This window comes from Ectopseudomonas chengduensis (assembly GCF_900102635.1).
In the GTDB taxonomy this organism is placed as follows: Bacteria; Pseudomonadota; Gammaproteobacteria; order Pseudomonadales; family Pseudomonadaceae; genus Aquipseudomonas; species Aquipseudomonas chengduensis.
Window position 1 is genome coordinate 55,319 of the sequence record NZ_FMZQ01000009.1, and the last position, 164,339, is coordinate 219,657.

General features: G+C 62.2%; 163 protein-coding genes and 3 pseudogenes (1 of these 166 cut by a window edge). 90 read left to right on the forward strand and 76 right to left on the reverse strand.

Going from position 1 to position 164,339, the window contains the following annotated elements; genetic code table 11:
- Positions 1-646, reverse strand: the 5' end (the start) of a protein-coding gene (gene metG / locus BLS08_RS15085; RefSeq protein ID WP_055987474.1) for a methionine--tRNA ligase. The gene continues 1,391 nt to the left of window position 1, outside the view; 646 of the gene's 2,037 nt are visible here — the first part of the coding sequence; the start codon lies at positions 644-646; the stop codon falls past the left edge of the window.
- Between the two features lie 162 nt (positions 647-808).
- Between metG and apbC the strand changes: the two genes are divergently transcribed.
- Positions 809-1,897, forward strand: coding sequence for an iron-sulfur cluster carrier protein ApbC (gene apbC / locus BLS08_RS15090; protein WP_045734447.1), 1,089 nt, complete (start codon positions 809-811; stop codon positions 1,895-1,897).
- A 413-nt stretch (positions 1,898-2,310) separates the two neighbouring features.
- Here apbC and BLS08_RS15095 read toward each other — a convergent pair whose 3' ends face one another.
- Complete coding sequence (locus BLS08_RS15095) at positions 2,311-2,520, reverse strand: cold-shock protein (RefSeq protein WP_004423761.1); 210 nt, start codon at positions 2,518-2,520, stop codon at positions 2,311-2,313.
- 300 nt (positions 2,521-2,820) lie between these two features.
- On the opposite strand from BLS08_RS15095, the gene dcd reads away from it, so the two are divergent.
- A complete protein-coding gene (gene dcd, locus BLS08_RS15100; protein ID WP_004423764.1) occupies positions 2,821-3,387 on the forward strand; it encodes a dCTP deaminase in 567 nt (188 codons plus the stop codon).
- Between the two features lie 86 nt (positions 3,388-3,473).
- A pseudogene (locus BLS08_RS15105) lies at positions 3,474-3,659 on the forward strand (hypothetical protein); the annotation flags it as partial.
- A 132-nt stretch (positions 3,660-3,791) separates the two neighbouring features.
- Here the strand turns inward: BLS08_RS15105 and nadE are convergent.
- From nadE to BLS08_RS15120, 3 genes are read right to left on the reverse strand one after another with little or no spacing between them, the layout of a single operon-like run.
- Positions 3,792-4,619 carry an ammonia-dependent NAD(+) synthetase gene (gene nadE, locus BLS08_RS15110; RefSeq protein WP_017677828.1) on the reverse strand — a complete coding sequence of 276 codons (828 nt, stop codon included), beginning with the start codon at positions 4,617-4,619 and terminating at the stop codon, positions 3,792-3,794.
- Positions 4,620-4,629: 10 nt separating this feature from the next.
- Entirely contained in the window at positions 4,630-5,829 is a 1,200-nt protein-coding gene (pncB, locus tag BLS08_RS15115; RefSeq protein WP_017677827.1) for a nicotinate phosphoribosyltransferase, read from the reverse strand.
- A complete protein-coding gene (locus BLS08_RS15120; RefSeq protein WP_017677826.1) occupies positions 5,826-6,470 on the reverse strand; it encodes a nicotinamidase in 645 nt (214 codons plus the stop codon). Before BLS08_RS15120 ends, pncB begins: the two co-directional genes overlap by 4 nt.
- Before the next feature lie 141 nt (positions 6,471-6,611).
- Between BLS08_RS15120 and BLS08_RS15125 the strand changes: the two genes are divergently transcribed.
- Positions 6,612-7,304, forward strand: coding sequence for an NUDIX domain-containing protein (locus BLS08_RS15125; protein ID WP_090336887.1), 693 nt, complete (start codon positions 6,612-6,614; stop codon positions 7,302-7,304).
- Between the two features lie 435 nt (positions 7,305-7,739).
- Here BLS08_RS15125 and BLS08_RS15130 read toward each other — a convergent pair whose 3' ends face one another.
- The 4 genes from BLS08_RS15130 to BLS08_RS15145 form a co-directional block, all read right to left on the reverse strand.
- Positions 7,740-10,253, reverse strand: a complete 2,514-nt coding sequence (locus tag BLS08_RS15130; protein WP_017677824.1) for a penicillin acylase family protein — start codon at positions 10,251-10,253, stop codon at positions 7,740-7,742.
- A 100-nt stretch (positions 10,254-10,353) separates the two neighbouring features.
- Positions 10,354-10,818 (reverse strand): DUF2489 domain-containing protein, encoded by a 465-nt coding sequence (locus BLS08_RS15135; RefSeq protein ID WP_017677823.1) that lies wholly within the window; start codon positions 10,816-10,818, stop codon positions 10,354-10,356.
- 7 nt (positions 10,819-10,825) lie between these two features.
- On the reverse strand, positions 10,826-11,020 hold the full coding sequence (locus BLS08_RS15140; protein ID WP_017677822.1) for an SEC-C metal-binding domain-containing protein: 195 nt from the start codon (positions 11,018-11,020) through the stop codon (positions 10,826-10,828).
- Positions 11,021-11,037: 17 nt separating this feature from the next.
- On the reverse strand, positions 11,038-11,535 hold the full coding sequence (locus BLS08_RS15145) for an LEA/WHy family protein (protein ID WP_026088655.1): 498 nt from the start codon (positions 11,533-11,535) through the stop codon (positions 11,038-11,040).
- 192 nt (positions 11,536-11,727) lie between these two features.
- Here BLS08_RS15145 and BLS08_RS15150 point away from each other — a divergent pair, with 192 nt between their 5' ends.
- A complete protein-coding gene (locus tag BLS08_RS15150; protein WP_017677820.1) occupies positions 11,728-12,282 on the forward strand; it encodes a hypothetical protein in 555 nt (184 codons plus the stop codon).
- A 68-nt stretch (positions 12,283-12,350) separates the two neighbouring features.
- On the opposite strand, the gene BLS08_RS15155 is transcribed toward BLS08_RS15150, so the two are convergent.
- From BLS08_RS15155 to BLS08_RS15165, 3 genes are all read right to left on the reverse strand, one after another.
- Positions 12,351-13,466, reverse strand: a complete 1,116-nt coding sequence (locus tag BLS08_RS15155; protein ID WP_017677819.1) for a hypothetical protein — start codon at positions 13,464-13,466, stop codon at positions 12,351-12,353.
- A 67-nt stretch (positions 13,467-13,533) separates the two neighbouring features.
- Complete coding sequence (locus BLS08_RS15160) at positions 13,534-14,016, reverse strand: YchJ family protein (RefSeq protein ID WP_026088654.1); 483 nt, start codon at positions 14,014-14,016, stop codon at positions 13,534-13,536.
- Between the two features lie 4 nt (positions 14,017-14,020).
- Positions 14,021-14,518 carry a DUF6231 family protein gene (locus BLS08_RS15165; protein ID WP_004423805.1) on the reverse strand — a complete coding sequence of 166 codons (498 nt, stop codon included), beginning with the start codon at positions 14,516-14,518 and terminating at the stop codon, positions 14,021-14,023.
- 163 nt (positions 14,519-14,681) lie between these two features.
- Here BLS08_RS15165 and BLS08_RS26820 point away from each other — a divergent pair, with 163 nt between their 5' ends.
- From BLS08_RS26820 to BLS08_RS15185, 4 genes are all read left to right on the forward strand, one after another.
- Complete coding sequence (locus BLS08_RS26820) at positions 14,682-15,311, forward strand: OmpA family protein (protein WP_004423806.1); 630 nt, start codon at positions 14,682-14,684, stop codon at positions 15,309-15,311.
- 143 nt (positions 15,312-15,454) lie between these two features.
- On the forward strand, positions 15,455-16,189 hold the full coding sequence (locus tag BLS08_RS15175) for a PA1041 family peptidoglycan-binding anchor lipoprotein (RefSeq protein WP_026088653.1): 735 nt from the start codon (positions 15,455-15,457) through the stop codon (positions 16,187-16,189).
- A gap of 174 nt (positions 16,190-16,363) precedes the next feature.
- On the forward strand, positions 16,364-16,654 hold the full coding sequence (locus BLS08_RS15180) for a DUF1145 domain-containing protein (RefSeq protein ID WP_231976632.1): 291 nt from the start codon (positions 16,364-16,366) through the stop codon (positions 16,652-16,654).
- Positions 16,647-17,408, forward strand: a complete 762-nt coding sequence (locus tag BLS08_RS15185; RefSeq protein WP_017677814.1) for a hypothetical protein — start codon at positions 16,647-16,649, stop codon at positions 17,406-17,408. Before BLS08_RS15180 ends, BLS08_RS15185 begins: the two co-directional genes overlap by 8 nt.
- Before the next feature lie 40 nt (positions 17,409-17,448).
- On the opposite strand, the gene BLS08_RS15190 is transcribed toward BLS08_RS15185, so the two are convergent.
- Entirely contained in the window at positions 17,449-17,913 is a 465-nt protein-coding gene (locus tag BLS08_RS15190; protein ID WP_017677813.1) for a CopD family protein, read from the reverse strand.
- A 140-nt stretch (positions 17,914-18,053) separates the two neighbouring features.
- Here BLS08_RS15190 and dinG point away from each other — a divergent pair, with 140 nt between their 5' ends.
- Positions 18,054-20,198, forward strand: coding sequence for an ATP-dependent DNA helicase DinG (gene dinG / locus BLS08_RS15195; RefSeq protein ID WP_017677812.1), 2,145 nt, complete (start codon positions 18,054-18,056; stop codon positions 20,196-20,198).
- Positions 20,199-20,417: 219 nt separating this feature from the next.
- On the opposite strand, the gene mnhG is transcribed toward dinG, so the two are convergent.
- From mnhG to mbhE, 6 genes are read right to left on the reverse strand one after another with little or no spacing between them, the layout of a single operon-like run.
- The gene (gene mnhG / locus BLS08_RS15200) at positions 20,418-20,756 is read right to left on the reverse strand and encodes a monovalent cation/H(+) antiporter subunit G (RefSeq protein ID WP_017677811.1); all 339 of its coding nucleotides are present in this window, start codon (positions 20,754-20,756) and stop codon (positions 20,418-20,420) included.
- Positions 20,753-21,064: an MrpF/PhaF family protein gene (locus tag BLS08_RS15205; protein ID WP_017677810.1), complete on the reverse strand. Its 312-nt coding sequence runs from the start codon at positions 21,062-21,064 to the stop codon at positions 20,753-20,755. Before BLS08_RS15205 ends, mnhG begins: the two co-directional genes overlap by 4 nt.
- Positions 21,061-21,558, reverse strand: coding sequence for a Na+/H+ antiporter subunit E (locus BLS08_RS15210; RefSeq protein ID WP_017677809.1), 498 nt, complete (start codon positions 21,556-21,558; stop codon positions 21,061-21,063). Before BLS08_RS15210 ends, BLS08_RS15205 begins: the two co-directional genes overlap by 4 nt.
- Entirely contained in the window at positions 21,558-23,054 is a 1,497-nt protein-coding gene (locus BLS08_RS15215; protein WP_017677808.1) for a proton-conducting transporter transmembrane domain-containing protein, read from the reverse strand. Before BLS08_RS15215 ends, BLS08_RS15210 begins: the two co-directional genes overlap by 1 nt.
- Complete coding sequence (locus tag BLS08_RS15220) at positions 23,051-23,455, reverse strand: Na+/H+ antiporter subunit C (RefSeq protein ID WP_017677807.1); 405 nt, start codon at positions 23,453-23,455, stop codon at positions 23,051-23,053. The genes BLS08_RS15215 and BLS08_RS15220 overlap by 4 nt, the downstream gene beginning before the upstream one ends.
- The gene (mbhE, locus tag BLS08_RS15225; protein ID WP_017677806.1) at positions 23,455-26,175 is read right to left on the reverse strand and encodes a hydrogen gas-evolving membrane-bound hydrogenase subunit E; all 2,721 of its coding nucleotides are present in this window, start codon (positions 26,173-26,175) and stop codon (positions 23,455-23,457) included. Before mbhE ends, BLS08_RS15220 begins: the two co-directional genes overlap by 1 nt.
- A 220-nt stretch (positions 26,176-26,395) precedes the next feature.
- Here mbhE and BLS08_RS15230 point away from each other — a divergent pair, with 220 nt between their 5' ends.
- The 3 genes from BLS08_RS15230 to pdxH all read left to right on the forward strand — a co-directional run bounded on the left by BLS08_RS15230 (position 26,396) and on the right by pdxH (position 29,006).
- Positions 26,396-27,541, forward strand: coding sequence for an EstA family serine hydrolase (locus BLS08_RS15230; RefSeq protein ID WP_026088652.1), 1,146 nt, complete (start codon positions 26,396-26,398; stop codon positions 27,539-27,541).
- Between the two features lie 82 nt (positions 27,542-27,623).
- Complete coding sequence (locus BLS08_RS15235; RefSeq protein WP_004423819.1) at positions 27,624-28,277, forward strand: OmpA family protein; 654 nt, start codon at positions 27,624-27,626, stop codon at positions 28,275-28,277.
- An 81-nt stretch (positions 28,278-28,358) separates the two neighbouring features.
- A complete protein-coding gene (gene pdxH, locus BLS08_RS15240; RefSeq protein WP_017677804.1) occupies positions 28,359-29,006 on the forward strand; it encodes a pyridoxamine 5'-phosphate oxidase in 648 nt (215 codons plus the stop codon).
- An 85-nt stretch (positions 29,007-29,091) separates the two neighbouring features.
- Here pdxH and BLS08_RS15245 read toward each other — a convergent pair whose 3' ends face one another.
- Together BLS08_RS15245 and BLS08_RS15250 are read right to left on the reverse strand one after the other, a co-directional pair.
- Positions 29,092-29,874 carry an SDR family oxidoreductase gene (locus tag BLS08_RS15245; RefSeq protein WP_017677803.1) on the reverse strand — a complete coding sequence of 261 codons (783 nt, stop codon included), beginning with the start codon at positions 29,872-29,874 and terminating at the stop codon, positions 29,092-29,094.
- Positions 29,871-30,197 (reverse strand): nuclear transport factor 2 family protein, encoded by a 327-nt coding sequence (locus BLS08_RS15250; protein WP_017677802.1) that lies wholly within the window; start codon positions 30,195-30,197, stop codon positions 29,871-29,873. The genes BLS08_RS15245 and BLS08_RS15250 overlap by 4 nt, the downstream gene beginning before the upstream one ends.
- Positions 30,198-30,299: 102 nt before the next feature.
- Between BLS08_RS15250 and BLS08_RS15255 the strand changes: the two genes are divergently transcribed.
- The 13 genes from BLS08_RS15255 (at position 30,300) to BLS08_RS15315 (ending at position 43,301) form a co-directional block, all read left to right on the forward strand.
- Complete coding sequence (locus tag BLS08_RS15255) at positions 30,300-31,232, forward strand: LysR family transcriptional regulator (RefSeq protein ID WP_017677801.1); 933 nt, start codon at positions 30,300-30,302, stop codon at positions 31,230-31,232.
- 287 nt (positions 31,233-31,519) lie between these two features.
- Complete coding sequence (locus BLS08_RS15260) at positions 31,520-32,038, forward strand: ProQ/FinO family protein (RefSeq protein WP_017677800.1); 519 nt, start codon at positions 31,520-31,522, stop codon at positions 32,036-32,038.
- A 100-nt stretch (positions 32,039-32,138) separates the two neighbouring features.
- Positions 32,139-33,257: a sugar diacid recognition domain-containing protein gene (locus tag BLS08_RS15265; RefSeq protein ID WP_017677799.1), complete on the forward strand. Its 1,119-nt coding sequence runs from the start codon at positions 32,139-32,141 to the stop codon at positions 33,255-33,257.
- Between the two features lie 196 nt (positions 33,258-33,453).
- Positions 33,454-34,821: a GntP family permease gene (locus BLS08_RS15270; RefSeq protein WP_017677798.1), complete on the forward strand. Its 1,368-nt coding sequence runs from the start codon at positions 33,454-33,456 to the stop codon at positions 34,819-34,821.
- 55 nt (positions 34,822-34,876) lie between these two features.
- On the forward strand, positions 34,877-36,010 hold the full coding sequence (locus tag BLS08_RS15275; protein ID WP_017677797.1) for a glycerate kinase: 1,134 nt from the start codon (positions 34,877-34,879) through the stop codon (positions 36,008-36,010).
- A gap of 114 nt (positions 36,011-36,124) precedes the next feature.
- Positions 36,125-36,586: an outer membrane lipoprotein gene (locus BLS08_RS15280; RefSeq protein ID WP_017677796.1), complete on the forward strand. Its 462-nt coding sequence runs from the start codon at positions 36,125-36,127 to the stop codon at positions 36,584-36,586.
- Between the two features lie 360 nt (positions 36,587-36,946).
- Positions 36,947-39,739, forward strand: coding sequence for a monovalent cation/H+ antiporter subunit A (locus BLS08_RS15285; RefSeq protein ID WP_017677795.1), 2,793 nt, complete (start codon positions 36,947-36,949; stop codon positions 39,737-39,739).
- Position 39,740: 1 nt separating this feature from the next.
- Entirely contained in the window at positions 39,741-40,070 is a 330-nt protein-coding gene (locus tag BLS08_RS15290; RefSeq protein ID WP_017677794.1) for a Na+/H+ antiporter subunit C, read from the forward strand.
- Positions 40,067-41,578, forward strand: a complete 1,512-nt coding sequence (locus tag BLS08_RS15295; RefSeq protein ID WP_017677793.1) for a monovalent cation/H+ antiporter subunit D — start codon at positions 40,067-40,069, stop codon at positions 41,576-41,578. Before BLS08_RS15290 ends, BLS08_RS15295 begins: the two co-directional genes overlap by 4 nt.
- Positions 41,575-42,072 (forward strand): Na+/H+ antiporter subunit E, encoded by a 498-nt coding sequence (locus BLS08_RS15300; RefSeq protein ID WP_021488452.1) that lies wholly within the window; start codon positions 41,575-41,577, stop codon positions 42,070-42,072. The genes BLS08_RS15295 and BLS08_RS15300 overlap by 4 nt, the downstream gene beginning before the upstream one ends.
- Positions 42,057-42,326: a K+/H+ antiporter subunit F gene (locus tag BLS08_RS15305; protein ID WP_017677791.1), complete on the forward strand. Its 270-nt coding sequence runs from the start codon at positions 42,057-42,059 to the stop codon at positions 42,324-42,326. The genes BLS08_RS15300 and BLS08_RS15305 overlap by 16 nt, the downstream gene beginning before the upstream one ends.
- Before the next feature lie 12 nt (positions 42,327-42,338).
- Positions 42,339-42,677, forward strand: coding sequence for a Na+/H+ antiporter subunit G (locus BLS08_RS15310; RefSeq protein WP_026088651.1), 339 nt, complete (start codon positions 42,339-42,341; stop codon positions 42,675-42,677).
- A 108-nt stretch (positions 42,678-42,785) separates the two neighbouring features.
- Positions 42,786-43,301, forward strand: coding sequence for a GNAT family N-acetyltransferase (locus BLS08_RS15315; RefSeq protein WP_017677789.1), 516 nt, complete (start codon positions 42,786-42,788; stop codon positions 43,299-43,301).
- A 411-nt stretch (positions 43,302-43,712) separates the two neighbouring features.
- Here the strand turns inward: BLS08_RS15315 and BLS08_RS15320 are convergent, their stop codons facing one another.
- From BLS08_RS15320 to BLS08_RS15335, 4 genes are all read right to left on the reverse strand, one after another.
- Positions 43,713-45,326: an NAD(P)/FAD-dependent oxidoreductase gene (locus tag BLS08_RS15320; protein ID WP_017677788.1), complete on the reverse strand. Its 1,614-nt coding sequence runs from the start codon at positions 45,324-45,326 to the stop codon at positions 43,713-43,715.
- A gap of 175 nt (positions 45,327-45,501) precedes the next feature.
- Positions 45,502-46,659 (reverse strand): MFS transporter, encoded by a 1,158-nt coding sequence (locus BLS08_RS15325; RefSeq protein ID WP_186351467.1) that lies wholly within the window; start codon positions 46,657-46,659, stop codon positions 45,502-45,504.
- A gap of 71 nt (positions 46,660-46,730) precedes the next feature.
- Positions 46,731-47,333: an NADPH-dependent F420 reductase gene (locus tag BLS08_RS15330; protein WP_026088650.1), complete on the reverse strand. Its 603-nt coding sequence runs from the start codon at positions 47,331-47,333 to the stop codon at positions 46,731-46,733.
- A gap of 78 nt (positions 47,334-47,411) precedes the next feature.
- Positions 47,412-48,176, reverse strand: a complete 765-nt coding sequence (locus BLS08_RS15335; RefSeq protein ID WP_017677785.1) for a 3-oxoacyl-ACP reductase family protein — start codon at positions 48,174-48,176, stop codon at positions 47,412-47,414.
- A 116-nt stretch (positions 48,177-48,292) separates the two neighbouring features.
- On the opposite strand from BLS08_RS15335, the gene BLS08_RS15340 reads away from it, so the two are divergent.
- The gene (locus BLS08_RS15340; protein WP_017677784.1) at positions 48,293-49,222 is read left to right on the forward strand and encodes a LysR family transcriptional regulator; all 930 of its coding nucleotides are present in this window, start codon (positions 48,293-48,295) and stop codon (positions 49,220-49,222) included.
- Between the two features lie 52 nt (positions 49,223-49,274).
- Here the strand turns inward: BLS08_RS15340 and BLS08_RS15345 are convergent, their stop codons facing one another.
- A complete protein-coding gene (locus BLS08_RS15345) occupies positions 49,275-49,946 on the reverse strand; it encodes a COG3650 family protein (RefSeq protein WP_017677783.1) in 672 nt (223 codons plus the stop codon).
- Between the two features lie 255 nt (positions 49,947-50,201).
- On the opposite strand from BLS08_RS15345, the gene BLS08_RS15350 reads away from it, so the two are divergent.
- Entirely contained in the window at positions 50,202-51,083 is an 882-nt protein-coding gene (locus tag BLS08_RS15350; protein ID WP_017677782.1) for a pseudouridine synthase, read from the forward strand.
- A gap of 155 nt (positions 51,084-51,238) precedes the next feature.
- On the opposite strand, the gene BLS08_RS15355 is transcribed toward BLS08_RS15350, so the two are convergent.
- From BLS08_RS15355 to BLS08_RS15375, 5 genes are all read right to left on the reverse strand, one after another.
- Positions 51,239-52,261: an AbrB family transcriptional regulator gene (locus BLS08_RS15355; RefSeq protein WP_017677781.1), complete on the reverse strand. Its 1,023-nt coding sequence runs from the start codon at positions 52,259-52,261 to the stop codon at positions 51,239-51,241.
- Complete coding sequence (locus BLS08_RS15360) at positions 52,245-53,765, reverse strand: tripartite tricarboxylate transporter permease (RefSeq protein ID WP_026088649.1); 1,521 nt, start codon at positions 53,763-53,765, stop codon at positions 52,245-52,247. Before BLS08_RS15360 ends, BLS08_RS15355 begins: the two co-directional genes overlap by 17 nt.
- 1 nt (position 53,766) lies before the next feature.
- Entirely contained in the window at positions 53,767-54,210 is a 444-nt protein-coding gene (locus tag BLS08_RS15365) for a tripartite tricarboxylate transporter TctB family protein (RefSeq protein WP_017677779.1), read from the reverse strand.
- Positions 54,211-54,301: 91 nt separating this feature from the next.
- Entirely contained in the window at positions 54,302-55,282 is a 981-nt protein-coding gene (locus BLS08_RS15370) for a Bug family tripartite tricarboxylate transporter substrate binding protein (protein WP_017677778.1), read from the reverse strand.
- A gap of 29 nt (positions 55,283-55,311) precedes the next feature.
- Complete coding sequence (locus BLS08_RS15375) at positions 55,312-56,577, reverse strand: OprD family porin (protein ID WP_055987538.1); 1,266 nt, start codon at positions 56,575-56,577, stop codon at positions 55,312-55,314.
- Positions 56,578-56,846: 269 nt separating this feature from the next.
- Here BLS08_RS15375 and BLS08_RS15380 point away from each other — a divergent pair, with 269 nt between their 5' ends.
- Positions 56,847-57,518 (forward strand): response regulator, encoded by a 672-nt coding sequence (locus BLS08_RS15380; RefSeq protein WP_026088647.1) that lies wholly within the window; start codon positions 56,847-56,849, stop codon positions 57,516-57,518.
- Positions 57,515-58,912, forward strand: coding sequence for a sensor histidine kinase (locus tag BLS08_RS15385; protein WP_021488459.1), 1,398 nt, complete (start codon positions 57,515-57,517; stop codon positions 58,910-58,912). Before BLS08_RS15380 ends, BLS08_RS15385 begins: the two co-directional genes overlap by 4 nt.
- On the opposite strand, the gene BLS08_RS15390 is transcribed toward BLS08_RS15385, so the two are convergent.
- The 3 genes from BLS08_RS15390 to ygfZ form a co-directional block, all read right to left on the reverse strand.
- Entirely contained in the window at positions 58,895-59,650 is a 756-nt protein-coding gene (locus tag BLS08_RS15390) for a substrate-binding periplasmic protein (RefSeq protein WP_055987478.1), read from the reverse strand. The two genes, BLS08_RS15385 and BLS08_RS15390, sit on opposite strands and share 18 nt — an antisense overlap.
- Positions 59,651-59,715: 65 nt before the next feature.
- A complete protein-coding gene (locus BLS08_RS15395; protein ID WP_017677773.1) occupies positions 59,716-60,552 on the reverse strand; it encodes an HDOD domain-containing protein in 837 nt (278 codons plus the stop codon).
- Positions 60,553-60,598: 46 nt separating this feature from the next.
- Positions 60,599-61,540, reverse strand: coding sequence for a CAF17-like 4Fe-4S cluster assembly/insertion protein YgfZ (gene ygfZ, locus BLS08_RS15400; protein ID WP_017677772.1), 942 nt, complete (start codon positions 61,538-61,540; stop codon positions 60,599-60,601).
- 145 nt (positions 61,541-61,685) lie between these two features.
- On the opposite strand from ygfZ, the gene BLS08_RS15405 reads away from it, so the two are divergent.
- Both BLS08_RS15405 and BLS08_RS15410 read left to right on the forward strand, forming a co-directional pair.
- Complete coding sequence (locus tag BLS08_RS15405) at positions 61,686-61,940, forward strand: FAD assembly factor SdhE (RefSeq protein ID WP_017677771.1); 255 nt, start codon at positions 61,686-61,688, stop codon at positions 61,938-61,940.
- The gene (locus BLS08_RS15410) at positions 61,924-62,391 is read left to right on the forward strand and encodes a protein YgfX (protein WP_017677770.1); all 468 of its coding nucleotides are present in this window, start codon (positions 61,924-61,926) and stop codon (positions 62,389-62,391) included. The genes BLS08_RS15405 and BLS08_RS15410 overlap by 17 nt, the downstream gene beginning before the upstream one ends.
- Here BLS08_RS15410 and nadB read toward each other — a convergent pair.
- On the reverse strand, positions 62,345-63,976 hold the full coding sequence (gene nadB / locus BLS08_RS15415) for an L-aspartate oxidase (RefSeq protein WP_017677769.1): 1,632 nt from the start codon (positions 63,974-63,976) through the stop codon (positions 62,345-62,347). The genes BLS08_RS15410 and nadB overlap by 47 nt on opposite strands.
- Before the next feature lie 366 nt (positions 63,977-64,342).
- Here nadB and rpoE point away from each other — a divergent pair, with 366 nt between their 5' ends.
- From rpoE to pdxJ, 12 genes are all read left to right on the forward strand, one after another.
- Complete coding sequence (rpoE, locus tag BLS08_RS15420) at positions 64,343-64,924, forward strand: RNA polymerase sigma factor RpoE/AlgU (RefSeq protein ID WP_017677768.1); 582 nt, start codon at positions 64,343-64,345, stop codon at positions 64,922-64,924.
- A 30-nt stretch (positions 64,925-64,954) separates the two neighbouring features.
- Positions 64,955-65,527: a sigma-E factor negative regulatory protein gene (locus tag BLS08_RS15425; protein ID WP_055987480.1), complete on the forward strand. Its 573-nt coding sequence runs from the start codon at positions 64,955-64,957 to the stop codon at positions 65,525-65,527.
- A 15-nt stretch (positions 65,528-65,542) separates the two neighbouring features.
- Positions 65,543-66,490 (forward strand): MucB/RseB C-terminal domain-containing protein, encoded by a 948-nt coding sequence (locus BLS08_RS15430; protein WP_055987482.1) that lies wholly within the window; start codon positions 65,543-65,545, stop codon positions 66,488-66,490.
- Positions 66,487-66,942, forward strand: a complete 456-nt coding sequence (locus BLS08_RS15435; protein ID WP_055987484.1) for a SoxR reducing system RseC family protein — start codon at positions 66,487-66,489, stop codon at positions 66,940-66,942. Before BLS08_RS15430 ends, BLS08_RS15435 begins: the two co-directional genes overlap by 4 nt.
- Before the next feature lie 35 nt (positions 66,943-66,977).
- Positions 66,978-68,402 carry a DegQ family serine endoprotease gene (locus BLS08_RS15440; protein ID WP_055987486.1) on the forward strand — a complete coding sequence of 475 codons (1,425 nt, stop codon included), beginning with the start codon at positions 66,978-66,980 and terminating at the stop codon, positions 68,400-68,402.
- A 149-nt stretch (positions 68,403-68,551) separates the two neighbouring features.
- On the forward strand, positions 68,552-70,351 hold the full coding sequence (lepA, locus tag BLS08_RS15445) for a translation elongation factor 4 (protein WP_055987488.1): 1,800 nt from the start codon (positions 68,552-68,554) through the stop codon (positions 70,349-70,351).
- Between the two features lie 6 nt (positions 70,352-70,357).
- On the forward strand, positions 70,358-71,212 hold the full coding sequence (gene lepB, locus BLS08_RS15450) for a signal peptidase I (RefSeq protein ID WP_055987491.1): 855 nt from the start codon (positions 70,358-70,360) through the stop codon (positions 71,210-71,212).
- Between the two features lie 88 nt (positions 71,213-71,300).
- On the forward strand, positions 71,301-71,678 hold the full coding sequence (locus BLS08_RS15455) for a DUF4845 domain-containing protein (RefSeq protein ID WP_017677761.1): 378 nt from the start codon (positions 71,301-71,303) through the stop codon (positions 71,676-71,678).
- Positions 71,675-72,364, forward strand: coding sequence for a ribonuclease III (gene rnc / locus BLS08_RS15460; RefSeq protein ID WP_055987493.1), 690 nt, complete (start codon positions 71,675-71,677; stop codon positions 72,362-72,364). Before BLS08_RS15455 ends, rnc begins: the two co-directional genes overlap by 4 nt.
- The gene (gene era / locus BLS08_RS15465; protein WP_055987496.1) at positions 72,357-73,256 is read left to right on the forward strand and encodes a GTPase Era; all 900 of its coding nucleotides are present in this window, start codon (positions 72,357-72,359) and stop codon (positions 73,254-73,256) included. The genes rnc and era overlap by 8 nt, the downstream gene beginning before the upstream one ends.
- Before the next feature lie 57 nt (positions 73,257-73,313).
- The gene (recO, locus tag BLS08_RS15470) at positions 73,314-74,003 is read left to right on the forward strand and encodes a DNA repair protein RecO (protein WP_055987498.1); all 690 of its coding nucleotides are present in this window, start codon (positions 73,314-73,316) and stop codon (positions 74,001-74,003) included.
- Positions 73,996-74,742, forward strand: a complete 747-nt coding sequence (pdxJ, locus tag BLS08_RS15475) for a pyridoxine 5'-phosphate synthase (protein WP_021488466.1) — start codon at positions 73,996-73,998, stop codon at positions 74,740-74,742. The genes recO and pdxJ overlap by 8 nt, the downstream gene beginning before the upstream one ends.
- A gap of 75 nt (positions 74,743-74,817) precedes the next feature.
- Here the strand turns inward: pdxJ and BLS08_RS15480 are convergent, their stop codons facing one another.
- Positions 74,818-75,702, reverse strand: a complete 885-nt coding sequence (locus tag BLS08_RS15480; RefSeq protein ID WP_055987501.1) for a LysR substrate-binding domain-containing protein — start codon at positions 75,700-75,702, stop codon at positions 74,818-74,820.
- A 117-nt stretch (positions 75,703-75,819) separates the two neighbouring features.
- Here BLS08_RS15480 and BLS08_RS15485 point away from each other — a divergent pair, with 117 nt between their 5' ends.
- Positions 75,820-76,080: a hypothetical protein gene (locus BLS08_RS15485; protein WP_017677755.1), complete on the forward strand. Its 261-nt coding sequence runs from the start codon at positions 75,820-75,822 to the stop codon at positions 76,078-76,080.
- A gap of 63 nt (positions 76,081-76,143) precedes the next feature.
- On the opposite strand, the gene cmoB is transcribed toward BLS08_RS15485, so the two are convergent.
- Genes cmoB through BLS08_RS15500 form a run of 3 tightly spaced genes read right to left on the reverse strand, consistent with a single transcriptional unit; the run spans position 76,144 to position 78,551 of the window.
- A complete protein-coding gene (cmoB, locus tag BLS08_RS15490) occupies positions 76,144-77,112 on the reverse strand; it encodes a tRNA 5-methoxyuridine(34)/uridine 5-oxyacetic acid(34) synthase CmoB (protein WP_017677754.1) in 969 nt (322 codons plus the stop codon).
- A complete protein-coding gene (gene cmoA, locus BLS08_RS15495; RefSeq protein ID WP_026088646.1) occupies positions 77,109-77,852 on the reverse strand; it encodes a carboxy-S-adenosyl-L-methionine synthase CmoA in 744 nt (247 codons plus the stop codon). Before cmoA ends, cmoB begins: the two co-directional genes overlap by 4 nt.
- Positions 77,853-77,909: 57 nt before the next feature.
- The gene (locus BLS08_RS15500) at positions 77,910-78,551 is read right to left on the reverse strand and encodes a lysoplasmalogenase (RefSeq protein WP_017677752.1); all 642 of its coding nucleotides are present in this window, start codon (positions 78,549-78,551) and stop codon (positions 77,910-77,912) included.
- A 153-nt stretch (positions 78,552-78,704) separates the two neighbouring features.
- On the opposite strand from BLS08_RS15500, the gene BLS08_RS15505 reads away from it, so the two are divergent.
- Positions 78,705-79,937: an RNA polymerase sigma factor gene (locus tag BLS08_RS15505; protein WP_017677751.1), complete on the forward strand. Its 1,233-nt coding sequence runs from the start codon at positions 78,705-78,707 to the stop codon at positions 79,935-79,937.
- A gap of 110 nt (positions 79,938-80,047) precedes the next feature.
- On the opposite strand, the gene rapA is transcribed toward BLS08_RS15505, so the two are convergent.
- Complete coding sequence (rapA, locus tag BLS08_RS15510) at positions 80,048-82,891, reverse strand: RNA polymerase-associated protein RapA (protein ID WP_017677750.1); 2,844 nt, start codon at positions 82,889-82,891, stop codon at positions 80,048-80,050.
- Between the two features lie 166 nt (positions 82,892-83,057).
- Here rapA and BLS08_RS15515 point away from each other — a divergent pair, with 166 nt between their 5' ends.
- The 7 genes from BLS08_RS15515 (at position 83,058) to BLS08_RS15540 (ending at position 87,697) form a co-directional block, all read left to right on the forward strand.
- Positions 83,058-83,351 (forward strand): hypothetical protein, encoded by a 294-nt coding sequence (locus tag BLS08_RS15515; protein ID WP_017677749.1) that lies wholly within the window; start codon positions 83,058-83,060, stop codon positions 83,349-83,351.
- A gap of 34 nt (positions 83,352-83,385) precedes the next feature.
- Complete coding sequence (locus BLS08_RS15520; RefSeq protein WP_017677748.1) at positions 83,386-83,985, forward strand: alpha-ketoglutarate-dependent dioxygenase AlkB family protein; 600 nt, start codon at positions 83,386-83,388, stop codon at positions 83,983-83,985.
- Positions 83,982-84,143, forward strand: coding sequence for a hypothetical protein (locus tag BLS08_RS26370; protein WP_017361613.1), 162 nt, complete (start codon positions 83,982-83,984; stop codon positions 84,141-84,143). Before BLS08_RS15520 ends, BLS08_RS26370 begins: the two co-directional genes overlap by 4 nt.
- Before the next feature lie 200 nt (positions 84,144-84,343).
- Positions 84,344-84,460, forward strand: coding sequence for a cytochrome c oxidase subunit CcoM (ccoM, locus tag BLS08_RS26730; protein ID WP_017361612.1), 117 nt, complete (start codon positions 84,344-84,346; stop codon positions 84,458-84,460).
- Positions 84,461-84,655: 195 nt separating this feature from the next.
- Positions 84,656-86,644, forward strand: a complete 1,989-nt coding sequence (locus BLS08_RS15530; protein WP_017677747.1) for an FUSC family protein — start codon at positions 84,656-84,658, stop codon at positions 86,642-86,644.
- Positions 86,631-86,834, forward strand: a complete 204-nt coding sequence (locus tag BLS08_RS15535) for a DUF1656 domain-containing protein (protein ID WP_017361610.1) — start codon at positions 86,631-86,633, stop codon at positions 86,832-86,834. Before BLS08_RS15530 ends, BLS08_RS15535 begins: the two co-directional genes overlap by 14 nt.
- Before the next feature lie 11 nt (positions 86,835-86,845).
- Positions 86,846-87,697, forward strand: coding sequence for an efflux RND transporter periplasmic adaptor subunit (locus BLS08_RS15540; RefSeq protein WP_017677746.1), 852 nt, complete (start codon positions 86,846-86,848; stop codon positions 87,695-87,697).
- Positions 87,698-87,804: 107 nt separating this feature from the next.
- Here BLS08_RS15540 and codA read toward each other — a convergent pair whose 3' ends face one another.
- The 5 genes from codA to BLS08_RS15565 form a co-directional block, all read right to left on the reverse strand.
- Complete coding sequence (gene codA, locus BLS08_RS15545; RefSeq protein ID WP_017677745.1) at positions 87,805-89,040, reverse strand: cytosine deaminase; 1,236 nt, start codon at positions 89,038-89,040, stop codon at positions 87,805-87,807.
- 11 nt (positions 89,041-89,051) lie between these two features.
- Positions 89,052-90,275 carry a PucR family transcriptional regulator gene (locus tag BLS08_RS15550; protein ID WP_017677744.1) on the reverse strand — a complete coding sequence of 408 codons (1,224 nt, stop codon included), beginning with the start codon at positions 90,273-90,275 and terminating at the stop codon, positions 89,052-89,054.
- Positions 90,272-91,543, reverse strand: coding sequence for a cytosine permease (gene codB, locus BLS08_RS15555; protein ID WP_017677743.1), 1,272 nt, complete (start codon positions 91,541-91,543; stop codon positions 90,272-90,274). Before codB ends, BLS08_RS15550 begins: the two co-directional genes overlap by 4 nt.
- Before the next feature lie 209 nt (positions 91,544-91,752).
- Complete coding sequence (locus BLS08_RS15560) at positions 91,753-92,223, reverse strand: MaoC family dehydratase (RefSeq protein ID WP_017677742.1); 471 nt, start codon at positions 92,221-92,223, stop codon at positions 91,753-91,755.
- Positions 92,220-93,170 carry an alpha/beta hydrolase gene (locus BLS08_RS15565; protein WP_017677741.1) on the reverse strand — a complete coding sequence of 317 codons (951 nt, stop codon included), beginning with the start codon at positions 93,168-93,170 and terminating at the stop codon, positions 92,220-92,222. The genes BLS08_RS15560 and BLS08_RS15565 overlap by 4 nt, the downstream gene beginning before the upstream one ends.
- Before the next feature lie 232 nt (positions 93,171-93,402).
- On the opposite strand from BLS08_RS15565, the gene fadD2 reads away from it, so the two are divergent.
- Together fadD2 and fadD1 are read left to right on the forward strand one after the other, a co-directional pair.
- The gene (gene fadD2, locus BLS08_RS15570) at positions 93,403-95,091 is read left to right on the forward strand and encodes a long-chain-fatty-acid--CoA ligase FadD2 (protein ID WP_017677740.1); all 1,689 of its coding nucleotides are present in this window, start codon (positions 93,403-93,405) and stop codon (positions 95,089-95,091) included.
- A 391-nt stretch (positions 95,092-95,482) separates the two neighbouring features.
- Positions 95,483-97,171, forward strand: coding sequence for a long-chain-fatty-acid--CoA ligase FadD1 (gene fadD1, locus BLS08_RS15575; RefSeq protein WP_017677739.1), 1,689 nt, complete (start codon positions 95,483-95,485; stop codon positions 97,169-97,171).
- 225 nt (positions 97,172-97,396) lie between these two features.
- On the opposite strand, the gene BLS08_RS15580 is transcribed toward fadD1, so the two are convergent.
- Positions 97,397-98,572, reverse strand: coding sequence for a cyanate transporter (locus tag BLS08_RS15580; RefSeq protein WP_017677738.1), 1,176 nt, complete (start codon positions 98,570-98,572; stop codon positions 97,397-97,399).
- Complete coding sequence (locus tag BLS08_RS15585; RefSeq protein WP_017677737.1) at positions 98,569-99,471, reverse strand: DMT family transporter; 903 nt, start codon at positions 99,469-99,471, stop codon at positions 98,569-98,571. Before BLS08_RS15585 ends, BLS08_RS15580 begins: the two co-directional genes overlap by 4 nt.
- A gap of 85 nt (positions 99,472-99,556) precedes the next feature.
- On the opposite strand from BLS08_RS15585, the gene BLS08_RS15590 reads away from it, so the two are divergent.
- Both BLS08_RS15590 and BLS08_RS15600 read left to right on the forward strand, forming a co-directional pair.
- A complete protein-coding gene (locus BLS08_RS15590; RefSeq protein ID WP_017677736.1) occupies positions 99,557-100,060 on the forward strand; it encodes a MarR family winged helix-turn-helix transcriptional regulator in 504 nt (167 codons plus the stop codon).
- A 513-nt stretch (positions 100,061-100,573) separates the two neighbouring features.
- Positions 100,574-101,878 (forward strand): CitMHS family transporter, encoded by a 1,305-nt coding sequence (locus BLS08_RS15600; RefSeq protein ID WP_017677734.1) that lies wholly within the window; start codon positions 100,574-100,576, stop codon positions 101,876-101,878.
- Between the two features lie 138 nt (positions 101,879-102,016).
- Here the strand turns inward: BLS08_RS15600 and BLS08_RS15605 are convergent, their stop codons facing one another.
- The gene (locus BLS08_RS15605) at positions 102,017-102,910 is read right to left on the reverse strand and encodes a LysR family transcriptional regulator (protein ID WP_021488488.1); all 894 of its coding nucleotides are present in this window, start codon (positions 102,908-102,910) and stop codon (positions 102,017-102,019) included.
- Between the two features lie 95 nt (positions 102,911-103,005).
- Between BLS08_RS15605 and BLS08_RS15610 the strand changes: the two genes are divergently transcribed.
- A complete protein-coding gene (locus tag BLS08_RS15610) occupies positions 103,006-104,172 on the forward strand; it encodes an MFS transporter (RefSeq protein WP_017677732.1) in 1,167 nt (388 codons plus the stop codon).
- A 41-nt stretch (positions 104,173-104,213) separates the two neighbouring features.
- On the opposite strand, the gene BLS08_RS15615 is transcribed toward BLS08_RS15610, so the two are convergent.
- From BLS08_RS15615 to BLS08_RS15630, 5 genes are all read right to left on the reverse strand, one after another.
- Positions 104,214-104,663, reverse strand: coding sequence for a carboxymuconolactone decarboxylase family protein (locus BLS08_RS15615; protein ID WP_026088645.1), 450 nt, complete (start codon positions 104,661-104,663; stop codon positions 104,214-104,216).
- 395 nt (positions 104,664-105,058) lie between these two features.
- Positions 105,059-105,748 carry a PDDEXK family nuclease gene (locus BLS08_RS26110; RefSeq protein WP_139204245.1) on the reverse strand — a complete coding sequence of 230 codons (690 nt, stop codon included), beginning with the start codon at positions 105,746-105,748 and terminating at the stop codon, positions 105,059-105,061.
- Between the two features lie 27 nt (positions 105,749-105,775).
- Positions 105,776-107,749 carry a hypothetical protein gene (locus tag BLS08_RS15620; RefSeq protein WP_139204247.1) on the reverse strand — a complete coding sequence of 658 codons (1,974 nt, stop codon included), beginning with the start codon at positions 107,747-107,749 and terminating at the stop codon, positions 105,776-105,778.
- 202 nt (positions 107,750-107,951) lie between these two features.
- Positions 107,952-109,130, reverse strand: coding sequence for a hypothetical protein (locus BLS08_RS15625; RefSeq protein ID WP_139204249.1), 1,179 nt, complete (start codon positions 109,128-109,130; stop codon positions 107,952-107,954).
- A gap of 318 nt (positions 109,131-109,448) precedes the next feature.
- On the reverse strand, positions 109,449-110,492 hold the full coding sequence (locus BLS08_RS15630; protein WP_139204251.1) for a hypothetical protein: 1,044 nt from the start codon (positions 110,490-110,492) through the stop codon (positions 109,449-109,451).
- Between the two features lie 176 nt (positions 110,493-110,668).
- Here BLS08_RS15630 and hrpA point away from each other — a divergent pair, with 176 nt between their 5' ends.
- From hrpA to cyoE, 8 genes are all read left to right on the forward strand, one after another.
- Positions 110,669-114,685: an ATP-dependent RNA helicase HrpA gene (gene hrpA / locus BLS08_RS15635; RefSeq protein WP_017677726.1), complete on the forward strand. Its 4,017-nt coding sequence runs from the start codon at positions 110,669-110,671 to the stop codon at positions 114,683-114,685.
- A gap of 64 nt (positions 114,686-114,749) precedes the next feature.
- A complete protein-coding gene (locus tag BLS08_RS15640; RefSeq protein ID WP_017677725.1) occupies positions 114,750-115,013 on the forward strand; it encodes a hypothetical protein in 264 nt (87 codons plus the stop codon).
- Positions 115,010-115,585, forward strand: coding sequence for a DUF6436 domain-containing protein (locus tag BLS08_RS15645; RefSeq protein ID WP_017677724.1), 576 nt, complete (start codon positions 115,010-115,012; stop codon positions 115,583-115,585). The genes BLS08_RS15640 and BLS08_RS15645 overlap by 4 nt, the downstream gene beginning before the upstream one ends.
- 836 nt (positions 115,586-116,421) lie before the next feature.
- Positions 116,422-117,339 (forward strand): ubiquinol oxidase subunit II, encoded by a 918-nt coding sequence (cyoA, locus tag BLS08_RS15650; protein WP_017677723.1) that lies wholly within the window; start codon positions 116,422-116,424, stop codon positions 117,337-117,339.
- A gap of 2 nt (positions 117,340-117,341) precedes the next feature.
- Positions 117,342-119,330 carry a cytochrome o ubiquinol oxidase subunit I gene (gene cyoB, locus BLS08_RS15655; protein ID WP_017677722.1) on the forward strand — a complete coding sequence of 663 codons (1,989 nt, stop codon included), beginning with the start codon at positions 117,342-117,344 and terminating at the stop codon, positions 119,328-119,330.
- 2 nt (positions 119,331-119,332) lie between these two features.
- Positions 119,333-119,959 carry a cytochrome o ubiquinol oxidase subunit III gene (gene cyoC / locus BLS08_RS15660; RefSeq protein WP_017677721.1) on the forward strand — a complete coding sequence of 209 codons (627 nt, stop codon included), beginning with the start codon at positions 119,333-119,335 and terminating at the stop codon, positions 119,957-119,959.
- The gene (cyoD, locus tag BLS08_RS15665; protein WP_017677720.1) at positions 119,960-120,295 is read left to right on the forward strand and encodes a cytochrome o ubiquinol oxidase subunit IV; all 336 of its coding nucleotides are present in this window, start codon (positions 119,960-119,962) and stop codon (positions 120,293-120,295) included. It abuts the gene before it with no gap.
- Entirely contained in the window at positions 120,295-121,251 is a 957-nt protein-coding gene (gene cyoE / locus BLS08_RS15670; protein ID WP_017677719.1) for a heme o synthase, read from the forward strand. Before cyoD ends, cyoE begins: the two co-directional genes overlap by 1 nt.
- Before the next feature lie 141 nt (positions 121,252-121,392).
- Here the strand turns inward: cyoE and BLS08_RS15675 are convergent, their stop codons facing one another.
- Positions 121,393-121,947, reverse strand: coding sequence for a nucleotidyltransferase family protein (locus BLS08_RS15675; RefSeq protein WP_017677718.1), 555 nt, complete (start codon positions 121,945-121,947; stop codon positions 121,393-121,395).
- Between the two features lie 215 nt (positions 121,948-122,162).
- Between BLS08_RS15675 and BLS08_RS15680 the strand changes: the two are divergent.
- Positions 122,163-123,608, forward strand: a pseudogene (locus tag BLS08_RS15680) (alpha/beta hydrolase).
- Between the two features lie 63 nt (positions 123,609-123,671).
- On the opposite strand, the gene BLS08_RS15685 reads toward BLS08_RS15680, so the two are convergent.
- The 3 genes from BLS08_RS15685 to BLS08_RS15695 form a co-directional block, all read right to left on the reverse strand.
- Positions 123,672-125,318 (reverse strand): methyl-accepting chemotaxis protein, encoded by a 1,647-nt coding sequence (locus BLS08_RS15685; RefSeq protein ID WP_017677715.1) that lies wholly within the window; start codon positions 125,316-125,318, stop codon positions 123,672-123,674.
- Between the two features lie 190 nt (positions 125,319-125,508).
- The gene (gene grxC / locus BLS08_RS15690; protein WP_017677713.1) at positions 125,509-125,763 is read right to left on the reverse strand and encodes a glutaredoxin 3; all 255 of its coding nucleotides are present in this window, start codon (positions 125,761-125,763) and stop codon (positions 125,509-125,511) included.
- A gap of 18 nt (positions 125,764-125,781) precedes the next feature.
- On the reverse strand, positions 125,782-126,300 hold the full coding sequence (locus BLS08_RS15695; protein ID WP_017677712.1) for a carboxymuconolactone decarboxylase family protein: 519 nt from the start codon (positions 126,298-126,300) through the stop codon (positions 125,782-125,784).
- Between the two features lie 122 nt (positions 126,301-126,422).
- Here BLS08_RS15695 and BLS08_RS15700 point away from each other — a divergent pair, with 122 nt between their 5' ends.
- On the forward strand, positions 126,423-127,253 hold the full coding sequence (locus BLS08_RS15700) for an AraC family transcriptional regulator (protein ID WP_017677711.1): 831 nt from the start codon (positions 126,423-126,425) through the stop codon (positions 127,251-127,253).
- Here BLS08_RS15700 and BLS08_RS15705 read toward each other — a convergent pair.
- Complete coding sequence (locus BLS08_RS15705; RefSeq protein ID WP_017677710.1) at positions 127,247-128,581, reverse strand: aminotransferase-like domain-containing protein; 1,335 nt, start codon at positions 128,579-128,581, stop codon at positions 127,247-127,249. The two genes, BLS08_RS15700 and BLS08_RS15705, sit on opposite strands and share 7 nt — an antisense overlap.
- Positions 128,582-128,664: 83 nt before the next feature.
- Here BLS08_RS15705 and BLS08_RS15710 point away from each other — a divergent pair, with 83 nt between their 5' ends.
- The 5 genes from BLS08_RS15710 (at position 128,665) to BLS08_RS15730 (ending at position 132,670) form a co-directional block, all read left to right on the forward strand.
- Positions 128,665-129,279 (forward strand): DJ-1/PfpI family protein, encoded by a 615-nt coding sequence (locus tag BLS08_RS15710; RefSeq protein ID WP_017677709.1) that lies wholly within the window; start codon positions 128,665-128,667, stop codon positions 129,277-129,279.
- Between the two features lie 65 nt (positions 129,280-129,344).
- The gene (locus BLS08_RS15715; protein ID WP_017677708.1) at positions 129,345-129,869 is read left to right on the forward strand and encodes a DUF3087 domain-containing protein; all 525 of its coding nucleotides are present in this window, start codon (positions 129,345-129,347) and stop codon (positions 129,867-129,869) included.
- Between the two features lie 176 nt (positions 129,870-130,045).
- The gene (locus BLS08_RS15720) at positions 130,046-130,393 is read left to right on the forward strand and encodes a hypothetical protein (RefSeq protein ID WP_017677707.1); all 348 of its coding nucleotides are present in this window, start codon (positions 130,046-130,048) and stop codon (positions 130,391-130,393) included.
- A gap of 63 nt (positions 130,394-130,456) precedes the next feature.
- Entirely contained in the window at positions 130,457-131,200 is a 744-nt protein-coding gene (locus tag BLS08_RS15725; protein ID WP_017677706.1) for an SDR family NAD(P)-dependent oxidoreductase, read from the forward strand.
- Between the two features lie 159 nt (positions 131,201-131,359).
- Positions 131,360-132,670, forward strand: coding sequence for a CitMHS family transporter (locus BLS08_RS15730; protein ID WP_017677705.1), 1,311 nt, complete (start codon positions 131,360-131,362; stop codon positions 132,668-132,670).
- A 71-nt stretch (positions 132,671-132,741) separates the two neighbouring features.
- Here BLS08_RS15730 and BLS08_RS15735 read toward each other — a convergent pair whose 3' ends face one another.
- The gene (locus BLS08_RS15735; RefSeq protein WP_090336892.1) at positions 132,742-133,479 is read right to left on the reverse strand and encodes a GntR family transcriptional regulator; all 738 of its coding nucleotides are present in this window, start codon (positions 133,477-133,479) and stop codon (positions 132,742-132,744) included.
- A gap of 179 nt (positions 133,480-133,658) precedes the next feature.
- Here BLS08_RS15735 and BLS08_RS15740 point away from each other — a divergent pair, with 179 nt between their 5' ends.
- Both BLS08_RS15740 and BLS08_RS15745 read left to right on the forward strand, forming a co-directional pair.
- Complete coding sequence (locus tag BLS08_RS15740) at positions 133,659-134,480, forward strand: amidohydrolase family protein (RefSeq protein ID WP_017677703.1); 822 nt, start codon at positions 133,659-133,661, stop codon at positions 134,478-134,480.
- A 37-nt stretch (positions 134,481-134,517) separates the two neighbouring features.
- Positions 134,518-135,819: an SLC13 family permease gene (locus tag BLS08_RS15745; protein ID WP_017677702.1), complete on the forward strand. Its 1,302-nt coding sequence runs from the start codon at positions 134,518-134,520 to the stop codon at positions 135,817-135,819.
- Positions 135,820-136,757: 938 nt separating this feature from the next.
- Here the strand turns inward: BLS08_RS15745 and BLS08_RS15755 are convergent.
- The 3 genes from BLS08_RS15755 to BLS08_RS15765 form a co-directional block, all read right to left on the reverse strand.
- Complete coding sequence (locus BLS08_RS15755; protein ID WP_026088642.1) at positions 136,758-137,315, reverse strand: COG3904 family protein; 558 nt, start codon at positions 137,313-137,315, stop codon at positions 136,758-136,760.
- A 66-nt stretch (positions 137,316-137,381) separates the two neighbouring features.
- Positions 137,382-138,581: an MFS transporter gene (locus BLS08_RS15760; protein ID WP_017677700.1), complete on the reverse strand. Its 1,200-nt coding sequence runs from the start codon at positions 138,579-138,581 to the stop codon at positions 137,382-137,384.
- A 75-nt stretch (positions 138,582-138,656) separates the two neighbouring features.
- The gene (locus BLS08_RS15765; protein ID WP_026088641.1) at positions 138,657-139,580 is read right to left on the reverse strand and encodes a LysR family transcriptional regulator; all 924 of its coding nucleotides are present in this window, start codon (positions 139,578-139,580) and stop codon (positions 138,657-138,659) included.
- A gap of 289 nt (positions 139,581-139,869) precedes the next feature.
- Between BLS08_RS15765 and BLS08_RS15770 the strand changes: the two genes are divergently transcribed.
- A complete protein-coding gene (locus tag BLS08_RS15770; RefSeq protein WP_017677698.1) occupies positions 139,870-140,919 on the forward strand; it encodes an SDR family oxidoreductase in 1,050 nt (349 codons plus the stop codon).
- Positions 140,920-140,965: 46 nt separating this feature from the next.
- Positions 140,966-142,276, forward strand: coding sequence for an NTP/NDP exchange transporter (locus BLS08_RS15775; protein ID WP_026088640.1), 1,311 nt, complete (start codon positions 140,966-140,968; stop codon positions 142,274-142,276).
- Between the two features lie 60 nt (positions 142,277-142,336).
- Here the strand turns inward: BLS08_RS15775 and BLS08_RS15780 are convergent, their stop codons facing one another.
- A complete protein-coding gene (locus BLS08_RS15780; RefSeq protein WP_017677696.1) occupies positions 142,337-143,038 on the reverse strand; it encodes a glutathione S-transferase N-terminal domain-containing protein in 702 nt (233 codons plus the stop codon).
- 175 nt (positions 143,039-143,213) lie between these two features.
- Here BLS08_RS15780 and BLS08_RS15785 point away from each other — a divergent pair, with 175 nt between their 5' ends.
- Positions 143,214-143,651: an HIT family protein gene (locus BLS08_RS15785; RefSeq protein WP_017677695.1), complete on the forward strand. Its 438-nt coding sequence runs from the start codon at positions 143,214-143,216 to the stop codon at positions 143,649-143,651.
- Between the two features lie 53 nt (positions 143,652-143,704).
- Here BLS08_RS15785 and BLS08_RS15790 read toward each other — a convergent pair whose 3' ends face one another.
- Positions 143,705-143,971, reverse strand: a complete 267-nt coding sequence (locus BLS08_RS15790; RefSeq protein WP_017677694.1) for a DUF2790 domain-containing protein — start codon at positions 143,969-143,971, stop codon at positions 143,705-143,707.
- Between the two features lie 184 nt (positions 143,972-144,155).
- Here BLS08_RS15790 and BLS08_RS15795 point away from each other — a divergent pair, with 184 nt between their 5' ends.
- On the forward strand, positions 144,156-144,581 hold the full coding sequence (locus BLS08_RS15795; RefSeq protein ID WP_017677693.1) for a 3-isopropylmalate dehydratase large subunit: 426 nt from the start codon (positions 144,156-144,158) through the stop codon (positions 144,579-144,581).
- Positions 144,582-144,624: 43 nt separating this feature from the next.
- On the opposite strand, the gene BLS08_RS15800 is transcribed toward BLS08_RS15795, so the two are convergent.
- Complete coding sequence (locus BLS08_RS15800) at positions 144,625-145,530, reverse strand: LysR family transcriptional regulator (protein WP_017677692.1); 906 nt, start codon at positions 145,528-145,530, stop codon at positions 144,625-144,627.
- Between the two features lie 120 nt (positions 145,531-145,650).
- Between BLS08_RS15800 and BLS08_RS15805 the strand changes: the two genes are divergently transcribed.
- Both BLS08_RS15805 and BLS08_RS15810 read left to right on the forward strand, forming a co-directional pair.
- The gene (locus tag BLS08_RS15805; RefSeq protein WP_017677691.1) at positions 145,651-146,409 is read left to right on the forward strand and encodes an SDR family NAD(P)-dependent oxidoreductase; all 759 of its coding nucleotides are present in this window, start codon (positions 145,651-145,653) and stop codon (positions 146,407-146,409) included.
- 77 nt (positions 146,410-146,486) lie between these two features.
- Positions 146,487-147,767, forward strand: coding sequence for an FAD-dependent oxidoreductase (locus BLS08_RS15810; RefSeq protein WP_033377550.1), 1,281 nt, complete (start codon positions 146,487-146,489; stop codon positions 147,765-147,767).
- A 1-nt stretch (position 147,768) separates the two neighbouring features.
- On the opposite strand, the gene BLS08_RS15815 is transcribed toward BLS08_RS15810, so the two are convergent.
- The 7 genes from BLS08_RS15815 to BLS08_RS15845 form a co-directional block, all read right to left on the reverse strand.
- Positions 147,769-148,248, reverse strand: coding sequence for a DUF2247 family protein (locus BLS08_RS15815; protein ID WP_017677689.1), 480 nt, complete (start codon positions 148,246-148,248; stop codon positions 147,769-147,771).
- A gap of 97 nt (positions 148,249-148,345) precedes the next feature.
- Positions 148,346-148,816 carry a hypothetical protein gene (locus BLS08_RS15820; protein WP_017677688.1) on the reverse strand — a complete coding sequence of 157 codons (471 nt, stop codon included), beginning with the start codon at positions 148,814-148,816 and terminating at the stop codon, positions 148,346-148,348.
- 81 nt (positions 148,817-148,897) lie between these two features.
- On the reverse strand, positions 148,898-149,371 hold the full coding sequence (locus BLS08_RS15825) for a hypothetical protein (protein ID WP_017677687.1): 474 nt from the start codon (positions 149,369-149,371) through the stop codon (positions 148,898-148,900).
- A gap of 73 nt (positions 149,372-149,444) precedes the next feature.
- Positions 149,445-149,870: a hypothetical protein gene (locus BLS08_RS15830; protein WP_017677686.1), complete on the reverse strand. Its 426-nt coding sequence runs from the start codon at positions 149,868-149,870 to the stop codon at positions 149,445-149,447.
- A 65-nt stretch (positions 149,871-149,935) separates the two neighbouring features.
- On the reverse strand, positions 149,936-150,304 hold the full coding sequence (locus BLS08_RS15835; protein WP_017677685.1) for a hypothetical protein: 369 nt from the start codon (positions 150,302-150,304) through the stop codon (positions 149,936-149,938).
- A gap of 2 nt (positions 150,305-150,306) precedes the next feature.
- Positions 150,307-151,782 carry a hypothetical protein gene (locus BLS08_RS15840; protein WP_017677684.1) on the reverse strand — a complete coding sequence of 492 codons (1,476 nt, stop codon included), beginning with the start codon at positions 151,780-151,782 and terminating at the stop codon, positions 150,307-150,309.
- A 149-nt stretch (positions 151,783-151,931) separates the two neighbouring features.
- Positions 151,932-152,684 (reverse strand): tetratricopeptide repeat protein, encoded by a 753-nt coding sequence (locus BLS08_RS15845; protein WP_017677683.1) that lies wholly within the window; start codon positions 152,682-152,684, stop codon positions 151,932-151,934.
- A 141-nt stretch (positions 152,685-152,825) separates the two neighbouring features.
- Between BLS08_RS15845 and pnuC the strand changes: the two genes are divergently transcribed.
- The 5 genes from pnuC (at position 152,826) to BLS08_RS15870 (ending at position 157,871) form a co-directional block, all read left to right on the forward strand.
- The gene (gene pnuC, locus BLS08_RS15850; RefSeq protein ID WP_017677682.1) at positions 152,826-153,392 is read left to right on the forward strand and encodes a nicotinamide riboside transporter PnuC; all 567 of its coding nucleotides are present in this window, start codon (positions 152,826-152,828) and stop codon (positions 153,390-153,392) included.
- 1 nt (position 153,393) lies between these two features.
- Entirely contained in the window at positions 153,394-154,425 is a 1,032-nt protein-coding gene (locus tag BLS08_RS15855; RefSeq protein WP_017677681.1) for an AAA family ATPase, read from the forward strand.
- Positions 154,426-154,672: 247 nt separating this feature from the next.
- Complete coding sequence (locus BLS08_RS15860) at positions 154,673-155,560, forward strand: LysR substrate-binding domain-containing protein (RefSeq protein ID WP_017677680.1); 888 nt, start codon at positions 154,673-154,675, stop codon at positions 155,558-155,560.
- A gap of 97 nt (positions 155,561-155,657) precedes the next feature.
- The gene (gene aguA, locus BLS08_RS15865; RefSeq protein WP_017677679.1) at positions 155,658-156,770 is read left to right on the forward strand and encodes an agmatine deiminase; all 1,113 of its coding nucleotides are present in this window, start codon (positions 155,658-155,660) and stop codon (positions 156,768-156,770) included.
- A gap of 9 nt (positions 156,771-156,779) precedes the next feature.
- The gene (locus BLS08_RS15870) at positions 156,780-157,871 is read left to right on the forward strand and encodes an extracellular solute-binding protein (protein WP_017677678.1); all 1,092 of its coding nucleotides are present in this window, start codon (positions 156,780-156,782) and stop codon (positions 157,869-157,871) included.
- A 3-nt stretch (positions 157,872-157,874) separates the two neighbouring features.
- On the opposite strand, the gene BLS08_RS15875 is transcribed toward BLS08_RS15870, so the two are convergent.
- The gene (locus BLS08_RS15875) at positions 157,875-158,606 is read right to left on the reverse strand and encodes a substrate-binding periplasmic protein (protein ID WP_026088639.1); all 732 of its coding nucleotides are present in this window, start codon (positions 158,604-158,606) and stop codon (positions 157,875-157,877) included.
- Between the two features lie 71 nt (positions 158,607-158,677).
- Positions 158,678-160,288, reverse strand: a complete 1,611-nt coding sequence (locus BLS08_RS15880; RefSeq protein ID WP_017677676.1) for an FMN-binding glutamate synthase family protein — start codon at positions 160,286-160,288, stop codon at positions 158,678-158,680.
- A 237-nt stretch (positions 160,289-160,525) separates the two neighbouring features.
- On the opposite strand from BLS08_RS15880, the gene BLS08_RS15885 reads away from it, so the two are divergent.
- The 3 genes from BLS08_RS15885 to BLS08_RS15895 all read left to right on the forward strand — a co-directional run bounded on the left by BLS08_RS15885 (position 160,526) and on the right by BLS08_RS15895 (position 162,549).
- Entirely contained in the window at positions 160,526-161,647 is a 1,122-nt protein-coding gene (locus BLS08_RS15885) for a beta-ketoacyl-ACP synthase III (protein WP_026088638.1), read from the forward strand.
- Positions 161,648-161,719: 72 nt separating this feature from the next.
- Positions 161,720-162,322, forward strand: coding sequence for an RNA polymerase sigma factor (locus tag BLS08_RS15890; protein ID WP_017677674.1), 603 nt, complete (start codon positions 161,720-161,722; stop codon positions 162,320-162,322).
- Complete coding sequence (locus BLS08_RS15895; protein ID WP_017677673.1) at positions 162,316-162,549, forward strand: anti-sigma factor family protein; 234 nt, start codon at positions 162,316-162,318, stop codon at positions 162,547-162,549. The genes BLS08_RS15890 and BLS08_RS15895 overlap by 7 nt, the downstream gene beginning before the upstream one ends.
- 279 nt (positions 162,550-162,828) lie before the next feature.
- On the opposite strand, the gene BLS08_RS26120 is transcribed toward BLS08_RS15895, so the two are convergent.
- Positions 162,829-163,335 (reverse strand): hypothetical protein, encoded by a 507-nt coding sequence (locus BLS08_RS26120; protein ID WP_139204253.1) that lies wholly within the window; start codon positions 163,333-163,335, stop codon positions 162,829-162,831.
- Positions 163,336-163,481: 146 nt separating this feature from the next.
- On the reverse strand, positions 163,482-163,958 hold the full coding sequence (locus tag BLS08_RS15900) for a GNAT family N-acetyltransferase (RefSeq protein WP_081593840.1): 477 nt from the start codon (positions 163,956-163,958) through the stop codon (positions 163,482-163,484).
- A gap of 164 nt (positions 163,959-164,122) precedes the next feature.
- Here BLS08_RS15900 and BLS08_RS15905 point away from each other — a divergent pair.
- Positions 164,123-164,339 (forward strand): annotated as a pseudogene (locus tag BLS08_RS15905) (IS4 family transposase); the annotation flags it as partial.

Consider the following 164,339-nt stretch of genomic DNA (forward strand, 5'->3'; position numbering starts at 1 on the left):
TGGCCACCGCCTCCTGCAGCGCGCCGGAGCGCGTCCACTGCTTGAGCATGGCCTCGAAGTCCGGCAGCTTGAAGAAGAAGTGCTGCGACTCCTTGAGCACCGGCACCGCACCGGAAATGGCGGAGCGCGGGTTTTTCAGTTCGGTCGGCGAGTAGGTCGCGCCGCATTTCTCGCAGTTGTCGCCGTACTGATCCTCGGTGCCACATTTCGGGCAGGTGCCCTTGATGAAGCGGTCGGCGAGGAACATGCCTTTCTCGGGGTCGAAGTACTGGGTCACGGCGCGGGTGGCGATATGCCCCTTGTCGCGCAGCGCCAGGTAGATGGCCGCCGACAGCTCGCGGTTTTCCTGCGAGTGGGTGGAGTGGTAGTTGTCGAAGTCCACCAGGAAGTCGGCGAAGTCGGCGGTGTGCTCGGCCTGTACGTTAGCAATGAGCTGCTCGGGGGTGATGCCTTCTTTCTCGGCGCGCAGCATGATGGCCGAGCCGTGCGCATCGTCGGCGCAGACGTAGATCGCCTGATTGCCGCGCAGCTTCTGGTAGCGCACCCACATGTCGGTCTGCACGTACTCGAGCATATGGCCGAGGTGGATGGAGCCGTTGGCGTAGGGGAGGGCGCTGGTAACGAGAATCTTGCGGGCTTCGGTCATGGTGATCGGCTGCACTGGTAAAACGAGGGAAGTCGGCAACTATAAAGCAGCGGCAGGCTGCAAGCCACCTGCACCGGGTAAGCGTGGTCGATGTACCGCGCATGGCTCGGTGCTGCTGCTATTATGCCGGCCTGTTTTTCTGCTGCCTTCTGGAGTCCATGCATGAGTGCCGTCACCCGCGAAGCGGTCGAAGCCTGTCTGCGTCAGTTCACCGACCCACATCTCGATCAGGACCCGGTCAGCGCCGGTTGTCTGCGTGAAGTCGATATTCAGGGCGCACGCGTATCCGTGCGCCTGGAGCTGGGCTACGCCGCCGGTTTGTTCAAGAACGGTTGGGCGCAGATGCTGCAGATGGCGCTGGAGAACCTCGATGGTGTCGACGGTGCGCGGGTGCAGGTCGATTGCGTGATCGACTCGCACCAGGGGCAGGCGCAGGTGCCGGCCCTGGCTGGGGTGAAAAACGTTATCGCCGTGGCCTCGGGCAAGGGCGGGGTGGGTAAGTCCACCACCGCAGCCAACCTGGCACTGGCGCTGGCGCGTGAAGGCGCGCGCGTTGGTATTCTTGATGCCGATATCTATGGCCCCAGCCAGGGCATCATGTTCGGCATCGCCGAGGGCACGCGGCCGCAGGTGAAGGATCAGAAATGGTTCGTGCCGCTCGAAGCCCATGGCGTGCAGGTGATGTCCATGGCCTTTCTCACCGACGACAATACGCCGATGGTCTGGCGTGGGCCGATGGTCAGCGGCGCCTTGCTGCAATTGATCACCCAGACCGCCTGGAACGATCTCGATTACCTGGTGGTGGACATGCCGCCGGGTACCGGCGACATCCAGCTGACCCTGGCGCAGAAGGTGCCGGTGGCAGGCAGCGTGATCGTCACCACCCCGCAGGACCTTGCCTTGCTCGATGCCAAGAAGGGCGTGGAGATGTTCCGCAAGGTGCACATTCCGGTGCTGGGTGTGGTGGAGAACATGGCCGTGCACATCTGCTCCAACTGCGGCCATGCCGAGCACCTGTTCGGTGAGGGCGGTGGCGAGAAGCTGGCCGCACAGTATGGTGTCGAGTTGCTGGCCTCGTTGCCGCTGTCGATGGCCATTCGCATGCAGGCCGATGATGGCAAGCCAACCACCATTGCCGATCCGGAAAGCCAGATCGCCATGATCTACCAGGACCTGGCGCGCAAGGTCGGTGCGCGTATCGCCCTGGCTGGCAAGCCGGCCATGCCCAGCATCGAGATCAGTGAGGACTAACAGCAGCCGCTTAGCGGCATCTGATGACCCTCTTCCGCTTGCGGGAGAGGGTGCCCGAAGTGCGGGAGAGGGCCATGCAGGCGACTCGGTTCTGGCTTGGCTTTCCAATTGCCCTGCGACGTGGGCATCCTGCGCAGCTCTACCACCCGACTTAGTTCAAGCGTCGGAGTATCGAATTTGTAGGAGCGGCGCCCTGTCGCGAATCAGAGCGGCGCACATTTGAAAAGCTTCGCCCCGGGGCGGGGCTCCTACGAAAAGCTGCTTTGGCAGCCTTTCCTGCTTTTGTAGGAGCGGCTGGGCGGCATTCCGCTTCAGCCGCGAATTTCGCGGATAAATCCGCTCCTGCGGGCATATAAACGCCCACAAAAAAGCCCCGCACTAGGCGGGGCTCTTTTCAAGCAGGTCAGCTCAGGTTAGACAACCTGAACTTCCTCAGCCTGCATGCCTTTCTGACCACGGGTGGCCACGAAAGTCACTTGCTGGCCTTCTTTCAGGCTCTTGAAGCCATCGCTCTGAATGGCTTTGAAGTGTACGAAGAGGTCGTCACCGGATTGCGGGGTGATGAAGCCGTAGCCTTTCTCATCGTTGAACCACTTAACGGTGCCAGTCTGACGATTGGACATGTGATGTCTCCTAACAAAAGTAATAACAGCCCTGGAAAAGCCCAGGCCGGGACTGAGTGCAACGAGTACTAGGAGTCGGACGATGTTTGGATCGAGATCTAGGCATCAAGTAGCGATTCGCGGTGACACATGCAGCACAGTGGGGACACCATACGTGGTTTTATCGCCAAGTGCGAATGCTCGATGCAGCTTTTTTGCAAATAATGACTGATGGGCGCGCCGGCACTCTTTGAAGCGTGGCGCCTGCCTCGGTAAGATGCGCTCACTTTTTTCGTAACCGCCCACTCAGGACACCTCGCCATGAGCATCAAATCGGACAAGTGGATTCGCCGCATGGCCCAGGAACACGGCATGATCGAGCCTTACGTCGAGCGCCAGGTGCGCGGTGCCGACGACAGTCGCGTCATCTCCTACGGTGTTTCCAGCTACGGCTACGACGTACGTTGCGCCGATGAATTCAAGGTGTTCACCAATATCCACTCGGCCATCGTCGACCCGAAGAATTTCGATGAAAAGAGCTTCGTCGACATCAAGAGTGACGTTTGCATCATTCCGCCTAACTCCTTCGCCCTGGCCCGCACGGTCGAATACTTCCGCATTCCGCGTGATGTGCTGACCATCTGCCTGGGCAAGAGCACCTATGCGCGTTGTGGCATCATCGTCAACGTCACGCCGCTGGAGCCGGAGTGGGAAGGTCACGTGACCCTGGAATTCTCCAACACCACCAACCTGCCGGCGAAGATCTACGCCAACGAAGGTGTGGCGCAGATGCTGTTCCTGCAGTCCGATGAGGCCTGTGAGGTTTCCTACCGTGATCGTGGTGGCAAGTACCAGGGTCAGACCGGGGTAACCCTGCCCAAGGCCTGATCGCAGAAGCGTTGCCAGAAAGCCGGGCTTAGCCCGGCTTTTTTGTGCGCGCTAGCGTTTGGTCGGATAGCCTGAATTTACTGCTCATGTGGGGCTCCACCTGTAACAGTCCACGTTCAGGAGAACGACTCATGTCTTTGCTCGATCTCAATGCGGGAGGCATTCCCGGCCAGCCCGAGCCCGATATCCCTGATCAGCCAGGAAGACCCGTGCCGCCGCAGGAGCCGGGTGAGCCGACATTGCCCGATCAACCGCCGCCGGCGCCGGTGGCGCAGTGTCGGCCACGTGAGGTTTTCGAGCGCCTCGCCGCGCCAGCAGAGCGCATTGCCGGGGAGTGGCATTGATTTGCAGTGCAGACGAAAAAGCCGGGCGATGCCCGGCTTTTTCTTTCCGCCCTGCGGCGCTCAGGGCACCAGTGGCAGTTCGCGTTTGTGGCGTGTGTTGTCGTAGGTGCGAACGATGGTGGCATAGGCCTCGTCACTGACTTTCTCGCCATGCAGGAAGGCGTCGATTTCGGCGTAGGTGACGCCATGCGCCTCCTCGTCTGGTTTGCCTGGGCGCAGCTCTTCCAGGTCAGCGGTCGGCGTTTTCATCACCAGGTGCTGCGGAGCACCCAGGTGCTTGGCAATGGCACGTACCTGATTCTTCACCAGGCCGGACAGCGGGGCGAGGTCGCAGGCGCCGTCACCGAACTTTGTGAAAAAACCCATCACCGCCTCGGCGGCGTGATCGGTGCCGATCACCAGGCCATTGTTGGCGTTGGCGATGGCGAACTGGGCAACCATGCGGATGCGTGCCTTGATGTTGCCGACGACGAAATCGCGGCGGGCGTCGCTGAGTTTCTGTAAATGGGTGACCTGCTCGCCGAGGCCGGAGACGCTGTCGGCGATGTTTACTGTGTCTTGTTCATCGGCGCAGATGAATTTCAGCGAATCCTGGGCGTCATGCTCGTCGTGCTGAGCGTTGTGCGGCAGGCGCACGGCGATGAAGCGGTACGCAGTATCGCCTGTTTCGGCACGCAGCTCCTCGACCGAAATTTGGGCCAGGCGCCCGGCGGTCAGCGAGTCGACGCCGCCGCTGATGCCCAGGACCAGCACCTTGAGGCCGGAATTCTTCAGGGTGTTCTTGATGAAGGTCTTGCGCCGCTCGATTTCTGCACTCAGCGCAGCGTCGTCGGCGAACGGCGGCACCACGTCGAGGGCGGCGGCGATTTCGGCTTGGCGGTTGCTCATGTCTGGCTCCTCAGTGGGTCACGCGAAAGACGTGTTTCAGGTAATGGACGAAGTTCTCGTCGCGGCATTGGGTCTTGCCGGGCGTATCGGAAATCTTCGCTACCGGTTGACCGTTGCAGGCGATCATCTTGATCACGATGTTCATCGGCTCGACGCCGGGGATGTCGCAGGTCAGGTTGGTTCCGACCCCGAAGCTTACGTGGATTCGCCCGGAAAGTGCACGGTAGAGCCGCAGCGACTTGGGCAGGTCGAGCCCGTCGGAGAACACCAGGGTCTTGCTCATCGGATCGATGCCGAGTTTCTCGTAGTGGGCGATGGCTTTTTCCGCCCACACCAGTGGGTCGCCGGAGTCATGGCGCAGGCCGTCGAAGAGCTTGGCGAAGTACAGGTCGAAATCGGCGAGGAAGGCATCCATGGTGATGCAGTCGGTCAGGGCGATGCCTAGCAAACCGCGGTATTCGCGCACCCAGCAGTCGAGCGCGGCAATCTGGCTGTCGATCAGGCGTGGGCCGAGCTGCTGGTGCGCCATCAGCCATTCGTGGGCCATGGTGCCAATGGGCTTGAGGTCGAACTCGCGGGCCAGGTGCACATTGCTGGTGCCGACGAAGCGACCGGGGAAATCGCGCTTGAGGATGTGTACCGCCTGCTCCTGCACGCGGTAGGAGAAGCGCCTGCGGGTGCCGAAATCAGCCAGCTGGAAGCCGGCCAGTTCGCTCGGCGAGGCTTCGGCCTTGAGCCAATCGAGCTTCTCGTACAGGCGCTCGGCAGCCTGCTCCAGCAGCACTTCACGGTAGCGATAGCGGTTGCGTACCTCGCTGACGATGGCCAGCAGCGGCACCTCGAAGAGGATCACGTGCAACCAGGGGCCGCGCAGACGGATGCTCAACTGGCCGTCTTCGATGCTGGTGTGCACGTAGCGCAGGTTGAAGCGGAACAGGCTTAGAAAGCGAATGAAGTCCGGTTTGATGAACGGGATGCGTTCGAGGAAGGCCAACTGGTCGACGCTCAGGCTCAGCTCACTGAGGCGTTCGATCTGATAGCGGATCTCGGCCAGGTAGGGCGTCAGGTCCTCGCTGCTGCGGCAGCGGAATTCCCATTCCACCTCGGCATTGGGGTAGTTGTGCAGCACCGCTTGCATCATGGTCAGCTTGTAGAAATCGGTGTCCAGCAGGTTCTGCACGGTACGGTCGGCGAAAATGCTCTCGCTCATCGCAGGTTCTCCTTGGCGAGGGTGCCATCCAGCTGTTCCAGGCTGGCAGCCAGTGTAATGCCCTGTTCGCGCATGGCGATGCAGGCGCTTTCGGCCGTTTCGCTGGCGATGGCGCGGCAGGCCGGTAGGAAGACGATCACCTCGAAGCCGGCACTGCGCAGCTGCAGGGCGGTGGTCTTGACGCAGTAGTCCAGGGCCAGGCCGCCCACCAGTACAAGGTCGACGCCATTTTGCCGAAGAAATTCGATCACGCCCGTGCTGCGCTTCTCGGCCAGGTCGTGATAGCAGGCGCCGTAAGGGTGCAGGTCCGGCTCAACGCCTTTCCACACGAAATAGTCGTAATCCAGCGGCGCTGGCAGGCCATCGAGCAGTTCGAAGCCGGGCGTACCGGGCACGCAGTGGCTGACCCAGGTCAGGTCGGCATTGGCCAGCGGCAGGGGGCGCAGCATCTCATCGTGTTTGTCGACGACCCAGGCCGCCTGCGGGCTATGGGCATCCTTGCTGCCGATGCGCAGTTGGGCGCGTGCGGCCAGTTGGTTCAGCGCCGGGACGATGGCATCGCCCTCGGGTACGGGGAGCTCGTTGGGGCACAGCGGGGTGAAGCCTTTCTGGGCGTCGACGTCGAAGCTGGCGATCTTCATGGTGCGCCTCCTTACTGCGCTTGGGTGACTACATATTTCATCTGATGAAATATGTAGTCAAGCGTTTTCACCAAATCCTGCGTGAAAAAATATGAGTTATTGGTCAAGATGAAATAAGTACATGAGGGAGCAAGCAACAGGATGAGTGCAGTTGAGGTGCTGGCCGGGGTAGATATCGTCGCTCTGCGTCTGAGCGAGGAGGGGACGCTACAGGTGCTTCTGTTGCGTCGCCAGCGTGAACCTTACGCTGGGCAATGGGCGCTACCGGGCGTGCTGGTCAACGGTCGTTGCGCCGATGCCAGCCTGGATGCCGCCGCTGCTCGCGCGCTGGCGGACAAGGCACGCCTGCAGCCGCAGTATTTGGAGCAGGTGGCGACGGTGGGTAATGGTCTGCGAGATCCACGTGGCTGGTCGCTGAGCACCTGCTATCTGGCGCTGCTGGCACCCGACGCCGAGCCGCAGGATGAAAGTTTGCGCTTCGTCGATCTGTCGCGCGTCACCGCCGGGCAGCAGGCGTTGCCATTCGACCATACGCAACTGGTGCGCCTGGCAGCCGAGCGGCTGCGCGGCAAGTCGGTGTACAGCTCGCTGCCGCTGTACCTGCTGGCGCCGCGATTTACCGTGACCGAAGCGCTGACGGCGTTCCAGGCTTGTCTGGGCGAGCCGGTGCAGCACACCACCTTGCGCGGGAGGCTGGAACGGATGAAGGCGCAGGGTTGGATCAGTGATACCGGCGAGAAGAATTATCCGAAGATGGGGCGGCCACAGAACCTGCTGGAGCATCGTCCGCAAGAGTCTGAGGCCTTTATCTTCGACCGCAGCCTGCTGGCTTAGCAGGCCGTTGAAGAACTACCTACGTTGCCTTGCTGCGTTAAAAACAGGCTCGCGTGCGAGCCCAGTCAAAATGCTCATTTACAGCTCGTAAAGTCGACCGCGACTCCGATCGTTTTTCGCCTGTTTTTGCGGGGCCGCCACAGGTATTGCTCTGGCTGCCTCGCCTAGGTTTTTCAACGGCCTGTTCGCAGGCGCTCCCTGAATCGCAGGCAAAAAAATAGGCGCCAGAGGCGCCAGGGGAGCATTTCAATCGATGCATGTCTCTGAGCCTGCTTCGTCCGGGAAGTTCCATTCGGTGATGGAAAAAAGCCATCTTTTTTCTTCAGGCAAAAGAAAAGGCGCCAGGGGCGCCTTAAAACGATGATCTATGGAGTAAGTCGATTATTCAGAGTGGGGCGCTGAGGGAAAGGTTCAGCGTCGCCCGACGAACGGTCATTACTTGGCCGGCATCAGCAACAGGCGTTGGTTGCCGTAGACCTTGTCCAGGTTCTGTGCCTTGAACGGGAAGCTCATGTAGCCGCCCTTGAGCCATGACTCGATGCCGTCGGCATAGTGTGGGCTGGCCGGGTTGCCGGACTGGCCCGAGCTGTTGACGCCGACCAAGGGTTCGTCCGCGGCGAAATCCACCACGATGCGCATGGCCGGGATCAAGAAGGTGTTGAAATCCTGGCCCCAGGCGTAGGCGGAGACGTTCAGCGTGCTGTGGTCGCCTCCGGCCGGATAGGGGCCGCGATCCAGGTAACCTTTCAGGGCGTTGATGCTGGTGCGCTGGCTGGCGCTCATGTAAGGCGCCATGCGCGTGGTGTCCGTTACCCACTCATAGGTGTGCAGCTTGCCCCATTGCCAGTTGCGACGCTCGGCGCCCAATCGATTTTCCAACAGCTCGATGCTGGCGGCCAGGCTGCGCGCGAGGATGGTCGGCTTGTCTTCCTGCTCTGGCGTGCGGATGTCGTTCCAGAACGGGCTGTCGGCACGCCCAAGCAGATGATCGGCCTGCGCCGAATAGGAGGTGTTGGCGGTTTGCACCAGTGCCTTCCAGGCTGGACTGTTGTCCGGGCCCAGCTCGTCGAGGAAGATCTGCCGTGCGCTTTCATGCAGGAAGGCGCCGTAGATGGCGGCATCGGCCGAACTGGCGGCAAGCTTGCCGTCGAACGCCAGCAGGCGCTTCAGCGCTTCATCGGCACGTGCGCGCTGGCCAGCCGGCAGGGCAGCGATGGCCTGGCGCAGCGAGTCGTGCATGGCAGGGTCATTGAACATGGCCTGCAGTTTGGCGACGAAGGGCGAGGTCTGGTCGTACTGCATGGCGATCATGCTGCGGCCATCGTGACGGCCATTGCCGGCCAGCTCGGCGATGCGTTCGGCGCGTTCCGGGTAGTACCAGGAGCTGGACAGCTGCATGCCGTAACCGGGCGGCACGCTGCGTTCGTTGGCGGTGCCCAGCCAGCCTTGCGGCGGGTCCTGATCGTAAGGGTGCAGCATCGGGTCGGCGAAGCCGTCCCAGGCGTAGCGCTCGTCCCAGCCAGGGGAGGGCAGCAGGCCACGACCTTCGCGGCGATTCGGATAGCGCCCGGTGACCTGCCAGCCGATGTGCTGGGCGTCGGCGAAGACGATGTTCAGCGGCATGGCGCGGATCTCCCGCGTCGCCTCGAAAGCCTGGTCCACCGATTGTGCTCGCGACAGGTCGAAGAAGGCGTCGAGGCTCTGGTCACGCTCGAACTGGGTGGTTTTCAGCGCCAGGCCGTAACCGCTCTGCAGCGCCAGGGGCTGCAGCATATGTTTGCGTTCGCCCAGTACCGAGTTGAGCAGCGGGCCGTTGCGGGTTTCATAGAGGGTTTCGCGAATCGGGCGCTGGCCCTTGATGAAGAAGGTTTCCTGGCGCTCCATCACCGGTAGCCACTTGCCGTCGGCCTGGTACATCAGGCGGCTGCCTTCGCGTTTTATGCGCTCCAGGTAGATGTCCTGATTGTCGCCCATGACCATGGTCATGCCCCAGGCCAGCTTGCCGTTGTAGCCGGCCACCACCGCCGGTACGCCGGCCAGGGAGACGCCAGCGGCCTGATACTTGGGCGAGCGGATCTGCACGAAGCTCCACAGCGAGGGCATGCTCAGTGGCAGGTGCGTGTCATTGGCCAGCAGGCTCTTGCCGCCACGGCTGCGTTGCGGGGCGATGGCCCAGTTGTTCGAGGCGGCGACGCCGAGCATGTGTTGTTCGGCGATTTGCGCGGTTGTGCGGGAAATCGCCTGCAGGCCCGGCAACTGCCCCTTGAGGTCGAGGCCGGCGAGTTTTTCCGCCTCGGCGAAGGGCAGCGGTTCGTCCGGGTAGATCGGCAGCAGCCAGGGCAGCTTGTCGGCACCCACCTGCTGGGCCATGGTCAGCGCGGCGATCTCCTCCTGCAGGTTCACCGCCAGGCCGAAGTTGAGCAGACAGAACAACAGCACCGAGTCCTCGGGCTTCCAGTACTCGGGACGGTAGCCGGACTCGGCCAGATCCATCGGCATACGATCGCGGTAGCGGAACATATAGGCGTTGACGCCACGCGAATAGACCTCGAAGAAGCGCTTCAGGCGTGGCGAGGCGTCGGCGTAGAGAATTTCTGCATTCTTTTTCAGGTTGACCGCGCGCATGAAGCGGTCCATTTCCAGCACGCCGGGCCCCGCCATCTCGGCCAGGCGGCCTTGAGCCAGCAGGCGCATGCCGACCATCTGGCTGAGACGGTCACCGGCATGCACGTAGCCCAGGGTAAACAGCGCGTCGTGAAAATTGCTCGATTCGATCAGCGGCATGCCGAGTGCGTTACGCCGCACCGACGCACTCTCGGCCACGCCCTGGATGCGCTCAACGCCACGGGTAGGCGGCACGCTGTCGGCATAACGGCTGTTGAGCAGGGACTGGCAGCCGGCGAGGCTAATCAGTGAGGCGGCAAGAGTCAGGCGGGCCAGCGCGCGCATGGCGAAGTTCCTTGGTGTGCGGACGGTCGAGGCCGGTCGCGCAATGACCGGCCACAAAGGCGCCAAGGTAATAAGGCTGTCGCAGCCTGGCAAGAGGGGCTCAGGCGTTTGCTCGAGACCCTTTCAGTCCTTCGTCCAGTAACCAGCGTGCAGCGATGCGGGCAGCGGCCTTGTGCTGCAGTTCCAGCTCGTTGAAGCGTTTTTCGAAGCGCCGCCGTTCAGCCTTGTCCAGCGCTTTCCAGCCCGCATGCGTGGGCACCTCGGCGGTGGCTTCGAAGAGCAGATGGAACACCTGGCAGCGGCTGTCATTGCTCAGGGCGCTGTCATAGTTGTCAAGCAGCACCTTGATGCGGATGGCGCCTTCGATCAGTGGCAACTGCTCGTCGAGAAGACTGCTGGCGAGGATGTTCAGATCACCGCCGATGCGTTGCTGGCGTTCTTGCTGCGCTTCGTCACGGGCGCGCTGGTTCGCCCAGACGCGGAGCCACAGATGCCAGGCATAAGCGGCCAGCGCTGCGATCAGCAGCAGGCCGCTCAGCAGCAGGGTGAGGTTCAAGGCACTCATGCGCGGTTCAGGCGCCGTGGCACTTCTTGTACTTCTTCTCGCTGCCGCATGGGCAAGGATCGTTACGGCCGACATCCTTCAGCGCGTTGCGCACCGGCTCCTGATGGCCATGGTTGCAGTGCGGGCCGTGCACATGGCCGTGATCGTGATGATCGTGGTCATGGTTGCAGTCAGGGCCGTGGACGTGGGGTTGGTTGCTCATGGTGTTACTCGTGCAGGTTATTCGGGGATGAAATCGCCGGGAATTATCTCGCCATTACGCGACATGTGCACGCTTCGGCCGAACAACATGCCGGTTTTTACCTCACCCTTGAGGCTATAGCGAATCGGTACGTCCGGTTTTTCCAGTGCCTTGACGATCTGCCGCACATGGCGCCAGAGGTTGGTGCGCACCGGTACTTCGAAGGTGTGGTGGCCGTGGGCGGGCACGGTGAACCACTCGTTGGAGTAGCCCTCGGCCAACTGGATACCATTGAGATGGACGTTGTAGTCCAGCCCGCGCACCGGCAGGCTGACGCCGTTGGGATTGTCGATTCGAAAACGCAGGCGGAACTCCTGTTCGAGCAGCCTGGCCTTGACCACATCAACTTTGATGAGTTGGACGTCCGGGTCCTTGAAACCACCTGTCATCCAGGTGGAGCATCCTGGCAGGCCTGAAAGCAGGCCAAAAAACATCAATAGGCTGATAATTCTTATCATTTGCGCCTGAGAAAACATTTCATACCCCCATTGCGTCCCAGTGTAACAAGCAAGCGCTTGGCTGCAACGGGGAAGCACTCATTATTTTCAACGAGATATTGTGGAGGTTTCGGGTTGTTGGTAATCGGGAGAGCATGAATGAGACGCCTGAAGTGTCAGGGCAAAGGAACCTGCGCCATACTGAGCGGCGAATAGGACAGGAGTGTGACCATGAGTCGCTACGAGATCGCCTTCTCCGGGCAACTGGTGCCGGGCGCCCAGCCGGAGTTGGTCAAGGCCAACATGGCCAAGCTGTTCCAGGCCGATGCTCAGCGCATCGCTCAGTTGTTCTCCGGGCGCCGCATCGTGATCAAGAACAATCTCGACGCCGCCGGGGCGGAGAAGTACCGCGTGACTCTGGAACGTGCCGGTGCGCGGGTCGAGGTCGTCGACATGGATGCGTTGATCGAGGAAGTCGAGCTGGCCCCGCCACCGCCCGTAGAGCCGGCAACTTCTCCGGCAGCCGCACTGCCCGCGGCCAGGCCGGGGCGCCTGCAGGTCGCACCACGAGATGAGTACATGGCCGCGTTCAGTGATGTGGATGCTCCGGATTTCGATATCGCACCGGTAGGCAGCGATCTGCAGGACGCCAGGCCCGACGCCGCCGCGCCACAGGTCGACCTGTCGCAGTTCAGTCTGGCGCCCGTTGGTAGCGATATGGGGCAAGCCAAACCTGCGACTCCAGCGGCTGCACCGGACACCTCGCATCTGAAGCTGCAGGATTGAGAATTCACTAGCCTGACTGAAACGCCGTGAGCTGCACACGCAGCCACGGCGTTTTTGCGTTCAGGCCACTAACCCGCCTTGCATTTGGCAGCGGCCTCCTCGGGTTTGAGGTTGCGCACGCTGGTGAAGAACAGTTCGCAGGTTTGCAGTTTCTCCGTCACCTGCCATTTCTCGGTGCAGGTGTTCAGCGTCTGCTGCGGATCAGCTGTCGGTTGCTGGCCCATACCGGCTTGCCAGCAGGCGGCGCTCAGGTCCTGCCCCATGACCTTGATCCCTGCTGCGTTGGCGGCGGCCTCGCTGCCCTTGTTGTTGGCCGGGTCGGCCGCATACCAGATGTAGCTGGGATGGTTGGCGCCGAGCACTGAGACCTGCTGCCCAGGTGCTGCATCGATCTGGCCGAGGCCCAGCACCGGCAGATTCACCCCGTATTGCTGCGTGATCCAACTGCGCACCGGCGCACCAAAGGCGACCATCGGCAGGCTGGTATCGCCAGAGCCGACGCTGAGCTCGCTGACCATGCGCCGCTGATAGCTGGTGAAATAGCCATAAACGCCTTCCAGGGCACTGCCGGCACTGGCTGGGGCGGCGATGGGAGCGATGTCGATGATGGTCTGGTAAGCGGGGGTGTGTTCCGGCTGTACGCCATTGAAACTGAGCAGCGAGGCCCAGCGATCCGTGGTGCTCGAACGCAGATAATCCTGAGCCTGAGTCAGTGAGTAGTCCGGTGGGAAGTGCAGCAGCTCGACGCTCTTGCGGTTCTCCAGGGCCATGCCCAGAGGCAGGAAGAAGTACCAGTTGTACTGCCATTTACCGTCACTATTGAGCTGGCTGGCGCCCTGATAGGCCAGATCACCGGCATCGAGCAATTGCAGCAGGGACTTGCCGTAATCCGTTGGCGTGCCATCGAAATTGGCGTGAATATGTTCCCCATTGCGTGTTACGCGCACGTTGGCCTGGGGGTAACCATCGCGCGTCAGGCTCTGTTGCAGGTAGTGTTCGACCGTCTGTTCCAGCGTCCAGTCGCGGTAGCAGATCACACTGCAATTGTTCGGGTAGGCGAACAGGCGGCTGACGCGCTGGCTGTCACCCAGATCCAGCGTTTCCCCTTGCAGCCCGCCGGGCTGGTTGGCGCAGCCTGCTAGCAGGCCGGCCAGGATAAGAGCGATACCACTTTTCTTGTGCATGGCTTTCTCCTTGTTGAATGTCCTCGCAGGACGTATCAACTCAAGCAGAAAGCAGGATTAACGCCAATCAGGCATTCAGGTAGGGCGCACAGCATTTCTTGAACTTCTGCCCGCCCTGGCAGGGGCAAGGATCATTGCGTCCGGCCTTCAGTGGCACCGTCGGGTCGAGGAAGAACCAGCGTCCGTCCACCTGAACGAAAGCGGAGCATTCGCGGTGACGATGTTCGCCGTTGTCATCGTGCCAGCGTGCGACGAAGCTGACCTGGGCGTGTTCTGGCTTGCCGCCGAACACCTCGCTGCCTTCGACTTCCAGGCCGAGCCAGGTGCTTTGGGCGCTCCAGGCAGCCATCGCGTCGCGGTCGAGCGCCTGCTGCTGGACGGGCAGGGTGGTGGCCACCAGATAGTCCACCAGGCCCAGTACATAGGCGCTGTAGCGCGAGCGCATCAGCAGCTCCGCGCTGGGCGCGTGGGTGCCCGCATGATAGTGACCACAACACTGGCTCAGCGAATTACCGCTGCCACAAGGGCAATTGGGATCGAGTGGGTTCATTGCTCTACCACCAGTATTTGCCGAAGTTTTGTGGATTAGCCCAGAACTTCGCGTTCAACCAGTCGGGAACTTGCTTGTAATCGAGTAGATCATAGGTGAACAGATGCAGGGTCTGTCCCTCGCGCTGGAACTGTTCACTGGCTTGCATGGCCAGGGCGAAAAAGTCGGTTTCCTGCCAATCACCTGCCTTGAGGTCGAGCAACACGGCGACCCGGCTGGCGTTGAGGTTGCGAATGCCACCCAGTAGTTGCAGTCCATCGCGTTTGGGTAAGTGCTCCAGACAGTCGACCAGAATTGCCAGGTCGAAGCGCTGTGCGGCCAGTTCCGGCGCCAAGGGAGCAGCAGGTGCGGTGGTGACCTGACACTGCGGGTGGGCGCTGTGAAAGGCGCTGACTGCGGGCAGTTCGCTTGCGCCGAGTAACAGCAGTTTCTCGGGGGTATAGCGGGCAAGCAGTGCCGCAATGGCTTGCTGTGGAGTACGGGTACTAAGGCTGGCGGTCATCGAACTTCCTCGAAAAGTCTGCAAAGACTAACGTGGTGTCGGTATCAGGCCTAGAGTGAGAGAAAATTATCCGCAGAAGCTGCTATAGCTGGCGGATTGTACAACTCCTGTCTTTACTACTATCGAGTCGGTTATGGGCCGATGAACATTGGAGACCTAAAGTATGAGTATCACAAGGAACGCAGTACCCCTGATTCTGGCTAGTACCTTGCTGACCGGTTGCGCCGGCCTGCAGAAAACCGACTGGCCCACCTGCGCAGCTGTAGGCGGTGTTGGTGGTGCGGCGTTAGGGGCAATCGAAAGCTCTACCTGGGCTGGTGGTGGTGCGCTGGTGGGTGCCGGTATGGCTGCCGCCTACTGCTGGGTACATGGTGCCGAAGCGCAGCAGGTTGCCGTCGTCGAAGAAGTCGTTGTCGAGGAGGTTGCCGTTGCCGAGCCGGCCGAAGCCGTCCGTGTCGAGCTGGACGTCAAGTTTGACTTCGACAAGGCCCAGGTCAAGCAGGAAAGCTATGGCGACATCAAAGCCCTGGCCGACTTCATGAAACAGTACCCACAGACCAGCACCGTGGTTGAAGGTCACACCGACTCGGTGGGCAGCGATGCTTACAACCAGGGCCTGTCCGAGCGCCGTGCCAGTGCCGTGCGTGACGTTCTGGTCAACCAGTACGGTGTCGAGTCCGGCCGTGTGCAGGCAGTGGGTTATGGCGAGAGCCGCCCGGTTGCCGACAACGCCACTGCTGATGGTCGCGCCATCAACCGTCGCGTGGAAGCCGAGGTCGAAGCTCAGCCGTAAGGCGCTTCGTGTAAGCCAAGTCAGGCGTCACCCGCGAAGGCCCGACCGATTTCCATCGGTCGGGCCTTTTCTTGTCTGAAATCCTGTCGCCGTCTTTACTCCTGTGATACCGGCAACATGCCGGTATCACAGGAGACACCGCCATGAGAATCAAGCTTTCGAGGGTTTTACCCTTTCTCTTGGTCAGCAGTGTTCTCTCGGGTTGTGCCACGACTTCCAGTACGGGAGACGCGCCGCTCAACCAGGGGAACTGGCCCCTGTGCAGTGCGATTGGAGCCCTGGCCGGTGGCGGCCTCGGCGCAATCGAAAGTTCCACCTGGGCAGCAGGCGGCGCGGTAGCCGGTGCTCTGCTGGGCACCATCATCTGCTATGCGCAGGACGGCGACGAAGATGGCGACGGTGTGTTCGACCGCCGTGATCGCTGCCCCGGCACGCCAGCCGGTACTGCGGTAGGCCATAACGGCTGCCCTTTGCCGCAATACCCCGCCAGTGTTGCGACCGAGCCGGCGATGGAGCAGCAGGCGCAGGATGAGATCATCGTTCTCAGCGACCTGGGAAATGTGCTGTTCGCGTTCGATTCAGCCGAACTGACGGCTGAGGCGCGGCGCCTGCTTGCCGATGTCAGTACCCGTCTGACCGGTGCCAGTCTGGTCGCAGTCAAGGTCGTCGGGCATACCGATAGCGTTGGTTCTGATGCCTACAACCAGGGGTTGTCCGAACGCCGCGCACGCAGTGTTGCCGACTTTCTCATCGCCCAGGGTGTGCCTGCCGGCAAGCTCAGTACAGAAGGCCGTGGTGAGAGCCAACCGGTGGCGGACAACGGCAGTGATGCCGGCCGCGCACAGAACCGCCGCGTAGAGTTGTACGTTTCCCGTTGAAGCGCAGGGGCGCCCCACAGGTCATCATAGGCCTGGGGGGTGTCGCTTTTGCGGCTGGTGATAGCTGAGGTCAAGGAAAATATTCCCTCGCTCTGGTGGTCCGGGCCGCGACCGGTTAACGTGCTGCGCTATTAGAAAAACCAGAGCAAGAGGGCGGGGATGAAAGCATTGTTGATGATGGGCAAGGCGCTGGCCTTGGCTTTCTGGCTGGTATTTGCGGCGGCGCTGGCCAAGCGTTTTGGCGCGCCGTTCGAACAGCTCGTCTATCTGCTCGCGGGCTTTCTTGCGCTGCTGCATGGGGTACAGCTGTGGCTGTTCTCGGGGCTCCTGTCCGGTCGCGCTAGCCCCTGGCTGGATCGTGTACAGGTCCTGCTGTTCGGCATTTTTCACCTCTATCCGCTGAAGGCCGAGCAAGGGGCCGAAAGCGCTGCTGCAGCTGCGCTCGAGGAGGCGGCTCATGCGTAGTCTCGCCCTGTTGCTCTGTCTGTTCGCAGGTCCGTCGTTGGCCGCTATGCAGGTCACGGTGCCGTCCAATACGCTGATGCGTTTGCCGGTCGCCAGTAGCAGCCTGCAGCTCGAACGGCTGGAAGTGGCGGATCAGGCGACCCTGATGATTCCGGCAACGGTGACCGAGTTGCATATCGGTGAGCTGCTGATGGGCCGCGACGCGCGCATTGGCGTTGCGCCCAGCGATCAGCCACTGCGACTGGTGGTAGAGGACGCCGATATCGGCCCGGGCGCCTGGATCAGCGCCAAAGGTGCCGCTGGCACTTACACCCGGCCAGCCACGCCTGGGCGGGAGATCAAGCTCAAGCTGCACAAGCTGACATTCGAATCCTTGACCCTCGATGTGCGCGGTGGTCAGGGCAGACCGGGTTATGCCGGGCTCGATGGTGCGCATGGGCAGCCGGGTGGTTGCACCTGGGGTCAGGCCAGTGCTGGCCACGATGGTCAGGACGGCACCGATGGGCATGAAGGTGCTGCAGGCGGCAGCGTGGTGCTGGAGGTACCTCACCACGTCGAGGTCGAGCGCATGCAGGTGTTGCTCGATGGCGGCGCGGGTGGTGCAGCTGGTTCGGCGGGGCGCCCCGGCCGTGGGGGCGCTGCCAAGGGCTGCCTGCTCTACGGTGTAGATGGTGCGGCCGATGGCAAACCTGGCCAGCCTGGGCGCGAAGGTGCGGCGGGCCGCAGTGGTGCCGTGCAGGTGTTTCGGTTCTGAATAATTGCTGCTGCCTTGGTTCGTAAGGCAGCAGCGCCAGTCAGAACATCGGACGCATGGCCGCCAGCGTCATCAGTGCCAGGCCGATCAGCAGGTTGCTGCCGACCACTTTGCGAATCCGCCCCAGCGCCTCGCCGCCTGCAGGCCAGTTCTCGCTCTCCACGGCGCGCCGCAGCTGCGGCAGCTGCAGCGCCTGAATGCGCAGGAACAGGGCGAGCATCACCAGATACAGACCCATCATGACGTGCACGTAGCGCGGCGCGGCGTCGAAACCGCTGTAGCTCATGTGCAGCATGCCGACTCCAGTCAAGGGCAGGACTGCTACCGCTATCCAGACCCAGACGAAGAAGCGTTTGAACACACTCAGCCACAGGCGCAGGCGTGCTGGCGGCTCCAGTATGTCCACCGCCGCCGGGCGCAGGATCATCCAGGCGAAGAACATCCCGCCGACCCATACGACGGCGGCCAGCAGGTGTAGCGCATAGAGTGGTGCGTAAGGTGTCATGCGGTATCTCCAGAGGGGCCGTTTGGCAGGTCGGTTCATTCGATTGGCACGCGAGTCAGCGCCAGATCGATTGCCGCGCTATGATAGCGACCGCTCCGCGAATACTGAAAATTTATCCAGCCTTTTTCGTTTCAGAATCCATGCTCAGTACCGAACTCAAGTCCCAGATCCAGGGCGCCTATTCGCGCTTTCTCGAGGCCAAGTCGCTCAAGCCGCGCTATGGCCAGCGCTTGATGATCGCCGAGATCGCCAAGGTGCTCGGCACCATCAAGACCGATGACGAGGGCAAGCGTCTGGGTGATCCTGCCGTGGTGGCGGTCGAGGCGGGCACCGGTACCGGCAAGACGGTGGCCTACAGTCTGGCCACCATCCCCACCGCCAAGGCCGCTGGCAAGCGCCTGGTGATCGCCACCGCCACCGTGGCCCTGCAGGAACAGATCGTGCACAAGGATCTGCCTGATCTGTTGCGCAACAGCGGCCTGAACTTCAGCTTCGCCCTGGCCAAGGGGCGTGGCCGCTACCTGTGCCTGTCCAAGCTCGACCACCTGCTGCAGGACGGCGCCGCGCAGAGCGCTACCGCGCAGTTGTTCGAGGAAGAAGGCTTTCGCATCGACGTCGACGAGCAGGGTCAGAAGCTGTTCACCGCGATGATCGAGAAGCTCGCCGGCAACAAATGGGATGGCGACCGCGACAGCTGGCCGGAGGAGCTGGAGGACGTTCGCTGGGCGCAACTGACCACCGACCACAGCCAGTGCACCAACCGTCATTGCCCGAATTTCCAGCAGTGCGCTTTCTATAAGGCGCGCGAGGGCATGGGCAAGGTCGACGTGATCGTCACCAACCACGACATGGTGCTGGCCGATCTGGCGCTTGGCGGCGGCGCGGTACTGCCCGACCCGCGCGAAACCATCTATGTGTTCGATGAGGGCCACCACCTGCCGGACAAGGCCATCGGCCACTTCGCCCACTTTACTCGCCTGCGCTCGACTGCCGACTGGCTTACGCAGATCGACAAGAATCTGACCAAGCTGCTGGCGCAGAACCCGTTGCCGGGCGATCTCGGCCGTCTGATTGAACAGGTGCCGGAGCTGGCCCGCGAGCTGAAGACTCAGCAGCAGTTCATGTTCGCTGCCTGCGAGCAGATCGCCGACTTCAAGGCCGGCGAGGACATGGAAGGACGCGAGCGCCCGCGTCATCGCTTCGTCGGCGGCGTGGTGCCGGAGCATCTGACCGAGTTGGGGCTGGAACTGAAGAAGGGCTTCTCCAAGCTCAATGACCTGTTCACCGGCGTTACCGAGCTGCTCAAGGAGGCCATGGACGGCGAGGGCGCCGTGGGCATCGCCAGCCACCAGGCCGAGGAGTGGTATCCGCTGTTCGGCAGCCTGATGGCGCGCGCCAAGGGCAACTGGGAATTGTGGCTGGCCTTCACCGCTGAAGACCCCGAGGAAAGCCCACCCATGGCGCGCTGGCTGACCCTGGCCGAGAGCGGTGCGCTGTTCGATATCGAGGTCAACGCCAGCCCGATCCTCGCCGCCGAGACCTTGCGCCGCAACCTGTGGAACGTTGCCCATGGCTGCTTGGTGACGTCTGCGACCCTGACCGCGCTGGGCACCTTCGACCGCTATCGCATGCGTGCCGGCCTGCCCAAGGCGGCGGTCGCGGCGATAGTGCCAAGCCCCTTCCATCATGCCGATGCCGGCCTGCTGCGTGTGCCCGATCTCAAGGCCGACCCGCGTGAGGCTGCTGCGCATACGGCGGCTATCACCCGCGAGCTGCCGGGCCTGGTGGCAGGCAGTCGCGGGACGCTGGTGTTGTTCTCCTCGCGCAAGCAGATGCAGGACGTGTTCGACGGCCTGGATCGCGACTGGCGCAAACGCGTGTTCATTCAGGGCAACCTGTCCAAGCAGGAGACCCTGAACAAGCACAAGGCGCGTGTCGATTCAGGCGAGGAAAGCGTGCTGTTCGGCCTGGCCAGTTTCGCCGAGGGCGTCGACCTTCCTGGCGCCTACTGCGAGCATGTGGTGATCGCCAAGATTCCCTTCGCCGTGCCGGATGACCCGGTTGAGGCGGCGCTGGCCGAGTGGATCGAGGCGCGTGGCGGCAATCCCTTCATGGAAATCGCCGTGCCGGACGCCTCGCTGCGTCTGGTGCAGGCCTGCGGTCGCCTGCTGCGTACCGAGGCTGATCGCGGCACTATCACCCTGCTGGATCGGCGTGTGGTTACCCAGCGCTACGGCAAGGCCATTCTCAATGCCTTGCCGCCGTTTCGTCGGCAGATCGACTGAGAGGGTGTCTACAAAATGGCTGCACTTGGCAATACTGCGTTGAAAACGATCTCGAAATGCTCATTTACAGCACGTAAACTCCGCTTTCTCGATCGTTTTCGCCTTGTCTTGCCTTCGTTCGCCTATCTTGTAAACACCCTCTGACAAGCTGTTGAAAAACTACCTCGGCTGCTCCACCTGCAGTCGTCGCCTAGGTTTTTCAACGGCCTGCTGACGTTATTAACCACCCCTGTTGCGCTGCTCCAGCTCATCACCCAGCCGCCCCAGCGTCGGTCGAATGCCGGCGCGGTGCGCGGCGCGGGCAATGGCGTGAGCGGCCAGCGGTGCGCTGGCCAGCAGAATCAGCAGGCCGATAAAGGCCTCCAGGGCCAGCTCGCCACTGCTGGCCAGAGCCACTGCGCCAAGTAACAGGACGGCGCCGAGCACGCCGGCCTTGCTAGCGGCGTGCATGCGGCTGTAGCTGTCGGGCAGGCGCAGCACGCCAATCGCACCGAGCAGAGAGATCACCGCGCCGCTCAGCACCAGCAGCGAGGCTAGCCAGGCTTGTACTTCGTTCATGGGCGTTCCTCGCTTTTTTCCGGCATCTGGCTGTGGGCATCGTCGAACAGGAAGGCAAAGGCTGCCGTACCGAGAAACGACACCAGTGCCAGCAGCACCGCGACGTCGATGAACAGCGCCTCGCCGCGCATCAGACACAGCAGTGCCATGGCGGCGACCGCCAGCAGGGTGAGGGCGTCGATGGCCACCGCACGATCCGGGCGGCTCGGGCCGCGCAGCAGGCGATAGAGGCTGATCAAACCGCTCAGTACGAGCATGGCTGCAGCCAAGGGCAATACCCAGGCGGCGCCGGCCAGGTGCAGGGTCATGGCGTTACTCCTTCGGCTTTGCCGGCATCGAGCCAGGCCAACAGGCGGCGCTCCAGCTCGATGAGGGTTTCGGTCACGTCCTCACGGCGACGTGCATCGAGTGCGTGGATATAGAGCAGGCCTTGCTCCTCGTCATAATCCAGGGCCAGGGTGCCGGGGGTCAGGGTCAGCAGGGTACCGAGCAGGGTGACCTTGTCCACTTCGCGGCGGCTCACCGGGTAGGCAAGCACTGCTGGTTCCACGTCGACCCGGCGCGCCAGCACCAGAATGGCGACGTGGTAGGTCGCGAGAAATACCTGGGCGATGAACCACAGGCAGAAACTGACGCCATGTTCCAGGCTGCGTGCATAACGACCAAGGCGCTGGACGGCCAGCCCCAGCAGGCGAGCGATCAGGTACAACAGGGCGAAGGCCAGCAGGCCACCGCCCAGATGGCCGGCGCCGAGGCTCCATGACAGGCCAGCGCTGGCCAGCAAATGGATGGCAAACAGCATCAGATACCTCCTGCGCCGGTGAAGGGTTGCAGATAGGCTTGCGGGTCGGCGAGCTGCGAGGCGGCCGCCACGGCATAGTCGATCAGCGGGCCGGCGCCCAGGCCGATCAACACGGTCAGCAGCGCCAGGGCACTCATGCCCAGCCAGGCCGCGCGTATGCCGGTAACCGTTTGCAGCGCCTCTTCACCTCCTGGATGGGGCTTGAGAAAGGCTTCGTTCCAGATCTTGTTCATCGACAGCAGGGTGAACACGCCGGTCAGCAGGGCGATGCCCGCCGCCCACCAGGCAGCGGCATCCAGGCTTGCCTTGACCAGCAGGAACTTGGCCCAGAAACCGGACAGCGGCGGAATGCCCGCGAGCGACAGCGCCGGAATGGCGAACAGCAGTGCCAGCCAGGGCATGCGCTTATATAGCCCGCCCATGTCGGCCAGCCGCTCGGAGCCACAGATGCGCGCCGCCAGGCCGCCGATGAAGAACAGGTTGGCTTTCACCACGATATGGTGGATCAGGTAGAACACTGCGCCGGCCAGCGCCAGCGGGGTGGCCAGGGCGAGGCCGAGGATCATGTAGCCAACCTGGCTGACGATGTGGAACGACAGGATACGGCGCACCTCGGTCTGCGCCGCCGCACCCAGTACGCCCACCAGCATGGTGGCGCAGGCGACCCACAGCAGCAGTTGATGCGGCAGGCCATGCTCCGGCCAGAGCAGGGTCACCAGGCGAATCAGCGCGTACACGCCGACCTTGGTCAGGAGTCCTGCGAACATCGCCGAAACCGCCGTCAGGGCGACGTGATAGGTGGCCGGCAGCCAGCCGAATACCGGGAACAGCGCGGCCTTGATGGCGAACGACAGCAACATCAGCAGCAGCGCCGGCGTTACGCCAGGCGGTGCCTCACCGCTGCGCATGATCACCGCCAGTTCGCCCATGTTCAGTGTGCCGCTGGCGCCGTAGACCAGGCCGGCAGAGAGCAGGAAGATCAGCGTGGCGAACAGGTTCAGGGCCACGTAGGTCATGCTGCCGGCCAGCCGGCGGCTGCCACCGCCAAGCGCCATCAGAGCGAAGGAGGCGATCAGCAGCACTTCGAACCAGACGTACAGGTTGAAGATGTCGGCGGTGATGAAGGCGCCGCAGATACCGGTCAGCAGCCCCTGAATGAACAGGTGAAAGTCGCGACCGATCTTGCTGTCATTGTCCTTGGCCACGCCATAGAGCAGGGTGACTAGCGCCACCAGGGCGCTGATGGCGATCATCACCGCCGACAATCGGTCGATCACCAGGCTGATGCCGAACGGCGCCTCCCAATTGCCCACCTGACCGCTGAGCACCACGCCTTGCGCGGCCTGCCAGACCAGCACCAGGCCGACGGCCAGCAGCAGGGCGGCGCCGCTTAGGCTGAGCACACGCACGGCCAGCAGGTGGCGGCGCAGGATGATCGCCAGCAGCAGGCTGCACAGGGGGATGAGAATCGGTGCAACGAGTAACGCGTGATTCATCGGCGAGCCTCCGCGCCATGGGCGTCGTGTTCGTGCTCGCTGTCGTGCCAGTCCGGTGCCGGTTGCTCGGTGATCGAGCTGACCGAGTCGGTGGTCTTGTCGCCATGCAGTTCGCGGGTGCGCTTGAGCAGCGCCAGGGCGAAGATGAACAGGCTGAAACCGATGACGATGGCGGTCAGCACCAGCGCCTGCGGCAACGGGTTGGCGGTGCTGACTGCGTTGCCAGCCTCGACAAAGGCCGGGCGTTCGCCGAAGAAGCGCCCGGCGGTCAGCACCCCCAGGTTGATTGCATTACCCAGGACCACCACGCCCAATACGACGCGCTTGAGGTTGCGATCCAGGAGCATCCACAGGCCCAGACCCGCCAGGCCTCCGGTAGTGATTGCGGCTAGCCATTCCATTACTGGCGAACTCCCGTGAGCTTGTCGATCATGTGCAGGGCGGAGCCGAACACGGTGAGGAAAACGCCGATATCGAAGAGCAAGGGCGTACCCAGCGGCAGCCCGCCGGGGAAGGTCCAGAGACCGGTAAGAAAGGCGCTGCCCGCGATCAGGCCGAGAATGCCGGCGCCCGCCGCACAACCCAGGCCGATACCGATCAACTGCGCAGGCGCTACGGGCAGCACTCGGCGAATCTGCCCGTGGCCGTAGGTCAGCACCAGCAGGATCAGGCCGCAGGCCGCCACCAAACCGCCGATGAAACCACCGCCGGGCAGGTTGTGGCCGCGCCACAGCACCAGCAGCGAGGCGGCCATCATCAGCCAGGCCAGCGGTCGCAGACCTTGGCGCAGCAGGGGCGAGGTGAAGGCGTCTTCACCGCTATGCTCGTTACCGAAGCGCCGGCCGGTGCCCAGCAGGCTGGCTGCAGCCAGGGCGGAGAGGGCGACCACGAGGATCTCGCCGAGGGTATCGAAGGCGCGGAAGTCCACCAGGATCACATTGACCACGTTGTGCCCGTGGCCACCCGGCAAGCTGTTGGCCTGATACCACTGCGCAATTTCACCCGGCAGTGGCAGGCTCACCGCCAGCAGCAGGGTGCCGGTCACGCTGAGGCCGAAGAGGATCGCCACGCTGGCATGCAGGCGTCGCTTCCACGGCGCGCGTGCGCCGCTGGTAGGAACCGTGGGCATCTTGCGAAACACCAGGGCGAGGAAGATCAGACTGAGGGTTTCCACCATCAGCTGAGTCATCGCCACGTCCGGTGCATTGACTGAGACGAACACCAGCGCCAGGCCCAGGCCGCAGGCGCCCAGTGCTGCCAGCAAGGTCAGGCGGCCAGGCAGGAACGCCGCAGCCACACCGCCGGCCAGTGCCAACAGGCAGCCGGCCAGGCCCAGCGGCGAGATGGGGCTGTAGCTGCCCTGCAGCAGTTGCGGCAGCGCCGGCAACAAGCCGACCGCCAAGAGGCCACCGACCGCCAGGGCCAGCAGCACCAGATGCTGACGCAAGGAGCCGTGCTGGAAACGGGCGGCAAGCAGACCGGCGAAGTGGAATACGCGTTTGAGCAAACGATCCCAGAGCAGGTCGCCACTGACGTTCCAGGCCGCGTTGGCACGATCAAGCGCCTGCCGTACGCGGTCGCGCATCACGTAGAACAGCACGCCCAGCGATACGGTCAGCAAGCTGGCCACAAGCGCTGGGGTGATGCCGCCCCACAGATACAGGTGCACATCCACCGGGCCGCGCGCCACGGCTTGCACCGCGTTGTTCACCAGCCAGGTCTCCGGCCAGGCATTCCAAGCGCCGAGGAGGAAACCGCCGATGGCCAGCAGCATCGGCCCCAGCCACATCGGCAAGCCGACTTCGTGCGGCGTGCGCGGATAGTCGCCACGCTTGCCGAGGAAGGTCTGCAGGAAGACCAGGCCGGCAGCGGCGAACAGCAGGGCGTTGGTAAGGATCATCACCAGCGTTACCGCCCAGCCGATATGACCCATCTCGATCAGCCCGGTGTACTTGAACTCCTTGGCGATGAAGCCGAAGAACGGCGGCAGGCCGGCATTGGAGAATGCCGCCAGGGCTACTGCCGCGCCAGTCAACGGCATGAAACGAATCAACCCCCCCAGACGCGCCAGCTCGCGGGTGCCGGTGGCGTGGTCGATGGCGCCGACTGCCATGAACAGCGCACCTTTATAGAGAGAATGCGCCACCAGATAGAGCACAAACGCCTGCAGGCCATAGCTGGTGTTGGTGCCGATCAGCATGGTCAGCTGGCCCAGCACGGTCACCGTGGTGTACGCCAGCAGGCGCTTGAGGTCGGTCTGGCGGAAGGCCAAGAATGCGCCGAGCACCGCAGTGGCTGCGCCGAAGGTAATCAGCAGGGTACCCCAGCCGACGGAGCCGCCGAGCACCGGGTTGAGACGGGCCAGCAGGTAGATGCCGGCTTTTACCATGGTCGCCGAATGCAGATAGGCCGACACCGGAGTCGGTGCGTTCATCGCATTGGGCAGCCACAGATGGAAAGGCACCTGCGCCGATTTGGTGAAGCAGCCCAGCAGCACCAGGGCAATGATCGCCGGCAGTAGCACATGGCCTTCGATCTGCTCGGCGCTGAGATCGGAGAACTGCCAGTTGCCCGTCGCGCCACCGAGCAGGATCAGTCCCGCCAGCAGCGCCAGGCCACCGCCGCCGGTGATCAGCAGCGCCTGCAACGCCGCACGGCGCGATACCGCTTTGTCGTGTTGAAAACTGATCAGCAGGAAGGAGGCGATACTGGTCAGCTCCCAGAACACGAACATCGCTACCAGGTCGTCGGCCAGCACCAGGCCGAGCATCGCCAACATGAACACCAGCAAGTAAGCGTGAAAGCGACCCAGGTGGGCGTGGCTGGACAGATAACTGCCGGCGTACGGCACGATCAGGCTGCCGATGCCGCTGATCAGCAGGGCAAAAACCAGCGAGAGACCGTCCAGGCGCAGGCTCAGGTTGATACCCAGTGCCGGAATCCAGCTCAGGCTTTGCATCACGGCGCCGCCGCCGGCGATCAGCGGAATCTGTTGAACGAACCAGACGAAGGCCGTCAGCGGCGCCAGCATCAGCAGCCAACCTGTGCGAGCACCCAACAGGCGCGTCAGGCCGGGTGCCATGATGGCAGCCAGGGCGATCAGGGACAGTAGGTAGAGCACTCGCTTCTCCTGTGCCGAGCGTCGAATCCAAGGCGGCCTGACGACTGCGTACGCACCGTAGCTGCGCTATTCAGGGCGTATTGGTCATATCAGGCCGCATTTGTTTCATCATAGGAAAAACCAATCGAAGATCGCTATTTTATGAAGTTTCAGAACATTGCATGATAGGCGGCTGCCATCATTGGCAGTATTGAGATAAGCAGTGAAACAGGAGAACAGCGTGCAGATTCAGGGCTATTTCGACTTGCGCTTCGAAGCGGTGAGGGACGCATTCGCCGCACTGTTCGATGATGCGCAGGAGCGGGGCGCGGCCCTGTGCGTGAAAGTCGGCGGGGAAACCGTGGTCGACCTGTGGGCCGGTGTGATGGACAAGGACGGCCAGCAGGCCTGGCACAGCGACACCATCGCCAATCTGTTCTCCTGCACCAAGCCCTTCGCTGCTGTCGTGGCCCTGCAACTGGTGGGCGAGGGCAAGCTCGACCTGGATGCGCCGGTGGCGCGCTACTGGCCGGAGTTCGCTGCAGCCGGCAAACAGCGCATCAGCGTGCGTCATCTGCTCTGTCATCAGGCCGGCTTGCCGGCGTTGCGTCAGGCGTTGCCCGCCGAGGCGCTGTACGACTGGCAGACCATGACCAGCTCGCTGGCAGCTGAAGAGCCCTGGTGGCCGCTGGGTGAGGGTCATGGCTATGCGCCCATTACCTATGGCTGGCTGATTGGCGAGCTGATTCGCCGTGTGGAAGGCCGTGGCCCGGGCGAGAGCATCGCCGCACGCATCGCCAAGCCACTGGAGCTGGATTTCCATGTCGGCCTGGCTGACAGCGAGTTCGATCGCGTCGCCCATATTGCGCGCGGCAAGGGCAACCTCGGCGACGCCGCCGCGCAGCGCCTGCTCAAGGTGATGATGAGTGACGCCAACGCCATGAGCACGCGCTCGTTCACCAACCCGCCGTCGATCATGACCAGCACCAACAAGCCCGAATGGCGGCGTATGCAGCAACCGGCAGCCAATGGTCATGGCAACGCGCGCAGCCTGGCGGGCTTTTATGCCGGTCTGCTCGACGGCAGCCTGCTCGATGCTGACCTGCTGGGCGAAATGACCCGCGAGCACAGCGTCGGTGACGACAAGACCCTGCTGACTCGCACGCGTTTCGGCCTGGGTTGCATGCTCGATCAGGCCGATGTGGCCAACGCCACCTATGGTATGGGGGCAAAAGCCTTCGGCCATCCCGGCGCTGGTGGCTCCAGTGGTTTTGCCGACCCTGAGCGAGACCTAGCATTCGGTTTCGTCACCAACAATCTAGGACCGTTCGTCTTGATGGACCCCCGCGCGCAGAAACTTGCGCGACAGATTGCGGACTGTATCTGATTGAAACGGCTAAACTTGCGCCAACCGTTCAGTACCAACCATAACGATCCGACCATTAGATTTGTGTGACCCCGGGGGCTACATGCGTGCCAACAAGATTTTTGCCTTTACCTGCTGCCTGCTGATTGCGGGCTGCGCCGGCTCGGAAAAGAAGGAAGTCGCCAAGCCGGCAGTGATGCCACCGCCTCAAGTTACCCGCGCCTGGCTCGACGAGTACGAGCCGAAACTGCGTGAAGCGGTCAAGGGCAGCCACTTCGAGTTCGAGCGCCGCGAAAATCTGCTGGTGGTCACCGCCCCGGTGCAGGGCTCGTTCAATCCGGATCGTCCGCACATGCTGCTACCGGTGAGCCTCGGCCCCATCACCCGTGTAGCCAAGTTGCTGGAAAGCGACGAAGACGTTGCCGTAGTCGTGCTCGGCCATGCCGACAGCAGCGGTGACGACGCCCAGAACCGCGACCTGAGCCAGCAGCGTGCGCGGGCCGTGACGTCCATCTTCCGCCTCAGCGGCCTCAAGCAGAACCGCCTGCAGGTCATGGGCCTGGGCTCCGATGCACCCCGTGCGGCCAACGACAGCGCGGCCGGTCGCGCACTCAACCGCCGCGTGGAGATTCTCCTGACTTCGCGTGACACCATGCAGGGCCTGATCGCCAAGTACAGCCAGCCGGCCAAGGCAGAGCTCAAGGATGCACCCAAGGTAGCTGCCGCAGATCAAGGAAAAGTGAGCAAGTCGGAGTAAGCTTGCGGGCATTTCCACCCTGCGCGGGCAAGCACTAGAAGCCAGACGGATTGGCTTCTGGCCTTGCCCTGAGGAATTGCCATGACCCAAACCCTGGCCGATATGCGCCGCGACTACACCCGCGACGGCCTGAGCGAAGCCCAGGCCCCGCTGGAACCCCTTGCCCTGTTTCGTCAGTGGTTCGATGACGCGGTCAAGACCGAGCAACTGCCGGTCGAACCCAACGCCATGACCCTGGCCACCGTCGACGAAGAGGGCCGCCCGCACTGCCGGGTACTGCTGCTCAAGGGCCTCGACGAGCGCGGCTTCACCTTCTTCAGCAACTACGACAGCGCCAAGGGCCGGCAACTGGCAGCACGCCCGTTCGCCGCCATGACCTTCTTCTGGCCCAGCCTGGAACGCCAGGTACGCATCGAAGGCCGTGTGGAGCGCGTGACCGCTGCCGAATCCGATGGCTATTACCAGGTGCGTCCCTTGGGCAGCCGTATCGGCGCCTGGGCCTCGCCACAGAGCAAGGTGATCCGCGACCGCGCCGAGCTGGAGAGCCTGCTGGCGGAAACCGAAAAGCGCTTCCAGGGCCAGACCCCGCACTGCCCACCGCACTGGGGCGGCTACCGCCTGCTACCGGAGCGCATCGAATTCTGGCAGGGCAGACCAAGCCGCCTGCATGACCGCCTCAACTACCGCTTCAAGGGTGACGCCTGGATTCGTGAGCGGTTGGCGCCCTAGGGGGCTTATGGTCGCAACATCCCGAGAGAAAGAGGGAAGCAACGAGCCTTGAGGGCTCGCTGTGGTTGAGCTGTGCTGCCGGCGGTTATAGCGTCGAGATGGTGCCGCCGTCGATACGGTGCTCGGAGCCGGAGACCGACGCGGCCCGCGGCGACGCGAGGAAGACGATCAGATCGGCCACCTCCTGAGGCGTGGCAGGCCTACCCAGCGGGAGGCCACCTATCGCCTCCATGACGATTCGTCTGCCGCCTTCGTAGTCGGTGCTCGCCTCTTCAGCCAAACGCTCGGCAAACCTTACGGACGCCTCGGTCTCTATCCATCCGGGCGCGACGCTCAGCACACGCACACCCTTGGGCGTCACTTCCCGTGCCAGGGACTTGCTGTAGGTGGTGAGCGCTGCCTTGGCGGCGGCGTAAGCGGTGGTGGACTCTGGCAGCGGCATCATGCGCTGGATCGAGCTCACATGGAGGATGACGCCCGAGCCCTGGGCCAGCATGGCCGGCAACAGGGCGCGGTCCAGGCGTACGGCCGGCATCAGGTTCAAGTTCAGCTCGGCCTGCCAGTGCTCATCACTGAGGGCGGCAAAGCCGCCGGGAGGCGAGCTCGAACCACCAACCGAGTTGATCACGATATCCACACCGCCCCAGCTATCCAGAACGGTCTGTGCGAGGTGCGCCACGCCTTGCGCCGTCGTCAGATCGGCACCGATGTAGGTGACGCCATCTACAGGTTGTACCGACACGTCGCGCGCCGATGTCGCCACTCGGGCGCCAGCCGCCACCAGGGTCTGCACCACTGCAGCGCCAAGGCCCATGGTGCCGCCGGTCACCACCGCACGCAGGCCATCGAGTCGAAGGTCGAAGTTCATGCTGTGATCTCCAACGATGCGATCAGGCCGCGTTCAAGATGGAAGCGGTACGAAAGAATGATCGGGCTGCCAGGGAAGTTGCCGGTGACCTTGGTGCTCACAAGCTGGAATTCGTCCTCTTGCTCGATGGCAAAGGGCACGCTGGTGGCGCTGTACTTGGCCGATGCCTCGGCCAGGAAGGCCTGGATGGCCTCGACGCCCGTGTAGGTATGACCGAAGTCGGTCATAACGGCTTGCGCCGTGAAGCAATGCGCCAACGCTTCGGGGTTGTGTTCTGCGGCAAAGTAAGCAGCGATAGGTTCGGGAAGGGTCAAGGTGGACATGCTGTCGGCTCCATAGGATCAGTGATAACCCTAGGATGAGTGCCGGACAGAGTTAAATGAATCACCTAGAATCAGCATTGGCTATGTAGGGAACGATGCATAATGCGCGGGTCAGAGTTTGCCGAGCTAAAGGCCTTCGTGGCTGTTGTCGAGCGTCAGAGCTTCGCCCGCGCGGCGGAGCATCTGGGCCTTTCTCCCTCGGCACTCAGCCAGACTATCCGGCAGCTCGAAGCGCGGCTTGGCGTACGCCTGCTCAATCGCACCACTCGCAGCGTCGCACCATCGGCCAATGGCGAGCTGCTCTACAAGCGTATCGCCCCCTTGTTTCAGGAAATGGCTGTTGCAGTCGCCGAAGCCAGCGAGGCGACAGGCCAGATAAGCGGCACGCTGCGCATCAACACGCCGGGGATCGCCGCCAGAACGCTCATCGCACCTCGGCTGGCACGATTCCACCAGGCCCACCCTGAGGTGCTGCTCGATATCGTGGTCGACGACGCCTTGGCCGATATCGTGCTCGGTCGTTTTGACGCGGGCATCCGTGTAGGTGGCCGGCTTGAGAAAGACATGGTGGCCGTTCGCCTCACCCCAGATCTGAACATGGTCGCCGTAGCGTCTCCGGATTATCTCGCACGTCGAGGCACGCCCCAGTCACCTGCCGAGTTGCAGGATCACGCCTGCATCAACTGGCGCTTGCAGATGGATGGCAGGCCCTATCGCTGGGAGTTCCAGGAGCGCGGGCAACTGCTGGAGATGACGGTAGATGGTCCCGTTGTTACCAATCATCCTGACATCGGCATCGCTGCAGCCCTGCAGGGGCTCGGCATTGCCTACCATTTCGAAAGAGAAAGCGTGGGCGAGCTCCTCGCTCAAGGGCGGCTGGTTCAGGTCCTCGCTGACTGGTCGATCTCGCGCCCAGGCTTGTTTCTTTATTACCCGAACAGGCAATACCGACCAGCCGCGTTAGGTGCGTTCATAGACTGTCTATTGGATAGAAACCTGTTTGATCGACCCTGCCCCGAAAAATATCGTCGATAAGGACGAAGCAAGGGCTAGTGGGACATATGACCTCAAGCACATGGAGCCAACGGCTGGCGCGACAGTAGTTTTGAGCGCCTGTTTTTACTGTCGAGATCATTCATGCGGCTGGGCCTGATTTCTGGTCATAGACTGTTTTTTTGGCCAGAAGCCGCCCTCCACAAGTCTCCCCTTATCGCCTGCCCACCACCTACCGCTGAGCACGCCATTCGCCAATAAGGCTGTACGAAACGAGCACATAAGATACCCTTGCGCCACGAACCAACCAGGACGCTGCGAACCGAACGATGGGTTTTGAACAATTAGCCGAGCTACGTGACCGCCTGCGCGCCGAGAAGCAGCAGGTACAGCAGGTAAAGACCGAAAGCGCGAAGCCGCAAAAACGCAAGCAGCCGCCCAAAGGCAAGCCGCGCGAGCAGGATCCTACCGTCGAGGCGATCTGGAGGTTGCAGAAGCACTTCCCCTTGGCCTTCCCGGTCAATCCGGCGCCCAAGGTGCCGTTGAAAGAGGGCATTCTCAAGGACGCCGAGCAGCATCTGCAGTTGCTCGGCATCACCGCTGAGCAGCTCAAGGCGGGTATTGCCGCCTGGTGCCGCGGCGGTCGCTACTGGGCTGCCATGACGGAAAATGCACCGCGTCTGGATCTGCAAGGCCAGCCCGTTGGCGTGGTGACTGCGGCGCAAGCGCTGCATGCCAAGCAGCAGGCCAGGCGGCACCGTGCTGAAGCTCGGCGCAATCAGGCCAAGGCTAAAGCTCCAGCGGACGACAAGGCCGCCGATAGCGCCGTAGCGCCTGCTGCGGAGTAAATGCTGGCTACCTGAAGGTTTCGTCGGCGCTGCGAGGGATACTTCGTGAGGCGCCGCTGACACGCCTACAATAGCGGCCTCATTCGCGAGGCCGTTTCTCATGCTCGAACTCGACTCCACCCTGGCGCAGCATATAGTCGACCGCGCCATGGCCATCCTGCCGCACAACATCAACGTGATGGATGCCCAGGGCATGATCATCGGCAGCGGCGACCCCAGCCGCCTGCACACCCGTCATGAAGGTGCACAGCTGGTGCTGGCCAACCGACGCGTGGTGGAGATCGATGCGCAGGCGGCGGCCTGCCTGCGGGGCGTCAAACCCGGTGTCAACCTGCCTTTGCTGCATGCCGAACGCCTGATTGGCGTGCTCGGTATCACCGGTGACCCCGAGATCGTGCGGCCATATGCCGAGCTGGTGCGTATGGCTGCGGAGATGCTGGTCGAGCATCGCGTGTTGCAGGCTGAGCGGCATTGGCAGCGGCATCAGCAGGAGGCCTGGTTGCGACAGCTGCTCGACCCCATGCTGCGCCTGTCCAGTCTCGAGGTCGATGCCGAACGCCTGGGCCTGCAAATGACTTGGCCGCGACAGATGTGCCTGCTGCAACTCGATGGAGAGGGCGATCCGCTGCCGCGTCAGGCTCGTCTGCTCGCCGCACTGGGGGGCAAGAGTGAACATCTGGTAGCGCCGCTCGGGCGTCATGAGCTGCTCTGGTGTCGGCCTTACAGCACCACGCGCGATGATCGCGCCTGGCTGCAGCAGGCTGACGAGCGCGAGTGGGGCGTGAGTTCGCTGGCGCTCAGCGATCCGCTGCATGATCTGACCGAGCTGCGCCAGGCCAGCCTGGTCCTGCGCGATCTTCAGGCCTACGGCCAGGCGCGCTTTCCTGGTCGTCGTCTGCTGCGTCTGGACGAATTGCGTCTGCCGACGCTGCTCTATGCCCAGCGCCACAGCTGGTTGCTGCAGGGCTGGCTGGCCCCGTTGCGTCAGGTGCTGACGCAGGACCCACAGGGCACGCTGAGGGCGACGCTGGAAGCCTGGTGCGCGCATGACGGTCAGGTGCAAACCTGTGCGCAGGAGTTGGGCATTCATCGCAATACGTTGCGCTATCGCCTGGAGCGCATCGCCGAACTCAGTGGCCTGGACCTCAATCGGCTGGATCAACGCCTGCAGCTATCCTTGGGGCTGGGCTTGCTGGAACCCGCCGCGAAGGATCTTTGAACGCTCGGTAATCCGCTCCCGCTGGTAAAGACGGGCAGATGGCTTTGTGCGATTGCACAGCCTCTTGCGCGTGGCTGCGGCTGTTTTAGTGCCAGCGCACAGGGCGAGGCTGGGGGTGGCTGAGCCACAATGTGGCGCCTCTCGGCATTCCCATCCGGGCCCTGCGCCCGCCATAACAACAATGAGGAGACTGGTCATGGGCCTGGTCCTGATTCTGGTGGCACTGATCGCGTTCATCGTGCTGTCCACTACCCGTTTGAAATTGCACCCTTTCCTGGCGTTGTTGGCCGCTGCACTGATCGCCGGCTTCGCCTACCAGCTGCCCGGCGGCGAAATCATCAAGACCATGACGGCCGGCTTTGGCGGCATTCTCGGTTATATCGGTATCGTCATCGTTCTCGGCACCATCATCGGCGTGATCCTCGAGCGTAGCGGTGCCGCCATCACCATGGCCGAGACGGTGATTCGTCTGCTGGGTCAGCGTTTCCCCACCCTGACCATGTCGATCATCGGCTATCTGGTATCGATTCCGGTGTTCTGCGACTCCGGTTACGTCATTCTCAACTCGCTGAAGAATGCCCTGGCCGCGCGCATGAAGGTGTCCGTGGTGGCCATGAGCGTGGCTCTGGCGACCGGCCTGTACGCCACTCACACCTTCGTGCCGCCAACCCCCGGTCCGATCGCTGCGGCCGGCAACCTGGGCCTGGAAACGTCCCTGGGCCTGGTTATTCTGGTCGGTCTGCTGGTCGCAGCGGTCACCGCCGTTGCCGGTATGCTGTGGGCCAACCGGTTCCTCAAGCAGAACGACCACGAATTGCTGGAAGAGGCGCCGAGCGAACTGCTCGCCGATAGCGTCGATTTCGATGCACTGCGTGCCCGCTATGGCAAGCTGCCCAGCGCCTGGCAGGCGTTCGCGCCAATCTTCGTGCCCATCATCCTGATCTGCCTGGGCTCGGTCGCTGCTTTCCCGAGCAAGCCCTTCGGTACTGGCGCTTTCTTCGACGTGCTCAGCTTCCTCGGTCAGCCGGTTGCCGCGCTGCTGGTAGGCCTGGTGCTGGCTTGCTCGCTGCTTAAGGGCGAAGGCAAGCGTCAGCAGTTCCATGATCATGTGGCTCACGGCCTGAAAGAGGCGGCGCCGATTCTGTTGATCACCGGTGCCGGTGGCGCCTTCGGTGCCATTCTCAAGGCTACCGCGCTGACCGGTTATCTGGGCGACACCCTGTCGGCGCTGGGTATCGGCCTGTTCATGCCGTTCCTGGTGGCTGCTGCGCTGAAGAGTGCTCAGGGTTCTTCTACTGTTGCCCTGGTTACCACCTCGGCGATGGTTGCGCCGCTGCTGGGCAATCTGGGGCTCGACAGCGAGATGGGCCGCGTGTTGACCGTGATGGCCATTGGTGCGGGTGCGATGACCGTTTCTCACGCCAACGACAGCTTCTTCTGGGTCGTGACCCAGTTCAGCCGCATGAAAGTGGCGACCGCTTACCGTGCCCAGACCATGGCGACCCTGATCCAGGGTATTGCCGGTATGGCCGCTGTCTGGCTGCTGAGCCTGGTTTTGCTGTAATCCTGCTTTACCGGCAGGCGGCTATGGTCGCCTGCCTCCTTTCGAGGTACCTACCATGAAAATCGTCATTGCTCCTGATTCCTTCAAGGAGAGCCTCAGCGCACCCGACGTGGCCGCTGCCATCGCCCGCGGTTGGCAGCAGGTGTTTCCCGAGGCCGAGTGTTTGCTGCGGCCAATGGCCGATGGCGGCGAGGGTACGGTCGATGCTTTGCTGGCCGCCGTGGGTGGCGAGCGCCGTGAGCGTGAGGTGCGTGGCCCCATGGGTGAGCCGGTCAAGGCGCATTGGGGCTGGCTGGGGCAGGGTACGGCGGTCATCGAGATGGCGGCTGCCAGCGGCCTGCACTGGGTGCCGCGTGAACAGCGCGATGCTCGTCTGGCCAGCAGCTTCGGCACTGGCGAGCTGATCCGTGAGGCGCTGGATGCCGGTGCTACGCGAATCATCCTGGGGCTGGGCGGCAGTGCTACCAATGACGCCGGTGTTGGCCTGTTACAGGCGCTGGGGATGCGTTTTCTCGATGCCCAGGGGCGGGAGCTGGCGCCGGGCGGTGCGGCTTTGGCCGGTCTCGACCAGCTTGATCTGAGCGGGCTCGACGCACGTTTGCTCAAGGTGCAGATCGAGGTCGCCGCCGATGTCGACAATCCCTTGTGCGGGCCACGCGGCGCATCTGCGGTGTTCGGTCCGCAGAAGGGCGCGACGCCTGAGCATGTCGCGGAGCTGGATACGGCACTCGGCCGCTTTGCCCGTATCGCAGCGGCGACGCTGGGCGAGGATCATGCCGAGTTTCCCGGTGTGGGCGCGGCGGGTGGTCTCGGTTTCGCTGCTCGTGCCTTCCTCAAAGCCAGTTTCCGCCCCGGTATCGCGCTGGTGGCCGAATTGTCCGGTCTCGCCGCGGCGGTGGAGAACGCGGATCTGGTGATTACCGGGGAAGGGCGCATGGATGCCCAGACCCTGCACGGCAAGACACCGGTCGGCGTAGCGCGCGTGGCGCGTGCGGCCGGGGTGCCGGTCATCGCCTTGTCCGGTAGCCTGGGCGACAACTATCAAGCGCTGTACGAGGCGGGTATCGAAGCTGCATTCAGCCTGGCGCCGGGCCCGTTGTCCCTGGAGCAGGCGATGGCCGGTGCGGCGGCTGAGTTGCAGGCGCGTACCGCGGATATCGCCCGGCTCTGGCGCCTTGCTCGCTCCTGATAGAGCGAACCTGGCTGAACTTGGTCTGTCTGAAATTACTATTGTTCAGGCTCCGCCGTGACAGTTACGCTCGCCCGGCGTCTAATGGATTGAGATACCTCTGGAGGAATTGCTATGCGTAAACCCACTCTGCTCATTACCTCGCTGGCCGCGATGCTGGCCCTCGGGGGCTGTCAGTCCAGCCTGACCGGCGATACCTACAGCCGCGATGAGGCCCGAGCGGTGCAAACAGTACGCATGGGCACCATCGAATCGCTGCGTCCGGTGAAGATCGAAGGGACCAAGACACCAATCGGTGCGGGTGCCGGTGCTGTGGTTGGTGGCATCGGTGGCAGTGGCCTCGGTGGTGGGCGCGGCAGTGCGGTCCTGGCTGTGGTCGGTGCCGTTGCCGGTGGTCTGTTGGGCGCCGCTGCTGAAGAAGGCCTGACCCGGACTCAGGGTGTTGAGATCACCGTGCGTGAGGACGACGGCACCATGCGCGCCTACGTCCAGGAAGTCGAGCCGAACCAGGTGTTCCGCGTCGGCGAGCGCGTGCGCATCATGACGGTCAACGGTACCAGTCGCGTTACCCACTGATCGTTACAAACCAGCCGGAGCAGCTTTGGTTGCTCCGGCTTTTTGTTGCCTGTCATCCCGGGCGACAACTTGTCGGGCTTGCGCAAAAGAAGCGCTCCCGGCAATTTTCTGTGGCCTCGCTATAGTGGTGGTCGGCTGTCAGCAGCACCTCCAGCCGCCTGCATGTTACCAAGTGTGTTTAACGATAATTCAATGCATGACGTTGTCTTGATAGTTATGGATAATCGGCCGTTATGCTTGTGCCGACAACAACTTAGCTGAACCGTTGCGGTGCATGAACTATCACCGTCAGGGAGTTGCGACTCCAATTCTCGTCGTTGGGTCAGTTGACCTGACGTGCCTGCTTAAGGGGTTTTTCCGATGGCGCTTGCGCTGATTGTCGCCTTGCCATTTCTTGGGTTGTTTCTGCCGGTGCTCGCCGATCGGCTTGGACGCTCGGCCTGTGCCGCGGCTGCGGCTATAGCGCCCATCGTGGCGCTGGTGCTGCTGTTCAGCTACCAGCCTGCGGTGTTCGCAGGCGAGGTGCTGCGGGTCAAACTGGAGTGGTTGCCGCACCTGGGGCTGAATCTCAGTCTGCGCCTCGATGGTCTGGGCTTTCTGTTTGCCCTGCTGATTCTCGGCATCGGCCTGCTGGTCATCCTCTACGCGCGCTATTACCTGGCCAAGACCGAGCCCATGGGGCGTTTCTTTGCCTTCCTGCTGCTGTTCATGGGCGCCATGCTCGGTGTGGTGCTGTCGGAAAACCTGCTGCTGATGCTGATGTTCTGGGAGCTGACCAGCCTGTCGTCGTTCCTGCTGATCGGCTTCTGGGGTTCGCGCTCCGATGCCCGCAAGGGCGCGCGCATGGCGCTGGCAATCACCGGTGGCGGTGGTCTGGCGTTGCTCGCCGGTATCCTGCTGATCGGCCACATCGCCGGTAGCTTCGAACTGTCTCAAGTGCTGGCCGCCGGCTACGCGATTCGCGCGCACGAGCTGTATCCGCTGGCGCTGGTGCTGGTGCTGCTGGGCGTGTTCACCAAATCGGCGCAATTCCCTTTCCATTTCTGGCTGCCGCACGCGATGGCGGCGCCGACACCGGTATCGGCGTATCTGCACTCGGCGACCATGGTCAAGGCCGGGGTCTTCCTGCTGGCGCGTCTGTACCCAGCGCTGGCCGGTTCCGAGTGGTGGTTCTACATCGTCAGCCTGACCGGCCTGGCCACCTTGCTGGTGGGCGCGGGCATGGCGCTATTCCAGCATGACCTGAAGGGCCTGCTGGCGTATTCGACCATCAGCCACCTGGGCCTGATCACCCTGCTGTTCGGCCTGGATACCCAGCTAGCGGCTGTGGCGGCGGTGTTCCACATCATCAACCACGCGACCTTCAAGGCTTCGCTGTTCATGGCTGCCGGCATCATCGACCACGAAACCGGTAGCCGCGACATGCGGCGAATAAACGGCTTGTGGAAGTACATGCCGCATACGGCGGTGCTGGCGATGGTGGCGGCTTCGGCCATGGCTGGCGTGCCGCTGCTCAATGGCTTTTTGAGCAAGGAGATGTTCTTCACCGAAACCTTGCACCAGCACCTGCTGGGCGGTTTCAACTGGGTGATTCCGGCTGCCGCGACCCTGGCCGGGGTGTTCTCGGTGGCCTATTCGCTGCGTTTCATTCACGACGTGTTCTTCAATGGCGAGCCGATCGACCTGCCCAAATATCCGCCGCACGAGCCGCCGCGCTACATGAAGGTGCCGGTCGAGGTGCTGGTGTTCCTCTGCCTGCTGGTCGGCATCGTGCCAGCCTACACTGTAGCGCCGTTGTTGGCCGCCGCCGCCGCTTCGACCTTGGGTGGCGAGCTGCCTGAGTACAGCCTGGCCATCTGGCACGGTTTCAACCTGCCGCTCCTGATGAGTTTCGTTGCGCTGTTCGGCGGGATCATCGTCTATGCCTGTCGCAAGCCGCTGTTCCGCTGGTATGAAGGTTTGCCCAACCTGGATGCCAAGGATGCCTTCGACCAGGTGGTGCGTTACTCGACGCGCTTGGCCGTGCGCATTACCGCGCTGCTGGAAAGTGGCTCGCAGCAGCGTTACCTGGCCTGGATGCTGGGCAGTGCACTGACCCTGGTGATCATTGCGCTGTCGCCGCTGGAGCAGTTGACTGGTAGCGTGGCGATGACACCGATCGATCCGCTGACAACCATCGGTATGTTGATTCTGATGCTGACTGCGGTGCTCACCGTGGTTTTCCACCGCCGCCGCCTGGTGGCGCTGATGATCCTCAGCGCCGCTGGTCTGATGGTGGCGCTGGCCTTCGCCCGCTTCTCCGCCCCGGATCTGGCGCTGACCCAGTTGTCGGTCGAGGTGGTGACCATCATCCTGCTGATGCTCACCCTGTACTTCATGACTGATCGCACCCCGGCGGAGTCGAGCAGCCTGCGCGGCCTGCGTGATCTGGTCCTGGCGCTGGGCAGCGGCACCATGGTGGCGATGCTGACCTACGCCGTGCTGACCCGTCCTTACCAGAGCATTTCCTCGTTCTTTCTTGAGAACAGCGTCTCCGGTGGCGGCGGTACCAACGTGGTCAACGTGATCCTGGTGGACTTCCGCGGCTTCGATACCCTGGGCGAGATCACCGTGCTGGCGATTGCTGCCATCGGTATCTACGCGCTGCTGCATGGCCTGCACCTGCCGCATCCGACCCACGACAAGAATGGTCGTCCATGGTCGACCGATGCGCATCCGATGATCCTCGACAACCTGGCGCGGGCCATGCTGCCGATGGCGCTGCTGATTTCGGCGTTCATCTTCCTGCGCGGGCACAACCTGCCGGGCGGCGGCTTCATCGCCGGCCTGATCACCTCGGTGGCGTTGATTCTGCAGTACATCTCCCATGGTGTGACCTGGACCCAGGAACGCCTGAAATTCAGCTATCACGCCACCGCCGGTTGGGGCGTGCTGATAGCCGGACTGACGGGTCTGGGCAGCTGGCTCTTCGGCTCGCCGTTCCTGACTTCGGCGTTCGGCCATTTCCATATTCCGCTGATCGGCGAAATTGAACTGGCTACCGCGATCCTCTTCGATCTTGGGGTATATCTGGCCGTTGTCGGTGCCACCCTGCTGATTCTTTCCAATATCGGCCATGTCAGTCAGGACGAGTCGTGCAAGGAGGTCATCTGATATGGAGGCAGTATTCGCAATCACCCTCGGGGTGCTGACTGCCAGCGGCGTGTACCTACTGCTAAGGGCGCGCATTTTCCCGGTAGTGATGGGGCTGACCCTGATCTCTTATGCAGTGAATCTGTTCATCTTCTCCACCGGCCGTCTCGGCACGGGTGTGCCGGCGGTGATCGGCAAGAGCGCCGAGTACGGTGACCCACTGCCGCAGGCGCTGGTGCTCACCGCCATCGTCATTGGCTTCGCCATGACCGCGTTCGTCGTGGTGTTGGCCCTGCGTGGCATGGGCGAACTGAAAACCGATCACGTCGATGGCGAGGAGCCGCGCGCATGAGTCACGCCATCATCCTCCCCATTCTGTTGCCGCTGTTCATCGGCGCGTTGTTGCTGGTCGGTCACGGCTGGTCGCGTGACGTGAAGCGGGGCATTTCCCTGGTCGGCTGCCTGGCGCTGCTGCCGGTGTGCCTGTATCTGGTGCTGTTGGCCGGTGAGGGGCAGTTGCAGGTCTATGCGCTGGGTAACTGGGTTGCGCCGTTCGGCATCATGCTGCTGCTCGACCGCTTCAACGCTGCGCTGCTGTTGCTCACCGCGCTGCTCGCCTGCTTCGCCCTGATCTACGCCTGCCGTGGCGACGATGAGCGTGGGCCGAACTTCCATGCGCTGTTCCAGTTTCAGTTGCTCGGCATCAACGGTGCATTCCTCACCGCCGACCTGTTCAACCTGTTCGTGTTCTTCGAGATCCTGCTGATCTCGTCGTATGCATTGCTGCTGCATGGCAACCGTGCCAATCAGGTCAAGGCCGGCGTGCACTACGTGGTGCTCAACCTGCTGGGCTCGTCGTTCTTCCTGATCGGCATCAGCCTGCTGTATGGACTGACCGGCACCCTGAACATGCCGGATCTGGCTGCGCGGGTGGCCAGCGCCGACGTTGCCGACGCGCCGCTGATCAAGGCGGCTGCCTACCTGCTGCTGATCGTTTTCGGTCTCAAGGCCGCCGTGCTGCCGCTGTGCTTCTGGCTGCCGCGCGCCTATGCCGCAGCGCCCGCTTCGGTGGCGGCGTTGTTCGCAATCATGACCAAGGTGGGCTTCTACGCCGTCGTTCGCGTGTTCACTCTGGTGTTCGGCGAAGAGGCCGGGCCGCTGGCCAATCTTGGCCATGAACTGCTCTGGTGGCTGGCCCTGCCGACCATTGCCTTCGGTGTGATTGGCGCTCTGGGAGCGCGACAGTTGCAGGCGTTGCTGGCCTATCTGGTGGTGGTCTCGGTGGGCACCCTGATGGCCGGTTTCGCTATGGGCAGCCCGGCGGCGCTGAGCGCGGCGCTCTACTACATGCTGCACAGCACGCTGATCAGTGCGGCGTTGTTCCTGCTGGCAGGCCTGGTGGTTGCCCAGCGTGACAGTGCCGGCGGCGACCTGCAGCAGGAGCGCGTGCTGCGCCAGCCGCTGGTGCTGGGCTGCATGTTCTTCTTCGCGTCGATTTCCGTGGCCGGGTTGCCGCCGTTCTCCGGGTTCCTCGGCAAGATGCTGCTACTGCGCGCCGCGGAGCCTGGCTGGCAAGCCTGGAGCCTGTGGCCGGTGGTGCTGATTGGCGGGCTGCTGACGCTGGTGGCGCTGAGCCGCGCTGGTACCAGTCTGTTCTGGTTGGGCCAGCAAACGGATGGCCAGCCCTCGACAGCCCAACCGGCTGACCGGGTGAGCCTCCTGGCAGCGCTTGGCCTGTTGCTGGCCAGCCCGCTGCTGATGATCGCCGCTGCTCCGATAATGGCGTATCTGGAGGCGGCTGCGGCGCAGTTGCTCGATCTGCAACCCTATCTGTCGATCATCGCCGGAGGTGCGGCATGAGGCGTTTCTTCCCCCATCCGCGGATGATGTTGCTATTGACGGTGCTCTGGCTGCTATTGGTCAACACCCTCAACCTGGGGCATATCCTGCTCGGGCTGTTTCTGGGCTGGTCGATCGTGCACCTGTGCGGCGATTTCCTGCTGACCGTGCCGAAAGTACGCAAGCCCCTGGGGTTGCTGCTGTTTATCGGCAAGGTGTTCTACGACATCGTGGTTGCCAATCTACAGGTGGTGAAACTGGTATTGGGGCCGAAATCGCGCCTCGAGCCGGCATTCGTCGAGGTACCGGTCGAGATCGAGGATGAGTTCGTGCTGTCGGCCCTGGCCTGCATCATTTCGCTGACCCCCGGCACGGTTTCTGCCGGCCTCAGCTCCGACCACAAGACACTGCTGCTGCACGGGCTCAACGTGCCGGATCGCGACGAGCTGATCGCCGAGGTCAAGAGTCGCTACGAAAAGCCGCTGCTGGAGATTTTCGAATGCTCGAGAACGTAGTCTTTCTGTGCATGGGCATCCTCACGCTGGCCATGCTGCTCAATGTCGCGCGTCTGGTCGAAGGGCCGAGCCTGGTGGATCGCGTACTGGCCCTGGATACCCTGTACATCAACGCGTTGGCGCTGATCGTGCTGTTCGGCATCTGGCTGGCATCGGATCTGTTCTTCGAGGCCGCGCTGCTGATCGCGGTGATGGGCTTCGTCGGCACGGTCGCAGTGGGTAAACACCTGCTGCACGGCGACATCATCGATTAAGAGGGAATGACCATGCCATTCTGGCTGGAACTGTTGATTTGCGCCTGCCTGATCCTGGGCAGCCTGTTCGCCCTGGTGGGTGCCATCGGGCTGTATCGGCTGCCGGATTTCTTCACGCGCCTGCACGGGCCGACCAAGGCCACGACGTTGGGCGTCGGCGCTACGCTGATCGCGTCGATGCTGTTCTTCGCGCACCACACCGGCAACCTCAGCCTGCACGAACTGCTGATTACCCTGTTTCTGTTCCTCACTGCACCGGTCAGTGCACATATCCTGTCCAAGGCCGCGATGCAGCAGAAGGTCGAGTTGACCGAGCGCACCCGTGGCCAGCCCTGGGACGACGATCACTGATCCACTGTCAGGCATTTCTCGCGCCTGGCTGTAGCTGTCGCCAGGTAATTGCCCGCTCTAGACTGCGCTCTTGAATCAGACGGCGTACTGCGTCAGGGGAGTCAGGAGATGAGCGAGCTGGTCATTCGTCAGGCCTGTGTCGAGGATATCGAGGCGCTCTGCGCGCTGATTTTCGAGCATGGGCCCAACCCCTGGAATCATCTGCCCGAAGCCGAGGTTCGTCAGCACCTGCAGGGTATTGCGGCAAATACGACCTTGGCCGTGCTGGCCGAGGAGCAGGGGCAACTGCTGGGGTTCGTCAGTTATCGCCTGACCCAGGATTTCGTCGCTCATCAACCTGCCGCGCGTGCCGGGCAGGTGCATGGCTATATCTGCGAAGCGGTGGTGCATCGCGATTGCGTCGGACGAGGATTGGGCGCGCGTCTTCTGCGCGAGGCCGTCACCGAGCTGTGGCGGCTGGACGTCAGCGATATCTATATCGATCGTCACGAAGAGAACGCGGCATCGGCGGGGATGATGCGCAAGGCCGGTTTCAGTGAGCTGCTGACCTATGCCGACCCGGCGCGTCGACCGAATGGTTCGCGGCGTTCGACCCTTTGTTGCCAGCGCCGCGAGGATCTTTGATGCTTCTGCGGCTGGGCGCTATCACGACTGACGGATATCCGTAGGGTGGGTTAGGCGCCTGTCACCTATCCTGATGAGCCTAAAAAATTCGTTGCGCCGTAACCCACCATTGGTGCAGCGCAGGACAATCGCCTGGTGGGTTACGCGGCGCACTGCAATGGCGGTGATCGGACATTCGCAGGCTTGGCGCCGCTAACCCACCCTACTAGGCTGCCCGAGATCCGTAGGGTGGGTTAGGCGTCTGTCACCTATCTTGATGAGCCCGCAAAGTCCGTTGCGCCGTAACCCACCATGGGCGCAGCGCAGGACAATCGCCTGGTGGGTTACGCGGCGCACTACGATGGCGGTGATCAGACATTCGCAGGTTTGGCGCCGCTAACCCACCCTACGGGGTGTGTGAGACGAAGGGGCTTAGCGATTCAACCCAAGCATGTCTTTGGCCACGGCCTCGGCCACGCGAATGCCGTCGACGCCAGCCGAAAGAATGCCGCCGGCGTAGCCGGCACCTTCACCGGCCGGATACAACCCCTTGAGATTCAGGCTCTGCAGGTCATCGCCACGGGTGATGCGCACCGGCGAGGAGGTGCGTGTCTCGATGCCGGTGAGCACCGCATCAGCCAGGTCGAAGCCCTTGATCTGCTTGCCGAAGGCCGGCAGCGCCTCGCGGATGGCTTCGATGGCGAAGTCCGGCAGCGAGGGCGCCAGATCGCCCAGTTTCACGCCCGGCTTGTAGGAGGGTTGCACTTCGCCGAGGGCGGTGGACGGCTTGCCTTTTATGAAGTCGCCGACCAGTTGTCCGGGCGCCTCGTAGTTGCGCCCGCCGAGCACGTAGGCGTGCGATTCCAGGCGTTCCTGCAGTTCCACACCGGCCAGCGGGCCATCCGGATAGTCCTGCTCGGGAGTGATGCCGACGACGATGCCGGCGTTGGCGTTGCGCTCGTTGCGCGAATACTGGCTCATGCCGTTGGTGACCACGCGCTCAGGCTCGGAGGTGGCGGCGACCACGGTGCCGCCTGGGCACATGCAGAAGCTGTAGACCGAGCGGCCGTTGCTGGCGTGATGCACGAGCTTGTAGTCGGCAGCGCCGAGTTTTGGGTGGCCGGCGTACTTGCCTAAGCGCGCGCGGTCGATCAGCGACTGCGGGTGTTCGATACGGAAACCGACCGAGAAGGGCTTGGCCTCCAGGTACACGCCATGGGCATGCAGCATGCGGAAGGTGTCGCGCGAGCTATGGCCGAGGGCCAGCACCACATGGCGGCTGAGCAACTGCTCGCCGCTCTCCAGCACCACGCCCGTGAGTTGGCCGTCTTCGATCAGCAGATCGCTGACGCGCTGCTGAAAGCGCACTTCGCCGCCGAGGGCCTTGATCTCCTCGCGCATGGTGGCGACCACGCCGGTCAGGCGGAAGGTGCCGATATGCGGCTTGCTGACGTAGAGGATCTCGTCCGGCGCGCCGGCCTTGACGAACTCCTGCAGTACCTTCCGCCCGTGGTGGTGAGGGTCCTTGATCTGGCTATACAGCTTGCCGTCGGAGAAGGTGCCAGCGCCGCCTTCGCCGAACTGCACGTTGGAGGTGGGGTCGAGCACGTTCTTGCGCCACAGGCCCCAGGTGTCCTTGGTGCGCTGACGCACTTCCTTGCCGCGCTCCAGCACGATGGGGCGCAGACCTGCCTGGGCCAGGATCAGCGCCGCGAAGATGCCGCAGGGGCCGAAACCGACCACGATCGGGCGTTCGTCCAACGGCGTTTCGGCCTTGCCGACCGGCTTGTAGGCGATGTCCGGTGCCGGGCCTACATGCTTGTCATCGCTCAGGCGAGCGAGCAACGCCGCCTCATCTTTCACCTCACAGTCGAGGGTGTAGATGAACGGCATGTCGCCGAACTTCTTGCGCGCATCGTAGCTGCGCTTGAACACGCTGAAAGCCAGCAGCTCGCTATCGGCGATGCCCAAGCGCTGGACGATGGCCGGGCGCAGCGCGTCCTCGGGGTGGTCGAGGGGCAGTTTCAGTTCGGTCAGGCGAAGCATGGGCAGTGTCCTGGTTGGCCGGTGGTGATCCGGCAAGGTGGAAAAAGCGGCGATTGTACGGGATTCACCGCCCGGATGGAGGAGGCCGGCATTATCGAACTACTGGCGGCTTTGCTCCGTTGAGCGTAGGTGAGCGATGTCTTGAGCGCTGCGCCAGTGCAGACAAACGGGCTGATCAGCCACGCTGACGTTCGATCGCGAGACCCCGAATGAACATCAAGGCAGCGCCCGCGCAGGCTGCTGTCGCGGCATAGACGATCACGGCTTGTGAGTCGAGGCTGTCGATGATCAGTCCTCCTAGAACCGCACCCGCAGCAATGGCGACCTGGAAGGTCGAGGACAGCAGGGCGCCAGCGCTTTCCGCGTGATCGGCGGCGGCGCGCGCGTTCCAGATCGAGATCGATACCGGGAAGGCGCCGAAGGCGAAGCCCCATAGCGCAATCGCGACGAAGGCAACGTCGGCCTGTGTGCCGAACAGGATCAGCGTGAGTGCAACGGCAGCGATCAGGAACGAGCAACTGCTGACTGCCCAGGCTGGACTGCGCGCGGCGACGGCGCCGCCGGCAAGGTTGCCGAAAAAGCCGCAGACACCGAAGGCCAGCAAGGCAAGCGAGACGGTCGCGACATCCAGGCGGGGAACCTCCTCGAGGAAGGGGCGAATGAAGGTCAGAGCGGCGAAGTGCCCGGAAATGACCAGCAGCCCGGTGCCGATACCGACGACGACTGCACGCCGCGTCAGCGCTGCCTTGAAGGACGCCAGGCCCGGTGCTGCCGTGGCCGGCAGTTTGGGCAAGGTCAGCATCTGGATCGCCAGCGCCACCACGCCAATGCCGGACGCGGCCAGGAAAGTTGCCTGCCAGCCCCACAGTTCTCCCAGGTAGGCACCCAGCGGGGCAGCGAAGATGGTTGCGAGCGAGATGCCCATCATGATGATCGAGATGGCACGCGGCACCTTGTCCGGGGGCACCAGGCGCAGGGCGAGCGCTGCCATCATGGCCCAGAAGCTGCCGAGGGCGAAGCCCAGCAGCCCACGCGCGATCAGCAGTACCGTGATGTTTGAGGCATAGGCCGAAAGGATGCAGGAGAACACCAGCATGCCCATCAACCCCCAGACGATCTTCTGCCGATCCAGGCGGCCCGAGAACAGCACCACCAGCGGCCCGGCGAATGCGGCAACCACGGCGGTGGCGGTGATGGCCTGGCCCACCGCACCGTTGGATACGCCCAGGTCGGCGGCCATCGGCGTCAGCAGGCTGATCGGCAGGAATTCCGCCGTGACCAGGCCGAAGGCGCCCAGGGCAAGAGAGATGACGGCCCACCAAGCAGCAGACATGGATCTGGTGTCAGCAGCAGATGAATCGGTATGGGACATGATGGAATCCTTCATTTTCGTCTCCCGGTAGCTCAGCCGAACTGCACCAGTTCGAGCGAGGGCAACGGCCCACCGGGGAATTGCGTCAGGCGCCCACCTTCGGCCAGTTCGCCAAGGTCGATAGCGGCGAAACCCAGCTCATCGATCAGTGCGCTGACCTGGTTTTTCGCGCGATTGTCGTCACCCGCCAGGAACAGCACACGCCGGCCGCCGCGCTCGGCGGGATCGGCGATGAGCAGTCTGGGGTTCAGGTGATTGAACGCCTTCACTACATGGGCGCCCGGCACCAGGTCGGCAAACACTTCGCTTGAGGTGCGGCCATGCAGATCGATAGGGTTGAACAGCGGCGCTTCGATCGGGTTATTGCTGTCGATGACGACACGCCCGGCGAAGTCCGCAAGCCCAGACAGCGCGGCTGGCAGCTTCGACCAGTTCACCGCGACCAACACGATGGGCTGCGCTGCCGCCTGTTCACGGGTGCCGGCACGGATGCTCGGGCCGATGGATTGTACCAAGGCTTGCAGGCTCTCTGGCCCGCGGCTGTTGGACAGGATGGCCGGGATGTTGCGGCGTGCCAGGGCCCGGGCGAAGGCCGCGCCGATATGGCCGGCACCGATGATGCCGATGGAGGGCAATTTGCTCATGCTGGGATTCCTTGAGGCCTTAGGTGTCGGAATACTGTGGGGCAGGCTGACTGGCCTGCCCCGGCATACTCAGGAGGTCAACCCGCCGTCAGCGAGGATGTCCGCACCAGTGATGAACGAGGCTTGCGGGCTGGCGATGAATGCCACGAGGCTGGCAATTTCGTGTGGCTCTCCATAGCGACCCACTGCCATGCGGGGAGTCAGAAGCTGGGCAACCTCGCTATCGGCCGGGTTCATGTCGGTGTTCACTGGGCCTGGGTGGATGCTGTTGACCGTGATACCGCGTGGCCCCAGATCATGTGCCAGGCTGCGGTTGAAGCCGGCGACGGCGCCTTTGGTCAGGCTGTATGCGGCAAGTCCGGGCACACCTGCGTACTTGGTGACCGAGCTGGCTATGTGGATGACGCGACCGCCTGCCTGCATGTGCCTTACCGCCTCCTGGGTGGCGACGAATACACCGGTCACGTTGACCGCGAGCAGCTTCTGGTAATCCTCGAAGCTGGTTTCTTCGAACTGGCTGAACACGCCGATACCGGCGTTATTCACCAGAATGTCGAGGCCCCCGAACGCCTCTACCGTCTTCGCGACGGCGGCGCGCACGGCCTCGGGGTCGGCTGCGTTGGCCTGGATCGCCAGCACGCGACCGCCTGCCGATTCGATCTCGACGGCGACTTCTTTGGCCTGTTGGGGCGAGCCGTTGTAGGTGAAGGCAACCTGCGCGCCGTCGGCGGCCAGGCGTTTGGCGATAGCTGCGCCGATAGAGCGAGATCCGCCAGTTACTAGAGCCGTTTTGCCGGCCAGAGGAAGGGGGTGGGAAGAAATTACGTTGCTCATGGTTCACTCCGTTTGATTGCCGATACATTCGGTGGAGTGACTATCGCGTTTTCATTCTTCTTTGATTAGCGGCTAATCATTTGGATTATCTTCAAGTATCTATTTAAGATCGCGCCATGGAAACGCTCACCAATCTTGAATCCTTCGTACGCAGTGCCGAGAGTGGCAGCTTCTCGGCGGCAGCGCGCCGGCTTGCGCTCACGCCGGCAGCGGTCAGCCGCAACGTCGCCATGCTGGAGCGCAACCTGGGTGTACGGCTGTTCCAGCGTTCGACACGCAAGCTGACGCTGACCGAGGCGGGCGAGTCTTTCTTGGCTGCGGTTGGCGGCAATCTGGAGTCATTGCAGAACGCCATTGCAGCGGTATCAGCCGATGATGGCCAGCCGGCTGGTGTGCTCAAGATCAGCGTGGCGCCGTCCTTCGGGATCGGTTACCTGCTGCCTTTGTTGCCCGAGTTCCTGCAGCGCTATCCCCGCGTCCGCCCTGAATGGCATTTCGAGAACCGTACGGTCGACCTGATCGCCGAAGGCTACGATGCCGCCATCGGTGGCGGTTTCGAGTTGGCCAGCGGTGTGGTCGCCCGCACACTGGCGCCGCTGCACGTCATTGCCTTTGCCTCTCCCGCTTACCTGGCTCGGCACACGTTGCCAGCCGATCCATCAGGTCTGATCGATCTGGACTGCATCGTCATGCGTTCGCTGTCGTCGGGTCGTATCCGTACCTGGAACATGCGCAATGCGCAGGGCGATGAAGTGATCGCGACGATGCGCGAGACCGTGGTGGTCAACGATCCAACTGCCGTGCGAGAGGCCGCGCGGCTGGGCCTGGGGGTGGCGATGCTTGCCGTACCCGATGTACTGCCCGAGCTGGAGTCGGGGGAGCTGGTGCGGGTGTTGCCGCGCTGGTGGGCGGATGCCGGCGCGTTGTCGCTGTATTACCCCAGTCGCCAGTTGATGCCGGGCAAGACGCGCAGCTTCATCGACTTCGTGGTCGAGGCTTTCCAGCGCGAAGACTATGCACGGCGTTTTGCCGGGAGTTTGGGCTAGCTGAACGGTTCGTGCCGGTGCAGCCACTCAGCGTCACCGGCATGACTGATGGTCAATTACGCATGGCGCCGAAATGCGCGCAGCCACGTAGCACCTGGCCGTCGAGGCGCAGTTCGGCGCTGAGGTGATTGACCGTGCCGCTCATGCTGTCGACGCAGCGCTGCGGCGCCACCCACAGATCCAGACGCTGGCCGTTGGCTTCGCTGCTGAAATTCAGGCGGCCATCCGGTAGTTGCTCTTCCAGGTAGGGCAGGGCCAGTGGTTCCTGCTCGGGACGATTGAGTACCAGGCCCTTGCTGCCGACTTCCAGTTGCCAGAACGGCTCGTTGCCGCTGGCGCGCAGGGCCAGGCGTTTGAAGTTGAGGTCGTCGCAGCCATGCCCCTCACCTTGCAGGCGATAGATCTGGCTGACCTCGAAGCGACCGTCGTTGCCTTTGCCCTGGCTGCCGCCCAGGCGACCGGCCAGATCGGCGAACAGGCTGGCCTGGCCATCACTGCCGAGCTGCATGACTTCGCGCTCGATACTGGTGCTGCCGCCATCGATCAGCACGAAGCGGCGCTGTTCCTGGCAGGGGGTGAGGACCAGTTGACCATTTTCAACCTGGACTTGACCCTGCAGGCGGGTGGCCGGAGGTGGGCCTTCCGGCTTGCCGGTGTAGACCTGGCAGGCGGCCAGGAGCGGGAGGAGGGCGACGCTGGTAAGCAGGGAGCGGGTGATGGACATGGGTCTCTCCAGATACGAGCGGCCACCATAGCCACAGCGCGACCTCGGCTCAAGCCGTGAGCATGAAAGTCGCGCAGCGACGCCCTCCCTGCTGTCCTTCTCCCTCTGGGAGAAGGTGGCGCGAAGCGCCGGATGAGGGGGCATACCACGCAGGCTTTCATTGTTCGGCTGCTGTTGCAGCATGCCCCGGCTTTGACTGAGCCGCGCGAGTACGGCCTAATTCGCCCGTCCATAAGCCGTCGAGCACCTTCTGCAATGCCCAGCCCCGCCATGCGCCCCAGCACGCTTCATTTGCCCCAGGGCGACTGGGCGACGGTGCTCGATTGCCTGTGCGATCACTTTCCCGCCATCGATCGCGTTACCTGGCTGCAGCGTATGGCGCGTGGTCGGGTGCTGGATGCGGCGGGCACGCCCATCGACGCCACGCATCCCTATCGGGCTGGTCTCAAGGTGCGCTATTTCCGCGAAGTGCCGAATGAGACGCCAATTCCTTTCGTCGAACAGGTGCTGTGGCAGGACGAGCACCTGCTGGTCGCCGACAAACCGCATTTTCTGCCGGTGATGCCTGCCGGTGAGTACGTCGAGCAGACCCTGCTGGCACGCCTGATCAAGCGCACCGGCAATCCTGACCTGGTGCCGATCCACCGCATCGACCGACTGACGGCCGGCCTGGTGTTGTTCTCGGTCAACCCGGCCAGTCGTGGCCAGTATCAGGCGCTGTTTCGCCAGCGTGCGGTGGAGAAACGCTACGAGGCTATCGCTCCGGCATTGGCGCAGTTGGAGTTTCCCTACCTGCATCGTTCGCGCATGGTCGACGGTGAGCCGTTCTTTCGCATGCAGGAAGTCGCAGGCGAGACCAACAGCGAAACGTGCATCGAGGTGCTGGAGCGCCGTGGTGAGCTTTGGCGCTATGGGCTGTCGCCGGTGACCGGACGCAAGCATCAGCTGCGCGTGCATCTGTCCGGGCTCGGCGCGCCTATCGTCGGCGACGATTTCTATCCGCTGCTGCGGGAGTCGCGCAATCTGCCGGATGACTACAGCAAGCCGCTCAAACTGCTGGCGCGCGGCTTGCGCTTCGTCGATCCGCTCAGCGGGCAGATGCGTGAGTTTGATAGCCAGCTGCAGCTGCAGTGGTAGCGCTGGTGCGCATGGCGCACCCTACGGAGCGGCGAGTCGTACGTCGTCGCGTAGGGCGTACTCGCGAAACAGTACGCCGCAGGGGTGTCGCAAGCTCGCAGCCCAACCGGCGGACTGTTCGCTGGCGCTGCGAGCGGCCGGCGTTCCGGTCCGCCCTACGCGTGGCTCTTGCACCAGAGCTTGAATAAGGGTTCTGCCAGGAACATCACCAGAAACAGCCGTAGCACCTGCAATGCAGTCACCAGCGCTACCGACAGCTGCAAGGCTTCGGCGGTCAGACACAGCTCGGTGATGCCGCCCGGCATCATGCCCAGCATCAGCGACAGGTGGTCTTCGCCGGCCAACCAACCAAGGGCTTCGCCGAGCACGGCAGCGGCGAGCATCGCCAGCAAGGTGAAGGCCAGCACGCGGGCGAGAAAACCCGGTGCACTGCGGAAGAAGGCGCGATCGAAGTGACAGCCCAGGGCGCAACCAATCAGCCACTGGCCGAGCTGGCCGAGGCCTGGCGGCAGGCCCAGATGCAGGTCGAAGCCGGCGCTGGCAACGGCGCAGACAGTCAGTGGGCCGAGCATCCAGGGGTTGGGTTGTTTGAGTCGGCCCCAGAGCATTGCTAGTAGAGCGCCAGCGGCGAGCAGGCCGATCAGCCAGGTCCAGTCCACCGGCGCGCGAGTCGGCGCGCTGACGGCGGGCAGGCCCCAGGTGAACAGCGCCGGAATCAGCAGCACCACCAGCAGCAGACGCAGGCTGTGCGCCGCTGCCACTCTTGCGGGTTGGGCATCGTGACGCAGGGCCAGGTTGACCATCTCGCTGGCGCCGCCAGGCATGCTGGCGAAGAAGGCAGTGGCGCGGTCGACGCCAGCACGGCGCAGGATGGCAATGCCGATCAGGCTCAGCAGCAGCGTGCCGAAGGCGCCCATCACGATCACGGGCAAGTGGCTGAGCACCTGTTCCAGCACGTCGCTGGTGAAGTGCAGGCCGATGCCGCTGGCGACCAACCATTGGCCGGCCTTGCGCCCGCCCGGCAGTTCACTGAAGGCGCGATTGGCCAGGCAGCGCACAACGATTACCGCCAACAACGAGCCGACCATCCACGGCAAAGGCCAGCCGGCGAGGCTGGCCAGGTAACCGCCGACCACTCCGGCCAGCGGCGTTACCCAAAGATCACGCGGCAGTGGCATCAGCCCCAGCCTTGATCTGCTTGCGTCGACGCATCCAGCGGATGCCCGGCAGGGCCAGCATCAGTACAACAAGCGCCCACAGTACCAGAGTGATCGGGCTGCCCCAGAGGATGCCCAGCTCACCAGCGGAGATCGACAGGGCGCGACGCAGGTTGTCCTCCATCATTTCGCCCAGCACGAAGCCGAGGATCACCGCCGAGAGCGGGAAGTCCAGCTTGCGCAGGATATAGCCGAACACACCGAGGCCGATCATCAGCACCAGGTCGAAGGTGGTGCTGTGCACTGCGTACACGCCGACCATGCTGATCACGGTGATGGCGGGCACCAGCACCCAGTTCGGCACGCTGAGCATGCGTGAGAACAGGCCGACCAGCGGGATGTTCATCACCAGCAGGATGACGTTACCGATGAACAGCGAGGCGATCAGGCCCCAGACCACATCTGGCTGCTGTTCGAACAACAGTGGGCCAGGGGTGATGTTGTACAGCGTCAGTGCGCCGATCATCACCGCGGTGGTGCCCGAGCCGGGTACACCGAGTGTCAGCATCGGGATCAGCGAACCGCAGGCCGAAGCGTTGTTGGCCGACTCGGGAGCCGCAACGCCGCGCAGGTCACCGTCGCCGAACTTGCCGCTTTCACCGGCCAGGCGTTTTTCGGTCATGTAGGTCATGGCGCTGGCGATGGTTGCACCGGCACCAGGCAGTACGCCAATCACGAAACCGGCAAGCGAGCTGCGAATCATGGTCCAGAAGGTGAAGCAGTATTCCTTGAAGTTGAACAGCACGCGGCCGCTGGCTTTCACGGCTTTCTGGCCGTTGTGGGTGTTTTCCAGCATCAGCAGAATTTCGCTGACACTGAAGAAGCCGATGACCACGATGACGAACTGGATGCCGTCGGACAGGCTGACGCTGTCGAAGGTGAAGCGGTATACCCCCGTAGTGGAGTCCACCCCGACCGTGGCCAGGGCCAGGCCGATCAGGGCCGAGAGCAGGGTCTTGACCGGCTTGTCGCCGACCATGCCACCGAGGCAGGCAATGGCGAAGATCATCAGCACGAAGTACTCGGCCGGACCGAAGGCCACTGCCCATTTCGCCAGGAGCGGCGCGAACAGCACCACGCCGCAGGTGGCGATCATGCTGCCGGTGAAGGAGCTGACCGCCGACAACGACAGGGCGATACCCGCTTTGCCCTGACGTGCCAGCGGGTAGCCGTCGAGTGTGGTCATCACGGCAGCGGCATCGCCAGGCACGTTGAGCAGAATGGCGGAGATACGTCCGCCGTATTCGCAGCCCAGGTAGACGGCGGCGAGCAGAATCAGTGCGGTTTCCGGCGGCAGGCCAAGGGCGAAGGCCAGTGGCAGCAGCAGGGCTACGCCGTTGATCGGGCCCAGGCCTGGCAACAGGCCGACGATGGTGCCGACGAAGGCACCGAACAATGCAACCAGCAGGTTGGTCGGCCGGGTGGCGACGTCAAAGCCCTGCATCAGAAAATGTAATGTTTCCATCTCAGCTCTCCACCAACGCTTCGAACACGCCCAGTGGCAGCGGAACGTCTAGCGCATAATCGAACAAGGCATACAGCAGCACGCCCATCAGGACGCCGCTAATCAGGCACGGCAGCACACGACCCGTAAACAGCAGGCCCAGCACGAAAACCGCCACAGCCGTGCTCAGAACGAAACCCAGGGGCTCGAACAGCAGGGCGTAGGCCAGCAGGGTGAGAATGCACAGGCCGCTGCGCAGCACGGCATGGCGGCTGAGCGTCTCGGTGTCCGCACCGGGTTTGAACACCAGCCAGGCAGCGCCAGCACCCATTAGCGCCAGCAGCAGCAGCGGGTAGGCGCGCGGGCCAACCGGGTCATAGGCGAAGGGAGCCTGGAAGCCCCAGGCGATAACGGCGAGACAGGCGCACAACAGCAGCCAGATCGCAGCGAACAGGCGAACGTACATAGCAATGGTCTCTTGCGTAGGGACAGGATCGAACGGCGGTGCAGTTCAATGGCGGGTTCGGTATCGGGCGACGCCGAACCCGCTGATGCATTTATTCCTGCATCAGGCCGAATTCACTGGCCAGGGTCTTGTACTCAGCGACCTGCTTGAACACCAGGGCCTTGAGTTCATCACCGGTCACCGACAGCGGCAGCAGGTCACGCTGTTCGCGCAGCTTGGCGAACTCTTCGCTGGCCAGCAGGGTATCGAACTGCTGTTTCCACCAGTCGAACTGCTCGTCGCTGACTTCCGGGCCCATGTAGAAGCCGCGGATCACCGGCCAGGTGATGTCGTAACCCTGCTCTTTGGCGGTCGGGATTTCGGCCAGCTTGCCTGGCAGACGCTCATCGGAGAGCACCGCGAGGATGCGCACTTTTTTCGCTTCCAGCTGCGGAGTGACTTCGCCCAGGCCGCTGCTGGTGACCTGCACATGGCCGCCAAGCATGGCGGTGAGGGTTTCACCACCGCCTTCGAAGGCGACATAACGCAGGTTTTTCGGGTCGATCCCGGCCAGGCGGGCGATCAGCGCGGTCTGCATCCAGTCCTGCCCACCGATGGTAGCGCCGGCGCCGAAGACGATGCTGGACGGATCCTTTTTCAGAGCCTGGACCAGGTCATCGAGGTTCTTGTAGGGCGAGTCGTCGCGTACGGTGATTGCGCCGTAGTCGGTACCGACTGCGGCCAGCCAGCGTACGGCGTTCTCGTCATAACGACCGAATTTGCCCTGGGCCAGGTTCAGCAAGGAACCGCTGGAGAAGGCGGTGATGGTGCCAGGATCCTTGGCGCGCTGGGCGACCACGGCGTTATAGGCTACGGCACCGACGCCGCCCGGCATGTAGGTGACTCGCATCGGCGCCTTGAGCAGACCTTCATCCTTGAGGCCGCTCTGGGCCAGCTTGCAGGTCAGGTCGAAACCACCACCGGGCTTGGCCGGGGCGATGCATTCGGGGCGCTTGGGTTCGGCAGCCAGCAACTGACTGGCAAAGGCCAGGCAGGCAGTCGCCAGTGCGGCGCGGGTCAGGACAGATTTCATGAGTGATTCCTCGCGAGTCTTGTTGTTGTTTACCAGATCGGCAGGGTGTAGCCGACGATGACACGGTTCTCGTCCGCGTCGCGGGCGAAGTCGGAGCGGAAACTGGCGTTGCGCACACGCACGTAGAGGTCCTTGAGTGGGCCGGCCTGCACCACGTACTTGAGCTCGATGTCGCGTTCCCATTCGCCGCCACGCTCGTCGGAGCCGGCAACACGAGCGTCATCGCCACGGATGTAGCGGGTCATGAAGGTCAGGCCGGGAACCCCGATGCTGGCGAAGTTGTAATCGTAGCGGGCCTGCCAGGAACGTTCGTCGGCGTTGGCGAAGTCATTGATCTGCACGAAGTTGACCAAAAACGGATCGCTGCCATCGATGTAGGCAAAGCCGGTGTCGCCGCTCATGTCCTGGAAGCCCAGGCCGAACTTGTGGCTACCCAGGCCGTAGCTGACCATGGCGTTGAAGGCCTGGTTGTCGACCTTACCGGCGTTGGCCGCGCCGCTGTCACGACTGACGATATAACGCACGTCGCTGCTCAGGGTGCCCGCACCGATCTTGTGGCTGCTCAGCAGACCGAAGAAATGCTGGCGATAGATGTCATCCAGATCGGCAAAGTAGTAACGGCCGGTGAAACCGGGAGCGAACTTGTAGTCGACGCCGGCCAGGTCCAGGTGGTCGGCTTCGACGCCGGAGGCGAAGCGGCGGTTCTTGGCGTTGAGCACCATCTCTTCGGAGTTGGTCGAAGCGCGGTCGATGACCTTGTCCAGGCGGCCACCGGTGAAGGTCAGGCCTTCCAGTTCGGAGGAGGTCAGCAGGCCGCCCTCGAACACCTGCGGCAGCAGGCGGCTGTCACTGGCCTTGACCACCGGCAGCTCCGGCACGTGCGAGCCGTAGCGCAGTTCGGTGGCAGAGACCTTGACCTTGCCGGTCAGACCCAGGCGGCTGAATTCGTCGGCGGAGCGATCATCATCATGTACGGGCAGCAGGTCGGTGCCGGTGCGGCCGCGACCGGAGTCGAGCTTGAGGCCGAGCAGGCCCATGGCGTCGACACCGAAACCGACGGTGCCTTCGGTGAAGCCGGACTGCAGATCGAGGCGAAAGCCCTGACCCCATTCCTCTCGCTTGTTCTGACCCGGATCTTCGCGGAAGTCGCGATTGAAATAGATGTTGGTAGCGGTGAGGCTGGCGCTGCTGTCTTCGATGAAGGCGGCGTTGGCGAGGGGGGCAGCGCCGGTAGCGGCGATGGCCAGGCAGAGCAGGCGGACAGGCGGCAGGGCCTGGCGTGAGGCTGCGAGCATCATGTGGTCTCCGTTTTTGTTCTTGTCGCCACCTGGCACCACTGCCAGGTCGCTTGAGCAGGTGGATCGAGCCACCTTGAAACGATGCTATGAGGACAAGCTTTCACTAGGCTTTCATGAACGAAAGATTTTCATGATGGTGTGTTGTTGCGTCATGGCGGGTGACGCAAGGCAGCAAATCAGATGCTGCTTTGGCATTTGAGCAATTCACAGCGGCCGTGGCGGCGCTAAACTGCGCGCCTTTAACGATGCTGCAGCTGGAGGTGGCGGTGCGGATTCTGCTGGTCGAAGACCATCCGCAATTGGCGGAAAGCGTGGCCCAGGCGCTCAAAGGTGCAGGCTGGACGGTGGACGTGCTGCACGATGGCGTGGCTGCTGACCTTGCGCTGTGCAGCGAAGAGTATGCGTTGGCGATTCTCGATATCGGTTTGCCTCGTCTGGACGGCTTTGCCGTGTTGGCGCGCCTGCGTGACCGCGGTCAGACCCTGCCGGTGCTGATGCTGACTGCGCGTGGCGAGGTCAAGGATCGTGTGCACGGCCTCAATCTGGGTGCCGATGACTACCTGGCAAAACCCTTCGAACTGACCGAACTGGAGGCTCGGGTCAAGGCGCTGCTGCGGCGCAGCGTACTCGGCGGCGAACAGTTGCAGCGCTGCGGCGACCTGGTCTACGACCTTGGTGCGCGTCGTTTCAGTCTCAATGGCGAAGCGCTCAGCCTGACTGCCCGTGAGCAGGCGGTGCTGGAGGCGATGATCGCCAGGCTGGGCAGGGTGATGAGCAAGGAGCAACTGGCGGCGCAGGTGTTCGGTCTGGACGAGGACGCCAGCCCGGATGCCATCGAAATCTACATTCACCGCCTACGCAAGAAGCTCGAGGGCAGCGCCGTACGCATCGTCACCTTCCGTGGTCTTGGCTACTTGCTGGAAGCGGTCGAGGCATGAGTCGTGGCGTCAGTCTGCGCGGGCGTCTGCTGCGGCGCCTGGCGCTGCTACTGTCGCTGATCCTGCTGCTGAGCAGTTTCAGTGCCTACTGGAGTGCGCGCCGTGCAGCCGATACCGCCTATGACCGCACGCTGCTGGCATCGGCACGCGCGGTGGCCGATGGTCTGTATGCCGAGGACGGCCGGTTGCGCGCCAATATTCCCTATGTCGCGCTCGATACCTTTGCCTACGACAGCGCCGGACGCATCTACTACCAGGTGCTCGACCTGCAGGGTAATCAGGTTTCCGGTTATGAGGACCTGCCGCCAGCTCCGCCGGGCACGCCGCGTACTGACGATTATCCGGCGTTGGCGCACTTCTACGACGCCGAGTACCGCAACCAGGGTGTGCGTGTGGTCAGCCTGCTGCAGCCAGTCAGCGAACCGCAGCTTAATGGCATCGCTGAAATCCGTGTGGCGGAGACACAGGGCGCGCGCGAGCGCATGGCTCGTGAGCTGCTGATCGGCACCCTGTGGCGTATGGGCTTGCTCTCGTTCAGCGCGCTGCTGCTGGTGTGGTTGGCCGTGAATCTGGCCTTGCGGCCGCTGGAGGCGCTGCGCAGGGAGGTGGCAGAGAGGGCCAGCGACGACCTGCAGCCGCTGCCGGATAGCGGTCTGCCGCGCGAGGTGCTGCCGCTGGTGGAGGCATTGAACCAGTTCAACGAGCGCTTGCGCGGTCTGTTCGAGCGGCAGTCGCAGTTCATCGCCGATGCCGCCCACGAGTTGCGCACGCCGCTGGCGGCACTGAAAGCGCGTATCACCCTGGGCTTGCGTGCCGAACAGCCCGAGGAGTGGCGCAGCACGCTGGAGCAGGTGGCGCAGCAAGGTGATCGTCTGACTTCGCTGGCTAATCAACTGCTGTCCCTGGCGCGTATCGAGAGTGGTGCGCGAGCCATTACCGAAGGCGGCGCGCAGCGTATCGACCTCGGCCAGCTGGCGCGTGAACTGGCTCTGGCCATGGCGCCACTGGCTCACGCCCGTGGCGTCGCGCTGGCGCTGGAGGCCGACCAGCCGGTGTGGATCGATGGCGAGCCGACGTTGCTCAACGAGTTGCTGAATAACCTGCTGGATAACGCATTGGCGCATACACCAGCCGGTGGCAACCTGATCATCCGCGCACTGGCGCCGTCGGTGCTTGAAGTCGAAGATGACGGCCCGGGTATTCCCGAGGCCGAGCATGAGAAGGTTTTCGAGCGTTTCTACCGACGCAGCAGCCTGGGTAATGGTGCAGGCCTTGGTTTGGCCATCGTCGGCGAGATCTGTCGCGCCCATCAGGCTCGAATAAGCCTGCATCAGGTGCAGCCGCATGGCCTGCGGGTGCGTGTCGAGTTTCCGCTGTCAGTGGCTGAGGCTTAACGGCTGCTGAATCTCCAGCAGGTACTGGGAAACCTTGCCACTGTCGCGCAATTGATTCAGACCACGATTGAAGCGCTGCATCAGCTCGGCATTGCCCGGCACCTCGCGCGATAGCAGCAGATGCAGGCTGTCGCTGCGCAGCGGCTTGCGATGAAAGCTCAGGCGCTGGCGTTCGGCAGCGCTGAATTTCTGATAGAGCAGGTCGAAGCCCACCACCTTGTCCATGGGAAACACATCGATGCGCCCGGCTAGCAACTGGCGCAGGCCCTGTTCATCACCGGTCAGGCGCACCACCTCGAGTTCACCGGCGGCTTCGGCGCGTTGAAAGGCTTCGCCGTAGTCATAGCCACGAGTACCGGCAATGCGCAGGCCGCGCAGATCCGTGACATCGTTCCAGTCAAACGCGTGGGGCTTGCGATAAAACAGGTAGTAGCCGCTTTCGACCACCGGCTCGCTGATGTGAAAGTGCCGTTCACGTTCGGGGCTGTGAAACCAGACGGCGCTGCCGTCGCGCACGCCTTGTTCGGCCATTTTCAGCGAGCGCGCCCAGGGGTGAAATTCCCACTGCACGTCGATGCCCTGAAGTGCGAACGCCTCGGCGACGATGCGTGACGCTACGCCATGGTGGGGCAGGGTTTCACCGAGATAGGGCGGCCATTCGCCGTTGGTCAGACGTACCTGCTCGGCAGCCTGGGCACTGCCGAGCAACAGGACGAGCAGGACGAATGCGTAACGCATGGCTCTACTTCCTCAAGCGAATCGTTCGAGTGTAGAGGCGTTATGCCATCCATGGCGAGATGCTTTTATTGCAGCATGCTCATGGCTGCTTCCATGGCAGCGGAGAGGTCTTCGTCGGCCTGCATGTCGACCTGCGGGTCAAGGCCCAGCTTGGCGAAGGCCGGCACCTTGCTCCAATCCAGCTGGGTGTAGGGGTGCTCGCTGCCCAGGTAGCTCTGCAGTGTGGCGACCTGGACGATATCAACATAATCGACCTTGGCCGAGTCGCGGGTGAAGTCCAGATACTGGCTCGGCACGATGGCGATGGGTTCGGGAAATTCCCAAGTGCGCAGGATCTTGTCGCCGATGATCGGGTGAATCTGCTCGATGACATGGTTGAGGCTGATGGAGTCGGCCAGCAGCTCGTTATGCTCTTCGGCGTAGGTGAGGATCGGCAGCACGCCGATCTGGTGCACCAGGCCGGCGAGCGTAGCCTGGTCCGGCATCAGGCGGGTGTAGTGACGGCACAGCACGTGGCAGATACCGGCGATCTCGGTGCTCTTGTTCCACACTTCGCGCATCTTGCGGTCGACCACGTCGCTGGTGGCCTGGAACATCTGCTCCATGGCCAGGCCGGTGGCCAGGTTGCAGGTGTAGTTGATGCCCAGACGGCTGACAGCCATCTGCAGGTCGGTGATTTCCTTGTTGCTGCGCAGCAGCGGGCTGTTGACCACCTTGATGATGCGCGCGGTGAGGGCGGCGTCGTTACCGATTACCTTACTGATCTGCGGAATCCCCACATCCGGGTCTTCGGCTGCTTCACGCACCCGCAATGCCACCTCGGGCAGGGTGGGCAGTACCAGCTCATCGTTTTCGATGGCGTGGATCAGTTCCTGTTGGACTTTTTCGGCAAGCTTGCTCATGAAGTAGCTCTCTTAGGCGATCCGAGGCGGCGCCGGGGAAGTTTAGTCAGCGCTGGATTTCCTGGTTGGCATCCAGCTGATAAGGCAGGTCGAGCAGGGTCAGGGGCGGGCCTTCACTGCTGCCGAGATGAATGCGGCCGTCGTTCACGGCGTCTTCCTGCAATACGGCGAGCAGCTCGATGGCGTCGCCGGCCTGGGCCGCCAGCACCACTTCGCCAACGCTGGAGCCATGCACCGGTGAGAACAATTCGACGCCGACGGCCGGTAGCTCTGCAGCGACCAGACGCAGGCGTTGCAGGCGGCGCTTGAGCTTGCCCAGGTACTGCATGCGCGCGACGATTTCCTGGCCGGTGTAGCAGCCTTTCTTGAAGCTCACGCCGCCGAGGGCCTGCAGGTTGATCATCTGCGGGATGAACAGCTCGCGTGTGGCGCCGAACACCTGGCCCACGCCCGCACGGACCTGGGCCAGCAACCAGTCGTTCAGTGGCGCCTGCGGCAGTTGAGCGGCCAATTGGGCTTGCAGCTTTGGCGCTTCCTCTACTGGCGCCCAGAGCTCGGCACGGCCATCGCTCAGGCGTACGGCGAGCAGTTGGCCGGCGCTGGCCAGGGAATCACTGGCGGTGCCCAGTTGCAGATCGAGTTCGCTCAGCACGGCATCGGCGCCCGCCAGGCCAAAACGGACCCAGGCGGCGCTTTCGTCGCTGAGCTTGGATTTGGAGAACACCGCATATTTCTGCAGATCGGCCTGCTGCGACTCGATCAGTTCGCGTGCCATGGCCAGCAGGTAGCCGTCTTCCACCGGGACGATGCGAAAGCTCGACAGCATGCGGCCCTTGGGCGTGCAGCGGGCGCCAAGGCTGGACTGGCTGGCACTGAGGTAATTGATATTGCAGGTCACTTGGCCCTGCAGGAACTTGGCTGCGTCCGCGCCGCGTACGGCGAGCAGGCCTTCGTGATCGAGGAGTGTGAAGTAAGCGCTATCGGCCATGATGCAAATCGAATCACTGAATAAAGGTCAGGGGCGTCATCATAGTGGGCAGGGTGGGGCCTTGTCAGCGCAATTGCGCAGCGTCTCGGTGAACAGCGAGGCAATTCGCCGTTATACTGCCGGCCTTGTTCGAGGAGTCCGTTGCATGGTTGAGCAAAGTGAACTGAATCGCCTGTTCTGGCATAGCCGCCGTGGCATGCTGGAGCTGGACGTGCTGCTGGTGCCTTTCGTCAAGGAGGTATACCCGAGCCTGGATGCCGAGAACCAGGCGCGCTATCGCAAGCTGCTGGAGTGCGAGGATCAGGACATGTTCGGCTGGTTCATGCAGCGCGGCGAGCCCGAGGATGCCGACCTGCGCCATATCGTGCGCATGATCCTGGACCGTGTCCAACCCAAGTGATGCCTTCGAGTGCCGTTGGCAGCCGTCACGCTGGCTGCTGAGGCTCTACCTGTCGGTCCAGGCGCTGGCCCTGCTGGCGCCGTGGCTGGCCGACATTCCCATGTGGTCTAAGCTGCTGTCACTCGTGGCGTGCCTGGCACACGCCGCCTGGGTGCTACCGCGACACGTCCTGCTGACTGCGCCACGGGCCATCACGGGTTTGCGCCGTGATGGATTCGGCTGGCATCTATATAGCGTTGCGGCAGGCTGGCAGGCGGTGCAACTGCGCCCGGACAGTCTGGCGTTGCCGCGGGTGGTGGTGCTGCGCTATCGCCTGCCAGGCCAGCGTTTCAGTCGCGGGCTGTGCATCGCCCGCGATGCGCTGGCGCCCGAGCAGCACCGGCGCCTGCGCTTGCGTCTGAAGTTCAGCCGACGGCGCTGGGCTGAGCCTGGTACGTCGGCGTCAGAATAGTGTCGCGGGCTTCGGCCAACTGCTCGGGGTAGTCGAGGGTGTAGTGCAGCCCGCGGCTTTCATGACGCTGCATGGCCGAGCGGATCATCAGCTCGGCGACCAGTGCGAGGTTGCGCAGCTCGATCAAATCGCGACTGACCTTGTAGTTGCTGTAGAACTCGTCGATCTCGTCCAGCAGCAGGCGCACCCGGTGTTGCGCGCGCTGCAGACGCTTGTTGGTGCGCACGATGCCGACGTAGTCCCACATGAAACGCCGCAGCTCATCCCAGTTGTGGGCGATGATCACGTCCTCGTCGGAGTCGGTCACCTGGCTGGCGTCCCAGTCTGGGAGGTTGGTGGGCATGCCGATAGTGTCCAGCTGCTCGACGATATCGGCGCAGGCTGAGCGCGCATAAACGAAGCATTCGAGCAGCGAATTGCTGGCCATGCGGTTGGCGCCATGCAGGCCGGTGAAGCTGGTTTCGCCAATGGCGTAGAGGCCGGGCACGTCGGTGCGGCCATGCTGGTCGACCACCACGCCACCGCAGGTGTAATGCGCCGCCGGCACCACCGGGATGGGCTGCTTGGTGATGTCGATGCCAAAGCCCAGGCAGCGTTCGTAGACGGTGGGGAAATGACTCTTGATGAATTCGGCCGGCTTGTGACTGATGTCCAGGTACACGCAGTCGACACCCAGGCGCTTCATTTCATGGTCGATGGCGCGGGCAACGATATCGCGTGGTGCCAGTTCGGCGCGCTCATCGAAACGCTGCATGAAGCGTTCGCCATTGGGCAGCTTGAGCAGGCCGCCTTCGCCACGCACGGCTTCGGTGATCAGGAAGCTCTTGGCCTGCGGGTGATACAGGCAGGTAGGGTGGAACTGGTTGAACTCCAGGTTGCCGACGCGACAGCCGGCACGCCAGGCCATGGCGATGCCATCGCCACAGGCGCCGTCGGGGTTGCTGGTATAAAGGTAGACCTTGGCCGCGCCGCCGGTGGCGAGAATCACGAAGCGCGCGCTGAAGGTGTCCACTTCACCGCGGTCACGATCCAGTACGTAAGCGCCCAGGCAGCGCTCGCCATCCAGGCCGAGCTTGCGCTCGGTAATCAGGTCGACGGCGACGCGCTGCTCCAGCAGCTCGATGTTCGGGCGTTGTCGGGCCTGCTCCAGCAGGGTATTGAAAATTGCCGCGCCGGTCGCGTCGGCGGCGTGGATGATGCGCCGATGGCTGTGGCCGCCCTCGCGGGTCAGATGGAACTCGAAGCCGCCGTCCTCGCGCGCGGTTTCATCGTCTCGGGTGAAGGGGACGCCCTGATCGATCAGCCACTGGATGGCCTCGCGGCTGTGTTCTACGGTGAAACGCACGGCGTCTTCGCTGCACAGACCGGCACCGGCGTTGAGGGTGTCGGCGACGTGTGATTCGACCGTGTCGGTATCGTCCAGAACGGCTGCCACGCCACCTTGCGCCCAGTAGGTCGAGCCATTGGCCAGCTTGCCTTTGCTCAATACCGCGATGCGCAGATGGGAAGGTAGGGTGAGGGCGAGCGTCAGGCCTGCGGCGCCGCTGCCGATGACCAGAACATCGTGCTGGAAGTGTTGGCTCATGTCCGAGTTCCGCGTGAAAGCGAGCCCTAGTATATAGAGAGGGGCAGCGGCACAATAGGTGGCTTATGACCGACCGCCGTGCTCGGGAACTTTCTTAGTCGTTAAGGTTCCATAGAGGGTCGCCCATATAAGGGAGAGCGCTTGCGCGTGCCTGCATCTGAAGTCAGCGGAGGGTGTGGAAATGAGCGGCGATAAGATTATTTGCGCGAGCGGAAATGTTCCGCTGGCGCCATTCCAGGCAGAGGGAAGAAAACTCTGCGGGAAGCTTGCTTGGAGGGGAGAACTTTTGCGTAAGACCCGAGTCTATCTTGGCAAGCTGATTCGCTTACGGGCGCAGACCTCCTCCGGGCGTTATGAGGAGAGTGCATGCTAACCCAGGAAGATGATCAGCAGCTGGTCGAGCGAGTGCAGCGTGGTGACAAGCGTGCCTTCGATCTGTTGGTGCTGAAGTATCAGCACAAGATCCTCGGTTTGATCGTGCGATTCGTGCACGACACCCACGAGGCTCAGGACGTCGCTCAGGAGGCTTTCGTAAAAGCCTACCGAGCGCTTGGAAACTTTCGCGGTGACAGCGCGTTCTATACATGGCTGTACCGCATCGCCATCAACACGGCGAAGAATTATCTGGTGTCACGCGGTCGGCGGCCGCCAGATAGTGATGTCAGTAGCGACGACGCGGAGTTCTATGACGGCGACCACGGCCTCAAGGACATCGAGTCACCGGAGCGGGCATTGCTGCGCGACGAGATCGAAGCCACCGTGCATCGAACCATCGCCCAGTTGCCGGATGATTTGCGCACGGCCCTGACCCTGCGTGAGTTCGAAGGCTTGAGTTACGAGGACATTGCCGGCGTCATGCAGTGTCCGGTAGGTACGGTGCGTTCGCGGATCTTCCGGGCGCGTGAGGCAATTGATAAGTCCCTGCAGCCTCTGTTGCAGGAAACCTAAGGCAGCGGCGACAGCCAAGAGAGGAACACCATGAGTCGTGAAACCCTGCAGGAATCGCTGTCCGCGGTGATGGATAACGAAGCGGACGAACTGGAACTGCGGCGTGTGCTAACAGCCAGCGATGATGGCGAGCTGCGTGGCACCTGGTCGCGTTACCAGCTCGCCCGTGCAGCCATGCATCGTGAGCTGGTGGTGCCGCATCTGGACATCGCATCTGCGGTTTCCACGGCGCTGGCCGACGAAGCCGTCCCGGCACGCAAGACGCCGATCTGGCGTAGTGTCGGGCGCGTAGCCGTCGCAGCATCGGTAACCGTTGCAGTGCTGGCGGGTGTGCGCTTCTACAACCAGGATGACCTGAGCGGCGCCCAATTGGCCCAGCAGGAGGCTTCTCCGGTACTCTCGGTACCGCAGGTGCAAGGTCCTGCGCTGCTCGCTGGTTACAACAGCAGCGAGGAAGCCGGCGAAGCCGCCGAAGCTGGCACTGCCAACTGGCATGAGCAGCGCTTGCCGAACTACCTGCGTCAACATGCGCAGGAAGCCGTGATGGGTACCGGTGAAACCGCTCTGCCTTATGCTCGGGCTGCAAGTCTGGAAAACCGCTAAGCGCTGAGGAGTCACATGCGCGCGATTCCCCTCTACCTTCTCGGTGGTCTGCTGGCGTTGCCGGTTCAGGCCTCCGAGGTGCAAGACTTGCTCGGGCGCCTCGCTGCGGCAGAGCGCCAGCAAAGCTTCCAGGGCACGTTCATCTATGAGCGCAATGGAAGTTTCTCCACCCATGCCGTGTGGCATCGGGTAGAGGAGGGGGGCGAAGTTCGCGAGCGCCTTCTGCAGCTCGATGGGCCTGCCCAGGAGGTGCTCAAAGTCGATGGTCAGGCTCAGTGCGTCACTGGCGCGTTGGCTGACCAGGTCAGTGAAGGGCAGGCTTGGCCTGCTCGCCAGTTGGCTGTCGAGCAGTTGAACAACTGGTATGACATTCGTGTCGTGGGTCAGTCGCGCATCGCCAATCGTCCGGCAGTCGTTCTGGTGCTGGCGCCCAAGGACCAGCATCGCTACGGCTTCGAATTGCACCTGGATCGGGAGACCGGTCTGCCGTTGAAATCCCTCCTGTTGAACGAGCGTGGCCAGCTTCTGGAACGCTTCCAGTTCGCTCAGCTGGATACCTCTGTACCCGCTGAAAATGCCATGCAGCCGAGTTCGAGCTGCAGGCCGGTGCGTTTTCGTGCTGCCGACAGCATGGCTGAAGGTACCTGGCGATCCGACTGGCTGCCGCCGGGCTTTACTCTGACTACTGCGCAGGTGCGCCGCGCGCCTTCCGCTGATGATCCCGTCACCTACCTGATGTACGGCGATGGACTGGCGCGATTCTCGGTTTTTCTCGAACCCCTGAAAGGTCGCGTCGTCGAGGATGCGCGCAGTCAGCTGGGCCCAACCGTCGCGGTTTCGCGGCGGATGAGTACCGACTCTGGTGACGTCATGGTGACCGTGGTAGGTGAGATTCCCTTGGGGACCGCCGAACGCATCGCCCTGTCAATGCGCGCCGGAGTGCCCGAACAGGCTAGCCCATGATCGAGGAGCAGGGGCGTGTAGTGGCGCTCGAGCCCGGCGCTGTCTGGGTCGAGACGCTGCGCAAGAGCACCTGCTCCAGTTGTTCGGCCAATGCCGCCTGTGGTCAGGGCCTGATGGATCGTCTTGGTGTAGGGCGGCAGCGCGGTTATGTGCGCGCGCTCAGTCAAATGCAGCTGGCGGTTGGCGATAGCGTGATCATCGGTGTGCGCGAAGATTTGCTGGTGCGTAGTTCTCTGCTGGTTTATCTGCTTCCGCTTCTGGGTCTGTTTGCCGCTGCGTTGCTGGCGGACGGTCTAGGTCTTTCCGAACCTCTGGTGATCCTGGCAGGCCTGAGTGGCCTGTTCGCCAGTTGGCTGATGGTTCGCTGGCGCGCCGCTCGCGTTGCCGAGAACCCCTTATTGCAGCCCGTTGTCCTACGTACGCTGCTGGCTACTTTGCCAGCGGCCGGTTGAGAGTGTCCGAGTTTTACATGGGGAGTGGTAGTTCGATGAGAAAACTCAAGTCCATTGCGCCGTTGTTGGCGGTTGCCTTGCTCTGGGGGCAAAGTCTGCTGGCTCAGGCCAGCCTGCCTGATTTCACCGATCTGGTAGAAGAGGCCTCGCCTGCGGTGGTCAATATCAGTACCCGCCAGAAGATGCCCGAGCGCGCCGTTGCCGGGCAGCCGGGCTTGCCTGATCTGGAAGGGCTGCCGCCGATGTTCCGCGAGTTCTTCGAGCGCAGCATCCCACAGATTCCGCGTAATCCGGGTGGTCGCCAGCGCGAAGCGCAGTCGCTGGGTTCCGGTTTCATCATCTCGCCGGACGGCTACATCATGACCAACAATCATGTGGTCGCCGATGCCGATGAAATCATCGTGCGTCTGTCTGATCGCAGCGAGCTGGAAGCCAAATTGATTGGTGCCGATCCGCGTAGCGACGTCGCGTTGCTCAAGGTCGAGGGCAAGGACCTGCCTGTGGTGCGTCTGGGTAAGGCAGATGACCTGAAGGTCGGCGAGTGGGTGCTGGCCATTGGTTCACCCTTCGGCTTCGATCACTCGGTGACGGCAGGGATCGTCAGCGCCAAGGGGCGTAACCTGCCGAGCGACAGCTACGTACCGTTCATCCAGACCGATGTGGCTATCAACCCGGGCAACTCTGGCGGCCCACTGTTCAACCTGCAAGGTGAGGTGGTGGGCATCAATTCGCAGATCTTCACCCGTTCCGGCGGTTTCATGGGGCTGTCCTTTGCCATCCCGATGGAAGTGGCCATGCAGGTGGCCGACCAGCTCAAGGCTGATGGCAAGGTGACCCGCGGCTGGCTCGGCGTGGTGATTCAGGAAGTGAACAAGGATCTGGCCGAGTCTTTCGGTCTGGACAAGCCGGCTGGCGCGCTGGTCGCGCAAGTGCTTGAAGATGGTCCGGCGGACAAGGGCGGTCTGCAGGTAGGTGATGTGATTCTCAGCCTCGATGGCAAGCCGATCGTCATGTCGGCTGACCTGCCGCACCTCGTGGGGGGGCTGAAGCCGGGTGAGAAAGCCGAGCTGGATGTCGTGCGTGATGGCTCGCGCAAGAAACTTAACGTCACCGTCGGTACGTTGCCGGAGGAAGGCCAGGAACTGGCGTCGTCCGGTTCGGCGCAGGGTGGCGAGCGCAGCAACAACCGCCTGGGTGTCACGGTGGTGGAGCTGACTGCCGAGCAGAAGAAAGGCCTCGACCTCAAGGGCGGGGTTGTAGTCAAGGAAGTGCTCAATGGTCCTGCGGCCATGATCGGCCTGCGTCCTGGTGACGTGATCACGCACCTGAACAATCAGGCCATTGACTCCATCAGCGCCTTCACTCAGGTGGCGCAGGATCTGCCGAAGAATCGTTCGGTGTCCATGCGGGTGCTACGTCAGGGGCGTGCCAGCTTCATCACCTTCAAGCTGGCTGAGTAACCCAGGTACGTTGAAGGGGGCGCTTTCGGGCGCCCTTCTTCGTATCTGCACCAGCGCTGTGCAGACGTGACGCCGTCGCGAGGGATCGGGTACAATCCGCGGCTATTTTCGGCAAGCGTCTTGCCCGTGCCTTCTTTGAGTGTTGATCTGTGAGTGACCTGAGTCATATCCGCAATTTTTCCATCATTGCCCACATTGACCACGGCAAGTCCACCTTGGCTGACCGTTTCATCCAGATGTGCGGCGGTCTCACCGCGCGTGAAATGGAGGCTCAGGTCCTGGACTCCATGGATCTGGAGCGTGAGCGCGGCATCACCATCAAGGCCCACAGCGTCACCCTTCACTACAAGGCGCAGGACGGCAAAACCTATCAGCTGAACTTCATCGATACCCCCGGTCACGTCGACTTCACCTACGAAGTCTCGCGTTCGCTGGCGGCGTGCGAAGGTGCGCTGCTGGTGGTCGATGCCGGTCAGGGCGTCGAGGCGCAATCGGTTGCCAACTGCTACACCGCCATCGAGCAGGGCCTTGAGGTCATGCCGGTGCTGAACAAGATGGACCTGCCGCAGGCCGATCCGGACCGCGTCAAGGACGAGATCGAGAAGATCATCGGCATCGACGCCACCGACGCCGTGGCCTGCAGCGCCAAGAGCGGCATGGGCGTGGACGAGGTGCTCGAGCGCCTGGTGCACACGATTCCTGCCCCGACTGGCGATATCGAAGCACCGCTACAGGCGCTGATCATCGACTCCTGGTTCGACAACTACCTGGGCGTGGTCTCGCTGGTGCGTGTGCGTCATGGCCGAGTGAAGAAGGGCGACAAGATCCTGGTCAAGTCCACCGGCAAGGTGCACCTGGTCGACAGCGTTGGTGTCTTCACGCCGAAACACACCGCTACTGCTGATCTGAAAGCCGGTGAAGTAGGCTTCATCATCGCCAGCATCAAGGACATTCATGGTGCGCCGGTGGGTGACACCCTGACCCTGTCCTCGACCCCCGAGGTCGAGGTGCTGCCAGGCTTCAAGAGAATCCAGCCGCAGGTCTACGCCGGCCTGTTCCCGGTCAGCTCCGACGACTTCGAGGACTTCCGCGACGCCCTGCAGAAGCTGACCCTCAACGACTCGTCGTTGCAGTACGCGCCGGAAAGCTCCGATGCCCTGGGTTTCGGCTTCCGTTGCGGCTTCCTCGGCATGCTGCACATGGAAATCATCCAGGAACGTCTGGAGCGCGAGTACGACCTCGACCTGATCACCACCGCGCCGAGCGTGATCTACGAACTGGAACTCAAGACCGGCGAAACCATCGTCGTCGACAACCCCTCCAAGCTACCGGACGCTTCGTCCGTCGCCGATTTTCGCGAGCCGATCGTCAACGCGACCATCCTGGTACCGCAGGAACATCTGGGTAACGTCATCACCCTGTGCATCGAGAAGCGCGGCGTGCAACGCGACATGCAGTTCCTCGGCAGCCAGGTACAAGTGCGCTACGACATGCCGATGAACGAAGTGGTGCTGGACTTCTTCGACAAGCTCAAGTCCACCAGCCGCGGCTATGCGTCGCTGGACTATCATTTCGATCGCTACCAGTCCGCCAACCTGGTCAAGCTGGATGTACTGATCAACGGCGACAAGGTCGATGCCCTGGCATTGATCGTGCACCGCGATAACGCCGCCTACAAAGGCCGTGCGTTGACCGAGAAGATGAAGGAACTGATTCCTCGGCAGATGTTCGACGTGGCGATCCAGGCAGCCATTGGCGGCCAGATCATCGCGCGGACCACTGTCAAGGCGCTCAGAAAGAACGTACTGGCCAAGTGTTACGGTGGCGACGTGAGCCGTAAGAAGAAGCTGCTGGAGAAGCAGAAGGCCGGTAAGAAACGCATGAAGCAGGTCGGCAACGTGGAAATTCCACAAGAAGCCTTCCTTGCCGTGCTCAGGTTGGATAGCTAAGGCTCTATGTCGATCAATTTCCCGCTCCTGTTGGTTATCGCGGTTGCCGTTTGCGGCTTCCTGGCCCTGGTCGATCTGATCCTGCTGGCTCCGCGCCGCCGTGCGGCGATTGCGGCGTACCAGGGGCGGGTCGACGATCCCGACGACAGGGTGCTGGAGCGCCTGAACAAGGAGCCGTTGCTCGTCGAGTACGGCAAATCCTTCTTCCCGGTACTGGCTATCGTGCTGGTGCTGCGCTCGTTTCTGGTCGAACCGTTCCAGATTCCTTCCGGGTCGATGAAGCCGACCCTGGAAGTAGGTGATTTCATCCTGGTCAACAAGTTCGCTTACGGCATTCGTCTGCCGGTGATCGACGAGAAGATCATCGAGGTGGACAACCCGCAGCGCGGCGATGTGATGGTGTTTCGCTATCCCAGCGACCCGACCATCAACTACATCAAGCGCGTGGTGGGACTGCCGGGTGATCGCATCGAGTACACCCAGGGCAAGCGTCTGCTGATCAATGGCGAGCCGGTGGCCGAGAAGCTGATCGGTGAGGAGCCGGGCAGCCTGGGTGGTGCGATGCTCTATCAGGAGCGTCTGGGCCAGGCCGAACACACCATTCGCAAGGAAATGACCCGCATGCGCCGCGAGCCTGGCGGCCAATGGGTGGTGCCGGAAGGGCACTACTTCATGATGGGCGACAACCGTGACAACTCCAACGACAGCCGTTACTGGCGTGATCGTCATATCCCTCAGGAGCTGTGGGGCATGGTCCCGGACGATCATATCGTCGGCAAGGCCTTCGCCATCTGGATGAGCTGGCCGGAGCCCAAGACCAGCAATCTGCCCAATTTCTCTCGGGTCGGCCTGATTCATTGAGCACTGGCGCGCTGTTCAATACAGCGCCGCAGGCTATAAATAGTCTAGCCGTCAGGCTTTCCAACAAGACCGTTCATTGGGGATACACATGACTTTCGCGCGCTCGCAGCAGGGGCTTTCGATTCTGGGTTGGCTGATGGTTCTGGCCGTGGTGGCATTCTTCGCCAGCACTGCATTCAAGGTGATGCCGCACTATCTCGACTATATGTCGCTGGAGAAGATCATCACTTCGGTGGAAACCGACAAGGCGTCGGATGTGCGCACCGTCGGTGAGTTTTACAACCATGTGAGCAAGGGCATGCAGGTCAACAACATTCGTGACCTGAACATGCGCGACGCCCTGCAGGTGAAGGTGGAGAACAACGAGTTTCTGGTCCACCTCAAATATGAAAAACGCGAGCCGCTGATCGAGAACCTCGATCTGGTGGTGAATTTCGACAAAGAATTTCGTGTACGGATGCCGTGAGTCCCAACCTTTCCCGCCTCGAGCGCAAGCTCGGCTATAGCTTCAAGGATCAGGACCTGATGGTCCTGGCCCTGACCCATCGCAGTTTCGCCGGCCGCAATAATGAGCGGCTGGAATTTCTCGGTGATGCCATCCTCAATTTCGTAGCCGGTGAGGCGCTGTTCGAGCGCTTCCCGCAGGCCCGCGAAGGCCAGCTATCGCGCCTGCGCGCACGCCTGGTCAAAGGCGAGACGCTGGCCGTGCTGGCCCGCGGTTTCGAGCTGGGCGAATACCTGCTCCTGGGCTCCGGTGAGCTGAAAAGCGGCGGGTTCCGTCGCGAGTCGATTCTGGCCGATGCCCTGGAGGCGCTGATTGGCGCCATCTATCTGGACGCCGGTATGGATGCAGCCCGCGAGCGCGTGCTGGACTGGCTGACCGGCGAGCTGGACGGCCTGACCTTGGTCGACACCAACAAGGATCCGAAAACGCGACTGCAGGAATTCCTGCAATCGCGTGCCTGTGAGCTGCCTCGTTACGAGGTGGTGGACGTACAGGGTGAGCCGCACTGCCGTACCTTCATGGTCGAGTGCCAGGTATCCCTGCTCAATGAAACGACCCTGGGCCAGGGCGGCAGCCGGCGTATCGCCGAGCAGGTCGCTGCGGCTGCGGCGCTGATCGCCCTCGGGGTGGAGAATGGCAATGACTGATGCACCTGTGACCCGTTGTGGCTACGTCGCCATCGTCGGCCGGCCCAACGTGGGCAAGTCGACGCTGCTCAACCATATCCTCGGGCAGAAGCTGGCGATTACCTCGCGCAAACCGCAGACCACCCGCCATAACATGCTCGGAATCAAGACCGAGGGCGAGATTCAGGCTGTCTATGTCGATACCCCGGGGCTGCACAAGAACAACGAGAAGGCACTCAACCGCTACATGAATCGCAGCGCCAGCACAGCGCTGAAGGACGTTGACGTCGTGGTGTTCGTGGTCGACCGCATGCGCTGGACCGACGAAGACCAACTGGTGCTGGAGAAGGTGCAGTACGTCAAATGCCCGATCCTGCTGGCGGTGAACAAATCCGACCGCCTGGAAGACAAGAGCGAGTTGCTGCCGCACCTCAATTGGCTGGCCGAGCAGTTGCCGCAGGCCGAGATCGTGCCGATCTCCGCGCTGCTGGGGCAGAACCTCGATACCCTGGAGAAGCTGGTGGGCGAGCGCCTGCCAGAGTCCGAACACTTCTACCCGGAAGACCAGATCACCGACCGCTCCAGCCGTTTCCTGGCTGCCGAGCTGATTCGCGAGAAGATCATGCGCCAGCTCGGTGCCGAGCTGCCGTACCAGATCACCGTGGAGATCGAGGAGTTCAAGCAGGAGGGCCGTATCCTGCATATCCACGGTCTGATCCTGGTGGAACGCGACGGACAGAAGAAGATCATCATCGGCGACAAGGGCGAGCGCATCAAGCGCATCGGCCAGGAAGCACGTAAGGACATGGAAACCATGTTCGACTCCAAGGTGATGCTCAACCTCTGGGTCAAGGTCAAAGGTGGCTGGTCCGATGACGAGCGCGCCCTGCGTTCGCTGGGTTACCTGGATTGATCGAGGCGCCATGCGCATCCTCGTCGTTGCTCATGGCGCATTCTGGCGGTTATCCACATGACTTCTGCCGCCTACGTTCTGCATAGCCGCCCGTACAAGGAAAGCAGTGCCCTGGTGGATTTCTTCACCGCCCAGGGCCGCGTACGTGCTGTGCTGCGCGCCGCTCGCGGCAAGGTCGGCAGCATTGCCCGGCCTTTTGCGCCGCTGGAACTGGAGCTGCGTGGGCGCGGTGAGCTGAAGACCGTCGGCCGCCTGGAAAGCACCGGCATTCCCCTGTTGCTGACGGGCGAGGCGCTGTTTTCCGGTCTCTATCTCAACGAACTGCTGATCCGCCTGTTGCCGGCCGAAGACCCGCACCCCGTGATGCTCGAACACTACGGTCTGACGCTGCAGGCACTGGCTGCCGGTCGGGCGCTGGAACCGCTGCTGCGCGCGTTCGAATGGCGCCTGCTGGACGAGCTGGGCTATGGTTTCGCCCTGGATCGTGACCAGCACGACCAACCCATCGATCCAACGGCACTTTACCGTTGGCAGCAGGACATCGGCCTGGTGCCGGTGGTACAACTGCAACCCGGTGTGTTCCAGGGCCGCGAACTGCTGGCCATGGCCGAGGCTGACTGGCAAACGCCGGGCGCGCTGGCCGCCGCCAAGCGTCTGATGCGCCAGGCGCTGGCACCCCATCTTGGCGGCAGGCCCCTGGTCAGCCGCGAACTTTTCATGACGCTCAAGGAGTCCAAGCGTGACTGAGGCCAATCGTATTCTGCTCGGCGTGAACATCGACCACGTCGCCACCCTGCGCCAGGCTCGCGGTACGCGTTACCCGGACCCGGTCAAGGCTGCGCTGGACGCCGAAGAAGCCGGTGCCGATGGCATCACCGTGCACTTGCGCGAAGATCGCCGACATATCCAGGATCGTGATGTGCGCGTGCTGGCCGACGTGCTGCAGACGCGGATGAACTTCGAAATGGGCGTCACCGATTTCATGCTCGGCTTCGCCGAGCAGATCCGTCCGGCGCACGTGTGCCTGGTGCCGGAAACCCGTCAGGAACTGACCACCGAAGGCGGCCTTGACGTAGCCGGGCAGGAAGCGCGTATCGCCGCAGCGGTCGAGCGTCTGACCATGGCGGGCTGCGAGGTGTCGTTGTTCATCGATGCTGAAGAGCGGCAGATCGAAGCGGCCATGCGCGTCGGCGCGCCGGTTATCGAACTGCACACCGGTCGTTACGCCGATGCCCATACGGCAGAAGAAGCTGCGCATGAGCTGTCGCGTATCCGTGATGGCGTCATTTGCGGCCTGAACCACGGGCTGATCGTCAATGCCGGTCATGGCCTGCACTACCACAACGCCGAGGCCGTGGCCGCGATTCCCGGCATCAACGAACTGAACATCGGCCACGCCATCGTCGCCCATGCGCTGTTCGTCGGCTTCAAGCAGGCGGTCGCCGAGATGAAAGCGCTGATCGTCGCCGCTGCCTATCGCGGCTAGCGTACTTTGTGGGAGGGGCTTCAGCCGCGACTTTCGATGGTCTATCGCCGCTGAAGCGCCTCCCACTTCGTTCGTTCAGTCCTGGCTGAAAGCCTGAACCATCTGCCTGGCGAGCGCCTCGACGGCGTCGTTGCGTTGATGGCCGAGAATCAGCTTGATGTGGTACTCGCCAAGGGCGGGCAAGCCTTGTTTTGCGCCGAGTCGGCGTAGCGGCGGCTTGACCAGGCTGCGGGGGAAAGGCGCGATGGCCAGGTCGGCGGTCATTGCCGCTTCCTGGCCAGCGCACTGCTCGCAGGAATAGGCGATGCGATAGGCCACACCCTGACGATCCAGCGCATCGAGCGCGGTGCGGCGCCAGGCGCAGCCCGGGTTGGCCAGTGCCAGCGGCAAGGGCGAGCGTTGCATGGCCAGGCCACCGTCACGCCCGGCCCAGACCAGCTCCTCGGAATAGATCACTTCGCCGCGGGCGTCATCCAGGCCGTCGTTGCCGGCGTTGATCAGGGTCAGGTCCAGCTCGCCGGCATCCAGCTTCGCCACCAGATCCACACTGCGCCCGACATTGACCTCGACTTCTACGGCTGGGTGACTGCGGGCGAACAGGGTCAGCACGCCTGGCAGCACGCGGTCGCCGATATCGTTCGGCGTGCCGAAGCGCACGCGGCCGGTCAGCGTCGGGGTGAGAAAGCGTGCCACCGCTTCCTCGTTGAGCTTGAGCAGGCGCCTGGCATAGCCGAGTAGCACCTCGCCTTCGGCGGTCAGGCGAACCTGTCGTGCCTCGCGGATAAACAGGCGCTGGCCGAGGGTCTCCTCCAGCCGCTTGATCTGCAGGCTGACGGCCGCCGTGCTGCGAAACACCTGTGCTGCGGTGCGGGTAAAGCTGCCGCTGTCGGCGATGGCGACGAAAGTGCGCAGCACATCGTTTTCCAGAAGCGGCAGGGAGATGGGAGCTGTCGCGTTCATTATCGTTAAATATTACTTAATCCAGGTTTTGATATTTGTCGTTTGTTTGAACGATAGGCGCGTTTCATCCTGATCGCAAGCCCGGCAAGAAGCCGGCTGCGAAACGGAGGAAAGGTCATGAACAGTTCGAGCAATCGCGACAAGTCGCGCCCAGCCATGCCCGAGTTCTATATGCCGGCCATGTGGCCGCTGGATCTGCAGAACGCCATCGTCGACTGGATTGGCGCCTGGTTCTGGCGTCGGCGTATGCGCCGCTTGCTGGCGCAGGACATCGAGGGAAGGATCCGCCTTGGCGGTGCTCGTGGCGTGGTGGAGCAGGGCGCCGGTGAACCGCTGCGGCTGATCGCACAGCGGCGGGCGCGTTGGCTGCGGCCGTAGGGCGGGTGCAACCCGCAAATTGCAGTCTGGCGGGTTGCACCCGCCCTACGAGAACCGCTGTCCTTAGGGCTTGCGTGCGATCAGCACGGCGCGGGTCGGTGCCGGCAGGCCTTCGACGGTGCGACTGTGGTCGGCCGGGTCGAGAAATTCCGGCAGCGACTGGAAGCGCATCCACTCGGTGGCGCGTTGTTCTTCCACCGAAGTAGTGCTGACGTCTACGCAGCGCACATCCTCGAAGCCGGCGCGGCGCAGCCAGCGCTCCAGGGCCGGCACCGAAGGCAGGAACCAGACATTGCGCATCTGCGCGTAGCGGTCTTCGGGCACCAGCACCTGTTCGGCATCGCCTTCGACCACCAGGGTTTCCAGTACCAGCTCACCGTCCTTGACCAGCGCATCCTTCAGGTCGAGCAGGTGGTCGATGGGCGAGCGGCGGTGGTACAGCACGCCCATGGAGAACACCGTGTCGAAGCCCTGCAGCTTGGCCGGCAGTTCCTCGAAGGCCAGTGGCAGGTGCCACACCGGTTGGTCCGGCAGGTAGCGTTTCATCGCCAGGAACTGGCAGAGGAACAGCCAGTTGGGGTCGATGCCGACCACGCTGTCGGCACCCGCGCCGAGCATGCGCCACATGTAGTAGCCGTTGCCGCAGCCGACATCGAGGATGCGCTTGCCGACCAGGTCCAGGTGCGGGGCGACGCGCTGCCATTTCCAGTCCGAGCGCCATTCGGTGTCGATGTGTACGCCGAACAGCTCGAACGGCCCCTTGCGCCAGGGAATCAGGCCCTGCAGGGCGGTTTTCAATTGCGCGCGGGTGGCGTCATCGCAGGCGCCGCCGAAGGCGAAGCGCTGCAGCAGCTCCACCTCACTCACCGGTAATTCAGGCAGTGCCTGCACGGCGCCGTACCAGCGCGCCAGGTCGCCGTGACCGATGGCCAGCTTGGCATCGAGCTGGCCGGGCAGCTCACAAGCCCAGTCCTGCAGCGGGGTGCCAGCCAGTTGTGCCTGCAGGGCGTCGAGATCCAGGTCGCGCATCATGGCAGGGCCACCAGTGAGGCAAAGTTAAGGCACTGGAACCAGGGCACTACCTTGCTGAAGCCGGCAGCCAGCAGGCGTTCGCGATGCTGCTCGAGGCTGTCGGGCAGCATCACCTTTTCGATGGCGCTGCGTTTCTGCGCGATTTCCAGTTCGCTGTAGCCGTTGGCGCGTTTGAAGGCGACATGCAGCTCGGTGAGCAGCTCATGCTCGGCGGCGTCCTCGAAGCGCAGCTTCTCCGAGAGAATCAGCGCGCCACCGGGCAACAGTGCCTGGCGAATGCACGTGAGCAGCTCCAGGCGCCGCTCCGGCGGGATGAACTGCAGGGTGAAGTTGAGCGTGACCAATGAGGTGGGCTGCAGGTCGAGGGCGAGAATATCGGCCTCGATCACCTCCACCGGCAGCAGCTCCTGAAACATGGCGTCCTGGGCATGCAGGTATTCGCTACAACGCGCGACCATGGCCGGGGAGTTGTCCACGGCGATTACCTTGCAGCCATCGACGCGCACATGGCGGCGCAGCGCCTGGGTCACTGCACCGAGCGAGGCGCCGAGGTCGTAAAGGGTTGTGTGCGGCTGGGCGAACTGGCCAGCGAGCACGCCGATGTTCTCGACGATGGTCGGGTAGCCGGGCACCGAGCGCTTGATCATGTCGGGGAAGACCCGCACCACATCCTCGTTGAAGACGAAGTCGGGCACCTCGGGTAGAGGCTGGGCAAATAGACGATCAGGTTCTTGGCTCACGGCGGTCGCAACGGGTAGCGGAAAAGGCCGGCATTTTAGCCAAGTGTGGCGCAACAGTCAGGCGCTGTTGCTGCGCTGGAAGGCCGAAGCGGTGATGCCCCACTGGCCGAGCCAGTAGGTGAGGATGATGGCGTAAGGCGCGGCGTCGAAGCTGGCGACGAAGCGGTCGATGCCGATCAGGCTGTCGGACAGCACGAAGAGCGCCGCACCGCCGGCTGCGAGCCAGGTGGAGCGCGGCTGCAGCTGCGGATGACCGAGGCGGGCCAGGGCGCGCCAGAGCATCAGGCTGATCGCCGTGGCATAGCAGGCCACCGGGATCAGCAGTTCGCCCAGGCCGCTGCTGGCCAGTATGGCGAACATCGCGCCACCGGCAATTAGTGCCAGCAGCAAAGCGGGCAGGGCCGGTTGCCGGCTGTCGGAACAGTAGGCGCGCAGGTAGGCCAGATGGCCGAGCAGAAAGGCGCCAAGGCCGAACACGAACAGATCGCCGGGCCAGTCCAGCAGGATGTCGCCAGCCAGGGAGAACACCAGGCCGATGCCGATCCAGCGGCGGTAGGTGCCGGCAGGCGCCTGGCGTAGCCAGAGCAGCAGGGCGATCACCGGGATGCCCTTGGTCAGCAGGCTGAGCTGTGCATCGCCGGTGATCCGGCCGTAGAGAAATACCGCAGCACCCGCCAGACCGAGCAGCAACCAACGCATAGCAAGACTCCCTTCGTTCTTGGAATGGCGCGACTATGCCCAGCGACCGAACGGCTGCCAATGCGAGGGATGCCAAATCGAGGGGCGGATCGTGCCGCTACTCGACGCCGCCGGCAGTATTGGGCAACGTATGCGTTCGTTCAGGAGAAGCGCATGTCGATATCGCCACCTGTCACCGATCTGATCGAGCGCCTTTACCGCGATGAGTCGCGCCGTGTGCTCGCCACCCTGATCCGCCTGCTGGGTGATTTCGACCTGGCCGAGGAGGCGCTGCACGAGGCGTTTCGCAGTGCGGTCGAGCAGTGGCCGCAAGGCGGTGTGCCGGACAACCCGCGTGCCTGGCTGGTCTCCGCCGGGCGCTTCAAGGCCATCGACAACCTGCGTCGGCAACGTCGCTTCCAGCCGTTGGACGAGCAGATCGAATTGCCTGATGAGAGCGACGCCGAAGGCGGCGAACTGTTAGAGGACGACCGCCTGCGCCTGATTTTCACCTGCTGTCACCCGGCGCTGGCCAGCGATGCCCAGGTGGCACTAACCCTGCGCGAGGTATGCGACCTGACCACCGAGGAGATCGCCCGCGCTTTCCTCTCCAGTCCTGCGACCCTGGCCCAGCGCATCGTGCGGGCCAAGGCGAAGATTCGCGATGCGCGCATTCCCTACGAAGTGCCGGGGCGCAGTGAGCTGCCCGAGCGGTTGGAGGCGGTGTTGCGGGTGGTTTACCTGGTGTTCAACGAAGGCTACTTCGCCAGCTCGGGTGATTCGCTGACCCGCAGCCAGCTGTCCGACGAAGCGATTCGCCTGGGACGGCTACTGCTGGAGTTACTGCCCGAGCCGGAAGTGCAGGGGCTGCTGGCGTTGATGCTGCTGCACGAGTCGCGACGCGCTGCGCGCAGCGGCGTCGATGGCGAGGTGATTTTGCTGGAGGCCCAGGATCGCAGCCTATGGAGTCGCGAGCTTATCGCCGAAGGCGAGGCGCTGGTGCTGCAGGCGCTGCACTCGCGGCGTTTCGGCCCCTACAGCCTGCAGGCGGCGATTGCCGCGGTGCATGCCGAGGCGGCCAGTCTGGAAGAAACCGATTGGGCGCAGATCGTCGGCCTGTATGACGAGCTGCTGCGTCTGAATCCGTCGCCTGTTATCGAGCTCAACCGCGCCGTGGCACTGGCCATGCGAGATGGCGAGCAGGCGGGGCTGGTGGAGATTGACCGATTGCTGGCTGCAGGCGAACTGGAGGGCTACCACCTGGCCCATGCGGCGCGGGCCGATCTGCTGCGTAGGCTTGGCCGGCGCGAGCAGGCAGTCGCTGCCTACCGCCAGGCCCTGGCGCTGGCGCAACAGGGGCCGGATCGGCAGTTTCTGCAGAAAAGACTGGAAGAGCTGGGTGCCTAGCCCCTGTATCCGTAGCCCGGATGCAGGGGCTGCACGTAGGGCGTGCTGCGCGCACCAGCAATATTGTGCGCGCATGAGGTGCGCACGGCGCACCCTACAGAGGGGCGTGCTTAGCCTGCCACCAATACGCGAATCGCTTCCAGGCGCAGGGCGGCCTTGTCGAACATCGCCAGGCTCTGTTCGCGCTGCTCGCGCAGGGCGTCGATCTCGCTGTCACGCACGCTCGGGTTGACCGCGCGCAGGGCGACCAGGCGCGCCAGTTCCTCGTCCAGTTCAGCGATCAGGCGACGCTTGGCCTCACTCACGCGCTCGACATGGCGCGGCATGACCTTGGCTTCAGCGTCGTTGATCTGCTTGGCCAGCACGTCGCGCTGGGCCTGGACGAACTTGTTGGCGCTGGCCCGTGGCACGCTTTCCAGCTGGTCGTTGAGGGTTTCGAAGCCGACCTTGGCGGCCAGGTCATTGCCGTTGGCGTCGAACAGGCAACGCAGTGCCGCCGGTGGCAGGAAGCGCCCCAGTTGCAGTTTGCGCGGGCCGACCACTTCGCTGACGTAGAGCAGCTCCAGCAGCACGGTGCCGGGCTTGAGCGCCTTGTTCTTGATCAGTGCGACGGCGGTGTTGCCCATCGAGCCGGACAGCACCAGGTCCATGCCGCCCTGCACCATGGGGTGTTCCCAGGTGAGGAACTGCATGTCCTCGCGGGCCAGGGCCTGCTCGCGGTCGTAGGTAATGGTCACCGCCTCGTCGTCGCCCAGGGGGAAGCTGGCGTCCAGCATCTTCTCGCTGGGGCGCAGGATCAGGGCGTTGTCGGAGTGGTCTTCGCTGTCGATGCCGAAGGCGTTGAACAGCTCTTCCATGTAGATCGGCAGGGTGAACTGGTCGTCCTGCTCGTGGATGGCCTCGACCAGCGCTTCACCTTCACCGGCACCGCCTGAGTTCAGCTCCAGCAGGCGGTCGCGACCGCTGTGCAGCTCGCCTTCCAGGCGCAGGCGCTCGGCGGTGGCTTCGTCCACCAGTTGCTGCCACTGGCCGTCGTCACCGTTCTCCAGCAGCGGCAGCAGGCGCGGGCCAAACTGGTGCTGCAGGGCGTTGCCGGTGGGGCAGGTGGCGAGGAAGGCGTTCAGCGCCTGGTGGTACCACTGGAACAGACGCTCCTGCGGGCTGTTCTCCAGGTACGGCACGTGCAGCTGGATGCGATGTTTCTGGCCGATACGGTCGAGACGGCCAATGCGCTGTTCCAGCAGGTCCGGGTGTGCCGGCAGGTCGAACAGCACCAGGTGATGGGCGAACTGGAAGTTGCGGCCTTCGGAGCCGATTTCCGAGCAGATCAGCACCTGCGCGCCGAATTCCTCGTCGGCGAAGTAGGCGGCGGCACGGTCGCGCTCGAGGATGCTCATGCCTTCATGGAACACCGTGGCCGGGATGCCGGAGCGCACGCGCAGGGCGTCTTCCAGATCCAGCGCGGTCTCGGCGTGGGCACAGATCACCAGCACCTTGAATTTCTTCAGCATCTTCAGGGTGTCGATCAGCCATTCGACGCGCGGGTCGATGCGCCACCAGCGTTGCTCTTCGTCGATATCGTCCTGTGCCTGGTAGCTGACTTCCGGGTACAGCTCGGCATGCTCGCCGACCGGCAGCTCCAGGTATTCGTCCGGACTCGGCAGCGGGTAGTGGTGCAGCTCGCGCTCAGGGAAACCCTGTACGGCGGCGCGGGTGTTGCGAAACAGCAGGCGGCCGGTACCGTGGCGATCCAACAGCTCGCGTACCAGGCGGGCGCGTGCTTCTTCGTCGCCGCCGTCGATGGCGTCCAGCAGTTCGCGACCTTCATCACCGAGGAAGCCGCCGATGGCGTCGCGCGCCTGGGAGCTGAGCTTGCCCTGGTCGAGCAGCTCCTGCACCGCTTCGGCCACCGGGCGGTACTGGCTGCTTTCGGCGCGGAAGGCTTGCAGATCATGGAAGCGATTGGGGTCGAGCAGGCGCAGACGGGCGAAGTGGCTGTCCTGGCCGAGCTGTTCCGGGGTGGCGGTGAGCAGCAGCACGCCGGGGATGACCTCGGCCAGTTGCTCGACCAGCGAGTATTCGGCGCTGGCCTGCTCCGGGTGCCAGACCAGGTGGTGGGCTTCGTCGACCACCAGCAGGTCCCAGCCGGCGGCGAACAGCGCGTCCTGGGCCTTTTCGTCGTCCTTCAGCCACTCCAGGGCGACCAGCGCCAGCTGGCAATCCTCGAAGGGGTTGCTGGCGTCGCTTTCCATGAAACGCTCGGCGTCGAACAGGGCGACGTCGAGGTTGAAACGCCGGCGCATTTCCACCAGCCACTGGTGTTGCAGGTTTTCCGGCACCAGGATCAGCACGCGGCTGGCGCGACCGGAGAGCAGCTGGCGATGAATCACTAGGCCGGCTTCGATGGTCTTGCCCAGGCCCACTTCGTCGGCCAGCAGTACGCGCGGGGCGATGCGGTCAGCCACTTCACGGGCGATGTGCAACTGGTGAGCGATCGGTTGCGCGCGGGCGCCGCTGAGGCCCCAGAGGGACGACTGCAGCAGGCGGCTGTTGTGTTCGAGGCTGTGGTAACGCAGGGCGAACCAGGCCAGCGGGTCGATCTGGCCGGCGAACAGGCGGTCGCTGGCCAGGCGGAACTGGATGAAGTTCGACAGCTGAGTTTCCGGCATGGTCACCGGTTTATGCTGGGCATCGAGGCCGTGGTAGACCAGCAGGCCGTCGACGTCCTCGACTTCCTGCACGGTGAGCTTCCAACCCTCGAAATGGGTGATCTCGTCACCCGGGGCGAAGCGTACACGGGTCAACGGGGCATTGCGCGTAGCGTACTGGCGGGTTTCGCCGGTGGCCGGGTAGAGCACGGTGAGCAGGCGGCCGTCCTCGGCGAGGATGGTTCCCAGACCCAATTCCGCTTCGCTGTCACTGATCCAGCGTTGCCCCGGTTGATATTGCGCCATGCCTGTCTGTCTCCCGCGTGAAAAAGCCGGCTATGGTAACGGATGCAGCGCCACGGCCAAAGCGGTCATGGCACTATTGCCGTGCGGCTTAGTCAAAAGTGTAGCGAGCACCGGCTAAAGTCGCGGCTCACGGGGCCGACAGCCTGACCAAAGGAGGTGCTGCAACGTGCTACCGCCTATCCCCCATAGCCTGGTGCCGGTCACTGCCTCGCAGGATGTGATCAAGCCCAAGCCCGAGATTCCTCCGGTGACCCCGGCCGAAGGCAGCGCCAAGGAAAGTGCGCTTAGCCTCGACAAGCGCCATCCACAGGAAACCGAGGAGCTGCTGCGCGAAGAACAGCGCCGCCGCCAGCGGCGTGGCTACACCCCCGAGCAACTGGCTGAGGCCGAGCCGGAAGAGGTGGAGCAGGCGCTGGGCGATCTGCCCCGGCAGGGGCTGTGGGTAGACGTTGAAGTCTGAGACACTCTTTTCATTCTCTTGCGCATAGATTGTCATGCTGTTCGCCGACCCCTTGCCCGCACTCGCCGATGCCGAGCTGGATTATCTGCCCGGCTGGGTCGACCCCGCGCTCGCCGATAACTGGCTGCATATGCTGGTCGAGCAGACGCCCTGGCAGCAGCCGGAGTTGTTCATCCACGGCCGTTACCACCGCACGCCACGGCTGACGGCCTGGTATGGCGACCCCGAGGCGCGTTACCGCTATTCCGGGAAGATCCACGAGCCCTTGCCCTGGACGCCGCTGTTGAACGAGATTCGCCAACGGATCGAGAAAGAAGTCGGGCAATCGCTCAATGCCGTGCTGCTCAATCATTACCGCGACGGCCAGGACTCCATGGGCTGGCACAGCGATGCCGAGCCGGAACTGGGGCGCAATCCGCTGATCGCTTCGCTCAACCTCGGCGGCAGCCGGCGTTTCGATCTGCGCCGGGTTGGCAGCACGCGCATCGAACATTCGTTGACGCTGGAGCATGCTTCGCTACTGGTCATGCGCGGGCCGACCCAGCATCATTGGCAGCACCAAGTGGCAAAGACGCGCCAAGCCTGCGCGCCACGCCTGAACCTGACCTTTCGCCTGATCCGGTTTCCGCTATGAGCAATGACGACAAGCTGATCGATTTCGCCGCCGAGCGCGACAAGCGTATCCACGATCTCAACGACAAGCGCCTCAACGAGATGCGCCAGGTTTTCGAGCAGGTGTTGCCGATCGGCAAGGCCAAGAAGAAGTCCAAGAGCAAACCCAAGAAACGCTGAAACTCCCGCGGTTCAATCGTTGTGCATGGCTGCCAGGCTGTGCTTCGCGCCTCGTACCCTCTCGATTTCTTGACCTGCGTCAGTATTCCCGCAGGCCCGCTCGCGCCTGCTCGTCGGCCATTGACCCAGATCAATTTTCCCGCCGCCAGCGCTGATAACGTGAAGCCATCCCAGACAGACAGGCACAACAGGAGGCAGCCATGTTCGTCGATACAGTGGTTCTCGCCGGAGTCGGCACCGTACTTCTGATGGTCGCGTTCTTCGGGGGTGTTGGTTACTTCATCTGGAAGGATGCGCACAAGCGCAAGCAGAGCTGATCCTTCCAGTTCAATGGGCACGCAAGGCAATTCGGGCGACTTCGGTCGCCCTTTTTTTATTTGCGCGTTGCCCACCTGAGGTCGCAGCACCTTCTGGACATAAATGCTTAGCTAGCTAATAATTGAGTTTCGCACGGAGGCGCAACTCAATCGCTACAGCTATGTTCAGGGCTGAGATTCTTTCAGGTAGCCATCGTGCGTGATTCCTTGCTGGCGTTTCTCGCGCCAAGCTCGCAAGCCGTTCAATTTGCCATCAAGACCCTGCTCGGCGGTGGTCTGGCGCTGTGGTGCGCGCTGCGTTTCGGCCTGGAGCAGCCGCAGTGGGCGCTGATGACCGCGTTCATCGTCGCCCAGCCGCTGTCTGGCATGGTCGTGCAGAAGGGCCTGGCACGGCTGCTCGGCACGCTGGTCGGCACCTTCATGGCCGTGGTGATGATGGGGCTGTTCGCCCAGGCGCCGCTGCTGTTCATACTGGCGTTCGCCTTGTGGTTGGCGTTGTGTACAGCGTCCTCGACCATGTTGCGCAGCGCCTGGTCGTACTCCTTCGTGCTGGCCGGCTACACCGTGGCGATCATCGCCTTGCCGGCCATCGGCAAGCCGCATGTGGTATTCGATGAAGCCATCGCCCGCTGCACGGAAATCTGTCTGGGCATCATCTGCGCCACCCTGAGCAGCGCTTTGCTCTGGCCGCAGCGCGTCGAGCGGCAACTGGCGCAGCAGGCGCGCAATGCCTGGCAGGCCGGCGTTGCGGCTTCGCGCCAGGCGCTGGCGGGTGAGGCTGATTCGCGACAGGGCTTGCTGGAGGTGCTGGCGCGTATCGTCGCCGTCGACGCCCAGCGCGAGCACGCCTGGTTTGAGGGTGCCCGTGGTCGCCAGCGTGCCGTGGCGTTGCGGGTGTTGAGTCGTGATCTGCTCGGCATGCTGCGTCTGGCTCGTGGGGTGGCGCGGCAGTGGCGGCAACTGAGCGGTGTCGAGGCGCAGGCGGTCGCGCCCTGGTTGCAGGTGGTGGACGAGCGCCTGCAGCAGGCGCAGCCAGAAAGCTTGTTGGAATTGGTCGAGCAACTGCGCCATGCGGCGCAGGACGAAGAATTGAGCGGTGGCCAGCAGCTGTGCCTGGAACGCTTGATGGTGCTGCTGTTGCGTGTCGAGGATGCCAGTCGTGCCTTGCTCGCAGTCGAGGAGGGCAGAGCACCGGCCGATGCGCCGCGCGCCTTGTCCTGGCACTACGATTGGCAGACTGCGCTGGTGTATGGCTCGCGCAGCGCGCTGACCTTCCTGGTTCTGGCTGCATTCTGGCTGGCCACTGGCTGGACCCACGCCACCGGCGCGCTGCTGCTGGCCTGCGTGGTGTGCAGCCTGTTCGCCCGGCTCGAAGCGGCGCCGCAGATCGGCATGATGTTTCTGCGCGGCATCTTCTATGCGCTGCCAGTGGCGTTCTTCGTGGGTCAGATTCTGATGCCGCAGATCGACGGTTTCGTGATGCTCTGCATGGTGCTGGGCGTGCCGCTGTTCTTCGGTGTGTTGGGCATGGCCAAGCCAGCGACGGCTGCGACCTCGACCTCGTTTTGCCTGCACTTCATCGTGCTCTGCCTGCCGGCACCGGGTGTCGGCTACAACGTCGAGTTCTTCCTCAATGAGGCGCCAGGCATGCTGATAGGCGTGGGTTGTGCGGTGATGGCTTTCAAGCTGGTGGTGCTGCGCAATCCGGTCTGGCATGGCCGGCGCCTGATGCAGGCGATCCTGACCGACCTCGGGCGCCTGACCCGTCGCGACCTGGGCCGCGCCGAAAACTGGTTCGGCGGGCGCATGGCTGATCGTCTGCTGCAGTTGGCGCGGCATTATCCGGCGCGGCCGGATCAGGCGCGCAGCCGCTGGGACGATGGCGTGGCTGGCCTTGATCTGGGCGACGAGTTGCTGCACCTGCGCAAGTGCCTGGCCAATGCCGATGCCGGCCTGGCAAGGTCGCAGCAGCGTTTCCTGGAACACCTCGATGACGCGCTGGAGCGTGGCCCCGCTCCAGGGCGTGAAGACGATCTGAACGCAGCGGTGGCCGAATTGCAGGAGGCCCTGCGCGCCTGCACGCCCAGCATCGACAAGCGCCTGGCCGAGGCGGCGCTATTGCAGCTGCAGAGCGGCTGGCGTCATTGGTGTCACGTGAAAGGGGAGGCCCATGGGCTTACATGAATGGTCGCTGGGTGGCGTATTGCTGAGCCCGATGGCGGCCTACGCGGTATTGGCGCTGTTGCTGACTGGCGTGTTGCGCCTGGGCTTGCAGCGCATAGGGTTGTCGCGCTGGATCTGGCACGAAGCCCTGTTCGATTGTGCCTTGTATGTCTGTGTCCTAGCGGCCGTGATTGCCGTGCTGGGGCGGTAAGGAGAGAAAGCATGCGTTCGACCATTCGAGTCGGCATCACCCTGGCCATGGTGGTGGCGGCGATCTTCGCCGGCTCCTGGATCTGGCAGCACTATATGTACTCGCCCTGGACGCGCGACGCCCGCGTGCGCGCCGACGTAGTGACCATCGCCCCGGACGTGTCCGGCTGGGTGGTCGAGCTCAAGGTGCGCGACAACCAGCAGGTCAAGGCAGGTGATCTGCTGATGAGCATCGACCGCGACCGCTATCAAGCGGCGGTGGAGAAGGCCAAGGCGGTGGTGGACATTCGCCGCCAGCAGTTGAGCCTGCGCGAGCACGAGGCTTCGCGCCGCTCGCGCCTGGGTGCCCAAGCAATCAGCGCCGAGCTGCTGGAAAACGCGCAGATCAATGCCGAGATGGCGCGCAGCGAATACCGCGAGGCGCAGGCCGATCTACGTGTGGCCGAGCTGAATCTGGCGCGCAGCGAAGTGCATGCCCCGCGCGATGGGCAGATTACCAACCTGGTGCTGGCGCAGGGCAACTACGTGAATGCCGGGCAGGCGGTGATGGCGCTGGTCGATACCCAGTCGTTCTACGTACAGGCGTATTTCGAGGAGACCAAGCTGCCGCGCATTCAGGTCGGCGCGCCGGTGGAGGTCTGGTTGATGGGCGGGGATCAGCAGATTCGCGGCGAGGTGGACAGCATCAGCCGCGGCATCACCGACCGCAACGCCAGCCCGGACGGGCAGTTGCTGGCCGATGTCGAGCCGACCTTCAACTGGGTGCGCCTGGCGCAGCGTATTCCGGTACGGATCAGGTTGGATGAGGTACCCGAGGGTTTGGTGCTGAGTGCTGGCATGACTGCCAGTGTAAGGGTGGAGTAGGGCGGTTCTGACTGGTAGGAGCCGCGCCTCGCGGCGAATGGCTCAGGCAACGTCGATAATGAGTTGAACCCACTATTCGCCCCGGGGCGGGGCTCCTACACATTGTGTCAGGCGCGCTCGATCTGTGCCGGCGTGCGGCGCATCAGCACCTTGCCATGGCGCACTGACACCAGCGCGTGGCCCTGGCTGCGCACCATCTCGTAATCGTCCGGCGCCGACAGGATCAGCAGGTTGGCCGGGCGACCCACTTCCAACCCATACCCTTCACCCAGGTTCAGCGCCCGCGCCGAGTTGTCGGTGATCAGATCCAGGCTGCGCTTGAGGTCTTCGTAGCCAAGCATGTGGCAGATGTGCAGGCCGGCTTCGAGGATGCGCAGGATGTTGCCGTTGCCCAGCGGGTACCAGGGATCGACGATGGAATCCTGGCCGAAGCAGACGTTCATGCCGGCGCGGTCGATCTCCGCCACGCGGGTCAGGCCGCGGCGTTTCGGGTAGGTGTCGAAGCGGCCTTGCAGGTGGATGCTCTCGGTGGGGCAGGAGATGAAGCTGATGCCGCTCATCTTCAGCAGGCGGAACAGCTTGGAGCAGTAGGCGTTGTCGTAAGAGCCCATGGCGGTGGTGTGGCTGGCGGTGACGCGCGCGCCCATGCCTCGCACGCGAGCTTCCTCGGCCAGCACCTCGAGAAAGCGCGACTGCGGGTCGTCGGTCTCGTCGCAGTGCACGTCCACCAGGCAGCCGCTGCGTTCGGCCAGGTCCATGAGGAACTTGATCGACGCCACGCCCTGGTCACGGGTGTTCTCGAAGTGCGGGATGCCGCCGACCACGTCGGCGCCCAGCTCGATGGCCTGCTCCATCAGTGCGCGACCATTGGCATAGGACTCGATGCCCTCCTGCGGGAAGGCGACGATCTGCAGGTCGATCAGGTGGCGGGTTTCCTCGCGCACTTCGAGCATGGCCTTGAGCGCGGCCAGGGTCGGGTCGGTGACGTCGACGTGGGTGCGCACGTGCTGGATGCCATGGTCGACCAACATGTCGATGGTCTTCTTGGCGCGCGTCTTGGTGTCTTCATGGGTGACCAGCGCCTTGCGCTCGGCCCAGCGCTCGATGCCCTCGAACAGCGTGCCGCTCATGTTCCAGGCCGGCTCGCCGGCTGTGAGCGTGGCATCGAGGTGGATGTGCGGCTCGACAAAGGGTGGCACCACGAGATTGCCGGCTGCGTCCAGGTCGCCCTCGGCGATGGGGTGCAGGGCGTGCTGGGCCTCGATGACGGCGATGCGCTCATCGTCCAGGGTGATGCGATGCAGGCCGTCGCGGCCGCGCAGGCGGGCATTGTGGATGATCATCAGGTTTCCTCTCAGGCAGGCGACGACAGGCGCCGGATCAACAGCGCAACGCTGATGTTCAGGCGGTCGTGCGGATCTTCGAACGAGCAGCCGGTCAGCGCTTCGATGCGTTGTAAACGGTAGCTCAGGGTATTGCGGTGGACGTTGAGGCGTTGCGCGGCCAGGGCCAGGTTACCGTTCTCGGCGAACCAGGCCTCCAGCGTCGGCATCAGCACCGGTTGGTGGCGCGAGTCGTCGCCGATCAGCGCGCCGAGCACACGTTCGACGAAGCGATCGAGCAGGCTGCGGTCGCGGATCGCACCGAGCAGCTCCAGCACGCCCAGTTCATTGAAACTGCACAGACCCAGGCGCTCGGGAAAGCGCTGCGCCACAGCCAGGGCCTGACGCGCCTCACCCAGACCCTGGGCGAAACGTTGCGCCTCGCAGCCGGCGCTGCCCAGACCGAGGAACAGACGTAGCGGGCCAAGCTGCGGGCGCAGTTCGTCGAGCAGCGCAGTCATGGCCTGGCGATTACGGGCTTCGGCCTGGCCGTCAGGGCAGGGCAGCAGGGCGATCCAGTGGCGGCCCTGACTGACCAGTGGCAAGGCATTGCCGAGTTCGCCGAGGCTCTGTTCCAGGCGCCGTTGCAGCAGTTGCTGACGGCTCTGCAACTGGCGCTCGGCGTCTTCATCAGGCAAGTCGCCGAACAGTTGCTCGCTGCCGTCGAGACGCAACAGCGCCACTTGACGCGGTACGTGCAGCGCCAGGCCCAGGCTGTCGCCGCGTTGCAGCAAAACGTCGAGCGACTGGTAGTCACCGTCGAGCACCTGCTCCAGCACATGCTGGCGCGAGCGGCCGAGCTGCTGCGCCTGCACCAGCGCGGTGCCGATGGCCTGGGTGACCACCACCATCTTCAGCGCGTAGGGCTGCTCGATCAGTGGCAGGTTCAGGCGCTCGGCTTCGGCGATGACGCTGGGCGGGATGGCCTGGATGAACTCGGCGCCGGTAAGGATGACCATGCCGGCGACGACGCGCTCATGACCCTCACGCACCAGGCGCAGCAGGTTGGCTTCGTCGCGCGGGTGGTTGATGCCGGTGATGAAGATCAGCTCGCCACCCATCACCCAGTCGGCGATGCCTTCGTTCTCCGCCACGTAGGGCCAGCGCACGGCATTGTCGCGTCCGGCCTGGCCAGCACGCAGGTGCATGCTGGCCAGACCGGGCAGAGCGAGCACGTCAGCGACGGTCAGGCTCACGCGCCAGCGACCTGCTGGCGGCTGGCCAGGGCCTTGTTCGCCTCGAACAGCACCACGTAGGCCAGGGCAGCCACGGCGATGCCCACCAGCGGCGCGACCCAGGGCGAGAAGTAGGCGCTCAGCGCACCGATCAGGTAGGCGCCCAGGCCGACCCAGTTGAATGCGGGCAGGCGCACATCGGCCAGTATCGGGTAGCGCGCGCGGTGGCCGTAGAAGAAGTCAGCCATGATCACACCGCCAATTGGCGGGATGATAGAACCGAGCAGAATCAGGAAGGGGATCAGCATCTCGTACATGCCGCCGATGGCCAGCAGGGTGCCGATGCCGGCGCCGACCAGGGTCACGGTCTTGCGCTTGCCAGTGCGCAGCAGGTTGCAGCCGGCTGCTGCGAAGTTGTAGATGGTGTTGTCCTGGGTGGTCCACAGGTTGAGGAACAGCATGATCACGGCAGCCATGGACAGGCCCTGCAGCACCAGCACTTCGACCACGTCCGGTTGCTGGTAGACGATGGCGCCATAGGCACCGGCGACGATCATCAGGCCATTGCCGATGAAGAAGCCGAACAGGCTGGCCAGCACCGCGACGCGGCCGCTCTTGGCGAAGCGCGTCCAGTTGGTGGCCTGGGTGGCGCCGCTGACGAAGGTGCCGAAGACCAGGGTGATGGCCACGCTCAGGCTCATGCTCTCGGACGGTTCCACCGCGAGCAGGCCAGCGAGGCCGCCGATATCACGGGTGGCGATCCACAGCGAAGCCACCAGCAGCACCAGCATGGCCGGCACGGCGACGCGCGAGAGCAGATCCAGGCCCTTGTAGCCGACGAAGGCGGTGAGGCAGAAACCGAAGCCGAACAGCACCATCAGCGGGATGGTCAGGCCTTCGGGCAGGCCGAGAATCTTCACCAGGACGATGGCGATGGTCGCCGTGCCCCAGGCGTACCAGCCGATCTGGGTGAAGCCAAGAAGCATGTCGGACAGCTTGCTGCCCACCTCGCCGAAGCAGAAACGGCCCATCAGTACCGAGTTCAGCCCACTGCGGCAGGCGATCAGACCCAGTACGGCAGCATACAGACCGAGTAGCAGGTTACCGATCACTGCAGCCCAGAGCAGGGTGGTGAAGTCGAAGGCCATACCGATCTTGCCGCCAGCGAACATGGTGGCGGTGAAGAAGGTGAAACCGAACAACAGGATGGCGGTGGAGAACAGCCCCTTGCGCGCGCCGTTGGGCACCTCGCTCAGGGGGTAATCGCTATCGGGGGTGGCGTTGCTCATGGACCTGGCTCCGGTGAGGGTGTGAAGCCTTGGCGATAGCAGGGGGCGTGCCAGAAAGCAGCGCAGCGGGCTGCTTGGTAAGGTAGTCAAAGGGTTTTGTGCGAAACGCACAAGGAAACGCACTTATACGGCGCCAGGTCGCTCAAGGTTTGTGAGTGTAGAACAAAAGTGGTGCGCGACGCAGCGGTCGCGCACCAGTGTGTGGCGATTCAGTTGACGGTGACCTGCGGCATCGGTGGCATCGTTACGGTCTGCTCGCTGGCCGGGGCGAGCACTTCGGCTTCGCCATCGACCACTTGCTTGCCGTCCTGGTTGAACACGCGGGTGGCGATACGCACGCGGTTCTTCGGCAGTTTTTCCAGTACTTCCAGCTTCACGGTAAGGGTATCGCCGAGTTTTACCGGGCGGGTGAACTTGAGCTGTTGGCCAAGGTAGATGGTGCCCGGGCCAGGCAGGCGGCAGGCAATGGCGGCACTGATCAGCGCACCGGTGAACATGCCATGGGCGATGCGCTCCTTGAACATGGTCTCGGCGGCGAAGGCGGCGTCCAGGTGTACCGGGTTGTTGTCGCCGGATACCGCAGCGAACAGTTGCACGTCGCGTTCTTCGACCTGCTTTTCGAAGCTCGCCTGCTGGCCAATTTCGAGGGCTTCGTAGGGGATATTGGTTACCTGGGTCATGGACACTCCTTGATTGGGCTTCGACCATGGCTCAGCGCCTGCTGCAGCCAGTCGATCAGGTGGGCGGTGACCTCGTCGCGATTGCTCTCGTTGAGCAGCTCATGACGGGCCTCGGGATAAATCTTCAGTTGCACGTCGCGCACGCCGGCCTCGCGCAGGGCGCCAGCCAGATCACTCAGGCGCTTGCCGTCGCTGACCGGATCGCGCGAGCCGCCGATCACCAGCAGCGGCAAGTCGGCATCGATCTGCGCCAGGTTGCTGGGCGGGGTGATGTGCTGCAGGCCATCGAGCAGGTCGCACCACAACTGCGTGGTGCAGACGAAACCGCACAGCGGATCGGTCACGTATTTGTCCACTTCCGCCGGGTCGCGGCTGAGCCAGTCGAAGGCCGTACGGTTGGGCTTGAAAGCCTTGTTGAACGAGCCGAAGGAGAGAAAATCGATGACCTTGCTGCGCCCTTTGGGGCCCAGGCGCCAGCGCTCGAAGCCGGCGATCAGTCTGGCGGCCTTGTACAGCGCCACGGGCTGGTAATTGGAGCCCGACAGCACGGCGCCCTGCAGGCTGCAGCTATGGCCCAGCAGATAGGCCATACCGATGTAGCTGCCCATGCTGTGGCCGAACAGGAAGATTGGCGTATGCGGGTGCTGCTGGCGAATGTGGTGGTTGAGGGTGGACAGGTCGCCGACCACCTTGCTCCAGCCGTCTTCATCGGCGTAGTGGCCAAGGGTGCCGCGTTCGGCGGTAGCGCCATGGCCGCGCTGATCCAGCGCGTAGAGCGCGAAGCCTGCCGCGACCAGGGCTTCAGCCAGGCGTGCGTAGCGCAGGCTGTGCTCGGCCATACCATGGGCCAGCATGACCGCCGCGCGTGGCGGCTCGTCGCCGTACCAGTGATTGACCTGCAATGGCGTGCCATCGCTGGCGTTGATAACGAAGGCGTCGTGGCGCATGGCGAATCCTTGTGCCGGGAGTTGGCGGCATTGTGCACCTTGGCCGTCATCACGCAAAGCACAGTCGAATTTCCATCGAGCCGCAAAGATCGGTTACGAATCACTACATTTATTGGGAAATTCAGCCCATCAATGACGCCTTCGAGCTATTTGCGGCGCCGCTCTGAACTGCTACTTTCCGGGCAGTCCCGCACTGCGGGCCAGATCACTTCAGGGGAAGAGGACAAGAACAATGCAACCTGATTTCTGGAACGACAAGCGCGCTCCCGGCGTGCCTAACGATATCGACCTGTCCAGCTACAAGTCGGTGATCGAAGTATTCGAGCGCTCATGCAAACGTTTCGCCGACCGTCCGGCCTTCAGCAATCTCGGCGTGACGCTGACCTATGCCGAGCTGGATCGTCTCTCCGCGACCTTCGCCGCCTACCTGCAGAAGCACACCGACCTGAAGCCGGGCGATCGTATCGCGGTGCAGATGCCCAACGTGCTGCAGTATCCCATCGCCGTGTTCGGCGCCATGCGCGCAGGGCTGATCGTGGTCAACACCAACCCGCTGTACACCGCGCGCGAGATGCGCCACCAGTTCAAGGATGCCGGGGTGAGAGCGCTGGTGTACCTGAACATGTTCGGCAAGCTGGTGCAGGAAGTGCTGCCGGATACCGAGATCGAGTACCTGATCGAAGCCAAGATGGGCGACATGCTGCCGAGTCTCAAGGGCTGGCTGGTCAACACCGTGGTGAAGAAGGTCAAGAAGATGGTGCCCGACTACCATCTGCCCCAGGCCATTGCCTTCAAGCAGGTGCTCAAGCAGGGCCACGGCCAGACGCTGGCGCCGGTCAAGGTCGGTCACGACGATATCGCCGTGCTGCAATACACCGGCGGTACCACCGGCGTGGCCAAGGGCGCCATGCTCACCCACGGCAACCTGGTGGCCAACATGCTGCAGGTGGACGCCTGCCTGGCGCAGCTCGGTGATGACGGCACGCCGCTGATGAAGCAGGGGCAGGAGATCATGATCGCGCCGCTGCCGCTTTACCACATCTATGCCTTCACCGCGAACTGCATGTGCATGATGGTCAACGGCAACCAGAACGTGTTGATCACCAATCCGCGCGACATCCCCGGCTTCGTCAAGGAGCTGGGCAAGTGGAAATTTTCTGCGCTGCTGGGTCTGAACACCCTGTTCGTCGCGCTGATGGATCACCCCGAGTTCAAGAACCTCGACTTCTCCAACCTCAAGGTCACCAACTCCGGCGGTACGGCGCTGGTCAAGGCCACCGCCGAGCGTTGGCAGCAGATGACCGGCTGCACCGTGGTGGAAGGTTACGGCCTGACCGAAACCTCGCCGGTGGCCAGTACCAACCCCTATGGCGACAAGGCGCGCCTGGGCACTGTCGGCATTCCGGTGCCGGGCACGGCGTTCAAAGTGATCGACGACGACGGCAACGAGATGCCGCTGGGCGAGCGCGGCGAGCTGTGCATCAAGGGGCCGCAGGTGATGAAGGGCTACTGGCAGCGTGAGGAAGCGACCGCCGAAGTGCTCGACGCCGAGGGCTGGTTCAAGACCGGCGACATCGCGGTGATCGACCCGGACGGCTTCGTGCGTATCGTCGACCGCAAGAAGGACATGATCATCGTCTCCGGCTTCAACGTGTACCCCAACGAGATCGAGGACGTGGTCATGGCCCACCCGAAAGTCGCCAGCTGCGCGGCCATCGGCGTGCCGGACGAGAAGTCCGGCGAGGTGGTCAAGCTGTTTGTGGTGCCGCGTGATGGCGGCGTCACCGTCGAGGAGCTCAAGGCCTATTGCAAGGAAAACTTCACCGGCTACAAGGTGCCCAAGCACATCGTGTTCAAGGACTCGCTGCCGATGACCCCGGTCGGTAAGATCCTGCGTCGCGAGCTGCGCGACATCGCCTGACCCAAAGCCCCTCCCCACTGCAGGGGGAGGGGCTTTCCCGCCTCAACTGTCCTCGGGCAGTCCAATTGTTGTGATTTGGTAACTACCTTCGCGTGTTTCATGCAGCCCAGTGCTGCATCACCGGCAGAGACGAGCTAGGCTCTACGCGCTGCAATATGCGAGCTAGAGGCTTTTCGCGGGGTAACTAAGACAAGGATGGCCTGTGACTTTGCGGTCTTTTTTGGTCACTTTTGCGACTCTCAAGGCCATGTTTGGTGCTGGTCGGCCTCTGGCAAAGCTGCTACTCTCGGCGCGCTTCCGGGCCCTGGGCCAGCGGGAAAGCGAGCTATACACACAACAAACAACCGCCGTCGCGCGGTGAAGATCAGCTGTTGCTTAGGAGTGGGCTTCCATGACCGAAAACTTCTGGAAGGACAAGTATCCCGTTGGGGTTGCTGCCGAAATCAATCCCGATCAGTACCCGAACATCCTCGCGGTATTGAAAGAGTCCTGCCAACGCTTCGCCGACAAGCCTGCTTTCAGCAACCTGGGCAAGACGCTCACCTACGGCGAGATCTACAAGCTCTCCGGTGACTTCGCCGCCTACCTGCAGAAGCACACCGATCTCAAGCCTGGCGACCGCATCGCCGTACAACTGCCCAACGTCCTGCAGTACCCCATCGTGGTATTTGGTGCCATGCGCGCCGGCCTGGTGGTGGTCAACACCAACCCGCTGTACACCGCGCGGGAAATGGAGCACCAGTTCAACGACTCCGGCGCCAAGGCGCTGATCTGCCTGGCCAACATGGCCCACCTGGCCGAACAGGTCGTGCCCAAGACCGGTGTCAAAACCGTGATCGTCACCGAAGTTGGCGACATGCTGCCGACCTTCAAGCGTCTGCTGGTCAATGCCGTGATCAAGCACGTGAAGAAGATGGTGCCGGCCTACAACCTGCCCAAGGCGGTCAAACTCAACGACGCCCTGGCCAAGGGCCGTGGTCAGAGTTTTGCCGAGGCCACTCCGAGCAACGATGACATCGCCGTGCTGCAGTACACCGGCGGCACCACTGGCGTAGCCAAGGGCGCGATGCTCACTCATCGCAACCTGGTGGCCAACATGCTGCAGGTCAAGGCACTGATGGGCGCCAACCTCAATGAAGGTTGCGAGGTGCTGATCGCGCCGCTGCCGCTTTATCACATCTACGCCTTCACCTTTCACTGCATGGCGATGATGCTGATCGGTGGCCACAACATCCTGCTGACCAACCCGCGCGACCTGCCGGCGGTGGTCAAGGACCTGGCCAAGTACCGCTTCACCGGTTTCGTCGGCCTCAATACCCTGTTCGTTGCCCTGTGCAACAACGAGGACTTCCGCAAGCTGGACTTCTCCAGCCTCAAGCTCACCGTCTCCGGCGGCATGGCCCTGCAACTGGCTACCGCCGAGCGCTGGAAGGAAGTCACTGGCTGCGCCATCTGCGAAGGCTTCGGCATGACCGAGACCAGCCCGGTGGCCACGGTCAACCCGTTCAGCGCCATCCAGCTCGGCACCATCGGCATTCCGGTGCCCTCGACCCTGTGCAAGATCGTCAACGACGACGGTCAGGAACTGGCGATCGGCGAGATCGGCGAGCTGTGCGTGAAAGGCCCGCAGGTGATGAAGGGCTACTGGCAACGCCAGGAAGCCACCGACGAAATCCTCGACGCCGAAGGCTGGCTGAAGACCGGCGACATCGGTCTGATCCAGGAAGACGGCTACCTGCGTATCGTCGACCGCAAGAAGGACATGATTCTGGTGTCCGGCTTCAACGTCTACCCGAACGAACTGGAAGACGTGCTGGCAACCCTGCCGGGCGTGCTGCAGTGTGCCGCCATCGGTATTCCGGACGAAAAATCCGGCGAGGCGATCAAAGTGTTCGTCGTGGTCAAACCAGGCGAGAGTGTGACCAAGGAGCAGGTGATGGAGCACATGCGCGCCAACCTCACCGGCTACAAGGTACCCAAGGCCGTCGAGTTCCGCGACATGCTGCCGACCACCAATGTCGGCAAGATCCTGCGTCGCGAACTGCGCGACGAAGAGCTGAAGAAGCTGGGCAAGAAGTGATTCGAGCCTGCTGAAACGAAAACCCGCTACGGCGGGTTTTTTATTGCCTGGCGACCTGGATGGTAGGGCCGCTAGGGCGTACTCGGCTTTGGCTTCCTGCGTCGCTCTACCTCCTGCATCCATGCAGTCGTCGCGAAGCAGTACGCCGCCAGAGTTTCGCTGGAATGGCGTGGTGCCTGGTGTGGCATGGCTCGGCGGACTGTTCGCTTCGCTCCTGAGTCCGCCCTACGCGACGCGAAGAGGGCGGGTTCGGAACTGTCCACTGTCAGGGGTAAAGCGCGACGCCATGAGCATCAACACAAGCGTGGCAGCGGCCATCGCCATCCAGCTCAGGCGCAGGTCATCGGTGTACTGGCGTAGCAGTCCAGCCAGCAGCGGCGCTGTGGCGGCGATCAGGTAGCCGCCGCCCTGCACGAAGGCCAGCAGGTCGCCAGTCTGGCGTGGGTCATCCAGGTGATCCTGGGCCACCACCAGCGAAAGCGGGAACAGCGCGCCGATGCCCACGCCCAGCAGCATGCAGATCGGCACCACCAGTTGCAGCGGTGCCAGCATCAGGCCAAGCAGCCCGGCCAGCAGCGCCAGCAAGACCACCGCCAGTAACACACGTCTATCCGGGTAGCGTGGCAGCAGGCTCGATGCCAGCAGGCCCGCGACCACTTCGCAAAGCGTCAGCGCAGCCAGCAGCAGGCCGCTGGCCTGCGCGCTCCAACCCAGTGAGGTGTAGTAAGGCGGCAACCAGGCCAGCACCAGCGTGTAGCCGGCGGTGCCGATGCCGAAGAAGCTCATCAACAGCCAGGCCCTTGGTGAGCGCCAGACATCCAGGCGCGGCAGCTCGCTCGACGTTGCGACTGCCTGCGCAGGCGCGGCGCGGTACCAGAATGCGGCAGCGAGCAGAGCAGGTAGTGTCCAGCTCGCGAGCGCCCACGACCAGCCTATCGAGTGCGCCAACCAGGGCGTCAGCGCCGCGCCGAAGGCCGCGCCACCCATGATCGCGCAACTGTAGAAACCGATCAGGCGGCCGCTGTCAGTGGGGAAGCGCGACTTGATCAAGCCCGGCAGCAGTGCCTGGACGAAGGCGATCCCGGCGCCAGCCAGCAAGGCAGTGGCGATCAAGGTACTGGAGTCCGGCAGCACGCCGCGCAGCAGGCAGGCGAGGGCGATCAGCAGTACGCCGAAGAGAATCCCGTTGCGCTCGCCGAGGCGCTGGCGCAGCAGGCCGGCGGCCAGAGCGCCAAGGCCCATGATCACCACCGGCAGGCTAGTCAGCAGGCTGGCACCGACATGATCCAGGCCGGTGTCGAGCTGGATATGGTCGAGCAACGGTCCGATGGCAGCCAGCACCGGACGCAGGTTCAGGCCGAGCAGGACGATGGCGATGAGCAGCAAGATCTGGCGCTTCATGCTTGTGACTCCTTCGCACCGCGCCAGGCCACCAGCAGGACGCCGCCGACGATGCACAGCGCTGCCAGCAGCATGCTCAGGCTGCCCTGTTCGCCGAGCAGGCCGATGGCGATGGCGGCGCCGGTGATCGCCGCCACCGAGCCAATCTGGCTGAGAAACACCGTGCCAGCCAGGTTCTGCAGGACGAAGAACAGCGCATAAACGGCCGCGAACAGCAGCATCTGCAGGGCCAGCAGGCCCACTGCCGTGCTGTTTTCGAGACGTGGTGCGAGGTCGACACCGAACAGGCCAAGCGGCACCAGCAGCAGCGCACCGCCGAGCAGCATGCCGGGCGCCAGGGACAGCGGGCTGGCACCAACCGGCCAGTAGCGGGCACGGTAGATGTTGCCGAACGCCAGAAACACCGGCACGCAGAGCGCCGCCAGCACCCACAGCAGGGGGCTGTCGCCGGCGTTGAGCTTGCCTAGGGCCAGCAACAGGCTGCCCGCCAGACCAATGCAGATGCCCAGCAGACGAATACGGCTCAGTCCTTCCATGCGCAAGGCCAGTGCCAGCAGGTAGGTGATCAAGGGTGGGAAGGCCAGGCACATCGAGGCGAAGCCGGCGCCGACATGGCCAATCGAGCTGAACAGCAAACCATTCGGCACCGCGATGCTGAGCAGCCCCGAGGCCAGGTAATAACCCAGCAACCCGGGGCTGATGCCGGGGCGCTCGCCGCGTATCCAAGTGAACAGCAACAGCAGCAAACCGCCGCCCAGCAAGCTCCAGAGCAGGTAGGCCATGGCCGGCCAGCCGACGTTGCCGGCCAGTTTGACCAGGATGCTGGTCAGTCCCATCAGAGCGCCGATGGTCAGTAATAGTGACAAGGCGAGAACGGGACGAAATTGGGAGCCGGGCATGCAGCTGTCTCCTGAGGGTGGATGCGTTACGATGCAAACATTCTTTTTGAAAAGTATCTTGATATCAAGATAAATCGAGGGCGATATGCAAGACCGCGCACAATTGGCTGCCGAACAGTGGCTTCGACAGCGGCCAGATCTGGACGGTTTTTCCATGGCGGTGATTGGCCGTCTGGGCGAGCTCAGCCAGGTGATCACGCGTGATCACCTGCTGCCGTTCTTCACCGAGCACGGCTTGCAGGCCGGGGAGTTCGACCTGCTCGCGACCTTGCTCCGCTCGGGTGAGCCCTATGCACTGATGCCCACGGCGTTGTACGAGAGCGCGATGATTTCCTCGGGCGGCATGACCAGCCGCATCGACCGCCTGGAAAAGGCCGGGCTGATCGAGCGGCGCAAACACCCCAGCGACCGCCGTGGCGTGCTGGTGGCACTGACCTCGGCCGGCTTCGAATTGATCGACGGCATTCTCGAAGCCCATGTGGCCAACCTGCAGCGCGTGCTCTCGGGATTGACCGCTGCCGAGCAGCGGACGTTGCATGAATTGCATGGCAAGTTGTTGGCGGGGCTGGCTGTACGGGATGGGGTGTGATCGCGGCTTGTTGGCAGTTCCCACGCTCAAGAATGGTTGCTGGCGCGCCAGGCTTAATGGCGCCAGCGCTTAGGCAGTGACTGGCAGGAACGTCATGTGCGTGGGAGAGGCTTTAGCCGCGACGTGGCCATCCATAGTTGAAAAACTCGCGGCTGAAGCTCCTCCCACCCGTAGGGCGGACGACGCGTCGCGTTCCCGTCGCTAGGTGGATGAGAGGAGCGTCATCTCCGCACATGCCCACGTGACGCATGAGAATCATCAAATATGAATTTTTATATGACAGCTTCGTGATGAAAGCTGCCAGAAAGCTTCCACGCCTATGTTCTTGCCCATGGCAGGCGCAGACCTGCCACAGCGTCGTGACCGCCTTGGCGGCCGACCATTACCAACAAGAACAAAACGGTATACATCCATGCCCCTGACAGGCCTCGCGTTCCTTCTCTCCGTTCGTTCGTTGCGTAACCCTCGCTGATCGTCTCCAAGCCCCAGCCGAATTCCGTCCGGAGAATCTCCATGCTCACATTCCTTGGCTTCGCCATGGTCTCGACTTTCATGTACCTGATCATGAGCAAACGCCTGTCGGCGCTGATCGCCCTGATCATCATCCCCATTCTGTTCGCGCTGATTGGTGGCTTCGCCAACCAGATCGGCCCGATGATGCTCGAAGGCATCAGCAAGCTCGCGCCCACTGGCGTGATGTTGATGTTTGCCATCCTCTACTTCGCCATCATGATCGACTCCGGGCTGTTCGATCCGCCCGTGCGGCTGATCCTCAAACTGGTCAAGGGCGACCCGCTGAAGGTCGCGGTCGGCACCGTGGCCCTGGCGCTGATCGTCTCCCTCGATGGCGATGGTTCGACCACCTACATGATCTGCGTCGGCGCCATGCTGCCGCTTTACAGCCGCCTGAAGATGAGCCCGACCATCATGGCCGGGCTGATCATCATGGCCGGTGGCATCATGAACATGACCCCCTGGGGCGGCCCGACCGCACGTGCCGCCAGTGCCTTGCACGTCGACCCATCGGACGTCTTCGTGCCGATGATTCCGGGCATGATTGTCGGCGCCCTAGCGCTGTTTGGTGTCGCGTATCTCTACGGCCTGCGCGAGCGCAAACGCCTGGGCGTGCTGCACCTGCCGGACGACCACGTCACCCAAGACGACATCAGCGTGTCGCAGTTTCCCGAGGCGCGTCGGCCGAAACTGTTGTGGATCAACGCCATCCTCACCGTGGTGCTGATGACCACCCTGATCGCCGGTCTGCTGCCGATGCCGGTGCTGTTCATGATCGCCTTCAGCATCGCCATGATCATCAACTACCCCTGCCTGCAGCAGCAGAAGGAGCGCATCGCCGCCCATGCCGGCAACGTACTGGCGGTAGTCGGGCTGATCTTCGCGGCCGGTATCTTCACCGGCATCCTCAGCGGCACCGGCATGGTCGAGGCCATGTCCAAGAGCCTGCTGGCGGTCATCCCTGACGCGTTCGGCCCCTACCTGGCAGTGATCACGGCATTGGTGAGCATGCCGTTCACCTTCTTCATGTCCAACGACGCTTTTTACTACGGCATCCTGCCGGTGCTGAACCAGGCCGCGTCCAGCTACGGCATCAGTGCCGTGGAAATGGCGCGCGCCTCGATCGTGGGGCAGCCGGTGCACCTGCTCAGCCCGCTAGTGCCCTCGACTTATCTGCTGATCGGCCTGGCCAAGATCGAATTTGGCGACCTGCAACGCTTCACCCTCAAATGGGCGGTGATGGTGTGCATGGTCATCCTGGCGGCGGCCTTGCTGCTGGGCGTGTTCCCCTTTATCAGCGGCTGATCGAGCCGCTGCGGTGTCCGCGCGACGCTCCGGCTCTGCAAGGTCGACGCTGCCAGCAGAGCCGCAGACGCGCATGCATCACCTGATTCGGTTCATCCTGTGCGCTGGTGGCCCTGGTCGCTACAGGCGAAAACGCGTCTACATCCGGTGATGCTCCACCAGGAAATCCACGAACACCCGCACCCGCGCCGGCATTGCCGATCCACCCACGAACACGGCATGAATCGGTTCCCGATCTCCGGGGTTGAAGGCTTGCAGCAGCGGTACCAGGTCGCCGCGCTGCAGGTCTTCGGCCACGCTGAATTCGCCGATGCGCGCGATGCCGGCGCCGACCCGGGCAAATTGCGCCAGCGCTTCGCCGCTGCTGCATTCGATATTGCCGCAGACCTTGAGCGAGAACGCCTGGCCATCGCGGATGAACGGCCAGTTGGGTTCGGCGCGGCGGAAATTGAAGCGTAGGCAGTTGTGCTGCAACAGGTCTTCCGGTCGCTGCGGCGTGCCGTGGCGTTGCAGGTAATCGGGGGAGGCCACTACCACCTGGCCGGTTTCGCCGATCTTGCGGGCGGTCAGCGGGCTGTCCGGCAGGTGGCCGAAACGCACGGCCACGTCAGCCTGGCCACCGAGGATGTCGACCACCTCGTCGCCCAGGCTGAGGTCGACGGTGATGTTCGGGTAGCGCGCGCTGAACGCCGCCACCAGCGGCACGATGGCCAGCCGACCATGGCCGAGCGCGGCACTGACGCGCAAGCGCCCCCGTGGCACGCCCTGATCGGTGATGGCTTCTTCGACCTCCGCCATATCGGCAAGGATGCGCCGGGCACCGCGCAGGTAAGCTTCGCCCTCGGCGGTAAAGGTGATTGCGCGGGTGGTGCGCAGCAGCAGGCGCGTGCCGAGGCGCTGCTCGGTGCGCGCGATGATCCGGCTGACCGCCGAAGGCGTCAGCCCCAGTGCACGTGCAGCGGCCGACAGGCTGCCTTCCTCCGCCACGGTGGCGAACACCACCATGTCACCTGATCGGCCGCCTATGTCCATTTGTGCTCCGTAAGCAAAGGTGTTTGCCAGAAATGCCATCTACCGCCGTCAAGGTTTGGATCCTAGCATTCGCGGCATAGATGAGGAGCCTTTCCATGCGTATCAATCCACCACTCGTTGCACTCGCAATCGGTGCCTTCGGCATCGGCGTTACCGAGTTCGCCCCCATGGGCATGTTGCCGGGTATCGCCAGCGATCTCGGCGTATCCATTCCCGCTGCCGGCCTGCTGGTCAGCGCCTACGCCCTCGGCGTTCTGCTTGGCGCGCCACTGATGACCCTGACCACCGGCAAGATTCCCCGACGCTACCTGCTGATCGGGTTGATGGCCATCTTCACCCTGGGCAACCTGATGTCCGCCCTGGCCACTGACTACACCAGCCTGCTGATCGCCCGCGTGGTGACTTCGCTGAATCACGGCGCCTTCTTCGGCGTCGGCTCAATCGTCGCCGCCAGCGTGGTCGCGCCAGACAAACGCGCCGGGGCGGTGGCTGCGATGTTCATGGGCCTGACCCTGGCGACCATCGGCGGCGTGCCGCTGGCGGCCTGGTTCGGTGAAGTGCTTGGCTGGCGCACGGCGTTCTGGGGCATCACCGGGCTCGGTGTGCTGGCGATGGTCTCGCTATGGTTCGCGCTGCCCAACGTGCCGCTGCCGAAAAGCGACGGCGTGCTGGCGGAAATTCGCGTGCTGGGCCGTGGCCCGGTGCTGGCAGCACTGGCTCTGACCGTAATCGGCTCCAGCGCGATGTTCACCGTGTTCACCTATATCGCGCCGATCCTCAGCAGCGAGACCCAGGCCTCCACCGCGTTCATCACCGCCATGCTGGTGCTGTACGGCATCGGCCTGACGCTGGGCAACGTGTGGGGCGGCAAGGCGGCGGATCGCTCCGTCGACCGCACCCTGATCGTCTCACTGAGTGCGCTGATCCTGGTCTTGCTGGCCTTCACCGTGCTGATGCGCTGGCCGCTACCGGCTGCCGTGGCCATCCTGATCTGGGGCATCGCCAGCTTTGCCATCGTGCCGCCGCTGCAGATGCGCGTGATGGAAGCCGCCAAGGACGCGCCCAACCTGGCCTCGGCGGTGAATATCGGCGCCTTCAACCTCGGTAATGCCATCGGCGCAGCGCTGGGCGGCGCGGTGATCAAGGCGGGGTTGGGATACCCGGCGATTTCCCTCGCCGGCGCGGCAATGGCGGGGCTGGGACTGCTGATGGTGCTGGGGTTCGCCTGGCGCTCCAGAGGTGCAGCGGCGGTAACGGTTTAAGAAGAGGCACTTGAGACGGGGGTTTAAATCCCCCCTCCGGTTTACGCCTTCGCAGCAGGGCTCAAGCGAAAGCTGACACCCATGCGGTTGAACGCGTTCATGGCTGCGATAGCCGCCGTAAGGTCGACCAGGTCTTTCGGGGTGAATGCAGACGATGCCGCGACATAAGCCTCGTCGGAAACATGCGTTTCGCTGACCAGTGTCACTTCTTCCGTCCAGGCCAAGGCGGAACGTTCCTGCTCGGAAAACAGATGCGCGGCCTCATGCCAGACTGGCACCAGAACGAGCTTTTCTACTGACATACCTCCCTTGATCAGATCTCGCGAATGGATATCGATGCAGTGCGCGCATCCATTGATTTGCGATGCCCGCAAGAACACGAGATGGATGAGCTGAGGCGGCAGGTTCGTTCCGGTGGTGACGAAATGGTGCAGTCCTCCCAGTGCTTTAGCTGCGCCGGGTGAAGCCTCAAACCAATTAAGACGAGTCATAGAGCAGTACCCTTTGTGGATGGGGGATCAGTAAGGTCTGCCCAATTAAGACAATTAAGAGGATCAAGGTATTGATCCAATTAAAGGCTTAATCAATGGTCCACTGTGCGGGGCGTTGTGGCTTTTGATGCCGTGTGGAGCGGCTGCTATCGGCCAAGAGCGGACACACCTTTGTTAGCGTCCGATCATCCCGTTTGACCCTGGAGAGCGATCTAGGAAGCTGAGGATGCAAAACTGGGCTTCACACGCCAAACAGGCCCCTGCATTGCGCAAATGTAGCTCTACACACCTACAAACTTGACCAGCGTTTGTGTGATTAGGCGGGTGCTGCTGTAAGGTAGCTTCACCGTCGGTTAGGGTAGCAAGGGGGCGTATCTAGAATGGTTGCGCCCCTTTTATTCGCCAGAGAATAGCGACCTGCTTCCAAATCTGCCAGAACAAAGCAATTTAATAAGCTGTTCATTCTTTAGTTTACTACTGGCATATTGTAAGGCCTTCTCAATGTTTCCGGCTGGGTTCTGATTGATTGCTTTAATTGCATTGAGGGGCTTGTGTTGATTTTCGAGGTATTGTTCTAATTGTGCTCTAGATAAAAGCGATGAGAGATATGAAGTAGCCACACTACCAACATTTATGTACGGTGGGCTGGCAGTGTGCCTTCCGTTATAAATATAAGACCAATATATTTTGTCATCGAGATGACTCTTTATAAGCTGTCCAAGCCGAGCAGTAGTAAAACGAACGGCTAGATTACTTGAGAAATAAGAAATCATTCCTCCTCTTAGCTCTCCGTCAAAAAAAGTTGGTCGGCCATGGGAAAAAAAGACTGGGACCCCAGTGGTTTCTTGTAAATCTTGGGCTTTTTCTATTTCTATGGAGGTCGGATGGGGGCCTTTTACTTCAAGATATAGATGTGCGTTGGGTAAATAGAAATCGGGCTTGTAAATACCGTGCCTTGTTAAAACCTGCTCTGGTTCATAAAGCCAGGCAATACCTAAGGCGTCAAGCATCGCAGCCCAGCGAGTCTCGGAGTAGGAGCGCATGTGATAATTATTGTGATGAAATACAGTACGCCATTCATTCATGGAGTTATCTCAAGGATTTCGCAGTGGCTAGTCATTGATAAAAGTGGAAGTATTCTGTTTGAATAGTGATATGTCGCGTCTGGTTTTGAAAATATAATCCATCCACTCGTTGTGGCTTGAGGGCAAATAGATCATGCCAGAAACTCTTGTGATTGCAGTATAGATTAGTGCAAGCTTTTTCGAGAAGCTTCTTTTGCTTGTAAGTGATGAGAAGTAATACAGATCCTCTGATATTGCCAGTCGAGGTAATTCATAGTTCTTGCAAGAGAAAACAGTGGCTACAAGATGACGAGAAGGAGTGCTTTGCATTAATTCATCTAACTCTGCGCAAGTGTAAAGTTGAGAGACACCAAATTTCGAGCCCACCTCTTCAAACCACTTATCTACACGTGAGAAAGAGTCGCTCCACGACATAGCTTGCCTCAGCTGCTCCCAACTCTGATAACCGGATATTGCTCCATGCGTCGGACGCTTGCCATGAACGAAGAGGTTAAGGCAGTCGTCTATAAAATTTTTAAAGAGGCTATTCCAATCTATTACAGCTACCGCTTTGTTATGTTGTCGACCTTTGATCAGCCAATCAAAGATTCCCCATTCGTCACACGTCAAGATTACGCATTGCGCTGGTGGGAATGAGCTTGGGTCATACTCCTCGACTACAGTCTCTTTGTTTTTGTCTGCCTGGAAAGGGTGGCTGCGTGACTCTGGATAAGCTTCTACTAACTGATTGACATAATCGGTAAGCGAAGGGCCTGCTCGCAGTGATAAGGACATCTCGCGATGACGAATGGATGCCTTGTGAGCTACATACTGACCTTCTAAGTTTTGCAAAGGGTCCCCTAAGGCAATAACTGTCTGTGGGGTCATGTCAAGTATGTTGATCATTGGCTGGGACAAATCGTGTCCTTCATCAACAAGGATCACTTCTGCCTGCTCTGGGATTTGAAGTCCAGCCAATGACATTTGCTTGATACGGTGATAGCCACGCACAGGAATGCATTCGTCGCCGCTCTCAATGTGCGACAATTTAAACCAGAGTTTCGCCGACGCAGCGGCCACAATCTCCTGGTTAACTTTAGAAAGGTAATTGATGTAGTTCCGAGGTATGTGCTTGGTAGTGATTACTGAATCATCGGATTCACAAAATTTATACACCACCGCCCAGCAGAGCGATGCCACCTGGGCGGAACTTAAATTTCCAATCGGACCAAACGCGAGCTGCTCTGCAAGCTTAGGATAATTTAGAGGTACCCTTGAAGAGGCGGCTAGATTGGCCTCGAGATTTTTGTTTCCCTTGGCGAGTACTCGCTCTGCCATGCTTTTGAACGTGCTGGTCCAGATCTGACCTTTAAAACGCTTTTGAATGGGAAGGAGTTTGGCGCTAACATCCGCAAGAAAAAGAAATTTTCGATCCGGCATTAATGCCAGGATTTCTGCTAATACATAAGTTTTTCCTGTACCGGCGAGGGCCTGGGCTTCAATTGATTCTTGCGGGTTTGCTCGTACTGTATCCACAAAGCGCAGTTGTGGATCGCTCAATAGAACAACATGCCCGCTGGGCCTCCTGTGCTCATGACTTATAACTCCCGAAAGTTTTGCATATTGCCGCGAGAAATCAAAATTCCATGATCCATCGGGGTGCAGAAACTGACGTTTATACAGCGCATCGTGGTCCAGCAGACCGACTCCAACCGCCGGAGCTAGAATAAGCCCCGCTGTGAATGCTTGTTGTGAGTAGTCAGTGCTCAACACTGATCGCAAAGTATCAGTTGAATAGCCAAGCAATTTAACAAAATTTCGTTCAAGCTCTAATGAGCGAGTATTTTGTGAATTCAGTTTCGGGAGTTGCTGAAGGAAAATGACAGCCGCAGCTTCGTATCGAGCTAGACTCGGAAAATCAGGAAATGTGCCGCTCGAAAGGGCGACGCAGAAGCTTTCGCTTAAGGGCAAGTACCAATCTGGGCGATTCATAACATAAGATATTGGCTCAAGAGATGGCACATCATGCCATTTCCAAGCTCGGAATACTACTGCGCCAATCTGTAAAGTAATACACGCTGATTGTGGTTTTGTTCTTAGGCTAGCCTAAGGTCATAACGAGGTTCAGCTAACTGGTCTCATCAACTAGAATACTTCAGCTCTGTCCTCGATTGTTCGATTGTTCGATTGTTCGATTGTTCCATACAAGGATGGGACGGCTCATTCAGAAAAACGGCAAATCCCCCACATCGACTCCCACGCTAGAAATATATTTAAGCGTGGATATTTGCCTTAGCTTCTTTAGCCCCAAAATAATCTTAGGTGCAATAAAGCTCCTCCCGTTTAGGTATCCGGAAAATTCAGCAGTATCACTTTCGCCACATTCATACTGGTCACATAAATCGTCGTATGCCTCAGAGTAACAAAGTGGGCTGCTGACATCGGCAAGGGCTAGCAATGCGCTCATTTCTCTTATCGAATAATTCTTACACAGAAAAGAATAAAATTCACGATCCATGCCGGAACCAGACAACAAAACATCCCGCCAATTTGACTTGTTAGATTCGGCTGTTGCTCTGATACGAAACTCAAGGAAATTAGCAATTTTCTCTGCCGAGATATCTTCAATTGATATTTCCACGCCAATATTAAAAGCAAACTCCCGATGAGACTTTATTACATCTATAATTTCAGACAGGCCTCTCTGGCTAATTGAGTATCTCTCGCATATTTCATTCTTTACAACTCTGAAGCAAGGCTTTCCCCAGTTGGACTTACGGGTTAGCTCCTTTGAAATATTTTCGATAACAGATCTTGAGGCTTGCTTCGTGTATGTTCCCGTGCCGTACTCATCGGAGAGAAAATCAGTAAGAATTTCCGCATTCTTTATACCTTCTGAGAGCGCACAGAAAGCCGAATAAAACACCTCAATATTAATTAGTGAAACGCTACCCTCAAGATGCTTATTATTATTGTTGTCATAGGCATATCGAAAGGTCTCTCCGGTAGGGTCAATCAACGAAAGCTCACGAATTGCAGGCTCTATGAGTGAGACCATCTCTTTATATCGAGGATCACACTGCCCAGATGCAGTCACATACATTTCCCACAACGCACCGAGATCATGAGTTCTCATCAGCTTTGGATCAGATACAGTAATATGCCCTCTGACTCTTTCAATTAACCTGATTTGCATCTTCAGAAATAATTCTACTCTATGCCGAGCGCAGAATACGATCGGATATACTACTTCGTCCGGGCCAAATCCCCTGGATATGGTATCTCGGCACACTGTGTGAACGACGCTGTCAAATCCATTTGCATAGTAATTTGTTCCAGGCCAGCCATTCCTGCCTACGCATGCATTCAGCTGTGTATTCTCACCGCTCGCGAATAAATTCATGTAAACATTCCCTTTATGCTGATTGCCCATAGCGCCCCGCACGTCAATGCAACCACAGTACGCGCGACAGATAATTTACCCGCGCTACTGAACCTCTTTGCTTTCGATCAGACTTTAAATTAATCGCGCCTGACTTTGCTCACCAATTTGCAGAATAAGGGGACGGATTTATTTCTAGCCCCGGCTGACCGCTCCTGGGCGGTAGCAGCCTCTCGCGAAGGTCAGCTAATCGGCATAAGCGACCAGTCGCGACAGGCAGAATCGCCGGAGCTGACGCTCGGCAGCATCTATATCGTGGTCTGTCCCCGATTGTTTTGCTCAAATCGGGACAACACGATATTCCAACGGTAATCCAAATTTCTCCCGCAAGCCGTTCAGATAGGCTTGGTCTTGGGGCGTGAGCGGTGTTCGCCCAACCGCAACCAACTTGGTGCTAAAGCGAGAGTCAGCATCAAAGACTGAATAGAAGCCATATTCAAGTAATTGTCCGAGCGCAAGCCTGAGCACCGTGCGTGGCACAAGGTCAGATTTGACCTCATAAAGGATGCGCTCATTAAGTGTCTCGACGGAGATATCTACAAAATCTTTTTCGCAGCTGATGTCTGCATCTGGATACTCCGCTCTAAGCTCATCAAGTAGTTTTGCCTGAATTAGCCCGTGCTCCGGGGTGCAAACCTTTCCAGCGGAACCACTCCTGTAGAACGGTAGTTGATTCGGGGCATCTTTACGACCTCTGCGGCCCGGACTGACTCTGTCGACGAACGGGATTTGAGTTGCGTTCCGGATTTCATTGAACTGATAACGCTTTAGGTTCAGGACATACTCACCATCTTGTGCGTATGTTCTAGGTGGATACCAGCGCACATTCTCCTGCCGAAAGCGGACGTTGATAATGCCGCCTACCCATTCCGGATCCCCCAGAGCGGTGGTATCCCCCCCTACAGCGATAATTTCGGAACGCATTTCATCGATCCAGCCATTCGCTGAAAAATGTTTATGAGCGGCGTCAGATTGGCTGCGACTGAGGCATTCTAAATCCAAAATTTTGGCCACATATCTGCGCCGGCCTCCGGGCTCGCAGGTATAAATAGTCACGTCCACCGCCTCATCCATACCAGCAACGGTTGAGCGACTATCATTCACTCCCTGCAAGAAACCGTACTGCCAGCCATCAATCTGCCAATCAAAGCGAAACAGCCACTCTTCGTGGCCGTAACCAAACATTCTGGAAAATGAGGGTGGTCTGGAGACTTCAAGTCCTCTAGCCTCCCCGGTGGGACGTCTCCACCCTTGAGAGTTGAAGCACACCCTAGAAAGATACTCCATTGATTTCGCCCCGTTCGGCTCAGCTTTGGAATTCATTAAGCCATAACATGCTCATGTTGAATCGGCCTTCGTAGACGCGGTATGTCCACTTTTGGCCGAAACCCGCCGCTCCATTACGCCTTATCTTCACGCTCTTCCGCTGCGGCATAGCCTGCCCGCCCCACGCTGTAATCTGCGACAATCCCGCCTTTGCCCTGATTGCCCCGATCTAGATGACTGACCTCGCCACGCTGCAGAAGAACCTCGACCACGTCATGATCGCCGAGCGCCATCGCTTGCGCCGGCAGTTGCATGAGCTGCAGAAGCATCCAGATGAGGCCAAGCTGGCGCAGTGGTTGGAGCGTTTTCAGGCGTCCAGCGACAAGGTGGCGGCTCGGCGTAGCAGCATCCCCGTGATGCGCTACGACGATGCGCTGCCGATTGCCGCCAAGCGCGACGAGATCAAGGCCGCGCTGGAGAAGAGCCAGGTGGTGGTGATCGCCGGTGAGACCGGTTCGGGCAAGACCACGCAGTTGCCGAAGATCTGTCTGGAGATTGGTCGGGGTGTGCATGGGCTGATTGGCCATACCCAACCGCGCCGCCTGGCAGCGCGCAGTGTGGCGACTCGGGTAGCGGAAGAGATCGGCACGCCGCTGGGCGAGCTGGTCGGTTATCAGGTGCGGTTCGAGGATCAGAGCAAGGACGGCACGCTGATCAAGCTGATGACCGACGGCATCCTGCTCGCCGAAACCCAGCACGACCGCTTTCTGGAAAAGTACGACACGATCATCGTCGACGAGGCGCATGAGCGCAGCCTCAATATCGACTTCCTGCTCGGCTATCTGAAGACCCTGCTGCCGCGTCGCCCGGATCTGAAGTTGATCATCACCTCGGCGACCATCGATCTGGAGCGTTTCAGCAAACACTTCAACGACGCGCCTATCATCGAGGTATCTGGCCGCACCTATCCGGTGGAAACCTGGTATCGCCCGCTGGCGGCGGAGGTGGACGAGGAGGGCGAGCGCCTGCTCGATGACCTGTCCATCGACCAGGGCATTCTCGCTGCGCTGGATGAGATCGCCGAGCACGAGCGCAACGTGGGCCAGCGCCCCGGCGACGTGCTGGTGTTCCTGCCCGGCGAGCGCGAGATTCGTGAGGCGGCGGAGGTGCTGCGCAAGGCCAACCTGCGCCTGACTGAGGTGCTGCCGTTGTATGCACGGCTGACGCCGGCCGAGCAGCAGAAGATTTTCGCGCCCATGGCCGGGCGCAAGATCGTGCTGGCCACCAACGTCGCGGAAACCTCGCTGACCGTGCCGGGTATCCGCTACGTGATCGACAGCGGCACCGCACGCATCAGCCGCTATAGCTACCGCGCCAAGGTACAGCGCCTGCCCATCGAGCCGGTGTCGCAGGCCAGCGCCAACCAGCGCAAGGGCCGCTGCGGCCGGGTCGAGCCGGGTATCTGCATTCGTTTGTACAGCGAGGAAGATTTTCTCGGGCGCCCTGAATTTACCGACCCGGAGATTCTGCGCACCAACTTGGCGGCGGTGATTCTGCAGATGCTGCACCTGCGTTTGGGCAGCATCGAGGACTTCCCCTTTATCGAGCCGCCAGATGGCAAGGCCATCAGCGACGGCTTCAACCTGTTGCAGGAGCTGTCGGCGGTCAATCGCGAAAGCCAGCTCACGCCCATCGGCCGGCAACTGGCGCGCCTGCCCATCGACCCGCGCCTGGGGCGCATGGTGCTGGAAGGCGCCAAGCAGGGCAGCCTGGAGGAAATCCTTATCGTTGCCGCCGCGCTGTCGGTGCAGGATCCGCGCGAGCGACCGATGGATCGCCAGCAGGCCGCCGACCAGGCGCACGCGCAGTGGAAGGATGTCGATTCGGACTTCGCCGCGCTGATCAACCTGTGGCGCGGTTTTGAGGAAAAACGCCAGGAGCTGGGCAGCAACCCGCTGCGCACCTGGTGCAAGAAGAACTTCCTCAACTACATGCGCCTGCGCGAATGGCGCGATGCGCACCGGCAACTGGTGCTAATCGCCCGTGATCTGCAACTGATGGGCAAGGGCAGCCAGAGCCGCTCGGAGGCGCAGGGCGAGCAAACGGCTAACACGCCGCAGCCGACCAAGGACACCCGTGTCAACGCCATCGCCCGCCAGCAGGCCGAAGCCAGTGAGGCGGCGGTGCGGGCGAAGAATTACGCCGCCGTGCACAAGGCGATTCTCGCCGGCCTGCTCAGCCAGATCGGCCAGAAGACCGAGGAGGGCGACTACCTCGGCGCGCGCCAGCGGCGTTTCTGGATTCACCCGTCGAGTGTGATCGGGCGCAAGAAGCCCAACTGGATCATGGCCGCTGAGCTGGTGGAAACCACCAAGCTGTTCGCCCGTATGGTGGCGAAGATCGAGCCGGACTGGATCGAGCCGCTGGCCGGCCACCTGGTGAAGAAGAACCATCTGGAACCGCACTGGGAGAAGAAGCGCGGCCAGGTGGTGGCGTACGAGCAGGTCACCCTGTACGGCATGATCATCGTCGGTCGCCGCCCGGTGCATTACGGCCCCATCGACCCGCCTGTTTCGCGCGAGATGTTCATTCGCGAGGGGCTGGTGCGCGGCGAGATCAACAGCCGCGTGCGCTGCCTGACCGCCAACCGCCAGTTGCTCGAACGTCTCGACGAGCTGGAGGCCAAGTCGCGTCGCCGCGACATTCTCGCCGACGAGGAAACCCTGTTCGGCTACTACGATGCGCGTATCCCGCAGGACATCTACCAGGCTGCTAGTTTCGAGAGCTGGTACAAGAAAGGCAGCGCCGCCGACCCGCAGCTGTTGATCATGCGTGAGGAAGACGCCCTGGCTCGCGATGCCAAGGAAGTCACCGCCGCGCAGTACCCGGACACCTTGCGCATTGGCGAGCTGCAATTGCCGCTGAGCTATCACTTCGAGCCCAACCACCCGCGTGACGGCGTGACCCTGCGCGTGCCGGCGCCGCTGCTGCCGCAACTGCCGCCCGAGCGCCTTGAATGGCTGGTGCCGGGGCTGCTGGAGGCCAAGTGCATCGCCCTGGTGCGCGGCCTGCCCAAGGCGCTGCGCAAGAACTTCGTGCCGGTGCCGGACTTCGTTGGTGCGGCGCTGGACAAGCTGGTGTTTGGCCAGGGCTCGTTGCCGCAGGCGCTGGGGCATGAACTGCTGCGCATGACTGGCGCGCGGGTGTCCGACGAGGCCTGGGCGGAGGCTGCTGAAAGCATCGAAAACCACCTGAAGATGAACATTGAGGTGGTCGACGCTCAGGGCAAGTTCCTTGGCGAAGGTCGCGATCTGGCCGAGCTGACCGCACGTTTCGCCGAGGCCAGCCAGGCGGCCTTGGCCATCCCGCAGCAGAGCGACAAGCCGAAGGCGGTGGAGGCCAAAGCCTTTGCCGAAGTGGCCGAGAAGACGCAGCAGAAGATCGCCGGGCTTTCCATGACGGTCTACCCGGCCTTGGTGGAAGAAGGCGGAGTGGTCAAGGAAGGGCGCTTCCCGACTCAGGCCGAGGCCGACTTCCAGCACCGCCGCGCCCTGCAGCGCCTGCTCTTGCAGCAACTGGCCGAACAGGCCAAGTTCCTGCGCGGCAAGCTGCCGGGGCTGACCGAGCTGGGGCTGCTCTATCGCGACATCGGCCGCGTCGAGGCGCTGGTCGAGGACATTCTGTTGGCCAGCCTGGATGCCTGCATCCTCGAAGGCGAAGCCACGCTGCCGCGCGATGGGGCAGCTCTGGCGCAACTGGCCGAGCGCAAGCGCGGCGACTGGACGACGCATGCCGAACGTATCGCCCGCCAGGTGCTGGAAATCCTCAAGCTCAACCATGGCCTGCAGAAGCGCTTCAAGGGCAAGATCGACCTGGCCCAGGCGATGGCGCTCAACGATATCAAGCAGCAGCTCGCGGGCCTGGTGTATGCCGGCTTCGTGCGCGAGACGCCGGGCGAGTGGCTCAAGGAGATTCCTCGTTACCTCAAGGCCATCGAGCAGCGCCTGGACAAGGTGGGTGCGCAGGTGCAGCGCGACCGTGTGTGGACGGGTGAACTGGCCGGCTACTGGGAGCAGTACAAGGCCCGCGCTGCCAAGCATGCCCAGGAAGGCAAGCGTGATCCGGAGCTGACGCTGTACCGCTGGATGCTGGAGGAATACCGCGTGTCGCTGTTCGCCCAGCAACTGGGCACGAAGATGGCGGTATCGGACAAGCGCCTGAGCAAGCAGTGGACGCTGGTTGAAGGTTGATGATCGGCGCTCGCCCCGGTGCAGGGGCGAGCTATCCACTGATGAATGCGGAAACTGAAGAACGATGAGTGTGAATGATGAAAACGTCGGGCTGGGACGCCGTGGCTGCCTGGGCCTTTTCCTGGTCGGCCTGGCCTTTGTCGTACTGATTTTCGCCGGGCTGATCTACATCATGACTCGCCCGCAGGACAGCGAGATCGAGGCCGGCGAGCGTGCGGCCATCGAGGCCTGCTGGAAGAGCGCGCAGGCCACCGAGCGCAGCTTCACCGAGGAAAGTTGCCAGGAGATGGAGAAGCAGTTCCTGCGCAAGTTCGGCCATCAGCCATGAACCTGCTGCAACGCCTGAGCTTCAAGCATCTGGTGGTGGGCTTCTGCGTGTTGGCGCTGGGGAGCGTGGTACTGATCTGGTGGCTTAGCGGCGCGGCCTATTTGCGGCCCTATGCCGAGCAGACGGTGATCTTCGGTCAGGGCGAGTTGAAGCTGCCGCCTGAGCTGGCTGGCCCTGGCCCGATTCGTGTGGTGCACTTCTGGGACCCAGATTGCCCCTGCAACGGGGAAACCGACGCGCACCTGCGCTACCTGATCGGCCTGCACCGCAATGCCGATGTAGCGTTCTACAGCGTGCAGAAGCCGGGCAGCCAGGGTGAGATCGCGCCGTTCCTGCGCGGGCGGATGAAGCCCTTGCCTGGCATCGAGGGCATGGAAGCGCTGCCGGCCAGCCCGGCCCTGGCGATCTGGGATCGTGACGGCAACCTGGCCTATGCCGGCCCTTACAGCGAAGGGCTGGTGTGCAACTCCAGCAACAGCTTCGTCGAGCCGGTGCTCGATGCGCTGACTCAGGGGCGCCATGTTTCCCTGGCCAGTGGGTTGGCGGTGGGGTGTTATTGCGCTTGGAAGTAGTGGGGGAGGCTGATCTGCCCACAGGCGCCTCGCTTCCTCGGATGTTTGTCCGTCTTGAAGAGCGTTCCGTGTAGGAGCCCCGCCTCGGGGCGAAGCGTTGGCCAGGATTGCCGGGGTTGTGGCCGATTCGCCGCGAGGGCGCGGCTCCTACAGGATGGTGCGCTGCGAAGCGTGCATGTCCGGGCTTTCGGTTGCGTAGCCCGGATGCAATCCGGGGCATGCATCGAATCTGTATGCGGGTTTGGTATAGCTATCGCGGCTGAAGCCGCTCCTACGGAATAGGGGTATGAGCGGCTTCAGCCGCGATGCTTTTGCCGCGCTCAATTGCCCCGGATTGCATCCGGGCTACAGCGCCAACCACCCCTGATTTCTATCTAGCTGCCGCTCTGCGACCCAGCCTTTCGCTAGGCCCAAGCGCCTCTAGCTCGCATTCGAAAACCTCAAAATCTCCTCAATGTCAAGCCAGACCGTGCTGTCAGCTGGCGGCATCTTTCGTGTCAATGATTCCTGTCAATTTGCTGACAAACAGCTCTAAAACGGGGCTGTGATCATTTGTCGCACCCCTGCGCTTCTTTGCTGGCTTCTTGCTGCAAAGTGTTTCAAATCTTTGCGTAAATGTTTCGAAACATGTCGAATGGATGCTGTAAGTTCGCTCATAAGTAGGCCGCTAATGAATTGTATGAGGCCTTCTTAGCCTGCACCATCCGCGCTTCCCACGGTTTACCGCTTCGCTTGCACGGATGCTCAAGCTCTGAGTTCTCGCTGCCGGCCTTTTACTCGATGGGCTGCACGGCAACTGAAGCCGACTGTGGGCTCACTCAGTTGAAGGTCGTGACATGAAAGAAGAGAAATACCATCGTTGTGTGCGCTGGCTGGTGATGGCGATTGCCTTCTCGGCGCTCGGTGGATGTGACTGGGCACTGTTCAACTCGAAAGGGCAGATCGGTGTCGAGCAGGGCAACCTCATCCTGATCTCCATTGGTCTCATGCTGATCGTGGTCATTCCCGTGATCGTCATGACCTTCTGGTTTGGCTGGCGTTATCGCGAGTCGAACGAGAAGGCCACCTACATGCCCGACTGGGCACACTCGCACAAGATCGAACTGGTCGTCTGGGGCGTTCCCCTGATCATCGTCGCGGTACTGGCGGTCATCATCTGGGAAACCTCGCATTCGCTCGACCCCTATCGCCCGATCGAATCGGACAAGCCTGCGCTGAACATCGAAGTCGTCTCGCTCGACTGGAAATGGCTGTTCATCTACCCGGACCAGGGCGTGGCCGTGGTCAATGAGCTGGTGATTCCGGAGAAAACCCCGGTGACCTTCCACATCACCTCCGACACGGTGATGAACGCGCTGTCGATCCCGCAGCTCGGCGGGATGATCTACGCCATGGGCGGCCAGCGTACCCAGCTCAACCTGATCGCCAACGAACAGGGCGAGTTCTTCGGCCAGTCCGGCAACTTCAGCGGCGAAGGCTTCTCGGCCATGCGCTTCACCACCCACTCGGTCAGCGATGAAGGCTTCGCGCAGTGGGTCGACAAGGTCAAGCAGTCGCCCGAGGTCATGGACTTCGCCGCCTTCAAAGAGGTAGGCGAGCCCGGCGAGATGGTCAACCACCGCTATCCGATCTACCCGATTCGCTACTTCGGCCAGGTCGAGCCGAACCTGTTCAACAAGGTGATCGGGCAGTACGTGACCTTGAAAGATTCCCACAGCACGGCCATGCACGAAGCAGCGGAGGTGCAGGAGTGAATATGTTTGGAAAACTGACTCTGGACGCGATTCCGTACCACGAGCCCATCATCATGATCACCCTGGCCATCGTGGCGCTGGGTGGTCTGGGACTGTTCGCGGCGGTGACCTACTTCAAGAAGTGGGGCTACCTGTGGAGCGAGTGGCTCACCTCGGTGGACCACAAGAAAATCGGCGTGATGTACATCCTCGTCGCGCTGGTCATGCTGGTGCGTGGCTTCGCTGACGCGATCATGATGCGTACCCACCTGGCGATGGCCCACGGTGACGGCCAGGGCTACCTGCCGCCCGAGCACTACGACCAGATCTTCACCGCGCACGGCATCATCATGCTGATCTTCGTGGCCATGCCACTGGTCACCGGCCTGATGAACATCGTCGTGCCGCTGCAGATCGGCGCGCGTGACGTGGCCTTCCCCTACCTGAACTCGCTGAGCTTCTGGCTGTTCGTCGGCGGCGCGCTGCTGATCAACCTGTCGCTGGGCCTGGGCGAGTTCGCCAAGACCGGCTGGGTGGCTTATCCGCCGTTATCGGGGATCAAGTTCAGTCCGGGTGTAGGCATGGACTACTACATCTGGAGCATGCAGCTATCAGGCTTGGGCACGACCCTGACGGGGGTCAACTTCATCGCCACCATCCTCAAGATGCGTGCACCGGGCATGAGCCTGATGAAGATGCCGATCTTCACCTGGACCATCCTGGTGACCTGTGTGCTGATCTGCGGCGCCTTCCCTCCGCTGACCGCGACCCTGGCGATGCTGTCGCTGGACCGCTACCTGGATTTCCACTTCTTCACCAATGAGCTGGGCGGCAACCCGATGATGTACGCCAACCTGTTCTGGATCTGGGGTCACCCGGAGGTGTACATCCTCATCCTGCCGGCGTTCGGCGTGTTCTCCGAAGTGGTGGCGACCTTCTCGCGCAAGACCCTGTTCGGTTATGCCTCGATGGTCTGGGCGACTGCGGCCATCGGCGTGCTGTCGTTCGTGGTGTGGCTGCACCACTTCTTCACCATGGGCTCGGGGGCCAGCGTCAACGCCTTCTTCGGCATCATGACCTCGATCATCGCCATCCCCACCGGGGTGAAGATCTTCACCTGGCTGTTCACCATCTTCCGTGGCCGTCTGCAACTCAACGCCATGACCTGGATGACCCTGGGCTTTCTGGTGACCTTCTCCATCGGCGGAATGACCGGTGTGCTGATGGCGGTGCCGGCGGCGGACTTCGTGCTGCACAACAGCCTGTTCCTGATCGCCCACTTCCACAACGTGATCATCGGCGGTGCGGTGTTCGGCTACCTGGCCGGCATCATCTACTGGTTCCCGAAAGCCTTTGGCTTCAAGTTGCTCGATCGTTTCGGCCGCTACTCCTTCTGGTGCTGGCTGATCGGCTTCTACTTCGCCTTCATGCCGCTGTACGTGCTGGGCTTCATGGGCATGACTCGTCGCCTCAACCACTTCGACAACCCGGCCTGGGTGCCGTGGGTGCAGGTGGCCGTGGTCGGCGCTGTGCTGATCGGTATCGGCATCGTCTTCACCGTGGTGCAGTTCGTCACCAGCTACATCAAGCGCAAGGAAAACCTCGACGTGAGCGGCGACCCCTGGGATGGCCGCACCCTGGAGTGGGCGACGTCCTCGCCGCCACCGTTCTACAACTTCGCGGTCATCCCGACGGCGGACAAGATCGACGCCTTCTATGAGGCGAAGAAGAACGGTGTCGAGCTGATGCCTGCGCCTGAGCACTACGAGCCGATTCACATGCCGAAGAACACCGGTAACGGTTTGGTGGTGTCGGCGTTCGTCATCGCCTTCGGCTTCGCCATGATCTGGCACATCTGGTGGCTCGCCATCGTTGGCCTGGTCGGCGCCGTGGTCAGCTTCATCGTGCGTTCCTACGACGAAGACATCGACTACTACGTGCAGCCCGAAGAGATCGCGCGGATCGAGCAGGCGCACCACCAAACCAAAGCCAACGCAGTCGTACAGGCCTAACCATGACCGCTTACGAACCCCATTTCCCACATGACGCTCATGGCCATGGCCATGAGCACCACCACGACAGCAGTGGCATCAAACTGTTCGGCTTCTGGGTCTACCTGATGACCGACCTGCTGATCTTCGCCACGGTGTTCGCCACCTTCGCGGTGCTGAGCAACTCCTTCGCCGGTGGCCCCACCGCGAAGGAAATGCTCGGTGGCGGCTTGCACCTGGTGCTGGTGGAAACCTTCGCACTGCTGTTTTCCAGTATCACCTACGGCATGGCCATGCTCGCCACCTACCGTGGCGACAAGGGCGCGGTGCTGCGCTGGCTGGGCATCACCTTCCTGTTCGGTGCGGCCTTCATCAGCATCGAGCTGTACGAGTTCCGCCACCTGATCCATGAAGGTGCCGGGCCACAGGTCAGCGCTTACTGGTCGGCGTTCTTCACCCTGGTCGGCACCCACGGCCTGCACGTCAGTGCCGGTCTGCTGTGGATGCTGGTGCTGATGTTCCAGGTTGGCAGCCGTGGCCTGACCGACACCAACAAGACCCGCGTCGGGCTGCTCAGCCTGTTCTGGCACTTCCTCGACGTGGTGTGGATCTGCGTGTTTACCGTCGTCTACCTGCTGGGGGTGCTGTAAATGGCTCACCAAGATAATCACGCCGCCCACGCCGTGGGCTTCAAGGATTACCTGACCGGTTTCATCCTGTCGGTGATCCTCACCGTGATCCCTTTCATGCTGGTCATGCACCCTGAAGTGCTGGGCCTGAGCCGTGGCGCGACCCTGATCACCGTGGTGCTCTTCGGCCTGGCGCAGGTGCTCGTCCACCTCGTGTACTTCCTGCACATGAAGACCGACGCAGAAGGCCGCTGGAACGTGATTTCGATGATCTTCACCGTGTTGATCATCGCGTTCGTGGTCGGCCTGTCGGTCTGGATCATGTGGAGCATGCACTATCACATGATGATCAACTGATGCTGGCGCTCCTGAAGCAGTACCTCAACCTCGCCAAGCCGGGCATCGTCTTCGGCAATCTGATTTCCGTGACGGGCGGTTTCTTCCTGGCTTCGCGTGGCGATATCGATCTGGCGCTGTACTTCGCGACAGCGCTGGGGGTTTCGCTGGTGATCGCCTCAGGCTGCGTGTTCAACAACTATATCGACAGGGACATCGACCAGAAGATGGAGCGCACCCGTAACCGGGTGCTAGCGCAGGGGCTGGTGTCCCCTGTGCACGCCATCGTCTATGCCTGCGTGCTCGGGGTGGCGGGGGTGGCCTTGCTGTACGCCGCCACCAACACCCTGGCGGTGATGCTGGTGCTGATGGGCTTCGTGGTCTATGTCGGCCTCTACAGCCTGTGGCTCAAGCGTGGCTCGGTGTACGGCACCCTGGTCGGTAGCCTGTCCGGGGCGGCTCCGCCCGTGGTCGGCTACTGCGCGGTGAGCAACGAGTTCGACGCTGGCGCCGCCATCCTGTTGTTGATCTTCAGCCTGTGGCAGATGCCGCATTCCTATGCCATCGCCATCTTCCGTTTCAATGACTACCAGGCCGCGAACATCCCGGTGCTGCCCGTTATCAAGGGGATCTCGGCGGCCAAGCGGCAGATCGTGCTGTACATCGCCGCCTTCGTGGTCGCGACCCTGATGCTGACGCTCAGCGGTTACGCCGGCTACAGCTACTTCGTGGTTGCCGCGCTGAGCGGTGCCTACTGGTTGTGGATGGGCGTATCGGGCTACAAGGCCGTCGATGATCGGGTGTGGGCGCGCAAGCTGTTCACCTTCTCCATCATCAGTATCACCATGCTCAGCGTGATGATGTCGGTGGATTTCATCTCCGCGCCCGAGCAGGTATTGGTGACCTCCATCAATCACCTGTGCAGCCAGTTTGCCGACAGTGCGCAGGGTATCTGCGCGGTGGTCGCCGGTATCTGACCTTGGTTCTGTGGGGGGCTTCAGTCGCGATTGTCGCCGCTGAAGCGCCTCCCACGGGTGCCACGCTTCATTGCCTGTAGGAGCCCCGGGGCGAAGCTTTGCTGGCACCTCCAGTCTGTCGCTACTGAAGCCCGATCTACCCTACGCAATCACCTGCAACTTTGGCCAGGTGGCCAGCCAGTTCTTGTCATGCAGGCGCTGTTGGTAGATCTGACTCCTCTCGTTCTGAAAGCGCCCGGCCGGGCGCACGATAAGGCCGAACAGATCCTCCAGGCCGAGCGGTGCGGCGACCTCCAGCCTGTCTTGTTCATCGAGCCTTATGGCCACCGCCGTCGCGGTCTCTGGCCAGTGCCGCATCGCTTCGGTAGCCGAGGCGTAAGGCGCATCGTCATTGCGCAGATGCATGCGTGCCTGATTCTTCACCGACCACTGCAGCGATTCGTCCCTGTGGCGCAGGATCGTCTCCAGTTCAGCGTCGCGAGCGGGGGCGGTTTGGCTGCGGTCGAACCAGATCACGTCGATATCTTCCGGCAGCGGGGACGGCGTGCGTTGATGCAAGTGATCCCAGACTGCGCTGCGCACGAAACCGGCGGCCACCCAGCAATCGGGCAAGTCGAGCCCGCGCACCTGCTGCAGGATGCGCAAGCGCTGTGGGTCGTTGGCAATGAGTGTCTGGAGTTGAGCGGCGAGATTCATGTGCGCAGCCTATCAGCGGTGCCCGTTGCTTGCCTGCTCAGTTCATCCAGCGCTTCTGGCTTGATTCCAGATCACGCAGCCTGCTGAATCGCATGGCACCGATACAGACCTTAAAGGCCAACCCAGTGGTGGTCGGGCGCCGCTTTGCACTAAAGTCCCCGAGCCGGTCGCCGGGACGGATTTTCCCGGCCAGAGATTTTCGAGGGAGGCGCTTGATGCGTTTACCACGCATGCGCAACGTGATGGCCTGGACGCTGGTAGTGCTGTTGTTGATCGTGGTGGCCTTGCTCGGCATTCGTATCGCCGGGCTGTCGTCGTTGCCCGAACTGGAACCCTGGCACCGCCTGGTGCCGTAGGAGCTGGAGGTCAGCGAGCTGGACGCTGCCGACTGGCAAGCCTATCTGGCCGCCGAGGCGGCCCTGTTCGAGCGCCTGCAGAGTGAGTTGATCGAGCCGGTCACGGCCTCCGGCACGGCGCCATACAGCCGCTACGCCAGCGACAGCCCGGTCTACCCCGGCAACCTGCTGCGCGACTGGAATCGCTCCTTCACTCTGCAGCCGCCAGGTCCGGCGCGTGGCGTGGTGGTGTTGCTGCATGGCCTGACCGACTCGCCATACAGCCTGCGCCATATCGCCCAGCACCTGAGCGAACAGGGGCTGTTAGCGCTGGTGCCGCGCATGCCTGGCCATGGCACGGTGCCGGCGGCGCTCACTGCTGCGCACTGGGAGCAATGGCTGGCCGCTACCCGCCTGGCCGTGCGCGAGGCGCGGCGCCAGGTGCCGGACGGGCCGCTTTATATGGTCGGCTACTCCAACGGCGGGGCGCTGGCGCTGCGTTACAGCCTGGCGGCGTTGGAAGACGAGCGCCTGGCCATGCCGCAACGCCTGGTGCTGATCTCGCCGATGATCGGTGTCACCAGCTACGCCCGTTACGCCGGGCTGGCGGCCCTGCCGGCGTTGCTGCCGGCCTTCGCCAAGTCGGCCTGGATGAACGTGCTGCCGGAGTTCAACCCGTTCAAGTACAACTCCTTCCCGGTGCACGCGGCGCGGCAGACCTATGAGCTGACCAGCGAGGTGCAGTCTGCCTTCGATGCCGCCGAAGCCGATGGCCGTCTGTCACGATTGCCACCGGTGCTGGCCTTTCAGTCGCTGGCCGACAGTACCGTGAGTACACCGGCCGTGGTGCGTCATTTGTTCGAGCGTCTACCGGCCAATGGCAGCGAACTGGTGATTTTCGACATCAACCGCTCGCAGGCGGCCAGCTCGCTGCTGCGGGCGGACATGAGCGGCTTGCTCGAGACCTTGCTGCCACCGGCTCAGCGTGACTACGACCTGACGGTAGTGGGCGTTGCGCAGAGCGGTGGTCGTCAGGTCGAGGCGCGGCGAATCACCGCCGGCGAGCGTGAGGCGCGGGTGACGCCATTGAACGTCGAATACCCGAGCCAGCTGTTCTCGCTGTCACACGTTGCACTGCCGTTTCCCACGGACGATCCGCTGTATGGCAGCGAACCGACCTCCGAGGAGTTCTACGGCGTAGCCCTTGGCACGCTGGCACCGCGCGGTGAACACGGCGTGCTGGTGGTGGGGCTCGATAGTTTGCAGCGTATGACGTCCAACCCCTTCTACGCTTATTTGCGCGAGCGCATCGACGAAGACTTGTAGGTGGTTCGATGCGCACGGCGTCCGACCGGAGGGGGCGCCGTGCGCACCGAGTGGTTTGAGGGGTTACAACCGGAAACGCCCGACCAGGCCATCGAGCTGGGTCGATAGCGCCTGCAGGTCGCTGCTGGCCTGGTTGAGCTGGTCGGCGATATGGGTGGTGCCGACGGTCAGCTCGTTGATGTCGACGATGTTGCGGTTGATGTCTTCGACCACGCTGGACTGTTCTTCGGTGGCAGTAGCGACCTGGATGTTCTGGTCGCTGATCTGGCCGATATGGTTGTTGATCTGCTCCAGCGCCGCCGACGCCTTGCTCGCATATTCCACCACCAGCGCGCTCTGCCGTTGCCCCTTGGCCATGGCCTCGACGGCCGAGCGTGATTCGTTCTGCAGGCGGTCGATGACCTGCTGGATCTCCTCGGTGGAGGCACCGGAACGGCTGGCCAGGGTACGTACCTCGTCGGCCACGACGGCGAAGCCGCGGCCTTGCTCGCCAGCACGCGCCGCTTCGATGGCGGCGTTGAGCGCGAGCAGGTTGGTCTGTTCGGAAATGCTGCGGATGGTGTTGAGCGTGGTGCTGATGGCGTCGGTCTGCGCGGCCAGTGCCTCGATCACCTTGGCGGCCTGTTCCAGTTCGCCGTTGAGGGCATCGACCTGGCGATGCGCCTGGCTGACCACGGCGCTGCCGTCGCTGGCATGCTGGGTCGCCTCGCGGGCGACTGCTGCGGCGTTCTCGGCGTTGCGCGCAATCTCGTTGACGGTCGAGCCCAGCTCGTTGATGGCGGTGGCCACCTGCACCGTACGGTCGCTTTGCGCCGTGCAGTTGCTCTGGGTCAGGCGCGCGCGTTCGGCCACGTCGCGAGCCATGCCCGAGAGTTGGCGCGAGTTGTCGGCGAGCTGGCGCATGGCGCCATGCACCTTGTCGATGAACTGGTTGAAGCTGCGGGCGATCTCGCTCAGCTCGTCCTGGCCGTGCAGGTCGATACGGGTGTCCAGGGCCAGGTTGTCGGCAGCCTGGCCCAGGCTGCTCTGCAACACCGCCACACGGCGACGTAGCTGCACCACGATCAGCCAGGAAATGATGATCGATACCAGCAGGCCGATGGCGATGATGGCGATCTGACGGGTAATGCCTTGGTCGTAGCTCTCGGCACTGTGCTGGTTCTGCTGCTCAGCCTGCTGCAGCAGGGCATCGAGCAGGTCGTTGGCGCCCTGGCGCATCACGCCGTAGGTCTTGGCGTACTGGTCGCGATAGATCTGCTGCGCCTTGGCCATGTCGCCGGCGTCGAAGGCGGCGAGCATCGGGTTCAGTTCATTGCTGACCATGGCTTCGAACTGATCAAGCAGTTGCTGCGCCTGGACCTTGCGCTCCGGGTTGACCTGGGCCGCCACGGCCTGGCGCATCGCTTCGCGCATGCCGGGCACATCTTCGTTGCGGGCATCCTGCACGCGCGATTTCACGCCGCGTTCGTCGCGTAGCGGAGTTTCCTGCAGCAGCATCATGTCGAGCCCGACGCGCATACGCGGGATGCGCGAGGCGACCTCGGCCATGGCGCGCATCGGCGCAGCCGTATTGAGATAGAGCACCTGCGTGTCCCGATGCATGCTCGACATGCTGCTCAGGCTGGTCAGCGCCACCAGCAGCAGGGCGATGCAGGGAATCGCCACCGCGATGATCAGGCGGGTTTTCAAAGAGAGGGCGTCGAGACGCATGGGCAGACTCCATTTCGAGATAGGGCGCAGGGCGACGCTCAGCCTATCGGGCCGATGTTGCCGCTTTTGTATCGGCAGCGATGGCCAGGTGCATGAGGGCAAAGACGAGCGCTTTGACGAAAAGGAGTAGGCCGGCACAGCTGTCGGCGCAGAAGGGGTGATGGCCGCCGGCAAGGTCGGCCATCAGGGTTCAGGCTTGCAGCAACGCATCCAGTTCGCCGCCACGTTCCAGTGCGGCGAGGTCATCGAAGCCGCCGACATGATGCTCGCCAATGAATATCTGCGGCACGCTGCGGCGCTTGCTGCGCTGCAGCATCTCCGCCATACGCTCGGGCGAGCGACTCACGTCGATTTCCTCGTAGGTCACGCCCTTGCGTGTCAGCAGCGCCTTGGCGTTGATGCAGTAAGGGCAGTATGCGGTGGTGTAGAGGGTGACGGCTTGCATGGTGTACCTCCGGCGTCATCAGACGGCTACTGGTGGAAAATCGACAACGGTTTCGGCCAGGTTGTTGAGGTAATTGGTCAGCGTCATCAAGGCGACGTTGGCCACCACTTCGACGATAGCGGCCTCGCTCAGCCCTTCATCGCGCGCGGCTTGCAGCTGCGCATCGCTGAGGCGGCCGCGGCTGTCGATGATCTGCCGGGTCAGGCGCGCTACGGCATCGAACTCGCCATCGCGGGCGCTGCGAATGTCCGCTGCGCTAAGACCGGCCTTGCCGGCGAACAGGGTGTGCGCGGCCAGGCAGTATTCGCAGCCGTTGACCTGCGAGCTCGCCAGCGCCACCACTTCGCGCGCCTTGGCGTTCAGTGTGCCTTTGCCGAGCGCCTGGGACAGTGCCAGGTAGCCGCTCAGCGCGGCCGGGGCGTGGGCCAGGGTGGCGAAGGTATTGGGGATGAAACCGAGGCCCTTGCGGATGCCTTCCAGTTGCGTCTGGGCGCTGGCAGCGGTTTGTTCGAAGGGCAGTGCGGCGATACGAGTCATGGTGTTTCTCCAGTCTTGGGTGGGGAGCTTGTCGTTCAAGCCTGGAGCCATGCTAGGCAATCGATCTGGCTTTTCGGATTCAGATCGTCGATGTTGTGCGACAGATCGTCCAAGAGTGCGAGATGACCATGGATCGCCTTTCCAGCCTGCTGCATCACTTCAACCTGCACGCCAGCACCTTCCACCGCGGTGGGTTCTGCGGCACCAGCAGCCATGGCGAGCATGAGCCGCATGGTTACATCCATCTACTGCGTGCCGGGCGCATGAGCTTTCGTGAAGGCGATGGCCGCGAACTGCGTCTGGAAGAGCCGAGCCTGATGCTGGTGGCCAGGCCGCGCCTGCACCAGATGACGGCCAGTGAGGCTGACGGTGCCGAACTGGTCTGCGCGACCCTGGCCTTCGACGGCGGCATCGACAATCCGCTGTCGCGGTCACTGCCAGGCGCCATCGTCAAACCGCTGCGCGAGTTGCCGAGCCTGAGCGGTTGCCTGGACTGGCTGTTCGCCGAGGCGGCGGGGGAGGATTGCGGACGCGAACTGGTGCTCAATCGCCTGTTCGAGCTGATGGTGATTCAACTGCTGCGCCATCTGATGAACAGCCGCGAGCTGGCCTCGGGGATGATGGCGGGGCTGGCCGAACCACGCCTGGCGCGGGCGCTCAATCAACTGCACGAGAAACCGCAGCACGGCTGGTCGGTGGCCGAGCTGGCGGCGCTGGCCGGCATGTCGCGCGCCAGTTTCGCTGCGCATTTTCACGATGTGGTCGGTGCTACACCGGCGGATTATCTGGTGGGCTGGCGCGTCAGCCTGGCGCAGAAGCGTCTGCGCGAGGGCCGGCCCATGGCGCTGATCGCCGACGAGGTCGGCTATGAAAGCCCCTCGGCCCTGGCCCGTGCATTTCGCCGCAAGGTGGGGGCGAGTCCCAGCGAGTGGCTGCGTCAGGTCGCTCAATAGGCGAAATGGGCGATGGCTTGCCTGACCTTGTCCAGCGCGTCTTCCAGTTGCGCCAGGGTGACCGAGCCAAGGGCCAGGCGCAGCGCATGGGGCACCTGCTCCGAGGTGCTGAACGGCTCAGCGGTGGAGACCGCCACCCGCTCGTGCAGCAGGCGCGCCACGACCTGATCGGCGCGCACCTCGGCCGGTAACGGCAGCCAGAGGAAATAGCCGGCCTCATGGCCGATCGGTTGCAGGCCGGCCAGCACGCGCCGCGCCAGTGCTTGCCGGCAGCGGGCGTCCTCGCGCTTCTGTGCTTGCAGGCGGGCCAGTGTGCCGTCTTCGATCCAGGCGCAGACCAGCGCCGTCATGATGCCCGGGGTGTTCCAGGTGCTGGCGCGGATGCTGCGCTCCAGTGCGGCGACCCAGACGGCAGGCGCAGTCAGGTAGCCAACCCGCAAGCCGGTGGCGATGTTCTTCGAGAAGCCAGATACATGCACCGTGCGTTCGGGCGCCAGGGCGGCCAGTGGCGCTGGTGCCGAGCTGGCCAGGAAGGCGTAGGCGGCATCCTCGATGATCAGCAGATCGTGCTCGCGGGCGATATCGATCAGGCGCTTGCGCTGTCGCTGGTCGAGTACCCAGCCCAGCGGGTTGTGCAGGGTCGGCATGCTGTAGATCGCCTGTACCCGGCGCGTTCTGCACAGTGCTGCCAGGGCATCGAAATCGGGGCCGCTGGCGTCGCAGGGCAGCGCCAGCAATTCCACGCCGCGCGCGGCAGCAGCCGCCTTGAAACCGGGGTAGGTGAGGGCATCGACCGCGACCACGTCACCGGGCTTGAGCAGGGTCTGCAGGGTCAGCGCCAGGCCGTGTTGGGCGCCGTTGACGATCAGCACCTGTTGCGCCGTGACCGGGAGTCCCTGATCCGTCAGGTGCCTGGCCAGCAATGCCCGCTCATGGGGGCGCCCGGCATGCGGCTGGTAGCGCAGCAGCGCTTCCAGGTCACCAGACAATGCCAGCTGGCGCAGGGCCTGGCGCAGCAGATCGGCCTGGCCCGGCAACGTGGGGTAGTTGAAGTTGAGGTCGAGCATGCCGCCCTCGGTCGCCGGCTGGTCGATACCGTGGCCAGGCGCCAGGCTGGTCTCGCGCACGAAGGTGCCGCGCCCGGTTTCGCCACTGACCAGGCCCATGGCGTGCAGCTCGGCGTAGACCCGTGACGCGGTGACTAGGGCGATGCCGTGCTGCGCGGCCAGTTCGCGGTGCGTGGGCAGGCGTGTACCGGGCGCGAGCGCGCCGCAGCGGATGTCGGCGGCCAACTGATCGACCAGTTGCTTGTAGCGCGCGCGGGGCATGGGTTGTATCCATGACAATTATTTGATTGTCATGATCATTGCCCCGAAGCTGCGTGGCAACCCGTTTCATCACAGGAGCTGCCATGCACATCGCCATTCTGACCTTCGAGGGTTTCAACGAGCTCGACTCGCTGATCGCCTTCGCCATTCTCAACCGCGTCCGCCGGCCCGACTGGCGCGTCAGCATCGCCAGCCCAGTTGCACGCGTGACATCCATGAACGGGTTGGTGATCGATAGCCACATCGACCTGCAGCAGGCCTGCGCGGCCGATGCGGTGATCGTCGGCAGTGGCATGCGTACTCGTGAGGTGGTGGCGGATGAAGCGCTGATGGCGCAGCTGCGCCTCGACCCGGCGCGGCAACTGCTGGCGGCGCAGTGTTCCGGCACGTTGCTACTGGCCCGGCTCGGCCTGCTCGACGGCGTGCTCGCCTGCACCGACCTGACCAGCAAGCCCTGGGTGCAGGAGGCGGGTGTGCAGGTGCTCGACCAGCCGCTGTTCGCCCGTGGCAATGTCGCCACGGCGGGTGGCTGCCTGGCGTCGACCTATCTCGCCGCCTGGGTCATCGCCCGTCTGGTCGGCCTCGACGAGGCGCGCCAGGCGCTGCACTACGTGGCGCCGGTGGGTGAGAAGGCGCAGTACCTGGCGGGGGCGATGGCGGCGATCGGTCCTTATCTTCAGTACCGTACAGAGGCGTGACGGGTTCGTGCATCGCGGCAAGCTGTCGTACCATCGCCGACTGACCCCGCCACGAGCCTTCGCGCATGTTCGAAATCCAGCCCATCGACCCCGCCTACTACCGCCAGCAGACCCGCCGCAGCACCATGGTGATCGCGGTCATCTTCGTGGCGCTGGCCATGCTCTGCGCCACGGCGAGCACGCAGCTTTTCGGCACGCCCGGTGGCGACAACTTCAAGTGGAACCTGCTGGGTGTGCTGGCGGGGCTCGGCCTGACCATTGCCTTGGTGCGCCAGCGACTCTGGTTGCGGCCGTTCATGGCGCCGGCCGTTTACGGTTGGCGCCTCAAGCGCAGCCTGATGCGCGTGACCAACGTCATGCATCACGTCAAGGCAGGCGTGGCCCAGGGCGATGAAACGGCGATGAAGCTGCTGCGCTTCTACCACCTGGGAGTGACCCAGATGCATCAGCTCGACGGCAACTCCAGCGAGCTGAGCCAGATGGTGCGCGAGATCGACAGCCATCGTGAGGCGATGGAGCAGCAGGGGCTGGACATCGAGCAGACGCGGCTCGACCTGGCCTGGCTGGAGCGGGTCAAAACGTTTAGCTGAACACTTCTTGTCGATCCAGGGTTGAAGTCACAATGACTTTAAAGTTGTCATTGTGACCTGATCTCCTTGTTGTCATTAGTACCTGTTTTTTCTTATCTATCTGTTTTTTATAGATAAAATACATGGCACAGAATCTGACTCTCTCCGGGTGCAATGCCCATCACAGGAGAGCTCAGATGAAATCCATTGCCTTGCTTGCCCTTTCCCTCGGCCTAGCGGCCGCCAATGTTCTGCAGGCTGCCGAAGTGCTGGCCGAACGTGAAGAAAACTCGGTGGGTGCCGGTTTCGGAGGTTTGTCCGGCCTGATGCTGGGCGCCGCCGCGGGTGGCCCTGTCGGTGCGTTGGTCGGTGGCGCCGCCGGGCTCTGGTCGGGCGCACAGGTGCAGGCTGCCACTGGCAATAGTGGCACCGCCTATATGGTGCGCCACGAAGACGGTCGTGAGCAGTGGGTGCGCTCGCCCAAGGAGCGCTTCGCGCTGGGTCAGCAGGTGGAGATGAACGGCATCCGTCTGCAAGCGCAGTAAGTCGATCTCAGCGCGGCTCGTGGAAGCCGCGGCACTCATGCTCTTTTTGCTTCGAGGAACTTCATGAATACGAATTTTCAGGGTCGTCTGGCTGTCGTCACCGGGGCCAGCTCGGGTATCGGTCTGGCTGTGTGTGATCTGTTGCTGCAGCGCGGCGCGCGCGTGCTGGCTTTTTCACGGCGTCTGGGCGCGCTGGAAGCGCTGCAGGCGTTGCATCCAGAACAGCTGCATTGGTGTGCGGGTGACGTCACCGATATCGACGCGCTGCATGGACTGGCCGAGCGGGCGGGGCGGCTCGGGGCAGTCGACTATCTGGTGCCCAACGCCGGAATCGCGCGGCTGGCGCCGGGCTGCGATATGCAGGCGTTCGAGCAGCAGTGGCAGGTCAACGGCGCCGGTGCAATCAATACCTTTCAAGTGCTCAGGCCGCATCTGGCGCGGCCTGCGTCGGTGGTGTTCATCAGTACCTTTCTGCGGCAACTGGGGTTTGCCGGGCTCGGCGGTTACATCGCCAGCAAGGCGGCGCTCTCGGCGCTGGTACGTAGTCTGGCGCTGGAACATGCCGGCGACGGGCTGCGGCTCAATCTGGTTTCACCAGGGCCGACGGCGACACCGATCTGGAACAGTCTGGGCCTGGCCGACGATGCCTTGGCGGGCGTTGCCAGCGAGGTTGGCAAGCGCCTGGTCGACGGCGAGTTTCTCGATCCGCAGGCGATTGCCGAGGTGGTGCTGTTTCAGCTGAGCAATGGTGCACGCGGCGTCCACGGCCAGGATTGGGTGGTGGACAAGGGCTACACACTGCAATAAGTGAAGTCGGGGTGGCAGGGCTGCCGCCCCGATTCGGCGACATATCCACTGACATTTAGCGTGACGCATGTCCGCCGCTTAAAGGTTTTTGAAAGGTTCGCCTCTTAGCCTCCGCACGCGCCTTTCGCGTGCCTTACAAGAAAAAGAGGAGAAAGCGGTTTGTTGACCCTGATTGGCCTGTTGACCATCTGCAGCCTGGTTGTGCTGCTGCTTATCGGGCGCATGTCGCCTGTTCTGCCATTGATCGTGGTGCCGTTGCTCGGCGCTCTGGCCGCGGGCTTTGGCCCGGAGGCGATTTCCGGTTTCTTCACCGATGGCATCGGCCGCGTGACGGCGATTGCCACCATGTTCGTGTTTGCCATTACCTTTTTTGGCGTGCTGCAGGACACCGGGCTGTTCCGCCCGCTGATCGGCGGCATGGTCCGGCTGACCCGCGGCAACGTGATCGCGGTGACCGTGGCCACGGCGGTGATCGGCATGCTGGCGCATCTCGACGGTGCCGGCGCCACCACCTTCCTGCTCACTGTTCCCGCCTTGCTGCCGCTGTACAAGCAGTTGCGCATGAGCCCCTACCTGATGCTGCTGTTGCTGGCGATCGGCGCCGGTATCTTCAACATGCTGCCCTGGGCCGGACCGCTGGGCCGTGCCTCGGCCGTGACCGGCATCGAGGTCACCGAGCTGTGGCGTCCGCTGATCGCCATCCAGGGTATCGGTGTGGTGTTGTTGGTAGCCCTGGCGGCGCTGCTGGGTTGGCGTGAGCAGCGCCGTATCGCCGCCGGCAAGAGTGGGGACGAAGGGGTACTGGTGGAAACCAGCACTGATTTGCATGAGCCAAGCGCCGAGGAGCTTGCACTGGAGCGCCCGCGTCTGCTGTGGGCCAACTCCGCGTTGTTCCTGGCGGTGCTGGTATCGCTGTTCTCTGGCGTGCTGCCGGCTGGCTATATCTTCATGATCGGTCTGTGCCTGGCGCTGCTGATCAACTACCCCGGCGGCAAGGCGCAGATGCAGCGTATCTCCGCCCACGCTCCGGCTGCGCTGAGTATGGGCATGATCATCCTGGCGGCGGGCTCGATGCTCGGCATCTTCACCGGCACCGGCATGCTCACGTCCATTGCCCAGGACCTGGCGCAGGTGCTGCCGGCACCGCTGGTGGGGCAGATGCATATCTTGCTGGGGCTGTTCGGCCTGCCGATGGAGCTGATGTTGAGCACCGACGCCTACTACTTCGGCCTGCTGCCGGTAACGCTGGAAGTGGTCGGTGCCCAGGGCGTCGAGCCGGCCAGCGTGGTCTATGCGCTGACCATCGGCAACATCATCGGCACCTTCATCAGCCCGTTCTCGCCGGCACTGTGGCTGGCACTGGGTCTGGCCGGGCTGGATCTGGGCCGGCACATTCGCTATTCGCTGTGGTGGATGTGGGGCTTCTCGCTGGTGCTCTTCGGCGCGGCCTGGGCACTCGGTTTGTTCTGACAAGCGCTGCTAGCACTGCATCTCACGCCCGGGCTTGCACGGGCGTTTTGCATTCAGCGTGCTGAAAATTGTTAGCTGATTTCCACCTGGTAACGGAAGTTCTCCGCCGCCGCGCGTGACAGGCGATATTCCAGCGGCGTGCGGTCGTAGCCCAATGCGGTGCGTTCGATGGCCACGCTCGGGCTGGCTTCGGCCACATCCAGAATGGCAGCGAGCTCTGCATCGGCTGCGGAGACGGTAAGGGTTTCCTGGGCCGAGGCGATGCGCTGGCCGCAATGCTGCTCGTAGAAGGGATAGAGCAATTGCGGGAAGTGGTCGGCGGCGATATCCAGCAGAGCGCTGAAGCGCGAGGCGGGTAGCCAGATACGTTCATGGAACAGCGGGCGGCCGTCGATCAGGCGCAGGCGCTGGAGAAAGACGCAGGGCTCGCCTTCGCCCAGTTTCAGGGCCTGGCTGACGGTAGCGTCGGCAGGCACCTGGCGGCAGTCGAGGATACGGCTTTGCGGTACCTGAGGCTGGCCGCTGGCGCTGACCTGACGAAAGAAGCGAAACAGCGAGCCGTCGAAGTTCGGCCGCCGCACGAAGGTGCCGCGACCCTGGGCACGCAGCAGCAGGCCTTCTGCGACGAGGGTTTCCACCGCCTTGCGCACCGTTCCCACGGCCACGCCGTACTGGCGGGTCAACTCCGCTTCGGTGGGGATGGCTTCCCCAGGCAGCCATTCGCCTGCGGCGATCTTGCCCAGCATTTCGTCGCGTAACCGCTGATACAGCGGCAGGCGTTCGTCCTGTCCCAGAGCCGTGGTGCTCATAAACCTCACATCCAAAAGTCGACCGGCCGTCACTTTACCACTGGCCTGCAGATTGACAGCACTCGATCTCTGTAGATACAGTCATCTAATCATATATATGAATATATGTTCTACAAAAAGGAGTCGCTCGTACCGGCGGCTCGTACAAAAAACGACAGAGGTATCGCTTCGTGACGCCCATGCCTTATGCCGCAATCACCGGCATCGACACCCACGCGCACATCTTCCGCCAGGACCTGCCCATGGTTCCCGGCCGCCGCTACAGCCCCAGCTATGACGCCAGCGTGGAGCAGTACCTGGCCCACCTGGACGCTTGTGCGCTGTCCCACGGGGTACTGATCCAGCCGAGCTTTCTCGGCACCGACAACCACTACATGGTCGCGGCGTTGCAGCGTTTCCCGCAGCGTTTGCGTGGCGTCGCGGTGGTCGACGCGCAGGTCAGCGATGCCGAGCTGGACGAATTGGCCGCCGCGGGTGTGGTGGGCATACGCCTGAACCTGATCGGCAAGGTGCTGGAGGACTACACCGGCCCGGCCTGGAACGGCCTGTTCCGCCGCCTGGCGCGACGCGGATGGCAGGTGGAGATCCAGCGTGGTTTCGACGACCTGGCGCTGATCGTGCCGGCGATCCTCGAGTCAGGCGTCACCCTGGTGATCGATCATTTCGGCCTGCCGGCACCGAGCGTGCAGCTGGACGATCCGAAGCATGACGCTTTCTTCGATCTGCTCGACCAGGCGCCGGTGTGGATCAAGCTGTCGGCGGCCTATCGCAGCCAGTCCGATCAGGCCCGTGCCCAGGCCATCGAAGCGCGCCTGCGTGAAGCCTGCGGTGGAGTAGGGCGATTCCTCTGGGGCAGTGACTGGCCCAACACTCAGTTCGAGTCGCAGACCCGTTACGATCAGCAGTTCGTGCTGCTCGAGGCCCTGCTGCCCAACCCCGAGGAGCGCCGTCGCGTTCTGGTGGACAACCCCGCAACTCTGTTCGGTTTCGCCTCGGCGTAACCGTCGCTCACATCAGAACAACAAAAGGAATCAAATCATGATGAGCCTGCTCGTCGTCGCCGCGATCGTCCTCGCCGTCGCGTTGGGGTACACCACCAAGATCAACATCGGCCTGTTCGCCATTGCCTTCGCCTACCTGCTGGGCTGCTTCGGCATGGGCCTGAGCCCGGGCGACATCATCAACATGTGGCCGCTGAAGATTTTCTTCGTGATCTTCTCGGTCTGCCTGTTCTACAGCTTCGCCACCGTCAACGGCACCCTGGGAAAACTCGCCGGGCATCTGCTGTATCGCTGCCGTGGCGTGCCACACCTGCTGCCGTACGCGATCTTCGTCACCGGTAGCGTGATCGCCGGCATGGGCGCCGGTTACTACACCGTACTGGCCTTCATGGCGCCGCTGACCCTGTTGCTGTGCCAGCGCACCGGCATGAGCCTGATTCTCGGCGGCATGGCGGTGAACTACGGCGCATTGGCCGGGGCGAACTTCGTTTCCAGCCAGAGCGGCATTATCTTCCGCGGTCTGATGACCAGCGCGGGCATGCCCGAGAGCGAAGCCTTCGTCAACGCCCTGGCGATCTTCGCCAGCACGGCGATCATTCCGGTGCTGGTGATTTCCGCCTTCGTCTTCCTCGGTGGTCATGGCCGCAACCTGAAGAATGCGGTGCTCGCCGCCGATCTACCGGAGGCCTTCAACCGTGAGCAGAAACTGACCCTGCTGCTGACCGTGCTGATGATGGTGCTGGTGCTCGCTGCACCGCTGGCGCTGCTGGCCTTTCCGGACAACGCCACGGTCAGGTTCATCAACAGCAAGGTGGATATCGGCCTGATTGCCAGCGTGTTCTCGGTGATCGCACTGCTGCTCAAGCTCGGTGACGAGCGCAAGGCTATCGCCTCCGTACCCTGGGCCACGCTGATCATGATCTGTGGTGTCGGCATGCTGATTACCGTCGCGATCAAGGCCGGCGCCATCGACTCCCTGGCGTCCTGGATCAGTGGCAACATCCCGCCGCTGATGATCCCGGTGGCCTTCGGTGTGGTGGCTGCATTGATGTCGATTTTCGCCAGTACGCTCGGCGTGGTGGCGCCGGCGCTGTTCCCGATGGTGCTGCCGCTGTCGGCGTCGATGTCGATCGATCCGATGATCATCTTCATCGCCATCGTCGTAGGTGCCCAGGCCACCTCGATCTCGCCGTTCTCTTCCGGCGGCAGCCTACTGCTGGGCTCCTGCACGGACGACAAGGTGCGCTCGACCCTGTTCTCGCAACTGCTGCTACGCGCCGCGCCCATCGGTTTCGTCGCCGCCATGCTGTTCAACCTGGCGCTGACCTTCCTGTTCTGATGAGAAAAGGTTCTTCGCATAGTTTGGGGAAAGTGCGGGTTGATACCGGACTGGCAATTACGTGTTAGCTGTCGATGGCTTGGCACTATCCGTTAGCGTGTCGTCTGATCTGATGGGTTTCGCCCCTTACGGGCGACTCACTTTCTTTGCTTGTGCAAAGAAAGTAAGCAAAGAAACACACCCCTACATACGGCCCCGGCTGCGCCGGGGTTCCCTCGTTCCATCACCACTCCAGGGGCACGCTGCGAAGGGCCATCCCTGGCCCATCGCAGCTCTCGCGACATCCATGTCGCTCAACCCCTTACGTGGCGATTCCACTCGGCCTCCTGAAGGGGATTTGGGCGTCGTCTGTGAGATCGCAGTTGAAGAGCAAGGGCAAAGGCCAGACGCCGCCAACTTCAATTCCGCAAAGATTATGCAAGCTCGCGCCCCGGCCCCCGGAGCAGCATCGGGGCGTGGGGAATTTCGCGCAGCAAAACCCGGAGGCAGGGTAATGCCGATCAGATCAGGTTGCCAAAGCAGCCCTTTGTAGGAGCCCCGCCTCGGGGCGAAGCTTTTCAATTGCGCATCGACTTGGTTCGCGGCGGGGCGCCACTCCTACCCATTCGCAGCATCGACGCTTAACTGACTGGAATTAAAATGCCGGGTGCCCTTCTTTGGCACACCTTTCTTGGGCAAGCAAAGAAACGTAGCGCAGCGCAGTAACAGCCGCAGGCTGGCCCGAAGGGTGAGCGCAGCGAATCAAGGTGTGGCGCCCGTAAGGGGCGCAACCCAAACGTTCAGCGCACGCACTAATGGATAGTGCTAAGTCAGTAAGCGGCACGCACACAAACTTGCCAGCCCGGTGCCATGCGTATCCCCCCGCGAGAATGCGAAGAACCTGAAGAAAGCCCCGGCATCGCGTGATGCTGGGGCTTGCTTCACTTCAGCGGGTATCGCTATTTCAGCCGATAGTTTCGCAAATCATCCTGGCTCAGCAGACGCAAGCGCCCTGGCGCGACCTGATAGATGTCTTCCGCCAGGCCTACGTCGACACCCATGTCACGAAAGTACCTGGCCGGGCTGAACGGCTGGCTGCCATGGGCGGCCTGTGCCAGCGCCGAGTCACCAGCGGGGAAGGGGGGACGGCGCAGGGCAACGTGGCCGTTGATGGTGCGCTTGGTGCCGGCAGCGAGCAGGTAGATGCAACTGCCCTGGCACAGGCCGCCGGAAGGTACCAGCGCCTCGAAGCCGGTTTCCCGTAGCAAGCGGCCCATGCGGATGGCTTCCGGGGCGCTGCCGCCGATGCTGTCGAGCAGCACGACCTTGCGCTTGTGCTTGCCCGGCTTGGCGCGCAAGCCAGCCAGCAGCTTCTCGTAATCGCCCGGAACGATCTCTTCGGAAATCTTCACCGCCAGCAGGCCGGCGTTAGCTTCGACTTCCACTTGTGCGTGGGCGGTCAGCGCGGTGAACAGGGTGGTGGCGAGCAGGGCGAATCGTAAACGCTGGGCAATCATCGGGCGGGTTACGCGATAGTGGCTCGGGAGGTAGACGATACCTGCCGGCGCACTATCCCGCATCTGTCAGATTGGCCCGTCTTTGTGCTGCACCTTCCAGGCCCAGGCGAACAGCAGCAGGCCGCCGATGGCGGTGGCCGCGCCGATGTAGCCGGTCACGGTCCAGCCCATGCCGGCGCTGATGGCCAGGCCGCCGAGCCAGGGGCCGAGGGCGTTGGCGACGTTGAACGCGGCGTGATTGGATGCGGCGGCGAGTGTCTGCGCGCCCGTGGCGACGTCCATCAGATGGGTCTGCAGGGCCGGGCCGAGGGCGATCATCGTGCCGAGGGCGAAGATCGCCGGCAGGATGGTCCACAGGCTGTGCGCGGCGAAGGGGAAGGCCAGCAGCACCAGCGTACTCCAGGCCAGAATCCAGGCCACGGCGCGCAGGCGCAGGCGGTCGAACAGCCAGCCGCCGGCACTGTTGCCGACGATGCAGCCGGCGCCGAACACGCCCATGGCCAGGGGAATCCAGCCGGGGCCGACCTGGGTGACGTGGAGCAATGTGGGCGCCATGTAGCTGAATACGCAGAACATCCCGGCGAAACCGATGGAGCCGATGCCCAGTGCCAGCCAGATCGGTGCGCGGTTAAAGGCGCGCAGTTCACCCAAGGGGCTGCTGCGCTGCTCGTGCGGGTCGGCCGGGAGGAAGATCGCCACCATGGCGATGGTGATGATGGCGATGATGCCGACCAGGGCGAAGGCGTAGCGCCAGCTCATGAACTGGCCGAGCCAGGTGGCCAGCGGGTTACCGATCAGGATGGCCACGGTCAGGCCGGCCAGCACCCGGCTCACCGCCTTGGCGCGCTTGTGCGGCGGCGCCATGGAGGCAGCCACCAGCATGGCGATACCGAAGTAGGCGCCATGCGGCAGGCCGGCGATGAAGCGGAAGAGCAGCAGCGGCTCGTAGCTCGGTGCCAGAGCGCTGGCGAAGTTGCCGAGGGCGAAGCAGCCCATCAGCAGCAGAAGCAGGATGCGCCTTGGCAGGCGGGCGCCGAGCAGGGCCAGCACCGGTGCACCGACCACCACGCCGAGGGCGTAGGCGCTGATCACATGGCCGACCTGCGGCTCGCTGACGCCAAGATCGGCGGCGACGTTGGGCATCAGGCCCATGATGGCGAACTCGCCGGTGCCGATGGCGAAGCCGCCGAGGGCCAGAGCGAGTTGAATGAGAAGGATCGCGCCCGGCGACAGACTCGTCGCGGCGTCGGATGCAGAACTGTTCATGAGAGACCTGGAGGGGCGAGAAGCAAGCGCGCAATTATAATCTCCCAGCGCCTTGCTTGGGTATTGGCCACCGCTCTATTTCGGGCTTGGAGATGGATGGCCGGAGTCGTTCAGGGCCTTCACGTGGTCGACGAAGGCACGCAGCGGCGCCGGTACGTGACGCCTGCTGTGGTAGTACAGGTACGGCCCGTCGAAGTGTTGCCACCAGTCCTGCATGAAGGGTTGCAGCTGGCCGCTGGCCAGGGGCGCCGCGATGTACTCCTCGAAGGTGTAGAGAATGCCGTGACCGGCGCAGGCTGCAGCGATCAGCAGATCCTGCGACGAGCTGACCAGGCGGCCCTCGGGGGCGATACGCAGGGTGCGTCCCTCCTGTTCGAACTCCCACACGCCGAGCTTGCCACTGGCGAAGCGGTAGCCGAGCAGGCGATGCTCGCTCAGTTCGCTGGGGTGTTGCGGCGTGCCATGGCGCTGCAGATAGCTGGGCGCCGCCACTGCCATGAAACACTGCCGACGCGGCCCGATAGGGATGGCGATCATGTCCTTGGCCAGGCTTTCCTCGTAGCGAATGCCGGCGTCGTAACCGGCGCCGATGACGTCGATGAAGGTGTTGTCCATGTTCACTTCCAGCGCGATGCCAGGGTAGCGAGCGAGAAAACCGTCCAGCAGCTGCGGCAGGATGTGCCGCGCGATCACGCCGGGCACATGCAGGCGCAGTGAGCCGACCGGGTTCTGTGGATCTTCCTGTAGGTCGTTGAGCGCCGTGTTGATCTCGTCCAGCGCGGGGCGCAGACGTTCCAGCAGGCGTGCGCCGATTTCCGTCGGCGTCAGGCCGCGGGTGGTGCGGTTGAGCAGGCGCACGTCCAGTTCCTTTTCCAGGCGGCGCACGCAATCGCTCAGCGACGAGGCCGACATGCCGCGGCGTTGCGCTGCGACGCGAAAGCCACCGGCCTCGACCACGGCAGCGAACAGAGCGACGTCGGATAGATTTGGTTGGCGCATGGGCGTCGACTGGGCGATGACGAAGGGTCCGATAATGCGGCGCAGCGGCCGCTTTGCCAATCCTGAGGGCGCTTTCTGGGATGTAGCCCGGATGCAATCCGGGAATGTATATCAACGATTCCGGATTGCATCCGGGTTCGCGTCTGCGAAACACCTGGTAACTGTCCGCCTGACCGTATGCGCTGTTCGGCTTTGGACGGCTTATCGTACGTGCCATCTGCCTGCACCCTATGTCCTGTACGTGCGCCTGGTCTGGCGCATCGAGTCAACGGACACGAGGAATCAGCCGATGGACAAGAAGAATGCTGTGGGGCGAGGCCATTCGCGTCGAGATGCCCTGAAACTGTTTGGTGTCGTGGGCGGTAGCCTGGCCTTGCACGGGGTGTTGGGCGGGATGCCGACATTCGCCTGGGCCAGTACCACACCGGGGTGGCAGGCGAGCGACATGCCGGCGCTGACCGGCAAGCGCATGCTGGTCACCGGCGGCACCAGTGGTATGGGCTTCGAGGACGCCCTGGCCCTGAGCGGGGCTGGGGCGCAGGTGATCATCGCCGCGCGCAATGCACAGCGTGGCGCCGAGAGCATCGAACGTATTCGTGCTCAGGTACCCGATGCGCGGGTGCGTTTCGAACAGCTGGATCTGGCCGACCTGGCTTCGGTACGCAGCCTGGCCCAGCGCCTGAACGCCGAAGGCGAGGTATTGGACGTGCTGATCAACAACGCCGCGATCATGGCGCCGCCTCAGCGCGGCGTATCTCGTGATGGTTTCGAGATGCAGCTGGCAACCAACTTCCTCGGCCATTTCGCGCTCACTGGCTTGCTCCTGCCATCACTGCGCAAGTCGCCCGACCCGCGCGTGGTGACACTGGCGAGCATCGCCGTGAACCGTGGCCGTATCAACTTCGATGACCTGCAGTCGGAGAACAACTACAACCCCTACGCCGCCTACGCGCAGTCGAAACTGGCCTGTCTGATGATGGCCTTCGAGCTGCAGCGGCGCAGCCTGGCCAATGGCTGGGGCGTGCGCAGCGTCGCCGCGCACCCTGGCGTCGCCGTTACCGAACTGGTCGAGCGCGGGCCAGGACTGGAAAGCGAGTTCGCTCAGCAGTGGGCGAAGGATCGCGATGTCTATCACTCGGCGGCGCAGGGTGCGCTGTCGTCGCTGTTCGCGGCGACGGCTGCCGAGGCCGAGGGCGGGCGCTACTACGGGCCGACCGGCGAAGAGGAAAAACGCGGCCCATTGGGCCTGGCCAAGGTGCCGGAGGCTGCGGCGGATGCCGATGATGCGGCGCGCCTGTGGTCGGTGGCCGAGCGCCTGACGGGCGTCAGGTACGGCTGAGTCATGCCGGCGCGCTGTACCGGCGCGCCCTTTCGAGGAATTTCGCATGTCATCGTCAACGATGGCGCAGCGCGTGGCCGTGGCCATCAACGCGCAGCGCAACGAGCTGTGGCCGGCGCTGGCCGGTTTCACCCTGTTCTTCTGCCTGTTCTCGGGCTACTTCATGCTGCGGCCGATCCGCGAGGCGATGGGCATCGTCTCGGGGGTGGAGAACCTGCAATGGCTGTTCACCGCCACCTTCGTGGTGATGTTGATCGCGGTGCCGTTGTTCGCCTGGCTGAGTTCACGGGTACCGCGGATTCACTTCATCGACTGGGTGTATGGCTTCTTCACCCTGAATCTGGCGTTGTTTGCCCTGTTGTTCTTCAGTGCTGAAGAGAGTGTGTGGCTGGCGCGCAGCTTCTATGTGTGGATTTCGGTCTATAACCTGTTCGTCGTCTCGGTGGCATGGAGCCTGATGGCCGACGTGTTCGACAGCGAGCAGGCCAAGCGCCTGTTCGCCTTCATCGCCGCCGGTGCCAGCGTTGGAGGCCTGGTCGGCCCGGCGTTGAGTGCCTTGTTGGTGAGCACGCTGGGGCAGAGTGGGCTGATTCTGCTGGCTGCGGTGCTGCTGGCCGTGGCGCTGTCGCTCAAGCAGGTGCTGATGCGCTGGCGCGAGGAGGGTGGCGCGGGGCGTGCCGGTGCCGTGCGGGCGGAAAGCCCGCGGCGCCCGGTGCCGGGCAATCCGTTCAGTGGCCTGATGCGTGTGCTGTCTTCGCCCTACCTGTTTGGCATCGCCGGTTTCGTCATCCTGCTGGCGACGGCCAGCACCTTTCTCTATTTCGAGCAGGCCCGCCTGGTGGCCGAGCTGTTCCCGGATCGCGCCGATCAGGTGCGGGTGTTCGGCGTGATCGACTTCGTGGTGCAGGCCGGCGCGCTGATTGCCCAGTTGTTCATCACTGGGCGTGTCGCGCGGCGTATGGGGGTGCGGGTGTTGCTGGCCTGCGTGCCGCTACTGGTGTGTGTCGGCTTCATCGGTCTGGCATTGATGCCGACCTTCGCCATGCTGGCGGCGCTGATGATCGTGCGCCGTATCGGTGAATACGCCTTCGTGCGGCCAGGACGGGAAATGCTCTTCGCGCCGTTGGATGCCGAGAGCAAGTACAAGGCGAAGAACTTCATCGACACAGTGGTCTATCGCGCGGGCGATGCCATGAGTGGCTGGCTCAAGAGCCTGCTCGACATGCTGGCTCAGGGCGCCTGGCTGGTGGCATTGGTGGGCGCTGCCTGTGCGGCGCTGTGGGGATTGCTCGGTTGGTACCTGGGCGGGCAGGCCGATCAGCGTAGTGCCGAGCAGCAGTTGGTGGTGACCAGCTAGCTCAGTGCAACCCTGCCGTTGCAGCGATGCGGGAGTCGGTGGCCGACTCCCGCAACATCATCAGCCGCGCGCGGGAATGTTCAGCCCGCGCTGCACCGCCGGGCGGGCGAGGAAGGCATCGAGCACGCGTTGCACGTTGGTGAAGCGTTCGAACTGCACCAGGTCACCGGCCTTGTAGAAGTCCACCAGGCAGCGCACCCAGGGCAGCACGGCGATATCGGCAATGCTGTACTCGCCCATGATCCAGTCGCGGCCTTGCAGACGCTGATCGAGTACGCCAAGCAGGCGCGCGGATTCGGCCACGTAGCGGTCACGCGGGCGTTTGTCCTCGTACTCGGCACCAGCAAATTTGTGGAAGAAACCGAGCTGGCCGAACATCGGTCCCAGGCCACCCATCTGCCACATCAGCCATTGAATCGTCTCGTAGCGGGCAGCGGCGTCCTGTGGCAGCAGCTTGCCGGTCTTTTCCGCGAGGTAGATCAGAATTGCCCCGGACTCGAACAGCGCCAGCGGATGGCCATTGGGTCCATCGGGATCGAGGATGGCGGGAATCTTGTTGTTCGGCGCCAGCGAGAGAAACTCGGGGCTGAATTGATCGTCGCTGGCAAAGTCGACCAGGTGCGGTTCGTAGGGTAGGCCGATTTCTTCCAGCATGATCGAGGCCTTGACCCCATTGGGCGTGGGCAGCGAATACAGCTGCAGGCGCTCGGGATGCTGGGCGGGCCATTTACGGGTGATGTGGAAGGGGCTGAGGTCGGTCATGTGGGTTCCATGTCGAATGGGCCGAAGAAGAGGCGATCAGAACACGAGTGGCTGGGGCGCAGGAAATCGATCCAGCTGCTAGTAGTCATCGACTCAAGCAATCCTGCCTGGTTCCCTGCGTGCGAGCGAGGCGGTATGGTGGGTTTTTCATCCACCCGGCACGGAACCCATCGGCATGAGCCTGCACGGTACTTACGATTCCCAGAACATCTTCGCCCTTATCATTCGTGGCGACTTGCCCTGCTACAAACTCTACGAGGACGACGATGTGCTGGCCTTCCTCGATCTATTCCCGCAATCCAGGGGCCACAGCCTGGTGATTCCCAAGCGCGCTGCTGCGCGCAATATCCTGGAAATCGACGACGCCAGCCTGGCCAAGGTCATGGCCGTGGTGAAGAAGGTCACTCAGGCAGTCGTCGACGAACTGCAACCCGCTGGTGTGCAGGTGGCACAGTTCAACGGCGCGCCTGCCGGGCAGACGGTGTTTCATATCCACATGCACGTGATCCCGCGCTTCGAGGGCGAGGGGCTGGGTATTCACGCGGCCACCAAGGCCGACCCGGCCGAGCTGGAAGCGCTGCAGGCACGTCTGGTCAAACGCCTGCAGGGCTGAAGCGGTATTGCCCCGGACGAGTGACTCGGCCGGGGCATCAGGCAACCTGTGGGTTAGCCGTTCTGGTTGCTCAGCCCGCCCCACTCGACGAAACGCACGGCGTGCACTTCGCCCTGGCTGTCGCGGTAGACCATGACGCTGGGCACTACACCGCTCTTGCGGCTGTTGTCGGTGCGCTGCAGAACCTGGTCGATGTCCAGCTGCATGCCGTACTGGTATTCCTGCACTTCCACTTTGGAGCTGGCAGGTGCTTTCTCGCTGGCGAAGGCCATGGGGGCGAAAGCGGCGATGAGGGTGGCGTTGAGGGCTGCGAATTTCATCTGGGTAGTCTCCGATTAGTTGCGCCGATTTAGGTGGCGCTGGGTTCGAGAGAGATGAAAACACTGCGCCCTTCATTACAGAAATCGATGCTTGTGCTAGCGAAAATCGCTGTCATCGATATCTTGCCCACAGGCTCGCCAAGGCCAATACTCAGGCGGCATTCATCTGCCCACGGAGGGCTTCATGCGCTCGATCCTCATCGCTCTACCGCTGTTGCTGCTGGCCGGTTGTTCATCGTTTCGGGGCGACCCCGAGTACATCAAACCGGTACCGGAAGATCGCCTGTTGGCCTTTCAGGAGGCGCAGACGAACAGTGCGCAGATCGTGGTCAATCGCGACTTCGGGGTGATGGGAGGCGGCTGCTTCGTGGCCATCGAGGTGGATCGCAAGGTCGCTGCACGCATCGGCGTCGGCGAGGTCGCGACCTTTCAGGTGCCGCCCGGCACGCGCGTGGTCGGCATCACCCCGGATCGTATGGACGACACCCTGTGCGGCATGGGCCGCCTGCTGCGGGAGGTGGCGGTGCCGGTGAAAAGTGGGGAGATCCAGCACCTGCGCATCGTCAGCCAGAACAAGGGTGGCTTCGATATCCGCCCGGACAAGCCCTGATTCGGTGAGAGCGGTTGCGGGTCGGTGACCCTGCGCAAATGCTTCACTGGCGATCAACCTCATCGGCCAGCAGCGTTTCCAGCCAGTTCATGAAGGCGCGCACCCGTCGCGGCAGATGACGCCCGTGCGGGTGCAGCAGATGCACTGGCATGGGCGGCGCGACCCAATCGTCCAGCAAGCGACACAGACTCCCACTCTGCAAATGCGTGCGCATGCCGATCAGCGGCGCCTGGATGATGCCCAGACCGCCGATGCAGGCCCCGTGGTACGCGTCGATATTGTTCACCGTTATCCGGCCACTCATGGGCAATTGCTGCAGCTTGCCGTCACGTTGATATTCGAAACCGTCTGGGCGTGTGCCAAAGGCGGTCACGTAGTGGATCAGGCTGTGCCCGCTGAGGTCGTCCAGGTTTTCGGGCGTTCCATGCTCGGCCAGATAAGCCGGGCTGGCACAGTTGACCATGGACAGCTGGCCCAGTGGTCGCGCTACCAGGCTATCGTCGTCGATGGCGCCAATGCGCAGCACGCAATCGAAACCTTCGCGCAGTGGGTCTACGCGGCGGTCACTGCAGCCTAGTTCGATCTCCAATGCCGGATGTTGCGCGAGAAATTCATCCAGGCGTGGCGCCACCAGACGCCTGGCTATTTCCGTTGGCATATCCACTCGCAGGCGCCCGCTCAGTGCGCCGGCATCCTGGCGGAACAGGTTCTCCAGCTCGTCCATCTGTGCCAGCACTTCACGGGCGCGTTCGTACAGCGCCTGGCCGTCCTGGGTCGGACGCACCCGTCGGGTGGTGCGGTGCAACAGACGGGCATCGACCAGGCGTTCCAGGTCACGCACCTGCTCAGACACCGTCGAGCGCGGCAAGCCCAGACTTTCGGCGGCCTGGGTAAAACTGCTCAGTTCGGTGACACGTTGAAAGGTACGCAGCAGCTCCAGCTTGTTCATGATGGCGGCCCAGATTGTTCGCTCGTGGCGATCAGTATTTCCGGTTTTTCTGGATTTATCAGTATCTGATCGATCAATAACCTGTGATTGAACTTCATCACCCATCACAGGAGATTCACCATGACTCGCAAAATCGCACTCATCACAGGCGCCAGCCGTGGCCTCGGCCGCAGTGCGGCTAAACATCTGGCTGCTCAAGGCGTGGATATCATAGGCACCTATCGCAGCCAGGCGGATGACGCGCAGCAGTTGGCCCACGAGATCGAAGCGCAGGGTGGCCGAGCGCTGATGCTGCAATTGGATGTCAGCGACAGCAGCAGCTTTGCCGCATTCGCCGAACGTGTGGCGGTTGGTTTGCGTGAGACCTTCGCGGCTGAGCGTTTCGATTTCCTGATCAATAACGCCGGTATCGGCATCCATGCCGCCTTCAGCGAAACCACTGAGCAGCAGTTCGACGAACTGATGAACATCCAGCTCAAGGGCCCATTCTTTCTCACCCAGCGCCTGCTGCCGCTGATGGTCGACGGCGGCCGGATCATCAATGTCTCTACCGGCTTGGCCCGTTTCAGCTTGCCGGGTTACAGCGCCTATGCGGCGATGAAAGGTGGCGTCGAAGTGTGGACGCGCTATCTGGCCAAGGAACTGGGTCCGCGCGGCATAAGCGTGAATGTACTGGCTCCCGGCGCCATCGAGACCGACTTCGGCCATGGCGTGGTCCGCGACAATGCTGAGGTCAATGCCTTTATCGCCGGCAATACGGCACTGGGGCGGGTCGGCTTGCCCGATGATATCGGCGCAGCTTTCGCGCTGTTGCTGAGCGATGCTGGCCGCTGGATCAATGGTCAGCGTATCGAGGCGTCAGGCGGGATGTTTCTCTGAGAGCCTGAGCGGCAGTTCCCGACGGCACCGGCTGTGGCGGTTAGAATCTCTGGGCCAGAACAGGGAGATGAGCCGCAATGGGATTACCGATAGCGATAGTGGGAGCGGGTACAGCCGGCCTGGCCACTGCAATTTTCCTCGCCCGCCAGGGTTACTCGGTACGCGTGCTGGAGCGGGTCGAACAGCTGCAGCCGGTGGGCGCCGGCATCCTCTTGCAGCCTTCCGGCCTGGCTGTGCTGCAGCGTCTGGGCCTGCTGGCCGAGTGCACCGCGTTGGGTGCGCCGGTCAGCCGTCTGTACGGCACCAGCTGGCAGGGCCGGGTGATCCTCGATACCCGTTATCACGACTGGCAGCGAGGCAGTTTCGGCCTTGGCATTCACCGCGGCGTGTTGATGACGGCATTGCTCAATGCCGCGCAGCGTGTCGGTGTGCAGGTGGAAACCGGTGTGGCGGTCAGCCGCTTCGAGCAAGCCAGCGGCCATGTTCGCTTGCTGCGCCAGGACGAGGGTGGCAATGAGCAACCCCTGGGCAATTTCGCCGCGTTGATCCTGGCCGATGGCACGCGTTCGACCCTGCGTGCGCAGATGCAGGTGCGTCAGTGGTCGCGCCCCTATCCCTGGGGCGCTCTATGGAGCATGTTGCCAACTTCGCCGGGGACCGATTCCGGAGAACTGCGCCAGTGGTACCGCGGCTGCCGCGAGATGTTCGGGCTGATGCCGACCGGATGCACCCACCAAGCCCGGGAGAAATCGCTGACCAGCCTGTTCTGGAGCCTGCCGCTTAGTGAACATGATGCGTGGCGCAAGAGTGGCCTGGAGGCCTGGAAAACCCGCGTGCGCAACCTCGCTGGCGATGCTTCAGAGGCCTATCTGCAGCAGATCGATGATCCCGCACAACTGACCCTGGCGGCCTATGCCGACGTGCGCATGCAACGCTGGAACGATGGTCGCGTGCTTGCCATCGGTGATTGCGCCCACGCCATGAGCCCGCAACTGGGGCAGGGTGCCAATATGGCGTTGGTCGATGCTGCTGCACTGGCCGATGCGCTTGGCAATGCCGGTGACGAGCACCAGCAAGCGCTTGATTGGAACGCCATCTTCACCAGCTACGGTGATACGCGCCGTGATCACCTGCGCTACTACCGTCAGGCCAGCCGCTTGCTGACGCCGCTGTTCCAGTCCAACAGCAACACCCTGGCCGTGCTACGCGATATCGCCCTGACGTTGGCTCGGCACAACAGTTTCGGCCGCCAGCACGCGGTGAGCACGTTGGTCGGTGCACGCGGCGGCTGGCTGTGGTCGGGGGCGCAGAAGCGCGAGCTGCATGCCTGGAAGGGCGAGCGGGAGGCGTGGGAGTAGCCTATCTGCCGCTGTCGCTGGCAAAGCGCTGTTCCAGAGCAGCGACGACTTGATGTAGCGCATCGATCGGATCGACATCGTTTTGCGCGTAGATGCTGCATGAGGCCATATCGTCCGGGTAGCCGAACTCCGCATAGAGTTCCTGCAACCGTTCGATCTTGTCCTCATCGGCAAGCGAGGAGTGTTGCAGTTCCGAGAGCATGGCTAGCCGCCATTTCTCCAGAGCATGCGACCGTTTTTCCTGAAGATCGATACCCTCTTTCTTGCACAGGGTTGCCAGCAAGGCGACTACTTCGTCATCACTCAGGGCGTCGCTGCCGGCCAGAACGGCAATATCACTGTCCTGCTGACCAGCAGACAGTAGTTTGAAGGCATGCTCGGATACGGCGTCCTTGTTTATCCAGCCGTTATTCAAGCCGATCGCCAGGGTCGGCCAGTCAACCAGGTTGCGCTTAGCAAGCTCGGGAAAATATTCGTTCATTACTACCCCTTAAGGTCTGGCAACTTGGTTGGGGAAGCCTGTCACTTTCCCGCCAGGAATGAAGCGTCGATGCGTAACTCGCTGGTGATGGATTTACTCATTGCTCTTCTGTATCTGCGAGGGACCATCTGGCTATGGTGACGAAGACTTCACCGCTATCGGTGTCGCAAATATAACGAGCTTCTCCGCATGAATTGCCATGTTTGGTAAGTAGATTACTGTTCCAGCATTGGGAAATTATTTGCGCTAGAGCGATAGCCTGCTCGGTTGTCAAGTTGTCAAACAGTCCTGTGATTTCCAGTAAATTCATCCAGTACTGAGTGCGATCCATATCTTGTGTTGTTTTTATGAGGTCTAGGTAACGATTCGCATCGAAAAGCTCGCCAATAAATGCCCGGTCGTCGACAATTTCTATTGCGGGAGACATTAGTTGTGCGTAGTGGAGGAGGAAATCGAAGTGCAGGGGAGTAGTGGCATATACAGCTTGCACGTAGTCGATGCCGGAAGTAGCTGGATCGTTGTTGGCTTTCTTGAAATCAGTAAAGCTGAATAGTTGATCATTATGCATGTGTGTTGTTCTCGCCTAAGATTTTCCTGACGCAGGCCGGCAACGGTACGCTGAATTAGCGGTGAAGAACGTGCGCAGGTATCATTGATCCGTGTTTATGACTATCAGGGGCTGGTCACTCCAGGCAACCTGGTTTTCAGCGAATAGGCTGTGGAGCGCTGCGACAAACCCCTGACTTAGTTCCCCTTGAGGAAGATCACGAATTCCAAACTTCTCGATAAGTCTATGGCATCTGTCTGTGGCACTGATATCCCATAGATACCAATGTGAGGTTTCCTCTATGTCCGAGCGGAAAGGGTCATGACGGGCAAGTGACTTTATGTAATCGAGTGCAATGGACTTCTGCGTCGAAAAGTCGTCAGCTTTCAAGGATGGAATATGGAGGAGGTTACTAGCGAAAAGGCGATAGAGCGTATCTACCGCCAACTGCCAATGCAGAGTGGTGTCCTTGCTGTTTGTCAGTCCACTGGTCATGGCATCCGCGCAATAGCTGTCGTAGCAGAACACACGTAGCCAATCTTGAATTGCTAGTGCGGGAAATTCATATACGCTCATTGACTGTTTCTGTTCTTTCAGGAGTTAAGGTTTTGCTGGTGCTCTGTTTTTTGTAATGATAATGCTGAAAGAATCAGATATCCGGATAGGTTTCCAGAAACCATTCGAGGGTGTCTTGGATTCGATGGCTGTCCTGTGAATTCAGATTCCTGATTGTCTCTTTCAACACCTTTGCCGCTTCGAGTATTTCAGGGTGATCCACCACAACGCCGGAGTCTTCGGTGATGCATTCGATCATGGCACTCAGTGTCGCTGTGTTCAGGGGCATGGGTGAGTTTTTTATTAGCTCAATGCCTTTATGGAGATTGACTGAGTAAAGCGTCCCGAAAGCCGATGCCTGGAAATATTCGTCACCCTTGTTGTCACGCAGAATGTCTACTGCCAAGTGCTCTGCGACGGCTTTGTTCAGGTGTTGCAGTTGGTGCAGTGCTTCTGCCGCTGTGTCGTAGTCACCGAGGTTGGCGACTTCCTCTAGTAGCTCCTCTTCTGTCCTGTTCATAATCAGAAATGGGGCGCCCTTTTGAGGTGAGTATTTGGTTTTTGAAGTTATTTGGGGGATGTAATTTATGTATTGGTTTTGTTGATGTCTGGGCGTTGTTTGGAGAGACTTATGAAGTCTTGATTATTGTGTAGGCGGAAGATGAGTTCTTTGGTGAGGTCTCTGTATACATCTTTATCCGGCGTGTCAGTGGCTACGAATTGCACCTTGTTGATTTGGTAGTTTGATTGGAGTTGATGATTTATTTCTTTTAAGCCGGTGATGACTTGGGTGAGCACATCATCGCTTTTGATCGTATTTTCATGAGGTTCACTGGAAGCAAGGTCGCTGATTTCTATGGATTCACTATGTCCAAGCGATAGCCCAAGCAGGTTATGTTGAGGGCCGGTTATGCGGATGACTTTGTAATAGGGGGCATCGTAAAGGAATTGCATTTTTAATTTTCCAGTTTGGGTGCAGGGTAGCGACGCTCTGCTGCATTATGGGCATCAGTGTATCCGGAGTCATTTCTCCGCATGTACCATGCTTCTGCTGTTTCATGCCTTAATAGTTTCATGTCGTCAGGAGTGTGGGTTCCATTTTCCAGTCTCTTCCAAGCATTGGCGATGCCCATGTCGCTGTCGAATCTGGCGCGTTGAGCTGGAATTCCATATTCCACATAGCGATCAAGCAGGTGTTCCTCGTAAAACAAGTGATCCTTCACCTTTTGAACATTTTCTATCTTGATCCCGGTATTTTTTGATATGTCGGCAACATCGGTATTACTTGCCCGAATAGCTTCATAGGCTTCATCTGCTGTGCCGGAGAAATATCCTGAACCGGTCTGCCGTCTGCGCCCTTCCTCAGCAGGCGTTTGTACCGTTCCTGGTTTTACCTCCTTTGGGCGCGTCACTTCCACTGTCCGCGCCCCAGTCCCGCTCCCTCTCGCTCTGCCACCGCGCCTGATCCTTGCGCGTTTCAAGGCCGCGCTAAGGCGCTTCAGGGCGTTGCCCAGACGTGCAAGCTTGTCCAGATAGCTTACCGATGCCGCACCACGCGCGGCCAGGCCGATGCCGCCGGTGAAGACGATCAGCAGGGCTGCCAGTACGATTTCGAACAGTGCGCCGCCGCTGAACTCGGCCACTTCCTCGACGTTCTGCGCCTTGGCGTAGTCGACGGCGAAGCGGCCGAGCATGGCTTTGCTGGGGCCGTCTTCGTAGATGAAACAGGTCAGTTCGTAGGCTTCGGCCAGTTGCTCACGGGTGATGCTGCTCGGGTCGAAGCCCAGCGCCTCCACCAGCTCTCGATGCTGTTCAGCGCTGAACTGGCGATTGTATGCGGTCAGCCAGGTTTCTCCCTCGCTGGCGCGCGCCTGCCAGGCGCTGCGCAGGGCATTGGAGAAGGCGGTGAAAGGATTGACCAGGTCGGAGAATTCCTTGGCAGTCTTGAGCAGCCCCCAGGCACCGAGGAAGAAGCCATTGCCTACGGCCAGTTGTCGATGCAGGTAATTGGAGAAGGCACTGCGCTGGTCCTGAATGGCCTGCAACTGGGCTGCTTCTGCGCGTTCCGCGGCGAGAATTTCGTCCAGTACGGCCTGTAGCTCGGCGCGGGCATTGCTGATGTCGGTATCGACATCAGCGTCAGCGAGCAACTGCGCCTGGTACTCGCCGCTGGGAATGGTCTGAATCAGGCCACCACGAGAATCCAGGCTACCGCGTACAGCATTGCCGCTGGCGGGAGAGAGGCTGTAGGGCAGATTGGCGCCCAGGCATTCGCCGTTGTCCCAGACGAAACGTAGACCGACCAGGCAACTGGAGGTCTGAGTGCTGCCGCCTTCCAATGGTCTGGGAGCCTGGCGGTGGAAATCGCCGTTGTAGGGCGCCGGCGTCGGTGCGGGGCGTTCGTTGCGATTGTTGGGGACGTAGCCGCTCATCGTCGTGCATCCATGCTGCAGCCGGCGATATGCCGGCAGGGTCGATCATCAACGCCGATGCTAACCAAGGACCTATGCGCAAAGTCTTGCGCAGTGGCGGGCCAGCTTTGCTTTTTGTGATCCATGCACGCAAAAAATGTCGTGGCGGTTCAGCCGTGCTGCAGCTCGAGCAGCGCCTTCTGGCTCAGGTCCAGCCACTCCTTGTGCAGAACTCGATAGTGCCGGGCGGAGCGGCGGGCGTGGGTCTGGATCTGTTGCAGCAGTTCGATGGCTTCGCGCTGACGTCCCAGTCGGCGCAGCAGCAGGGCATAGCGATAGTTCGCCTCGGGGCTGGCGCAGTAGCTGCCGAGGGCGCGGTATTCCTCTTCGGCCTTGAGGTCGTTGCCCTGGCCTTCCAGCGCGCGGGCATACAGCAGGTGGCCGTCGGAGGAACGGAAGTCGGGGTTGTGGGCGATCAGTTGATCGAGGCTCGCCTGACAGCCGGCGAAGTCGCCCAGGGCGAAACGTGCCCTGGCCAGGCCGAGGAGGATATCCGGGGCGTCGCTGTGGATGCCGCGCAGGGCTGTCTGATACTGCTGGGCCGCTTCTTCGGCCTGCCCCATGCGCAGCAGTTCATCGGCCAGGTTGACGCGGGTATCACGGGTGTCGCGAATCTCCAGTTCGTCGCGCAGGGCGCGCAGGTGGCGCTCGGGGTCGATGCTGTCGTGCAGGCGGTTGAGTGTCTGCCGGCCGCGTCGGCTGCCGAGCAGATCCGGCAGCATGATGCCGAGGAAGTAGATCAGGCAGCCGAGGCCGGGCAGGGCGATGATCAGGTACAGCCAGTAGCGTTCCTGGCCACTGCGAACCACGTGGAGGCCGCAGGTGACTTGGCAGGCGATGACTAGCAGGGCGAGCAGAGGCATGAGGCGATCCAGTCCTTTGGAGTGCGAGGGGAGGCTTATCAGAGCATGGATCGGCCCCGTTGTCAGGTGACGCATGCACGGCTGTGGCCTGCGTCACGTGGTAGGCTGCGCGGCGGATTCCATGTTCATAAGGATGCGTGCATGCCGTCGTCGCTGGAGATCTTCGCCAACCTTTTCTATCTGGTTTCGGTCGTGCTGGCGGCGCGCAATTCGGTGCACACCTGGGCCGTCGGCCTGGTTGGCTGCGTGCTGTTCGGCTGGCTGTTCTTCAGCGTGCAGCTGTATGCCGATGTCACCCTGCAGATTTTCTTCATCGCCACCAGTCTGCTGGGTTGGTGGAGCTGGTTACGCGGTCGCCAGGGCGAGGCGCTGCCGATCAGCCGTGCCAGCACGGCCGGAGTGGGCTTGGCGCTGCTGCTCGCGGTGGTCGTGGCAGGCGCATACGGCGCCTTGCTGCATCATTTCACCGACGCCTATGCGCCCTTCATCGATTCCCTGGTGCTGACCTTGAGCGTGCTGGCGCAATTGCTGCTGATGCGCCGCAAGTTGGAAACCTGGTACGGCTGGCTGCTGGTGAACACGCTGGCGGTGCCGTTATTCGCCTCGCGCGAGTTGTATCTGACGGCGTTCATCTACCTGCTGTTCTGGTGCAACGCCTGGTACGGCCTGTACCGCTGGCGCCGTGAACTGAACGCGCAGACGGTCTGAGATGAACAAGCGATTTGCCTGTGGGCTGGTGGTCGGCAAGTTCGCGCCGCTGCACCTGGGGCATGAATGGTTGATTCGCCAGGCGCAAGAGCGGTGTGAGCAACTGGTGCTGCTCAGTTGGGCCTACCCGGAGCTTGCCGGCTGCGAGCCCGAGCGCCGTGCGAACTGGCTGCAGGTGCGCTTTCCCGAGCTGCGCAGCTGGGTGGTGACGCCCGAGTGGGTTGCCCAGCAGCATGCACGCGGCCTGGCGCTGCCAGAGCTTCCCCACGAATCCGATTCCGATGCTGTACAGCGTCAGTTCGTCGCCGACTTTTGCCTGGCAGTGCTCGGCCACCCGGTCGACGCGGTCTTTACCAGCGAGGCTTACGGCGATGGTTTTGCCGCGCATTTGAGCCGGTGTTTCGGCCGGCCGGTGGAGCACGTCGAGATCGACCGCGCGCGCATTCAGGTGCCGGTGTCCGGTACGCGTCTGCGCGCCGATATTCATGGCCTGCATCACTACCTGGCGCCGCAGGTGTATGGCGATTTCGTCGAGCGCATCGCCTTGCTCGGCGGTGAGTCCACCGGCAAAAGTAGCCTCGCCCTGGTGCTGGCCGAGGCTCTGGGCACGCGTCACGCCGCCGAGTACGGTCGCGAACTCTGGGAAGAGCAGGGCGGCGTGCTCGCCTATGACGACCTGCTGCGTATCGGTCGAACCCAGGTCGACCGTGAGCAGAGCCTGGCCGGGCAGTGCCAGCGCTACCTGGTTTGCGACACCACGCCGCTAACCACGCTGTTCTATTGCCGCGAGTTGTTCGGGCGGGCCGAGCCCGAGTTGGAGCAGTTGGCCGATCGGCACTATCACCACCTGTTCCTGTGCGCCGATGACTTCCCCTTCGTGCAGGACGGCACCCGTCAGGACGAGACCTTTCGCCGCCGGCAGAACCAGTGGTACGAGCAGAAGCTGACGCGGCGCGGCTGGCCATTCACACGGCTGACCGGCTCTCTGCAACAGCGCATCGAGCAGGTGCTGCATAGCCTGAGCGGAACCTAGTCGGAGGCAGTTGGTGCGCACGGCGCACCCTACGTTCGAACGAGCGAAGCACTTGCCGGTATAGCCGCGGGTGGTGTTGCGTAGGGTGCGCTGCGCGCACCGGCTTGTGGAACACGCCTGGAGTTCAGCCAGCCATGACTGCAATCAGCGGCGCGCAACGTCTGGTCGGCCTTGCGACACGCTACGAGACTTGTCGGCCATCCATGGCTGGGCGAGGATGCGCGTTCTCGACCGAAACGGAATCGTCATGCGTCGTCTGCCTTCGCTCACCGCCCTGCGCACTTTCGAAGCGGCCGCGCGGCATGCCCACTTCGGCCGCGCGGCCGCTGAGCTGTGCGTCACCGACAGCGCCGTCAGCCACCAGATTCGCCAGCTCGAAGAGCAACTCGGCAGCACGCTGTTCGAGCGCGACGGCCGTCAGGTACGCCCGACACCGCAGGCCAGGCGCCTGCTGCACAGCCTGCAGCAGGCCTTCGAGCTGATTGGCGAGGCTTGCGACGAGCTGCGCGATCCCGGTTCGCAGGCGCAACTGCGCGTCGCGGTTACCGCAGAGTTGGCGCAGAAATGGCTGGTCGGGCGCCTGGCCGACTTCGCCGAGCGCCACCCGCAGATCACCCTGCACCTGCACGAACAGCCGCTGGAGGCCACTCTGCCGGGCAGCGAGATCGATATCGCCATCACCTATGGCACCGGCCCGGACGATGCCAGCGCCTACTTCGTACGGCCGCTGCCGACCCTGCAATTCTTCCCGGTGTGCAGCCCGGGCCTGTTCAACCAGTCGCCGCTCAAGCACCCGCGCGACCTCGCGCGTCATTGCCTGCTGCATGACGATCAGGACGGCAAGACCTGGACCGCCTGGCTGACCACTCATGCTGGCGATATCCAGCCGACCCGGCATCTGTATCTGGGCCATGCCGGCCTGACCATGGAGGCCGCTGCACGTGGCCAGGGCGTGGCCATCGGCGACAACCTGACCAGTGCCGAAGACCTGGCCAGTGGTCGCCTGGTACGTCCCTTTGCCGCCCAGGTGCCGTCGCTCGGGCAGTACGCGCTGGTGTGCGAGCGCCTGCGTCTGGATAAGCCGGCAGTCGCTCATTTCATCGAATGGCTCACTGATCAGCTGGTTGATCTGTGAATTGAATTCAAGGGTTCCGCGATTATCGTCATTGGTCGAGGCGGCACCGACGGGCGTACTGTCGGGCTACTTCCAGCCACTGACGAGGAGCCGCGCGATGGCCCGTACTCTGACCTCCCTGCCCAAGGCCGACGGCTTTCGTCTGCCCGGCGAATTCGAAACCAAGAGCCGCTGCTGGCTCGGCTGGCCGGAGCGCCCGGACGTGTGGCGCAACGGCGGCAAGCCGGCGCAGAAGGTCTGGGTCGAGATCGTTGCGGCCATCGCCAGCAGCGAGCCGGTCACCGTCTGCGCCTCGGCGGCGCAGTACGCCAACGCTCGGCGCCTGCTGCCGGCGCATGTGCGGGTGGTGGAAATGACCTGCAACGACACCTGGTTCCGCGACAGCGGCCCGGCGTTTCTGGTCCACGACGAGACGGCCGAAGTGCGCGGTGTGGACTTCGAATTCAACGCCTATGGCGGGCTCGATGGCGGGCTTTACTACCCATGGGACAAGGATGATCAGATCGCGCAGAAAATTCTCGAGATCGAAGGTTTCGATCGCTATCGCGCGCCTTTCATTGCCGAAATGGGCGGTATCCAGAGTGACGGTCAGCGTACCCTGCTGACCACCGAGCAGTGCCTGCTCAACCGCAATCGCAACGCCCACCTGGGCAAGGACGAGATGACCCGCAGGCTGTCGGATTACCTTGGTGCCGAGCAGGTGATCTGGCTGCCGCGCGGCTGCAAGTTCGACGAAACCGACGGCCATATCGACGACCTGGCCTGCTTCGTCCGCCCTGGAGTGGTGGTGATGCAGTGGACCGACGACCGCACCGACCCGCAATGGGAAATCTACCAGGAGGCCTACGACATCCTGCGCAGCGTGCGCGATGCCCGTGGCCGTGCGCTGGAGGTGCACAAGCTGCCGCAACCGCGTGTATTGGAGTGGACCGCGGAAGAGGCCGAAGGCCTGGACCAGGACGATGCCACCCATACCCGCCAGGCCGGCACGCAGATCTGCGCCTCGTACATCAACTACTACGCCGGCAACTCGGCCATCGTCCTGCCGCTGTTCGGCGACGCCAATGACCGTGTGGCCCAGGCCACCCTGGCCGAGCTGTTCCCGCAGCATCGCATCCTCGGCATCGAGAACTCGCGGGAAATCCTGCTGGGTGGCGGTAACGTCGCCTGCATCACCATGCCGCAATACGCCGCGCCTCAGCGCGCCTAGGAGGCCCGGATGAAACTGCCCGCCAGTCTGCTGGCCGTGGCCCTTGCCGCCTGCGCACAGGCGCAGGCCGGTGCGGCGCCGAAGCAGGTCAACCTGTATATCTGGAGCGAATACCTGGCCCCGGACACCCTGGCTTCGTTCGAAGAGGAGACCGGTATCCGCGTGGTGGTCGATCACTTCGATTCGCTGGAAACCGTGGAAACCAAACTGCTCACCGGCGGCAGTGGTTACGACCTGGTGCTGACTGCCGGCCAGCACCTGAGCCGGGCCATCGCCAGCGGTGCATTGCGCGAGCTGGACAAGACGCAGCTGCCGCATTTTGCCGGGCTGGATGACGAGTTCACTCAGCACATGGCCAAGTTCGACCCGGGCAATCGCTACGCCGGACTCTACGTCTGGGGCACCACCGGTTTCGGCTACCAGGAGCAGGCCATCGCTCAGCGCATGGCCAATGCCCCGACCGATAGCTGGGCGATGCTGATGGACCCGCAGGTGGTGGCGCGTTTTGCCGATTGCGGAGTGAGTTTGCTCAATGACCCCAACGAGGTGTTCGCCGCTGCGTTCCGCTACCTGGGGCTGGATATCAATCGGCAGAACCTCGATGACCTGAAACAGGCCGAGGCGCATCTGGCCAAGGTGCGACCGTTCATTCGCTACTTCGACAATGATCGCAATATCAGCGATCTGGCCAACGGCAACACCTGCCTGGCCATGGCCTGGAATGGCAACGTCGCCATCGCCGCGGCACAGGCCGAGCAGGCCAGCAAGGACTTCCAGCTGAGCTATCGCATCCCGCGTGAAGGAGCACTGCTGTGGTTCGATGCCATGGTCATCCCGCGTGATGCGCCGCACCCGGAAGCCGGGCTGGCGTTGATGGACCATCTGATGACGCCAGAGGTGATCGGCGCCATCAGCAACAGCATCTACTACGCCAATGCGGTGCCAGCGGCCGACGCCTTCGTCGATCCGGCGATTCTCGCCGACCCCGGCACCTATCCGCCGGCCGAGCTGCGCGCCACGCTGTACACCAAAAATGACAACAGTCGCGAGTTCAACCGGGCGCTGACCCGTGCGTTCAGTCGGCTGAAGTCGGGTCGGTAGCTGTTAGCGATAGCGAGCGAGGATGGCGTCGAACTCGCCATCCTGCTTCATCTTTACCAGCGCGCGCAGCAAGGCCTGGGTCGGCACGTCGGGGGCGTCACGGACGATGCAGCCGACCGGAGCGGCTCTGATCTCTGCGAGCGCATGCAGGCGTTTTTCTTGCGGCTGATGACGGTTGAACCAGTTCAGACTGAGGTCGTTGCTGATCGCGTATTGGTAGCGACCTGCTTCGAGTTTCTCCAGCACCAGCGCCTGGGTGCGGGCATCTTCGCGATGGGCTTGGCCATTGGCCAATAACGGCTCCAGATTGGGGTAACTGAAGCCCAGTACCGTGCCCAGACGTTCACCGCGCAGGTGTTCCAGCTTGAAGTCCGATTCGGCGTCACGCGCGACGATCATGTCGCGTTGCACCATGAATGGCAGGCTCCAGATGTACTGGTGGTGGGGTTCGTTGAGCCAGTCAGGGCTGACGTAACAGCGCACGTCGATTTCACCCGTGGTCAGCAGGCGTTGTACGCGCAGACGCGGCAATACCAGCATCTGCGCACGGCGCCCGACCTTCTGCGCCAGGCGCATCTGCAGGTCGTAGAGGATCCCACCGGTGGCCTGACCATCGACGATGTTGATCATCGGCATGGCCCAGCTCTCGCTCACCGAGAAACGCAACGGGCGTTGCTCCTGAGCCGAGGCCGCGAGGCACAGCAGAAGCAGCAGAGCGGATAGCGAAAAACGCATGCAGGTACCGGTCAGGGAGCGTTGAGCGAAGCCGTGCTGAGCTTGGCCGTAACAGGCTGGACGACGGACGCTCAGGCCGGCGCCGGCTCGAAGCTGTCGGCACGCGCCATGCGCCACATGCGCTCGTAGAACTCGCCTTCGATCTGGCCGCTGAGCAACTCGCCCGGCGCGAGAAACACGTGCTGCTGGGCGAACAGCTTGATCTCGGTGGCTGACATACGTTGCACCAGGTGCTTGGCATCGATCTGCGCCGGGTGGTCGAGGCCGGCGGCGGCGAGCATTTCGGCCAGCGCCTTGAGCGTGTTGCGGTGGAAGTTGTAGACGCGCTGGGCCTTGTCCTCCACTACCAGGGCGCGCTGGCGTAGAGGGTCCTGGGTCGCCACGCCGGTGGGGCACTTGTTGGTGTGGCAGCTTTGGCTCTGGATGCAGCCGATGGCGAACATGAAGCCGCGCGCCGAGTTGGCCCAGTCGGCGCCGATGGCCAGCACGCGGGCGATATCGAAGGCGCTGACGATCTTGCCGCTGGCACCGAGCTTGATCTTGTCGCGCAGGTTGCTGCCGACCAGGGTGTTGTGCACGAACAGCAGCCCTTCGCGCAGTGGTACGCCCAGGTGATCGGTGAACTCCAGCGGCGCTGCACCGGTGCCGCCTTCCTTGCCGTCGACGACGATGAAGTCGGGCAGGATGCCGGTCTCCAGCATGGCCTTGACGATGCCCATGAATTCCCAGGGATGGCCCAGGCAGAACTTGAAACCGACCGGCTTGCCGCCGGACAGCTCGCGCAGCTGAGCGATGAACTGCAGCATCTCTGTCGGCGTGGAGAAGGCGCTGTGGCGCGAGGGCGAGATGCAGTCCTCACCCATCGGTACGCCGCGGGTGTTGGCGATTTCCTCGGTGACCTTGTGCTTGGGCAGGATGCCGCCATGGCCCGGTTTGGCGCCCTGGCTGAGCTTGATCTCGATCATCTTCACCTGCGGGCTGGCGGCCTGGGCGGCGAAACGCTCGGGATCGAAGCGACCGTCCGAGGCACGGCAACCGAAGTAGCCGCTGCCCAGCTCCCAGACCAGATCACCGCCGTGCTCGCGGTGGTAGGGGCTGATGCTGCCTTCACCAGTGTCGTGGTAGAACTGGCCGAGTTTCGCCCCTTCGTTGAGCGCGCGAATGGCGTTGGCACTGAGCGAGCCGAAGCTCATCGCCGAGATGTTGAACAGGGACGCCGAGTACGGCTGGCTGCATTGTGGCCCGCCGATCTCCACGCGAAAGCTGCACGGGTCGGTCAGCGGCGCCGGGCGCATCGAGTGGCTGATGAACTCGAAACCGTTCTGGTACACATCGCTCAGTGTGCCGAAGGGTTTGTCGGCGCCCTCGTTCTTGGCGCGCGAATACACCAGCGAGCGCTGGGCGCGGGAGAAGGGCAGTTGCTCGGCGTCACCTTCGAGCAGGTATTGGCGAATCTCTGGGCGGATACCTTCGACCAGGTAGCGGATGTTGCCCAGGATCGGGTAGTTGCGCCGCACTGCATGGCGCGTCTGCAGCAGGTCACCGATACCGATCAGGCTGAGCACGCCGGTGAGCAGGGTAAACGGCCACAGCCATTGATGACCAAGGAAAGGCAGGCTGGCCAGGGTGAACAGCACGCAGAAGGCGAAAAAAGCGTAGCGGCTGAGCAGGGAGAGGTTCATGCAAGCTCCAGGTGCGCGGATCAAGATAAGACTTTAGACCAAACGGCTATATTGGGTCATGTTCTGTCCACCTAGACACTCTCAAGGGCTGAGGACGAACCCCATCGCCCTGTGGCACACTCAGTGGCCCGGAGCCAACCGTCGCAAGAGCTTGGCCCAAGTCTCCCGATTTTCGGCCTGCGCCATTGTCGCCGGCCTACTGCCTGAGGCCGCCAGCGGCCGAGAAGAGGAATGAGCGTGCATAACGTCGTCATCAGTGGTACCGGCCTCTATACCCCGGCCAACAGCATTTCCAACGACGAGCTGGTGGCATCCTTCAATGCTTATGTGCAGCAGTTCAATGCCGATAATGCCGAGGCCATCGCCCGCGGTGAGGTGGAGGCGCTGAGCGAGTCCAGCAGCGGCTTCATCGAGAAGGCGTCGGGCATCAAAAGCCGCTTCGTCATCGACAAGGAAGGCATTCTCGATCCGCTGCGCATGGTGCCGCGTATCCCTGAGCGTTCCAACGAAGAGTGGGGCATCCTCTGCGAAATGGCTGTGGGCGCCGCCAAGGAAGCACTGCAGCGCGCCGGCAAGACTGTCGCCGACATCGATGGGGTGATCGTCGCCTGCTCGAACCTGCAGCGCGCCTATCCGGCAGTGGCCATCGAAGTGCAGGCCGCGCTAGGCATCAACGGTTGGGGCTACGACATGAACGTGGCCTGCTCCTCGGCCACCTTCGGCATCCAGGCCGCGACCACCGCGATCCAGACCGGCCAGGCCCGCGCCATCCTCATGGTCAACCCGGAAATCTGCACCGGCCACCTCAATTTCCGCGACCGCGACAGCCATTTCATCTTCGGTGACGCCGCCACTGCGGTGATCATCGAGCGTGCCGACCTGGCTACCTCCCAGTACCAGTTCGACGTGGTCAGCACCAAGCTGCTGACCCAGTTCTCCAACAACATCCGCAACAACTTCGGCTTCCTCAACCGCGCTGCGGAAGAGGGCATCGGCGCGCGCGACAAGCTGTTCGTGCAGGAAGGCCGCAAGGTGTTCAAGGACGTCTGCCCGATGGTCGCCGAGCTGATCGCCGCGCACCTGGCCGAGCACCAGCTCAACGTCAGCGACGTCAAGCGCTTCTGGCTGCACCAGGCCAACCTCAACATGAACCTGCTGATCGCGCGCAAACTGCTGGGCCGCGATGCCGAGCCGCACGAGGCGCCGGTGATTCTCGACACCTACGCCAACACCAGTTCGGCCGGCTCGGTGATCGCCCTGCACAAGAATCAGGACGACCTGCCGGCGGGCAGCTTGGGTGTTCTAAGCTCCTTTGGTGCCGGTTATTCGATCGGCAGTGTAATTTTGCGCAAGCGTTGAACTCTCTGTAGGAATGCCTGGCGCGTACGCAGAGTGTGATCGTGCGCGCAAGGCCCTACTCATGGGAGTTCTATGTCCGATACCGATCTGTTGGATCGTCTGCTCGCCGGTGAGCAGACGGCCTATCGCGAGCTGGTAGCTCGCTACCAGGGGGCGATGCGCGCGGTGGCCTACGCCATCGTCGGCAGTCGTCACGCCGATGAGGTGGTGCAGGATGCCTGGCTCGCCGTGGTGCGCAGCCTGGGTGGTTTCCAGGGGCGTTCCAGCCTCAAGACCTGGCTGCTGACCATCACCGCCAACACCGCCAAGACTCGTCTCAAGCACAACCGTCGTGAGCTGCTGCTCGACGACCTAGCCGCGCCGCATGGCACGGTGGGTGACGAGCGTTTCTCTGATGACGGTCACTGGCTGCTGGCGCCGCATGCCTGGCACCAGGACAGCCCCGAAGCCCTGCTCACCGAGGACGAACTGCGTCAGTGCCTGGAACACACCCTGGCCAGCCTGTCCGAGTTGCAGGCCAGCGTCCTGGTACTGCGCGAGCGTCAGGGCCTGGAGTTGGAGGCGATCTGTAATCTTCTCGACATCTCGCTCTCCAATGCCCGTGTGCTGCTGCATCGGGCACGCCTGAAAGTCTTTGCCACCCTGGAACATTTCGAGGAGACAGGCCAATGCTGACCTGCAAGGAATTGGTCGCTCATTCCAGCGATTATCTCGACGGCCAACTGACGCTGCGCCAGCGCCTGGCCGTCCGCGCCCACCTGGCCATGTGCGGCAACTGCCGACGTTTCATCCGCCAGATGAAACTGACCCAGGCGGTGATCCGACAGATGCCGGAGGACGAATTGCCCGAACTCGACGCCCTGGCTGAGCGCCTGGCGCAGAACCGGCGCAATCAGGGGTGAGCGGCGTTCTTGCTGGGACGGCTTGGTGTCGCCCTCCCGGGCAAGTCATTGCGTAGGGTGGATCGGGGCGCGTAGCCGACGCTTTTTTCATCCACCGTTTGCGATGGTTGTTCGGGCTGATTGATAGCGCCCCGCAACGAAGAAACCTCCGGCAAACTTCGCTTGCAAGAGCAGCACCTTAGGATGGTTAGAGCAACGCGAAACCCATCGAATCTCCCCTGGGTTTCGCTGTGCTCTACCCAGGCTACTTGATGGTGTCATGGTATTTGAAAAGTAATTTCAATATTCTCTTAGCTTGCGAAAATCCCATGTAATATTCTCGCCCTTTTTCTCTTGCCCGTCTGGATAAACCCGACCAGATAGCGATCTAAGATGAAGGGTGTCGCCTTGAAATTCTCCTTCATACTTTGTGTAGTAGATGTGCGGCACAAATCCATCGGTTTTCAAATGGTCAAATATTCTTTGTCCTGAAATTAAATTCCCATTCCTTGTGAACTTAATGGGTTCTTTTGTGGACGGATATTCTGCTTCTAAATTGGCGAGGTTGGATAGAAATATTTCAACATTGTCCCTGTTGCGCAATATTACAAATTGATCATTTGGCAGAAGAAACAAAAAAGCTTGATATTTTCCATATCCAACAGGCTCTTCAGTGTCGTCGTAATATATTGCTAAAACTGGCAACTCGTTTAGGTGCGGCTGTATATCGGCTGGCTCAGGTGGTGCGCTAGTGCAGCCAGCTAAGGACATCATGAAGATCACTAATGGCATGAAAAATCTATTCATAATTATAACCTTGTGTTAATGCTTTGAGCATCAATGGGGTGTGTCATTGATTTTTCGAAAAGGGGATAGATTATTTTTAGGCCGATAGTACTGCGCCATAAATAAGCCGGTCCCGAGTGAGCGAAGCGAACGACTTGAACCAATTGTTATGACCTTGCGTATAGAGTCAGGAGGTAGTCTCCGTTTTGGCTTTTGTAAGGTTGCCCGAGCCTTGAGAAGCCAAACTGACTGAATAAGTAATGCATAGGTTCGTTGTCTTCACGCGTAGTGGCAAAGCACGGTGTTTCAGCGAGCAACTCTTTGATTGCCTCCATTAAAGCTCGGCCGTAGCCTTTTCCTCTTGCCGCGCTGGATACATACAACCAGCCTAGCTCGTGTTTGTATTCTCTTTGTTCTGTCACTTTGGATTTTTTAAAGACGCCGGCTTTATATCCTGCGTTAGGTTTTTTTATTGCTCCAATAGCAACGCATTCACCGTCATATATGAAGATGAGTTTTTCTGCACGTTGAATACGCTGGCGCAAGCCTTCTGGCGAAACCTCACCACCAGCAATAACTAATCGCTCAAATGTATCAAGCTCTTCTTTGCTGCAGTCACTGGGGGCTTTGGATATTCTTTCCATGCTTCTAGTCATAACGTTTGGTTAAGGGGCGGGCTTTAGCCCAATGTCATCAACTTTGGAAATTATCCATAAATATCATATAATTAGCGCTCAAATCAGTGCATGGGAGAAGCCCTTTTGACTACCTATACCGCATCGCTTGACACCGCCAGCCAAACCCTGGCTTGAAAATTGTACAAAAAATAACCAGCCCGCTCGATTGTCCCGCCTTCATCGCCGCCCACCGCCAGAATCCTCAAGACTTTACCCGCCGACGCCAGCTCACCTTCAAGAACCTCGTCCTGTTCCTGCTCAATCAGCCGCGCACGGCCCTGCAAACCGAACTCGATCAGTTCTATCGCGTACTCAATCAGGCGTCGACTGAGACGCAAATGGTCACTG

Excerpts from the sequence above, each read along its gene's own strand:
- BLS08_RS15700 (WP_017677711.1), top strand. The coding sequence starts at position 126,423 with ATGACCATGGATCGCCTTTCCAGCCTGCTGCATCACTTCAACCTGCAC.
- BLS08_RS15125 (WP_090336887.1), top strand. The coding sequence starts at position 6,612 with ATGAGTGCAGTTGAGGTGCTGGCCGGGGTAGATATCGTCGCTCTGCGT.
- BLS08_RS15895 (WP_017677673.1), top strand. The coding sequence starts at position 162,316 with ATGCTGACCTGCAAGGAATTGGTCGCTCATTCCAGCGATTATCTCGAC.
- BLS08_RS15455 (WP_017677761.1), top strand. The coding sequence starts at position 71,301 with ATGACTTTCGCGCGCTCGCAGCAGGGGCTTTCGATTCTGGGTTGGCTG.
- BLS08_RS15135 (WP_017677823.1), bottom strand. The coding sequence starts at position 10,818 with ATGAGTGCCTTGAACCTCACCCTGCTGCTGAGCGGCCTGCTGCTGATC.
- BLS08_RS15830 (WP_017677686.1), bottom strand. The coding sequence starts at position 149,870 with ATGAACAGGACAGAAGAGGAGCTACTAGAGGAAGTCGCCAACCTCGGT.
- BLS08_RS15600 (WP_017677734.1), top strand. The coding sequence starts at position 100,574 with ATGCTCACATTCCTTGGCTTCGCCATGGTCTCGACTTTCATGTACCTG.
- BLS08_RS15610 (WP_017677732.1), top strand. The coding sequence starts at position 103,006 with ATGCGTATCAATCCACCACTCGTTGCACTCGCAATCGGTGCCTTCGGC.
- BLS08_RS15585 (WP_017677737.1), bottom strand. The coding sequence starts at position 99,471 with ATGCCCGGCTCCCAATTTCGTCCCGTTCTCGCCTTGTCACTATTACTG.
- BLS08_RS15275 (WP_017677797.1), top strand. The coding sequence starts at position 34,877 with ATGAAAATCGTCATTGCTCCTGATTCCTTCAAGGAGAGCCTCAGCGCA.
- BLS08_RS15245 (WP_017677803.1), bottom strand. The coding sequence starts at position 29,874 with ATGAACTTCGACCTTCGACTCGATGGCCTGCGTGCGGTGGTGACCGGC.
- BLS08_RS15215 (WP_017677808.1), bottom strand. The coding sequence starts at position 23,054 with ATGAATCACGCGTTACTCGTTGCACCGATTCTCATCCCCCTGTGCAGC.
- hrpA (WP_017677726.1), top strand. The coding sequence starts at position 110,669 with ATGACTGACCTCGCCACGCTGCAGAAGAACCTCGACCACGTCATGATC.
- BLS08_RS15560 (WP_017677742.1), bottom strand. The coding sequence starts at position 92,223 with ATGACCCAGGTAACCAATATCCCCTACGAAGCCCTCGAAATTGGCCAG.
- era (WP_055987496.1), top strand. The coding sequence starts at position 72,357 with ATGACTGATGCACCTGTGACCCGTTGTGGCTACGTCGCCATCGTCGGC.
- fadD1 (WP_017677739.1), top strand. The coding sequence starts at position 95,483 with ATGACCGAAAACTTCTGGAAGGACAAGTATCCCGTTGGGGTTGCTGCC.
- BLS08_RS15845 (WP_017677683.1), bottom strand. The coding sequence starts at position 152,684 with ATGCCTCTGCTCGCCCTGCTAGTCATCGCCTGCCAAGTCACCTGCGGC.
- BLS08_RS15590 (WP_017677736.1), top strand. The coding sequence starts at position 99,557 with ATGCAAGACCGCGCACAATTGGCTGCCGAACAGTGGCTTCGACAGCGG.
- cyoB (WP_017677722.1), top strand. The coding sequence starts at position 117,342 with ATGTTTGGAAAACTGACTCTGGACGCGATTCCGTACCACGAGCCCATC.
- BLS08_RS26370 (WP_017361613.1), top strand. The coding sequence starts at position 83,982 with ATGAGCAATGACGACAAGCTGATCGATTTCGCCGCCGAGCGCGACAAG.
- BLS08_RS15315 (WP_017677789.1), top strand. The coding sequence starts at position 42,786 with ATGAGCGAGCTGGTCATTCGTCAGGCCTGTGTCGAGGATATCGAGGCG.
- BLS08_RS15320 (WP_017677788.1), bottom strand. The coding sequence starts at position 45,326 with ATGCTTCGCCTGACCGAACTGAAACTGCCCCTCGACCACCCCGAGGAC.
- BLS08_RS15505 (WP_017677751.1), top strand. The coding sequence starts at position 78,705 with ATGTCGATATCGCCACCTGTCACCGATCTGATCGAGCGCCTTTACCGC.
- BLS08_RS15155 (WP_017677819.1), bottom strand. The coding sequence starts at position 13,466 with ATGCACAAGAAAAGTGGTATCGCTCTTATCCTGGCCGGCCTGCTAGCA.
- BLS08_RS15715 (WP_017677708.1), top strand. The coding sequence starts at position 129,345 with ATGTTCGAAATCCAGCCCATCGACCCCGCCTACTACCGCCAGCAGACC.
- BLS08_RS26820 (WP_004423806.1), top strand. The coding sequence starts at position 14,682 with ATGAGTATCACAAGGAACGCAGTACCCCTGATTCTGGCTAGTACCTTG.
- BLS08_RS15760 (WP_017677700.1), bottom strand. The coding sequence starts at position 138,581 with ATGAACAGTTCTGCATCCGACGCCGCGACGAGTCTGTCGCCGGGCGCG.
- BLS08_RS15285 (WP_017677795.1), top strand. The coding sequence starts at position 36,947 with ATGGCGCTTGCGCTGATTGTCGCCTTGCCATTTCTTGGGTTGTTTCTG.
- rapA (WP_017677750.1), bottom strand. The coding sequence starts at position 82,891 with ATGGCGCAATATCAACCGGGGCAACGCTGGATCAGTGACAGCGAAGCG.
- ygfZ (WP_017677772.1), bottom strand. The coding sequence starts at position 61,540 with ATGGCCGATAGCGCTTACTTCACACTCCTCGATCACGAAGGCCTGCTC.
- BLS08_RS15295 (WP_017677793.1), top strand. The coding sequence starts at position 40,067 with ATGAGTCACGCCATCATCCTCCCCATTCTGTTGCCGCTGTTCATCGGC.
- BLS08_RS15265 (WP_017677799.1), top strand. The coding sequence starts at position 32,139 with ATGCTCGAACTCGACTCCACCCTGGCGCAGCATATAGTCGACCGCGCC.
- BLS08_RS15815 (WP_017677689.1), bottom strand. The coding sequence starts at position 148,248 with ATGAACGAATATTTTCCCGAGCTTGCTAAGCGCAACCTGGTTGACTGG.
- lepB (WP_055987491.1), top strand. The coding sequence starts at position 70,358 with ATGTCGATCAATTTCCCGCTCCTGTTGGTTATCGCGGTTGCCGTTTGC.
- BLS08_RS15440 (WP_055987486.1), top strand. The coding sequence starts at position 66,978 with ATGAGAAAACTCAAGTCCATTGCGCCGTTGTTGGCGGTTGCCTTGCTC.
- BLS08_RS15430 (WP_055987482.1), top strand. The coding sequence starts at position 65,543 with ATGCGCGCGATTCCCCTCTACCTTCTCGGTGGTCTGCTGGCGTTGCCG.
- BLS08_RS15355 (WP_017677781.1), bottom strand. The coding sequence starts at position 52,261 with ATGCCACTGCCGCGTGATCTTTGGGTAACGCCGCTGGCCGGAGTGGTC.
- BLS08_RS15820 (WP_017677688.1), bottom strand. The coding sequence starts at position 148,816 with ATGCATAATGATCAACTATTCAGCTTTACTGATTTCAAGAAAGCCAAC.
- BLS08_RS15810 (WP_033377550.1), top strand. The coding sequence starts at position 146,487 with ATGGGATTACCGATAGCGATAGTGGGAGCGGGTACAGCCGGCCTGGCC.
- BLS08_RS15425 (WP_055987480.1), top strand. The coding sequence starts at position 64,955 with ATGAGTCGTGAAACCCTGCAGGAATCGCTGTCCGCGGTGATGGATAAC.
- BLS08_RS15175 (WP_026088653.1), top strand. The coding sequence starts at position 15,455 with ATGAGAATCAAGCTTTCGAGGGTTTTACCCTTTCTCTTGGTCAGCAGT.
- BLS08_RS15255 (WP_017677801.1), top strand. The coding sequence starts at position 30,300 with ATGCGCGGGTCAGAGTTTGCCGAGCTAAAGGCCTTCGTGGCTGTTGTC.
- BLS08_RS15145 (WP_026088655.1), bottom strand. The coding sequence starts at position 11,535 with ATGTTTTCTCAGGCGCAAATGATAAGAATTATCAGCCTATTGATGTTT.
- BLS08_RS15740 (WP_017677703.1), top strand. The coding sequence starts at position 133,659 with ATGCCTTATGCCGCAATCACCGGCATCGACACCCACGCGCACATCTTC.
- nadB (WP_017677769.1), bottom strand. The coding sequence starts at position 63,976 with ATGAGCCAACACTTCCAGCACGATGTTCTGGTCATCGGCAGCGGCGCC.
- apbC (WP_045734447.1), top strand. The coding sequence starts at position 809 with ATGAGTGCCGTCACCCGCGAAGCGGTCGAAGCCTGTCTGCGTCAGTTC.
- BLS08_RS15890 (WP_017677674.1), top strand. The coding sequence starts at position 161,720 with ATGTCCGATACCGATCTGTTGGATCGTCTGCTCGCCGGTGAGCAGACG.
- BLS08_RS15625 (WP_139204249.1), bottom strand. The coding sequence starts at position 109,130 with ATGAATTTATTCGCGAGCGGTGAGAATACACAGCTGAATGCATGCGTA.
- BLS08_RS15250 (WP_017677802.1), bottom strand. The coding sequence starts at position 30,197 with ATGTCCACCTTGACCCTTCCCGAACCTATCGCTGCTTACTTTGCCGCA.
- pncB (WP_017677827.1), bottom strand. The coding sequence starts at position 5,829 with ATGAGCGAGAGCATTTTCGCCGACCGTACCGTGCAGAACCTGCTGGAC.
- cmoB (WP_017677754.1), bottom strand. The coding sequence starts at position 77,112 with ATGATGCGCGACCTGGATCTCGACGCCCTGCAGGCACAACTGGCTGGC.
- BLS08_RS15360 (WP_026088649.1), bottom strand. The coding sequence starts at position 53,765 with ATGGAAACATTACATTTTCTGATGCAGGGCTTTGACGTCGCCACCCGG.
- BLS08_RS15190 (WP_017677813.1), bottom strand. The coding sequence starts at position 17,913 with ATGACACCTTACGCACCACTCTATGCGCTACACCTGCTGGCCGCCGTC.
- cyoC (WP_017677721.1), top strand. The coding sequence starts at position 119,333 with ATGACCGCTTACGAACCCCATTTCCCACATGACGCTCATGGCCATGGC.
- BLS08_RS15120 (WP_017677826.1), bottom strand. The coding sequence starts at position 6,470 with ATGAAGATCGCCAGCTTCGACGTCGACGCCCAGAAAGGCTTCACCCCG.
- BLS08_RS15765 (WP_026088641.1), bottom strand. The coding sequence starts at position 139,580 with ATGCGCCAACCAAATCTATCCGACGTCGCTCTGTTCGCTGCCGTGGTC.
- cyoE (WP_017677719.1), top strand. The coding sequence starts at position 120,295 with ATGCTGGCGCTCCTGAAGCAGTACCTCAACCTCGCCAAGCCGGGCATC.
- BLS08_RS15805 (WP_017677691.1), top strand. The coding sequence starts at position 145,651 with ATGACTCGCAAAATCGCACTCATCACAGGCGCCAGCCGTGGCCTCGGC.
- BLS08_RS15180 (WP_231976632.1), top strand. The coding sequence starts at position 16,364 with ATGATGGGCAAGGCGCTGGCCTTGGCTTTCTGGCTGGTATTTGCGGCG.
- BLS08_RS15795 (WP_017677693.1), top strand. The coding sequence starts at position 144,156 with ATGCGCTCGATCCTCATCGCTCTACCGCTGTTGCTGCTGGCCGGTTGT.
- BLS08_RS15500 (WP_017677752.1), bottom strand. The coding sequence starts at position 78,551 with ATGCGTTGGTTGCTGCTCGGTCTGGCGGGTGCTGCGGTATTTCTCTAC.
- codA (WP_017677745.1), bottom strand. The coding sequence starts at position 89,040 with ATGATCATCCACAATGCCCGCCTGCGCGGCCGCGACGGCCTGCATCGC.
- BLS08_RS15825 (WP_017677687.1), bottom strand. The coding sequence starts at position 149,371 with ATGAGCGTATATGAATTTCCCGCACTAGCAATTCAAGATTGGCTACGT.
- BLS08_RS15210 (WP_017677809.1), bottom strand. The coding sequence starts at position 21,558 with ATGCTGTTTGCCATCCATTTGCTGGCCAGCGCTGGCCTGTCATGGAGC.
- BLS08_RS15855 (WP_017677681.1), top strand. The coding sequence starts at position 153,394 with ATGAACAAGCGATTTGCCTGTGGGCTGGTGGTCGGCAAGTTCGCGCCG.
- BLS08_RS15405 (WP_017677771.1), top strand. The coding sequence starts at position 61,686 with ATGGTTGAGCAAAGTGAACTGAATCGCCTGTTCTGGCATAGCCGCCGT.
- BLS08_RS15710 (WP_017677709.1), top strand. The coding sequence starts at position 128,665 with ATGCACATCGCCATTCTGACCTTCGAGGGTTTCAACGAGCTCGACTCG.
- BLS08_RS15860 (WP_017677680.1), top strand. The coding sequence starts at position 154,673 with ATGCGTCGTCTGCCTTCGCTCACCGCCCTGCGCACTTTCGAAGCGGCC.
- BLS08_RS15535 (WP_017361610.1), top strand. The coding sequence starts at position 86,631 with ATGGGCTTACATGAATGGTCGCTGGGTGGCGTATTGCTGAGCCCGATG.
- BLS08_RS15365 (WP_017677779.1), bottom strand. The coding sequence starts at position 54,210 with ATGTACGTTCGCCTGTTCGCTGCGATCTGGCTGCTGTTGTGCGCCTGT.
- rpoE (WP_017677768.1), top strand. The coding sequence starts at position 64,343 with ATGCTAACCCAGGAAGATGATCAGCAGCTGGTCGAGCGAGTGCAGCGT.
- BLS08_RS15290 (WP_017677794.1), top strand. The coding sequence starts at position 39,741 with ATGGAGGCAGTATTCGCAATCACCCTCGGGGTGCTGACTGCCAGCGGC.
- BLS08_RS15325 (WP_186351467.1), bottom strand. The coding sequence starts at position 46,659 with ATGTCTGCTGCTTGGTGGGCCGTCATCTCTCTTGCCCTGGGCGCCTTC.
- BLS08_RS15520 (WP_017677748.1), top strand. The coding sequence starts at position 83,386 with ATGCTGTTCGCCGACCCCTTGCCCGCACTCGCCGATGCCGAGCTGGAT.
- BLS08_RS15605 (WP_021488488.1), bottom strand. The coding sequence starts at position 102,910 with ATGGACATAGGCGGCCGATCAGGTGACATGGTGGTGTTCGCCACCGTG.
- BLS08_RS15695 (WP_017677712.1), bottom strand. The coding sequence starts at position 126,300 with ATGACTCGTATCGCCGCACTGCCCTTCGAACAAACCGCTGCCAGCGCC.
- recO (WP_055987498.1), top strand. The coding sequence starts at position 73,314 with ATGACTTCTGCCGCCTACGTTCTGCATAGCCGCCCGTACAAGGAAAGC.
- BLS08_RS15755 (WP_026088642.1), bottom strand. The coding sequence starts at position 137,315 with ATGATTGCCCAGCGTTTACGATTCGCCCTGCTCGCCACCACCCTGTTC.
- BLS08_RS15335 (WP_017677785.1), bottom strand. The coding sequence starts at position 48,176 with ATGAGCAACGTAATTTCTTCCCACCCCCTTCCTCTGGCCGGCAAAACG.
- BLS08_RS15165 (WP_004423805.1), bottom strand. The coding sequence starts at position 14,518 with ATGACCGCCAGCCTTAGTACCCGTACTCCACAGCAAGCCATTGCGGCA.
- BLS08_RS15875 (WP_026088639.1), bottom strand. The coding sequence starts at position 158,606 with ATGCGTTTTTCGCTATCCGCTCTGCTGCTTCTGCTGTGCCTCGCGGCC.
- BLS08_RS15340 (WP_017677784.1), top strand. The coding sequence starts at position 48,293 with ATGGAAACGCTCACCAATCTTGAATCCTTCGTACGCAGTGCCGAGAGT.
- BLS08_RS15565 (WP_017677741.1), bottom strand. The coding sequence starts at position 93,170 with ATGCGCCACGACGCCTTCGTTATCAACGCCAGCGATGGCACGCCATTG.
- BLS08_RS15130 (WP_017677824.1), bottom strand. The coding sequence starts at position 10,253 with ATGCGCGCGCTGGCCCGCCTGACTCTTGCCGCCTCACTGATTAGCCTC.
- BLS08_RS15735 (WP_090336892.1), bottom strand. The coding sequence starts at position 133,479 with ATGAGCACCACGGCTCTGGGACAGGACGAACGCCTGCCGCTGTATCAG.
- grxC (WP_017677713.1), bottom strand. The coding sequence starts at position 125,763 with ATGCAAGCCGTCACCCTCTACACCACCGCATACTGCCCTTACTGCATC.
- pdxH (WP_017677804.1), top strand. The coding sequence starts at position 28,359 with ATGACCCAAACCCTGGCCGATATGCGCCGCGACTACACCCGCGACGGC.
- BLS08_RS15480 (WP_055987501.1), bottom strand. The coding sequence starts at position 75,702 with ATGAACGCGACAGCTCCCATCTCCCTGCCGCTTCTGGAAAACGATGTG.
- BLS08_RS15300 (WP_021488452.1), top strand. The coding sequence starts at position 41,575 with ATGAGGCGTTTCTTCCCCCATCCGCGGATGATGTTGCTATTGACGGTG.
- BLS08_RS15095 (WP_004423761.1), bottom strand. The coding sequence starts at position 2,520 with ATGTCCAATCGTCAGACTGGCACCGTTAAGTGGTTCAACGATGAGAAA.
- BLS08_RS15645 (WP_017677724.1), top strand. The coding sequence starts at position 115,010 with ATGAACCTGCTGCAACGCCTGAGCTTCAAGCATCTGGTGGTGGGCTTC.
- BLS08_RS15185 (WP_017677814.1), top strand. The coding sequence starts at position 16,647 with ATGCGTAGTCTCGCCCTGTTGCTCTGTCTGTTCGCAGGTCCGTCGTTG.
- BLS08_RS15220 (WP_017677807.1), bottom strand. The coding sequence starts at position 23,455 with ATGGAATGGCTAGCCGCAATCACTACCGGAGGCCTGGCGGGTCTGGGC.
- BLS08_RS15385 (WP_021488459.1), top strand. The coding sequence starts at position 57,515 with ATGAGTCGTGGCGTCAGTCTGCGCGGGCGTCTGCTGCGGCGCCTGGCG.
- ccoM (WP_017361612.1), top strand. The coding sequence starts at position 84,344 with ATGTTCGTCGATACAGTGGTTCTCGCCGGAGTCGGCACCGTACTTCTG.
- BLS08_RS15840 (WP_017677684.1), bottom strand. The coding sequence starts at position 151,782 with ATGAGCGGCTACGTCCCCAACAATCGCAACGAACGCCCCGCACCGACG.
- BLS08_RS15310 (WP_026088651.1), top strand. The coding sequence starts at position 42,339 with ATGCCATTCTGGCTGGAACTGTTGATTTGCGCCTGCCTGATCCTGGGC.
- BLS08_RS15395 (WP_017677773.1), bottom strand. The coding sequence starts at position 60,552 with ATGAGCAAGCTTGCCGAAAAAGTCCAACAGGAACTGATCCACGCCATC.
- BLS08_RS15305 (WP_017677791.1), top strand. The coding sequence starts at position 42,057 with ATGCTCGAGAACGTAGTCTTTCTGTGCATGGGCATCCTCACGCTGGCC.
- BLS08_RS15150 (WP_017677820.1), top strand. The coding sequence starts at position 11,728 with ATGAGTCGCTACGAGATCGCCTTCTCCGGGCAACTGGTGCCGGGCGCC.
- BLS08_RS15685 (WP_017677715.1), bottom strand. The coding sequence starts at position 125,318 with ATGCGTCTCGACGCCCTCTCTTTGAAAACCCGCCTGATCATCGCGGTG.
- BLS08_RS26110 (WP_139204245.1), bottom strand. The coding sequence starts at position 105,748 with ATGAATGAATGGCGTACTGTATTTCATCACAATAATTATCACATGCGC.
- BLS08_RS15270 (WP_017677798.1), top strand. The coding sequence starts at position 33,454 with ATGGGCCTGGTCCTGATTCTGGTGGCACTGATCGCGTTCATCGTGCTG.
- mnhG (WP_017677811.1), bottom strand. The coding sequence starts at position 20,756 with ATGAACGAAGTACAAGCCTGGCTAGCCTCGCTGCTGGTGCTGAGCGGC.
- BLS08_RS15345 (WP_017677783.1), bottom strand. The coding sequence starts at position 49,946 with ATGTCCATCACCCGCTCCCTGCTTACCAGCGTCGCCCTCCTCCCGCTC.
- BLS08_RS15390 (WP_055987478.1), bottom strand. The coding sequence starts at position 59,650 with ATGCGTTACGCATTCGTCCTGCTCGTCCTGTTGCTCGGCAGTGCCCAG.
- BLS08_RS15745 (WP_017677702.1), top strand. The coding sequence starts at position 134,518 with ATGATGAGCCTGCTCGTCGTCGCCGCGATCGTCCTCGCCGTCGCGTTG.
- BLS08_RS15790 (WP_017677694.1), bottom strand. The coding sequence starts at position 143,971 with ATGAAATTCGCAGCCCTCAACGCCACCCTCATCGCCGCTTTCGCCCCC.
- BLS08_RS15770 (WP_017677698.1), top strand. The coding sequence starts at position 139,870 with ATGGACAAGAAGAATGCTGTGGGGCGAGGCCATTCGCGTCGAGATGCC.
- BLS08_RS15485 (WP_017677755.1), top strand. The coding sequence starts at position 75,820 with ATGAACAGTTCGAGCAATCGCGACAAGTCGCGCCCAGCCATGCCCGAG.
- BLS08_RS15580 (WP_017677738.1), bottom strand. The coding sequence starts at position 98,572 with ATGAAGCGCCAGATCTTGCTGCTCATCGCCATCGTCCTGCTCGGCCTG.
- BLS08_RS15705 (WP_017677710.1), bottom strand. The coding sequence starts at position 128,581 with ATGCCCCGCGCGCGCTACAAGCAACTGGTCGATCAGTTGGCCGCCGAC.
- BLS08_RS15630 (WP_139204251.1), bottom strand. The coding sequence starts at position 110,492 with ATGAATTCCAAAGCTGAGCCGAACGGGGCGAAATCAATGGAGTATCTT.
- BLS08_RS15675 (WP_017677718.1), bottom strand. The coding sequence starts at position 121,947 with ATGAATCTCGCCGCTCAACTCCAGACACTCATTGCCAACGACCCACAG.
- BLS08_RS15540 (WP_017677746.1), top strand. The coding sequence starts at position 86,846 with ATGCGTTCGACCATTCGAGTCGGCATCACCCTGGCCATGGTGGTGGCG.
- BLS08_RS15780 (WP_017677696.1), bottom strand. The coding sequence starts at position 143,038 with ATGACCGACCTCAGCCCCTTCCACATCACCCGTAAATGGCCCGCCCAG.
- cyoD (WP_017677720.1), top strand. The coding sequence starts at position 119,960 with ATGGCTCACCAAGATAATCACGCCGCCCACGCCGTGGGCTTCAAGGAT.
- nadE (WP_017677828.1), bottom strand. The coding sequence starts at position 4,619 with ATGAGCAACCGCCAAGCCGAAATCGCCGCCGCCCTCGACGTGGTGCCG.
- BLS08_RS15880 (WP_017677676.1), bottom strand. The coding sequence starts at position 160,288 with ATGAACCTCTCCCTGCTCAGCCGCTACGCTTTTTTCGCCTTCTGCGTG.
- BLS08_RS15725 (WP_017677706.1), top strand. The coding sequence starts at position 130,457 with ATGAATACGAATTTTCAGGGTCGTCTGGCTGTCGTCACCGGGGCCAGC.
- pnuC (WP_017677682.1), top strand. The coding sequence starts at position 152,826 with ATGCCGTCGTCGCTGGAGATCTTCGCCAACCTTTTCTATCTGGTTTCG.
- BLS08_RS15260 (WP_017677800.1), top strand. The coding sequence starts at position 31,520 with ATGGGTTTTGAACAATTAGCCGAGCTACGTGACCGCCTGCGCGCCGAG.
- BLS08_RS15775 (WP_026088640.1), top strand. The coding sequence starts at position 140,966 with ATGTCATCGTCAACGATGGCGCAGCGCGTGGCCGTGGCCATCAACGCG.
- dcd (WP_004423764.1), top strand. The coding sequence starts at position 2,821 with ATGAGCATCAAATCGGACAAGTGGATTCGCCGCATGGCCCAGGAACAC.
- BLS08_RS15370 (WP_017677778.1), bottom strand. The coding sequence starts at position 55,282 with ATGAAATCTGTCCTGACCCGCGCCGCACTGGCGACTGCCTGCCTGGCC.
- BLS08_RS15870 (WP_017677678.1), top strand. The coding sequence starts at position 156,780 with ATGAAACTGCCCGCCAGTCTGCTGGCCGTGGCCCTTGCCGCCTGCGCA.
- BLS08_RS15205 (WP_017677810.1), bottom strand. The coding sequence starts at position 21,064 with ATGACCCTGCACCTGGCCGGCGCCGCCTGGGTATTGCCCTTGGCTGCA.
- BLS08_RS15640 (WP_017677725.1), top strand. The coding sequence starts at position 114,750 with ATGAGTGTGAATGATGAAAACGTCGGGCTGGGACGCCGTGGCTGCCTG.
- BLS08_RS15280 (WP_017677796.1), top strand. The coding sequence starts at position 36,125 with ATGCGTAAACCCACTCTGCTCATTACCTCGCTGGCCGCGATGCTGGCC.
- BLS08_RS15785 (WP_017677695.1), top strand. The coding sequence starts at position 143,214 with ATGAGCCTGCACGGTACTTACGATTCCCAGAACATCTTCGCCCTTATC.
- BLS08_RS15720 (WP_017677707.1), top strand. The coding sequence starts at position 130,046 with ATGAAATCCATTGCCTTGCTTGCCCTTTCCCTCGGCCTAGCGGCCGCC.
- BLS08_RS15160 (WP_026088654.1), bottom strand. The coding sequence starts at position 14,016 with ATGAACCCACTCGATCCCAATTGCCCTTGTGGCAGCGGTAATTCGCTG.
- BLS08_RS15835 (WP_017677685.1), bottom strand. The coding sequence starts at position 150,304 with ATGCAATTCCTTTACGATGCCCCCTATTACAAAGTCATCCGCATAACC.
- BLS08_RS15235 (WP_004423819.1), top strand. The coding sequence starts at position 27,624 with ATGCGTGCCAACAAGATTTTTGCCTTTACCTGCTGCCTGCTGATTGCG.
- BLS08_RS15350 (WP_017677782.1), top strand. The coding sequence starts at position 50,202 with ATGCCCAGCCCCGCCATGCGCCCCAGCACGCTTCATTTGCCCCAGGGC.
- BLS08_RS15800 (WP_017677692.1), bottom strand. The coding sequence starts at position 145,530 with ATGAACAAGCTGGAGCTGCTGCGTACCTTTCAACGTGTCACCGAACTG.
- cyoA (WP_017677723.1), top strand. The coding sequence starts at position 116,422 with ATGAAAGAAGAGAAATACCATCGTTGTGTGCGCTGGCTGGTGATGGCG.
- BLS08_RS15900 (WP_081593840.1), bottom strand. The coding sequence starts at position 163,958 with ATGGAAAGAATATCCAAAGCCCCCAGTGACTGCAGCAAAGAAGAGCTT.
- BLS08_RS15375 (WP_055987538.1), bottom strand. The coding sequence starts at position 56,577 with ATGCTCGCAGCCTCACGCCAGGCCCTGCCGCCTGTCCGCCTGCTCTGC.
- BLS08_RS15615 (WP_026088645.1), bottom strand. The coding sequence starts at position 104,663 with ATGACTCGTCTTAATTGGTTTGAGGCTTCACCCGGCGCAGCTAAAGCA.
- BLS08_RS15435 (WP_055987484.1), top strand. The coding sequence starts at position 66,487 with ATGATCGAGGAGCAGGGGCGTGTAGTGGCGCTCGAGCCCGGCGCTGTC.
- aguA (WP_017677679.1), top strand. The coding sequence starts at position 155,658 with ATGGCCCGTACTCTGACCTCCCTGCCCAAGGCCGACGGCTTTCGTCTG.
- codB (WP_017677743.1), bottom strand. The coding sequence starts at position 91,543 with ATGAGCAACGCCACCCCCGATAGCGATTACCCCCTGAGCGAGGTGCCC.
- dinG (WP_017677812.1), top strand. The coding sequence starts at position 18,054 with ATGCTCAGTACCGAACTCAAGTCCCAGATCCAGGGCGCCTATTCGCGC.
- fadD2 (WP_017677740.1), top strand. The coding sequence starts at position 93,403 with ATGCAACCTGATTTCTGGAACGACAAGCGCGCTCCCGGCGTGCCTAAC.
- BLS08_RS15140 (WP_017677822.1), bottom strand. The coding sequence starts at position 11,020 with ATGAGCAACCAACCCCACGTCCACGGCCCTGACTGCAACCATGACCAC.
- BLS08_RS26120 (WP_139204253.1), bottom strand. The coding sequence starts at position 163,335 with ATGAATAGATTTTTCATGCCATTAGTGATCTTCATGATGTCCTTAGCT.